Annotated in this window: 202 protein-coding genes, 4 tRNA genes and 1 other RNA gene (2 of these 207 only partly in view); 100 read left to right on the top strand and 107 right to left on the bottom strand. The window is 31.1% G+C overall.

Annotation, left to right across the window (positions count from 1 at the left end; translation table 11 throughout):
• From rimO to BMY86_RS06795, 5 genes are all read left to right on the top strand, one after another.
• On the top strand, positions 1-818 hold the 3' portion of the coding sequence (rimO, locus tag BMY86_RS06815; protein ID WP_091466807.1) for a 30S ribosomal protein S12 methylthiotransferase RimO. 496 nt of this gene lie to the left of the window's left edge; only the last 818 of its 1,314 coding nucleotides appear in the window; its start codon lies beyond the left edge, outside the window; it ends in the stop codon at positions 816-818.
• Between the two features lie 59 nt (positions 819-877).
• Positions 878-1,237, top strand: a complete 360-nt coding sequence (locus BMY86_RS06810) for a hypothetical protein (protein WP_091466805.1) — start codon at positions 878-880, stop codon at positions 1,235-1,237.
• 9 nt (positions 1,238-1,246) lie between these two features.
• A complete protein-coding gene (locus BMY86_RS06805) occupies positions 1,247-2,236 on the top strand; it encodes a metal-dependent hydrolase (RefSeq protein WP_091466803.1) in 990 nt (329 codons plus the stop codon).
• A 73-nt stretch (positions 2,237-2,309) separates the two neighbouring features.
• Positions 2,310-2,546 carry an HP1242/YdcH family protein gene (locus tag BMY86_RS06800; protein ID WP_091466801.1) on the top strand — a complete coding sequence of 79 codons (237 nt, stop codon included), beginning with the start codon at positions 2,310-2,312 and terminating at the stop codon, positions 2,544-2,546.
• A gap of 76 nt (positions 2,547-2,622) precedes the next feature.
• Complete coding sequence (locus tag BMY86_RS06795) at positions 2,623-3,099, top strand: GyrI-like domain-containing protein (RefSeq protein WP_091466798.1); 477 nt, start codon at positions 2,623-2,625, stop codon at positions 3,097-3,099.
• Between the two features lie 41 nt (positions 3,100-3,140).
• Here the strand turns inward: BMY86_RS06795 and BMY86_RS06790 are convergent, their stop codons facing one another.
• The gene (locus BMY86_RS06790) at positions 3,141-3,542 is read right to left on the bottom strand and encodes a TerB family tellurite resistance protein (RefSeq protein WP_091466795.1); all 402 of its coding nucleotides are present in this window, start codon (positions 3,540-3,542) and stop codon (positions 3,141-3,143) included.
• Between the two features lie 222 nt (positions 3,543-3,764).
• Here BMY86_RS06790 and BMY86_RS06785 point away from each other — a divergent pair, with 222 nt between their 5' ends.
• The 3 genes from BMY86_RS06785 (at position 3,765) to gloA2 (ending at position 5,182) form a co-directional block, all read left to right on the top strand.
• Entirely contained in the window at positions 3,765-4,268 is a 504-nt protein-coding gene (locus BMY86_RS06785) for a DUF1456 family protein (RefSeq protein WP_091466793.1), read from the top strand.
• 64 nt (positions 4,269-4,332) lie between these two features.
• Positions 4,333-4,806 carry a DinB family protein gene (locus BMY86_RS06780; RefSeq protein ID WP_091466791.1) on the top strand — a complete coding sequence of 158 codons (474 nt, stop codon included), beginning with the start codon at positions 4,333-4,335 and terminating at the stop codon, positions 4,804-4,806.
• Complete coding sequence (gloA2, locus tag BMY86_RS06775) at positions 4,799-5,182, top strand: SMU1112c/YaeR family gloxylase I-like metalloprotein (protein ID WP_177177141.1); 384 nt, start codon at positions 4,799-4,801, stop codon at positions 5,180-5,182. The genes BMY86_RS06780 and gloA2 overlap by 8 nt, the downstream gene beginning before the upstream one ends.
• Positions 5,183-5,304: 122 nt before the next feature.
• Here the strand turns inward: gloA2 and menD are convergent, their stop codons facing one another.
• On the bottom strand, positions 5,305-6,963 hold the full coding sequence (gene menD / locus BMY86_RS06770; protein WP_091466786.1) for a 2-succinyl-5-enolpyruvyl-6-hydroxy-3-cyclohexene-1-carboxylic-acid synthase: 1,659 nt from the start codon (positions 6,961-6,963) through the stop codon (positions 5,305-5,307).
• Positions 6,964-7,053: 90 nt separating this feature from the next.
• On the opposite strand from menD, the gene BMY86_RS06765 reads away from it, so the two are divergent.
• Positions 7,054-7,548 carry a GNAT family N-acetyltransferase gene (locus BMY86_RS06765; RefSeq protein ID WP_091466784.1) on the top strand — a complete coding sequence of 165 codons (495 nt, stop codon included), beginning with the start codon at positions 7,054-7,056 and terminating at the stop codon, positions 7,546-7,548.
• A gap of 76 nt (positions 7,549-7,624) precedes the next feature.
• Here BMY86_RS06765 and BMY86_RS06760 read toward each other — a convergent pair whose 3' ends face one another.
• The 4 genes from BMY86_RS06760 to BMY86_RS06745 form a co-directional block, all read right to left on the bottom strand.
• The gene (locus BMY86_RS06760) at positions 7,625-8,227 is read right to left on the bottom strand and encodes a glutathione peroxidase (protein WP_091466782.1); all 603 of its coding nucleotides are present in this window, start codon (positions 8,225-8,227) and stop codon (positions 7,625-7,627) included.
• Positions 8,228-8,302: 75 nt separating this feature from the next.
• A complete protein-coding gene (locus tag BMY86_RS06755; RefSeq protein ID WP_091466779.1) occupies positions 8,303-8,902 on the bottom strand; it encodes a murein L,D-transpeptidase catalytic domain-containing protein in 600 nt (199 codons plus the stop codon).
• A 114-nt stretch (positions 8,903-9,016) separates the two neighbouring features.
• Positions 9,017-12,190 carry a cytochrome c biogenesis protein CcsA gene (gene ccsA, locus BMY86_RS06750; protein ID WP_091466776.1) on the bottom strand — a complete coding sequence of 1,058 codons (3,174 nt, stop codon included), beginning with the start codon at positions 12,188-12,190 and terminating at the stop codon, positions 9,017-9,019.
• A gap of 179 nt (positions 12,191-12,369) precedes the next feature.
• A complete protein-coding gene (locus BMY86_RS06745) occupies positions 12,370-13,101 on the bottom strand; it encodes a biotin--[acetyl-CoA-carboxylase] ligase (RefSeq protein ID WP_091466773.1) in 732 nt (243 codons plus the stop codon).
• Positions 13,102-13,185: 84 nt separating this feature from the next.
• Here BMY86_RS06745 and rsfS point away from each other — a divergent pair, with 84 nt between their 5' ends.
• From rsfS to BMY86_RS06710, 7 genes are all read left to right on the top strand, one after another.
• Positions 13,186-13,554 carry a ribosome silencing factor gene (gene rsfS, locus BMY86_RS06740; RefSeq protein WP_091466770.1) on the top strand — a complete coding sequence of 123 codons (369 nt, stop codon included), beginning with the start codon at positions 13,186-13,188 and terminating at the stop codon, positions 13,552-13,554.
• Between the two features lie 6 nt (positions 13,555-13,560).
• A complete protein-coding gene (gene ftsH / locus BMY86_RS06735) occupies positions 13,561-15,495 on the top strand; it encodes an ATP-dependent zinc metalloprotease FtsH (RefSeq protein ID WP_091466767.1) in 1,935 nt (644 codons plus the stop codon).
• Positions 15,496-15,591: 96 nt separating this feature from the next.
• Complete coding sequence (locus BMY86_RS06730) at positions 15,592-16,194, top strand: lactate utilization protein B/C (RefSeq protein ID WP_091466764.1); 603 nt, start codon at positions 15,592-15,594, stop codon at positions 16,192-16,194.
• Positions 16,195-16,998, top strand: a complete 804-nt coding sequence (locus tag BMY86_RS06725; protein ID WP_091466761.1) for a phosphatidate cytidylyltransferase — start codon at positions 16,195-16,197, stop codon at positions 16,996-16,998.
• Positions 16,991-17,650: a phosphatidylserine decarboxylase family protein gene (locus BMY86_RS06720; RefSeq protein WP_091466759.1), complete on the top strand. Its 660-nt coding sequence runs from the start codon at positions 16,991-16,993 to the stop codon at positions 17,648-17,650. Before BMY86_RS06725 ends, BMY86_RS06720 begins: the two co-directional genes overlap by 8 nt.
• On the top strand, positions 17,651-17,935 hold the full coding sequence (locus tag BMY86_RS06715) for an acyl-CoA-binding protein (protein WP_091466755.1): 285 nt from the start codon (positions 17,651-17,653) through the stop codon (positions 17,933-17,935).
• Between the two features lie 52 nt (positions 17,936-17,987).
• Positions 17,988-18,767 (top strand): superoxide dismutase, encoded by a 780-nt coding sequence (locus BMY86_RS06710; RefSeq protein WP_091466753.1) that lies wholly within the window; start codon positions 17,988-17,990, stop codon positions 18,765-18,767.
• 64 nt (positions 18,768-18,831) lie between these two features.
• Here BMY86_RS06710 and BMY86_RS06705 read toward each other — a convergent pair whose 3' ends face one another.
• A complete protein-coding gene (locus BMY86_RS06705; RefSeq protein WP_091466750.1) occupies positions 18,832-19,728 on the bottom strand; it encodes a hypothetical protein in 897 nt (298 codons plus the stop codon).
• Between the two features lie 113 nt (positions 19,729-19,841).
• On the opposite strand from BMY86_RS06705, the gene BMY86_RS06700 reads away from it, so the two are divergent.
• The 5 genes from BMY86_RS06700 to BMY86_RS06675 all read left to right on the top strand — a co-directional run bounded on the left by BMY86_RS06700 (position 19,842) and on the right by BMY86_RS06675 (position 24,195).
• A complete protein-coding gene (locus BMY86_RS06700; RefSeq protein ID WP_091466747.1) occupies positions 19,842-20,882 on the top strand; it encodes a formimidoylglutamase in 1,041 nt (346 codons plus the stop codon).
• Positions 20,883-20,987: 105 nt separating this feature from the next.
• Entirely contained in the window at positions 20,988-21,278 is a 291-nt protein-coding gene (locus BMY86_RS06695) for a hypothetical protein (RefSeq protein WP_091466745.1), read from the top strand.
• 2 nt (positions 21,279-21,280) lie between these two features.
• Positions 21,281-21,574 carry a cell division protein ZapA gene (locus BMY86_RS06690; RefSeq protein WP_091466743.1) on the top strand — a complete coding sequence of 98 codons (294 nt, stop codon included), beginning with the start codon at positions 21,281-21,283 and terminating at the stop codon, positions 21,572-21,574.
• A 208-nt stretch (positions 21,575-21,782) separates the two neighbouring features.
• The gene (gene rny / locus BMY86_RS06680) at positions 21,783-23,345 is read left to right on the top strand and encodes a ribonuclease Y (RefSeq protein WP_091466895.1); all 1,563 of its coding nucleotides are present in this window, start codon (positions 21,783-21,785) and stop codon (positions 23,343-23,345) included.
• 259 nt (positions 23,346-23,604) lie between these two features.
• Positions 23,605-24,195: a porin family protein gene (locus tag BMY86_RS06675; protein ID WP_091466741.1), complete on the top strand. Its 591-nt coding sequence runs from the start codon at positions 23,605-23,607 to the stop codon at positions 24,193-24,195.
• Between the two features lie 49 nt (positions 24,196-24,244).
• Here BMY86_RS06675 and BMY86_RS06670 read toward each other — a convergent pair whose 3' ends face one another.
• The 14 genes from BMY86_RS06670 to BMY86_RS06605 form a co-directional block, all read right to left on the bottom strand.
• Complete coding sequence (locus tag BMY86_RS06670) at positions 24,245-24,646, bottom strand: OsmC family protein (protein WP_091466739.1); 402 nt, start codon at positions 24,644-24,646, stop codon at positions 24,245-24,247.
• Positions 24,647-24,730: 84 nt separating this feature from the next.
• Positions 24,731-24,922: a hypothetical protein gene (locus tag BMY86_RS06665; protein WP_143065616.1), complete on the bottom strand. Its 192-nt coding sequence runs from the start codon at positions 24,920-24,922 to the stop codon at positions 24,731-24,733.
• A 33-nt stretch (positions 24,923-24,955) separates the two neighbouring features.
• Positions 24,956-25,936, bottom strand: a complete 981-nt coding sequence (ftsY, locus tag BMY86_RS06660; RefSeq protein WP_091466735.1) for a signal recognition particle-docking protein FtsY — start codon at positions 25,934-25,936, stop codon at positions 24,956-24,958.
• 108 nt (positions 25,937-26,044) lie between these two features.
• Positions 26,045-26,197 carry a DUF4295 domain-containing protein gene (locus BMY86_RS06655; RefSeq protein WP_091466733.1) on the bottom strand — a complete coding sequence of 51 codons (153 nt, stop codon included), beginning with the start codon at positions 26,195-26,197 and terminating at the stop codon, positions 26,045-26,047.
• An 8-nt stretch (positions 26,198-26,205) separates the two neighbouring features.
• A complete protein-coding gene (gene rpmG / locus BMY86_RS06650; protein ID WP_091466730.1) occupies positions 26,206-26,388 on the bottom strand; it encodes a 50S ribosomal protein L33 in 183 nt (60 codons plus the stop codon).
• A 29-nt stretch (positions 26,389-26,417) separates the two neighbouring features.
• Complete coding sequence (gene rpmB, locus BMY86_RS06645) at positions 26,418-26,654, bottom strand: 50S ribosomal protein L28 (RefSeq protein WP_091466727.1); 237 nt, start codon at positions 26,652-26,654, stop codon at positions 26,418-26,420.
• A gap of 79 nt (positions 26,655-26,733) precedes the next feature.
• Positions 26,734-27,981 (bottom strand): CinA family nicotinamide mononucleotide deamidase-related protein, encoded by a 1,248-nt coding sequence (locus BMY86_RS06640; protein WP_091466725.1) that lies wholly within the window; start codon positions 27,979-27,981, stop codon positions 26,734-26,736.
• 74 nt (positions 27,982-28,055) lie between these two features.
• Positions 28,056-28,400 (bottom strand): Hpt domain-containing protein, encoded by a 345-nt coding sequence (locus BMY86_RS06635; RefSeq protein ID WP_091466723.1) that lies wholly within the window; start codon positions 28,398-28,400, stop codon positions 28,056-28,058.
• Positions 28,401-29,012, bottom strand: coding sequence for a fumarylacetoacetate hydrolase family protein (locus tag BMY86_RS06630; protein WP_091466720.1), 612 nt, complete (start codon positions 29,010-29,012; stop codon positions 28,401-28,403).
• A 1-nt stretch (position 29,013) separates the two neighbouring features.
• Complete coding sequence (locus BMY86_RS06625) at positions 29,014-29,787, bottom strand: 3'-5' exonuclease (RefSeq protein WP_091466717.1); 774 nt, start codon at positions 29,785-29,787, stop codon at positions 29,014-29,016.
• A 140-nt stretch (positions 29,788-29,927) separates the two neighbouring features.
• Complete coding sequence (locus BMY86_RS06620; protein WP_091466714.1) at positions 29,928-30,572, bottom strand: DUF2306 domain-containing protein; 645 nt, start codon at positions 30,570-30,572, stop codon at positions 29,928-29,930.
• Positions 30,572-31,537 carry a YARHG domain-containing protein gene (locus tag BMY86_RS06615; RefSeq protein WP_091466711.1) on the bottom strand — a complete coding sequence of 322 codons (966 nt, stop codon included), beginning with the start codon at positions 31,535-31,537 and terminating at the stop codon, positions 30,572-30,574. Before BMY86_RS06615 ends, BMY86_RS06620 begins: the two co-directional genes overlap by 1 nt.
• Before the next feature lie 140 nt (positions 31,538-31,677).
• Positions 31,678-32,982, bottom strand: coding sequence for a dihydrolipoamide acetyltransferase family protein (locus tag BMY86_RS06610; RefSeq protein ID WP_091466708.1), 1,305 nt, complete (start codon positions 32,980-32,982; stop codon positions 31,678-31,680).
• 84 nt (positions 32,983-33,066) lie between these two features.
• A complete protein-coding gene (locus BMY86_RS06605; RefSeq protein WP_091466706.1) occupies positions 33,067-34,188 on the bottom strand; it encodes a glycosyltransferase family 2 protein in 1,122 nt (373 codons plus the stop codon).
• Positions 34,189-34,361: 173 nt separating this feature from the next.
• Between BMY86_RS06605 and BMY86_RS06600 the strand changes: the two genes are divergently transcribed.
• The 3 genes from BMY86_RS06600 to BMY86_RS06590 all read left to right on the top strand — a co-directional run bounded on the left by BMY86_RS06600 (position 34,362) and on the right by BMY86_RS06590 (position 37,517).
• Entirely contained in the window at positions 34,362-36,221 is a 1,860-nt protein-coding gene (locus BMY86_RS06600) for an ABC-F family ATP-binding cassette domain-containing protein (protein WP_091466704.1), read from the top strand.
• 68 nt (positions 36,222-36,289) lie between these two features.
• Positions 36,290-36,661 (top strand): four helix bundle protein, encoded by a 372-nt coding sequence (locus tag BMY86_RS06595; protein ID WP_091466702.1) that lies wholly within the window; start codon positions 36,290-36,292, stop codon positions 36,659-36,661.
• Between the two features lie 34 nt (positions 36,662-36,695).
• Entirely contained in the window at positions 36,696-37,517 is an 822-nt protein-coding gene (locus BMY86_RS06590) for an O-methyltransferase (RefSeq protein ID WP_091466700.1), read from the top strand.
• 12 nt (positions 37,518-37,529) lie between these two features.
• On the opposite strand, the gene BMY86_RS06585 is transcribed toward BMY86_RS06590, so the two are convergent.
• Positions 37,530-38,894 carry a T9SS type A sorting domain-containing protein gene (locus BMY86_RS06585; protein ID WP_091466698.1) on the bottom strand — a complete coding sequence of 455 codons (1,365 nt, stop codon included), beginning with the start codon at positions 38,892-38,894 and terminating at the stop codon, positions 37,530-37,532.
• A gap of 107 nt (positions 38,895-39,001) precedes the next feature.
• On the opposite strand from BMY86_RS06585, the gene BMY86_RS06580 reads away from it, so the two are divergent.
• The 5 genes from BMY86_RS06580 (at position 39,002) to BMY86_RS06560 (ending at position 45,781) form a co-directional block, all read left to right on the top strand.
• Entirely contained in the window at positions 39,002-39,706 is a 705-nt protein-coding gene (locus BMY86_RS06580; RefSeq protein WP_091466696.1) for an ABC transporter ATP-binding protein, read from the top strand.
• An 88-nt stretch (positions 39,707-39,794) separates the two neighbouring features.
• The gene (locus BMY86_RS06575; protein ID WP_091466693.1) at positions 39,795-41,609 is read left to right on the top strand and encodes a cytochrome-c peroxidase; all 1,815 of its coding nucleotides are present in this window, start codon (positions 39,795-39,797) and stop codon (positions 41,607-41,609) included.
• Positions 41,610-41,719: 110 nt separating this feature from the next.
• On the top strand, positions 41,720-43,912 hold the full coding sequence (locus BMY86_RS06570; protein ID WP_091466690.1) for an alkaline phosphatase PhoX: 2,193 nt from the start codon (positions 41,720-41,722) through the stop codon (positions 43,910-43,912).
• A 59-nt stretch (positions 43,913-43,971) separates the two neighbouring features.
• On the top strand, positions 43,972-44,874 hold the full coding sequence (locus BMY86_RS06565; protein WP_091466687.1) for a leucine-rich repeat domain-containing protein: 903 nt from the start codon (positions 43,972-43,974) through the stop codon (positions 44,872-44,874).
• A gap of 136 nt (positions 44,875-45,010) precedes the next feature.
• A complete protein-coding gene (locus tag BMY86_RS06560) occupies positions 45,011-45,781 on the top strand; it encodes an alpha/beta fold hydrolase (protein ID WP_177177140.1) in 771 nt (256 codons plus the stop codon).
• Here BMY86_RS06560 and dapF read toward each other — a convergent pair.
• Positions 45,778-46,557 (bottom strand): diaminopimelate epimerase, encoded by a 780-nt coding sequence (gene dapF / locus BMY86_RS06555; RefSeq protein WP_091466682.1) that lies wholly within the window; start codon positions 46,555-46,557, stop codon positions 45,778-45,780. The genes BMY86_RS06560 and dapF overlap by 4 nt on opposite strands.
• 255 nt (positions 46,558-46,812) lie before the next feature.
• On the opposite strand from dapF, the gene BMY86_RS06550 reads away from it, so the two are divergent.
• Positions 46,813-48,192, top strand: coding sequence for a Do family serine endopeptidase (locus tag BMY86_RS06550; RefSeq protein WP_091466680.1), 1,380 nt, complete (start codon positions 46,813-46,815; stop codon positions 48,190-48,192).
• A gap of 79 nt (positions 48,193-48,271) precedes the next feature.
• On the opposite strand, the gene BMY86_RS06545 is transcribed toward BMY86_RS06550, so the two are convergent.
• A complete protein-coding gene (locus BMY86_RS06545) occupies positions 48,272-48,910 on the bottom strand; it encodes an acyloxyacyl hydrolase (RefSeq protein WP_091466678.1) in 639 nt (212 codons plus the stop codon).
• Between the two features lie 138 nt (positions 48,911-49,048).
• On the opposite strand from BMY86_RS06545, the gene BMY86_RS06540 reads away from it, so the two are divergent.
• On the top strand, positions 49,049-50,497 hold the full coding sequence (locus BMY86_RS06540; RefSeq protein ID WP_091466676.1) for a glyceraldehyde-3-phosphate dehydrogenase: 1,449 nt from the start codon (positions 49,049-49,051) through the stop codon (positions 50,495-50,497).
• 92 nt (positions 50,498-50,589) lie between these two features.
• Positions 50,590-51,117, top strand: coding sequence for an SRPBCC family protein (locus BMY86_RS06535; protein ID WP_091466674.1), 528 nt, complete (start codon positions 50,590-50,592; stop codon positions 51,115-51,117).
• 51 nt (positions 51,118-51,168) lie between these two features.
• Here the strand turns inward: BMY86_RS06535 and BMY86_RS06530 are convergent, their stop codons facing one another.
• From BMY86_RS06530 to BMY86_RS06500, 7 genes are all read right to left on the bottom strand, one after another.
• Positions 51,169-52,608, bottom strand: a complete 1,440-nt coding sequence (locus tag BMY86_RS06530) for an APC family permease (protein WP_091466672.1) — start codon at positions 52,606-52,608, stop codon at positions 51,169-51,171.
• 69 nt (positions 52,609-52,677) lie between these two features.
• Positions 52,678-53,721 carry a C40 family peptidase gene (locus BMY86_RS06525; RefSeq protein ID WP_091466669.1) on the bottom strand — a complete coding sequence of 348 codons (1,044 nt, stop codon included), beginning with the start codon at positions 53,719-53,721 and terminating at the stop codon, positions 52,678-52,680.
• Positions 53,722-53,815: 94 nt separating this feature from the next.
• The gene (gene mltG, locus BMY86_RS06520) at positions 53,816-54,856 is read right to left on the bottom strand and encodes an endolytic transglycosylase MltG (RefSeq protein ID WP_091466667.1); all 1,041 of its coding nucleotides are present in this window, start codon (positions 54,854-54,856) and stop codon (positions 53,816-53,818) included.
• 4 nt (positions 54,857-54,860) lie between these two features.
• Entirely contained in the window at positions 54,861-55,385 is a 525-nt protein-coding gene (locus tag BMY86_RS06515) for a GNAT family N-acetyltransferase (RefSeq protein ID WP_091466664.1), read from the bottom strand.
• 82 nt (positions 55,386-55,467) lie between these two features.
• Entirely contained in the window at positions 55,468-57,027 is a 1,560-nt protein-coding gene (locus tag BMY86_RS06510) for an NAD(P)/FAD-dependent oxidoreductase (protein WP_091466662.1), read from the bottom strand.
• Positions 57,028-57,063: 36 nt separating this feature from the next.
• Positions 57,064-58,113, bottom strand: coding sequence for a DUF2891 domain-containing protein (locus tag BMY86_RS06505; RefSeq protein ID WP_091466660.1), 1,050 nt, complete (start codon positions 58,111-58,113; stop codon positions 57,064-57,066).
• Positions 58,114-58,131: 18 nt separating this feature from the next.
• Entirely contained in the window at positions 58,132-59,790 is a 1,659-nt protein-coding gene (locus BMY86_RS06500) for a PNGase F N-terminal domain-containing protein (RefSeq protein ID WP_091466892.1), read from the bottom strand.
• Between the two features lie 70 nt (positions 59,791-59,860).
• Between BMY86_RS06500 and BMY86_RS06495 the strand changes: the two genes are divergently transcribed.
• Positions 59,861-60,100: a hypothetical protein gene (locus BMY86_RS06495; RefSeq protein WP_091466658.1), complete on the top strand. Its 240-nt coding sequence runs from the start codon at positions 59,861-59,863 to the stop codon at positions 60,098-60,100.
• A gap of 60 nt (positions 60,101-60,160) precedes the next feature.
• Here BMY86_RS06495 and recQ read toward each other — a convergent pair whose 3' ends face one another.
• A complete protein-coding gene (gene recQ, locus BMY86_RS06490) occupies positions 60,161-62,356 on the bottom strand; it encodes a DNA helicase RecQ (RefSeq protein ID WP_091466656.1) in 2,196 nt (731 codons plus the stop codon).
• 121 nt (positions 62,357-62,477) lie between these two features.
• Here recQ and BMY86_RS06485 point away from each other — a divergent pair, with 121 nt between their 5' ends.
• From BMY86_RS06485 to BMY86_RS06465, 5 genes are all read left to right on the top strand, one after another.
• Entirely contained in the window at positions 62,478-63,443 is a 966-nt protein-coding gene (locus BMY86_RS06485) for a KpsF/GutQ family sugar-phosphate isomerase (protein WP_091466890.1), read from the top strand.
• A gap of 32 nt (positions 63,444-63,475) precedes the next feature.
• The gene (gene tatC / locus BMY86_RS06480) at positions 63,476-64,273 is read left to right on the top strand and encodes a twin-arginine translocase subunit TatC (RefSeq protein ID WP_177177139.1); all 798 of its coding nucleotides are present in this window, start codon (positions 63,476-63,478) and stop codon (positions 64,271-64,273) included.
• Positions 64,273-64,626 carry a carboxymuconolactone decarboxylase family protein gene (locus tag BMY86_RS06475; protein WP_091466653.1) on the top strand — a complete coding sequence of 118 codons (354 nt, stop codon included), beginning with the start codon at positions 64,273-64,275 and terminating at the stop codon, positions 64,624-64,626. Before tatC ends, BMY86_RS06475 begins: the two co-directional genes overlap by 1 nt.
• Positions 64,627-64,759: 133 nt before the next feature.
• The gene (gene lptB / locus BMY86_RS06470; protein ID WP_091466887.1) at positions 64,760-65,533 is read left to right on the top strand and encodes an LPS export ABC transporter ATP-binding protein; all 774 of its coding nucleotides are present in this window, start codon (positions 64,760-64,762) and stop codon (positions 65,531-65,533) included.
• Between the two features lie 4 nt (positions 65,534-65,537).
• The gene (locus BMY86_RS06465) at positions 65,538-65,765 is read left to right on the top strand and encodes a DUF5808 domain-containing protein (protein ID WP_091466652.1); all 228 of its coding nucleotides are present in this window, start codon (positions 65,538-65,540) and stop codon (positions 65,763-65,765) included.
• Between the two features lie 15 nt (positions 65,766-65,780).
• On the opposite strand, the gene BMY86_RS06460 is transcribed toward BMY86_RS06465, so the two are convergent.
• Positions 65,781-66,623: a GH25 family lysozyme gene (locus BMY86_RS06460; protein ID WP_091466650.1), complete on the bottom strand. Its 843-nt coding sequence runs from the start codon at positions 66,621-66,623 to the stop codon at positions 65,781-65,783.
• Entirely contained in the window at positions 66,623-67,366 is a 744-nt protein-coding gene (locus BMY86_RS06455) for a CDP-alcohol phosphatidyltransferase family protein (RefSeq protein WP_245745611.1), read from the bottom strand. The genes BMY86_RS06460 and BMY86_RS06455 overlap by 1 nt, the downstream gene beginning before the upstream one ends.
• Positions 67,367-67,483: 117 nt before the next feature.
• Between BMY86_RS06455 and BMY86_RS06450 the strand changes: the two genes are divergently transcribed.
• A complete protein-coding gene (locus BMY86_RS06450; protein ID WP_143065615.1) occupies positions 67,484-68,557 on the top strand; it encodes a putative type IX sorting system protein PorV2 in 1,074 nt (357 codons plus the stop codon).
• A gap of 70 nt (positions 68,558-68,627) precedes the next feature.
• Complete coding sequence (locus BMY86_RS06445; RefSeq protein WP_091466648.1) at positions 68,628-69,722, top strand: lipoprotein N-acyltransferase Lnb domain-containing protein; 1,095 nt, start codon at positions 68,628-68,630, stop codon at positions 69,720-69,722.
• A gap of 4 nt (positions 69,723-69,726) precedes the next feature.
• Here the strand turns inward: BMY86_RS06445 and BMY86_RS06440 are convergent, their stop codons facing one another.
• The 8 genes from BMY86_RS06440 to BMY86_RS06405 all read right to left on the bottom strand — a co-directional run bounded on the left by BMY86_RS06440 (position 69,727) and on the right by BMY86_RS06405 (position 82,273).
• A complete protein-coding gene (locus BMY86_RS06440; protein WP_091466647.1) occupies positions 69,727-70,761 on the bottom strand; it encodes an alpha/beta fold hydrolase in 1,035 nt (344 codons plus the stop codon).
• A 151-nt stretch (positions 70,762-70,912) separates the two neighbouring features.
• Positions 70,913-73,177, bottom strand: coding sequence for an aconitate hydratase (locus BMY86_RS06435; RefSeq protein WP_091466644.1), 2,265 nt, complete (start codon positions 73,175-73,177; stop codon positions 70,913-70,915).
• A gap of 129 nt (positions 73,178-73,306) precedes the next feature.
• Entirely contained in the window at positions 73,307-76,078 is a 2,772-nt protein-coding gene (locus BMY86_RS06430) for a bifunctional aconitate hydratase 2/2-methylisocitrate dehydratase (RefSeq protein ID WP_091466881.1), read from the bottom strand.
• A gap of 304 nt (positions 76,079-76,382) precedes the next feature.
• Positions 76,383-77,069: a carboxylesterase family protein gene (locus BMY86_RS06425; RefSeq protein WP_091466643.1), complete on the bottom strand. Its 687-nt coding sequence runs from the start codon at positions 77,067-77,069 to the stop codon at positions 76,383-76,385.
• 43 nt (positions 77,070-77,112) lie between these two features.
• Positions 77,113-78,066 carry an AAA family ATPase gene (locus BMY86_RS06420; protein WP_091466641.1) on the bottom strand — a complete coding sequence of 318 codons (954 nt, stop codon included), beginning with the start codon at positions 78,064-78,066 and terminating at the stop codon, positions 77,113-77,115.
• Positions 78,067-78,113: 47 nt separating this feature from the next.
• Positions 78,114-79,496 (bottom strand): peptidylprolyl isomerase, encoded by a 1,383-nt coding sequence (locus tag BMY86_RS06415; protein ID WP_245745610.1) that lies wholly within the window; start codon positions 79,494-79,496, stop codon positions 78,114-78,116.
• Positions 79,456-80,304: a peptidylprolyl isomerase gene (locus BMY86_RS06410; protein ID WP_091466638.1), complete on the bottom strand. Its 849-nt coding sequence runs from the start codon at positions 80,302-80,304 to the stop codon at positions 79,456-79,458. Before BMY86_RS06410 ends, BMY86_RS06415 begins: the two co-directional genes overlap by 41 nt.
• A gap of 1 nt (position 80,305) precedes the next feature.
• A complete protein-coding gene (locus BMY86_RS06405) occupies positions 80,306-82,273 on the bottom strand; it encodes a peptidylprolyl isomerase (protein WP_091466637.1) in 1,968 nt (655 codons plus the stop codon).
• A 216-nt stretch (positions 82,274-82,489) separates the two neighbouring features.
• On the opposite strand from BMY86_RS06405, the gene BMY86_RS06400 reads away from it, so the two are divergent.
• Positions 82,490-82,693, top strand: coding sequence for a hypothetical protein (locus BMY86_RS06400; RefSeq protein ID WP_091466635.1), 204 nt, complete (start codon positions 82,490-82,492; stop codon positions 82,691-82,693).
• A gap of 223 nt (positions 82,694-82,916) precedes the next feature.
• Positions 82,917-83,549 (top strand): hypothetical protein, encoded by a 633-nt coding sequence (locus BMY86_RS06395; RefSeq protein WP_143065614.1) that lies wholly within the window; start codon positions 82,917-82,919, stop codon positions 83,547-83,549.
• Between the two features lie 65 nt (positions 83,550-83,614).
• On the opposite strand, the gene BMY86_RS06390 is transcribed toward BMY86_RS06395, so the two are convergent.
• From BMY86_RS06390 to argS, 11 genes are all read right to left on the bottom strand, one after another.
• Entirely contained in the window at positions 83,615-84,490 is an 876-nt protein-coding gene (locus BMY86_RS06390; RefSeq protein WP_091466632.1) for a bifunctional 5,10-methylenetetrahydrofolate dehydrogenase/5,10-methenyltetrahydrofolate cyclohydrolase, read from the bottom strand.
• Between the two features lie 75 nt (positions 84,491-84,565).
• On the bottom strand, positions 84,566-85,903 hold the full coding sequence (ffh, locus tag BMY86_RS06385) for a signal recognition particle protein (protein ID WP_091466631.1): 1,338 nt from the start codon (positions 85,901-85,903) through the stop codon (positions 84,566-84,568).
• Positions 85,904-86,044: 141 nt separating this feature from the next.
• Positions 86,045-86,233 (bottom strand): hypothetical protein, encoded by a 189-nt coding sequence (locus tag BMY86_RS06380; protein WP_091466629.1) that lies wholly within the window; start codon positions 86,231-86,233, stop codon positions 86,045-86,047.
• Positions 86,234-86,317: 84 nt separating this feature from the next.
• Complete coding sequence (locus BMY86_RS06375; RefSeq protein WP_091466626.1) at positions 86,318-86,782, bottom strand: hypothetical protein; 465 nt, start codon at positions 86,780-86,782, stop codon at positions 86,318-86,320.
• An 85-nt stretch (positions 86,783-86,867) separates the two neighbouring features.
• Positions 86,868-87,053, bottom strand: coding sequence for a DUF6132 family protein (locus tag BMY86_RS06370; protein WP_091466624.1), 186 nt, complete (start codon positions 87,051-87,053; stop codon positions 86,868-86,870).
• Positions 87,046-87,348 (bottom strand): thioredoxin, encoded by a 303-nt coding sequence (gene trxA, locus BMY86_RS06365; RefSeq protein WP_091466621.1) that lies wholly within the window; start codon positions 87,346-87,348, stop codon positions 87,046-87,048. The genes BMY86_RS06370 and trxA overlap by 8 nt, the downstream gene beginning before the upstream one ends.
• Positions 87,341-87,544 (bottom strand): hypothetical protein, encoded by a 204-nt coding sequence (locus BMY86_RS06360; RefSeq protein WP_091466619.1) that lies wholly within the window; start codon positions 87,542-87,544, stop codon positions 87,341-87,343. Before BMY86_RS06360 ends, trxA begins: the two co-directional genes overlap by 8 nt.
• A 61-nt stretch (positions 87,545-87,605) precedes the next feature.
• Positions 87,606-89,279 carry an MBOAT family O-acyltransferase gene (locus BMY86_RS06355; RefSeq protein ID WP_245745609.1) on the bottom strand — a complete coding sequence of 558 codons (1,674 nt, stop codon included), beginning with the start codon at positions 89,277-89,279 and terminating at the stop codon, positions 87,606-87,608.
• Between the two features lie 6 nt (positions 89,280-89,285).
• Positions 89,286-90,719: a GDSL-type esterase/lipase family protein gene (locus tag BMY86_RS06350; protein ID WP_177177138.1), complete on the bottom strand. Its 1,434-nt coding sequence runs from the start codon at positions 90,717-90,719 to the stop codon at positions 89,286-89,288.
• Positions 90,712-92,169: an SGNH/GDSL hydrolase family protein gene (locus BMY86_RS06345; RefSeq protein ID WP_091466878.1), complete on the bottom strand. Its 1,458-nt coding sequence runs from the start codon at positions 92,167-92,169 to the stop codon at positions 90,712-90,714. Before BMY86_RS06345 ends, BMY86_RS06350 begins: the two co-directional genes overlap by 8 nt.
• Positions 92,170-92,258: 89 nt before the next feature.
• The gene (gene argS / locus BMY86_RS06340; RefSeq protein ID WP_091466611.1) at positions 92,259-94,043 is read right to left on the bottom strand and encodes an arginine--tRNA ligase; all 1,785 of its coding nucleotides are present in this window, start codon (positions 94,041-94,043) and stop codon (positions 92,259-92,261) included.
• 210 nt (positions 94,044-94,253) lie between these two features.
• Between argS and BMY86_RS06335 the strand changes: the two genes are divergently transcribed.
• Positions 94,254-96,656: a TonB-dependent receptor gene (locus BMY86_RS06335; RefSeq protein ID WP_091466875.1), complete on the top strand. Its 2,403-nt coding sequence runs from the start codon at positions 94,254-94,256 to the stop codon at positions 96,654-96,656.
• Positions 96,657-96,729: 73 nt separating this feature from the next.
• Here the strand turns inward: BMY86_RS06335 and BMY86_RS06330 are convergent, their stop codons facing one another.
• From BMY86_RS06330 to BMY86_RS06320, 3 genes are all read right to left on the bottom strand, one after another.
• A complete protein-coding gene (locus BMY86_RS06330) occupies positions 96,730-97,176 on the bottom strand; it encodes a DinB family protein (protein ID WP_091466609.1) in 447 nt (148 codons plus the stop codon).
• Positions 97,177-98,184 (bottom strand): 3-oxoacyl-ACP synthase III family protein, encoded by a 1,008-nt coding sequence (locus tag BMY86_RS06325; RefSeq protein ID WP_091466606.1) that lies wholly within the window; start codon positions 98,182-98,184, stop codon positions 97,177-97,179.
• Between the two features lie 117 nt (positions 98,185-98,301).
• Positions 98,302-98,625 (bottom strand): YegP family protein, encoded by a 324-nt coding sequence (locus BMY86_RS06320; RefSeq protein ID WP_091466604.1) that lies wholly within the window; start codon positions 98,623-98,625, stop codon positions 98,302-98,304.
• Between the two features lie 149 nt (positions 98,626-98,774).
• Here BMY86_RS06320 and BMY86_RS06315 point away from each other — a divergent pair, with 149 nt between their 5' ends.
• A complete protein-coding gene (locus tag BMY86_RS06315) occupies positions 98,775-101,192 on the top strand; it encodes a S9 family peptidase (protein WP_218141968.1) in 2,418 nt (805 codons plus the stop codon).
• Positions 101,193-101,215: 23 nt separating this feature from the next.
• Here the strand turns inward: BMY86_RS06315 and BMY86_RS06310 are convergent, their stop codons facing one another.
• Positions 101,216-102,142, bottom strand: coding sequence for an ABC transporter ATP-binding protein (locus BMY86_RS06310; RefSeq protein WP_091466870.1), 927 nt, complete (start codon positions 102,140-102,142; stop codon positions 101,216-101,218).
• A 62-nt stretch (positions 102,143-102,204) separates the two neighbouring features.
• Between BMY86_RS06310 and BMY86_RS06305 the strand changes: the two genes are divergently transcribed.
• Positions 102,205-102,795, top strand: coding sequence for a hypothetical protein (locus BMY86_RS06305; protein ID WP_091466601.1), 591 nt, complete (start codon positions 102,205-102,207; stop codon positions 102,793-102,795).
• Positions 102,796-102,865: 70 nt separating this feature from the next.
• Here BMY86_RS06305 and BMY86_RS06300 read toward each other — a convergent pair whose 3' ends face one another.
• Both BMY86_RS06300 and BMY86_RS06295 read right to left on the bottom strand, forming a co-directional pair.
• On the bottom strand, positions 102,866-103,561 hold the full coding sequence (locus BMY86_RS06300; protein WP_091466598.1) for a YiaD family glycine zipper/OmpA-like lipoprotein: 696 nt from the start codon (positions 103,559-103,561) through the stop codon (positions 102,866-102,868).
• Between the two features lie 2 nt (positions 103,562-103,563).
• Complete coding sequence (locus BMY86_RS06295) at positions 103,564-104,046, bottom strand: lipocalin family protein (RefSeq protein ID WP_091466595.1); 483 nt, start codon at positions 104,044-104,046, stop codon at positions 103,564-103,566.
• A 163-nt stretch (positions 104,047-104,209) separates the two neighbouring features.
• Here BMY86_RS06295 and htpG point away from each other — a divergent pair, with 163 nt between their 5' ends.
• The 16 genes from htpG to BMY86_RS06215 all read left to right on the top strand — a co-directional run bounded on the left by htpG (position 104,210) and on the right by BMY86_RS06215 (position 117,792).
• Positions 104,210-106,093 carry a molecular chaperone HtpG gene (gene htpG / locus BMY86_RS06290; RefSeq protein ID WP_091466593.1) on the top strand — a complete coding sequence of 628 codons (1,884 nt, stop codon included), beginning with the start codon at positions 104,210-104,212 and terminating at the stop codon, positions 106,091-106,093.
• 129 nt (positions 106,094-106,222) lie between these two features.
• Positions 106,223-106,711, top strand: coding sequence for a superoxide dismutase family protein (locus BMY86_RS06285; protein ID WP_394332564.1), 489 nt, complete (start codon positions 106,223-106,225; stop codon positions 106,709-106,711).
• Positions 106,712-106,780: 69 nt separating this feature from the next.
• Positions 106,781-107,362: a hypothetical protein gene (locus BMY86_RS06280; protein WP_091466589.1), complete on the top strand. Its 582-nt coding sequence runs from the start codon at positions 106,781-106,783 to the stop codon at positions 107,360-107,362.
• 10 nt (positions 107,363-107,372) lie between these two features.
• The gene (locus BMY86_RS06275; RefSeq protein ID WP_091466585.1) at positions 107,373-107,939 is read left to right on the top strand and encodes a YdeI/OmpD-associated family protein; all 567 of its coding nucleotides are present in this window, start codon (positions 107,373-107,375) and stop codon (positions 107,937-107,939) included.
• Between the two features lie 3 nt (positions 107,940-107,942).
• Entirely contained in the window at positions 107,943-108,332 is a 390-nt protein-coding gene (locus BMY86_RS06270) for a VOC family protein (protein WP_091466582.1), read from the top strand.
• Positions 108,333-108,336: 4 nt separating this feature from the next.
• Positions 108,337-109,254 carry a TolB family protein gene (locus BMY86_RS06265; RefSeq protein WP_091466580.1) on the top strand — a complete coding sequence of 306 codons (918 nt, stop codon included), beginning with the start codon at positions 108,337-108,339 and terminating at the stop codon, positions 109,252-109,254.
• On the top strand, positions 109,254-109,769 hold the full coding sequence (locus BMY86_RS06260; protein ID WP_091466577.1) for a GNAT family N-acetyltransferase: 516 nt from the start codon (positions 109,254-109,256) through the stop codon (positions 109,767-109,769). Before BMY86_RS06265 ends, BMY86_RS06260 begins: the two co-directional genes overlap by 1 nt.
• The gene (locus BMY86_RS06255) at positions 109,769-110,671 is read left to right on the top strand and encodes a D-alanyl-lipoteichoic acid biosynthesis protein DltD (protein ID WP_143065613.1); all 903 of its coding nucleotides are present in this window, start codon (positions 109,769-109,771) and stop codon (positions 110,669-110,671) included. Before BMY86_RS06260 ends, BMY86_RS06255 begins: the two co-directional genes overlap by 1 nt.
• Positions 110,672-110,723: 52 nt before the next feature.
• Positions 110,724-111,554, top strand: a complete 831-nt coding sequence (locus BMY86_RS06250; protein WP_143065612.1) for a hypothetical protein — start codon at positions 110,724-110,726, stop codon at positions 111,552-111,554.
• A gap of 131 nt (positions 111,555-111,685) precedes the next feature.
• Positions 111,686-112,582, top strand: coding sequence for an EamA family transporter (locus BMY86_RS06245; protein WP_091466569.1), 897 nt, complete (start codon positions 111,686-111,688; stop codon positions 112,580-112,582).
• A 107-nt stretch (positions 112,583-112,689) separates the two neighbouring features.
• The gene (aqpZ, locus tag BMY86_RS06240) at positions 112,690-113,391 is read left to right on the top strand and encodes an aquaporin Z (protein WP_091466567.1); all 702 of its coding nucleotides are present in this window, start codon (positions 112,690-112,692) and stop codon (positions 113,389-113,391) included.
• 55 nt (positions 113,392-113,446) lie between these two features.
• Positions 113,447-114,052 carry an alpha-ketoglutarate-dependent dioxygenase AlkB family protein gene (locus BMY86_RS06235; RefSeq protein WP_091466565.1) on the top strand — a complete coding sequence of 202 codons (606 nt, stop codon included), beginning with the start codon at positions 113,447-113,449 and terminating at the stop codon, positions 114,050-114,052.
• 99 nt (positions 114,053-114,151) lie between these two features.
• Complete coding sequence (locus BMY86_RS06230) at positions 114,152-114,436, top strand: TIGR03643 family protein (protein ID WP_091466562.1); 285 nt, start codon at positions 114,152-114,154, stop codon at positions 114,434-114,436.
• 79 nt (positions 114,437-114,515) lie between these two features.
• A complete protein-coding gene (locus tag BMY86_RS06225) occupies positions 114,516-116,381 on the top strand; it encodes a M61 family metallopeptidase (protein ID WP_091466560.1) in 1,866 nt (621 codons plus the stop codon).
• Between the two features lie 87 nt (positions 116,382-116,468).
• Positions 116,469-117,185 carry a DUF4369 domain-containing protein gene (locus BMY86_RS06220; protein WP_091466557.1) on the top strand — a complete coding sequence of 239 codons (717 nt, stop codon included), beginning with the start codon at positions 116,469-116,471 and terminating at the stop codon, positions 117,183-117,185.
• A gap of 40 nt (positions 117,186-117,225) precedes the next feature.
• A complete protein-coding gene (locus tag BMY86_RS06215) occupies positions 117,226-117,792 on the top strand; it encodes a pentapeptide repeat-containing protein (protein WP_143065611.1) in 567 nt (188 codons plus the stop codon).
• Here BMY86_RS06215 and BMY86_RS06210 read toward each other — a convergent pair.
• Genes BMY86_RS06210 through mutL form a run of 4 tightly spaced genes read right to left on the bottom strand, consistent with a single transcriptional unit; the run spans position 117,785 to position 122,377 of the window.
• Positions 117,785-118,795 (bottom strand): endonuclease/exonuclease/phosphatase family protein, encoded by a 1,011-nt coding sequence (locus BMY86_RS06210; protein WP_091466551.1) that lies wholly within the window; start codon positions 118,793-118,795, stop codon positions 117,785-117,787. The genes BMY86_RS06215 and BMY86_RS06210 overlap by 8 nt on opposite strands.
• A gap of 35 nt (positions 118,796-118,830) precedes the next feature.
• Positions 118,831-119,664 (bottom strand): rhomboid family intramembrane serine protease, encoded by an 834-nt coding sequence (locus BMY86_RS06205; protein ID WP_091466548.1) that lies wholly within the window; start codon positions 119,662-119,664, stop codon positions 118,831-118,833.
• A gap of 59 nt (positions 119,665-119,723) precedes the next feature.
• Complete coding sequence (locus BMY86_RS06200) at positions 119,724-120,512, bottom strand: rhomboid family intramembrane serine protease (RefSeq protein WP_091466545.1); 789 nt, start codon at positions 120,510-120,512, stop codon at positions 119,724-119,726.
• Between the two features lie 2 nt (positions 120,513-120,514).
• Positions 120,515-122,377: a DNA mismatch repair endonuclease MutL gene (mutL, locus tag BMY86_RS06195; protein WP_091466542.1), complete on the bottom strand. Its 1,863-nt coding sequence runs from the start codon at positions 122,375-122,377 to the stop codon at positions 120,515-120,517.
• 130 nt (positions 122,378-122,507) lie between these two features.
• Between mutL and BMY86_RS06190 the strand changes: the two genes are divergently transcribed.
• Positions 122,508-123,095, top strand: coding sequence for a DUF6624 domain-containing protein (locus tag BMY86_RS06190; protein ID WP_091466540.1), 588 nt, complete (start codon positions 122,508-122,510; stop codon positions 123,093-123,095).
• Between the two features lie 31 nt (positions 123,096-123,126).
• On the opposite strand, the gene ribH is transcribed toward BMY86_RS06190, so the two are convergent.
• Positions 123,127-123,612 carry a 6,7-dimethyl-8-ribityllumazine synthase gene (gene ribH, locus BMY86_RS06185; RefSeq protein ID WP_091466538.1) on the bottom strand — a complete coding sequence of 162 codons (486 nt, stop codon included), beginning with the start codon at positions 123,610-123,612 and terminating at the stop codon, positions 123,127-123,129.
• The gene (locus BMY86_RS06180; RefSeq protein ID WP_091466535.1) at positions 123,612-124,406 is read right to left on the bottom strand and encodes a tetratricopeptide repeat protein; all 795 of its coding nucleotides are present in this window, start codon (positions 124,404-124,406) and stop codon (positions 123,612-123,614) included. Before BMY86_RS06180 ends, ribH begins: the two co-directional genes overlap by 1 nt.
• Before the next feature lie 136 nt (positions 124,407-124,542).
• Here BMY86_RS06180 and recF point away from each other — a divergent pair, with 136 nt between their 5' ends.
• From recF to BMY86_RS06130, 10 genes are all read left to right on the top strand, one after another.
• Entirely contained in the window at positions 124,543-125,622 is a 1,080-nt protein-coding gene (gene recF / locus BMY86_RS06175; RefSeq protein ID WP_091466533.1) for a DNA replication/repair protein RecF, read from the top strand.
• A 3-nt stretch (positions 125,623-125,625) separates the two neighbouring features.
• Complete coding sequence (locus tag BMY86_RS06170; RefSeq protein WP_091466531.1) at positions 125,626-126,315, top strand: thioredoxin domain-containing protein; 690 nt, start codon at positions 125,626-125,628, stop codon at positions 126,313-126,315.
• Between the two features lie 72 nt (positions 126,316-126,387).
• Positions 126,388-127,401, top strand: coding sequence for a UDP-N-acetylmuramate dehydrogenase (gene murB, locus BMY86_RS06165; protein ID WP_091466529.1), 1,014 nt, complete (start codon positions 126,388-126,390; stop codon positions 127,399-127,401).
• Positions 127,402-127,547: 146 nt separating this feature from the next.
• Positions 127,548-128,654 (top strand): glycosyltransferase, encoded by a 1,107-nt coding sequence (locus BMY86_RS06160; protein WP_394332563.1) that lies wholly within the window; start codon positions 127,548-127,550, stop codon positions 128,652-128,654.
• Positions 128,645-129,208, top strand: a complete 564-nt coding sequence (locus BMY86_RS06155) for an RNA polymerase sigma factor (RefSeq protein ID WP_091466525.1) — start codon at positions 128,645-128,647, stop codon at positions 129,206-129,208. Before BMY86_RS06160 ends, BMY86_RS06155 begins: the two co-directional genes overlap by 10 nt.
• A gap of 52 nt (positions 129,209-129,260) precedes the next feature.
• Entirely contained in the window at positions 129,261-130,505 is a 1,245-nt protein-coding gene (locus tag BMY86_RS06150) for an MFS transporter (protein WP_091466522.1), read from the top strand.
• A 92-nt stretch (positions 130,506-130,597) separates the two neighbouring features.
• Positions 130,598-131,431 (top strand): energy transducer TonB, encoded by an 834-nt coding sequence (locus BMY86_RS06145; RefSeq protein ID WP_091466518.1) that lies wholly within the window; start codon positions 130,598-130,600, stop codon positions 131,429-131,431.
• Positions 131,432-131,640: 209 nt separating this feature from the next.
• Entirely contained in the window at positions 131,641-132,507 is an 867-nt protein-coding gene (gene lipA, locus BMY86_RS06140; protein ID WP_091466516.1) for a lipoyl synthase, read from the top strand.
• A 49-nt stretch (positions 132,508-132,556) separates the two neighbouring features.
• The gene (gap, locus tag BMY86_RS06135) at positions 132,557-133,561 is read left to right on the top strand and encodes a type I glyceraldehyde-3-phosphate dehydrogenase (protein ID WP_091466514.1); all 1,005 of its coding nucleotides are present in this window, start codon (positions 132,557-132,559) and stop codon (positions 133,559-133,561) included.
• Between the two features lie 39 nt (positions 133,562-133,600).
• Positions 133,601-135,769: an ATP-binding protein gene (locus tag BMY86_RS06130; protein WP_091466511.1), complete on the top strand. Its 2,169-nt coding sequence runs from the start codon at positions 133,601-133,603 to the stop codon at positions 135,767-135,769.
• Here the strand turns inward: BMY86_RS06130 and lpxK are convergent.
• Complete coding sequence (gene lpxK, locus BMY86_RS06125; RefSeq protein ID WP_091466867.1) at positions 135,757-136,767, bottom strand: tetraacyldisaccharide 4'-kinase; 1,011 nt, start codon at positions 136,765-136,767, stop codon at positions 135,757-135,759. The two genes, BMY86_RS06130 and lpxK, sit on opposite strands and share 13 nt — an antisense overlap.
• Before the next feature lie 52 nt (positions 136,768-136,819).
• Here lpxK and BMY86_RS06120 point away from each other — a divergent pair, with 52 nt between their 5' ends.
• The 3 genes from BMY86_RS06120 to rluF all read left to right on the top strand — a co-directional run bounded on the left by BMY86_RS06120 (position 136,820) and on the right by rluF (position 139,582).
• Positions 136,820-137,911, top strand: a complete 1,092-nt coding sequence (locus BMY86_RS06120; RefSeq protein ID WP_091466509.1) for a Nif3-like dinuclear metal center hexameric protein — start codon at positions 136,820-136,822, stop codon at positions 137,909-137,911.
• A 4-nt stretch (positions 137,912-137,915) separates the two neighbouring features.
• Entirely contained in the window at positions 137,916-138,695 is a 780-nt protein-coding gene (locus BMY86_RS06115) for a zinc ribbon domain-containing protein (protein WP_091466506.1), read from the top strand.
• Between the two features lie 98 nt (positions 138,696-138,793).
• Entirely contained in the window at positions 138,794-139,582 is a 789-nt protein-coding gene (gene rluF / locus BMY86_RS06110) for a 23S rRNA pseudouridine(2604) synthase RluF (protein ID WP_091466504.1), read from the top strand.
• Between the two features lie 77 nt (positions 139,583-139,659).
• Here the strand turns inward: rluF and BMY86_RS06105 are convergent, their stop codons facing one another.
• From BMY86_RS06105 to BMY86_RS05965, 28 genes are all read right to left on the bottom strand, one after another.
• Positions 139,660-141,435 (bottom strand): fibronectin type III domain-containing protein, encoded by a 1,776-nt coding sequence (locus BMY86_RS06105; RefSeq protein WP_177177137.1) that lies wholly within the window; start codon positions 141,433-141,435, stop codon positions 139,660-139,662.
• Positions 141,436-141,618: 183 nt separating this feature from the next.
• Positions 141,619-142,116, bottom strand: a complete 498-nt coding sequence (locus tag BMY86_RS06100; protein ID WP_091466500.1) for a GNAT family N-acetyltransferase — start codon at positions 142,114-142,116, stop codon at positions 141,619-141,621.
• An 87-nt stretch (positions 142,117-142,203) separates the two neighbouring features.
• Complete coding sequence (locus BMY86_RS06095; protein WP_091466497.1) at positions 142,204-148,287, bottom strand: T9SS type A sorting domain-containing protein; 6,084 nt, start codon at positions 148,285-148,287, stop codon at positions 142,204-142,206.
• A gap of 142 nt (positions 148,288-148,429) precedes the next feature.
• Positions 148,430-148,738, bottom strand: a complete 309-nt coding sequence (locus BMY86_RS06090; protein WP_091466494.1) for a DUF3467 domain-containing protein — start codon at positions 148,736-148,738, stop codon at positions 148,430-148,432.
• Positions 148,739-148,913: 175 nt separating this feature from the next.
• Complete coding sequence (gene rpoC / locus BMY86_RS06085; protein ID WP_177177136.1) at positions 148,914-153,221, bottom strand: DNA-directed RNA polymerase subunit beta'; 4,308 nt, start codon at positions 153,219-153,221, stop codon at positions 148,914-148,916.
• 259 nt (positions 153,222-153,480) lie between these two features.
• On the bottom strand, positions 153,481-157,293 hold the full coding sequence (rpoB, locus tag BMY86_RS06080) for a DNA-directed RNA polymerase subunit beta (protein WP_091466490.1): 3,813 nt from the start codon (positions 157,291-157,293) through the stop codon (positions 153,481-153,483).
• Between the two features lie 338 nt (positions 157,294-157,631).
• Positions 157,632-158,003 (bottom strand): 50S ribosomal protein L7/L12, encoded by a 372-nt coding sequence (rplL, locus tag BMY86_RS06075; protein WP_091466488.1) that lies wholly within the window; start codon positions 158,001-158,003, stop codon positions 157,632-157,634.
• 53 nt (positions 158,004-158,056) lie between these two features.
• Complete coding sequence (rplJ, locus tag BMY86_RS06070; RefSeq protein ID WP_091466486.1) at positions 158,057-158,557, bottom strand: 50S ribosomal protein L10; 501 nt, start codon at positions 158,555-158,557, stop codon at positions 158,057-158,059.
• A gap of 22 nt (positions 158,558-158,579) precedes the next feature.
• Positions 158,580-159,269, bottom strand: a complete 690-nt coding sequence (gene rplA / locus BMY86_RS06065; protein WP_091466483.1) for a 50S ribosomal protein L1 — start codon at positions 159,267-159,269, stop codon at positions 158,580-158,582.
• 5 nt (positions 159,270-159,274) lie between these two features.
• The gene (gene rplK, locus BMY86_RS06060) at positions 159,275-159,715 is read right to left on the bottom strand and encodes a 50S ribosomal protein L11 (RefSeq protein WP_091466480.1); all 441 of its coding nucleotides are present in this window, start codon (positions 159,713-159,715) and stop codon (positions 159,275-159,277) included.
• Between the two features lie 64 nt (positions 159,716-159,779).
• Positions 159,780-160,331 carry a transcription termination/antitermination protein NusG gene (gene nusG, locus BMY86_RS06055; protein WP_091466477.1) on the bottom strand — a complete coding sequence of 184 codons (552 nt, stop codon included), beginning with the start codon at positions 160,329-160,331 and terminating at the stop codon, positions 159,780-159,782.
• A 6-nt stretch (positions 160,332-160,337) separates the two neighbouring features.
• On the bottom strand, positions 160,338-160,526 hold the full coding sequence (gene secE, locus BMY86_RS06050) for a preprotein translocase subunit SecE (protein WP_091466474.1): 189 nt from the start codon (positions 160,524-160,526) through the stop codon (positions 160,338-160,340).
• Positions 160,527-160,545: 19 nt separating this feature from the next.
• Positions 160,546-160,616, bottom strand: a tRNA-Trp gene (locus tag BMY86_RS06045).
• A 54-nt stretch (positions 160,617-160,670) separates the two neighbouring features.
• Positions 160,671-161,858 (bottom strand): elongation factor Tu, encoded by a 1,188-nt coding sequence (gene tuf / locus BMY86_RS06040; protein ID WP_091466472.1) that lies wholly within the window; start codon positions 161,856-161,858, stop codon positions 160,671-160,673.
• Positions 161,859-161,920: 62 nt separating this feature from the next.
• A tRNA-Thr gene (locus BMY86_RS06035) sits at positions 161,921-161,992 on the bottom strand.
• 73 nt (positions 161,993-162,065) lie between these two features.
• A tRNA-Tyr gene (locus tag BMY86_RS06030) sits at positions 162,066-162,146 on the bottom strand.
• A gap of 54 nt (positions 162,147-162,200) precedes the next feature.
• A tRNA-Thr gene (locus tag BMY86_RS06025) sits at positions 162,201-162,274 on the bottom strand.
• Between the two features lie 94 nt (positions 162,275-162,368).
• Positions 162,369-162,671 carry a ribosome hibernation-promoting factor, HPF/YfiA family gene (gene hpf, locus BMY86_RS06020; RefSeq protein ID WP_091466469.1) on the bottom strand — a complete coding sequence of 101 codons (303 nt, stop codon included), beginning with the start codon at positions 162,669-162,671 and terminating at the stop codon, positions 162,369-162,371.
• A gap of 31 nt (positions 162,672-162,702) precedes the next feature.
• Positions 162,703-163,596, bottom strand: a complete 894-nt coding sequence (locus BMY86_RS06015; RefSeq protein WP_091466467.1) for a tyrosine-type recombinase/integrase — start codon at positions 163,594-163,596, stop codon at positions 162,703-162,705.
• Positions 163,597-163,664: 68 nt separating this feature from the next.
• A complete protein-coding gene (gene rpsU / locus BMY86_RS06010) occupies positions 163,665-163,859 on the bottom strand; it encodes a 30S ribosomal protein S21 (RefSeq protein ID WP_091466464.1) in 195 nt (64 codons plus the stop codon).
• Positions 163,860-164,011: 152 nt separating this feature from the next.
• On the bottom strand, positions 164,012-165,184 hold the full coding sequence (locus tag BMY86_RS06005) for an acyl-CoA dehydrogenase family protein (RefSeq protein WP_091466462.1): 1,173 nt from the start codon (positions 165,182-165,184) through the stop codon (positions 164,012-164,014).
• Positions 165,185-165,226: 42 nt separating this feature from the next.
• The gene (locus tag BMY86_RS06000) at positions 165,227-166,117 is read right to left on the bottom strand and encodes a ComEA family DNA-binding protein (protein ID WP_245745608.1); all 891 of its coding nucleotides are present in this window, start codon (positions 166,115-166,117) and stop codon (positions 165,227-165,229) included.
• Between the two features lie 90 nt (positions 166,118-166,207).
• Positions 166,208-166,426 carry a PspC domain-containing protein gene (locus BMY86_RS05995; RefSeq protein ID WP_091466457.1) on the bottom strand — a complete coding sequence of 73 codons (219 nt, stop codon included), beginning with the start codon at positions 166,424-166,426 and terminating at the stop codon, positions 166,208-166,210.
• Between the two features lie 26 nt (positions 166,427-166,452).
• Positions 166,453-167,721, bottom strand: a complete 1,269-nt coding sequence (locus BMY86_RS05990) for a DUF2851 family protein (RefSeq protein ID WP_091466455.1) — start codon at positions 167,719-167,721, stop codon at positions 166,453-166,455.
• Between the two features lie 146 nt (positions 167,722-167,867).
• Complete coding sequence (locus BMY86_RS05980) at positions 167,868-169,229, bottom strand: pyridoxal-phosphate dependent enzyme (protein WP_091466451.1); 1,362 nt, start codon at positions 169,227-169,229, stop codon at positions 167,868-167,870.
• Between the two features lie 158 nt (positions 169,230-169,387).
• Positions 169,388-171,253: a putative porin gene (locus BMY86_RS05975; protein ID WP_091466449.1), complete on the bottom strand. Its 1,866-nt coding sequence runs from the start codon at positions 171,251-171,253 to the stop codon at positions 169,388-169,390.
• A 92-nt stretch (positions 171,254-171,345) separates the two neighbouring features.
• The gene (locus BMY86_RS05970; protein ID WP_091466447.1) at positions 171,346-172,947 is read right to left on the bottom strand and encodes a RagB/SusD family nutrient uptake outer membrane protein; all 1,602 of its coding nucleotides are present in this window, start codon (positions 172,945-172,947) and stop codon (positions 171,346-171,348) included.
• Between the two features lie 11 nt (positions 172,948-172,958).
• Entirely contained in the window at positions 172,959-176,099 is a 3,141-nt protein-coding gene (locus BMY86_RS05965) for a SusC/RagA family TonB-linked outer membrane protein (protein WP_091466445.1), read from the bottom strand.
• A 200-nt stretch (positions 176,100-176,299) separates the two neighbouring features.
• Here BMY86_RS05965 and BMY86_RS05960 point away from each other — a divergent pair, with 200 nt between their 5' ends.
• On the top strand, positions 176,300-176,995 hold the full coding sequence (locus BMY86_RS05960; RefSeq protein ID WP_091466443.1) for a ribonuclease HII: 696 nt from the start codon (positions 176,300-176,302) through the stop codon (positions 176,993-176,995).
• Here the strand turns inward: BMY86_RS05960 and lipB are convergent.
• A complete protein-coding gene (lipB, locus tag BMY86_RS05955; protein ID WP_091466441.1) occupies positions 176,992-177,684 on the bottom strand; it encodes a lipoyl(octanoyl) transferase LipB in 693 nt (230 codons plus the stop codon). The genes BMY86_RS05960 and lipB overlap by 4 nt on opposite strands.
• A 66-nt stretch (positions 177,685-177,750) precedes the next feature.
• Positions 177,751-178,680 (bottom strand): hypothetical protein, encoded by a 930-nt coding sequence (locus BMY86_RS05950; RefSeq protein WP_091466439.1) that lies wholly within the window; start codon positions 178,678-178,680, stop codon positions 177,751-177,753.
• Between the two features lie 120 nt (positions 178,681-178,800).
• On the opposite strand from BMY86_RS05950, the gene lysS reads away from it, so the two are divergent.
• A complete protein-coding gene (gene lysS, locus BMY86_RS05945) occupies positions 178,801-180,495 on the top strand; it encodes a lysine--tRNA ligase (protein WP_091466437.1) in 1,695 nt (564 codons plus the stop codon).
• A 28-nt stretch (positions 180,496-180,523) separates the two neighbouring features.
• Positions 180,524-181,708, top strand: coding sequence for a hypothetical protein (locus BMY86_RS05940; RefSeq protein ID WP_091466434.1), 1,185 nt, complete (start codon positions 180,524-180,526; stop codon positions 181,706-181,708).
• A gap of 53 nt (positions 181,709-181,761) precedes the next feature.
• Here BMY86_RS05940 and BMY86_RS05935 read toward each other — a convergent pair whose 3' ends face one another.
• From BMY86_RS05935 to ffs, 4 genes are all read right to left on the bottom strand, one after another.
• The gene (locus tag BMY86_RS05935; RefSeq protein ID WP_091466431.1) at positions 181,762-184,233 is read right to left on the bottom strand and encodes a DUF5686 and carboxypeptidase regulatory-like domain-containing protein; all 2,472 of its coding nucleotides are present in this window, start codon (positions 184,231-184,233) and stop codon (positions 181,762-181,764) included.
• Between the two features lie 80 nt (positions 184,234-184,313).
• On the bottom strand, positions 184,314-184,727 hold the full coding sequence (locus BMY86_RS05930; RefSeq protein ID WP_091466429.1) for a type II 3-dehydroquinate dehydratase: 414 nt from the start codon (positions 184,725-184,727) through the stop codon (positions 184,314-184,316).
• Positions 184,727-185,767, bottom strand: coding sequence for a M28 family metallopeptidase (locus BMY86_RS05925; RefSeq protein WP_091466427.1), 1,041 nt, complete (start codon positions 185,765-185,767; stop codon positions 184,727-184,729). Before BMY86_RS05925 ends, BMY86_RS05930 begins: the two co-directional genes overlap by 1 nt.
• Before the next feature lie 89 nt (positions 185,768-185,856).
• Positions 185,857-185,955: signal recognition particle sRNA small type (gene ffs / locus BMY86_RS05920), an RNA gene on the bottom strand.
• An 87-nt stretch (positions 185,956-186,042) separates the two neighbouring features.
• Between ffs and BMY86_RS05915 the strand changes: the two genes are divergently transcribed.
• The 6 genes from BMY86_RS05915 (at position 186,043) to BMY86_RS05890 (ending at position 191,797) form a co-directional block, all read left to right on the top strand.
• A complete protein-coding gene (locus BMY86_RS05915; RefSeq protein ID WP_091466424.1) occupies positions 186,043-187,092 on the top strand; it encodes a glutaminyl-peptide cyclotransferase in 1,050 nt (349 codons plus the stop codon).
• A 45-nt stretch (positions 187,093-187,137) separates the two neighbouring features.
• The gene (locus BMY86_RS05910; RefSeq protein WP_394332562.1) at positions 187,138-189,237 is read left to right on the top strand and encodes a S9 family peptidase; all 2,100 of its coding nucleotides are present in this window, start codon (positions 187,138-187,140) and stop codon (positions 189,235-189,237) included.
• A 2-nt stretch (positions 189,238-189,239) separates the two neighbouring features.
• Entirely contained in the window at positions 189,240-190,280 is a 1,041-nt protein-coding gene (locus tag BMY86_RS05905) for a cysteate synthase (protein ID WP_091466421.1), read from the top strand.
• Between the two features lie 138 nt (positions 190,281-190,418).
• A complete protein-coding gene (locus tag BMY86_RS05900; protein WP_091466418.1) occupies positions 190,419-190,898 on the top strand; it encodes a YybH family protein in 480 nt (159 codons plus the stop codon).
• Between the two features lie 103 nt (positions 190,899-191,001).
• Positions 191,002-191,397 carry a hypothetical protein gene (locus BMY86_RS05895; protein ID WP_091466416.1) on the top strand — a complete coding sequence of 132 codons (396 nt, stop codon included), beginning with the start codon at positions 191,002-191,004 and terminating at the stop codon, positions 191,395-191,397.
• Positions 191,398-191,464: 67 nt separating this feature from the next.
• A complete protein-coding gene (locus tag BMY86_RS05890) occupies positions 191,465-191,797 on the top strand; it encodes a hypothetical protein (protein ID WP_091466413.1) in 333 nt (110 codons plus the stop codon).
• A 40-nt stretch (positions 191,798-191,837) separates the two neighbouring features.
• Here BMY86_RS05890 and hemL read toward each other — a convergent pair whose 3' ends face one another.
• The 4 genes from hemL to BMY86_RS05870 are packed head-to-tail and all read right to left on the bottom strand — an operon-like array spanning position 191,838 to position 196,827.
• Positions 191,838-193,124, bottom strand: coding sequence for a glutamate-1-semialdehyde 2,1-aminomutase (gene hemL / locus BMY86_RS05885; RefSeq protein ID WP_091466410.1), 1,287 nt, complete (start codon positions 193,122-193,124; stop codon positions 191,838-191,840).
• Complete coding sequence (locus BMY86_RS05880; protein ID WP_091466408.1) at positions 193,124-193,972, bottom strand: glucosaminidase domain-containing protein; 849 nt, start codon at positions 193,970-193,972, stop codon at positions 193,124-193,126. Before BMY86_RS05880 ends, hemL begins: the two co-directional genes overlap by 1 nt.
• Complete coding sequence (locus BMY86_RS05875; RefSeq protein WP_091466406.1) at positions 193,969-194,859, bottom strand: 1-aminocyclopropane-1-carboxylate deaminase/D-cysteine desulfhydrase; 891 nt, start codon at positions 194,857-194,859, stop codon at positions 193,969-193,971. Before BMY86_RS05875 ends, BMY86_RS05880 begins: the two co-directional genes overlap by 4 nt.
• Before the next feature lie 60 nt (positions 194,860-194,919).
• The gene (locus BMY86_RS05870; protein ID WP_091466404.1) at positions 194,920-196,827 is read right to left on the bottom strand and encodes a T9SS sorting signal type C domain-containing protein; all 1,908 of its coding nucleotides are present in this window, start codon (positions 196,825-196,827) and stop codon (positions 194,920-194,922) included.
• Between the two features lie 370 nt (positions 196,828-197,197).
• On the opposite strand from BMY86_RS05870, the gene BMY86_RS05865 reads away from it, so the two are divergent.
• From BMY86_RS05865 to BMY86_RS05835, 7 genes are all read left to right on the top strand, one after another.
• Entirely contained in the window at positions 197,198-202,963 is a 5,766-nt protein-coding gene (locus BMY86_RS05865) for a GEVED domain-containing protein (RefSeq protein WP_143065610.1), read from the top strand.
• Between the two features lie 212 nt (positions 202,964-203,175).
• Complete coding sequence (locus tag BMY86_RS05860) at positions 203,176-204,612, top strand: hypothetical protein (RefSeq protein WP_091466400.1); 1,437 nt, start codon at positions 203,176-203,178, stop codon at positions 204,610-204,612.
• Between the two features lie 181 nt (positions 204,613-204,793).
• The gene (locus BMY86_RS05855) at positions 204,794-206,764 is read left to right on the top strand and encodes a hypothetical protein (protein WP_143065609.1); all 1,971 of its coding nucleotides are present in this window, start codon (positions 204,794-204,796) and stop codon (positions 206,762-206,764) included.
• Between the two features lie 183 nt (positions 206,765-206,947).
• Positions 206,948-208,393 carry a hypothetical protein gene (locus BMY86_RS05850; protein WP_091466396.1) on the top strand — a complete coding sequence of 482 codons (1,446 nt, stop codon included), beginning with the start codon at positions 206,948-206,950 and terminating at the stop codon, positions 208,391-208,393.
• Between the two features lie 310 nt (positions 208,394-208,703).
• The gene (locus BMY86_RS05845) at positions 208,704-211,463 is read left to right on the top strand and encodes a T9SS sorting signal type C domain-containing protein (RefSeq protein ID WP_177177134.1); all 2,760 of its coding nucleotides are present in this window, start codon (positions 208,704-208,706) and stop codon (positions 211,461-211,463) included.
• Positions 211,464-211,766: 303 nt separating this feature from the next.
• The gene (locus tag BMY86_RS05840; RefSeq protein ID WP_091466390.1) at positions 211,767-216,815 is read left to right on the top strand and encodes a beta strand repeat-containing protein; all 5,049 of its coding nucleotides are present in this window, start codon (positions 211,767-211,769) and stop codon (positions 216,813-216,815) included.
• Between the two features lie 25 nt (positions 216,816-216,840).
• Complete coding sequence (locus BMY86_RS05835; protein WP_091466388.1) at positions 216,841-217,182, top strand: T9SS sorting signal type C domain-containing protein; 342 nt, start codon at positions 216,841-216,843, stop codon at positions 217,180-217,182.
• On the opposite strand, the gene BMY86_RS05830 is transcribed toward BMY86_RS05835, so the two are convergent.
• Positions 217,179-217,505, bottom strand: a complete 327-nt coding sequence (locus BMY86_RS05830; RefSeq protein ID WP_091466386.1) for a hypothetical protein — start codon at positions 217,503-217,505, stop codon at positions 217,179-217,181. The genes BMY86_RS05835 and BMY86_RS05830 overlap by 4 nt on opposite strands.
• 88 nt (positions 217,506-217,593) lie before the next feature.
• Complete coding sequence (locus BMY86_RS12960) at positions 217,594-218,067, bottom strand: sigma-70 region 4 domain-containing protein (RefSeq protein ID WP_143065607.1); 474 nt, start codon at positions 218,065-218,067, stop codon at positions 217,594-217,596.
• 758 nt (positions 218,068-218,825) lie between these two features.
• Between BMY86_RS12960 and BMY86_RS05820 the strand changes: the two genes are divergently transcribed.
• The 9 genes from BMY86_RS05820 to BMY86_RS05785 all read left to right on the top strand — a co-directional run bounded on the left by BMY86_RS05820 (position 218,826) and on the right by BMY86_RS05785 (position 229,487).
• Entirely contained in the window at positions 218,826-220,073 is a 1,248-nt protein-coding gene (locus BMY86_RS05820) for a tail fiber domain-containing protein (RefSeq protein ID WP_091466381.1), read from the top strand.
• 2 nt (positions 220,074-220,075) lie between these two features.
• Entirely contained in the window at positions 220,076-221,782 is a 1,707-nt protein-coding gene (locus BMY86_RS05815) for a tail fiber domain-containing protein (protein WP_091466378.1), read from the top strand.
• 2 nt (positions 221,783-221,784) lie between these two features.
• Entirely contained in the window at positions 221,785-223,020 is a 1,236-nt protein-coding gene (locus BMY86_RS05810; protein ID WP_091466376.1) for a tail fiber domain-containing protein, read from the top strand.
• Positions 223,021-223,201: 181 nt separating this feature from the next.
• Positions 223,202-223,378, top strand: a complete 177-nt coding sequence (locus BMY86_RS13050; RefSeq protein ID WP_177177133.1) for a C1orf53 family protein — start codon at positions 223,202-223,204, stop codon at positions 223,376-223,378.
• 226 nt (positions 223,379-223,604) lie between these two features.
• Positions 223,605-225,593 carry a urocanate hydratase gene (locus tag BMY86_RS05805; RefSeq protein ID WP_091466373.1) on the top strand — a complete coding sequence of 663 codons (1,989 nt, stop codon included), beginning with the start codon at positions 223,605-223,607 and terminating at the stop codon, positions 225,591-225,593.
• Positions 225,594-225,603: 10 nt separating this feature from the next.
• Entirely contained in the window at positions 225,604-226,137 is a 534-nt protein-coding gene (locus tag BMY86_RS05800) for a DUF4136 domain-containing protein (RefSeq protein WP_091466371.1), read from the top strand.
• A 92-nt stretch (positions 226,138-226,229) separates the two neighbouring features.
• Positions 226,230-227,276 (top strand): DUF6340 family protein, encoded by a 1,047-nt coding sequence (locus tag BMY86_RS05795; RefSeq protein WP_091466369.1) that lies wholly within the window; start codon positions 226,230-226,232, stop codon positions 227,274-227,276.
• A gap of 88 nt (positions 227,277-227,364) precedes the next feature.
• A complete protein-coding gene (locus tag BMY86_RS05790; protein ID WP_091466366.1) occupies positions 227,365-229,122 on the top strand; it encodes an aromatic amino acid hydroxylase in 1,758 nt (585 codons plus the stop codon).
• A gap of 56 nt (positions 229,123-229,178) precedes the next feature.
• On the top strand, positions 229,179-229,487 hold the full coding sequence (locus tag BMY86_RS05785) for a rhodanese-like domain-containing protein (RefSeq protein ID WP_091466364.1): 309 nt from the start codon (positions 229,179-229,181) through the stop codon (positions 229,485-229,487).
• Positions 229,488-229,572: 85 nt separating this feature from the next.
• Here BMY86_RS05785 and BMY86_RS05780 read toward each other — a convergent pair whose 3' ends face one another.
• A protein-coding gene (locus tag BMY86_RS05780; protein WP_091466362.1) for an OmpA family protein crosses the window boundary here: on the bottom strand, positions 229,573-230,686 show its 3' portion. The gene runs 962 nt beyond the window's last position; only the last 1,114 of its 2,076 coding nucleotides appear in the window; its start codon lies beyond the right edge, outside the window; it ends in the stop codon at positions 229,573-229,575.

Below are 230,686 nucleotides of genomic sequence, written 5' to 3'. Positions count from 1 at the left end.
GACACAAATCGACTCCAATTGAGCATTTAGTAATTGAAGCTGAAAAATTGGCTAAAAACGGCGTAAAAGAGTTAATCTTAATCGCGCAAGATTTAACGTATTACGGATTAGATTTATACAAAAAGAGAAACTTAGCAGAGCTTTTAGAAAACTTAGTAAAAGTTGAAGGTATTGAATGGATTCGTTTACACTACGCCTTCCCTACTGGTTTCCCTATGGACGTTTTAGAATTAATGAAACGCGAACCAAAAATTTGTAATTATTTAGATATTCCCTTACAACATATTTCTGACAGCATTTTAAAATCGATGCGTCGTGGAACTACTCAAGAAAAAACAACTAAATTAATCAACGAATTTAGAGCAATAGTTCCTGAAATGAACATCAGAACTTCTTTAATCGTGGGTTATCCAGGTGAAACAGAAGAAGATTTCCAAATCTTGAAAAACTGGGTGGAAGAAATGCGTTTCGAGCGCTTAGGATGTTTCACTTATTCTCACGAAGAAAACACACATGCTTTCAATTTAGTGGATGATGTACCTGAAGAAGTAAAACAAGATCGTGCCGCTCAAATTATGGACATTCAAGCTCAAATATCTTGGGAATTGAATCAAGAAAAAATCGGACAAACTTTTAAATGTGTGATCGACAGAAAAGAAGGACAACACTTTATTGGAAGAACAGAATTTGATAGTCCAGACGTAGATAATGAAGTATTAATTGACGCTACAAAATTCTATTTAAAAACAGGTGATTTTGTTGATTTAAAAATCATTGACGCTACAGAATTCGACTTGTACGCTGAACCAATTGCTTAATTTTCGAATTGAGATTTTGGATTTACGTACCGATTTAAATATTTAAAACCATTCTGACCATGAAAAACTTAATTTTTGCTTTAGTATTCTTGTTTTCAAATGTAATATTAGCACAAGAGAAAAGTAATTTAATTTATAAAGAAGGAATATATTCTATTGAAGTTAAATTAGAAAAAGATTATTTAGAACTTGGTAAAGAAAATCAATTTAAAATCATCACTAAAAACATTGAACAAGTTAATTTAAGTGCTGCTGGTCATAATTTAAGAATTAAAAAAGGAGCTGAAAAAAATAGTTCCATTTGGACAGTAAATCCTATTAGTGAAAAACTTAATAATGGTAAATATTTACTTTCAATTGCATTTAGAGGCAAAAAAGGTAAATTATACAAACATGAATTTTTAATTGAAGTAAAATAAACTTTTAGTATGGATTCATTATCTCAAGTTGTATTAGGCGCAATTACTTTTGCTGTCATTAAAGACAAAGAAATAGGCAAAAAATCATTAGTTTTTGGTGCTGTTTTAGGAACCATACCCGATTTAGACGTTCTATTGAATCCGTTTTTTGACAGCATACAACAATTATCCATACATAGAGCTTTTTCCCATTCCATATTTTTCTCCATTATATTGAGTTTACTTTTCGGAAAAATACTTTCCAACAAGTATAAATCGAGTTACATTTCTTGGGTTTGGGCATGTTTTTTATCCTTATTCACGCATCCTTTATTAGATATTTGTACCACTTACGGAACAAGAATTCTTTATCCATTAACTAAAGATTTTTACTCGTTAGATAACGTGTTTGTTATTGACCCTCTATATACCATTTGGTTATTAATTGCATGCATCATGCTTTGGATCATGAAAAAATCGAATCCAAATAGACAAAAAGTAATTAAAATATCTTTACTCCTTTCAACGGGTTATTTACTGTATGGATTAGCTGTAAATTTATACGTGAAGAATATTTTCATTAAGCAATTAGAAGAAAAAAACATTTCCTACGAAAAGATAAAAATCGTACCTACTCCATTTAATACAATACTTTGGGAAGCAATTATAAAAACCAAAGAGGGATTATATTATAGCGAATACAGTTTATTAGATAAAAATTACCCAACTCATTTTCACTTTGAAAAAAATGATATCGCTTTCATTGAAGAAAAGAAAAAAATTGAAGCATTACAACCCTTTTTCAATTTTACACAAGGATACGAATTAGCACGTAAGGAAAACGGAAGAATGTGTATCTATGGTACAAAATTCGGGCCAATTAGCTTAGAAAACAATAAAGCAGAATTTTTCTTTCCATTAGTCTTCAAAGAAGATGGTACGTATTATACCGAAAATAAAGAAATAACCAATTATGGTGAAATCTTTTCTAAATTATGGAAAAGAATCAAAGGAATTTAAAGTAACTGACATTTATCATATTTATTTTGTTTTAAATATCTGAAATTTGATATAGAAATTAAAAACAACTAGTATGATAACAAGACACAATTTAACCCTTGAGTTTCCAGAATTCGAAGAAAAAGTTAATAATTTAAAAATCGAAAATTCACATTTTAAAAAACTGTTTCATGAATTTGACACTTTAGATCATGAAATTTACAGAATTGAATGTGATGCCGAACCGGCTACCGACGAAACTTTAAACGATTTAAGAATTAAAAGAGTTCATTTAAAAGATGAAATCTATCAGTTTTTAATGAATAATTAATAGAATTTTTTTTTTGATAGAATCCCTGCAAACCATTTGTAGGGATTTTTTATATATTTGAATTTTACATTTGAATATGACGCCTAAAATAGTAACAATTCCTTCCAAAAAACTTATCGGTTATTCCATAAAAATGTCTTTAGCAGATAATAAAACCCAAGAAGTTTGGAAAAAATTCATGCCAAGATTAAAAGAAATAACCAATGCAGTAAGTGCTGATTTATTTTCATTACAACAATATCCAGAAGATTATTTTACTCACTTCACTCCTTTTTCAGAATTTACAAAATGGGCTTCGGTTGAAGTAAAAGACTATGAAAATATTCCAGATGGTTTTGAAAAACTAGAATTAACTGGCGGGAAATATGCTGTGTTTTTACACAAAGGTAATTCAGAAATGTTTGTAAAAACCGCACAATACATTTATGGCGAATGGTTACCCAATTCTGGTTATCAATTAGATGCTCGACCTCATTTTGAAGTTTTAGGTGATAATTATTTAGGTCACGACAACCCAGAAAGTGAAGAAGAAGTTTGGGTACCGATTATTTAAGTTTTCAGTAAAAAAAACTTTTCACTTGGTTCTTAAAATTGTTAATTCAACTGCTCGCTAAACATTGCCAATAAACTTTGCCCGTCAACCATACTATTTGGCGAATCTTCCATCGCTTTTAACACACGTTTCATGGCGTATGGATTTAAACCCATATTGATTCCTATTTCGTTGATTTTGATCTTTTCTCTATCGTGTAAAATACCATCGCTTTGCATTAATAAAGCCAAACGATAAAACTGGCAAATTCTATGAAATTCGTCTTTTATTACTTTAATTTCTGCTTTATTAGCATATAATTCTAATAAAACTTCTTTTGCAATTCCCAATTCTTGAGCTACTATTTCAATAAAATCATACTCTCTATCATGTAATTCTCCATCTACTAAAGCAAAGGAAATCATTTCTTGCAACAAACTAATTCTTTCTTGATAAGTATCCATTTAATTTTTCATAAAAGTTTTTCAAATATAAAAAATTAAGTATTTAATTGCGTTTTTTCAAGAACAAATTAATTATTAACTATTAACCACAACAAAAGCGTATCTTTGAGCTTTCAAATTAAGTTACAGAGTTTCAAAGTTACAGAGTTACAGAGATTCAAAGTGAAAACGAATTATGAAAAATGAACCATAAACTAAAAACATCAAACCATAAATAAAATCATGAACAATAACGATATATTCAAAAAGTTACGAGTAGCCTTACAATTAAGAGACGACCAAATTGTTGAAATTTTCGAATTAGTAGATTTTCGTATTTCAAAAGGTGAAATTGGTAATTTTTTCAGAAACGAAGACCATCCAAAATATGTAGATTGTGGCGATCAAGTATTGCGTAATTTCTTAAATGCATTGGTTATTCATTTACGTGGAACAAAGGAAAATCCAAAAAATCCAATGGATGTGATTAAATCACATAAAGATAACCAGCCACAAACAGAACGTTCAGAAAAAAACATTTACGAGCCGAAAAAACCTTACACAAAAACAGGAAATAAATCAGCTTTCAAACCTAAAACGGGTGACAAGAAAACGTTTAAACCAAAAACTGAATCTTCATCAACCGATAAAAAAAATACCGGAAAACCGAAATTTTCAGAAAAAAAACCTGCAAAACAAAATCCGGTTGAAAAGTTTAAGTTTAGTCAAGGTAAACCTAAAAAATAATACAGAAATCCTCAATCTAATTTGGGGATTTTTTATATTTACAAGTATCTAAAAAGCACCAAGAATGAACAACTCACAACAAATTGCAGCTCGTTTTCGAGAAGTTATTTTAAACGGGACGTGGATAGCCAATACGAATTATAAAGATCAATTGGAAAATTTAGATTGGGAAATTGCAACACAACAATTCCATAATTTTAATACCATTGCCGTTTTATCGCAACACATTCACTATTATATTGCTGGGATTTTAAATGTATTTGAAGGAGGAACACTTGATATTAAAGATAAATTCAGTTTCGATTTTCCGGAAATGAAATCAAAACAAGATTGGGATAAATTCTTAAGCAAGTTTTGGAACGATTCTGAAAAGTTTGCCCGTTATGTTGAACAAATGTCCGAAGAAAAATTATATAGCGTTTTTGTAGATGAGAAATACGGAACCTATCAAAGAAACATTGACGCAATGATTGAACACGCCTATTACCATTTAGGACAAATCGTTTTAATTAAAAAAGGAATTATTGAGAATGCTTAAAAAAATTCATCATATCGCTATTATCTGTTCGGATTATGAAAAATCGAAACAATTTTATACCGAAATATTAGGGTTCGAAATTACGCAAGAAGTCTATCGCGAAGAAAGACAATCCTTCAAACTAGATTTAGCGTTGAATGGTAATTATTGTATTGAACTATTCTCTTTTCCGAATCCACCAGAACGAGTTTCACAACCAGAAGCCCGTGGATTAAGACATTTGGCTTTTGAAGTGGACAATATTGAATTGGCGATTGAAAATTTATCGAAACATAACATTGCAACAGAACCCATTCGAATAGACGAATTCACTCAAAAAAGATTTACTTTCTTTGAAGATCCCGATCAATTACCAATTGAGTTGTATGAAGTTTAAACTTATATGAACTATTTCAAGCAAAGCGTCATAAACTATATAGTGAAAAAACTAATATGACTTATATGTTTAAAAAAAACAACGAATAATCTCCTTAATTTCGGGATTAGAATATTGAAGTTTTACAAATTCTTAAAATAATCCAACAAAATAGTATTGTTCAATTTTTCTGGTGTAAAAACTTCTAAAATTGCTGGTTTAGTATTATTTGAAACAAATGATTTCCAAGCGTTTTCCAATTCCTTTTCATCTTTTGCAGTATGATAATCAATCTGATACATTTTTGCCAAATGTTCAGCCGTTAAATGATGTGAGGTTTCGAAAAAAGTATTAAACGTTTCGTTTTCTTGATGACCTGGTAAAATTCTGAAAATTCCACCGCCATTATTATTAATCAAAATAATCTTGAAAGTTGCAGGAATATAATTGTTCCACAACGCATTACTATCATACAGAAAACTAATGTCGCCTGTAATTAAAATCGTTGGTTTTTTATTAACCAAAGCAGCTCCTATCGCAGTTGAAGTACTTCCATCAATGCCACTTGTTCCACGATTACAAAAAACTTCTATAGAATCATCAATATCAACTAATTGTATGTATCGAATTGGCGAACTATTACTCACTTGTAACTGTACATTCGAAGGCAAATGCTGACTTAAAAAATCAAAAACTTTAAAATCAGAAAACGGAATGTTTGTCACATATTCGTTATGTTTTGCATTTCGATTTTCCCAAATGGAAGTAATATAATTTTTATATTGAGAAACAACATTATTTTCAACTTGTAATTGACTAAAAAAACCATTACAATCTGTTTGAAAATGCTGTGTTAACGCATTATACGTATCATATGCTCTATGTGTATCAACATGCCAATGATGTTTTGGCTTATAGTTACGTAAAAATGCTTTTATTCTTTTGGAAACCACCATTCCACCAAAAGTTAGCAAAATGTCAGGTTGGAAATTTTTAAAATCTTCTTCTGTAAAAGAAGTAATCAACGTATCAATTCTATCAATAAAAGAGGAATGATGTAAATTCGATGTTTTCTCAGTTAAAACTACAACGGCATCATTATTCGCTAATAATTCTATATATTGTTCTTCTATTGAATTAGGTGCCAACTCCCCTACTAATACTAATTTTTTAGATGCAGCATTCCATTCTGAAATGAATTTCGAATCCAATTTAAAATCAGGTTTATTGGCATTTCTTACTGATATCTCTGGAAAATATGTAGCTTCTGAAAGTGTTTCATACAAAGGCTCTTCAAAAGGCACATTAATATGCGCTGGACCTTTTTCAGAAATAGCTAAATCAATTGCTTTTACAATTAAATTATCATTTTCTTTAGAAGCTTCTTCAGTTAAATTAGAAGAAAAAACAATGTGATTGGCATATACATTTTCTTGACGAATAGTTTGTCCGTCGCCAATATCTATTTTGCTTTGTGGTCTATCTGCCGAAACTACTAATAAAGGAATCTGACTGTAAAACGCTTCCGCAACAGCTGGATAATAATTTAATAAAGCCGAACCTGAAGTACATACAACTGCCACAGGCTTTTGCAATTGTTGCGCCAATCCTAAGGCAAAAAAAGCCGCACAACGCTCATCTGCAATGCTATAACACTTAAAAAATTCATGATTTGTAAATCCAATTGTTAAAGGTGCATTTCTAGAACCTGGAGAAATAACAATATGTTGAATTTCTTTTTGTAAAAATAATTCTATAACGGCTTGTGCAAGTTGTATTTTAGGATATAATTTGGCTTTCAATTGATGTGATTTGAAATTAATTTTTCAACTACAAACTTACAAATTTACCCACATTTTTTATACTTTTATTGGATAAATAAATACTTGCCAATGAATACAATAATTCGAAAGTATCAAACTGAAGATTGTTCAGCAATATTAGAAATTATTAACGACCAAATATTAAATGGTGTTGCGCTATATGATTATAAACCAAGAAGTTTAGATCAGCAAAAATTAATTTTTGAAGAAAAATTACAAAAGGGATTTCCAGTTATTGTTGCCGAAATAAATAATGAAGTAGTTGGATTTGGATATTACAGTGAATTTCGTTTTAGAGAAGCTTATAAATTCACAGTGGAACATTCAGTTTATGCTAATAAAAACCATATTGGGAAAGGAATTGGAAACATGTTACTTACCGAATTAATTGCTTTAGCCAAAAAGCAAGGTTTACACACAATGATTGGCGTAATTGATTCTGAAAATGTAAGCAGTATCACATTTCATGAAAAATTCGGTTTTGAAAAAGCAGGTTTTTTAAAAGAAACAGGTTTTAAATTTGATCGTTGGTTGCATTCTGTATTCATGCAGAAAATGTTATAAAGAAATTCCAAAAAAATAAATCCCAAATTCCAATTTTATGGAATTTGGGATTTTTAAAAAACAGACCATTAAATACTTATTTTTCTTCTATCCAACTGATAATATCTTTATCATTTGGCAAAGTTCTTGGTGAAATTACGTTCACTAATTGTCCGTTTTCATCGATTAAATATTTTTGAAAATTCCATTCCACAACGCTATCAGCAAATCCATTTTTAGCTTTTTGAGTTAAGAATTGATAAATTTCATGCATATCATCACCTTTAACTGAAATTTTCGACATCATTGGAAAAGTCACACCATAATTCTTTTTACAAAAAGCGCCAATTTCTTCGTTAGTTCCAGGTTCTTGAGCGCCAAAATTATTAGCTGGAAAACCAATAATTACAAAATTTCTGTCGCTGTATTTATTGTAAAGTGCTTGTAATTGTTCGTATTGTGGTGTTAATCCGCATTCAGATGCTGTATTAACAATCATTATTTTTTTTCCTTTTAAAGTCGCAAAGTCAAAATCGTTACCCGATAAATCTTTTACTTTAAAATTGTATACTGAAGGTTTTTCAATTGTCGTTTTCATATTTTTTTGAGTTTGAACATCATTATTCAAAGTAACTTTTGCATTATTGTTGCAAGCAAAAAGTAAAAGCAAAACTGCTGTAAATGAATGAAATAGTTGCATAATGTTTTTCTTTCAAAAGTAGTAAAAACAATTCTAAACTACGTTAATGATATATTAAAAATGTCTTTTTTGAAATTAATAATAAATATACATCAATACGCTTTTGTCTGATTTATCTAGTATATTTTGAATTCTAAGATAAAACTTTTCGTTTACCATTGGACAACCCCAACTTAAAATTATAGGCGATTTTTGTTCTTCATACGGCATTTTTTCATGAGCATGTAACACAATATTTCTAATAAAAGCATTACTATTTGACGTGTCTAAACCATACATTTTATAAGCTTTTCCAAAAGTTCCGTTATATGAATTTCCAATAGAATATTTTCCTAAAGATGTCATTAAAGATCCATCGGTATTACTAAATTTCAATTCACCATTTTCCGTATCTGAGCCCGAACCATGTGCTACCAAACCTGAATCTGTAATTGTATTTTTCTTGGCATCATATACAAAAAAACGATTTTTATTAGAAGGTATTTTCATATCCAAAAGAAAGAAAATATCGTTGTTATACTTAGTGTTTTTCTTTAAAAATGATTTTATTTCTTCTGCTTTTGTAGATGTCCGAGAAATTTCCTTTTCTATGTTACTTGAATTCCCTTTTAAATAGAAATTACTTAAAATAGTAATTCCAATTAATGATAAAATGACTGCTAACTTTGATTTCATTGATGATTTGCTTTATAAGAAATAAACGACAATATGTCATTTTTAGTATAAAAAAAACGCAGATTCTCAGAAATATTTCATCTGTGAATCTGCGATAAATATTGTAATCTGTATTTATTTTTTATAAAACCTTTTGAATTGAAAATAAGCAATAGCTGAAATAGCTAATACAATTGCTAATGCGTAAGCGTAATAAACTACATTTTGTTCTTCTCCAGAAGCATAAGAATGCAATCCGCTTAAGTGAAAGTTTACTCCAAAATAAGTCATTAAGATACTTGCAAAAGCTAAAACCGACATAAAGTTATAAGCAAACAATCCGCGTAAAGCTGGTACAAAACGTGCATGAATTACAAAAGCATAAACCATGATACTAATTAAAGCCCAAGTTTCTTTTGGATCCCAACCCCAATAACGACCCCAACTTTCGTTAGCCCATTGTCCTCCAAGGAAGTTACCAATGGTCAGCATAACTAATCCAACCGTTAATGCCATTTCATTGATATAGGTAATTTCTTTAATGCTTAATTCAATTTTCTTTTTGTTGTTCTTATTTGTGAAAATCATTAAGAATAAAGCAACTAAACCTAATATCATTCCTAACGTAAATGGTCCGTAACTCGCTACAATAACTGCAACGTGAATCATTAACCAATATGAATTTAATACAGGTTGTAAGTTGGCAATACTTGGATCCATCCAATTCCAATGTGCAACCATTAAAATAATTGACGCAACAAAAGTTGTAGATGCAACAGTTAATTCTGATTTTCTTCCGAAAGCTAAACCGAAAAACATGGTTGCCCAACCTACATAAATCATACTTTCATAAGCATCAGACCAAGGAGCGTGTCCAGAAATATACCAACGAGCAATTAATCCAACTAAGTGTAAAAGAAATAATAAAATAATTATTCCGTGAAATACTTTTATTGCAACATTAACCCATTTCTTATCACTAAATATTTTAACGATAACAAAAACAAACATTAATACTCCAGCATACATATACCAAGAGAATAACTTCTTGAAAATATCGTATTTATTGTATAAAATCTCTGTATTTATTTTATCTTCAGAAAGCATTACTTTACCACCAAATTTCTTTTGGTAATTTGACAACCCTTTTAATAAACTTTCTGCATTTTTATAATTTTTAGATTGGGTGGCTTTACCTGCTTCACTAAAGTAAAATGGAATGATATTTTTTACAGTATCCAAATTTGTGTTAGTAGCATGACTCAATTCTAAATAAGAAGCCCATTTATTATTTTTATCGTTTGGAATTGGGAAAACTTTCAAAATTTGCCCGCTAATAGCCGAATATAATAAGTTTACTTTCTTATCTGCATCGATAAAATCTTTTTGAAACTGATTTGGAATTGCTTCTTTATAAGCATCTTCTGCTTGTTTTGTTAATTTATAATTTCCAAATTCATCAAAAAAGCTTATAAGCGGCGCATATTTTACATCTTTATCTACACCAATAATTTTACGAATACTATCGTTTCCTCTTTTTAAATATATGATTGGGATTTGATACCAAAACTCTGGAAAATGATTCATTGAAATTAACACCTGATCGGATGTCATACCTTCAAACGTATCATTTTTAGAAACTTTACGAAGTAATTCAGAAGAAAACGTATTTACCGGTTTCATTCTTCCGCTGATATCTTGAATAACTAAACGACCAAATTGTTCCGCATGTTCTTTCGAAACTACAAACTTCTTAATTTGTTTTAAAGATTGTTCAGCGGTTGGCATCGCAGGCTTTTCAATACGCTCTGAATGAGCATCATGATTATGTCCCGCATGATTATCTTGTGCAAAACCAAATAATCCGAAGAAAAACAACAATGCAGTTAACGCTTGTTTTTTCGCACGAATTTTATCTAATTTCTTTTTCAAATCATTAAAACGAGTGTTTTTATCAAATAAAATAGCCATTAAGCCAAAGTATAATAAGAAATATCCAATGTAAGTAATCCAAGTTCCCCAAAAATCGTGATTTACAGAAAGAACAGTACCTTTTTCATCTGGATCAAAACTAGCTTGAAAGAAACGGTATTCTCTATAATCTAGAATATTATTCATAAAAACACTATCCTTAAATGTTTTCGATTTCTGTTTATCTTGAATTTCTAACTTACTTTTATAAGCAGAATAACTTTTTTCTGTACCAGGGAATTTATCTGCAATAAAATCTTCTAATTTAATTGAGAAAGGTAATTCATGAACTTTACTTCCGTACATTAAAGTAAAATCTAATTTACCCAATTTGAAGCTTTTTGGTTCGCCTTGTTTTCCTTTTGAACCTAATAAGGTTACAATTTCTTCTTTCCCTTGTGAAGTTACTTTTACCACAATTGCATCATCTGTCTTTTTGTCTTTATAATCGTTATTCGATTTTAAAACAATTTCTCCTTTTTGCGCTAATTCTGGAAATACAAACTGACTTCCACCGGCATTATACAATGAACGGAACATTAACGGACTTGCTTGATCTTTAGAAACAGTTCCTTGAAATTTATCAGCCATTCGCATGAAATTACCATCAAAAGGCATTTGTATAGTATACGCTTCAGAAATTTTAGAAATATTTACAGCACCTTGCGTAAACTTATTAAACGCAAATAAAATATTATTGATGTTTTTTAATTCTCCTTCTTTTAAATAATGTTCTTTTCTGCTTCCAGCACTTGCTTCAACTAATTTAATGTACAAATCTCCATTTTTAGATGGTACAAATGTATTGGAAGCATTCATGATAAATTGTTGCAATTCAATTTCGAATGGCGTTTCATTAAATTTATCTGAATAATTAAAAGAATTATTTGTTGCTTGAGACAACAACATTTGTTTTTCAATTCTTTTTCGACTCATTTCACCATTGTATTCACCATCTACTAAAGCTGTGAAATGTGGCATGTCTGAATAAAAAATATTTGAAGATTCGCCTTCACGAATAGGCATTAATCCTTCATAACTGATATATCTGGTTACAAATGCTCCAATAATGATAAAAATGAACGACAAGTGTAATAACAAGGTTGCCCATTTTTCTTTTTTATACAATTGATATCTTTTGATATTTCCAAAAAAATTTATCACAAATAAAAACATAATAGCTTCAAACCACCATGTATTGTAAATAATAATTCTTGCTGTTTCAGTATTGTAGGCATCTTCAATAAAAGTTCCTGCTGCCATTGCGCCAGCAAAACCAATAAATAAAATCGCCATTAAACGTGTAGAATATAGTCCTGAAAGTATTTTTTGTAACATAAAATGCAGTCTTTTTTTAAAGTAGTGCAAATGTACAGAATAGAAATTAGAATTTAGAAATTACAATTTATAATTTGATGTTAAAACTATTTACGATTTACGATTTGGGATTTACGATTTGGAATTTGAGATTTACGATTTGGAATTTGGTATTTGGGATTTAGATATTGGGATTTATTTTAATAAAGCATTTTTACTTCTTTAATATCAAATAATTGCAAACTGTCGTCTTCCAATTCAATTTGAAGTAATCCGTTTGACAACACTTTTCTGATGATACCCATAAATTTATCGCCGTTTTTATCTTCAAAAGCTGAAGGAATATTTATTTTGAATAAGTTTTCATGATACACTTCCCAAAAATATTCCGACCCTTCATTTTTGTATCGATTAATATTAATCTGAAATTTTTTCAAAAAGGCAATTAATATTTCATCTTTACTCCAATCTTTATGAGTAATGTTTTTAATTGAACTTGCTTGAGGTAAATTAATAAAATTTTCCTGATTCACATTTATGCCAATTCCGATTACCGATAAGATTTCTGAACTACTTTTAAACTGATTTTCAATCAATACGCCACAAATCTTCTTTTTTTCTGACAAAATGTCGTTAGCCCATTTAATACTAATTTCAGGAATTTTTAATTCAGTTAATGTTTGAAAAATTGAAACAGCAACTATCACATTTAAATTAAAAACTTCTTCGAAATTTTGCAGCACATCTTTAATCAAAACGCTGAATGTAAGGTTTTTACCGCTTTCAACTTCCCAATTCGACCCGCGTTGTCCACGACCATTGGTTTGATTTTCTGCCCAAACAACAGTGAAATTTTCAACCGCTTGTTTAGAAGATAATTCTTTTAAATACGAATTTGTTGAATCAATGGCATTGAGTTTGATGATATGCATAAAAGAAATTTTGCTATTACTTGGTTGAAGTTTCAAAAGTAAAAACAAAAAATGATACCTTTGCACAAAACGAAAAAATAATAGATGACAAAAAATATTAGTACTGATGATTTGTTAACCAACATCATCAAAGGGATAGAAGATGTAAAAGGAATAGATGTTGATATTCTAGACTTAAGAGAAATAGACAATAGAGTTTGTGATTATTTTGTAATTTGTAATGGTACCTCAAATACTCAGGTTAATGCTATTGTAAATTCTGTTCAAAAAGTTGTTTCTAAAGAACTTAAAGACAAGCCTTGGCATGTAGAAGGAACAGATAATGGCGAGTGGGTATTGATGGATTATGTGAATATTGTTGTTCATGTATTCCAAAAACACATTAGAGAATATTATAACATCGAAAGCTTGTGGGGTGATGCAAAAATTACTTCACTTGAAAATAAATTTTAAACTAATATGTCAGAAAAAGATAACAAAAACAAACCAGTTATAAAAGTTGTAAAACTTGGACCTTGGTTTTTTCCTTTAGTTGCGATTTCAATAATTTTAATTATAAACTACTTTAATGGTGGTTTTGACATGAATTATCCGCAACCGACTTCAATTTCTAAATTTTATGATTTAACAAACAAAAATCAAATTGAAAAAGTTGATGTTTTAACTTCAAGCGCTGGAAATACTGCGGAAATTACTTTAAAAGCAGCTGTTTACAAAGCAAGTAAAGATGAAAAACTTAAAAATTTGACTAATGAAAAAGGACCACATTATATCGTTAAAGATGTTGGTAGCTTAGAGTTATTTCAAAAAAGATTAGAAGAAGCTAAAGCGAAAAATCTTATTTCTGATTTCGATTTAAAACCTACAAGTAATTGGGGTGAATGGGTTGGATTATTATTACCAACCATTATTTTCATTGGATTCTTCTATTTCATTTCTAAAAGAATGTCAGGTGGCGCAGGTGGTGGCGGACAAATTTTCAGTATTGGAAAATCGAAAGCTAGACTATTTGACGAGAAAAACGACACGAAAGTAACTTTTGAAAATGTTGCTGGGTTAGAAGGTGCAAAAGAAGAAATTCAAGAAATTGTAGAATTCTTAAAAAACCCTGAAAAATATACTGACATTGGAGGTAAAATTCCTAAAGGAGCTTTATTAGTTGGACCTCCAGGAACAGGTAAAACATTACTAGCAAAAGCCGTTGCCGGTGAAGCAAACGTACCTTTCTTTTCTTTATCTGGATCCGATTTCGTAGAAATGTTTGTGGGAGTTGGAGCTTCTCGTGTTAGAGATTTATTCAAACAAGCCAAAGAAAAATCTCCAGCAATCATTTTTATTGATGAAATCGATGCGGTTGGTAGAGCTAGAGGTAAAAACAACATGTCTGGTGGTAATGACGAAAGAGAAAACACCTTAAATCAGTTATTAACTGAAATGGATGGTTTCGGAACAAATACTAATGTTATCGTTTTAGCTGCTACAAATAGAGCCGATGTTTTAGACAAAGCTTTAATGCGTGCCGGACGTTTCGACAGACAAATTTATGTAGATTTACCAGACATTAGAGAACGTAAGGAAATTTTTGAAGTTCACTTAAAACCTATCAAAAAATCTGAAGAATTAGATACTGATTTCTTAGCCAAACAAACACCTGGTTTTTCTGGAGCAGATATTGCTAATGTTTGTAACGAGGCTGCATTAGTTGCTGCTAGAAAAGATAAAAAAGCTGTAGACAAACAAGATTTCTTAGATGCAGTTGATAGAATTGTTGGTGGTTTAGAAAAGAAAAACAAAATCATCACAAAAGAAGAAAAACACGCAATTGCAATTCACGAAGCTGGACACGCTACAGTTAGCTGGATGTTAAAATATGCAGCTCCTTTAGTAAAAGTAACAATTGTTCCTCGTGGACAAAGTTTAGGAGCGGCTTGGTACTTACCAGAAGAGAGACAAATCGTAAGAACAGAACAAATGTTAGACGAAATGTGTGCAACTATGGGTGGTAGAGCAGCAGAAAAAGTAGTTTTCGATAAAATTTCTACAGGAGCATTGAGCGATTTAGAAAAAGTTACAAGACAAGCTAGAGCGATGGTTACAATCTATGGTTTAAATGATAAATTAGGTAACATTACTTATTACGATTCATCAGGACAAACTGATTATAATTTCTCAAAACCATACTCAGAAGAAACCGCTCAAGTTATTGATAAAGAGATTTCTGCAATCATTGAAGAACAATACCAAAGAGCAATTACCATCTTAACTGAAAACAGAGAAAAGTTAGAAAAATTAGCTAGTATTTTAATTGAAAGAGAAGTAATTTTCAAAGACGATTTAGAAGAACTTTTCGGAAAAAGACCTTTCGAAAATATTCATGAAATATTAGAAGAATAAGTTATTAACAACTTTGTGTAAAAAATCTTAGCTTGAAAGTAATTTTAAGTTAAGATTTTTTTATATTTGAATGTTTAGAACTGAAAGATAAAGAGAATGAATATTTTTAAAAAAATATTTGGGAATCAGGACGATGTTGAAGACCAAGACAAAAAAAATCAAAAAAGTCCATATACGCCAGACGTTAACACGCCAATTGACGAGTTGTTTACCATAAATTTCAAAAATAATGGTGGAAAATTCATCTATTGTATAAATATGGCTGAAGTACACGAAAATTTTGAAAATATTCTTGAAGAAAATGATTGGTTTGAAAACGAAGTTCAATGTTTTGATTCTAGATTATTTCATTTTTTAGTTGAAAACAAATTAGAATATCAAAACGTTACCAACCCAACTTTCTTTTTTACTTCATGTGAAAACTTAATTGCTGATGAAGGTTCTATCTTATTTTCATCAAAACAATTAAAACATTATAAAATTGACGAATTACCTGCAAATATTATCGTTTTTGCTTCTACAAGTCAGCTTTCAATGACTAAAGGTGATGGTTTAAGAAACATCAAAAGTAAATACGATAAAGAATACCCAACAAATATAACTGCTATAAAATATTTCGAAAAAACGGGTGAAGAAGATTTTTTACACTATGGAAGTTGTCACAAAAATCTTTATTTAATTTTAATTGAAGATTTATAAATGAGTGAAACGTTAACAAGAGCAATAAGTGGCGCTGTTTATGTAGCATTATTAGTGTTTTGCACACTTTTCTCTACTCTTTCATTTCATATTTTATTCACAGTATTTATGTGTTTGTGCATTTATGAGTTTTCTATAATGACAAATTATAAATACTATTACTTTTTTGCCATGTTTGGCATTTTAATGTCGGTTGGACATTTTTTAAGTAACATTTTACCTGCGCAATTTATTTATGTAGCATTTGGATGTTTGATTTTCAATATTTTATTATTGTTTAACTTGTTCAACAACAAGTCTTTTACCAAATACCATAAAACGTACAGTCATTTATTTTTATACATTACTTTACCTTTTATTTTACTTTTATCTATTCCAAGTTTCATTAAACCCGCTAAATACGAAATTATTTTAGCTATTTTCATCATGATTTGGTGCAATGATACTTTTGCTTATTTAGTAGGTAAATCAATTGGTAAACATAAACTAATGGAGAAAATATCACCAAAGAAAACTATAGAAGGATTTGTAGGTGGTATAGTATTCACCATAATTGCTTCTATAATTATTAGTCAATTTTATACTTTTTTTAACGTAACTTTGTGGATTATTACAGCAATCATAATCACAATATTCGGTACTCTTGGCGATTTAGTTGAATCTAAATTCAAAAGAGAAACAGGAGTAAAAGATAGTGGAAACATAATGCCTGGTCATGGTGGTATTTTAGACCGATTAGACAGTGTAATTTTTGTGATTCCCTTTTTATATATTTTATATTTAATTTATTTTAACTATGCTTAAGTTTCATCCAGAAGGCGGAAAAATTATTTTAATTTCAACTTTAATAACAGTTGCTGGGATTTTTGGTGTTGATTATCTATTACACGATCAGAAAGTATTCCGTATTGTTTTACAATGCATTTTACTTTTTTTCTTAATAATGATTCTTCAATTTTTCAGAAATCCAACCAGAATTGCAGACAATAGCGACAATCATGTTCTAGCTCCTGTTGATGGAAAAGTAGTGGTTATCGAAGAAGTTTTCGAACCAGAATACTTTAAAGACAAACGATTAATGGTATCTATTTTCATGTCGCCAATAAATGTTCACGTAACACGTTATGCGGTTAATGGAATTGTAAAATATAGCAAATATCATCCTGGAAAGTTTTTAGTAGCTTGGCATCCAAAAGCAAGTGAAGAAAACGAAAGAACTACAGTAGTTATTGAAAATAGAGTGTATGGCGAAATTATGTATCGTCAAATTGCAGGTGCTTTAGCGAAAAGAATTATCAATTATGCTGAAGAAGGCATGAGAGTTGTTCAAGGTAAAGATGCTGGATTTATCAAGTTTGGATCAAGAGTAGATTTATACTTCCCTATTGGGACAGAAATCAATGTAAAACTTGGTGATAAAGCCATTGGTAATAAAACAGTAATTAGTAAAAAATAAATGAGCGAATTATCGTTAGATGAAAGATTTAAGGAAGCAATTCGAATCGCAAACGAACAAATTCCTAAAACTTCTGTACCGCAAGATGTACAGTTAGTTCTTTATGCTTATTATAAACAAGCACTTTCAGAAAACATAAGTTACAGTCATCACGGATACGAATCTGATGAACTTATTACAGCTTTTAAACAAAATGCCTGGATGCAAGTTCGTCATTTAAGTGCTGATGAAGCAAAAGAAAAATACATAGAAATAATACATCAAATGTTAAAAGATAGACAGTAATGTTTATCTTTTTTAATTTTGTATCGGTTTAAAATCAATAATAATTTATTAAATGAAAAACAAAATCATATTGTTACTTACAGTAACTACGCTAAGTCTTGTAAGTTGTAAAAAAGAAAAAGAATTAATTGAAGTTACTATTCCAGAACCTGAAAAAGTAGAAACAACTGCAATGGGAAATCCTGCTGATGTAAAAGCAGAAGATGAGGAAGGCGCTTTCCAAATGAAAGGTTTACCATATGCATATAATGCATTAGAGCCTTTTATAGACGCAAAAACTATGGAAACACATTATTCCAAACATCATGTAGGATATTGCAATAAATTAAATGCCGCATTAAAAGGAACCGATTTAGAATCAAAATCTATTGAAGATATTCTTCAAAAATTAGACATGAGTAAAACAGACATCCGTAATAATGCAGGTGGATATTACAATCATAATTTGTTTTTCGAAATTTTAAATGCAAACGGTGGCGATGCAACGGGTGAAGTTTTAGAAGCAATTAATAAAGATTTTGGCTCTTTTGAAGGATTTAAGAAACAATTTACAGAAAGTGCTACCAAACTATTCGGCTCAGGATGGGTTTGGTTAATTGTAGACAAATCAGGTAAATTAGTCATCACAACAACTGCTAATCAAGATAATCCACTAATGTCGAAAGCAGAAGTAAAAGGAACACCTATATTAACCTTAGATGTTTGGGAACACGCTTATTATTTAAAATATCAAAACAAACGTAAAGAATATATTGACGGATTTTTCAATATCATCAATTGGAATAAAGTCAATGAAAAATTCAATTCGGTTTCAACTAAACCAACAGAATAGTATTAAAAAAAATCCCGTCTTATTACAAAAACAAGACGGGATTTTTTATTTGTACTTAAAGTAATTATCTTAATTGGAAACTAGTTTTAGAAACTAAATCACCATTTTTATCAAATACATTTACAAAATACGATCCTGCAGAAATACTCTTAACGGGTAAATCTTCTTGAACTTGAACCGTTTTGTTTTCATATTTAATTGTTTTTTGGAAACTGTAAGGTAAATAAGTACTTCCGAATGTTTCTGTTTTCTTATCCCCTAACACATTGTTTTTACTATCAATTACTTGAACAAAATACGTTCTTTCACCAGTTTTAGCAATTTGATTTTCTGCAATAGTAAAGCTAATTTTTAAAACGTCTGCTCTACTCGCTTTATCCGTATCAATTTGTTTTCCAGAACTTCTTTGTTTAACAGCTAAAGTAGTTAAGTTTAAAACTGATAATTTTTGACCTTTTTCAACTGTTTTAGCTAAGTTTTCGTTTTTAGCCGTTAACGTATCATTTGCCGTTTTTACATTAGATAAAACAACGTTTGTACTATCTAAATTTTTAGTTAAACTCGTATTTTTCTCTTTTAATAAATTATTTTCAGCAATTAAATTATCCATTTCTCTTTTCAACTTCACGTACTCATTCTTGTATTTAGACATTTCCGCAACGTTTCCATCCGATTTTTTAAGTTTTTCTAATAACTCAACAATTTTAGCTTGCTCAGTTTCTAACTCACCTTTTAAAGCAGTATTATCAGCAATCGCAGCATCATATTCAGCAATTTTAGCTTCTAATTCTTTCTGAAATTTTTCTTTTTCAGTCATTGTTTTTGTTAAAGTTGAATCAACTTCTGATTTGTCTTGATTCAATTTATACATGTAAGCTAAACTTCCCATTAAAAGTAACGCTAAAACTACAACAGCAGCTTTTAAACCTGAATTTCGCGGATTAGATTGGTTTAATTCCATTTTTTATGATTTAGGTTAATATTATTACAAATTTAAAATTTTATTTATTTTTATTACTATATAACGCTATGTTTCTTGAAAATATTATATTTGGAATGCTTATAAAACAAGTTATGGAAAAACTGAAAGTATTCAATTCTAAGGATTTAGCAAAGATTACACAACATAGAAGTGGCGAAATAAAGTTCGGAGAAAAGATTTTGACTGTTCCTGCCAATGAAAACTGGAAGGAATTTATTACAAATTGTAATGCAAAATTCGTTTTAATTGGATTACCAGAAGACATCGGTGTAAAAGCAAATATGGGTAGAGTTGGCACTGCTTCAGCTTTTGAAAGTGCTTTAAAAAGTTTAGTAAACTTCCAACACAACAAGTTTTGCAAAGGAAATGAATTAATAGCACTAGGTGAAATTGATTTTTCTAATGAAATGGAAATTTCAAAATCATTGAACCAACAAGACAAAGAAGACCGAAAAAAACTATTCAGTTTAGTTGAAAATATCGACAAAGAAGTTTCTTTTGTTATTAGTGCAATTGTAAAAGCGGGTAAATATCCAATTATTGTTGGCGGCGGACATAATAATGCTTACGGAAACATAAAAGGATTAGCGTTAGCCAAAGGAATGCCTGTTAATGCCATAAATTTTGATGCGCATACCGATTTTAGAATTATGGAAGGTCGTCATAGTGGAAATGGATTTACTTATGCTTTTGAAGAAGGATTTTTAAAACGCTATTTCATCTTTGGACTACATGAAAATTTTGTTTCTAAAAGTGTATTTAATACTTTAAAATCAATTGAGGATAGAGTTAAATATGTAACTTACGAAGAAATTGGAGTTCGAAAAGAAAAAAGTTATACTAATGAAATTACACAATCGTTAAAATTCATTTCTAATACACCTTTTGGTTTAGAATTAGATTTAGACGCCATACCAGGAATTCCTAGTAGCGCCATGACTTTAAGCGGATTTAGTGTAGAAAAAGCGCGTCAATTTGTACATTTAGCTGGAAGCGAAAACAATGCTAGTTATTTCCATATTTGTGAAGGCGCACCCGATTTAGATTCTTCAAACAACAATCATTTAACTGGAAAATTAATAGCAACTTTGATAATTGACTTCATTAAAAGTAAAAAATTTGAAGAAAACTAAGTAGTTAGCAATGATTTAAAAAAAGATTTAATTTTTTGAAAAAAAGTATTGAATTTTAAGATTGAAGTTTTAAATTTGTAAAATCAAGAAAAGAATAAGATTGTAATGAGTGAGTTGTCAAAAGTCATTGATTCTCTTGAAGTAAAATTCTTCAAATTATCAAAAAAATTGGAGAATTTAGAGCAGTTAAACCAAAATTTAACTCGAGAATTGACGGAAATTAAGGCAGCAGCACAAGAAAAAAACGAAAAACTTAGTGTTTTACAACAAGAGTTAGAAAGTTTAAAAATTACAAATTCTCTTCTAGGCAGTGAAGAATATAAAAGAGAAACAAAACTCAAAATAAATTCGTTGATTAGAGAAATCGACTATTGTATAGCTCAACTTTCTGAATAATTATGGCAGAAAAGTTAAAAATAAAAATATCAATTGCAGACAGAGTCTATCCATTAACAGTGGAAACAACTCAAGAAGAAGGTTTAAGAACAGCCTCTAAGAAGATAGATGCAACGATTAAAAAGTTTGAAGAAAGCTATGCAGTAAGAGACAAGCAAGATGTTTTAGCCATGTGTGCTTTACAATTTGCTTCTCAAATAGAACAAACTCAAATAGATAAATCTACAGATTTAGTAGATGCTTTTGATAGATTGAAAAAACTCGACGAAAAAATTGAAAGTTTCCTTTCAAAATAGAATTACGTTCATACAATAAACTAAAGATACTGCCCACATTAGTACATATTTGATAAACTCAACACTAACTATTAAAAGAGTGAATCTGCAATACTAAAGCACGTCCTATTCGTAGGAATCCTTGAACATTGCGCTAGCTCAAATCCTGTTTGAATCGAGTTTATTCAGACCCCTAATGTGGGCTTTTTTTATTAATCTAAACTATATTATGGAACCATTAAGTATAATAATTGGAATCGTCGCCGGAATAGCTTTAGGTTTTGGAATTGCTAAATTTCTAGAAAAAAGCAACGTTTCAAACCTAATCAAAAATGCAAAAAAAGAAGCAGGCTCTATATTAAAAGACGCTAAAGCTGAAGCTGAAACTATTAAAAAAGATAAATTACTTCAAGCAAAAGAGAAATTTTTAGAGCTAAAATCAGAGCACGAGAAAGAAATATTAGCAAAAGACAAAAAAATAGCTGAAGCTGAAAAAAGAACAAGAGATAAAGAATCTCAAATTTCTAATGAATTAGCAAAGAGCAAGAAATCTAACGACGAATTAGAAAACAAAATCAACGATTATAACAACAAAATTGAGCAATTAGACAAAAAATCTCAAGAAGTTGATAAATTACATAAAAGCCAAATTGAACAATTAGAAGTTATTTCTGGATTGTCTGCTGATGAAGCTAAAAATCAATTAGTAGAAAGCTTGAAAGCCGAAGCAAAAACAAATGCTATGGCACACATTCAAGAAACTATTGAAGAGGCTAAAATGACGGCTCAACAAGAAGCTAAAAAGATTATCATCAATACTATTCAACGTGTTGGAACAGAAGAAGCAGTAGAAAACTGTGTTTCTGTATTCAACATTGAATCTGATGATGTAAAAGGTAGAATTATCGGTAGAGAAGGAAGAAACATTAGAGCTATTGAAGCAGCAACTGGTGTTGAAATCATTGTTGACGATACTCCGGAAGCAATCATTTTATCTTGTTTCGATCCAGTAAGAAGAGAAATCGCTCGTTTAGCGTTACATAAATTAGTAACAGACGGACGTATACACCCAGCACGTATTGAAGAAGTTGTTGCGAAAACTCAAAAACAAATCGAAGAAGAAATCATCGAAGTTGGTAAACGTACAGTTATCGATTTAGGAATTCACGGTTTACACCCAGAATTAATTAAAATCGTTGGTAGAATGAAATACCGTTCTTCTTACGGACAAAACTTATTACAACACTCAAGAGAAGTATCTAAATTATGTGGTTTAATGGCTGCAGAATTAGGCTTAAACGTAAAATTAGCTAAAAGAGCTGGTTTATTACACGATATTGGAAAAGTACCAGAAACAGAAAGCGAATTGCCTCACGCAATTTTAGGTATGCAATGGGCTGAGAAATATGGTGAAAAAGAAGAAGTTTGTAATGCTATTGGAGCACACCACGACGAAATTGAAATGAAATCATTAATTTCTCCAATCGTTCAAGTTTGTGATGCTATTTCAGGAGCTAGACCTGGCGCTAGAAGACAAGTTTTAGATTCGTACATTCAACGTTTAAAAGACTTAGAAGAAGTAGCTTACAGCTTCCAAGGCGTTAAAAATGCCTATGCTATTCAAGCTGGTAGAGAATTACGTGTATTAGTGGAAAGTGAAAAAGTTTCTGACGATATGGCTTCTAACTTATCATTTGAAATTTCACACAAAATTCAAACTGAAATGACTTATCCAGGTCAAGTTAAAGTAACTGTAATTAGAGAAACAAGAGCTGTTAATATCGCTAAATAATCTAATAACTATATATTTTAAAGTCCGTGTTGATTCTTCATCACGGACTTTTTTTATGACTAAAACTTAAGGAATGCTACTCGGCAATAAACAATAATAGCCGACAAAATGCGTTAATTATAAATAGTTTCTTTCATTTTTAGGAAACTTTAAACTAAAAAAGGCACGAAATTTGAAGACACTCAATACAACCTAAAAACAAAAAGTGAAAAATAATAAATACCTAAATTCAATTTAATATTAACCTAAATTAATTATTATGAAAAAAGTCATTTTATTAGTAACTGCTTTTATTTCGATATCAGCTTTTTCACAAGAAGAATCAAAAAGTAATAGTGATGCAAAATTTGGTATCAAAGGCGGGTTGAATTATTCAACAGTTACTCAAGGAAAGTTTGAAGATGGTTTAGATCCTAGAACAAGTTTTTATGTAGGATTTATGGGTGAAATACCAATCGCAGAAAAAGTAATCTATATTCAACCTGAAATGATTTATTCACGTCAGGGTTTTGAGAATAATTACACATTTTTAGGCACAAATTATTCTGAGGAATACCAAATTGATTATATCAATTTACCAGTTTTATTAAAATTATATGCCGGAAATACCATTGCATTTGAATTAGGACCTCAATTCGGATTAAAAATTAATGAAAAAGTAGTGAATAATAATTCTGAAATTGAAAGAAATGACATCAATAGTTTTGATACCGCATTAGCCGGTGGATTATCATTAAACTTTGATGAGTTTTTCTTATCTGCTCGTTACACGTATAGTTTTAACGAAATAATAAAAAATTCTGATAGTAAAAATTCGGTATTCCAAATTGGAGGTGGATTTAAATTCTAATCAATAAGAAACAATAAAAAAGTCCGATTTCTATTGAAATCGGACTTTTTTATTTAATTAAAGTAACATTTATACCTTTTCGCAAAGTATTATGAATTTCAGCAATTGTATCAACTTGTTGAATTAGATTTTCAATTTCTGTTTCTGTAAGTCCATTTGCTTTAATATCAACTTTATAATTTATATTTTTAGCGGATTCACCCTCGCCTCCAAATTCACCAGAAACCAAAACATTTACTCCATCTATTACAACATTTCTTTTAGCCGCTTCTCTATAAATATCATTACAAAAACAAGTGGCTAAAGCTAAAAAAAGGAATTCTCCTCCATTTATAGATGAACCGTATCCACTTTCCTTTGGAGAAATTGAAAGTTGTTTTCCGTTATTTTCTGTTTCAACATTCACTTCATGAATTTGAAAACTACTTTTTATTGTTGCCGAAATTTTCATAATAAACTATTGAAATTCAGTAATATAAATTTATAAAAAAATCCCCAATGCATATTGAGGATTTAGATATTATAATTTAAAAGTTTATTTCTTAGATTTTGGCTTTGTTTTATTATTGATGACTTTAATCGCAACGTACATAAAAAGTATAAACGAAAGTAAGCGTAACCCCATAAATACATTTTCACTTTTCATAAAACTTAAAAACTTTAAATCGAAAGGCATCGCTAAAAAAGCTGCTATTATTGCAATAACCAATAACTTCGAATTGGTCATATTTTTGAAAAAATCCAACATATATTCTAATAATTAATTAAAGAATGAATCAACAAATTCTGTTTTATTAAACACTTGTAAATCTTCAATACCTTCTCCAACTCCAATGTATTTAACAGGTATTTGAAACTGATCTGAAATTCCTATTACAACTCCACCTTTAGCAGTTCCGTCTAATTTTGTAACCGCTAAACAAGAAACTTCAGTTGCAGCAGTAAATTGTTTGGCTTGTTCGAAAGCATTTTGCCCTGTAGAACCATCTAATACTAATAATACATCAGATGGTGCATGTTCAACCACTTTTTGCATTACTTTCTTAACTTTAGACAATTCGTTCATCAAACCAATTTTGTTATGTAAACGACCTGCGGTATCAATAATAACAACATCTGCATTTTGTGCTACAGCAGACTGTAACGTATCAAAAGCTACAGAAGCAGGATCACTACCCATTTGTTGCTTAACGATTGGCACACCTACTCTATCTGCCCAAATTTGCAATTGATCAATAGCGGCTGCTCTAAAAGTATCGGCAGCACCTAAAACCACATTATAACCCGCTTTTTTAAATTGAAAAGCTAATTTCCCTATAGTTGTTGTTTTTCCTACTCCATTTACACCAACAACCATTATTACATATGGTTTTGTATTGGTTGGAATAATGAATTCAGAATCATTTGCAGTATTTGTTTCCGATAAAAGCGAACCAATTTCTTCTCTTAAAATCAAGTTTAGTTCATCTGTACCCAAATATTTATCTTGAGCTACTCTTTTCTCTATTCTTTCGATAACTTTTAAAGTAGTATTAACACCTACATCAGAAGAAATAAGCACTTCTTCTAAGTTATCTAAAACTTCATCATCAACTTTTGATTTACCTGCAACCGCTTTAGTTAATTTAGAAAAGAAAGAAGTTTTAGTTTTCTCTAAACCTTTGTCTAAATTTTGTTTGGCTTGTTCACCAATTACAGGTTCCTTTTTTTCAGAAGAAAATATTTTTTTGAAAAAACTCATTTTATAATTTACTAATTAAATGATTTTTATATTAATTGAAGCAAAAGTAAAATAAAAAAAGCTACTTTCAAATGAAAATAGCTTTTTTAGTATCTATATAAGAATAGATTATTTCTTTTTTAAGAACTCATCAACTTCTTCAGGAGCCATTACTGACTCAACGAATGTATAAGCACCAGTCTTAGGCGACTTAACCATCTTGATTGCTTTAGTCAATCTTTTAGAAGCTGTTTGTAAAGTTGCTACGGTTTTCTTTGCCATGACTTATATTATTTAATTTCTTTGTGAACAGTTACTCTTTTCAAGATAGGATTGAATTTTTTGATTTCCATTCTATCTGGTGTGTTTTTTTTGTTTTTAGTCGTGATATAACGAGAAGTTCCTGGCATACCAGACTCCTTGTGCTCAGTGCACTCTAAAATAACCTGAATTCTATTACCTTTTTTTGCCATTTTGATATATATTTTAAATGATTAACAGATTATTTTACAAATCCGTCTGCTTTTGCTTTTTTCAAAACCGCAGCAATACCATTTTTGTTAATTGTTTTTAAAGCAGCTGTAGAAATTTTTAATGTTACCCATCTATCTTCTTCAGCAATGTAAAAACGCTTTTTTACTAAGTTAACAGAGAATTTTCTCTTTGTTTTATTCATAGCATGAGAAACGTTGTTTCCAACCATTGCTCTTTTTCCTGTTAGTTCACAAACTCTTGACATTATTCTAAACTTTTATATCGTTATTCTAAATAAGGGTGCAAAGAAAAGAATTTTTACTTTACTATGCAACTATTTTTTATTAGTTTTTTAAAATTATTTCATTTAGCATTTCAAATGCTTTGCCAACCGCCCTATCTATAACCTTTTCACGAGGTTGACCAAAATTAAATTCTTCAACAAAAACAGTATTCGATGTGGCTAAAGCAATAAAAACCGTTCCGATTTCAGCATCACTGTTTCCTTTTGTTGGACCTGCATTTCCAGTTGTAGCAATTGCAAAATCTGTTTTAAAAATACTTTTACAATTTTCTGCCATTTCTTTAGCTACTTCAGCACTTACTACAGAAAAAGTATCAATTGTATTTTTATCTACTTTAAGCACTTCACATTTGACTTCGTTTGAATAAGCCACAATACTTCCGTTAAAATATCTTGAAGCGCCAGATACAGAAGTAATTTGCTGTGCTATTTTACCACCTGTACAACTTTCTGCAGTGGACAAAGTTAAGCCTTTTTCTGCTAATTTTCTACCAATTACCACTTCAATTGATTCATCTTCATCAAATCCGACAATTATTTCTCCAATTATGGGTTTTAATTTTTCTACTTCATTTAATATTGCTTCGTTTAGAGCTTGTTCATTTTCACCTCTAGCCGTTAAACGTAATCTAACTTTACCCGGACTTGGTAAATATGCTAATTTTATAAAACTTGGTAAATTTAATTCCCAATTTTCAATTTGCTCAGCAATTAAACTTTCTCCTCGACCATACGTCATTAATGTTTTATGCACAATAAATGGTCGATCATATTTTTCAATTAAAAAAGGAACTACTTCGTTATCAACTAAATATTTCATTTCAAAGGGCACACCAGGAAGTGAAATAAAAACGGTATTTTCTTGCTCCATTAACATTCCAGGAGCAGTTCCCACTTTATTAAATAGCACTTTTGCTTTTGAAGGAACCAAAGCTTGTTCAATATTTACTTGAGTAATTGGGCGTTTGTAAAATCCTTCTATCATTTCTTTAACATGACTCAACACTGAATCATTTTGAATTAATTCATCACTGAAATATTCACAAAATGTTTTTTTAGTAATATCATCTTTAGTTGGACCTAAACCGCCAGTAATAACAACAACGTCAAAATTATTTTGAAGTTTGGCTAATGTATTTAATATATGAGTTTTATCATCGGAAATTGACAACATTTCATGAGTTGCGATTCCAATTTTATCTAGAGCTTTTGAAATATAAGATGAATTTGTATCAACAATTTGTCCGATTAAAATTTCATCTCCAATAGTTACTACTGCTGCTTTCATTGTGTTTATTATTTGTGTAAAAATAAGAAAACCACGCCAAAGCGTGGTTAAAGTAAGTATTTATTTTGTGTTTATTATAAATTAAAATCTTTTTTGATTTCTACAACAGCTTCCTCTACTCTATTTCGTAAAGATTTGAAAACGTCTTTAATTTCTTTGCGCTTCCCTTCTTGCTTTGTCCAAGTCATAACCAACATATTGTCATCATAAGCCATATCCATACCTAATAAATCTAATGTTGGTTTAATTTTATGTGCAGAAGCATACGCTCTTGTATAATCTTTCAATTCAATAGCGTCTTTCATCGATTTAATTTCCACAGGAACTTCTTCTAAAAACAAAGAAACTATCTGTAAAGCGAAATCATTATCGTTTTCAGAAATCTCATAAACCTTTGATAAATTGTATTGTAATGCCATCTATTTTACTTGAATTTTAAAAACTTGTTTTCCTTCTAAATATCCTTCTAAAACATCATTTTCTTTAACAGATGCTACACCTTGAGGTGTTCCTGTAAAGATAATATCACCTTTTTTAAGAGTAAAATATTGTGAAACATAAGATACTAATTCATCTATTTTCCACAACATTAGGGAAGTATTACCTTTTTGAGCTACTATATTATTTTTTCGCAATTCAAAATTAATGTTTTCCAAAGAAGAATAATTTTTTTTCGGTAAAAAGTCACCAATAATCGCTGAATGGTCAAAAGCCTTTGCTTTTTCCCAAGGCAAACCTTTTTCTTTTAAAGTAGTTTGTAAATCGCGAGCCGTAAAATCAATACCCAATCCAATTTCATCATAATATTTATGTGCGAATTTTGGACTAACATACTTACCAACTTTACAAATTTTTACTAAAACCTCAACTTCATGTTGAACATCATTACTAAATTCAGGAATAGTAAATGGTGTTTGTTTTGGCAAAATTGCCGTATCTGGTTTCAAAAAAATTACCGGTTCTGATGGACGTTCATTTTCCAATTCTGCAATATGGTCTGCATAATTTCTACCGATACAGATAATTTTCATATTATAATTTTGTATTTAATTTTTTTAATTTAATAGCCGTTAAAACCTTTTTAGTATATAAAGGAAAATCCGCATTTTGAATCCAACCGTAATATCCAGGATCTTTTTCAAAAACATCATCAACCAATTGATTTTTATATTTACCAAAAGTAAACATCTCTTGACCTTTATCATTTAAAGCCACAAAACCAGCAAAATCGACCGCTTTTTTACGAGTTGTAAATTCAGAAAGCTTTTTCATATCATTTTCTAAATCTTCATATCGATCTAATTGCGCTTTCATAATTTCATAAGTTGCCATTGTATCTGCTTCTGCACTATGCGCATTTTCCAGACTTTGACCACAATAAAATTTCAATGCTGCACTTAAAGTTCTTTCTTCTTTTTTATGAAAAATAGTTTGCACATCAATTGATACTCTGTTTTTCATATCAAAATCGACACCTGCGCGTAACATTTCTTCAGCCAATAATGGAATATCAAATCTATCAGAGTTATAACCTGCTAAATCTGCATCTTTTATCATTGCAAAAACTTGTGGTGCTAATTCGGCAAAAGTAGGTTCGTTAGCTACTTTCTCATTAGAAATACCATGAATCGCTGTAGATTGCGGTGGAATTGGAATCGTTGGATTTACCAACCATGTTTTACTTTCTTTATTTCCATTTGGAAATACTTTTAGTACAGAAATTTCAACAATTCTGTCTTTACCTACATCAATTCCTGTCGTTTCTAAATCGAAAAAACAAATTGGTCTTGTTAACTTCAGTTCCATTTTAACATTTTGGCTCACAAAGATATAATTTTGTAACAAAAATTACTATTTCTGTGATATTAATAACAATTTTTAAACCTGAAACTTTTAATTTTAAATCAATAAAAATTGATAATCAAATAATTAGAAAATAAATTATTTTAACTTTTTACTGATTTAATTTTTCGTTGCAAGAAATAAATGATAATTATTTCAGCAATTAGTAGATTAAAAGTCCAACCCAACCAAGCAACAATTCGATAAACGTCCATTGGTAAAGGATGGAACAAAAATACAATTATGTATTTAAACAATCGCAAAGAGATTGCAGAAAGTGTTAAAGCAAAACTTCTTATAGCGAATTTGTTATGATTTTTGATGTCTTTTTTCAAAACATAATATACCGACATAAAAGTAAAACTCATCCATAAAATGGATAATAGCACAAATGATACTTGAGAAATCATTCCACCATTTGCATGATACGACATTATTAATCCACTTGGACCAGAAAGAAACAATATGATTATTGCATATGCCCTTCCCGACCATCGATGTATTTTAATAAATTTTCTTTTGATGGTTTTAGAGAATTGCAAAAACCCTAAAATCATTAAGAAAATACTCGTATACACATGCGTAAAGAAAGCTACTTTATAATAATCTAATGCAATTTCATCTTGTTTGATACGAAGAAAAGCCACATCTGTATTATATGGAATATACTGAAGGGTAATTAATAACAATAAAAAGGAGAAGTAAAAATAACTTCCCCAGATTATATATTTTAAAGATTTAGCAAACATTATCTACCGAAATGATCGTAATATTCTTTTGCATTTTGTTCGTAACGTAATAATAACGCAATATTTTTCTTTTCAATATAGGTTAAATCTTTTGTTACATCAGAATAAACAGGCATGTACCAAGAATGATAATCAAAAAAACTACGTAATGTTTGATCTCTAAAAGCAAATCCATGACGAGCGAAAATTAAATTTCTTAAGACAAACACATCTCCTTTAGATAAGTTTTCCACCAATTCTTTTTTAAGAATTTCTGTAGACGGATTAATATGATAAATGGTATCGGTAGTGGTATAAAATTGTTCGTCATCATACGATTCTTTAATTGGATTACCAACACTATCTTCAGAGTCGTATTCTACTTTTTTAATGGTTGATTTATGAAAATCAACATATCTATCCTCAATTTTTGCATTCGGATCATATTCGAAAATACGTTTCTTTAAACTCAATTTTCTTTTATTGACTTTAATTTGATCCTTTTTAAATGCTTCCCATTTTCCATTTAAAAGAGTATCCTGTTTTTTAATAGTTAATGCAAATTGACCATCTGATTTTTCATTACCTGGCTCTTTTACATTAATACTGAATTCATAAGGTGTTTCAGAAAGTTTTCCTTTAAATTTTTGAATATTTCCACTTACAACAGAATGTCCAGTGATTTCATCTCCTTTGATTTTATCAATAGAAAAAGTAATTTTTTTTCTGTACTCATAATCAATTCCGTAAAAATCTTCATTAATTTCTTCATCTTCATTCACATCATAATCAGAATCATCAATAAATTCACCAACCCAATACCCTAACAAATCGGCTTTTGCCGTAATTGTTAAATTCGAATTAATTGTTGGTTCATCAAATTTGATATTCTCAGCAATTAAAAAATCATTTTTAGCTTCTGTTTTGATAGCATCCTTGCAACTAAACAAAGCTAATGCACTTGCGAAATAGATTATTTTTTTCATAATTTTTTACTAGTTAATTGATTACTTGAAGAATATCAAATAGCGTACCAAATATATTAACTAAAATTAACAAATTTTATTGTATAAAAAAATGCTTGATAATTTATACCAAGCATTTTAAATATTTATGTTTTTGAATATTAGATATCTCTATTAATATCCCAAGCTTCTAAATAATCTGCCACTCGTTTAACGAAACTTCCACCTAAAGCTCCATCTACAACTCTGTGATCGTAAGAGTGAGATAAGAACATTTTCTGACGGATTCCGATGAAGTCACCTTCTGGAGTTTCGATAACCGCAGGTACTTTTCTAATAGCTCCTAAAGCTAAAATACCTACTTGTGGTTGGTTGATAATTGGCGTTCCGAAAACTGAACCAAAAGTACCAACGTTTGTAACAGTATAAGTACCACCTTGAGTATCGTCTGGTTTTAATTTTCCAGCTTTAGCACGATTACCTAAATCGTTTACTGCTTTAGCCATTCCTACTAAGTTTAATTGATCCGCATTTTTAATTACTGGAACAATTAAGTTTCCGTTTGGTAAAGCTGCAGCCATTCCTAAATTAATGTTTTTACGTTTGATGATGAAATCACCTTCAACCGAAATATTCATTCCTGGGAAATCTTTCAATGCTTTAGCAACTGCTTCCATGAAGATTGGTGTGAACGTTAATTTTTCACCTTCTCTCTTCTCGAATACATTTTTAACTTTATCTCTCCATTTTACAATGTTAGTAACGTCTACTTCAATAAACGACTGAACGTGAGCCGAAGTTTGAACCGATTCTACCATGTATTTAGAAATCAGCTTACGCATTCTGTCCATTTCAACCATTTCGTCACCACCATTTAAAGATGGAGCTACTTTTGGAGTTTCAACTGGAGTTGAAGCTACTGGTTGAGCAGCAACAGGTTGTGGTGTACTTACAACAGCACCTGATTTTCTAGTTTCAATATATTTTAAAATATCTTCTTTATTAACACGACCGTCTTTACCAGAACCCGCAATTGATTCTAATTCAGCTAATGAAATTCCTTCTTCTTTAGCGATGTTTTTCACTAATGGAGAAAAGAATTTTTCTGAAGTTGAAAAGTCTGGAGCTGCAACTGCTTCTTTAGCTACCTCAACCGCTTTTGCTACCTCAGCAACAGCTGGAGTTTCAACTTTTGCAGCCGCTGGAGCTGCTTCTACTGCACCACCTTCTGTTTCAATGATTGCAATTGTTTGTCCAACTTGAACAACATCATCAACATTAAACAAAATCTCAACTAAAGTTCCAGAAACTTCTGATGGCACTTCACTATCAACCTTGTCTGTTGCAATTTCTAAAACTGCTTCATCCATTTCAATAGTTTCTCCAACTTTTTTTAACCAATTTGTAATGGTTGCTTCCGCAACACTTTCTCCCATTTTTGGAAGTTTTAATTCAAATCTTGCCATATTATTATAGTAATGTTGTCTTCTTATCTTTGGAATGCAAAATTAATAAATATTTTCATGTTTTATCACGAAATCATCAAAAAATCATTTTTTTATAACTTCACCTCTATCGTTTGCATTATTGCTACCAATTAGGTAATTTGATTGCGAAATATAGTTCTTAAAAGTAATATTCTTTGATTTATTATTTTCCATAAATTCTATAATTTCTTTAAAAGAAAAAGAATTCGTATCAAAAATCACTTCAATATTAATATTTTTATTCGACTCAAATTGCTTAAATTCAGTTAAATATTCAACTGGTTTATTCAAATTTAAATCTAAATTATCTTTAGAAAAAATCACATATTTTTCAATCTTTCTAACTGTATTTTTCTGTTGTTTTTGCTTGAAAATAGTAAATACGAAGCTTCCAACTTGCATCATAACATCAAAAACTACTGATTTTTTGAAATGTTTTTTATAGAAAAACTGCATCGCTTCTCGAAAACGCTTTAAGTATTTCTCATCTCGAACCGTACTTTCACCTTTATAATGAATTACCGAAGTTTCATGAAAATAGTAATTGTTTTTTCCTAATTTCTGAATCATAAAACTCAAATCGATATCATCCGAATACATGAAACAATTTTCATCAAAACCGCCTACTTGCAGATACAAATCGCGTTTCATAACCATAAAAGCGCCGACCAAAATATCCACTTTTCCCGATTGATTTTCTGTTAAATGTTGCGCATAATATTTCCCGAAAAAATTAGAAAATTTATACAAACCGAAAATTTTGGTAAAAGCTACCCAAGGTGTTGGAACGCCACGTTTACTTTCAGGAAGAAAATTTCCTGTTCCATCGATTAATTTACAACCGATGATTCCAATTTGGGAAGAGATTGCTTCGTACCTCGCAATGACTTTTGAAAAAGTATCTTCTGCAACTACAGTATCTGGATTTAAAATACAAATGTATTCGCCTTTTGCTTCTGCAACTGCAATATTATTTCCTTTTGGAAAGCCTACATTTTCCTTGTTTTCAATTAGCTTGATATTAGGAAACAACTGCTTCATCATCTCACAACTATCATCCGAAGAATTATTATCAACCACGATAATTTCAGCATCAAGGTTTACTAGCGCTTTTTGAACACTAAGTACACATTGCTCTAAAAAATAACGAACGTTATAATTAAGGATGATTACGGATAGTTGCATATAAATTAATGTGTCAATTATCGATTAGTCGATTAGACAATTGATTGATACGTCAAAGTTGCAATTTTTATTTATGAAATGCAAAAATCTAAATTTCAAATCTCAAATAATAAACCTACTTTTGCAGCTACAACAATGGCACTTTGCCTTATCGTCTAATTGACAAATTAAATATGAATTACCTTTCAGTCGAAAACATATCAAAATCATACGGAGAACGTGTTCTTTTCAAAGACATTTCTTTCGGAATTAACAAAGATCAAAAAATTGCTTTTATCGCGAAAAATGGTTCGGGAAAAACTACCATTATGAATATCATTAATGGTTTTGATGAGCCTGATACGGGGCAAGTTGTGATTCGAAAAGGAATTCGTATGGCGTTTTTGAGTCAGGATTTTAATTTGCAAAACGAATTAACGATTGAAGAAAGTATTTTCGCTTCAGACAATGAGATTTTAAAAGTCATTGAACAATACGAAAAAGCGTTAGAAAATCCGGAAGACGAAGAAAGATATCAAAAAGCGTTTGATGATATGGATCGTCATAATGCTTGGGATTTCGAAACACAATACAAACAAATTTTGTTCAAATTAAAGCTAGAAGATTTAAAACTAAAAGTTAAGAATTTATCGGGTGGACAAAAAAAGCGTTTATCCTTAGCGATCATCTTAATTAACAAACCTGATTTCTTAATTCTGGATGAGCCTACCAACCATTTAGATTTAGAAATGATTGAATGGTTAGAAGATTATTTCGCGAAAGAAAATATTACGTTATTTATGGTTACGCACGACCGTTTCTTTTTAGAGCGTGTTTGTAACGAAATTATCGAATTAGATAACGGAAAAGTATACCAATACAAAGGAAATTACTCGTATTATTTAGAGAAAAAAGAAGAACGTCAGATTTCTGAAAACGCTACGATTGATAAAGCTCAAAACTTATTCATTAAAGAATTAGCATGGATGCGTCGTCAACCGAAAGCGAGAACTACAAAATCGAAATCGCGTCAGGATGATTTTTACAAAATCAAAGAAGTTGCTGAAAGTCGCCGTAAAGAAAATGTGGTAGAACTTGAAATCAACATGGAGCGCATGGGAAGCAAGATTATCGAAATGGTAAAATTGAACAAAAAATTCCCAGACAGAACCATTTTAAATGATTTTTCTTATGCTTTTCAACGTGGTGAACGTATCGGAATTATTGGTAAGAACGGAACAGGAAAATCGACTTTCTTAAACATTTTAACCAAAACAATGGAACCCGATTCTGGTAAAGTTATTATCGGAGATACGATAAAAATTGGCTATTACACGCAAAGTGGTATCAATCCGAAACCTGGTCAGAAAGTTATTGATATTATTAAAGAATACGGAGAATATATTCCGTTAACAAAAGGAAAAATTATTTCTGCATCACAATTATTAGAGCGTTTCTTATTTGATGCGAAAAAGCAATACGATTTCGTAGAAAAACTGAGTGGTGGTGAGTTGAAACGTTTGTATTTGTGTACGGTTTTAATTCAGAATCCGAATTTCTTAATTTTAGATGAGCCAACGAACGATTTAGATATTGTAACCTTAAACGTTTTGGAAAGTTTCTTATTGGATTATCCAGGTTGTTTGTTGGTTGTAAGTCACGACCGTTATTTCATGGATAAAATTGTAGATCACTTATTTGTCTTTAGAGGCGAAGGTGAAATTGAAGATTTCCCAGGAAATTATTCTGATTTTAGAACATATGAAGATTCTGCTGAACCAAAAGTTTTAAATAGTGTTAGTACGGAAAAGAATACTTGGAAAGAAAAAACAGTTAAAGCCGGATTAAGTTTTAATGAGCAAAAAGAGTTCAATAAAATTGAAAAAGATATTAAAGATTTAGAATACCAAAAGAAACAAATTGAACAAGAATTTGCTGATGGAAAAGTTGCTGATGATAAAATTGAAGCGAAAGCGAATGAATTGCAAAAAGTGATTCAAACGTTGGAAGAAAAAGAAGAACGTTGGTTTGAATTGAGTTCGAAAATTGAGTAATTAGTCTCAGTTTACAGTCTCAGTCTCAAATTACAGTTTATAATTTATATGCCTTTAAAAATATTAATATGGATTTTACAGAATTATTAGCCTTTAAAAAATCATTTAGTTTAGCAATGGAAATTTTTTATGTTTCAAAATCATTTCCAAAAGAAGAAAAATATTCGTTAACCGACCAAATTAGAAGAAGTTCTAGAAGTGTTTCTGCAAATATTGCTGAATCATACAGAAAAAGAAGGTATGTAAAACATTTTGTAAGCAAATTAACAGATAGTGAGGGAGAAAATTCCGAAACTAATGTTTGGTTACAATTTGCTTTAAATTGTGAATATATTACTATCGAAAAATTCAATGAACTCAATGAACAAAATAAAGAAATTGGAAAACTAATTAATTATATGATAAATAATCCAAGTAAATTTGGATGTTCTGAAAACTGAGACTGAGACTGAGACTGAGACTGAAAACTAAAAAATGTTACAACAAATTAAATCCTATATAAAATTCCTATATCACGCCAAAAACGAACATGGAGTGCATTCGCCATTTGTGTTTGATTTGATTACAAAATGTTTTTACGATAAAACGAAATATCCTGAATACGAAGCTTTAAAACACTACAGAAAATCGCTTTTAGCAAACAAAAACACAATTGAAGTTACCGATTTTGGAGCGGGTTCACGCGTTTTTAAATCGAATACTCGTGAAATTTCCGCCATTGCAAATAACGCTGGGATTTCAACAAAAAATGCCAAATTACTTTTTAGAATAGTTAAGTATTTTCAACCAAAAGAGATTCTAGAAATTGGTACATCTTTAGGATTAGCGACTTCTGCCCTTTCATTGGGACACAAAAACTCAAAAATTATCACTTTAGAAGGCTGTCCGAATACGATGCAAGTCGCAAAATTCGAATGTTCAAATTCCAAATTCCAAAATATTGAATTCATAAACACAGAATTTACAAGTTACCTTCAAACTAAAAACAACAAACCAAAAACAATAAATTTAATCTACTTCGACGGTAATCATTCTCAAAAAGCAACCTTAGAATATTTTGAAAGTTTATTACCAACGATATCGAATGAATCTGTTTGGATTTTTGACGACATTCATTGGTCGGCCGATATGGAAGAAGCTTGGGAAATCATAAAAAATCATCCAAAAGTAAAAGTTACTATTGATACGTTCCAATGGGGAATTGTATTTTTTAGAGCCGAACAAGAAAAGGAACATTTTATTATCAATCCTTCAAAAAATTGGAGTTCTAAGATATTTGAAAAAATTAGAATCTGATTGTAACAAAATTTACTTTTTTACAATTTTAGCAAAAAATGTTTTACCTGCTTTAGTAACAGCAACTATATATATGCCAGAATTTAAATTTTGAACATTTATTTGATTTTCAATTTGCTTTTGTTCGATTATCACTTTTCCTAATAAATCATATATTACTACATTTTCAACCTTAACACTATCATTAGAAACAATATTTAAAACTGATTCAATTGGATTTGGATAAATTGAAAAAGATAATTTTTCATGACTATCAATATTCATTAAAGGACAATTTATGTCTAAAGGTAATAATGATGTCGTATTAGTACCATTACCTAATTCACCATAAAAATTATAACCCCAAGTTGATAGCGATTGATCATTTTTTAAAGCTATGGTATGATATTCACCAATTGTTGCAAATTGCCAATTAGTATCTGAACCAACTTGTATAAAGTTGTTGCTTTGTATAGTTGTTCCATTTCCTAACATTCCATAAATATTATGACCACTAATCCATAAGGTTTTATTGGTCTTTATCGCGATTGAATTATCCATACCCACTCCAATTTCTTCCCAATCATTTTGAGTACCAATTTGAGTAAAAATATTTAAATCATTAGTTGAACCATTAGCTAATTCGCCAAAATAGCCCTCACCACAAGAATAAATTGTACCGTTTGTTTTTAAAGCTAATGAATTATAATCACTCGCCAATGCATTTTTCCAATTTGTATCTGTTCCTACTTGTATTGGCACATAAGAATCAGTATTATTTCCATTTCCAAATTGACCTGCACCATTATAACCCCATACCCAAAGAGTTCCATTGTTTTTAATAGCTAAACTATGTGTTGGACCAGCAGATATTTTTAACCAATCCGTATCAGTTCCTATTTGAGTTGGAATATTTTTATCAACTAAAGTACCATCACCCAATTGTCCGTAATTGTTGTTATCTCCCCACGCCCATAAGGTCCCATTATTTTTCAAAGCTAAATTAGACCAATAGGTAGCTGAAATAATTTTCCAATCGTTATCAAAACCAACTTGAGTGGGAACCAATTTATTAACATAAGTACCATCTCCCAGTTGTCCCATTCCATTATAACCCCAAGTCCATAATGTCCCATTTGTTTTTAATGCTATTGTATGACTTCCTCCTGCAGATACGCTCTTCCAATTAGTATCATTTCCAATTTGAATAAAAAAGTTTTTATCAGTAGTAGTCCCGTCACCTAATTGCGCACCAAAATTACCGCCACAAGCCCATAAAGTTCCGTCATTTTTTATTGCAAAAGTTGTATAAAGACCTGCAGAAACAGATTGCCAACATTGCGCATTTACGCTGGTAATAGAACAAAAAAGCAAAAAAAGTATAATTATTTTCCTCATAATTCACCAAATATAAAGAAAATTATAAAATTAAAACAGCAATCTCTTGTAACAAAAATTCAATTCCAACTACTTATTGGTAACATTTAATAAAACTGTTTACTAAAATGAGTACTCCAATAATCGACATTAAAGACATTACACGTGATTTTCAATTAGGTAACGAAACGGTACACGTTCTAAAAGGTATCGATTTAAAAATTGAAAAAGGTGAATATGTAGCACTTATGGGGCCATCTGGTTCTGGGAAGTCGACTTTAATGAACATTTTAGGATGTTTGGATACTCCAACTTCTGGTAGTTACATTTTAAATGGTAAACAAGTTAGTGAAATGCCAGATAACGAATTGGCTGAAATTAGAAATAAAGAAATCGGTTTCGTATTTCAAACGTTTAATTTAATGCCTCGAACTACTGCATTAGATAATGTAGCCTTACCTATGGTTTATGCTGGATATTCTAAAAGTGAACGAAACGAACGTGCGACTGAAGTGTTAACTCAAGTTGGATTAGCAGACAGAATGGACCATAAACCGAATCAGCTTTCTGGAGGACAACGTCAGCGTGTAGCAGTTGGAAGAGCATTAGTAAACAAACCTTCGATTATTTTAGCTGATGAGCCAACTGGAAACTTAGACAGTAAAACTTCTGTTGAGATTATGAAATTATTTGGCGAAATTCATGCGAATGGAAATACTGTAATTTTAGTTACTCACGAAGAAGATATAGCTGATCATGCGCATAGAATTATTCGTTTACGTGATGGTGTAATTGAAAAAGACACTAAAAACGAAAATATTATTTCTTATTAATTTCTTGACATCTGTAACCATTTCTTAATGGTTAACTAACACACAAATATTTATTCAAGTGTAATATTGCTTAAAATATTACATCGCAATGAAATTCAAATCTGTCAAAATAATTTTTTGCATTTTTAGCATCTTAATTTTCTTTAGTTTTAAATCAAAATTTCATGAAACTTCTTCAGAATTAAAAACCAATTTTGCTTTAGAATTAAAAAATGAAATTGAAACTTTAGAACTTCATACTAAAGCGTTTAGAGAAAATAAAATCTCAATTGACTCTTTACAAAAAGTCTATTTAGATTGCCGAAAAGCGTATAAAAAAGTGGAATTTCAATTGGCTTTTCAATTTCCAGAATTCATTTCATCCAAAATTAATGGCGCGCCACTTTTACATATTGAAAAAGAGAATTCTCGACCAATTCTTGCTAATCCGGAAGGATTTCAGGTTTTAGATGAACTAATTTTTTCAGAAGAAAACATCGAAAACAAAAATGAAATTGCCAATTTAGCCATCCGATTAGCCAATAATTACGATATAGTTTATCGAAAAATATCTGTAAATCCATTAAATTCTGCCGATGCGATATTAGCCATTCGTTTACAATTAATTAGAATTTTCACTTTAGGAATTACAGGTTTTGACACTCCAGGTTCAGTTAACGCTATTGAAGATGCTTGTAATTCATTAATAGGAATTAAAGATTTTATTGAAGAACATTCAAATGTAATGCCTGAAAAAGAGAAGAATGAAATGCTAGTTAAAATCGAAAATGCTATATTATTTTTAAAACAATCCAATTTCGAAAATTTAGATCGATTAGCTTTTGTAAAAAATCATTTAGACCCTATTTATGCGGATTTGTTACCTTTTCAAAAAATACAAAATTTGAATTTCACCACTTCTTGGAATCCGAATAGTACTTCATTATTTGATAGTCAGTTTTTAGATCCGTATCAATTCACCAATCTAAAAAAAGAAGAAGATTCGGATGAATTGCGACGTTTGGGAAAATCGTTATTTTTCGATTTGATGTTGAGTCAGGATAACAAAATGAACTGCGCCACTTGTCACCAACCCGAAAAAGGATTCGCAGATGGAATAGCCAAATCGATGAGTAATAAAAATGGTGTGACGGTAATGAGAAACTCACCTACACTATTAAACAGTGCATTTGCTGACAGGTATTTTTACGACTTAAGAGCATATACTTTAGAACAACAAGTAGAACATGTAATTTTTAACAAATTAGAATTTAATACTACTTATACTGAAATTCTTAACAAGTTAAATTCAAATGAAACATACAGCAAAAAATTCAAAAAAATCTTTAAGAAAAATAAAATTACCAGAGAAGATTTCACAAAAGCTTTAGCTTCTTACGTTTTATCGTTACAATCTTTTAATAGCGCATTTGATAAATATGTACGTGGTGAAAGTTCAAGCTTAGAGGATTCCGCAAAAAGAGGATTCAATTTATTTACAGGAAAAGCCAATTGTGCGACTTGTCATTTTTCACCAACTTTTAGCGGTTTGGTTCCACCATTATATACAGAAAACGAAAGTGAGATATTAGGTATTTTATCGAATCCGAATTCAAAAGAATTAGACGAAGATGAAGGAAGATATTCAAATGGTGTTTTATATGAAAAATCGTGGATTTATGAAAAATCATTTAAAACGGTAACGGTTCGAAATGCTAATGAAACAGCGCCGTATTTTCATAATGGTACATACTCAACTTTAGAAGAAGTGTTGGAATTTTATAACCAAGGTGGCGGCGAAGGTATAGGAATTTCAACAAAAAATCAAACATTAGGAAGTGATAAATTAAATTTGAGTAAAGAAGAAAAAAACGACATTATTGCTTTTATTAAATCGCTTTCAGACAACAAACATACAAGATAACATTCTCTTAAAACAGCTAACTTTTTTATAAACATATTATAACTTCAAGCAGTAAATTTCATTACATAGTGGTTTTAGTTTTGCCTCAAACAAATTAAAAACAACACAAAATGAAAAAAGGTTTACTACTTAGTACTTTTTTAATTTCGCTTTTAGGTTTTTCAAAAAACGAGCGTAAATTAAATTATGAAAACACTTCAGTTCCACCAACTGTATTAATTGAAAAAGGTTCAACATGGAAATTTCTAGACAATGGTTCAGATCAAGGAACTACTTGGAAAGATAATTCATTTGACAACTCAAGTTGGACTTCTAACATTGCTCCTTTTGGATATGGCGACCCATGTAAAACAACAGTTTCTTTCGGACCAAGTTCTACAAACAAATACACTACTACGTATTTCTCAAAAGACATTACTATTACTGACATTAATACTCTTACAAATGATTTAGAATTCGGAATCAGAAGAGATGATGGTTTTGTACTATATGTAAATGGTGTTGAAGTTACAAGAAATAACATGCCAGCTGGTGCAATTGCTTATAATACTTTTGCTAGTAGTGCTATTGGAACTGCAGATGAAAAAAGATATCAAACATTCTTTATTGCTAAATCATATTTTACAAGCGGTGTAAACAGAATTTCAATTGAAGTTCATCAAAGCGACTTAACAAGTTCTGATTTAGGTTTCGATTTATATTTAAAAGAAAAAGATCCAGATTATGTATGTGAAGATGGTCATATTGGTTGCTTTACATCAATTAATCCAACTACTCAAACAAATGTATTAATCATGCCAACTGAACAACGTTTTCAAATGTTATTCAAAGAAGGCAGTACTTATATGGATGGTTCAGGTTTAGTACCTGGAACACATGATTTTACAGGTTACATCCCATCTTTAGGTGCTGATGCAAGTAAATTAGGACACCTTTCTGTAAATCACGAAAATAATCCTGGTGGTGTTTCAATAGTCAACATTAATTTAAACTCAAATGTTACGAATCCGCTTTGGGATGTTACAAATACCAGAAAAGTTGATTTTTACAACTCAAATTTAGTTACAACAATAAGAAACTGTTCAGGTGGAGTAACACCTTGGAGAACAATTGTTACTGCAGAAGAAAATACTACTGCTGGTGATGCAAATGGTGATGGATATCAAGATGTGGGTTGGTTAGTTGAAATTGATCCAACTACTGCAAGTGTTGTTGATTATGAAAACAATGGCGTTAAAGACAAATTATTTGCTTTAGGAAGAATGAATCATGAAAACATTGTAGTAAGTAATGATGGAACTGTAGCCTATTATGGTGAAGATGGTGGAACACATTGTGTGTATAAATTTGTACCAACAGTTGCAAACAATTTATCAGCTGGAAATGTATACGTTTTAAAATTAGACACTGCATTATCTGATGACGAGCCAAGTTCTGCAACTGCTACTTGGGTTTTAGTACCAAACACTACACAAGCTGACAGAAACAATTTAGCTGCTAATGCTGGTGCTTTAGGTGGTACAAACTTTAATGGTGTGGAAGATTGTGAAATTGGTCCTGACGGAATGATTTATTTTGCATCAAAAGGTAAAAACAGAGTTTATAGATTTAAAGATAACGGAACTACAATTTCAAATTTTGAAACTTTCGTAGGTGGAATGACGTATCCAATCCAAACTTCAACAGGAATTGTAAATGAAGCATGGTTAGACGGAAACGACAACTTAGCATTTGACGATAAAGGAAATCTATGGGTAGTTCAAGATGGTGGTAGAAATTACATATGGGTAGTTAGACCAAACCACAGACAAACAGCTCCACAAGTATTAATTCATAGTTCGGCACCTGCAGGATCAGAACCAACTGGATTAACATTTACACCAGATTTCAAATACGGATTTTTCTCTGTTCAACATCCTGATAATACAAATATCGCTCAAACAGATGCAACAGGTTTAAATGTACAATTTGACAAATCGGCTGCATTAGTTTTCTCACATAGAGATTTCTTAGGTCAACAACCTTTATCTAGCGATTCTTTTGCTAATAATAATAGCGTGAAAATTTATCCAAATCCTACAAACGGTTTAGTAACATTAGATTTTAATGCTATTTCAGGTTCAGATGTACAAATTAATGTGTATGATTTTGTTGGAAGAAAATTAATCGAGAAAAAAGCAAATACTTCAGTTTCTAAAACATTAGAAATAGATTTATCAAATTTCAATGGTTCAAATGTGTATTTCTTTGAAATCATTTCAGAAAACCAAAAAGAAACGATTAAAGTTGTAAAATCTAATTAATACAAAAAAAATTCATTAAGGTCGGATGCAATACTCCGACCTTTTTATATTTTATCGATATGAAGAAAAACTTACTTTTATTATTCCTACTTCCTTTGCTTTCGTTTTCACAAGAAATTAATCCTAAGAAAGAGCAAATTTTCGAAGATATCTCAACTTCATTACAAACTCCAAATATTGTTACTAACTTAAATTTAAGAGCGAATAATTTATTTGAATTTCCTTCTGAAATAGAACAATTTAAAAACTTGAAACATTTAAATGTAATGAAGAATAATATTGAATTTTGGTCGGAATCAAATACCAATTTTCAAAATTTAGAAACATTATTATTCAATGAAAACGAGTTGAAAGAAATTCCAAATTCAATAAATTCATGTAAGAATCTTAAAACAATTGACTTATCTGCCAATAAACTAAATAGTTTACCTGATAATTTCACAAAACTAAAGAAACTAAAACACATTACTTTTTCAGTCAATAACATTTCTATTCTACCAGAAGAATTTGGCAATTGTAAAAATCTAGAAGTGATTGAATTAGACAATAATCAGCTGAGCTTTTTACCCAATTCGATTTCAAAACTAAAAAAACTAACCTTTTTAGATATTTCTTATAATCAATTTCATGAATTGGATGAAAATTGGTTGCAGTTACCCAAATTGAAACAACTGAATTTAGATAATAACAAACTTTCGAGTCTTCCAACAACAATTAATCATTTGGAAAAGTTAGAAGTGTTGCAAATCAATTTTAATCTTTTGAATTCATTACCTGAAAGCATTGTTAAATTGAAAAATTTAAACACTTTAAGTATGGCACAAAATCAAATACAAATTTTACCAAAAGAAATAAGCAAACTGAAAAACCTAAGAACATTAATTTTAACAGGCAATCCAATTGCAAAAGAAGAAATCGAACGTATTAAAAAAGAATTACCAAACTGCGCCGTTTATTTTTGATATTTTTTAGCTAAATTTGATAGTACATAAATCAAAAACATTCATCAATATGAACATAAAAATTTCTAAGAAAAAAATTGTTTTCATATTGTTTTGCAGTTACATACTATTCTGTCAATCTTGCATGAAAATGCGAATGACTCCTAAAGAAACAACTACTTATTTTTCAAATTCGAATATTGAGTATAAGGATTTGACTTTTAAAATCTCAGACGAACATCAAATACATTATATAGAAACTGGAGATTCAACCAAATCTACACTTTTCTTTTTACACGGATCGCCTGGTAGTTGGGATGCTTATAAAAAATATTTATCTGATTTAGATTTACAAAAACAATTTCGACTCATTGCCATAGACCGACCTGGATTTGGTTACAGTAATTTTGGAACTGCTGAAGATTTGGAAACGCAAGCCAACTTAATTTTACCATTTATAAAATCTAAAAACAACAACCAACCCTTTACCTTAATTGGTCATTCTATGGGCGGACCAATCGCTGTAAAATTGGCTACTAAAAGTCCAACACTGTTTAAAAATTTAGTGATTTTAGCGGGCTCAATTGACCCAAATGCTGAAACTCCTGAAAACTGGAGACCTATTTTAATGACTAAACCCATAAGGTATTTAATTCCAGGAGCTTTTAGAACATCAAACGATGAACTTTGGTGGTTAAAAGACGATTTAAAAATTATGAAAACACAACTCCATAATATTACCTCTAACATACTAATTATTCACGGCACAGAAGATTCACTTGTACCCTACTCTAATGTTTCTTTTATGGAAAAAGCCTTTATAAATGCTAGAAAAATTGAAGTCATACCCATAGAAAAGGCTGACCACTTTATTCCTTGGACACATTTTGAAATAATAAAAAAAAGTTTGATGAGTTTACAGAATTAAACTGAAATACTTCCACTAAAAACCAATTCCGCCGGACCAGTTAAAAATACGTTTTTATAAGTGTTATTTTCAACATCAAAACTGATGATTAGCTTTCCGCCTAAAACATTAATATTAATTGAATTTGCATTCGTTTTTTTAGTTGCGTACATAGCAATTGCAACTGCTGTAGCACCTGTTCCGCAAGAAAGAGTTTCATCTTCTACACCACGTTCATAAGTACGAACTGAAAAAGTGTCAGTATTCACTTGTTCTACGAAATTGATATTACATCCACTGGCATCATACAAATCAGAATATCTTAACCTAGCACCTTCATTTTTAACATCAAAATGAGGCAAATCGTCTACAAATTGTACATGATGAGGAGAACCGGTATACACATAATCATGGGCATTAAAATGTTCAACTTCATTCACATCAATCATTTGTAAAGCAATCAAATCGTTTTCAATTTTTGCATAATGATATCCGTCAGAAGCTTCAAAATGCGCTTCATTTTCAATTACTCCAATATGTTTTGCAAAAGCCACCAAACAACGACCACCGTTACCACACATCGTACTTGTACTACCATCAGAATTATAATACACCATAGTAAAATCGTATTTCTCATGATTTTCTAACAACATTAAACCATCGCCACCAATGCCAAAACGTCGGTCGCATAAAAATTCAATTAGTTTGGTATTATTTTTGGGAAATGTATTATTACGATTATCAATTACGACAAAATCGTTTCCTGTTCCTTGGTATTTATAAAAGTTGATTTGCATAGGACAAAGATATTTATTTTTTTGCAGAAAATTGCATTAGGGATTAAAGCGACATCCTTTTTATTTTGCTTCTTGAGGTGTCACACTGAGCTTGTCGAAGTGCCGTAAGAGAAAAATAAAAAGATACAGCGGAAAGCCCGACCTGAAAGGAAATGCCTAAATACTAAAAACGTGTTAAACATTGTTAATCGAGCGTTAAACAAAATTGAAATTTAAAATTACTAGTTATATTTACATTATAAAATTATTAAAAACATGAAAAATTTAGGAAGTCTATTTATCGTATCATTACTGAGTGGTGCCGTTACATTGGGTGCCTATAAATTCATTGAAAGTAAAGAGAGTGTTTCTTTTTTAACTATTGCTCCCAATTATTCAAAAGCAGTTGGTTTAGGCGCAGAAGAAGTTGATTTTACAGTTGGGGCTGATAAAGCAGTACATAGTGTAGTTCACGTAAAAAACGTATCGGTACGAACGGTTTATGATCCGTTTGCAAGTTTTTTTTACGGACAAGGTGAAGCGAGACAACAAGAGCAAATTGGTACTGGTTCTGGTGTAATTGTATCTGAAGATGGATATATTGTTACAAATAACCACGTAATTCAGGACGCAACAGAATTGGAAGTTACCTTAAACAATAACAAAGCCTACAAAGCCAAACTAATTGGAACAGATAGTAAAATGGACATCGCATTATTAAAAATTGATGCCGATGAAAAATTACCATTTATTGTTTTCGGAGATTCGGATGCAATTAAAGTTGGTGAATGGGTATTAGCAGTTGGAAATCCGTATCAATTAAATTCGACAGTTACGGCTGGAATTATTTCAGCGAAAGCGAGAAATTTAGATAAAGCGAGTATTCAATCGTTTATTCAAACAGATGCAGCAGTAAATCCAGGAAATAGCGGTGGTGCTTTGGTTAATACTCGCGGTGAATTAATCGGAATTAACACCATGATTTCTTCTCCAACTGGAAGTTACGCGGGATATTCATTTGCAGTTCCATCAAATGTAACTCGAAAAATCATTGAAGATTTAATGAAATACGGTAATGTACAACGCGGTATTTTAGGAGTTGAAGGTGGCGAATTAAACGCTGAAGCTGCTAAAAAATTAGGAATTGATGAAACGGAAGGATATTACATTAGTAAAGTCAATCGCAATTCTGGAGCTGAAAAAGCAGGAATTGAAAAAGGAGACATAATTGTAAAATTAGATGACAAAAAAATCAGTTCATCTGCAGAATTAGCAACTGTTATCAATACTAAAAGACCAAATGATATTGTAAAAGTTTCTTTATTGAGAAATGGAAGAACGATGAATTTAAATGTTCCATTGACTAAGAAAGAACTAATTGCATACGAATTTAACGGAATTGAGTTTGAAGATTTAGACGCGAACGATAAGAAAATGTATAATGTAAAATCGGGTATCAAAATCAAACAAGTGACCAATAAAGATTATGCAGAATATGCGAATGATTTAAAAGGTTCAATTGTGGTTCGTGTTGACAACATGCGAGTAACCGATATGGAAAGTGTTTCGGCCTATTTAGCAAAAAAAGAAGAAAATGAAAAAACAAGATACGAGATTATCGCGAAAAACGGTCAAATGTATCGCATCTTTTTATAAAAATTAAAGAAAAGACACTTCGACAAGCTCAGTGTGACAATAAAAAAACGCCATACTCATTTGTATGGCGTTTTTTTTTTTAATTGAATTCGTAATAGGTTCCAACTTCAAACCCATAAGCATTATATCCAAAATTAGGTTTTTGAATATTCGCATTAGAAACATGTCGGTACGTTCCTTTGATATCGAAAGATAATTTATTGATTTTATAATTATAACCTAAGGCAAAAATATCACTAAAAGCAAAACCCTTTTTTAGTCTTTCGGTTTCAGTATCAATAAACATCGGACCTGAATTTAAATAAGCATACAATGAATGTTTGTCTGATAATTTTCTTCTATACATTAATCCTACATTCAGAACATATTCATTAATATCTTTCATTTTCATGTATTTCGCTCTTAGTTCGTCACCATTTTCAACAGTATGACTAATGAACCAATAATTTAGCATTTGGTGTTTTGAACGGTAATAACTAGGCTCAATAATCAATTCTAAATTATAATTGGGTCTATTTCTCAACATAAAATGATTGGAAATTTTAAAAATTTTACTTTCATAAAAATAATCGTACTCTTGCTTAATAAATTTATTTTGAGCAGAATAGCCATAAATAAAACCAATTCTAAGCCATTTTTTTGCTGGTAAACTATCTTGAGCCGAAGCGTTAAACGCTATAAACAAAAGCAATAAAATTAAATAAGGTTTCTTTTTCATTCGGCAAAAGTAAATTTTAAAAATACTTTATAAAAGTTTAAATCTCAAAATACCATATTTTTTTAAAAAAAACTTTATGGAAACGATTGAAATATATACTTTTGTATCAAATTTTGTATAAACACAACTTTATTTTTCATGAACAACAACATCATTTACGAAAAAGAATTAGCTTTTCAAGCAGACAGAAGAAAAGCATGTGTAGAATTTGTTAGAATCATTAGTGATTTATGGTATGACAAATCTATCGAATTAGTATTATTTAGAAATCAATTAATTGATAGAAACGTAAGTGATATCATTAATCTTCACGAATATGCAGGTGCTTTCGTAGGAAAACCAATTAATATTTTTGATTCAGTAGAAATCGCAAGAGCTATTGAAGATTTAGACTTACCACCTTCTCGTATTGATATTGGTAAATTAACGTACGAATATCATTTAGAAGATGATAAATATAACGATGCAAAAGCGTTCGTTATCGATAAATTAAAAGATGCTAAAAACACGAGCGACATTCAACCTAAAGACGTTGTTTTATATGGTTTTGGACGTATCGGTCGTTTATTAGCAAGAGAAATGATGAGCAAAATCGGAAAAGGGCAACAATTACGTTTACGTGCTATTGTTACTCGTGATAAAAATGATGCTGTTTTATTAGAAAAACGTGCTTCTTTATTACGTTACGATTCTGTACATGGTGATTTTGAAGGTTCAGTATCTGCTGATCCAGAAAACAATGCTTTAATTATCAATGGAACAACTGTTCACATTATTACAGCAAACTCTCCAGAAGAAATTGATTATACTGCATACGGAATTAATGACGCTTTAGTTATTGATAATACAGGTGCTTTCACAACGGAAGAAGCTTTAGCAAGACATTTAACTTCAAAAGGAGTTGAAAAAGTTTTATTAACGGCTCCAGGTAAAGGTGTTCCAAACATTGTTTATGGTGTAAACCATGAAGATTACAACCCAGATGAAGTAAAAATTTACTCTGCAGCATCTTGTACTACTAACGCTATTACGCCAGTATTAAAAGTTGTTGAAGATACATTAGGTGTTGTAAAAGGACATATCGAAACGATTCATGCTTATACAAACGACCAAAACTTGGTTGATAACATGCATAAAAAATACCGTCGTGGACGTTCAGCGGCTTTAAACATGGTAATTACTGAAACTGGTGCTGGAAGCGCTGTTGCAAAAGCATTACCAAGCTTAGCTGGAAAATTAACTTCAAACGCAATTCGTGTACCCGTTCCAAATGGTTCATTAGTTGTATTAAATTTAGAAGTAGGAAAAGCTACAACTAGAGATGAAGTTGATGCAATTATGAAAAAATATGCTTTAGAAGGAAATTTAGTTGAGCAAATTAAATATTCTATGAATAACGAATTAGTTTCTTCTGATATTGTTGGAACGGCTCAACCTTCTATCTATGATAGCAATGCTACTTTAGTATCAAATGATGGTAAAAATATCGTATTATACGTATGGTATGATAACGAATATGGATACAGTCACCAAGTAATTCGTTTAGCGAAATATATTGCTAAAGTAAGACGTTATATGTATTACTAATAGATTATAAATAAATAGTATAAGAATCCGTTCCGAATAAAATTGGGACGGATTTTTTATTAACTTTACTTTACTAACCAAAAACTAAACGTATGAAAATCCTTAAAAAAATCTTTATCTTTATTGTTGGCCTTATTGCTTTACTGTTGATAATCGCTTTATTCATTCCGAATGATTATAAAGTAACACATACAGTAACCATAAACAAACCACAAAAAGAAGTGTACGATTATGTAAGAATGCAAAAAAATAACGAAAAATGGAGTACTTTTTTTGAAGGTGATCCAAATATCAAATTAACCTACGAAGGAACAGACGGAACGGTTGGCGCCAAACAATCTTGGAATGGAAATGATGATGTCGGTGAAGGTAGTCAAACTATTACAAAACTAGATGGCGAACGTATTGATATTCTTTTACATTTTGTAAGACCCTTTGAAGGCGACAACAAAGCAGCTTCAATTATTAAAGCAGTTGATACTAATTCATGTACACATACAGAAGAATTTAACGGTAGCGAATCGTATCCCATGAATTTAATGAACATTCCAATGAAAATGATGTTAAAAAATGCTTTCGAAAAAAATGGAGAAAAATTAAAAAAAGTTTTAGAAAAATAAGTTGATAATAGTAAAAAAGCCAAACAAAATGTTTGGCTTTTTTTATAGAACTTATGCTGCTTTTTTCTGCATATAATTAAATATCGGAATACCTAATAAAACAATTAGTAAACCTAAACCTGTATTCGAAGTATCGTATATCAATAAATCAATACAAATTAAAGCTACTAAAATGATATAAATACTTGGTACAACTGGATAACCTAAAGCCTTGTATGGTCTTGGAGTATCTGGTTCTTTTTTTCTCAATATAAAAATTCCGTAAATAGTTAAGATGTAGAACAACAAATTGGCAAAGGTTGCATAGGTTAATAAATCTCCATATTTTCCTGACAAACACAACACAGAAGCCCAAATACATTGCAACCACAATGCTTTTTCTGGAACGTTATTTTTGTTTAATTCTCCTGCACTTTTAAAGAATAATCCGTCTTTACTCATCGCATAAAACAATCTACCACCTGCTAAAATTAATCCAGAGTTACATCCAAAGGTAGAAACCATAATTAAGGCTGCCATAATAAAAACACCTGCATTTCCAAAAATAACACTAGCTGCACTCGCCCCTATTCTATCTTCGTTTGCAAACTTTATTCCTTGTTCCATTAAATCACTCGACATATGATTTCCGTTTAAAGGTAACAAAGCGAAATAGGCTAAATTCGCTAATAAGTATACAATTGTAACAATTAATGTCCCTAAAATAAGACTCTTAGGTATGTTCTTTTGCGGTTCTTTAATTTCTCCAGCAATAAATGTAATATTGTTCCAAGCATCTGAAGAAAATAACGAATTGATAATCGTAAACCCTAACATTCCGATGATGGCAAATCCTGTTAACACTTCAGTCGTTTTTATCCCATCTTTAACGGTAACGTGACTTGCACTCCACATATTGGTAAAGTTTTCAGACAATGTATTCGATTGTAATCCAACATATAATCCAAAAACGATTAAAGCGAATAATGCAAAAATTTTAGCAGCAGTAAATACAAACTGTAAATTTTTACCTGTTTTAACACCTCTATTATTGATAAATGTTAAAACTACGATACTAACGATAGCTAATAATTGTTGGTATTGAATTTTGAAACTTCCAATTTCAATTAAACTTTCACTTAAAACGGGAAAGAAAACAGCAGTATATTTTGCAAACGCTACGGCTACAGCTGCAATTACACCTGTTTGAACAACTGCAAAAACGGTCCAACCGTATAAAAAAGACATCATTTTGCCATAAGCACGCTGAATGTAAACGTATTGTCCGCCAGCTGTAGGCATCATTCCGGCTAATTCACCATAACTTAAAGCTGCAGCAAGTGTTAGAAATCCGGTTAAAATCCAAGCTAGTAAAATCCAACCTGCTCCACCAATATCTCTTGCCATAATTGAGGTTACGATAAAAATACCGGAACCAATCATCGAACCCGCAACAAGACTCGTTGCATTTAGCAATCCAATTTCTTTTTTAAATTCTTTCTTTTCTTCCATAAGTTAGTTTGTAGTTTCGCTAAAGATAGAAAAAGAAAACGATTTTCAATAAAGAATATAATTTTGAATTTATGGTATTACTCGGTTAATTTGAACAAAACGTTTTTCGTAATATTCTTCAGAAAGAGAAGATATTATAACGCCAGAACTTGTAGAAGAATGTACAAATTTGATATCATTTTCAGATACCTCTGTAATTAAACCAACATGACTAACACTTGATCCATTTGTAGCAAAGAAAATCAAATCGCCTTTTTGAGCAGTATTTTTATCAATTTTTACTCCGAAATTAGCTTGTTCTGAAGAAGTTCTTGGTAAAGTAATATCAATTGTTTTAAACGAAGAAAACATCAAGCCAGAACAATCAAAACCTTCTGAATCTGTTCCTCCACTTCTGTATTTTGTTCCAATATTATTTGAAGCAGTTGCAATAACCGAATCGGCTTTCGACATACCATCAATTGATACTGGTTTTATTATATTTGGAGTAATTTCTTCTTGAATAATTTTCTGAGAAGTTTGAATAACTAAGCGAGTTCCAATTTCTAATCCATTTTTAATTTGTGGATTTAATTTTTCTAAATCGGCAATGCTTATTTTGTATTTTTTAGAAATTCCGTATTTCGTTTCTTTTGCTGAAACAATATGAAAAACTTCTTGAAGTTCTGATTCTTCTTCTTTTTTCTTTTTCTTACGTTTCGATTTTTTATCCGCTTTTTGATCTGAAATTGTCTGAGAAGTAGAATCTGCAATCTTTATAACTGTTCCAACTTTCAAACCTTCTGATTCGATACTTGGATTCAATTCTTTTAATTTTTCAATACTAACATTATATCTTTTCGATAATCCGAACAACGTTTCTTTAGCTATAACTTTATGCTCAAATGCATTACTATTTTGGGTATTGTTATTTTCTGAAATTATTAAAATTGAATGTAAGGCTAACGACTTTTTAGCTTGTGGATTTAATTGTTCTAACTGAGATACAGGCACATTATATTTCTTAGAGATACTGTATAAAGTTTCTCCTTTAACTACTTTATGCTGAAGGTTTTCTTGTGAAAAACCCAAACTTGAAAACAAAATAAAAATGGCTGCAATTAAAAATCTCATGAATAAATAACGTAAAAAATACGGGTATAGTATAAAAAAATAGGTGTAAGTATTAATTTTAACACTTACACCTGATTATAATATTGGTTTAGAATTATCTTTTGTAGTTCTGTTTTGCTACCCAATCTGCATATTTTGCAGCAACTTTTAAGTGTTCATTATAATCGGTTGCAAACTCATGGTAACCAAATCGTTCAACACTTGCACAGAAATATAAATAATCATGTTTTTCTGGACTTAAAACTGCATCAATAGCTGAAACATCAGGCATAAAAATTGGTCCTGGTGGCAATCCTGTATTTCTATATGTATTGTATGGAGAACTTACCATTAAATCGTTGTGCATTACACGTTTAACTACTAAATCCCAATTGTTTGATTTTTGTTTTAAAGCATAAATAACTGTTGGATCAGCTTGTAACGGCATGTTTTTGTTCAAACGATTTAAATATACTCCAGCTACTTTTGGTCTTTCATCTGCTTTAGCCGTTTCTTTATGTACAATTGAAGCTAATGTATATACTTCGGCTGGTGTTAAGTTTAAAGCTTTTGCTTTCGCTAAACGACTATCATTCCAAAATCTTTTGTATTCTTTCGTAAGTTTTTCAGCAAATTCTTCTGGCGTTACATTCCAATAAAACTCATAACTATTCGGAATAAAAAATGACATTACATTGTCTTTATTTAAACCATTTTCTTTTAAAAATGCATCATTTGTAAAAATAGCATTCAATTTTGTAGTATCAGGCTCAATTTGAGAAGCAATTCTAGCGAATAAATCTTGTACTTTTTCTTGATTATTAAAGGCTAATTTAACAGGAACATTTAAACGTAACGCACGAACAATGCTAAAGCTACTCATTCCTTTTTTCAATAAAAACTTTCCAGCTTTTACATTCGTATCATAACTTCTTTGCGAAGCAACCCAATCAATTTTCTCTTGATTTTCAACATAATTAGTCAAAATCTTCTTTACGTCTTCATAATCTGAACCTGTTGGCACATATACAAAAACTTCCTCTTCATTAAATTTTGTATTAGAAGTGAATGCTTTATTAATAACATAACCACCTACTACAGCAATTAGTAATAACCCAATAACTACAATTCTACCAAATAATTTTTTTGCTCCCAAAATTTTATTTTTTATTAATTAATTGAAAAAGTACTTCATCAATGTAAGTACCATTTATTTTATTCCAGTCTTTTTTTATACCGATTTTTTGAAACCCAAAATTACTAAAAAGCAATAAACTAGCTTCATTATTTGTAGTAATATTTGCAAATAATTGATGTAAATTCAAATGTGTAAAAGCATAATTTGAAATCAATTGTAACGTTTCTTTTCCAATTCCTTGATTTCTATAGTTTTCAGAAATTAATATCCCTATTCCAGCTCGACTGTTTTTCGCATCAAAATCGAATAAATCTATTAATCCAATTGTATTATTTGTTTCAGTATGAACGATAACTAAACGCAATTGCTTTGCTTCATAAATATCTTGATGAGCATTTTCCAAATATTGTTTCAACACCCATTTACTGTAAGGCGTTTGCGTATGACTCACTTCCCAAATCGATTCGTTATTTTCTATTTCGTAAAGAAAATCTAAATCTTCAGGTTCAAGTGCTCGCAAATGAATATTTTCTCCTTTTAATGTCATATTTTATTTTTTACCGCAAAGACGCAATGGTTTTCGCAAAGTTCGCAAAGTTTCCTTTCTTCTAGCTTCAAACCTCAGTCTTCTAACTAAGTGTTTCTGCAATTTTCAACGCACATTTTTCACCATCAATAGCTGCAGAAATAATTCCACCTGCGTAACCTGCTCCTTCTCCACAAGGATACAATCCTTTAATTTGAACATGTTCTAATGTAAAATTATCTCTAGGAATACGTACTGGAGATGAAGTTCTACTTTCTGGCGCATGTAAAATGGCATCATTTGTTAGATAACCGCGCATCGATTTACCGAAAGCAGCAAAACCTTCACGCATTGTTTGTGTTAAAAACGAAGGAAAAACTTCTCCTAATTCTATTGAAGTTGTTCCTGGAACGTAAGATGTTTTCGGAATGTCTTTTGAGACTTTAGATTGTGTAAAATCAATCATTCGTTGTGCAGGAACTTTTTGTGTTTTACCCGCTAATTGCCATGCTTTTTGTTCAATTTGTTTTTGAAATTCCATTCCTGCTAACGGTCCGAATTTTTCAAAAGGTTTGAAATCTTCTAAACGTAATTCGACTACAATTCCAGAATTGGCAGTAGCTTGATCGCGTTTACTCGGACTCCAACCATTTGTAACCACTTCTCCTTCTGCAGTAGCGCAGGGAGCAATTACACCACCTGGACACATACAAAAAGAGTACATTCCTCTTCCATTCACTTGTTTTACAATAGAATATGGTGATGGTGGTAAAAATTCGCCACGAAAATCACATGAATATTGAATACTATCAATTAACGATTGAGGATGTTCTGCACGAACCCCTAACGCAAATGGTTTCGCTTCAATGAAAATGTCTTTTTTATGTAATAATTCAAAAATATCTCGAGCCGAATGTCCGGTTGCTAAAATTATTTTTTTTGCATGAATGGTTTCTCCATTTTGAGTAACAATTCCGTCAACTTCATTATTTTTAACTAGAATATCAGTCACACGTGTTTCAAACAAAACTTGTCCGCCACACTCAATAATTTTATCACGAATATCTTCAATAATTTTCGGCAATTTATTCGTTCCGATGTGTGGATGCGCTTCAACTAAAATTTCTGGAGTAGCACCAAAAGCCACTAATAGTTTCAAAATTCTATCTACATCGCCACGTTTTTTAGAACGTGTATACAATTTACCATCAGAATACGTACCGGCACCACCTTCACCAAAACAATAATTAGAATCTGCATTTACAATTCCGTCAACATTTATCGCTTTTAAATCTCTACGTCGACCGCGAACGTCTTTTCCACGTTCTAAAACGATTGGTTTTAATCCTAATTCAATTAATTGTAAAGCAGCGAATAAACCAGCAGGTCCAGCACCAACCACAATAACTTCTTGTTTACTAGTAACATTAGGATAATTTGGCAATTCAATTTTCTCTTCGCTAAAAACCTCATCATTAAAGAAAATGTTCAACTTCAAATTGAATTTAATCGCTTTTTGACGCGCATCAATAGAACGTTTCAGAACGACAATTTTCTGAATATCTTTCCTTGAAGTGTGTACTAATTTAGAAACGTATTGGTATAACATTTCTTCGTTATTCGCCATTTCTGGAGAAACTTGAATAAGTAGTTCGCGCGGCATAATTGTATTTTAATCCTGCAAAGGTAATAAATCGTTTTATTTTTTCTCTTCAAAAGCGCGTAAAGCGAAAGAAGCTAACCAATGTTCACCTTCATAATTTCCATCAACAACAGAAGGCAATGAAAAGTTTAAGTGTGTATCTGCTAATGGTTTTAAATGTGAAAACTGTTTTGGAAAAGCATTAATTAGCGCATACATATTCCAAGCTCGACTAAAATTCAAACCATCTAAATGTACTAAATGTCCATCGGTTCTGTCGGAAACTTTGGCTACTTCCCAATTCCATTTTTTAGAAAACAACTTAGGAGCAAATTTTTTCAACCAACTTAAAAACTCTTTCTCTGCCATTATACGTTGCATTAATCCAACTTCTTCCATACATGGCGAAAGAAAATCGGTTCCACTAGGTTCCCAATCGAAAGGACAATTTACATCGTTTTGAAACATTCGAAGCGCATTGGATTTTATACAATTTTGTAAAGTAACATTATTTGAAAAAACGGCATAATCCCAAGCATTTGATAATCCGAAAGCAGTATTATTATGTGTTCCTACACGAACTGGATACAATAATTTTGGTAAAAACTCTATATATCTTTCTATAATTAAATTTGATAACGGTTTTAAATTTGTGGCTAATTCTTTTGCGAAAGGCTCTTTAGAACTTTCTAATTCTAATTGTAACTTTAATAACCAATTCCAACCATACGTTCGTTCGTATGATTTTTCATGAGTTTTAGAAAAATAAACAATTTCTTGTTGAATATTTGCAGAAGAAAGATTGATTTTTAGTTTCTCAATTATAACTTCTTTATTGGCTAAATTTGGAAAATGATTTATAAGATATATCAAACTCCAATGTCCGTGAACCGAAGAATGCCAATCGAAACAACCATAAAATGCAGGATGTAATTCCTTTGGAGATTGTAATTCTGTTTCATTTAAAAGCAACTGATTCAATTTATTTGGATATTCTTGTTGCAAGCATTTTATAGGTAAAGTTGCTAAATGATTAGCTTGTTCAATTGAAAGTTGTTGAGAAAAAGAAATACTTCCAACAAATAAAAAGGCAAATAAATACTTCATAATACGATTCCTTAAAAATTATTCTCCAATTAAAATCCCAGAAACATTCCAAGAGCTAAAACTTCCACCTTCTGGTTTTCCTTGTGGAATTTTAACTTGAAACGTGTATTCACCAGCTGGTAAATCTCCTAAATCGATATACGTTGGAGTGGTTACCATACCCGGACACCAATTGGCTCTACTATAATCTGATGAAGACAACCCATTTGGGAAATTTCCAGAAGCTGGATTAAACTGACGGTACGAACCACAATCTTGACGCCATGGTGTAAATTGAAAGACTTCTTTTCCATTCATAAGAATTGTATTTTTCTTAGGCACAAATTCATCTCCATTTTCCCAACCACCATGACCAGTAGTAATGTATCGAATTTTCGCATTTTTTAAAGGTTGCGACAACGAAATTTTCACCTCTAAACCTTTGTCAACATCAAACATAGTTCCATAATCTTGCCCTGCCATTTCCATAACATTTGTCGTATTGAATAACGGAAATAATTTGGTTGATTTTGAAGGTAAATCTTCTGGATGTAAGGTTAGATTCATAGAAATTTTATGTCCGCCTTTATCATAATTTCCAATAAAAGCACCAATCCAAACTTCTTGACCGGCATATTGTTGTAAAACATCTGTTATCTCCTGACGATACGCTACTTGATCTTCCCAAGATTTATCTTTTAACTGAATATGATTGTATTGTTTGATTCCGAATGGCGTGAAAAAACGCATTAATTCGGTTAATGGTTCATAAGTTGAAGTAGCAACAACCCCTTGATATTTTCTTCCGTTTCCATTTTCATAAAACGGCAAGGCGTCTTTACCTTTTTCTAAACCTGAATGAAAAGTTTGTTTTGAATTAGAAATTGGAATTATAAAAACCGAACCCGTTCTGTCATAAGCATCACCATTAGATTGTTCCATTAAATCTAAAAAAGCAATACTTGATTTGGCTTGACTTGGAATTTGGATTTTTCTAAGTGCAATTGTTCCGTTTGCAAAGCGAATTACCGAATCATTTGATTTTGATTCAGACGAAAAATTAATAATTTCATTTTTAAAAACTGGAATCGTAGTAAAGCGACTTTTCCACAATAAATCTTTATAAGTTAAGGCATCAACCGTATTTTCAATTTTAGAATTTATTGTGCTTTTTGACTTTTTCTTTTGAATTTTAATAGCCTGAGTGGTACTATTCCCGTTACGCGTAATTTCCAAAACCAAACCTAAATTTACACCTAAAACTAATGGACTCGCTTTAACATTAACTTCGTTAGTGTACCAAATATCTATTGTATTTGAATTTATTATCGTTTTTGCCTTTTTACAAACATATCCTAAGATTTTTTTGGTATCGGGTAATAATTCTAATTTCTGATTTTTAATAGCCTCATTATCTTTGAAACTTATACTTTTATTTGATGACAAAGTAGCCGATTGATAAAAACTTAAATCTTTTATATCAACTAAAGTCCTTTCAAATGGTAAAGTTGCTTTGTTAGATTCTATATTTTCAGTAGAAAGTAAAACATGGTTTTGAGTTGCAAAAACTTTTATCAAATCTTGATTTTCGATTATTTTTCCGTTTGAACTTTTCTGATAAGTAATTTCATAGGATGTTTCTTGAGCAAATGAAACAAATGTAGAAAACAAGAAAATTTTTAGTAGGTAATACTTCATTTTAGTAGTAATTTTGCAACGTTTAAATAAAATTTTGAAAGCAGTCAAATTTATAAAAAACAAATGCAAAATGTCTAGAAAAATAAAATTAATCTGGGATTTTAGAGGTCAAGCCGCAGCTAAAACAGCAGAACATCATGAAATTCATTTGAAAGAATTTTTAGAAAAAGAAAATTACAGTCTAAGAATCACAGGTTTTGAAATAATAAACGACATGTATGCCATTGCTTATTTAGTTGTAGATGAAGCGGATATGATTTCATTTAGAGATACTTTAAGACCGCATCGTGGGGAAGTTTATGAACAATAAAAAATTCCAAACTCCTAAGTAAACTTTTGGAATTTGGAATTTGAAATATTTGAAATTTATTTAATTTGCTACTTCGCTGATAAATTTAATTCGCATCAAACGAAGTTCTTCTGTATCAAAATCACCATCAAATTCTTTTAATGCGACTTCAATTTTATCGGTATCTGATTCCATGAAATAATCATGAATTTCTTCTTGTTGATCTTCGTCTAAAATATCATCAATCCAATATTGGATGTTTAATTTAGTTCCAGAAAAAACAATTTGTTCCATTTCCTTCAATAAATCATCCATAGACAATCCTTTGGCAGACGCAATATCGTCTAAACCTAATTTTCTATCTACGTTTTGAATGATGTATAATTTTAAAGAAGAATTGGCACCTGTAGATTTTACTACTAAATCATCCGGACGAATGATATCGTTATCTTCTACATATCTTGCGATTAAATCAACAAAAGGTTTTCCATATTTTTTAGCTTTACCTTCTCCAACTCCATGAACATTACTCAATTCATCAATTGAAATTGGATATTTTAAAGACATGTCTTCTAATGAAGGATCTTGAAACACAACAAAAGGTGGTACACCATGTTTTTTAGCTTCTTTTTTACGCAAATCTTTCAGCATAGCCATTAAAGCTTCGTCTGCAGAACCTGAAGATTTTGTTGCTGCTACAATATTTTCATCTTCTTCTTCGCTAAACTCATGGTCTTCTGCCACCATAAACGAATAAGGATTCTTTATAAAATCATCACCTTTAGCAGTAACTTTTAAAACACCATAACTCTCAATATCTTTTGAAATTAATCCAGCTACTAAAATTTGCCTGATTAATGCCATCCAATATTTTTCATCATGATCTTTTCCACTACCAAACGTTTTCAACGTATCAATTTTTTGAGCTTTAATAATCGAATTCACCTTTCCTACTAAAGCCAAAATAACTTCTTTAGGTTTGAATAATTGTTTGGTATCTTTAATTGCTTCTAAAAGTGTAACAACTTGATTTTGAGCTTCTGTTTTTTTCTTAGGATTTCGAACATTGTCATCCATATCGGCTCCTTCTCCATTTACCTCATCGAACTCTTCGCCGAAATAATGCAATAAATATTTTCTACGAGACATTGAAGTTTCAGCATAAGCAACTACTTCTTGTAAAAGCGCATAACCTATTTCTTGTTCAGCAACCGGTTTACCCGACATGAATTTTTCTAATTTTTCAATGTCTTTATAAGAATAATAAGCCAAACAAATTCCTTCTCCTCCATCTCTTCCAGCTCTACCTGTTTCTTGATAATAACTTTCAAGTGATTTTGGAATATCATGATGAATAACAAAACGCACATCTGGTTTGTCAATTCCCATACCAAATGCAATAGTTGCCACAACAACATCTACATCTTCCATCAAAAACATATCTTGATGTTTGGCACGTGTTTTCGCATCTAAACCGGCATGATATGGAACTGCCGAGATACCATTTACTTGTAAAACTTGAGCAATTTCTTCTACTTTTTTTCGACTCAAACAATAAATAACGCCCGATTTACCTTTGTATTGTTTGATAAAACGAATGATATCTGCTTCTACATTTTTCGTTTTTGGACGAATTTCGTAATACAAATTTGGTCGATTAAACGATGCTTTAAAAGTTTTAGCATCAGACATATCTAGGTTTTTCAAGATATCTTCTTGAACTTTAGGCGTAGCAGTTGCTGTTAATCCAATAATTGGAATATCTCCTAATTGCTTGATAATTGATCTTAGATTGCGGTATTCTGGTCTGAAATCGTGACCCCATTCCGAAATACAATGTGCTTCGTCAATAGCAACAAATGAAATCTTTACAGATTGTAAAAATTGAATATAATCTTCTTTAGTTAAAGATTCTGGAGCTACATAAAGCATTTTGGTTTTTCCAGAAATGATATCCGCTTTTACTTGATTGACTTCCGTTTTATTTAATGAAGAATTTAAAACATGCGCTACACCAACTTCCGAACCCATACTGCGAATAGCATCTACTTGATTTTTCATCAGAGCAATTAATGGCGAAACTACAATTGCAGTACCATCCAATACCAAAGCGGGTAATTGGTAACATAAAGACTTACCACCACCTGTAGGCATTATAACGAAAGTATTATTCCCAGAAATAATACTCTCAACTACTTTTTCTTGCAACCCTTTAAATTGGGAAAATCCAAAGTATTTTTTTAACTCTTTGTATAAATCTATTTTTTGTTCTTTCATGAAAATAAATTGCTTGAACTTATAAACAAATAATTTAGACAATTATTATTTGAATTTGTCTAAATTTGCAAACATAAAGATACAATTATTCTTTAAAAACAAAAACATAATTTACTTAATTTTGAACACAACACAATCTATACTAGAAAACGCAAAACAATCTATACTTTCTCAAAGTGAAAGTATCTCAAAATTAACTCATTATCTTAACGAGGATTTTGTAAAAACCGTTCAATTAATCTACGAATCTAAAGGCAGATTAGTGGTTACTGGAATTGGAAAAAGCGCTATTATCGCACAGAAGATTGTTGCAACCTTAAACTCAACTGGAACTCCATCAATATTTTTACATGCTGCGGAAGCAATTCATGGCGACTTAGGAATGATTCAAAGTGGCGATTTAGTACTTTGTATTTCAAAAAGTGGAAACAGTCCGGAAATTAAAGTATTAGCCCCAATTATTAAAAGTTTCGGAACTACTTTAATTGGAATGACCGCAAATCCAACTTCATTTTTAGCTACTTCATCAGATTTAGTTTTATTAGCACATGTAGATGCAGAATGTTGTCCGTTAGGATTAGCTCCAACAAATAGCACAACAGCTCAATTGGTTTTAGGTGATGCCATTGCGGTTTGTTTAATGCAATTGAGAAATTTCCAAGCAGAAGATTTTGCTAAATACCATCCTGGAGGTGCGTTAGGTAAAAAATTATTGTTACGTGTAAAAGATATGTTAGACAATACACATACTCCACAAGTTGCTCCAAATGCTTCAATTAAGAAAGTTATTATGGAAATTTCCGAAAAACGTTTAGGAGTAACAGCTGTAGTAGATAACAATGAAGTAATTGGTATTATTACCGATGGAGACATCCGAAGAATGTTAACAGATAGAGAAACGTTTTCTGATTTAACAGCACAAGACATCATGACTAAAAATCCAAAATCAATCAATTCTACCGTGTTAGTTTCAGAAGCATTGGATGTTTTGGAAGATTATAAAATTACTCAATTAATGGTTATTGATAATGGAACATACAAAGGTGTGTTACATTTACACGATATTTTAAAAGAAGGAATCGTATAATGGCGAAAAAGAATAAAAAGAATATAAACGAAATGTCATTTTTAGACCATCTAGAAGAATTAAGATGGTTATTAGTAAGAAGTTCTGCAGCAATTTTAATTGGCGGAGTTGTAGCCTACTTTTTTAACGAATTCATTTTTCAAACGATTATTTTCGGACCAATGAAAGGTGATTTTGTTACGTATCAGTTTTTTTGCGATTTAGCAAACAAGTATGATTTAGATAAAAGTTTTTGCGATCCAACTTTAAATTTCAGTATACAAAATACAGAAATTGAAGGACAGGTTTCATTATTGGTTTGGACGTGTATTACTGCCGGATTTATCATCAGTTTCCCTTATATTTTATTACAATTCTGGAATTTCATTAGTCCAGCTTTATATAAAAAAGAAAAAAGAAATGCTGTTAAATTTATCGTTATTTCTTCTTTATTATTCTTTTTAGGAGTTGGTTTTGGTTATTTTGTTTTAACACCATTATCATTAAACTTTTTATCAACGTTTTCTGTTTCAGATGTGATTAAAAACGACATTAATGTCAATTCTTATATCGGAACGGTAAAAACAACAACTTTGGCTACTGGATTGGTTTTCGAATTACCAATTATCATATACTTTTTATCAACTTTAGGATTGGTTACACCAGCTTTCTTAAGAGAATACAGAAAATGGTCGTATGTTGTGATTTTAATTATTGCAGCGATTGTAACGCCACCAGACGTTATTAGTCAAATTATTGTAACCATTCCATTAGTAATACTTTATGAAGCCAGTATTTTCATCAGTGCTTTCATAACGAATAAAAATAAAAAAACTGAAACTACTACATAATGAGCGATTTAATTAAAGAATTTAACGACTATCGTTCGAAAATGAACGAAAAGTTATTAGCAGATGACAATAAAGTTATCAAAAGAATTTTCAATTTAGACACCAACACCTATATGGAAGGTGCATTAGATGTAAAAACGAAAGAATTACTAGGTTTAGTTGCCTCTGCGGTTTTACGTTGCGACGATTGCATCAAATACCATTTAGAAACAGCTTTTAAAAACGGTGTTAACAGAACGGAAATGATGGAAGCTATGAGTATCGCTACTTTAGTTGGTGGAACTATCGTAATTCCACATTTACGTAGAGCCTATGAATTTTGGGAGGCATTAGAAAATCAGCAAATTAAATAATTAGCCAATGTGCCGATTATTCAAAAAGTTAAACTAATAATAATAAAATTTCAACTTCAAATAAATTTAATATTTTTACCAAATATTGAAACATTGGCATATTGCCGAATTGACAATTGACAAATTAAAAACAATGAAATTAAGAGCAGAAAATTTAATTAAAACATACAAGAAAAGAAGTGTTGTAAAAGGTATTTCAGTAGAAGTAAATCAAGGAGAAATTGTTGGTTTATTAGGTCCGAATGGAGCTGGAAAAACAACTTCTTTTTACATGATTGTAGGTTTAGTTAAACCAAATGCTGGTAATATTTATTTAGACGATATGAATATTACTGATTTCCCAATGTACAAACGTGCACAAAACGGAATTGGATATTTAGCTCAAGAGGCTTCTGTTTTTAGAAAATTGAGTATTGAAGACAATATTATGTCGGTTTTACAATTGACAAATCTAACAAAAGCACAACAAGAAGCTAAAATGGAAAGCTTAATTGAAGAGTTTTCATTAGGTCATATTCGTACGAATCGTGGTGATTTATTATCAGGAGGAGAACGAAGAAGAACCGAAATTGCACGTTGTTTAGCTACTGATCCGAAATTCATTTTGTTAGATGAGCCTTTTGCTGGAGTTGACCCAGTTGCAGTTGAAGACATTCAACGTATTGTAGCACAATTGAAAAACAAAAATATCGGAATTTTAATTACCGACCATAACGTACAAGAAACATTAGCCATTACAGATAAAACGTACTTAATGTTTGAAGGTGGAATTTTAAAAGCTGGAAAACCTGAAGAATTAGTTGAAGATGAAATGGTAAGAAGAGTATACTTAGGTCAGAATTTCGAATTAAGAAAAACAAAAATTGATTTTAACGCACCAAAAATTGATGCAGAAATAGATTTTTAATCGCATGAAAAATCCATCAAAAGAACAATTAGAAGCTTGGCATAAAGACCCTAATAATTGGAAAATTGGAGGTTTATTTTACTACAACAAAGAAGACGAGAGATTATTCCCGCCCAAAAGAGTTTCATGGATGGGCTGGACAATAAACTTTGCAAATCCAAAATCGATTGCCGCTTTTCTAGTAAGTTTTACTATGATTTTAGTATTTGTTTACAGAAAACAGATAATTTAATTTAAACTTAAAATATTATTTCAAACAGACTTTCTTTAAATCGTCTACCGATCCATTAAAAACATTTACATCTACCAATTCATCAATACCGTGCAATTGTGCTTTTTCAGTAAATTGCCATAGCAAATAATCATCATGAATTTTTTCTTTCCAAGGATTGTAATTTGCTATCCAAAATTGATAATCTGGAAAATCTTCTTTTAAAAAATCTTCATAATATTTTTCACCTGAATAGATAATTGGCCTGATTCCGTAATGCTTTTCAATAATAGTCAACCAATTTTGCAAACCTTCTTTCAATTTATCCATCGATTGACCTTTTGGCATTTTTTCGATATCTAAAATAGGTGGCAAATGTCCTTTACGAAGTTTTACATTTTTGATAAAGTTATTGGCTTGATCTGTAGAATTTTCATCCGGACGATAATAATGATACGCACCTTGAATGTAAAGTGATTCGGTTAAATTTCGCCAATTTTTTTTGAATTTAGTATCTAATTTATTACTTCCAGCGGTAGCACGAACAATTACAAATTTCAATTCAAACTGTTCTTCTCGTGCCTCAACATTATCCCAATCAATTGTTCCTTGATATTGCGAAACATCAATTCCGAAAGTTTTCCCTTCATGATTTTCCACTATATCTTTAATGCGTTTATCTTCTAACCTTCTTTGGTCAGCCGTTAATTCACTTCCTCGGAATTTAAAACCGAAATAATACAACACTGCATCTTTTTTCTGATAAGCGAATATTATTCCACACAATAACAAAAAAAGTCCAAGAATCCATTTTACAGATTTCGGACTAATTATAGATTGTTTTTTACTTTTAGAAGGATATTTTCTTCTGGTTGCCATTAAGCTTTCTTAAGAATTGTATTATTTACAACTGATAAAATTACGTACAATAAAATGATAATTGGAATTGCAATGAATTCAAACATCACTAATAAGATTAAAGATAATACTAAAAACACCACTTGCATTTTATATTTTTCCCAGCTAAAGCTTTTCACTTTTAATGAGAATAATGGAATTTCAGCATTTAATAAATAGGCACTTAAAGCAGTAATTCCTACTAAAACATACGGATTACTTAATGTATCAAATATAGCATCAACATCACTGTATTGAAACTGAATCATAGGAATACTCATAATTAACAGAGCATTTGCTGGTGTTGGCAATCCAATGAAAGAATCTGTTTGACGAGTATCAACATTAAATTTCCCTAAACGGTAACAAGAAGCAAGTGTAATTAAAAACCCTAAATAAGGAACCACACCCATATAATAAGTTTCTTCTGTTAAATTATATTGCGCTTGATTTTCTTGAATATCGCCTAACATTTTATACATCACTAAACCAGGTACAACTCCGCTAGTTACCATATCTGCTAACGAATCTAATTGCAAACCAATTGGACTTTGTACTTTCCAAATTCTAGCGAAGAAACCATCCCAAAAATCAAAGAAAATCCCTAAACAAACTAACGAAAAAGCTTCTCTATAACTTCCATTAAACGCGTGAATTAAAGCGCATAAACCAGCAAATAAATTCAATAATGTAATTGTGTTTGGAATGTGTTTTTTGATGTTCATCTTCTTAAAATTTTCTTAAATGTGATAAATTCTATAGCAAATGTAAACAATAAAATGAAAGAATTTGAGTTTATTAGATAAGAAATTTAGATATTTGTTGTTAGAATTAATTTTGCTTTGAAGAAGATACTATTTTTATTTGTCATATTGGTTTCGCAGTCGATTTTGGCACAAACGGTTAGAAAATATTCTAACGAATTTTTAAACATTGGAGTTGATGCTGCTGCGTTAGGGATGAGTAATGCCGTAACCGCTCAAACTGCTGATGTTAATTCGGGATATTGGAATCCGGCTGGAATTTTACAACTAGAAGACAAACAAATAGCTTTGATGCATGCGAATTATTTTGCTAACATCGCACAATACGATTATGCCGGTTTTGCTATGCCTATTGACGACCGAAGTGCTTGGGGAATTTCTTTAATTCGTTTTGGAGTAGACGATATCCTAAACACCACTCAATTAATTAACAATCAAGGAAATATTGACTACAACAGAATTTCGCTATTTTCTACAGCAGATTATGGCGTTACTTTTTCATATGCTAGAAAATTACCCATACAAGGTTTTAACTATGGTGTAAACGCAAAAGTAATTAGACGAATTATTGGAGATTTTGCTTCTTCTTGGGGATTTGGATTCGATTTAGGATTGCAATTTCAAAACAAAGATGATTGGAAATTTGGATTGATGATTCGTGATATTACTACTACTTACAACACCTGGAGTATCAATCAAGAAGAATACGAAAAAATTAAAAATGCAGTTCCTGGTGAAAATCAAGAATTACCTGAAACTAGTGAAATTACCTTACCAAAAGCACAATTAGGATTATCAAAAAAATTCGAATTTCATTACGATTATACGTTAACAACTGCTGCCAATTTGAACATGGAATTTGCCCAAACGAATGATATTATTTCAACAAGTATGGTAAGTATTAATCCGGCAGTAGGATTTGAATTTGGTTATATCGATTTAGCGTTCTTACGTGCTGGTGTTGGAAATTTTCAACAGATTACTCAAATTGACAACACTTCTAAAGTCAGCTTTCAACCGAATATTGGTTTAGGATTTAAATATAAAGGCATTCAGGTTGATTATGCTTTAACCGATTTAGGAAACCAAAGTGCTGCCTTATATTCTAACGTATTTTCTGTAAAAGTTGATTTAGGTATTTTTAGAAGATAAATTATCAGTTTTCAGTCGCAGTCACAGTTTTCAGTCGCAGTCACAGTTTTCAGTAAAACAAAAATCCAATATGCTAAAAAAATTACTTTTCTTATTACTTCCAATACTTAGTTTTTCTCAAAACGTAATCTTATCCGACAATGCTAAAGTGAGTATTTTAACTTGCGGAACGGCGCCTGTTTCCTATGCAATGTATGGCCATACAGGTATTCGAATTACAGATTATATTAATCAGATTGATGTAGTATATAATTATGGAGCGTTTGATTTTACCACACCTAATTTTATGTTGAAATTCGTAAAGGGCGATTTGCAATATTTTGTTACGAATGAGAATTACTACGATTTTGAATACAATTATAAATTAGATGGAAGAAGTATCGTTGAACAAGAACTGAATCTGTCTAAAGAACAAAAACAACAATTATTAAACGAACTAAATAGCAGTTTAACTTCTGAAGAGCGCTTTTACACGTATAAGTTTATTGATAAAAACTGCACGACGATGGTTGTGGATAAAATCAATAAAATATTGGGTTCAGAAGTCTTAAAACAACCAAAATCTGATCAATCGTACAGAGATATTCTATATCCATACATGTCGGATTTTTATATGAAATTAGGAATTCAGATCATGTTTGGAACTAAAGTTGACCAACCAGCCACTCGTTTATTTTTACCATTAGAATTGGAAAAAGTGTTGGAAACTACTGAATATAACGGACAAAAATTAGCCAAACCAACTAAAGTTTTAAATGAAGAAACGGTAACGACTCCATTTTCTTTTGTTAATTCTATTTATTCTTTAATTGCAGCAATTGTAATTCTGATTGTATTGAACAAAAAAGGGATACAAATTACTTATTTTATTTTCGCAGGATTATTAGGATTATTTTTCTGTTTAGTAGGATTGTATTCTTTACACCAAGAAATTTTATGGAATTATAATGCGTTATTATTTAATCCATTATTATTGGTTTTCGCTTTTTACTATTGGAAAAACAACACCCAAAAAATCATTTTATTCGGACAAATCTGCATTGCTTTTACCCTAATTTATTTGGCTTATATTGTCGCGAAAGTGCAATTATTAGTTGTATTGCCAATTATTGCATTGCATTTATTTTGGTTGATAAAAATTGTATTAAAAGAGAAAAAAAAGTAATTAATTATTGATTAACAACCCAATTTATCATTTCATCTTTAGCAATATTTTCAATTTCGTATGTCGGCTTGTCAAGTTGACCTTTTGTTAAGTAATGATTTAAACCTTCTAAAACCACTATTTTTATCTTATTATTTTGAAAGGATTGTAATTTATTGATTTCTGATATTGGATCAACAAATTTATCATCCGACCCAATAATATAAAGCATTGGAATTTTACTTTGAGCATAGAGAGTTTCAAAATCTTTTTTCACAATGTGCTTTTGTGAATTGAAATTACAATAAAAAAAACGATTGTAATTTTTATTGGTATATCCAATTTCTTTCGCTTTTTTAAGTGCTTCTTTATAAATTTTCAAGTCTTCTTTCAAAGTATTTTCTACTGAAGTACCACCGAAAGAATTATGAAATATTTCCATTACTGCAAGTTTTTTTTCTAACGAATCAAAAATCAATTCATTCTCAAATTTATTGATTCCAGTCTTCAATTGATACTTTAAAAATTCTCCGTTTTTTTGCACAGGAGTTGCCCACTGAATGATAAAATCAGGTTTATACCCTTTCTCAACTAATGACATGGTAACCAATCCACCCAAACTATGTCCTAACAATCCAATTTTCTTGGAAGATAAATTTTTATTCGTTTTTATACTATCAAAAATTATAGATAAATCATTAGCCATATCAGTGATAGTATAGTTGGCAGAACTAAATTTACCTTCAGATTTCCCAACTCCTCTTTCATCATAACGAAACACAGCGATATCTTTCTCAAGAAGACTTTCAGTTAACTTAAAATGACAATTTCTAGTATCCATTCCGGAACCCGGAACAATAATCAGAATTTTAGTATACTCCTTTTTAGGCTCAATTAAAGTTCCATAAAGTTTAATTTTTTCTTTAGCGTTAATAAATTCTAAATCAATACTATTATAGTTTTCTTCATTTTGAATTTTCTTTTCGTACTCAAACATTTCTTGTCCAAAACTCATATTTGAAAGAAATAGTACAATTATTAATATTTTTAATTTATTCATTTTTTACTACTTTTTTATTGATTGCGAATGTATAAAAAACAATTCATGTAAGGTAAATCTTAGTTTTTATTTAACTTTTCATTGAATATAATTCCAAAAAAAAACTCCAAGCTTTCGCTTGGAGTTTTTTTTCGCATATTTTACATTCTGATTATGCTTTCCCAGCCGCAATTAAATTCAACGCTGAACCTGCTACAAACCATCCAATCTGACTTTCATTATACGTATGATTTGCCAAAATGATATCTTTAGAACCGTCTTTATGAACAAACTCAATACTCAAAGGTTTTCCTGGTGCGAATTCCGTTAAATCTAAGAAATTGATAGTATCATCTTCTTGAATTTTATCGTAATCGGCTTCGTTAGCAAAGGTCAACCCTAACATACCTTGTTTTTTTAAATTTGTTTCATGAATACGTGCAAATGATTTTACTAAAACTGCTTTTACACCTAAGAAACGTGGTTCCATCGCAGCATGTTCGCGAGAAGAACCTTCTCCATAATTATGATCACCTACAACAATAGAAGGAACTCCTGCAGCTTTGTATGCTCTTTGAACTGCCGGAACTTCTCCATATTCACCAGTTAATTGATTTTTAACCGAATTGGTTTTACCATTGAAAGCATTTTCGGCTCCAATTAGCATATTATTCGAAATATTATCTAAATGTCCTCGGAAACGCAACCAAGGTCCGGCCATAGAAATATGATCTGTCGTACATTTTCCAAATGCTTTAATCAACAACTTCGCTCCAATAATATTTTTTTCATCCCAAGGCTCAAATGGCGCTAATAATTGTAACCTATCTGAAGTGGGCGAAACAATTACCTCAACCGAAGATCCATCGGCTGCTGGCGCTTGAAAACCTGCATCTTCCACATCGAAACCTTTTGTTGGAAGTTCATCACCTTTTGGAGGATTCAATTTAATTTCCTGACCGCTATCACTCAATAAAGTATCGGTTAACGGATTGAAATCTAAACGACCTGAAATGGCAATAGCTGCAACCATTTCTGGAGAAGTTACAAAAGCATGTGTATTTGGATTCCCATCTGCTCTTTTCGAAAAATTTCGGTTAAAAGAGTGAATAATGGTATTTTTCTCTTGTTTGTCGGCTCCAGCTCTATCCCATTGCCCAATACATGGTCCGCAAGCATTGGTAAAGACTTTCGTTCCCATTTTTTCGAAAGTGGCAATAATACCATCTCTTTCAATTGTATAACGAATTTGTTCCGAACCTGGATTGATTCCGAATTCAGCTTTAGGTGAAATTCCGTGCGCAACCGCTTGTTCGACAATGGATGCCGCTCTCGACATATCTTCATAAGAAGAATTCGTACACGAACCAATTAATCCCCATTCTACTTTAATTGGCCATCCGTTTTCAGCGGCTTCCGCTTTCATTTTAGAAACTGGTGTTCCTCTGTCTGGTGTAAAGGGACCATTAATATGAGGTTCTAATTCGGATAAGTTAATTTCAATTAATTGATCGAAATAATTTTCAGGACTTGCGTATACTTCCGCATCTGCCGTTAAATATCCAGCCACTTTATCTGCTGCATTCACTACATCTTGTCTACCGGTTGCTGCTAAATATCTTCTCATCGAATCATCGTATCCAAAAGTTGAAGTGGTAGCACCAATTTCTGCACCCATATTACAAATAGTTCCTTTTCCAGTACATGACATGGAAGTAGCGCCTTCTCCGAAATATTCCAAAATCGCACCTGTTCCACCTTTAACTGTTAGAATATCGGCCACTTTTAAAATAACGTCTTTTGGAGATGTCCAACCATTTAATTTTCCTGTTAATTTGACACCGATTAATTTTGGAAATTTCAATTCCCACGACATTCCCGACATAACATCAACGGCATCGGCACCTCCAACTCCAATGGCTAACATACCTAAACCGCCTGCATTTACTGTGTGCGAATCGGTACCAATCATCATTCCACCAGGAAAAGCATAATTTTCCAACACAATTTGATGAATAATTCCTGATCCAGGTTTCCAGAACCCAATTCCGTATTTATTAGAAACAGAAGAAAGGAAATCGAAAACTTCTTTAGATTGTTTATTTGCGAAAGCCAAATCTTGAGCTGCTCCTTCTTTGGCTTGAATTAAATGATCACAATGAACTGTTGTAGGAACGGCCACTGTTTTTTTACCTGCATGCATAAATTGCAATAATGCCATTTGTGCTGTTGCGTCTTGACAAGCTACTCGATCTGGAGCAAAATCAACATAATCAACACCTCTTTTGTACACTCCATTTGGAGTTCCGTCCCATAAATGAGAATATAAAATTTTCTCTGTTAAGGAAAGCGGACGACCAACTAATTCACGAGCTTTATCTACACGAGAAGCAATAGTTGCGTACACTTTTTCAATCATTTCAATATCAAATGCCATATGTTTTATTTTTTTGTTGTGTTATTTAATTTTTAGACCTACCAAATTACGAAAATTATAGTTGTGATAAAAGAAAAAGCCCGAGTTTATCAACTCGGGCTTTTAAAATATTCTTTATTAACTATCTGATTAGTTAGCTAATAGCTTGTGAGAAGGTGCAAACTTCGTTAAGTTAATTCCTTCAACAGCTGCTTTATATTCTTCAATTGTTGGCGTTCTTCCTAAGATTGTAGACAATACTACAACTGGAGTAGAAGAAAGTAACGATTCTCCTTTTTTAGTATCTGTATCTTCAACAACTCTTCCTTGGAATAAACGTGTAGAAGTAGCCATTACAGTATCTCCTTTAGAAGCTTTTTCTTGGTTACCCATACATAAGTTACAACCAGGACGTTCTAAGTATAACATGTTTTCATATTCTGTACGAGCTGCAGCTTTTGGAGCATTATCGTCGAATTCGAATCCAGAATATTTTTGTAATACTTCCCAATCTCCTTCTGCTTTTAATTCATCTACAATGTTATACGTTGGAGGAGCAACAACTAAAGGCGCATTAAATTTAACTTCACCTTTTTGAGCTTCTACATTCTTAAGCATTTGTGCTAAGATTTTCATATCACCTTTGTGAACCATACAAGATCCGATGAAACCTAAATCTACTTTTTTATCACCACCATAGTATGATAATGGTCTGATTGTATCGTGAGTATAACGTTTAGAAACGTCTTTATTATTTACATCTGGGTCAGCAATCATTGGTTCAGCAATTAAATCTAAATCAACCACAACTTCAGCATAATATTTAGCATTTGAATCCGGACGTAAAGCTGGTTTTTCACCTGATCTAATTTCAGCAATTCTCTTATTTGCTTTATCAATTAAACCTTGAAGAACTTGCTTTTCATTATCCATTCCTTTATCAATCATGATTTGGATTCTTCCTTTAGCAATTTCTAATGATTCGATTAACGTTTCATCTTCAGAAATACAAATAGACGCTTTAGCTTTCATTTCAGCTGTCCAATCTGTAAATGTAAATGCTTGATCTGCCGTTAAAGTACCGATATGAACTTCAATTACTCTTCCTTGGAAAACATTTTCACCACCAAACTGATGTAACATTTGAGCTTGTGTAGCATGAACCACGTCACGGAAATCCATATGACTTCCCATAGTTCCTTTGAAAGTAACTTTTACAGATTCTGGAATTGGCATAGAAGCTTCACCTGTTGCTAACGCTAAAGCTACAGTACCAGAATCGGCACCGAATGCTACACCTTTAGACATACGAGTATGTGAATCACCACCAATAATGATAGCCCACTCATCAACTGTAATATCATTTAAAACTTTATGAATTACGTCTGTCATCGAATGATAAACACCTTTCGGGTCACGCGCAGTGATTAATCCGAAATCGTTCATAAATTTCATTAATTTAGGAATATTTGTTTGTGCTTTTTTATCCCAAACAGAAGCAGTATGACAACCTGATTGATAAGCCCCATCTACAATTGGAGAAATAACAGTTGCTGCCATTGATTCTAATTCTTGAGCAGTCATTAATCCTGTAGTATCTTGAGAACCAACAATATTAACGGTTACACGAACATCTGAACCTGCATGTAAAGCATTTTTAGAAATAGTTCCTACAGAGTTTCTATTGAAGATTTTTTCAACCGCAGTTAAACCTTGACCTTCAATTGAAACTTCTTTAGAAGGAGCGTAAACTAAAGGAGCATCAATTCCTAAAGTTTTAGCAGCAAACGTTTGAAGTTTTTTACCAAATACGATTGCATAAGAACCACCTGCTTTGATAAACTCTAATTTTTGTGGCGTAAACGCTTTAGAAATATCAATTAATTCTTGATCTCCGTTATATAATTTTTTTGTTTTTGTATTGATTGTTAAAACAGTTCCTGTAGCAACAGAATAAGCTTGTTCTAAAATTGGATCACCATTTTCATCACGAACTACTTCTCCATTTGCATCCGTTTTTTTCACCCAGTTTTTCAAATCTAAACCGATACCACCTGTTACATCAACAGTAGTTAAGAAAATTGGAGAAATTCCGTTTGTACCACCAACAATTGGCGCGAAATTTACAAAAGGAACATAAGGACTTGCTTGTTTACCTGTCCAAAGTGCAACGTTATTTACTCCTGACATACGAGAAGAACCTACACCCATTGTACCTTTTTCAGCAATTAACATCACCGATTTATCAGGATGTTGTGCTTGTAAAGCTTTGATTTCTTCTTGTGCTTGAGGCGTAATCATACACTTTCCGTGTAATTCACGATCCGAACGAGAGTGCGCTTGGTTTCCTGGAGAAAGTAAATCTGTAGAAATATCTCCTTCACCAGCGATGAACGTAACTACTTTAATTTCTTCAGCAATTTCTGGTAGTTTAGTAAAGAATTCTGCTTTTGCATAACTCTCTAAAATTTCTCTAGCTACTTCATTTCCAGCTTCATAAGCTACTTTTAAACGATCCATATCTGCATCGTATAAGTAAACTTGAGTTTTTAAAACATTTGCAGTATCTTTTGCAATAACTGCATCACTTCCTAAAGCTAAATCTAATAAAACCTCAATTGAAGGTCCACCTTTCATATGAGATAATAATTCAAAAGCAAAAGTTGGAGTAATTTCTTTTACTTCAGCTTCTCCTAAAATAATTTCTTTTAAGAATTTTGCTTTTACACTTGCAGCAGGAGTAGTTCCAGGCAACGTATTGTAAATAAAAAACTGAAGAGAATCTTCTCTATCTGCATTATTTACATCTTTAATTTGAGCAATAATTTCGCTTAATAATTCGGCACCATCGATTGGTTTTGGATGTAATCCTTGACCTTTACGCTCTTCAATTTCTTTGATATACTCTTTATAAATATTCATTTCCATATTGAAATTTATTATATAAAATTGGTTAATTTAATTGTGTTCTTTTATTAAAGTGGTACAAATTTATATATTTCTTTTCAAATTAAAAAATTTTTAATAAAAAACGATATTATCAAAAATATTATTTGTAATTAATCTAATTTGCTGAATTTAATTCAACAATATCACAAAAAACAACTATTTTTTTAGGAATTCTTAATTTTAATAATTTAAACTACGAATTTGCAAAAAAACAAAAGCGTATTTTATCAATTTGACAAAATACGCTTTACTTTATATTGAGGTTTTTACAGTTAAATTACTTCACGTATTTAAACATCCAATCATACATTGCATTTTGATGAAATAAATTTTCTACACTTCCGTGATTACCACCTTTAATAATTGTTAAAGTTGCATCTGCATTTGGATTGCATTTTTTTATTGCATCATATACTTTTTGAGATTCCGACATTTTAACGATAAAATCTTTATCGCCATGTTGAATCCACATAGGGACTTTAGCTAAATTACAACCATCAGAAACATTTCCTCCACCACAGATTGCTACTGCAGCAGCAACTCTATCAGGATATTTGCCTACAAAATGCATGGTTCCGTAACCGCCTAAACTCATCCCACAAACATAGACACGTTTTAAATCGGTTTGATAATTTTTTTGAACATAATCAAGTACTTCTAAAACTTTATCGGGATTCCAATTACCTGAAGCGATTTGCGGAGCAATTACAACGGCATTAATCTTTCTACCTTTTTCCATAGCGCGTAACACACCATAACGTTTTACTTTATTTAAATCGGTACCAGAAAGACTTTTCCCGTGTAAGAAAATTAAAACCGGAGGTTTCTCATCTGGTTTTTCCATTTTTGGAATTTGCAACCAAAACGGATAGGTAGTTTTGCCAGTAATTGCTTGTAATTTTTCTTCAGGATTTTGTTGAAAAGAAAAGGCAAAAACAAGAAATAATACTATTAATTTTTTCATTTTTATAGTTGATAAAAAAAGTGCCCTAAAGCACTTTATATTTTTAAAATAATTTTCTGATGATATCTTCTTCTGAAATTCCTTCAGCATCAGCTTTATAATTCTTAACTATTCTATGTCTTAAAATTCCGAATGCAACAGCTTGAACATCTTCAATATCTGGAGAAAATTTTCCATTTATTGCTGCATGAGTTTTTGCAGCTAAAATTAAACTTTGAGAAGCACGAGGACCAGCACCCCAATCTAAATAATTTTTAACAAAATCTGTTGACATTGGATTATTAGGTCTGGTTTTAGAAACCAATCCAACTGCATATTCAATTACATTATCGGTAACTGGTATTTTTCTTATTAAGTTTTGATATTCGATGATTTCTTCTGCTGTAAACAAAGGATTTACATCTACTTTTACATCAGAAGTTGTAGCCTTAACAACCTGAACTTCTTCTTCAAAAGTTGGATAATCTAAATTGATAGCAAACATAAAACGGTCTAATTGCGCTTCTGGTAACGGATACGTTCCTTCTTGTTCAATTGGGTTTTGTGTTGCTAATACAAAAAACGGTAAATCTAATTTAAAACTATGTCCGGCTACAGTCACCGATTTTTCTTGCATAGCTTCTAATAAAGCAGCTTGTGTTTTAGGTGGCGTTCTATTAATCTCATCCGCCAAAATAATATTCGAAAAAATTGGCCCTTTGATGAATTTAAAATTACGCGTTTCATCTAAAATCTCACTTCCTAAAATATCAGAAGGCATTAAATCTGGCGTAAATTGAATACGTTTAAAATGCAATCCTAAAGCTTGAGAAATCGTATTTACCATTAATGTTTTAGCCAATCCAGGAACACCTACTAAAAGTGCATGTCCGCCCGAAAAAATACTCAATACAATTTGATTAACTACTTCATCTTGACCTACAATAACTTTTGCAATTTCTTGTTTTAATTGCTTTTGTTTTTGTACTAATTTTTCAATTGCTATTACGTCTGACATTTCTATTATTTAGAAGTTAGAATTAAGAAATATATTCTTTAGGCAAATTATTTTTTTAACCAATTACTTGAAAACTCACAATCTTTATAATCGTTATTGATTTTCACGTAATTTTTTTCGATGTTTTCTTCCATCCATTTAGCATTTTCTTTGTATTGTTTATCTGAAAGTGCTAATTCTTTTATTTTAAGATAATCAGTCGCATAATCTGCTTTGTGTTCTTCTGTTTTCTTGTTGATTTTGATGATTTTGAAGAATTTCGCTCCAATTCTATCTTGATCTAAAAATACTTTAGACACATCACCTTGTTTTAAATTATTAACTTGATTGTATAAAGCTGGATCTAATTTTGAAATTTCGAAACGAGGCTCAGAAGTTCTTGGATTTAATAATAAACCACCATTTGTTTTTGTTTCCTTATCGTCTGATGAAGCTTTAGCAGCTTCTTCAAATGTAATATCTCCTCTTTCAATTTTAGCTTTAATGTCTTCAATTTTAGCTAAAGCTTCGTTTGTTGCTTTAGTAGTCACTTTTGGACTCATAACAATATGGCGTAATTCAATATCTTGACCAACGATTTTTTCAACTAAAATAATATGATAACCAAATTCTGTTTCAAAAGGTTCAGAAATTTCACCTTCATTTAAACGAAAAGCAACATCTTTAAATTCTTTAACAAATTGTGTTTTCTTATTCATTTTATAAAAACCACCACTTGAAATAGATGATTCGTCTTCTGTGTAAATTACTGCTTTACTGTAAAAACTCGCACCATTATTCAATACATCGTTTCTAATTTCATTTAATTTATCGATAACTTTTTGTTTATCTTCTTTAGTTACTTCAGGCTTTATAACAATTTGAGAGATTTCTACTTCTGCACCAATAGTAGGAATTTCATCTTTAGGAATTCCATTGAAAAATTGTTTAACTTCCTCTGGTGTTACAGTTACATCTCCTACAATTTTTCTTTGCATTTGAGACGTTAATTTATTTTGTCTTACAATTTCAGAAAAATAACTATTAAAATCTTGTTCATCTTTTTTCTTAAAATAAGCATATACTTTTTCTGGAGAACCTAATTGTTCTACAAACGTACTCATTTGATTTTTCATAAATTCCTGAACTTCATCGTCAGTAACTTTAATACTATCTTGAATAGCCTGATGAGCGTATAACTTATCTTCTAATTGTTTTCCAAGTAATTCGCAACGTGTAATTTTGCTTACATCTACACCTTGCGTTTTTAATTCTAAATACATCAAATCAATATCAGAATCTAATACGATAAAATCGCCAACGACTGCAGCAACACCATCCACTTTTTGTTTCTTTTGAGCAAAGTTTGCTACTGAAAAAAGCAAAAAGGCTAATATTAAAAGGTTTGTTTTATTTAAAAATTTCGAAATCATTGTCTTTAATGGCGTCATTTGTTATTTCTGTTTGAATTTTATTTATTAAATCTGTTTTTCTGTTATTTAAAATAACTTGTTTAATTGTTGGTTTGATATATTGCAGAGGCACTACACTATTTTTTGGTACTACATCTTTTACTTTTACTAGCCAAATTGATGTTGAATCTGGATATTGATACGACATTCCGGCACTTATATACTTAATTACATTATCTTGATTCACAAAAGGCAAACGTTCGTATACTTGCTCTATATCAACCCAAATACTATCATTAAAAGCATAACTTTTAAACTGAATAGCTAAGTTTTGTAAATCTTTCTTATCCTTTTTTGAAAAATTGGAAAACTTTGCTCTAATCGTTTGCAACTTATTATTTCCTTTAACTAAATTAATATATCTCAATTTTACTAAAGGACTATTGGCTTTAAAATTATTTTTGTACTTATTATAATAATTTTCAATTTCCTGATCAGTAATAACGGTATCTATTTTTGTTACCACTAAATCTTCCAAGTAAGCTTTTGAATACAAATCAATTTTGTATTGATTTATTAATTTATCGAGCTCCATTTGTTTACTTTTATTGATGTTTTTAGTTGCATTATCCATCAATAATTGTTGCGTAGCCCAACGTTTAATAAAATCTTTTACAATAGCAATACTATCTTGTTTCGATGTACCTTGTGGAACTAAATTTTCTAAATCCGATTGGTACAAATATTCATTATTAACTCTGGCTACAGCTTCAGACTTATCTTTTTTAGCTTCATTATTACAAGAAACCAAAAAAAACAAACCAATAAAACTCCAGATTAACTTCATATTATTTTAATTGTTGTTTTGTTTTCTCAAACACATCCTGATTGATTTTTACAGTAAATTCTTTTTTCAAATCATCTACCCAAGTTGCCTCAAGATGTTGCTGATAATCATTAATTACACGGCTTTTACATTCATCAAACGATTTAATTCCAGCAGCTTTAATTGATTTTACATTTACTAAAAAGAAATAATTTCCATCTTTAAAAGAATTGTTGATTCCTTTATTAATTACTGGCATTTTTTTCAATGTTTCATAATCACTTTCATACAATCCAGATTTTACCATGATGGCAACTTTATTATCTTGATTTAATTTAGCTTTGATTTCTTCAATTGATTTTCCAGACTTTAATAATTTCTTAGCTTTTTCAATTACTTTTTCGTCTGTTGATGACAAAATATCAACATCATATCGTTCTTTCCAAGTATATTTTTCTTTATTAGCATTGTAAAAATTTTCTAATCCGATAGTGTCATTTTTAGATTTTGTCCAGATTTCTTTTTCCATTAAATCAAACAACAATAAACCGTCTCTATACTCATTCATTATATTTTTGAAATCTGGAAACTCATTTTCTAAATTTTCATTATAATAAGCGATTAATTGTTCCGACTTCCATGAATCATATAATTCAGAAACTAATTTCTTTACTGGCTTAGTTGTAAGTTTGTTTTTTTGTTGCGATTGAATATAATTTAAGAAAGTAGTTGTACTTAACTTTTTGTTTTTATCTACAGTAGCAATTTCTCCTGAAAGTGTTTCATTTTTAGTTGGCACTTCCCAAGTTTGACTATAAATATTATCATTTACAACTTTTTCTACATTTTTAAATTGGGCTTCATTTCTTTCAAAAGAGTATTTCGACTTTAATTTTGTTGCCAGTGTATTTGTTATGATAATTGAACGCTCGTCTCTTTTAATTTTTGATTCTAATTCTGCTTTAGAATCATCAAATGTTTTTACTGGATGTTTTTCAATTAGTTTTACAATATGCCATCCAAAACCTGAATCAAAAGGTTTAGAATAATCTCCTTTATTTTTAAGTGAAAAAGCAACATTTTCAAAAGCTTCAGAACTTAATTGCCCTGTACCAAAACGTTGCATTTGACCACCACGTTGAGAAGTTGATTTATCTTCAGAGAACTGTGCTGCTAAAGCTTCAAAACTTTCCCCTTGCGTTAATTTTTTATAAATATCTTCAATTGTTTGTTTAGCTTTATTTTTAGCTTCTTCTGAATTTTCAGTAGGTTTTAAAATCATGATATGAGCTACAGAAACTTCACCTTGATTATCTCTAATATCGGTAACCTTAATAATATGATAACCAAATCGTGTTCTAACAGGATTTGAAATTTGACCTACTTTCGTTTTGTATGCCGCAGATTCAAATGGATATACCATTCTAAAAGCTGAAAAATAGCCTAAATTTCCTTTGTTATCAGCCACTGAAGGATCTTGAGAATTAGCTACTGCAACCGTTTCAAAACTTTCACCTTTTTCAATTCTCTTTTTTAATTCTAAAGCTTTATTATAAAATGCTAAAGTATCTGCACCTTTAACATTTTCATCTACTGAAATTAATATATGAGAAGCTTTAACTTCTTTCAAACCTCTATTATAAGCTTCTTCAATTAATTGATTCGTAACTTTTGAATCATTTAAGTAAGATTTTGACAATTGATTTCTGTAAGAACTCAATTCATTTTGATACTTAACACCGTTTTGCAAACCCAATTTATAAGCTTTGCTAACTTTTAATTTATATCCAATGAACAAATCTAAATATTGATTTAAATCTTTTTGAGAATCGTCTTTTACTAAATCTAAATTTTTTAAATAAATTCTTTTGAATTCATCGGTATAGTAAGAATTATTATCGATTGTAAAAAGAACCTCTTTCTCTTTTTGAGCAAATGAATTTGCGAAAAATGATAAAAATAATAGTATAAAAATGTTTTGAATTTTCATTGTTTTGTTATGGTTTTATTTGCAACAAGCAAAAATATGAAATGATTACAATTAAACAACTAATTGATGATATATTAACTAAAAATTTAGAAATTTAATAGCTAATTAAAAGGATATTCTTCTAATAATTTATCAGAATTTTAATTTAGAGTTTTTTTTATCGATTTTTTTTATAAATTTGTTCGCATTCAATAAAAACCCCAAACCTAAAATATAATGAAATTAAATTTACTAAAACTATACTCAACTGTTTTTATAACATTAATGAGTTTTTTAGCAACAGCTCAACCTGTTGATCCACCTGCTGATCCAGATCCACCAGCAGCTCCAATTAATACTCAAATTATTTGGTTAGCAGTAGTAGGAATTGCTTTTGCTTATTTTATCATAAATAAAAAGAAAATGTCTTTTTTAAAATAATAACATTTAAAAACTATAAACACCCTTAAATTATTACAATTTAAGGGTGTTTTATTTTTTATCTATTCTCTCAAAATTTTGACATATGGGATTTTAAAACTATCTTTATATTTCAAACAAAACTTATCCCTTTTTTGTCAAAACCAACATTTTAAAACTTTTGATTAATATAGACGTATCAAAATATAAGAATATAATCTTTTTACTAACTGCAATTTATTTTGTGAATTTAGTACTATATAGCCTTTCTTCAATTTTAGAATACAAATCAATTGAAACAATATTTTGGTTTTGCAGAATCCCAATTTTAATCCTCTTATATTTACTTACTGGAAAAACCAATTTTATTTATTTATTTGGATTACTACTTTATCAAACCGCATCCATACTATTTGCAACAAGTAATCAAGATTTGTTTTTATACGGCAGTTTTGCTTCAATTGGTTTTAAAATTTGTCTTTTAATCCTTTTGCTCCCTTTAATTAACAAATCAAACAGAAAAGCTATAATTTTAGCTAGTTTACCTTTTTTTATTCTATATTTATACATCATAGAATTAGTAATGTATTCATTAGGTGACTCATTGTTAATCTGGCTATTAAACGCCTTAATTACTTCGTTTATGGGAGGAATTGCGATAATTCACTATAACAAAAATTTCGATTTAAAAGGCTATTGGTTATTAATCAGTTCCATTTTCTTTATTATACAAATAGGTGCATTTTTCATCAATAAATTTTACATTAAAAGTGAAGCAATTTATCAGATGGTTATTTTCTTTTATGGATTATCTCACTTTACTTTTTATAAGTTTTTAATTTTAAAAGAAGCAGAAAACACAAAACATACTGTATAAAAAAAGCCCGATATAAAATCGAGCTTTTTTATTAAAATTAACTTTACCTAAATAAATTAAAATTCTTATTTTCTATTTTCTCTTGCGATTAATGTATTTTTAAGCAACATTGCAATAGTCATCGGACCTACACCTCCTGGAACTGGAGTAATATACGATGCCTTTTTGGAAACATTTTCAAAATCAACATCTCCTACAATTTTATATCCTTTTTCTGTAGTTTCATCAACAACACGAGTAATACCAACATCAATAATTACCGCATCATCTTTAATCATTTCCGCTTTTAAATAATTAGGCACGCCTAATGCTGAAATAATAATATCTGCTTGAGATGTAATTTGATTGATGTTTTTTGTATGGGTATGGGTAACCGTTACAGTTGAATTTCCAGGAAACCCTTTTCTTCCCATTAAAATACTCATTGGTCTACCAACAATATGACTTCTACCAATTACAACAGTATGTTTACCTTGCGTTTGAACGTTATATCTTTCTAATAATTCTAATATTCCAAATGGAGTTGCAGGAATAAATGTACTCATATCTAAAGCCATTTTTCCGAAATTTTCCGGATGAAACCCATCAACATCTTTTGAAGGATCAATAGCCATTAATATTTTTTGAGTATCAATTTGTGGAGGCAATGGTAATTGAACAATAAAACCATCAATATTATCGTCCTGATTTAACTCTTCAATTTTTTTAAGTAATTCTTTTTCTGAAGTTGTGCTTGGCATTTTAATTAAAGTCGATTCAAAACCAACTCTTTCACAAGCTTTTACTTTACTTCCAACATACGTTAAACTTGCTCCATCACTACCTACAATAATTGCTGCTAAATGAGGAACTTTTTCTCCATTTTCTTTCATTTTTGCTACTTCAGCAGCAATTTCATTTTTAATGTCTTCAGATACTTTCTTACCGTCTAATAATTCCATTCTGTTTTTTATTTGTTGTGTTGTTTTATTATAAATTTCATAAAAAAAGACGCAAGTAAATTGCGCCTTTATATATTAGTTCATGCCTTTCATTCCACCCATCATTTTCATAAGGTTCTTTCCGCCACCACCTTGCATCATTTTCATCATTTTGCTCATTTGATCAAATTGCTTCATCAATTGGTTTACTTCTTCTATTTTTCTACCCGCACCTTTTGCGATACGCGTTTTTCTTTTCATATCAATTATAGAAGGTTTTGATCTTTCTTTTGGAGTCATCGATTGGATAATTGCTTCAATATGTTTGAAAGCATCATCTTGTATTTCAACATCTTTTAATGCTTTTCCAGCACCAGGTATCATTCCAACTAAATCTTTCATGCTACCCATTTTCTTAATTTGTTGAATTTGAGTTAAGAAATCGTCGAAACCGAATTCATTTTTAGCAATTTTCTTTTGTAATTTTCTTGCTTCTTCTTCATCATATTGCTCTTGAGCTCTTTCAACTAAAGACACAACGTCTCCCATTCCAAGAATTCTATCCGCCATACGATCTGGATAGAACACATCAATAGCGTCCATCTTCTCACCTGTACCAATAAATTTAATTGGTTTGTTTACAACAGATTTAATTGAAATTGCAGCTCCACCACGAGTATCACCATCTAATTTCGTTAAAATAACTCCATCAAAATCTAATCTATCGTTGAATGCTTTTGCAGTATTAACAGCATCTTGCCCTGTCATTGCATCAACCACAAACAATGTTTCTTGAGGCTTTACCGCTTGATGAACATTAGCAATTTCGTTCATCATTTCTTCATCAACAGCTAAACGACCAGCCGTATCGATGATAACCACATTGAATCCATTTGCTTTTGCATGCTTAATAGCGTTTTCTGCAATTGAAACAGCATTTTTATTTTCTGGTTCTGAATATACTTCAACACCAATTTGATCTCCAACAACATGCAACTGATTAATCGCCGCTGGACGGTAAATATCACACGCTACAAGTAAAGGATTCTTTTGTTTCTTAGTTTTTAAAAAGTTGGCTAATTTACCAGAGAAAGTTGTTTTACCCGATCCTTGTAAACCTGACATTAAAATTACAGAAGGATTTCCAGATAAATTTACACCCGCTACATCACCACCCATTAATTCAGTTAATTCGTCTTTAACGATCTTAACCATTAATTGTCCTGGTTGTAAAGTAGTTAATACATTTTCACCAATCGCTTTTTCTTTTACACGAGTAGTAAAATCTTTAGCTATTTTAAAGTTAACATCGGCATCTAATAATGCACGACGAACTTCTTTTAAGGTATCCGCTACATTTACATCGGTAATTTTACCGTGTCCTTTTAATATATGAAATGCTTTATCTAACTTATCGGTAAGATTATCAAACATAATAATTCAACTTTTTAATGAGGTGCAAATATAAGGTAAAGTTGGCAAGTAACAAAGTGCGGTTTTATAAACTTCTATTTATAGAAATAAAAAAACCGCTTATTTTCATAAACGGTTAATTTTTTATCTAAAATGCACTTATTATTTTTTTGAACAACAAGATTTTTTAGTTGTTGCAGTAGCAGTTGCAGATGCTTTTTTATCTGAACAACAAGATTTTTTTTCTGTAGTAGCTTTTTTCTTTTCTTTTTCTTTTTCTTTGAAATCAACTACAGCAGCTGAAGAAACCATAAATGCCATTAAAGCAACAATTGACAATACTTTTTTCATGATATGTATTTTAAAATTAAACTTCTTTTTTGTTATTGAATTTCAAATATATAAATTTTTGAATTTCAAAATGATAAAATTATCTTAATTTTTTTCAAAAGTTAAATAATCTGTTCCACCTCCACCTCCACTTACGTGAATTAATTCAATTTTTGTAGATGTGTATGAGATAATATTCCAATCATCTGTAAGCTCAGCAAAATTAGCTGGCGTTGCAAAAGCAATATTAAAATCTAAATCATTACTTGGACTGTCATCTCCACTATTATCTGAGGTTACAGACCATGTACCTGTTACTGTTGTAGAACCATTTATCGCTGTTAATACACTACTTGGTCCAAATGTAAAATTATATCCAGTAAAATTTGTAGTTTCTACGGTTCCTGAATCGTTATAAAGGGTAATCCTCCAAGTACCATTATTTATTGTATTGATTACAGGTGTAGGATCAACTGATGTACTTTGAGTATCATCATCATCACTACAAGCTGTTGGAATAAATAGCATAAAAATTGCTATAAAAGCTGAAATTAATTTTAATTTATTCATAATTTTTGAGTTTAGTATAACAAAGTTAACGAAAATCAATGCGTTTTATTATCTAAAACATTTAAATTAAACTAGTTACAATATGTTACGATTTCTTTTCAAAAAAACTAAACAACAAACCTCCCATTAAGGCAAAATACAAAGAACTATTTAAAGGGTTTGAAGTAATTTTACAAGTTCCAGATGCACATCCTATGAATAAATAGTATAAATATCCTAAAACGCCACCAATAATTACACCAATTAAAGTGAGTTTATATTTTTTAAACATTAACTTTCTGTTTAATAATACTCACTAATTCATTACTAGAAACAACTCCAGATTGTCTCCATAACATTTTTCCATTCTGAAATAAAATCATTGTTGGAACACCACGTACTTGAAATTGTGCCGCTACTTCCTGATTTTTATCCACATCAACTTTTATAATTGCAACAGTATCTCCAAGTGATTCTTTTGCTTCAACTAATATGGGCGCTAATACCTGACAAGGACCACACCAAGTTGCAAAAAAGTCGATTAAAACCGGTTTTTCTCCATTAATTAATTCTTGAAACTTACTCATTTTTATCTTTATTACTTGGTAAATTACAATTGTTATTTCCGCATCCTAGATTAAAAATTGCTTGAAACAAAAAGAAAACTCCAAAAGCTGCAAAATACCATTGACTTTGTTCGTAAGCAGTATAAAAGCAAAACAAAGCAATTGCAATTCTGAAATAACGCATAAAATGCCAATTACTAAATAACATTTTCTTCATAAAAATTATTTCAGTAAATGTACTAAACTTACTTAAAAATCAGTGTAACAAAAATTACAAACTAAAACTGGAAGTATATAAATGGTTGCGGACCTGCAGAAGCTGTTGCAAATACCAACCAAAAAATCAATCCTAACACAATAGCTTTAGTAATTAACGGCATTGAAATGAAAACATTTTGTATGGCCACAATTACTTTCTGAGGAATATAATGCCAGAAATATCCTAAAAACATTAAGATAAATACATTTTTATATCCTTGTGCGATAATTAACCATTGGTTAAAGTCGAAAGTAACTTTTCCGATATTTTCTATAACCTGTAAAGCTGTAGGAAAATCTTTTGCTCTGAAGAATATCCAACAAAAAGCTACAAAATGAAACGTAACAACAATTGAAAAAGTCTTTAAAAAAGGCGTAAAAAAAGTAATCTTTCTTTTCACAGGTGGATAATGTTCTAAAAATATTTTGTGAACAGCTAATGCTAATCCATGTAAAGCTCCCCAAATGATGAAACGCAAACTTGCTCCATGCCATAACCCACCTAACAACATGGTAGTCATTAAGTTCACATTGGTATACATTGTTCTTTCTCTATCTTTAGAAAGCAAGAAGGTTAAAGCAAATAAAATTGCCGATGAAACCGCTATAATTAAAGGAATATTACTCGTTGCAGAGAATGAAATTCCCCAAATAATTAATCCAACAAAAAACAATCCCGGAAATAAGAATCCAGCAAAAGTTCCATGACGATTTCCACCTACAGAAATATACAAGAAGTCTTTTAACCAAGTGGATAACGAAATGTGCCAACGACGCCAAAACTCCGTAATAGATGCCGATTTATATGGTGTTAAGAAGTTCGTAGGTAATTTAAATCCTAATAACAAAGCAACACCAATTGCCATATCAGAATATCCAGAGAAATCACAATAAATTTGAATGGTGTATCCGTAAGAAGCCATTAAATTTTCAAAAGGCGTATAAGCATTTGGCAAATCGAAAACACGATCTACGAAGTTAATGGAAATATAATCTGAGATGATTGTTTTTTTAATTAAACCACCAATTATCAAAAGAAAAGCTCTATTGATATCGTCCTGAGTGACATTTAATTTCTGATAAATTTGCGGTAAGAAATCTTTTGCACGTACAATTGGTCCGGCTACTAATTGAGGGAAAAACGATACGAAAAATAAGTAATCTACAAATCGTTTCGTTGGTTCAATTTCTTTACGATAAATCTCTATTATATAACTAATCGATTGAAAGGTATAAAATGAAATTCCAACCGGTAAAATCACATCAAAAAATGCCATTTTTCCACCCGTAAGATTATTGGTAATATCTACAATAAAGTTACTGTATTTGAAATATCCTAAAAATCCTAAATTTAAGATAATACTAAAAGTAAGACACAATCTTTTATTAATTATGCTCGATGTTCGATGCACTAAATTACCTAAATTATAATCGACAACGGCAGATCCTAATAATAATAAAAAGTAAATACCACTTGATTTATAATAGAAAAATAAAGAGAATAGAATTACATATACCATTCTCAATGTATTTGCTTTTCTAAGTAAAATATACCAAAAATAGAAAACCAAGAACAAACCTAAAAACAAGCCCGTATTGAACAATAAAGGCGCGTCTTTATCGTATACAAACCAACTTTTTATAATTTCAGGAGTAATTACTCCAATATTTTTACTGAACCAATCTTGCAACACTACTTCTTATTTTTCAGATTTATATAATTCGTATGATTGAATGAATGCATCAAAAAACAATTCTCCTTGTTTCTCATATCCTGCATTAGAATAATGTACTTTATCTTTTGCCATTAATCCCATTCTTGAATTTATATTGATACTTTTATTTCCACCGAAAATGTCTAATAAATTCCAAACCGCAAAATTATCCACTTTAGCATTTTCTATTATTTTTTCAGCGTATTTTTCAATGTAAATATTTTGCGCCTTTCTATGTAATACAGAAGGTGGTGAAGTCGTAACTAATACAGATGCTTCAGGACATTTTTGTTTAATTCCATCAATCATGGTTTTTAAATTCCCATAATAAGTTGCTAAATCTTGTTTGTCGAAACTTTCGTTTGTACCTAAAGAAATAACAAATAAATCTGCTTCTAATGCTGGTAATTGTTCAAAAAACAATGGAAACTTATTATAATCACTACTTTTTGCGCCATTAACACCAATACCACTATATGTTATACCTGGATTTTCATTTTCCAAAATCAAACCATTTAAGGCAAAATCGGAAGTATTTTCATCACCAATAATAGTAATCTTATCAATTGGTGTAGTAGAATTATAATTATTTGAAATCGGCGTATTTTCTAAAGCGATTGGTTCGTAAATGTATTTAACAGTTGTAACCGTTTTGTAAGTTGTAACCGATTTTCCACCAGGAATTTTTAAAATTTTCCCATCTCGAATATTATCAGAAGTTAAGCCATTAGCCGACTTCAACTGTTTTAATGAAATATTATATTTATCCGCAATTACACCTAAAACTTCACCCGGTTTTACTTTATGAGAAGAAGTTGCTGGAGTTACCACCGCAACTTTTTCTTGAGTAGGAATTCCTTTTTTAGCAAAAGCTACTTTAAAAATATTCGCATTATTAGGAGATATGATTTTCAATTTTGTAAAATCGTATTTAGCATCTTTCACTAACATATCGATATGAAAATCTTTTTGTTTTGGCTGAAAAGAAATCCCACTTAATCCTACTGGTTTTGAAGCATCAGCATATAAATTTCTTGATGCAGAAAAACCACCAGAACCTGTAAAACGAATTGGAGCACTATTATTTGTACCCGCTAAACTGTATGGAAAAGTAAATCCGAAACCTGCATTACCAAAAACTTGTTGCAATCTAGTTCTAATTTTTCCTGTAAATAAATCCGCTTGAATATGAGAATCACCAATATGAACAATTCTAACTTTACGATCCTGATTTTCTTCTAATAAATATAATTTTTCAAAAACTTTGTCCAATGCATTTTCATTGTAAATGACATTATTAAAAGCTTCAAATTTTGAAGAATCTAAAGGTGTTGTAACAGAATCCATTTCAACTTTAAGAGAATCCGTTTGAGAAAACCCTATAGTTGAAAAAAGTAATATATATATAAACTTATTCATTAATTGTATCATTTTTTACTGGCAAACTAGAATCTTTAACAACCTTTTTAGGCTTTGCTTTTTTCGTAGCAATCGCTCTTAATCGCTTGTATTCTTGATAACCTGTATCGATTTGCTTATAAATTAATTGAGCAATTTCTTTCGCTCCTCTATGATTAAAATGCGTATAATCTTTATTGGCTCTTACCGGAACATTTTCTACCCATTTAACCATTGAACCGTCTCCACCCATCAAGGTGTATAAATTCACAAAACCAGATTCGGCTTTTACAGCATAACGTTTTTGTGCTAATGTTAACGGCACGACAGCAGAATCGGATTTCATTTGCATATCGTATTTGGTAGATTTATCTGCAGTAGAAATAATTAATATAGCTGCACCTGGAAAACATTCTTTTAAATGATTTACAACTGAAGTCATTTTTCGTTCATACCAAGTATAATTTAACGAACCATAGTTTAATACATTCGTTCCAAATTGAAGGATGATTAAATCGTATCCTAATTTTTGTTGGAATGCATTCATTAAATCAACATTAAAAGTACTTAATGGCAATCCAGAATTTCCTCTTGAAGAGAAATTATCAACATGAATTCCTTTTCCATTATCGAAGTTAAATCCGTAAAATGGAATCGAATCTGCATTAATAAAGTTGACTTTTACATTTTTAACATCACCCGCAACTTGAGTAGCGTTCAATATTGAATTTGGACTTAATTTTTTATAAATTGTATCTTTTCCAATTATCTGACGAATGCAGGCTTTTTTATTTTTCGAACTTCCATAAAAAACCGTAGGATTATTTAAAGTTGTAGAAAAACGATTTCTTCCCGCTTTGTATTTTACCCAAGTTGTATTAGCCGTGTCTTTCGCAAAAAACACCGAACCGTTTACACCAAAAGAGCGCAATGGACTTTTTGTTTTTAAATACGATTGTGCTTTCCAATTTTGAGAATATTCATGAAGAATTGAACCACGTGAACCGGCAGATTCTGAGGTAATATTTACAAAACCAACTCCTTCTCCACCAAAAATACTTTGAAATTGTGTACGAACATCTTGCACAATCATATCGCCATCCGTCATGGAATCTCCAAAATAAGCAATACGCGCTTTTCCTTTTTTATTCGTTTCTAACTGATATAATTTTTCAAAAAAAGGAATCAAATATTGATATCCTTTGTATTGCTCAAATTTTTCATCAGAAAACTGAATTCCTAACGGGTTCGAAACGAATTTTATGGTTTTGTTTGAAAGCGTATCTTCTTCACTCAAGTTTCCACCTTCCGCTACTGCGTCAAGCATTAAACTATCTACAACAACATTTTTGTTATTTGAACTTTCAGGAAATAATTTTTTTGGTAAAAACGACTTAAATCCAATAAATGAAAGAATTGCAATACATACAATTGCCCAAGCTTGAAAAAAATATGGTTTGTTTTGATTCACTTTTTTTAAAAATTTAGAATTCAATATTTAGAATTCAGAACATAAAAATTGAAACTTCTAACTTCTGAATTCTAAATTCTAACTTTATATTACATACGTTCTGGAACATTGATTCCTAATAATCCGAATGCATTTTTAATTGTATTTCCAACAACATAAGACAATTGAACTCTAAAAATCTTTTTATCCATATTGTCTTCTCCTAAAATCGATACATTTTGATAGAAAGAATTAAATTCTTTTACTAAATCGTATGTATAATTTGCAATTAAAGCCGGACTATGGTTGTCAGCTGCACTTTGAATTACATCTGGAAACAATTGAACTTGTTTGATTAATTCTTTTTCTTTTTCGTGCATTTCTAAACCATTAGAAGTACTTACGTTTTTATATTCAAAATCCGCTTTTCTTAAAATCGATTGAATACGAGCGTATGTATATTGAATGAAAGGTCCAGTGTTTCCGTTAAAATCAACTGATTCTTCTGGATTAAACATCATTTGTTTTTTCGGATCAACCTTTAACATATAATATTTTAACGCACCTAAACCAATTGTTTTATATAAACTTGCTTTTTCTTCGTCGTTATATCCGTCTAATTTCCCTAATTCTTCAGAAATAGCTTGTGCTGTTGTAGTCATTTCAGCCATTAAATCATCTGCATCTACAACTGTACCTTCACGAGATTTCATTTTTCCGGTTGGTAATTCCACCATACCGTATGATAAATGATACAAATGTTGTGCCCAATCGTATCCTAATTTTTTAAGAATTAAGAATAACACTTTAAAATGGTAATCTTGTTCGTTTCCAACCGTATAAACCATTCCACCAACATCTGCATAATCTTTAACACGTTGAATAGCTGTTCCGATATCTTGAGTCATATAAACTGAAGTACCATCTGAACGTAAAACTATTTTTTCGTCTAAACCATCAGCCGTTAAATCAATCCAAACCGAACCATCATCTTTTCTAAAGAATACACCACGATTTAAACCATCTTCTACTACATCTTTTCCTAATAAATACGTATTACTTTCGTAATAATAACTATCGAAATCGACACCTAAGTTTTTATAAGTTACTTCAAATCCATCGTACACCCATTGGTTCATGGTTTTCCATAGTTCAATAACTTCAGGTTTACCATTTTCCCAATCTAAAAGCATTTGTTGCGCTTCTAAAATTAATGGAGCTTGTTTTTTAGCTTCTTCTTCCGTTTTACCTTCAGCCATTAAAGCATTAATTTCTGCTTTATAAGCCTTATCAAATTCTACATAAAAATTACCAACCAATTTATCACCTTTTAAACCTGTAGAAGCTGGCGTTTGTCCGTTTCCGAATTTTTGCCAAGCCAACATCGACTTACAAATGTGAATTCCACGATCGTTGATAATTTGCGTTTTATATACTTTTTTACCTGATGCTTTGATAATTTCCGCAACGGAATAACCCAATAAATTATTTCTGATATGACCTAAATGCAACGGTTTATTTGTATTTGGAGAAGAATACTCAACCATTACTGCTTTTTCACCTTCTTTTGGTGCAACAAATCCGAATTGAGCATTATTTTTTATTCCATTAAAGAAATTGAAATAAAATTCATCTGCAATTACAAGATTTAAAAATCCTGCCACTACATTAAACCTAGATACTTCCGCTACATTTTCAACTAAATATTCACCAATTTTCGTACCGATTTCAACTGGATTTCCTTTTAATACTTTAACTAAAGGAAAAACAACCATAGTGATATCGCCTTCAAAATCTTTTTTTGTTGATTGAAATTCAACTCTATCAATAGAAATATCGAACAATTTAGAAACTGCTTTTTGTATTTCAGAAGTAAGAATTTCTTGTAGTGTCATAATCTTAAATTTTAGCGTGCAAAGATACTATTTTTAGTGAAACTGTAAGTCGATTTGTAACAAAAAAATAGTTTGTAAGTCTAATGCAATAAAATAATAACAATTTGAAGAATTAAGAAACAATTAACATTCAAAATTTTAATGTTAATTCAAGTGAAATTACATTTGCACCCCATTTCAAAAAAATTTGAAATCAATCAAACAAATCATATGAAATCAATTAAATTTTTATTCGCATTTTTGCTGATTTACACTACAAATTTAGTGGCTCAGCAACCAAACTCCGGAATTGTTACAGGTAAAATCATTGACAATTCTACTAAAGAACCGATGAGTTATTCAACTGTAAAAATTACAGATGGAACAAAATCAGTTGCTGTAGTTACTACAAAAGAAGATGGAAGTTTTGAAATTAAAAACCTTGAATTAAAACCTCTAGTTTTACAAGTAAACTATGTTGGATACATCAATATCACTAAAGAACTTAATTTATCTGAAGGAAATTCTCAAATAAATCTTGGAAATTTAGCCTTAGTTTCTGATGCAAAATCAATTGAAGCGGTTACTATTGTTAAAGAACGTTCAACTATTGAACAAAAAGCAGATCGTAAAGTTGTTACTATTGGTAAAGACTTAATTGCTTCTGGAACAACAGCATCTGAGATTTTTAATAATATTCCAACCGTAAGTGTTGATCCACAAACCAAAGAATTAAGCTTACGTGGAAATTCAAATGTACGTGTATTAATTGACGGAAAACCTTCAAATATTGATGCCGGACAGTTATTACAACAAATTCCTTCTGCTTCTATCAAACAAGTTGAATTAATTACTAATCCTTCAGCAAAATACAATCCAGAAGGAAACAGTGGTATCATCAATATCATTTTAAATAAGAACACACAAACAGGTTTTAATGGAAACATTACTTCGGGTGTTACTTTTGGAAAAACACCGAAAACGAATCAATCTTTAAATTTAAATTATAAAGTTGGGAAAGTAAATTTCTACACTAACTACGGTTTTAACCATGGTAAAAATGCTAACTACGGTTTTGTGGATAGTGAAAGACCTACTTTAGAAAATTATCAAAAATTTAGTTTTGACAATACTAATACTTCGCACTTAATTAAAGCAGGTGCTGATTATTATATTAATGACAAAAACACCATTTCATTTTTTACAAACTGGAATGTAACAGACGGAAAAGGAATTTCTAGAACAGAAATTGATTATGATAACCCATCAAACACAGATGAATTACAATTAAATGATAATAATGCAGGAAGTGTAAATCAAACGTATGATTTAGCTTATAAACATTTATTCAAAAAACAAGGTGAAACAATTGATTTTCAGTTAAACTATTCTAAAACTTCAAATGAAGATGTTTCGAATTATTATACTAACGGAACATATCAATTAAATGACATTTTCAACAAAACAAATTATACGCAATTTAACATTGATTATGTTAATCCGTTAAGTGAAAAAGCAAAATTAGAATTAGGATACGAAAGCAGAATTCAAGACGGACAAAATTCATTCTATAATGAATCGTTACCATTCTACGCTAACAATCCTTTTGCATTCAATAGAAACATTCATGCTGTTTATGGAAACTATAGCAAAACATTCGGAAAATTTAGTGCACAAGTTGGTGTAAGAATTGAGCAATACAACTTATATGCAAGATTTACTAAAAACGAAAGTAATCCTGATTTTTACGAAAACACAGCTGTTAAAGATGATATTTTCACTGCTTATCCTTCTGCTTATTTAAGTTATAAATTAGACGATACAAATACATTCAACGTTAACTATACAAGAAGAGTTGACCGCCCGAGTATCGGACAAATTAATCCAATTAGAGAGTGGACTACACCTTTAATGGAATCAAGAGGAAATCCAGCTTTAGAGCCTCAGTTTACAAATTCATTCGAAATTAATTATACGAAAATTTTAAAAATTGGATCGGTGACATCAGCAGTATTTTACCGTCAAATTAATGATGAAATTTCTAGAGTTATTTATCCAAATCCACAAAATAATAACCAAAACATTTTATCTTTTGACAACTTCGATAACAACCAATCGATGGGTGCCGAAATTAATGCTAATTTAAAATTAACTAAATGGTGGTCTACAAATGCTAGTGCAGATGTTTACTTTAAAACGGTTAGAGGAACAGTAACAAATATTGTAACAAACCAACCAGAAAATAAAGAAATTGACGTTACTTTATTCAATACCAGATTAAACAATACATTCACAGCAACAAAATCGTTAAAATTCAATTTATTTGCTATGTATAGAGGTCGTGATTTAGGATTACAATTCTTAAGAACTCCAATGTACAGAGTTGATTTAGGCGCTAACTACACAATATTAAAAGGAAAAGGAACTCTTACCGCTAGATATAACGACATGTTTAACTTAATGCATTTCGGATTCAATGGTAATATTCCATACCAACAAAATGGTGAATTCCATTGGGAAAGTAGAACGTTCTATGTTGGATTAAACTACAACTTTGGTGGTGGTAAAAACAAAGAATTACAAAGAAAACAAAGAGATAAGCAAGAAACTCAAGGTGGTGGTGGAATGTTTTAATTCTTTTCAATTTACAAATAGTGATTCAAAAATATCTTAAAAAAAAACGTCCCGAAATAATCGGGACGTTTTTTTATTGTCTTTTGTAAAATACGTAATCGGTGATTAAAGGTTTCAAACCTAAGCTTTTTAATTCTGAATTAATTTGCGCTCTATGATACGAAGAATGGTTTACAACGTGGAATAATAATTCGTGCAAAACATTACTATAAAATTCACCTGTTGAAGTTTTGTAATCGACTTTTTCATTCAAATCTTTACTCTCCAAAATTTGCTTCGTTAAATCGAAGTTTTCTTTGTCAATTTTAGTCATATTCGAATACTCTTGCAATTGCCAAACTCCAAATTGGGTTGGAACTTTCAAAATTCTTGTCATCCAAATTTCATGAGCATTTAAAATATGTGAAATTAAAAAATGAATTTTCTCATTCAACAAAGATTCATTTTCACACAAATAAGCAATCATTTCCTGATTCTTATCAAAAGTATATTGAAATTTATCTAAGTAAAAATCTTTCATTTACCAACGAATTATAGCACTTCCCCAAGTAAATCCTGAACCAAAAGCGGCTAACACTACTAAATCACCACTTTTAATTTTTCCTTTTTCCCAAGCTTCTGTTAATGCAATCGGAATAGAGGCAGCGGTAGTGTTTCCGTAATTCATAATGTTATTATACACTTGATCATCTGACAATTGGAATTTCTGTTGAATAAACTGAGAAATTCTCAAATTCGCTTGATGAGGCACTAACATATTAATATCTGAAACTTGCAAATTATTAGCTTGTAATCCTTCGTTTATTACTTCACTGAAACGTACAACTGCATTTTTAAATACAAACTGTCCGTTCATATATGGATAATAACTTTCATCATTTGGATCGTTATCCGCAATAACATCTGTAATCCAACGTTTACCCATTCCTGGTGCAATTAAGGCTAATTCTTCAGCATGTTGTCCTTCAGAATGTAAATGCGTTGATAAAATTCCTTTCGTTACATCTTCTTCTCTTGAAAGTACAGCTGCTCCTGCACCATCTCCAAAAATTACCGAAACACCTCGACCTCTATCGGTCATATCTAAACCAGTTGAATGCACTTCAGATCCAATGATTAAGATGTTTTTATACATTCCCGTTTTGATATATTGATCTGCAATCGATAAAGCGTAAACAAATCCAGAACACTGATTTCTTACATCTAAAGCTCCAACTGTTCTTAACCCTAAATCGCGTTGTACTAAAACTCCTGGACCTGGAAAGTAATAATCGGGTGATAATGTTGCGAATATCACAAAATCGATATCTTCTTTAGCAATATTAGCTCGTTGAATAGCAATTTCAGCAGCTTTTACACCCATTGAGGTTGTAGTATCTTCACCTCTAACAACATGACGACGCTCTTTAATTCCGGTTCTTTCCTGAATCCAAGCGTCATTAGTGTCCATTATTTTTGATAAATCATCGTTTGTTACAACATTTTCCGGCACATAATAGCCTAATCCTGATATTTTTGAATGATACATAAAATTCTATTAGTTATTGAATACAAATTTACCATTTTTTATCATTTCCATAAAATAATAAACAATAGATAAAAAAAGCCCGATAAATATCGAGCTTTAATTTATTTTTATAAAAAATTATTCTTCTGTAGTTTCTGCATCTGCTGCATTTTTCTTAACAGACTCAATTCCGTTATCTCTTGCTGCAACTGATTCATATAATTCACTTGTTCCAATAACTTGGCCATTTGTAGCTTTTAAATTGAAATATGGTTTACCATTTTTAGAATCTAATCTTTCAAATCTTGAATCTTCTTGAGAATTTTTCTTCACTGATTCAATTCCATTTAAACAAGCTGCTTTTGTTGTATATACTTCACTTGTTAATATTACTTGACCATTGCCAGCTTTTAAGTCAAATTTAATTCCAGTTGGAGTTTGTCTAACTACAAATTTTCCCATTTTATTTTATATTTAAGGTTAATAATTATAAAGTTATACTTTTTTTATTAATAAAAATACTTTTAACAACAATTTATCGTTAAAAAATGTAACAAACTATAAATTAATTACACTAATTTTTAAATTCAACACTTGAAAAACACACAAATATGAAAATGAAATTCTTTGCTTTAGCAGTGCTAACATTTACTTTTTATACCGGTTTTGCTCAGGAAAATGTAACCTATCAAAAACCATCAAAAGAAATTTTAGAACTAGCCGATTACCAACGTGCGCCTTCTGTAAATATGGATTCGAAAAAAGAATACCTTTTATTAAGTTACAGAAACACTTATAAAACACTAGACGATTTAAATCAGGAAGAAATGCGTTTAGGTGGATTACGCGTAAATCCGGTTACTAATATTTCAAGTACCGTTACCTATATCAATAACTTGAAATTAAGAAAAGTAAAAGACAAAAACGAAATTCAAGTTAAAGGTTTACCTGAAAATGCACTTATTACAAATGTAAGCTGGTCGCCAAATGAAAAGAAAATTGCATTTACAAATACGACTAAAAATGGTGTTGAATTATGGGTAATTGACGTTGTTACTGCAAATGCAACTCGAATTACTGCAGATAATTTAAACGCCAATTTAGGAAGTCCATTCAACTGGATGAACGACAACGAAACGCTTTTGGTAAAAGTGCTTCCAAAAAACAGAATGCCTTTAATAGATAGTAAAAAAGATTTACCTAAAGGACCAACGGTTTCAACATCTGACGGTTCAAAATCACAAAACAGAACGTTTCAAGATTTATTAAAAAACAAAACTGATGAAGCGAATTTTGAATCATTAGTTACTTCAGAATTATATAAAATTTCATTATCAGGAAAAGCTGAATTATTCAAATCTGCAGATATTTATGCTGGTGAAAGCTTTTCTCCTGATGGAAAATATTTAATGTTAACTACTATTCAAAAACCATTTTCTTACATTGTTCCTTTAAGTAGATTTCCTCAAAAAACAATTGTATATGATAATAATGGAAAAGAAATTAAAGTGGTTAACGAAGTTCCTTTAAATGAAATTATGCCAAAAGGTTTTTCTTCAGTTCGTAAAGGAAAAAGAAGCATGTCTTGGAGAAACGACAAACCGGCTACATTGGCATTTGTTGAAGCTTTAGACGAAGGCGATCAATCTAAAAACGTTCCATATAGAGATGAAATTTTTGTTTGGGAAGCTCCATTTACAAACAATCCTACTTCTTTCTTTAAAACTAAACAACGTTATGGAGGAATCATGTGGGGTAACGATAATTATGCTATTGTTTTTGACAGCTGGTACGACACAAGAAATACAAAAACGTATTTAGTTAATCCTTCAAATGTAAATGCTGAGGCAAAAATTATTTCGGATAGAAATTCTCAAGATATTTATTCTGATCCAGGAAATTTTGAAACCAAAAGAAATGAATTCAACAAATATGTATTAGCTATTGAAAACGATAATGCATATTTAATTGGAGATGGATTTACAAAAGACGGCCAATTCCCATTCATTGATGAATTCAATTTAAAAACGCAAAAAACGAAACGTTTATACACTTCAACTTATAAAGACAAAAAAGAAGATTTATTATCTATTGAAGATTTCAAAAAAGGAGAAGTATTAGTAATGCTTCAATCGAAAAATGAGTATCCAAACTATTACATGAGAAACATTAAATCTAAAAATAGTTTGACACAAATTACAGCTTTCGCGAATCCATTTGCAAGTATTAAAAACGTTTACAAAGAAGTAATCAAATACAAAAGAAAAGACGGAGTAGAACTTTCTGGAACGTTGTATTTACCTGCAAACTACGATAGAACTGCTAAAAAAGAGAAACTTCCATTATTAATTTGGGCGTATCCTGCAGAATTTAAAGATAAAAACTCGGCTGGACAAAGTGATAAAAACCCAAATGAATTTACATTTCCAAACTATGGCTCATTTGTATATTGGGTAACTAAAGGATATGCCGTTTTAGATGATGCTTCTTTCCCAATTATTGGAGAAGACAAAACAGAACCTAACGATACTTTTATTCCTCAATTAGTTGCAAATGCAGAAGCTGCAATTGATGCAGTGGACAAATTAGGTTTCATCAATAGAAAAAAAGTTGCGGTTGGCGGACACAGTTATGGCGCTTTCATGACAGCAAACTTATTAACACATTCTAATTTATTTGCTTGTGGAATTGCACGTAGTGGGGCTTACAACAGAACTTTAACACCATTTGGATTCCAAAGTGAGCAACGTAATTTTTGGGATGTACCAGAAGTGTATTCGGGAATGTCGCCATTTAATTCAGCTGATAAAATGAAAACACCATTATTATTAGTTCACGGTGATGCGGATAATAATCCTGGAACGTTTACACTACAATCGGAACGTTATTTCCAAGCTTTAAAAGGTTTAGGTGCACCAGTAAGATTGGTTTTATTACCAAAAGAAAGTCATGGTTACGCGGCTAAAGACAATATTTTACACTTATTATGGGAACAAGATCAGTTTTTAGAAAAATATTTAAAAAACTAAATAAAAAAATAGGCTTGTAAAATTTACAAGCCTATTTTTTTTAAATATATCGTAGTGCCTTTTAATAGTGCTTTTTCATTTTCCAAAAAGAGAATTTGATTTTGGAATTGAGTTTCTATTAAATAATATTTACCTTTAAAATACGATTTTACTACTTCAACTTTAATTTCAGATTTATCTACAATTTGCAATTGATTCGGATAAACTAAGTGAACTTTTCCATCAATTTCAATTTCATTTACTTCTCCGAAAAGCGCAGCTGTATATTTGTTTTTTGGATTATGATATAATTCAGACGGACTACCATGTTCTAAAATTGTATTATTTTTCAATACAATGATTTCATCTGAAAATGAAAATATATCATTAATATCATGACTGGCTACTAATGTGGTAATTTGTTTTTCTTTTAAGTAATTAAAAATTTTTCGACGTAAATCGTTTTTTCTAAAATTGTCTATATGCGAAAAAGGCTCATCAAGTAACAACACTTCAGGTTCTTGCGCTAATACTCGAGCTAAGGCCACGCGTTGCATTTGTCCGCCACTCAAATATTTTGCTTTGATATGTTTGAATTCGGTCATTTCAACTAAAGCTAATAACTCATCAATTCGATGTTGCTTTTCTTCTGGAAAAAAATTCGATAAAAACTTCCCTACATTTTCACCAACTGTAATAAAGGGCATCAAATCGAAATCTTGTGCCAAATACTTCATAAATGGCATTCCTGGTATTAAATTAAACTTCGGACCTAAAACTTGAATATCATTCCAAAATATTTCTCCATGATCGCAGTCAATTAAACCATAAATTAATTTTAATAAGGTACTTTTTCCACATCCACTTTCTCCAATTAAAGACAAATGTTGTCCAGATTTTAATGAAAACACTACATTTTTAAGTATTTCATTATCAAAGTAAGAAAATTTATCGATTTTTATTGAAAGCATCTGAATTGTGAATTTTTTTTTTATATCTTGCGGCACCCAAAATTATTAAAAATTAACTAACAATGATTAAAAAAATATTTACTTTACTACTAGTTTCTAGTTCTTTTTTCGCGAGTGCGCAATATGGTATTGAAGTCAATTATGGTTTAAATGGATCTTATGATCCAAAATATAACGGCATGACTCATATTGGAGCAGGTGTAACTTATGATTTTGATGAAGTTTTCGGAGCTAAAGTCGATTTTGGAATGGATGAATTTTCTATTCAAAATGATTTAAGAGGGATGAAAACAGGAACAACCAATACAAGATTTACTGCTCAAGGAGTTATTAACCTTAGTACTTTAGCAGATACTCGTGCAGCATTAAAACCTTTTAATGTAATTGCACATGCAGGTGGTGGTGTTTCAGTTTTAAAATCAGATATACCAGAATATGTAAATACTGACCATTTATTTAATGTTGTAATTGGAATTACTCCAAGATTTGAAGTGGCAGAAAAACTATATTTAACAGCTGATTTTTCAGCATTGTTTAATGTTTCACAGCATTATTTTTTCAACGGTGAATTAGCTTACACTCAAGCACCAAATTCATTTACCGGAATTATGTATAATGCTTCAATTGGTGTTGCCTATAAATTCGGTGAATAATTTATATTTATAATAAAAAAAAGAGGAACAATGTTCCTCTTTTTTTATGTTCAAAAGTTAAAAGCAGATTTTAGTTTCCTGCTTCTTTCTTAGCATCTTCAATCATTTTATCATTGGCTAAAATAGCAAACTCTACTCTTCTATTGTTTGCTCTTCCTGCTTCTGTTTCATTTGAATCTACAGGATCTGCTTCACCCATTCCCATAATTGTAAAACGAGAACTCACTAAACCTTTGCTAGATAAATAACTTTTAACAGCTGCAGCTCTTTGATCCGATAAATTTAAATTATAAGCGTCTTCTCCTTTACTATCAGTATAACCGTAAATTTTAATATCCGTATCTGGATAATTTTTAAAAACAGGAACTAATTTATCTAAATTGGCTTTAGCTGTAGAAGTTAATGTAGATTTATTAAAATCGAAACGAACTGCATTTTCACCTAAAACTAATTTAATCCCTTCTCCTACTCTTTCAACTTGTGCTCCTGGTAATTGTTCTTGAATTTCACGTGCTTGCTTATCCATTTTTCTTCCAATTAATCCACCAGCAACACCACCTACAACACCACCGATAACAGCACCTAAAGCTCCTTTTCCACCTTTTCCTAAATTATTACCCAAAACAGCTCCTAAAACAGCACCACCTGCGGCACCAATTACAGCACCTTTTTGAGTGTTATTTGAATTTTTAACGGCTTTACAACTTGTAAAACAAGACGAACTTAGTAACACTAAACTCAATCCGATTGCAATATTCTTTTTCATAATTAATTACTCATTTTTTCAAATTGATATACTATTTCTGCACTATTACTTCCTACAGCAGCTCTATCGATTAATTGAAACGACGTTTCTGTTTGATTGGCAATTCTTAAAACATAACCACTTGGCGTGTGCTTCGCTTTTAGACCTTCACTTAAAAACTTCATAACAAAGTTCCCGTCTTTATTAACATACCAAGTAATCTGACTTCCATAAGCAGCACAATTTGCTTTATTTAAAACCATTTCTCCAGTATTGTTATTCGACACAAACGTCCATAAACTTTCTTCGAAGCATTTAGAATCTGCTATGTTAAATGAAGTAACCTTAAATACATCTGAACCAACATATTTTACAGAAGAAATAATCCAATCTCCTTTAATCATTCTTTCCGACTTATTGTCCAATTTTGTACTAGTTACCGATTGTTGAGGCTTACATGCCAATGCTAAAATCGACATAACCATAATAAATACAGTTTTTTTCATAGAGTTATTATTTTAGTATTAGTCTTACAAAGTTATCGAAATTTATTTTATAAGTCACATTAATTTCAAATAAACATCAGACAATTTGTCACAATATATTCGTTTGGTATTTAATTTGACTATTCCATTTTCGTAAAAATGTTTAATTAAATAATTTATAATTATGTCAACAGGAAAAATTAATGTTTCAGTAGAAAACATCTTTCCCTTAATTAAGAAATTTCTATATAGTGATCATGAAATTTTCTTACGCGAATTGGTTTCAAATGCTACCGATGCAACTTTAAAATTAAAACATTTAACAAGTATTGGTGAAGCTAAAACAGAATATGGAAATCCGATTATTGAAATCAAAATAGACAAAGAAGGGAAAAAACTTCACATTATCGATCAAGGTTTAGGTATGACGGCTGATGAAGTTGAAAAATATATCAATCAGGTTGCTTTTTCAGGTGCAGAAGAATTCCTTGACAAATACAAAGATTCTGCTAAAGACGCTGGAATTATTGGTCATTTCGGATTAGGATTTTACTCGGCTTTTATGGTAGCTGAAAAAGTGGAAATCATTACAAAATCATTTAAAGATGAGCCAGCTGCTCATTGGACATGTGATGGTAGCCCTGAATTCACATTAGAAGCACATACAAAAACGGATAGAGGAACAGAAATTATTCTTCATATTGCAGAAGATTCTTTAGAGTTTTTAGAAGAGTTTAAAATCCGTGAATTGTTGACTAAGTACAATAAGTTCATGCCTATTCCGATTAAATTTGGCACTAAAAAAGAAGCGCTTCCAAAACCTGAAAATGCAGGAGACGATTACAAACCAGAATACATCGATGTAGATAACTTTATCAATAATACAAATCCGGCTTGGACGAAACAACCTTCTGATTTAAAAGATGAAGATTATAAAAGTTTTTACAGAGAATTGTATCCAATGCAATTTGAAGAACCTTTATTCAACATTCATTTAAATGTAGATTATCCTTTTAACTTGACAGGAATTTTATATTTCCCAAAATTAGCGGCTGATTTACAAATTCAAAAAGACAAAATTCAATTATATCAAAATCAGGTTTTTGTTACTGATAATGTAGAAGGAATCGTTCCAGAATTTTTGATGATGCTAAAAGGTGTTGTTGATTCTCCAGATATTCCATTAAACGTATCTCGTTCGTATTTACAAGCTGATGGAAATGTTAAGAAGATTTCAAATTACATTACACGTAAAGTTGCCGATAAATTAAAATCGTTATTCAATGAAAACCGTGAAGATTTTGAAGCAAAATGGAACGATATTAAAGTAGTTTTAGAATACGGAATGCTTTCTGAGCCAAAGTTTTATGAAAAAGCTGGCGATTTCGTATTGTATCCAACTACAGATAACAAATATTATACTTTGGCAGAATTAAAAGAAGCCATTACTGCTAATCAAACAGATAAAGATGGCAAATTAGTTGTGTTATATGCTTCTGATAAAGATGCACAACACAGTTATATTGACATTGCTAAAGAAAAAGGTTATGAAGTTTTACTATTAGATTCTCCTATTGTTTCGCATTTAATTCAAAAATTAGAAGCTGATAATGAGAACTTAACTTTTGCTCGTGTAGATGCAGATCATATCGATAAATTAATTAAGAAAGAAGACGAACAAATTTCTAAATTATCGGAAGAAGAAAAAGAAAAATTGAAAACGACTTTAGAAACAATTGTTCCAAAAGAAAATTATACTGTTCAATTAGAAGCATTAGACAGCACTTCTTCTCCTTTTATTATTACACAACCAGAATTCATGAGAAGAATGAAAGAAATGAGTCAAACTGGCGGTGGCGGAATGTTCGGAATGGGCAATTTCCCTGAAATGTATAATTTAGTAGTGAACTCAAACTCAGAATTAGCGACTACTATCTTAAACGCAGATGAATCAGCTCAGAAAGAATTAGTTAAAAACGCTTTAGATTTGGCAAAATTATCGCAAGGTTTATTAAAAGGTGAAGAACTAACAGCTTTTGTGAAAAGAAGTTTTGAAACGTTGAAATAAAAAATCACTTTTATAAATTCAGAATCCTGTAAGAAAGTAAAATTCTTACAGGATTTTTTTATTACCTTTAACTATTATTTTAATTGACGAATTATGAAAACTTTATATTTAGGAATCGGATTATTATGTATGGTAATAAGCAGTTGCAAACCATCAACCGATACAATTGGAAACGAATTGAAAATTACTTTAGAACCAAAAAGCAACAGTAATGTTTCTGGTTTTGCAACATTTAAAGAGAAAAATGGGAAAGTAAGATTTGAGGCACATATTTCAGGACTTACACCTGGAACACACGCTATTCACATACATGAAAAAGCAGATTGTTCAAGCGTTGATGCTGCATCTTCTGGAGGACATTGGAATCCAACTTTCAAAAAACACGGAAAATGGAATTCTGGCGAATGCCATAAAGGTGATATAGGAAATTTCGAAGCCGACCAAAACGGACATGGCTTTATTTCTTTAGAAACTGACGAATGGTGCATTGGATGTGGCGATCAAACCAAAGACATTTTAAACAAAGGTTTAATTGTACATCAAAATGCCGATGATTTCGTTACACAACCAACTGGAAATGCTGGTGGAAGAATTGCTTGTTCGGCTATAATTAGATAATTTACAACAAATCAATCCTGTAAGAATATTGAACACTGCAGGATTTTTTTATTTGAAAAAATATTAAACATGAAAAAATTAAGTCTGATTATATTTTTATTCTTTATAAATATTGCTTTTACCCAGGAAAATATCGTTTTAGATTCTATATTAAAAAACAAAGGTTTTATTTTTAGTAACATTCCTTTGAATTTTAATATGGGTGGTGATGTTTACACAGAATTAAAACACAAAATAAAAGAATCCGATTCGAATATTTTAAACTTGGATAATGATAGTATTTTAAGAAATGATTTTCCTAAAGTTATCAACTTCAACCAAGTCAAATTATGGTCAAATGAAGAATTGAAATCAAAATATTTAGTCGATCATAACATTGAAACTTTAAATTTTAAAAAAGTAAACAAATCATTAAACATAACAAACCCTGAAGAACAACAAGTTCTTAAAGACGAAATAAATACTTTCAATAATAGATTTAATAATTGGTCTAAATTTCCAATTTATGTTACTAGGCCATATTTTTCTTTTTCAAAAACATATGCAATTATTGTAATACGATTTGGAAACGACAGCGGTCAATCAATCTTATTAAAAAAGATTGATGGTATATACCAGTTTTACACTTACATAAATAACTGGGTTTATTAATTTAATCAAAATGACGAACAAACCATTACTCTATTTTAAAAACCATACAGAATGGCGCGAATGGCTACATGAAAATCATGCAACACATACTGTTGTAGAACTTATCTTTTACAAAGTAGACAGCGAAATGGAAAGCATGCGATGGGAAGAAGCTGTTAAAGTAGCCATTTGTTATGGTTGGATTGATTCTACCGTTCGAAAAATTGATGATGAACGCAGAAAACAAACCTTCACACCCAGAAAAGACAAAAGTGTTTGGAGTAAAGTCAACAAAAATTACATTGACGAATTGATTGCCAATAATTTAATGCACGAAAGCGGATTAAAAAAAATTGAAATTGCTAAACAAAATGGTTCTTGGGAAAGCTTAGATGCCGTAGAGAATTTAGAAATTCCATCAGATTTACAAACAGCTTTCGACAAAAATAAAATTGCAGAAGAAAATTATCATAATTTTAGTAAAACGTATCGAAAAAGCTACTTATATTGGCTCAATCAAGCAAAAAGAGAAGAAACCAGACAAAATAGAATTTTAGAAATTATTTCTCTTTGTGAACAAAATAAAAAGTCGAGATAACATATGCAAATCAACCATTTAGAATTCATTCTATACGTTTCCAACCAAGAAAAGAGCAAAGCTTTTTATGAATTGATGTTCCAGCAAGCACCAACGCTTCATGTGCCTGGAATGACTGAATTCACTTTAAATGAATTTACAAAAATTGGTTTAATGCCTAATGATGGAATTGCAAAAATTGTTTCTCCTACATTACCTCATCCAGAAAATGGAAACGGAATTCCACGCTGTGAATTATATTTAACTATAGAGAATTTAGAAGAACAATTTCCTAGACTTTTAAACGCTGGCGCAACATTAATTAATCCGATTTCTCCGAGAGATTGGGGCGATACAGTTGGTTATTTAGCCGATTTTGACGGACATGTAATTGCACTAGCTTCAAAAAAATAAAACTATGATAAAAAAAATATTTTTACTTTTTGTAACTGTATTCGGATTTTCACAAGAAACGACTAAGCCTGTTGCTGCTTTTGATTTTCTGAAAAAATACATCAACGTAAGAGATTTGGCACTTTCTTCTAATCAAGATGAAATTTATTTTACTGTTCAAAATACCAATGAAGAAGTTTCTGTAATTGCCTATTCCAAAAAAGAAAATAAAAAATGGATCGAACCAAAATTGATGAATTTCACAGGAAAATTTAGAGACATCGAACCTTTTTTATCAGCAGATGGATTAAAATTATACTTTTCTTCCAATAGATCTTTACACGATTCTATTACAAAACCAAAAGATTATGACATTTGGTATGTGGAAAGAACAACATTAAAAAGCGAATGGTCGAAACCAAAAAATTTAGGAGCTCCAGTTAATACAACTAATAATGAATTTTATCCTTCTTTAGCTAAAAACGGAAATATCTATTTCACTTCCGACGGGCAAAAATCTTTAGGGAAAGACGATATATTTTTCAGTAAATGGGAAAACAACAAGTATTCTGAACCCACAACTTTAGGTTTAAATATTAATTCTGCAGGATATGAATTCAATGCTTTTGTATCTCCAGATGAAAGATTCTTGATTTTCACTGGTTATAATAGAGTTGGAGGTTTAGGTAGTGGCGATTTATTTATCAGTTATAAAAATCAAAATGGCGAATGGGATTTATCTAGAAATATGGGCCTTGAAGTCAATTCAAATTTAATGGATTATTGTCCGTTTTACGATGCGAAAACCGAGACTTTATATTTTACAAGTAAACGCAATTCGACTACTAATTTGGGCTTCAAAACGATGGAAGATTTTGAAAAAGAAATCAATAAATACGAAAATGGTTTGAGTCGAATTTATAAATACCAGATAAAATTGTAATGCATCTTCAACCTACATTATCAAATGATTTAGTTCAATTAGTTCCACTTTCGGAAAATGATTTTGAAGAATTATACCACATTGCTTCAGATGAATTAGTATGGGAACAACATCCAGAAAGTGATCGATATAAAAAGGAAATTTTTTATAAGCTTTTTATAAAAATTATTGATTTTCATTCTGGTTTTAAAATTATTGATATCAAAACCAACAATGTAATTGGTAAAACTTCCTTTTATGACTTGAATGAAACTGATAAATCTGTTGCAATAGGTTATACTTTTATCGATAGGAAATATTGGGGCACACCTTACAATCGTTCTGTAAAAAACCTAATGATAAATTATGCTTTTAAATTTGTAGATACCATCATTTTTCATATTGGAGAATCGAATTTTCGCTCTCGAAAAGCTGTTGAAAAATTAGGTGCCATTTTATTGGATAAAGTTTTAATAAGCGAAACTCAAAAAACACATGTTATATATAAATTGGATAAAAACAATTGGATTTCTTAATGAAAAAGTTTCTCATATATGTTTTAAAAATCATACTTCCAATTATTATTTTTCTATTGGTATTGGAAATTTCTTTACGCAAAATTCCAAACGACTATCAACTTAAAAAAGAATATTTAGATAAAAATGCAAGTGAAATTAACACTTTAATTTTAGGGAGTTCACATACTTTTTATGGCATAAACCCTAATTACTTTTCTAAAAAAACCTTTAATGCTGCTTATGTTTCCCAATCGTTGGATTTAGATTATGAAATATTAAAAACCTATGAATCTAAATTTAAAAACTTAAAAACAGTAATCATACCAATTTCATATTTCAGTTTATTTGAAACCTTGGAAACTGACATTGAAAAATGGCGTATGAAAAATTATGTTTTATATTATGATTTCCCAATAAAAACAGATCTAAACAATCAATTTGAAATTTTAAATAGCGACATTAAATCGAATCTTAAAAAAACTATAAAACATTATGTATTACACAAATCATTCATAACTTCTTCTAATTTAGGCTGGGGAACCAATTTCAATTCTAAAGATAAAAAAGAATTTAAAGGAGAATTTACTGCTAAAAAACATACTGCTAAGAATTTTGATTTGCTTGATGACAATTTAAAAACCCTACAGAAAATCATCAGTCTTTGTCATAAAAAAAACATATCAATAATTTTTATCACAACTCCAACACATTCTTCATATTACAAAAATTTAAATCAAATTCAGTTAGAAAAAACACATAAAGTAATAAACAATTTAGCTATAACTAATTCAAATTGCACATACATAAATCTCATGCATTCAAATAATTACAACAAAAATGATTTTTATGACGCAGATCATTTAAATGAAAAAGGAGCCAAAAAATTATCATTATTTTTAGATAAATTTAAAACAGATTAAACCTTTTTTGATTACCTTAGTCTAATCTCATAATCCTAAAAAACTATTTATCATGAAAAACTTAAAAACATATGTTTTCGCATTGATGGCAATTTTAGTTGCTTCATGTTCAAGGGAAGAAGTGCTACAATCTGAAAATGTTGACAGTGAAATGGTAACTACTTCAATGATTGCAGATTTTACAAGTGAGTTAGACTTTAATGCTGGAATTGAAGTTGCTAGTAGTAATGGAGGTTTTTCAAGCAGAACAGCAAACGAAATCAATACCGTTCCGAGTTGTGCTACAGTTTCAGTAAACAATACAACACCTGGTGTATTTCCTAAAATAATTACTATTGATTTTGGAACAGGATGTACGCAAAACGGCGTAACACGTTCTGGAATATTAACGATTACACTTTCAGGTTATGTAATGGCAAATGGATCAACAATGACAATTGAAAGAAATAACTATTATGTAAATCTTAAAAAGATAGAAGGAACTGTTGTTTACACAAATCAAACTACAAATGCATCTACTCCACAATGGACGAGAACAGTTACAAATGGTAAAATAACTTTCCCAAATGGAGTATACTTTACACATTCTGGAACAAGAACTGTTAGACAAACAGCCGGAGTTACAACTGTAATTCTTGCAGACAATATTTACGAAGTAATTTCAGGAACGCATACGGTTAATAGACCAAATGGTTCTTCGTTAACTTCAACAGTAATTCAACCTTTAATAAAAAAATATTCTTGTAACTATATTTCACAAGGTCAATTAAATTTACAAGGAACCGTATTAGATGGTGTGTTAGATTTCGGAAATAACGAATGTGACAATTTAGCCACTTATTACCATAATCCTAATGATGTAACATACAATGTAACTTTATAAGTACATTATTTTTTTGAACTCTGAGCCCAACATTTTTGTTGGGCTTTTTTTTTTAAACTGAAAATTTTTCACCTAATACTACTCTTTTAAAGTTTTAAAACTATCTTTGTCGGCTTTTTAAAAAAATAAAAATGAAAAATAGTGTATTAAAGGGAGTTTTTTTAGTTGCCTTAGGCGCAACAAGTTATGGTATGTTAGCCACTTTTGTAAAATTAGCCTACAAAGATGGATTTTCAACCGCAGAAGTAACTTCTTCACAATTTATATATGGAATAATTGGGGTTTTAATTATTAATGCCTTTCAAAAATTTAACAACAAAGAAAAAGTTGTAAAAGCAAGTCCGAAGAACATATTTCATTTAATGATTGCAGGAACTTCTTTAGGAATGACTAGTGTATTTTATTACTTATGTGTTCGTTATATTGATGTTTCAATAGCTATTGTTTTATTAATGCAAACGGTATGGATGGGTGTTTTATTAGAATGGATTTTAGACAAAAAAGCACCTTCTATTCAAAAAGTTGTTTCTGTAATTATTGTATTAATTGGAACTGCTTTAGCAACTAAATTATACACGGGTCAATTTAACTTAGATTGGAGAGGAATTTTTTGGGGAATGCTTGCAGCAGCCTCATTTACAACAACTATGTTTACTGCAAACAAAATTGCTCTTGGTATTTCTTCTGCTCAAAGAAGTTTATACATGTTATTAGGTGGTGCCGTAATTGTTTTTGCGTTCAGTATTTATACTCAAACAGGAACTTTTAATATAGAAATCTTTGGAAAATACGGTTTATTCTTAGCGTTATTCGGAACAATAATTCCTCCAATGCTTTTAAATGCTGGTTTTCCACATACAGGAATTGGATTAGGAAGTATAGTCGCTTCTTTAGAATTACCTGTTTCGGTAATGATGGCATTTTTACTTTTAAAAGAGAAAGTTGTGCTTTGGCAATGGATTGGTATTTTGTTAATTATATTAGCCATTGTTATCATGAACATTAACTTCTCGAAAAAAAATAGTTAATATTTCTTGTTAATAAGTTTATTATCAAGTAACTACTCTACTCTGTTTTTTTAGTAAATTAGTATAACTAACCTTTTTACATTAATTGTAAAATTAAACTATTTACTATGAGAAAATTATTTGCAGAGTTTTTCGGAACGTATTGGCTTGTTTTTGGAGGTTGTGGTAGCGCATTATTTGCAGCTGGAATTCCAGATTTAGGAATCGGATTTATGGGTGTTTCCTTGGCATTTGGTTTAACTGTTTTAACAATGGCTTATGCAGTTGGACACATTTCAGGCGGACATTTTAATCCCGCAGTAACATTAGGATTGTGGGCTGGCGGAAGATTTGAAGCCAAAGAAATTGTACCTTATATCGTTTCTCAATGTGTTGGAGCAATTGCTGCAGCCGGAACTTTATTCTACATTTTATCTGGAAAAGATGGTTTTCAAATAGACAATACTAAAGCGGGGGCTTTTGCTTCAAATGGATTTGATGCTTTTTCACCACAAGGTTATTCAACGATGGCCGCTTTTACTGCCGAATTTGTATTGACCCTATTTTTCCTTTTGATTATTTTAGGAGCAACAGACAAATTTGCAAACGGAAAATTCGCAGGAATTGCAATTGGATTAGGTTTAACACTAATTCATTTAGTTAGTATTCCAATAACCAATACCTCTGTAAACCCTGCACGTTCATTATCTCAAGCATTATTTGCGGGTGGCGAACCTTTAACCCAAGTTTGGTTATTTTGGGTAGCACCTATTTTAGGAGCAATAATAGCAGGATTTATCTATAAAAACCTGTTACAAGAAAAAGAATAAATAAGAATCAAAATCAATTAATTAAATTAGCGGTGAAATTTTCATCGCTTTTTTTATGTCTAATTTATTTTTTAACGAAGAACCTATTTATTTAAATTTACCCGATGCGGAATTTATCTACTATCCGAATTTCTTCGATACTAATAAAGCGAATTTACTTTTTGAAAAGCTCTTGAAAGAAACAAAATGGCAACACGATGAAATTACAATTTTTGGAAAAAAAATTCTTCAACCTCGATTAACTGCTTTGTACGGAAATGAAGGAAAACCTTATGGTTATTCAAATATTGTAATGCAACCACATCCTTTTAATGAAACTTTAATGTTTATTAAAGATGAAATTGAAAATACCATCAACGAACATTTTACAACAGTTTTACTCAACTTGTATCGAAATGAAAAAGACAGTAACGGATGGCATGCCGATAATGAGAAAGAATTAGGCCGAGATCCTATTATTGCTTCTGTTAGTTTAGGTGAAGAAAGACAATTTCAAATCAAACACAATACAAGAAAAGAAATTAAACAAACCCTTACTTTACAACACGGAAGCTTATTAGTAATGAAAAACGGCTCTCAAATTCATTACAAACATCAAATACCAAAATCTTCAAGCCCTAAGAATCAGAGGATAAATTTAACATTTCGACAAATAAAATAATTTTTTTCATTTTTTTTTCTTCGAAATATATTTTTTTATTAATATTGGAATGTCATTTGATACAAGATTATAAATAACATTAATGGTACTTTTCGACTAATGAAAAAAAGTAAAAAGGTAGAACTATCACAAGAAGAAATCGAAAGAGTGATTAGTATGGCTCAAGAGGAAAGAAAACCTTTTGAAGTAATAAAAGAAGAATTCGGAATTTCAGAAAATGAAGTTACGGAAATGATGCGCAAAAAATTATCCAAAGACAATTTTGAACTTTGGAAAAAGAAAGTTGCAGCCGGAAAACCAAAACCAAAACCTCAAAAGTTTAATGATTTTGATGACGACGACGATTTAGATAGTAAATATTATATTAAAAATAAATTCGACTAAAAAGAATCCCGAGCAATTCGGGATTCTTTTTTTGTAACAATTTTACTTAAACATATACATATCAGTAAAAATATAAGTAATGAAAAAAATATTAATGACTATTGGTTTTGCTTTTTTCTTAATGAGCTGCAAAACTTCAAATGTAGCGTCTACTACTACTAAAAACTATGTTTCTGTAAGTATCGATTTAGTTAATGTAAAAGACGACAAAGTTCAAGTAACTATTACAAATCCAACAATTACAACAGAAACTACCACTTTTAATATCCCTAAAATTGTTCCTGGAACATATTCAGAAGATAATTACGGAAGATATGTTGAAAATGTAAAAGCATACGATAGCAAAGGAAAACCTTTGAAAATTGCTAAAATGGATGAAAATTCATATACCATTTACGATGCTACAAAATTGGCTAAAGTAACTTATTTGGTTAATGATACATATGATACAGAAGGCGGCGCAGGTTTTGGAGAAAGTGATGATATTTTTTCACCAGCAGGAACTAATATAAAAGCTGGAGAAAATTTCGTTTTAAACACACATGGTTTCGTTGGATATTTTGAAGGAAAATCGGAATTACCTTATACAGTTGAAGTTAAACATCCTGCGAACATGTGGGGAGCAACATCTTTAGTGGATACTGATACGAGTAAAGAAGTAGACGTTTTCAAAACGGCAAGATATGCAGAATTAGTAGACAATCCAATGATGTATACTAAACCAGATGTAACGGAATTTAATGTTGAAGGAATGGATATTGTTATCAGTGTTTATTCTCCGAATGGAAAACACAAAGCGGCAGATATTACTCCAGAAACGGAAAAGTTCATGAGAGCTCAAAAGAAGTTCTTAGGAAAATTCAATGCAAACAAAAAATACACTGTTTTATTGTATTTATCAGACATGGCTGCTAAAGACGCTAAAGGATTTGGAGCGCTTGAACACATGACTTCAACAACGGTAGTTATGCCAGAAATGATGCCTTTAGAAGCGTTACAAGAACAATTAAAAGACGTTGTTTCTCACGAGTTTTTCCACATTGTAACTCCTTTAAGTGTACATTCAAGAGAAATTCATTATTTCGATTTCAACAAACCTAAAATGTCTGAACATTTATGGATGTATGAAGGAATTACAGAATATTTCGCTAATTTATTCCAAGTAAATCAAGGATTAATTTCAGAGGAAGATTTCTACAAAAGAATGGCTGGAAAAATCGAGGAAGCAAATTCGATGAATGATAAAATGAGTTTTACTAAAATGAGTAAAAACGTTTTAGAACAACCCTATAAAGATCAATACTTAAACGTGTATCAAAAAGGAGCATTAATAGCTATGTGTATTGATATTCAATTAAGAGAATTAAGCAATGGTCAGAAAGGTATTTTAAACTTAATGCAAGATTTATCAAACGAATACGGAAGCAACAAACCTTTCAACGATGAAGATTTATTCGCAACAATAACTAGAATTACCTATCCTCAAATTGGAGAATTCTTAAACAAATATGTAGCGGGTGAAACTCCAATTCCTTACAATGAATTTTTCGCAAAAATGGGTGTTGTAAATGCTAAAACTATGGTTCCTGGAAATCCATTCTTAAAAGAAGGACGTATTCCATTAGTAACAGTAGATAAAGCAACGAAACAAATTAAAGCTTTACCAGATGTGAGCAATAACATTTTCTTAAGCAGTTTAGGCGTAAAAGGTAATGATGCATTATTAGCTTTCAATAACACAGAATATAACTTAGATAATATTTACGATTTAATTATGTCTAGTGAAACTTGGAAAGAAGGTGACAATATTACTGTAAAAGTAAAAAGAGACGGAAACGAATTAACGTTATCAGGAAAAATTGTTTTACCTAAAGAAGAAAAAGCTGGATTTATTGCTTCAGACAAAACTAAAGAAGCACTTAAAAACGCTTGGTTAAAAGGATAAAACCTTATAATTTTATATACAAAAACCTCAAAATACTATTATTTTGAGGTTTTTTTTATTTTCTTTGCAATCTTATAAAAATGAAACATGAAAAAATTACTTATACTAACCGTTGCTTTAGTAGTATTAGCTTGTAGTAAATCAACTAACAAAACAGGAAATGTAGAATTAACTGGAAAAGTAGAAGGTTTAAAACAAGGAAAATTATACATTCAACAATTAAAAGATACGAGTTTAGTAATTTTAGACACAATTACTATTAGTGGTGAATCTGAATTTCAAACAAAATTTCAAATTGATGAACCACAAATGTTATATGTATTTTTAGATAGAGGAACTACTAGTTCGATTGATAACAGTATCCACCTTTTTGCAGAACCAGGAAAAATGACTTTAAACACAACTTTAAAGGAATTTTTTGCCAGTGCAAAAATTACAGGTTCTGAAAATCAAAAAGTGTATGAAAAATTCTTAAAAATTAAATCGAAATTAAACAATGAAAATTTAGATTTAGTAGAAAAAGAAATCAAAAACAACTTAGCAAATAAAGTTGAAGCAAATAAAGATATTGAAACTCAAAAAGAAAAACTGAAAGTTAGAAGATATATCACTACTGCAAATTTTGCATTAGTAAATTCTAAATTTGAAGTTTCTCCTTATATTGCTCTTACTGAGATTCCAGATGCGCACATCAAATTATTAGATACAATTAATAAAACTTTAAGTCCAAAAGCAGCAAAATCTTTATATGGTAAAGAATTAGCTAAATGGGTAAAAGAGAGAAAATCAATTGAAGAAAATTAAAATATTCAAAACTGCTTTTAAAGCAGTTTTTTTTATTCTTATGAAACTACTATTCGATACAACATTTAATAAAATCAATTATTCTACTGAATTATTTGAAACAGGCGAATACGATTCATGTGTTTTTAATTCTTGTAACTTCAGTAAAACAATCCTATCTAATAGTTCGTTTATCAATTGCGAATTTATTAATTGTAACTTCGAAACTCCAAATATTAGCAACACCTCATTTAAAGAAGTAATCTTTAAAGAATGTACATTAGTTGGTTTTCAATTTGAATATTGTAATGATTTTTTATTTGAAGTATCTTTTGAAAATTCAGTTTTACAGGTTTGTTCTTTTTTCAAAATGAATTTAAAGAATTCAAAATTCATTAATTCTAAAATTATTGATGTCGATTTTACAAATTGTAATTTATCTAATGTAAAATTTGATTCGTGCGATTTATCAAAATCTATTTTCGAAAACACCAATTTAGAAAAAACAGATTTCACAACAGCCATTCATTTTTCTATCAACCCAGAAAATAACAAGCTTAGTAAAACGAAGTTTTCCAATGAAAATTTAAGCGGACTTTTAAATCAGTACGATTTAGATATTATTTAATTTCCAACCTCGAAATTAAAGGAAAATGATCACTATTATAGAAATCATTTAAAGTTTCAAAACTTTTAATTTGAATGTTTTTATCTGCAAAAATGTAATCGATACGTGCTGGATAATAATTAAAATTATATGTCTTTCCAAAGCCGGAACCATTGGTTTCAAAAGTATCTTGCATGGGTCCTTTTATCGTTCTATAAACGAAAGAAAAAGCACTATTATTCATATCACCACAAATAATTTTTTTGTATTCACAATCTTTAAAATGAGCTTTTAAAAGCAAAGCTTGTTCTTGTTGTTTCGTGAAAGCATCACTTATTTTTCTGAAAATTGATTTAGTTTTAGATTCATCAATTTTTTGAATTTGTTCATCTCCAATTTCAGTACTTATTTTAATGGATTGCAAATGCATGCTGTACACTCGAATTGTATCTTTATCTTTCACAATATCTGCAAAAACTGCATTATTATTAGATTCAGGAAAATTGATTACGCCTTTATCTATAATTTTAAATTTTGAAAAAATAGCATTACCAACAATAATATTTTTCCCTTCTTTAAAGATTTGTTTGTATTTATAATTTGAAAATCTTGTCTTTTCAAAATCAGAATACTCTTGAATGCATAAAATATCTGGATTTTTATCTTCAACTAATTTGGCTATTTGTGCAGGAATATTTGCTTTTTGGTTCCAATTGAATTTATTAAACAATCGAACGTTATAACTCATAACCGTGAAATCATTTTCAGATTTTGGCAATTCCGTTCCTTGTAAATTATAAAATTTATTAATGAATGTAATACCCAACAAAAGAACTAAACCAGAAACAAAAATGTATTTTTTCAATTGAATGAACCAATACAAGAAAAAAAGTAAATTAAGCACCAAAAAAAAGGGTAAAAACAACGTTAAAACACTTAAGAAAGGAAACCATTTAGGGGCCAAAAAAGGCAACAAATAAGCCATTAACGTAGTAATTGCTAATACTACATTAAAAAACAACATGGATTTTGATATAAATGACAATCCTTTAAACACGCTTATTTATTTTCTTTAAATAAAAATTCTTTTTCTTCTTTTGTTAAGCTATCGTAACCCGACTTACTAATTTTATCCAATATTTCATCAATCTGACGTTGCGTAACATTTACATCTTTTACACGCACAGATTGATATTTTTTCTCTGGTTTATTTTTATAAACTTTTTTAAATGTAGTATTTTTTTTCTTTTCCCAAGCAAATATTTTACTGATATCAATACCTCTTAACATTAAAACTGAAAAAATATAACCCATTAAACTTCCAGACAAATGCGCTATATGTCCACCTGTATTATCAGACAACAAGTATAAAACATCTACAAAAACATAAAAAACAGCTACCTGCCAAAGTTTAACATATCCAATGAAAGGCATTCGAATTGGCATACTTGGTGAATAAGTTGCTACTGCAATAAAAATAGCCATTACTGAACCACTTGCCCCCACCAAAAAACTTGAATGCCCAAATAAATAACTATACAATAGATAAAAAATTCCACCAAAAAAACCACCTAAAAAGTAAACCGTTAAAAATTGTCTGGTATTGAAAAAAGTATAAAACAAATTTCCAATGAAGAACAGAAAAATCATATTGAACAATAAATGAAACGGACCTGAATGCAAAAAAATATAGGTCAATAACGTCCATGGAAAAAACACGGCTTCTTTATAATCCGATGATAAAGCAAGCCATGTAGGGTAATTAAAAGCCCCAAATCTGAATTGAAAAAAGAAAACAATACTTACAAAAAACACTAAGACATTAATAAAAATTAATTTCTGTGGAACATCTCCAAATTTGTATTGTTGTTTTAAATCGTTAAATATGCTCATTTATATATCTTGAATATTTTTACTTTTTACTTAGCTCTTTTTACTTGAAATTTAAAACACTAATTCCATCTCGTATGGTTAAACTTCTTATTGCGCCAAACCATCATCAAAATAAAGCCGGTTAATGCTCCTCCAACGTGAGCAAAATGGGCTATATTTCCACCACCAGAGAAAATTGAAAAACCTGTTGTACCTGAAAACAAATCTAATCCAACAATAATCGGTACAAAATATTTTGCTTTTATTGGCACAGGAATGAATAACATCATTAATTCAGCTAATGGGAACATAAACGCAAATGCCACTAGTAAACCATAAATAGCTCCTGATGCTCCAACGCAACTTCCATACATAACAGATAGTTTATCAAAGTCAGCTTGAGTACAATTCGCTTTTGTTAATATTTCATCTACTTTCCCTATAGAATGACCATTTGAATCAAATACGTCTTTTAAAGGAGTATCAAAAATAACTTGTAAATCTTGTGGAGAAATTTTTAATTGATCTACTACTTGATGTATTTCATAATAATTCATTCCTGTTTGTACTGCTGCAGCTCCTAATCCGCATGCAATATAAAAAAACAAGAATTTTTTTCCTCCCCAATAATGTTCTAAAGCTGAACCAAACGAAACCAACGCAAACATATTAAACAATATGTGAGCAAAATTTGGCATTGGGGCGTGCATGAACATATGTGTAAATGGTTGCCAAAAACGAAACTTTTCACTTTCGAAATAATATAAAGCTAAACTATCATAGTTCTGAGTCATAAATTGACTCAAAGCAAAAACTATAACATTAATGATTAATAGTTGCTTAACAACCGGTGTCATATTATTAAACATAATTAAAATCTTTTATCTAAATCTTCTGTGGTTAATGTAATAAAAATAGGTTTGTTAAATGGCGATACATTTGGATCTTTACAAGCAAATAACCCATTTACTATATTTTCTAATTCGGCAGTATTTAAATACTTACCCGTTTTTACAGCTACACTCCTAGCCATAAATTTTGAAATACTATCGGTTAAAGAAAAACTATCTTCTGGTAGGTTTTCTTGTAAATTATAAATCAAATCATGTAAAATTGAATTCACTTCAGTATCAGCAATTTGAGCAGGCAATCCGGAAATTACAGCTACATCTAATCCCATCTTTTCAAAAGCAAAACCAATTCCTTCTAAATTAGGCTGTATTTCTTTCAAATACATCATTTCTTCTCTTGAAAATTGAATTTCTAAAGGAAATAACAATTGTTGACTAGAAGCATGAAGTACTGTAATATTCGTTAAGAATTGTTCATATAAAATGCGCTGATGTGCACGATTTTGATGAATAACCAACAAGCCCGATTTCATACTTTTTATTATGTACTTTCTATTGAATTGATACATTAAAGTCTGACTTTCCACAATTTCTTCATCAAAAAGTTTACTAGCCACTACTTCGTTTTCAAAACTCACAGAAGCCACTTCAAAAGTGTCCTGCTTTAAATCGGTATATAAACTTTCCCAACTTGGCTGAGAAATTGTATTCTTTGTATAAGAAACTGATGAACTTGAAGTACCCGATGAATATGATTTTTTAGGTTCAGTTTCAATTGCAAATGGATTAAAAGTACTATCCACTTGTATAATTGGTGTATCCAAAACTTTGTCTTTATAATGATACGGAACATCCAATGTTGCGTCGCGTTCAAAATCTAAAACTGGCGCCACATTAAACATTCCTAAACTATGTTTAACAGTAGAACGTAAAATTGCGTATAAAGCTTGTTCATCATCAAACTTCACTTCAGTTTTAGTAGGATGAATATTAATATCTATCGTATGAGGCGGAACTTCTAAATATAAAAAATAACTCGGCTGATTATTATCTTTAAGCAATCCTTCATAGGCACTCATAATAGCATGATGCAGAAACGGACTTTTAATGAATCGATCATTAACTAAAAAAAACTGTTCCGAACGATTTTTCTTTGAAAATTCTGGTTTTCCAACAAATCCACTAATTTTTAAAATTTCTGTTTCTTCTGTAACAGGAACTAATTTTTCATTCGTTTTTCCTCCAAAAATATTTACAATTCGTTGGCGGTAATTAGAACTTGGTAAATTAAACACTTCACTCCCATTACTAATCATGGTAAAACTAATGTTAGGATGTGCTAAAGCAACACGTTCAAACTCGTCAATAATGTGTTTCAATTCTACATTATCCGATTTTAAAAAATTACGACGTGCTGGAATATTGAAAAAAAGATTTTTAACTAAAAAAGAGGTACCTTTAGGTAAAACCGCTACATCTTGAGTGACCAATTTACTACCTTCAATGATGATATGAATACCTAACTCTTCTTGTTCTTGTTTGGTTTTCAATTCTACATGCGCAACTGCAGCGATAGAAGCTAATGCTTCACCACGAAATCCTTTGGTATGTAAGGCAAATAAATCTTCTGCATGGCGTATTTTAGATGTGGCATGTCGTTCGAAACATAAACGGGCATCTGTAACATTCATTCCAGAACCATTATCGATGACTTGAATTAAAGTTTTTCCAGCATCTTTTACAATAAGTTTAATTTCGGTTGCTTTTGCATCTACAGCATTTTCAATAAGCTCTTTTACCACTGAAGCGGGTCTTTGAACCACTTCTCCAGCCGCAATTTGATTCGCTACATGATCAGGTAATAATTGAATAATTCCAGACATTAATCTGTTATAAGTTATAAAGGGTTAAACGACAAATTTAATGAAATTAAGATGAAAAAATATCATAAAAGCAATGTTCTTAACATAATTTAATAACATATTTTTTTGTATTTTGTAAAAAATTTCAACTATGAAGAATTATAGCGATGCCATAATTAGATTAAAAGAAAAAGATTTAAATTTTAGGATACATCTTCTGGAAGAAAATTTACTAACGGAAGATTATCATGCAGAAATGGAAAAAATCCATATCGATAATGCCCGAAAACTTAAGCACATCATCAAAGAAATTGGTTTTCCAACCGTTCAAAAAGTAGGTCAAGAAGCCTACGATGCCGCTTGGTTAATTATTCAACACGCCATCAGCTTACCCGTTTTTATGAAATCGTGTTTGTCGTTAATGAAAAAAGAAAAAAAAGACATCAACCCAATTCATATTGCTTATTTAGAAGATCGTATTCATTTTTTCGAACACAAACCTCAACTATATGGAACTCAATTTGATTGGGATGAAAATGGAGTTTTAAATCCAGCTCCATTTGATGATTTAGACAAAGTTAACGAAAGAAGAAAAAAGCTTCATTTGAATACTTTAGAACAACAAACCTCGCATTTAAGAAACGAAGCTAAAATAGAAAAAGAAAATCCACCTTCAGATTGGGAACAAAAACAACTACAATTTGAAATTTGGCGCAAGCAAGTAGGTTGGTCGAAATAAAAAAGTCCCGATACAATCGGGACTTTTATTTTTATTTTCTATTTAAATCAATCATCTTAATAGCAGCTATTGCGGCTTCCACACCTTTATTCCCGTGCTTCCCTCCACTTCTATCAATAGATTGTTGCATATTATTATCTGTTAACACACAAAAGATTGTTGGAACATCATATAACAAATTCAAATCTTTCATGCCTTGCGTAACGCCTTCACATACAAATTCAAAGTGCATGGTTTCACCTTTTATTACACAACCGATTACGATTACAGCATCTAATTCCAATTTTTCATGCATTTGACGTGCTCCAAATATTAATTCGAAACTACCCGGAACATTCCATCTTGTAATGTTTTCTGTTAATGCACCACAATCTGTTAATGCAGAAACTACACCATTATACAAACCTTCGGTAACGTTGTCGTTCCACTCTGAAACAACAATCCCAAACCGAAAATCTTTCGCGTTTGGGATTGTGTTTTTATCGTATTGAGATAAATTTTTATTTTCTGTTGCCATTATTTTTCTAAAGTAGCAATTAAAGCATCAACTGAACTACCTTCTTGAGACGTTTCATATTTCTCTTTGATAGTTTTTAAATATCCTAAAGCCTCATCATTTTTCTTTAAAAAGATTGCCATGTTAGCCGCTTTTAATAAATATCTTGGAGTAGCATAATCATTTTCAGAAACATTAGCTGCTTCAACATATAATTTTAACGCTTCTTCATTTTTATTTAATTCAGCATTTGCATCACCTTTTGCACCAATAGCTAAAGCTTTTAAATTCACATCACTAGTAGAAAAGTTATCTAAATGCTCAATAGCTTTGTTAAAATCTTTTAAATGTAAAGAAGCCATACCAGCAGAATATTCCGCTAAGTTTGCTGCTTTAGTCCCTGAATACTCAGCGATAACTCCTTCAAAACCTAATTTTCCTTCACCACCTTTTAAAGATAATTTAAATAAAGAATCTTGTTTTTCTGTAGCATCAACCGCTTGTTGAAAATACATTTGCGCTTGATTCATTTCTTTAAATGCTTCTTCCTCTTTTGGAGTAGATACAAATTTGTTAAATAAAATATATCCTAAAGTAACAACTGCTATTGCACCAATTACACCTAAAATAGCTTTTTGATTTTTAATTACCCACTCTTCTGTTTTGTTTGCAGTTTCGTCTAATGTATTAAAAACACCGGCAGTTGTGCTTTCGTTTTCGTTTACATTAATATCTTCTACTGTTGTATCAAACGCAGGTTCTTTTTCTACTTCTGGTTTTGGGGCTTTATAACCTCTTTTATTATATGTTGCCATTTAACTTAAATTTTGTTAGAGGTGCAAAAATATAATTTTTATTTAAATTTAAAAGTTCTTTTATTATATTTTTAAAATTTGAACTTACATTTGTACTCTAAAGTAAAAATAAACACACTTTTCAAGTTCGAATAACGTGATTTTAAAAAAGCTATCCTTACTTAATTATAAAAATATTGCCGATAATTCATTCGAATTTGAAAGCAAGATTAATGCTATAGTAGGTAAAAACGGCATTGGCAAAACCACCATATTAGATGCTATTTATCATTTGGCTTTTGGAAAAAGTTATTTTAATCCGCTTTCTACGCAAAACATCAAACATGGTGAAGAATTTTTTGTAATCGATGGAACATTCGAAAAAGAAAATCGTACCGAACAAATAATCTGTAGTTACAAAAAAGCGCAAAAGAAAATCTTAAAACGCAATGGAAAAATTTACGATAAGTTTTCAGAACACATCGGTTTAATTCCGATTGTAATTATCTCGCCAAGTGATACCGATTTAATTATTGAAGGAAGCGAAACCAGAAGAAAATTCATCGACAATGTAATTTCTACTTTTGATGTTACCTATTTAAACACCTTAATTAATTATCAGAAAACCTTGCAACAACGCAATGCACTACTAAAGTATTTTGCTTTGAACCAAGTTTTTGATGCTGATAATTTGAGTATCTATAATGAACAACTTTCAGAATTCGGACACGTTATTTACAAAAAAAGAAAAGAGTTTTTAGAACAATTTGTACCGGTTTTTCAAGAATTATATGAAATCATTTCGGAAAATGCTGAAAAAGTTTCCATTGAATACGACAGTCAATTACACCTTGATTCTTTAGATAATTTATTACATCAAAACCTTCAAAAAGATAGAATTACTCAATATACTACGGTTGGAATTCATAAAGATGATATTTTATTTAACATTACTGATTTTCCTATAAAGAAATTTGGATCTCAAGGTCAACAAAAATCATTTTTAATCGCTTTGAAATTAGCGCAATTCGATTTCATCAAAAAACATACGAAAACCTTACCAATTTTGTTATTTGATGATATTTTTGATAAATTAGACGCTTTCAGAGTTCAACAGATTGTAAACATGGTAAATGATGATGTATTCGGACAAATTTTTATTTCCGATACTCATGCCGATCGAACAGAAAACATTATCAAACAAACCCATAAAAGTTATAAAATATTCAATATTTAAATTATGAAAAACATTAAAAACATATTAGCAATTGCTATCTTTTTCTTATCAATAAGCTGCACGAATAGTCAAAATTACAAAAGCATAAATGCCACAGAATTTAAAGATTTGATTATAAAAACAGAAGAAGCACAAATTTTAGACGTTAGAACACCAGAAGAATATGCCAATGGTAAAATTGCAGATGCTAAAAATGTAAACTGGAACGGTGATAATTTTGATGCTGGAGTGGCAACATTAGACAAATCTAAACCTGTTTTTGTATATTGTTTGTCTGGTGGAAGAAGTAAAAAAGCAGCTAATCATTTAGCGGAATTAGGCTTCAAAAACATCATTGAATTAGATGGTGGATATATGGCTTGGGAAAAAGCAAATCCGAGAACAAATGCCGTATGGTCGGGAATGACACAAGAAGAATACAAGAAATTAATGGTTTCTGACAAAACAGTTGTGATTGATTTTTATGCAAAATGGTGTGGTCCTTGTAAAAAAATGGCTCCATATTTAGATAAAATCAGCACAGAAATGGCAGAAAAAGTAATCGTTCATAGAATTGATGCCGATGCCAACAAATCGTTATTTAATGCATTAGGTTATCAAGGTTTACCTGTTGTAATAGTTATTAAGAACGGAAAACAAACCTTTTTTAAAAACGAATTTGTTTCTGAAGAAGATTTGAGAAAACAATTGTAAGAAAAAAGTAAAAAGTATAAAGAGCCAAGTAATATAGCTTTTCATTATCATTAATTACTATTCACAAAAAACATGAATATCACCAAACAACAATCGTTAAAAAAATACAACACTTTCGGAATTGAAGCATTTGCAACTGAATTTTGCGAAGTAAATTCTCCAAATGAATTAGCAGAAGTATTAAAAGAAAACCAAAATAAAAAGTTATTTATTTTAGGCGGTGGAAGCAACATGTTGTTAACTCAAAACATCGACGCATTAGTTCTACACATCAATAACAAAGGTATTGAAGTTGTAAAAGAAGACGATAATTACGTTTGGGTAAAAGGAAACGCTGGTGAAGTTTGGCACGAATTTGTTATGCATTGCATCCAAAATAATTATGGTGGAATTGAGAATTTATCTTTAATTCCGGGTAATGTTGGCGCAACTCCTATCCAAAACATTGGTGCGTATGGCGTAGAAATTAAAGATACGTTTGTTTCTTGCGATGCGATGAATATCCAAACACAAGAAATTACAACTTTCGACAAAGAGGCTTGTCAATTCGGATATAGAGAAAGTGTATTTAAAGGCGAATTGAAAAATCAATATGTAATATTATCTGTTGTTTTCAAATTAAGCAAAAACAATCATAAACTGAACACTTCTTATGGTGCTATTGATACTGAATTGGAAAAAATGGGTATTGAAAACCCAACAATTCAAGATGTTAGTAAAGCCGTGATTGCGATTCGTGAAAGCAAATTACCGAATCCAAAAGAATTAGGAAACAGCGGAAGTTTCTTTAAAAATCCGATTGTTCCAATTGAAATTTACGAAAAAGCAAAAGCAAATTATCCAGAAATGCCGCATTATCCTGTTTCGGAAACTCAAGTTAAAGTACCTGCTGGTTGGTTAATTGAACAAGCCGGTTTTAAAGGAAAACGTTTTGGCGATGCAGGAATTCACACCAAACAAGCATTAGTTTTAGTTAACTACGGTAAAGCAACTGGAAGTGAAATTTGGGCAGTGGCGCAAAATGTACAAAATACAGTTAAAGAAAAATTCGGAATTGAAATTGAAGCGGAAGTAAATGTGATTTAATTTACGATTTGGGAGTTACGATTTATGATTTACTATATTCAAAATAGTAAATACATTTTATTCTAGCTTTTAACCAAAAAATTAAACTTGAAATTGTAAACAATTAAGCCTAAATTTGCACAACTTTTAAGAGAAACATGGAAACAATTTTATTTATACTTTTTATTGCATTTTTAGTATTTTTTGTCATTCAATTCATTTATCAATCGGTTGTTTTTAGTCGTTTTTCATTTGTTCAACCAAAGAAAGACACTCCAAAAAGCATTCCTGTTTCTGTACTGGTTTGCGCCAAAAATGAATACGAAAATCTGAAAAAGATTTTACCTATTTTAGTTTCTCAAAATTACCCAAACTACGAATTAGTCTTAATTGACGATGCTTCTAGCGATGAAACACTTGATTTATTAGAAGAATATGAAAAACAATATTCGTTTATTAAATTAGTTAAAGTTAAAAATAATGAAGCGTTTTGGGGAAACAAAAAATTCGCATTAACTTTAGGAATAAAAGCCTCTAAAAACGAATATTTATTATTCACTGATGCCGATTGTTGTCCGAATTCCGAAAATTGGATTACCGAAATGACATCGCATTTTTCTTTCAAAAAAACCATCGTTTTAGGTTATGGTGGATATGAAAAAATTAAAGGTTCATTTTTAAACAAAATCATCCGTTACGAAACCGTTTTAACCGCTATACAATATTTTTCTTGGGCGAAAATTGGAAAACCTTATATGGGTGTTGGCAGAAATTTAGCGTATAAAAAATCGGAGTTTTTTAATGTAAATGGCTTTATCAATCACATCCGAGTACGTTCAGGTGATGACGATTTATTCATTAATGAAGCAGCTAATAAAGCCAATACTGCACTTTGTTACAACCCTGAAGGTTTTACGTATTCTAAACCAAAAACAACCTATAAAGATTGGTTTTTACAAAAAAGAAGACACGTATCAACTGCAAAGCACTATAAAGGTTTTGACAAGTTTCAATTAGCTTTATTTTTTATTTCACAAGTTCTTTGCATTACTTTGGCAATAATTTTGTTATCTTTCCAATATAATTGGATTATTGTAGCAAGTGTTTTAGGCTTCCGATATATTTTTAATTGGATAGTTTTAGGTTACGGAGCTGCGAAATTAAACGAAAAAGACATTATAGTTTGGTATCCAATTTTTGAAATCATTTTAATTTTTACACAAATCAGAGTTTTTTTTACAAACCTGATTTTTAAACCGGTACATTGGAAGTAAAACAAGAAAAAATATTAAAATACATTCAAAAAGCAAAACAAGGCGATCAAGTTGCTTTTACGTTTCTTCTCGATTATTATTGGAATGAAGTGTATGGCTACATGCTTAAACGTACTGAAAACGAAACTGATACAGACGACATTGTAATTGAAACTTTTGCAAAAGCATTTGATAAAATTAGTACTTACAATCCGGAATTTGGTTTCAACACTTGGTTAATTACTATTGCGAAAAATGTACATATTGATATGCTTCGCAAGAAAAAATCAACGCTATTTCTAGAAATTACCGACGAAGAAGACAGTATTGCGAATCAAGTTTTAGACGACACTCCGACTGTTGAAGACACTATCATCACCGAACAAAACTTATCTAAACTTTTACAACAAATTAAACAGTTAAAACCTGCTTATCAAGAAGTTATACAATTGCGTTATTTTCAAGAAATGAGCTATCAAGATATGGCCGAACAATTGAATGAGCCATTGAATAACATCAAAATAAAATTACTTCGTGCTAAAAAATTATTAGCCGAAATTATAAGCGGAAAATAGATTTTTACTTCATAAAAATTTTCATTAGGTTTGGCAAAACTTTATTAAACCAATGGAAAACTTTACTTTTTCTGAAAAACTAAAACATCTTTTTTCAATCCCTGTTGTCATTGCAGCATTAGGTTATTTTGTAGACATTTATGATTTATTACTTTTCGGAATTGTTCGTGTTCCGAGTTTAAATTCATTAGGTGTTAACGTTGACGAAGCAGGCACAACCATTATCAATTGGCAAATGACTGGATTATTGTTAGGTGGAATTCTTTGGGGAATTTTAGGCGATAAAAAAGGACGTCTTTCGGTTTTATTTGGTTCAATATTAGTGTATTCATTAGCGAATATTGCATGCGGATTTTTACCACAATTTCCTCAAGAAAATATTGTTGGAATTTATGCTGCATTACGTTTCATTGCCGGAATAGGTTTAGCTGGCGAATTAGGTGCCGGAATTACTTTAGTATCCGAATCTTTACCAAAAAGTTTACGCGCTATTGGAACTTCAATAGTAGCTGGATTTGGATTATTAGGAGCTGTTGTTGCTCAATTAACGGTTCAAATGACTTCAGAATGGACAACTTCATATTTTATTGGCGGTGCTTTAGGTTTAGCTTTATTGGTATTAAGAGTAAGTGTATCCGAATCAGGAATTTATAAAGACATTGAACACGATACTTCTGTTGAAAAAGGTAATTTCTTCATGTTATTCAATTCAAAAGATCGATTTATAAAATATGTTAAATGTATTTTAATTGGTTTACCTACTTGGTATTGTATTGGTATTTTAGCTTTGATGGCGAATCAGTTTGCAGATGCTATGGGAATTGAAAACTTAGTTCCTGGTAAAGCCATCATGTGGGGTTATATTGGAATTTCTGCTGGTGATTTTGCGAGCGGATTTTTATCTCATTACTTAAAATCAAGAAAAAAAGCTATTTTTTACATGATCCTTTTCACTATTGTTGGTGTAGCATTATTATTATCTGGATTTGCAAAAACTGAGAATGCATATTACTTTTTCTGTGCGTGGTTCGGATTAGGAACAGGTTATTGGGCGATGTTTGTAACGGTTGGTGCAGAACAATTCGGAACCAATATTAGAAGTACAGCTGCAACTACCATTCCGAATATGGTACGAGGATTATTACCCGTAATGTTAATTGGTTTCGATTTTTTTAAACCAACTTCTGGCGTAATTAACAGCGCAATAATCGTTGGAATAATTGTGTTTCTATTGGCTATTTACGCGACTTTAACGATTGCAGAAACTCACGATATTGACTTAGATTATACAGAATAATTCAATAAAATTATTCATTCATTGTATTTTTGGCACGATTTTTTATTAAGATTTATAATATACGCAAATATCAATCTTAAAAACTTTATATTATGTCAAATTTCAACGTACAAAGAGACAGTTGGCTAGAAGTAGCCTTCGAAGATCGTAACAAAGCTTACGGCGCTTACAGATTAAGAAAAGAAAGCGATACAACAACTTTAAAAGCCTTATTTTTCGGAATTGGATTTGGAGCCATTTGTTTAGGATTATTTTCATTTACTACAGACGATGTTAAACCTATAAAACCTGACGCACCTAAATTACCTGATCCAACTGTTGTAGTCATTAAACAAATTAAAAACAAAATAGAGCCAGAAAAACCAAAAACAAAAGGAACACCAAATCCAATAAAAAACCTAACGCCGGATACAAATGTTCCTCCAAGAATAGTAGATCGTACTGTGGTTGAACCTGTAAAAGAGCCAGTAAACCCAACTCCAAGTACGCCATACAATCCAAATGGTGATCCAAATGGAAATCCTGGACCTGCTGGAACGCCAAACGGAACAGTTTCTACTCCATCTACACCAAGTAATACGGAAGGAACAGGAAATAGTATTTATAAAGGAGTGTTAGGTGTTGAAGCTAAATTTCCAGGTGGAATTGATAAGTTTAGAAATTTTGTCGCGGATAATTACAAGGTTCCTGCAAATTTCAACAAAGATTTCTTAACAATTAGCTTAGTGTTTACAATTGCTAAAGATGGTTCTATGACTGATATTAGAATGGTTAACAATGCAGATATAGCTTTTGAAAAAGAAGCGATTAGAGTTTTAAAAGCCATGAACAAAAAATGGTCTCCAGGAATGGTTGATGGTAAAGCTGTAAATAGCGAGCGTACTTTTTCAATTAAAATAGATTTAAGAGAAATCGAAGAAGAATAATATTACAACTACATCTTAATTACTAAAAACCACAAAGTACATTTTATTTTGTGGTTTTTTTATGAAATCACATCAAGAAAACATAGCGTTAGCAAAAAACAAATTAGTATAAAGGATGGATATGTTACCATAAAAAAATATAATCTAAACATATGAATTTATTGTTTTTGTGTTTTGTATATTTGCATCAGATTTATTTAGAATAAAATATGGCTACAGATAGTGTTTTTCCACCAACACCAAAACCAAAATGGTTACGAGTAAAATTACCCGTTGGACAAAAATATACAGAACTAAGAGGTTTAGTTGACAAATACAAATTAAACACCATTTGTGCTTCTGGTAGTTGCCCAAACATGGGTGAATGTTGGGGTGAAGGAACAGCAACATTTATGATTTTAGGAAATATTTGTACTCGTTCTTGTGGATTTTGTGGGGTGAAAACAGGTCGCCCTGAAAATGTTGATTGGGAAGAACCTGAAAAAGTAGCGCGTTCTATCAAAATCATGAATATCAAACATGCTGTAATTACTAGTGTAGATAGAGATGATTTAAAAGATATGGGAACTATTATTTGGGCAGAAACTGTAAAAGCTATCCGAAGAATGAATCCAAAAACTACTTTAGAAACTTTAATTCCTGATTTTCAAGGAAGCGAAAAACATTTAGACAAAATTATTGAAGTAGCTCCAGAAGTAGTTTCTCATAATATTGAAACGGTAAGAAGATTAACGCGTGAAGTTAGAATTCAAGCAAAATACGACAGAAGTTTAGCCGTTTTAAAATACTTAAAAGAACAAGGTTTAAACAGAACGAAATCGGGTATCATGTTAGGTTTAGGTGAAACAGAAGAAGAAGTAATCCAGACGTTACACGATCTTAAAGATGCTAAAGTTGATGTAGTAACAATTGGTCAATATTTACAACCAAGTAAAAAGCATTTACCAGTTAAAGAATTTATTACTCCTGAACAATTTGCTAAATATGAAAAAATTGGAAAAGAATTAGGTTTCATTCATGTTGAAAGCGGACCATTAGTTCGTTCTTCTTATCATGCAGAAAAACATATTCACTAATTTTGAAACATTAGTTAAATTAAATTCATCAATATCTCAATAATAAAATTTGAAAATACGTGTTGCAATAAATGGCTTTGGAAGAATTGGAAGAAACTTATTTCGTTTACTTCTAAATCACCCAAATATTGAAGTTATTGCTATAAATGATATTGCCGATATCAAAACCATGAGTCACTTAGTTAAATACGACAGTATTCATGGAGTATTGCAAGAGAATGTTTCAACAAATAAAGAAACATTACTTGTTGGTGACTTACAGTTTCAATTTTTCCATGAAAGTGATATTACTAAATTACCTTGGAAAGATTTAGATATTGATTTCGTAATTGAAGCGACTGGAAAATTCAAAACAATAGAATCGGCACAATTACATATTTCTGCAGGCGCAAAAAAAGTAATTTTATCTGCTCCACCAGAAGATGACAACATTAAAACAGTAGTATTAGGTGTAAACGAACACATTTTAGATGGTTCTGAAAAAATCATTTCAAATGCGAGTTGTACCACCAATAATGCGGCGCCAATGCTTAAAATAATTCAAGAATTATGCGGTATTGAGCAAGCTTATATTACTACGGTTCACTCCTACACTACTGATCAAAGTTTACACGATCAACCCCATAAAGATTTAAGACGTGCTAGAGGTGCTTCACAATCTATCATACCAACTACAACTGGTGCGGCAAAAGCTATTACTAAAATTTTCCCTGAATTAGATGGAAAAATTGGAGGTTGTGGTATTCGTGTTCCGGTTCCAGACGGATCTTTAACTGATATTACCTTCAATGTAAAAAGACAAGTTTCCATAGAAGAAATTAACGCAGCCTTCAAAAAAGCTTCGGAAAACGAACTAAAAAACATACTTTCATATACAGAAGACCCAATAGTTTCAGTTGATGTAATAAACAATCCGAATTCATGTGTTTTTGATGCACAATTGACTTCAGTAATTGATAAAATGGTCAAAATTGTAGGTTGGTACGACAACGAAATTGGCTATTCATCTCGTTTAATAGACTTAATAGTTTTTTTATCTAAAAAAAATTACTAATTTTAACACATTCTAACTATTAGCGATATGTAAATAAAAATGAAAAAAATACTCTTTTTACTTTCTTTTATTACATATTTCGCCTATTCTCAAAATCTGAAGAACAAAGCAGATAGCATAAATTATTATTTAGAACTTGCCAATTATAGCTTTGAAGAAAAACACAATTCAGAAGACGCTATAAATTATACCAATTTAGCCATAAAGTATTCTAAAGCTACAAACAACAAAGAAGCTTTATATGATTGTTTTTATTTTTTAGGAAACATAGAATTAGAAAATAAAAATTACGACCAAGCTATTTTATACTTTATCAAATGTTCTAATTATTATGAAATTAATAAAATAGTTACTTCTAAAGTTGCTAAAACCAACTATTCTTTAGGAGAACTGTATTTAGAAAAAAAGAATTTCAAAATTGCTAAACTTTACTTTGATAAATCGTATCAAATTTACAACCAATTAAATTTAGATGATGCATTACCTTTAATTGAACTACAAAAAGGTTTAACACAAAAGGCAACGAACAAATTAGATGATGCAATTACTACTTTCAAAAAAATTGTAAACGATGCTAATGATGTTGAAAACAGTAAAATTGAAGCATTGTATCAATTAAGCAATATTTATTATTCCAAAAAAGATTACGACAAAGCTTTTGAATATTCCAAAAGAGCTTATGATATGATTGAAAAAAGTTCTTTACGTATTTCTAAGAAAAAAATATTGACGAATTTAATTGCTATCAGTGAAAAAAATGGCGATTTTGAATCTTCTAGCTTCTATTTAAAAAAATATTTAAATCTTGAAAAAAATAAAAATTCAAATAATTTCGAAACTGATTTATTAGTAAATAAAAAAACTCATGATAATCAATTAGAAGTTGTTGAGCGTTTAGAAAAGGAAAAAAACAATCAATTAAAATCGATACGTTTTTCACGATTAATAAGTATTATGAGTATCGTATTAATTGCGATTCTATCTTTATTGAGTTTTTCTTTATACAAAAACAATAAAATTAGAAACAATACGTACAAGATTTTACAAGAAAAAAACAAAGAACTTATCGAACAAAAAGAAAAAGCAGAAAGAGCTTCTAAAGCAAGAGCTGAATTTATGTCAACGGTAAGTCACGAACTTAGAACTCCATTAAACGCTATTAATGGAATTACCTATTTATTACTACAAGAAAAACCAAAAGTTAGTCAGTTAAACTACTTAAAATCGTTAGAATTTTCAGGTAATTATTTACTTAATTTTATTAATGATATCTTAGAAATTAACCGTTTAGAATCAACTAATATTCATGTAGAAAAAATTGAATTTAATCTTATTGAATTGATCAATAACATCAAACAATCCTTTAATGAATTTATCGTTAAAAATGAGGTTAATTTCAAATTAGAAATGAACACCAATGGCAACGAATATTTTTTAGGCGACCCAACAAAATTATCTCAAGTTTTAATTAACTTAATTAATAACGCTATTAAGTTTACGAAAAATGGTGATGTAACCTTAAAAATTGAAGTTGTAAATGAATCAAAAAACAACATCACTTTAAATTTCATTGTTCAAGATAACGGAATTGGAATTCCAGCCGATAAAATATCTAATATTTTCGATAGTTTTTCTCAAGGATCGGTTGAAATCAACAGAACATATGGAGGAACTGGTTTAGGGTTAGCCATTGTAAAGAAAATTATGGAGCTTTTAAACACAGAAATTCATTTAGAAAGTGAAGTAAATAAAGGAACTAAATTCAATTTCAATTTAGAATTTGAAAAAGCTAAAAAAATCAATTCTCCTAATCGTATTATTGAAAATAGCGATTCTTTTGACAACCTAAAAGATAAATATGTTTTATTAGTTGAAGACAACAAAATCAACCAAATGATAACTAAAAAAATGGTTGAAAACAAAGGAATGATTTGTACTGTTATTGATAATGGTGAAGATGCAATTTTAGCTGTTAAAAATAATAAGTTTGACTTAGTTTTAATGGATGTTCATTTACCTGGAATTAACGGTACTATTGCAACAGAAAAAATACGAGAATTCAACCAAGAAATTCCAGTAATTGCTTTAACTGCGATTTCATTAAACGAGAATAGAGAAATGTTACTTTCTTTCGGAATGAACGAAGTAATTACTAAACCTTTCAATCCTGAACATTTCTACAAAACGATAAACGCTTACGTTAAATAATTTTTAACCCAATTGTTTATGGTTTCATTAAATAAATCAGCTTCTTTTATGAATTTTGATTGAATAGGCAGGTAATAAAGTTTGACATCATTTACTTTCCCTTTTAATCTTACATAATCTTTTTCAGTCGTAATTAAATTCAAATTCTGAGTCAGTTCTTTTAATTCCGACAATTCATTTTCTGAAAAATTATGATGATCAGGATAAATTTTCACAATATCTTTTTCCGATTGTAAATGATCAACAAAATATTCAGGTTTGGCAATTCCAGCTACAATTAGTTTTTCATTTTGCTTACATTCTGCAACTTTTACAACCTCTGTTTGACTATATACATTTTCATCATACTCAATTGATGTAAAAAACACTGGTCCATCAAAACTTAATTTCTTCTTCACAAGATCTTGTTCTTGAATAGAAATTGAAGGTGGACATTTAGTTACAATTACCAAATCTGCCCGTTTTTTTCCAATTGCGCTTTCTCTCAAATTTCCGAAAGGCAAAATATAATCATCTGAAAATAAATCATCATAAGCCGTTAGCAATACATAAAAACCAGCTTTTACTTTTCTATGTTGAAAGGCATCGTCTAATAAAATAATATCTGGTTTTGAATTTGAAATAAGCGTTTCAATTCCGATTTGTCTATTTTCACAAACTGCAACCGTAACATCTGGAAATTTAGAAAAAATTTGATACGATTCATCTCCCAATTCAGCAGCAGAAATTGCTGAATCCGCCAACACAAAACCTTTTGTACTTCTTTTATAACCACGACTCAAAACAGCGACTTTATAATTAGCTTTTAATAATCGGATAAGATATTCGGTATGTGGCGTTTTTCCAGTACCGCCTACACTCAAATTTCCAATAGCAATAACAGGCAAATTGTAACTTTTGCTTTTAAAGAAATTTATATCGTACAACCAATTTCTAATGAAAGTCACCAACCAATATATAAATCCGACAGGAAAAAGTATTTTTCTTAATAAATTCATACTACGAAAATAAGTTTTTTTATCTTTGAAATAATAAAATTTTACAAAACTCATGCAATTATCAGAAATCACAAAATATTTGGAAGAATTAGCACCATTAGCTTATGCCGAAGATTTTGACAATGTTGGATTATTAGTCGGGCATTCAAATGACATAACAGGAATTTTAGTTTGTCATGATGCTTTGGAAGAAGTTATTGATGAAGCTATTGATAAAAAATGTAATCTGATCGTTTGCTTCCACCCAATTCTTTTTTCAGGATTGAAGAAAATTACGGGTAAAAATTATGTTGAACGTGCGGTTTTAAAAGCTATTAAGAACGACATAGCCATTTACGCCATTCATACTGCTTTGGATAATCATCAAAAAGGAGTTAATAAAATATTTTCGGACGCATTAAAATTAAGAAACACCAAAATATTGATTCCTAAACAAAATTTTATTCAAAAGTTAATTACCTATACACAGCCTGATAATGCAGAAAAATTAAGAAATGCATTGTTTGAAGCTGGCGCTGGAAACATTGGAAATTATGAAGATTGTAGTTTTAACAGTTCAGGAATTGGAACCTATATGGGTAATGAAAACAGCAACCCTGAATATGGAGACCGATTTGAATTTGTAGAATCTCAAGAAATTAAAATTGAAGTCATATTTGAGAAACATCTTCAAAAGAATATTTTAAAAGCACTTTTCACGCATCATGTTTATGAAGAAGTAGCTTATGAAGTTTACAACATTGAAAATGCCCATCAAAATATCGGTTTAGGCATGATCGGTGAATTAGATCAACCGATGAAAGAACATGATTTTCTAAACTATGTAAAGGAAAAAATGGAATGTGGTGGCATTAGACACAGTGCCTTTTTGAATAAAGAAATAAAAAAAGTTGCTGTTTTAGGCGGAAGTGGAAGTTTTGCAATAAAAAATGCAATTTCAGCTGGTGCGGATGCTTTTTTGACTGCCGATTTAAAATATCATCAATTTTATGAAGCCGAAAACAAGCTACTTTTGGCAGATATTGGACATTTTGAAAGTGAAAGATATACAAAAAATTATATTGTTGATTATCTTAAAGAAAAAATCACTAATTTTGCAATCATTTTATCAGAAGTAAATACAAATCCGGTTAAATATTTTTAACAATATGGCAAATACAAAAGAACTAAGCGTAGAAGAAAAGTTAAGAGCAATTTATGCTTTACAGTTAATCGATTCTAAAATTGATGAAATTAGAAATGTAAGAGGTGAATTACCTTTAGAAGTGGAAGATTTAGAAGATGAAGTAGCTGGATTAACAAAGCGTTTAGAAAAATTAAACGAAGATTTAGGTTCAATTGACCACCAAATCAAGGAAAAAAAGAATAATATTGATGATTTTAAAACATCAATTAAGAAATATTCTGAACAACAAAAAAATGTTCGTAACAACAGAGAATTCAATTCTTTATCTAAAGAAATCGAGTTTCAAGAACTTGAAATTCAATTAGCTGAAAAGCACATTAAAGAAATGAAAGCTTCTTACGAAAACAAAAAAGAAGTTGTTGCTCAAACTAAAGAAAAATTAGACAGCAAACAAAATCACTTAAAACATAAAAAAGCTGAATTAAGTGATATTATGGCTGAAACAGAAAAAGACGAAAATTTCTTATCTGAAAAATCTAAAGAGTACAGAGAAAAAATCGAGGAGCGTTTATTAAATGCTTATGATAGAATAAGAGGAAGCGTTAGAAACGGTTTAGCTGTTGTTTCTATTGAACGTGGTGCTTCTGCTGGTTCTTTCTTTACAATTCCACCACAAACTCAAATGGAAATTGCTGGTAGAAAGAAAATCTTAACAGACGAACACAGTGGACGTATTTTAGTTGACAGTGTTTTAGCTGATGAGGAAAGAGAAAAAATGGAAAAGCTTTTCGCTAAAATGTAATAAAAATTAAATCCCGATTTTCATCGGGATTTTTTTTGCTTTAATACTAGAAATAAAAAAAGATTGTTTCACAAGCTCGCTTTAACTACCTTTGCCAAATGCAAGAACAATTAGTACGTATTAATAAATATTTATCCGAATCTGGGTTTTGTTCTCGTAGAGAAGCCGATAGATTATTAGAAGAAGGCAGAATTACGATTAACGGAAAAACCCCTGAATTAGGAACAAAAGTTGCGCCTGGTGATGAAGTTCGTGTAAACGGTGAACTTGTTACTAATGCCAATAAAAAACACATCTATTTATCTTTCCATAAACCTGCCGGAATTGAGTGTACTACCAATACAAGTATAAAAGATAACATAGTTGATTATATCAATTATCCTGAGCGCATTTTCCCAATTGGAAGATTAGATAAAGCCAGTGAAGGTTTAATATTTATGACTAGCGATGGAGATATTGTAAACAAAATTTTACGCGCTAGAAACAATCACGAAAAAGAATACATCGTTACAGTGAACAAACCAATTACGGATACTTTCATTAAGCAAATGAGTAATGGTTTACCAATTTTAGATACAGTAACTAAAAAATGTAAAGTAGAAAAAGTTAGTCAGTTTGTGTTTAAAATTGTTTTAACACAAGGTTTAAATAGACAAATTCGAAGAATGTGTGAATATTTAGATTATGAAGTAACAACTTTAAAAAGAATCCGTATCATTAATATCACATTAGATTTACCTGTTGGAAAATATCGTGAATTAACTGAAAAAGAAATCACCGAATTGAATTCTCTTATTGAACCATCAAGTAAAACGGAAGAAGCGAGTATATTACGTGAAAAGAAAACCAATTATGGAAGTAGAAATTACGATAAAAGAAATCGATAATTACAATTTTCAAAACTTTTATAAAATCAAAAAAGCCGTATTTTTCAATACGGCTTTTCTTTTAATAAAAAATACAATTATAAAATAACCTTTTTAGTTACTTTCCCTTTTTCAGTTTGAATTTCAACTAAAACCATCTGATTATTAACTGTTAATTCATTTAAAACTACATTTGAAGTATTCATTCCATTTTTAGAAATTAATGTTCTTCCTTGTAAATCATAAACTGTAATAGTATTCATTGATAAATTTCCAGTTGAAATAGTAATCTGATTATCTTTTACAAAAACAATAGCATTTAAATCGGAAACAATATTTTCAGAACTTAATGCATTTGGTTCAATTACAAAATCATCAATATGAAAATCGACATCTGTTGTTGTATTAGAAGCAGTAGCTACAAATGCAATTTTTACTACTCCGCTATAACCATTAAGCGGTACAATTTCATCTACACCTGTATTTGAAAAACTTCCAGGTCCAGTATATAAATTAATTAAATTTGAATCAGACCATGTAGTTCCACCATCTGTAGAAATAATAACACTAATACTATGTGAACCTAATGTAGTTTGAGCAGCAGTTCCATTATAAGAAGTTACTGCGTATTTATATCTTAATTGGTAATCTCCAGGATTTGAACCTAAATCGATAGCATTAGAAATTAACCATTCTTTTTTATTATTAAATAAATTAATTGAAGCACCTTTATTTGCAGCACTAATATTTGCAAATCCATTTGTTTTTAAACGCCATTGACTATCTGTATACGTTAAAATAGAGTTTGGAGCGATTACACCAGTTGCTTCAGACCAACAAATTGGACTTGGAGCTGTACCAGTAAATGTTTCAAAATTTTGTAATGCTGTTGGTGCAATTTCTGAAGCACAGTTTGTAATAAAACTAGTTCCCGAAACCCAAACACTTGTATCACCACTTCCACAATTAGCCCTTACCCACCAATAATATGTTGTTGCTGGATTTAAACCTGTTGCAATATAACCAGAAGTAACATTTGAAGCCGAAGGTGTTGTAGAACCCGTTGGAGCAGTATTTGAAGTACTCCAATATACATCATAATTATTTGAAGGATTACTTGTTGAAGCAGTCCAATTTAATGTTGCATCATTCGTATTTAAATTACTTGCATTTAAACTAGTTGGACCTAAACATGTTGGTGGATTCCAAGTATATGTTAATCCGTTTGCAGGACCTACAGTTGCAGACCAAGTCATAGTACTTGCATTACTTCCTCCATTAGCACTTGCCGACCAATCTGTAGTTGTTGTTCTGTTTGAATAATTATTATTAGTATTTGAAACTAAACCTACTTGACCAGTAAAAGAACTTACTTTAGCAGAAGCTCCATATACGATTTCAATTTTATTTGTTCCTTCATAAAGTTTGATTTGAGCTGATAAAGTATTACCTGTTGCAGACCAATCAATAAAATAATTAGGATATTCGATAGTTAAAACTCTATTTGGCGCTGAACCTGTTAATTCATAAACTACTGCTCCATTCGTTTTACCATCTCTTGCAAAAAAAGCAATCGCTGGACCTTGACCAATTGAACTAATTGGAGTATATGCAGTTGTACTTCCTGTTACACCTAATCTAATATATCCATTTGATGTAGCAGAAAATTGAGTAAATGATGTTCCGTCTAAAATAAAATTGAATCCAATATTTGTTAAAGGAGAAACGGCAGAATCTACATTTCCATTAATAACTGTTATTGGTGTTGTTACAGGTGTATAAGTTCCTGCAGTTTGAGTAAATGTATAGTTACTTAATTGTCCGTAAAAGACAGTACTAAACATCATCAATAAAAGTAAAGTAATTTTTTTCATGATATAATTTTTATTCATTTAATTAATTATGGCGCAAATGAATAAAAACTAATTCTAAAAAATAAGAAATCGACTACTACAAAAGAACTACAATTTTCGTAACGCTTTAAATACCAGCGAAAAACAAAAAAAAGAGACCAATTAAACCTTGATTTCTATAGCTTTATATTTTTTGAAATGATTTTATTTGAAAACATACTCCATTACATAATCATCCATTACATAATTATTCCCAATATCAATTACCTCATCTTTTACAATTATAAATCCGATTTTTTCATAAAAGAATTTTGCTTTATTATATTTATTTACATTTAAAAAAATTCCTTTTTGATTGTTGTTTTTAGCTCCACTAATGATTTGATCTATCATAAATTTTCCAAATCCTTTTCCTTGAGTTCCTGGCAACAAATAAATTTTATGAATTTTTAATTTATCTGATTGGTTACAATTGAATTCATAAGCCACAAAACCTAATATTTGACTTTCTTCAAATAACAATTCGAAAATCTGACCATTATTCATTTGACTTTCTAAATTATCAATAGAATAAAATTTTTCTAACATATAGTTTAATTGCTCTTCAGATAAAATCTCTTTATAAGTATCTGGCCAAATTTCATATGCCAAATCTTTTATTATTGACAATTCATCTTTTTCAATTTTCCTTAATTGTAACATTTTTATGTTTCATTATAATTTAAATCAAAAGTAAAAAAAATGGACTAACCAAAAGGCTAGTCCATCTTAAATTATAATACTTTGAAATTATTTTTTAACAATTTTAATTTCAGTTTGCTTATTATCTTCAGATTTTAATTTTACAATATACATTGCAGAAGATAATTCTCTTAAATTAATTTCTACCATATCTGTGTTTGGCTGAAGTGATTTCACCATTCTTCCTGATAAATCAAAAATTTGAATATCTGTAATATTTCTATTATACTTGATATTAAACATTTCTTGAACAGGGTTTGGATAGTAATTCAATTCATTTAAATCGAAACTTTCAGTTCCTAAAACTACTGTTACCGTTACTGCTAAAACAGTACTTCTACAAGAACCAATATTTGTAACACCATAATAAATGTCGCCATTATTCAATACTGTTCCAGCCGGTAATGGATTAATATTTGCAGCAGCATCAGAAGCAGACGCGTACCAAGTAACAGTACCATTTGAAGTAACAACGATATCTTCAATAGTTACATCAGTAGCAATACCACCATTAATAACTTGTGTAGAAGAACCTGAAATTGTTGCAACAGTAATCGTTAAGTTTAACGTTTCTGTATGACAACCTGATACATTAGTATACGTTCCTGATGAAGTATATGTTGCTCCATTAACTGACCATGTATACGAATCACAAGCTGAAATAGTTGTAGCATTTGAAGTACTTGGAGTAATTGTTAAGTTTAACGTTTCTGTATGACATCCAACTACATTAGTATACGTTCCTGATGAAGTATAAGTTGCACCGTTTACTGACCAAGTATATGAATCACAAGCCGTAGCAGTTGTAGAATTTGAAGTACTTGGAGTAATTGTTAAGTTTAACGTTTCTGTATGACATCCAACTACATTAGTATACGTTCCTGATGAAGTATAAGTTGCACCGTTTACTGACCAAGTATATGAATCACAAGCCGAAGCAGTTGTAGCATTTGAAGTACTTGGAGTAATCGTTAAGTTTAACGTTTCTGTATGACAACCAACCACATTAGTATACGTTCCTGATGAAGTATAAGTTGCACCGTTTACTGACCAAGTATATGAATCACAAGCCGAAGCAGTTGTAGCATTTGAAGTACTAGGAGTAATCGTTAAGTTTAACGTTTCTGTATGACATCCAACTACATTAGTATACGTTCCTGATGAAGTATAAGTTGCACCATTTACTGACCAAGTATATGAATCACAAGCCGAAGCCGTTGTTGAATTTGAAGTACTTGGAGTAATCGTTAAGTTTAACGTTTCTGTATGACAACCAACCACATTAGTATACGTTCCTGATGAAGTATAATTTGCACCGTTTACTGACCAAGTATATGAATCACAAGCCGAAGCCGTTGTAGAATTTGAAGTACTTGGAGTAATCGTTAAGTTTAACGTTTCAGTATGACAACCAACTACATTAGTATACGTTCCAGATGTAGTATAAGTTGCACCATTTACTGACCAAGTATATGAATCACAAGCCGAAGCAGTTGTTGAATTTGAAGTACTTGGAGTAATTGTTAAGTTTAACGTTTCTGTATGACATCCAACTACATTAGTATACGTTCCAGATGAAGTATAAGTTGCACCGTTTACTGACCAAGTATACGAATCACATGCCGAAGCAGTTGTTGAGTTTGAAGTGTTTGGCACTAATGAAACTACAGATGTATTAGATTTCGTACATCCTCCTAAAGTTGCAGTTGCCGTATAAGTTATACCTGCAGTAGGTTTTGTATAAACCATATTTGTTGCAGTTCCTGTATAAGCAATTGTAGCAGCTGCATCAGTATATAAATCTGTAATTGGTGACCATGTTACTGGCGCATTTACATAATAACCAAATGTTACGTCATTTCTAGAACTGTAAGTATAGTTTGCTGCACCAACAAAAGCATCAATTACTGCAGCAGTTTGAGTGTCATTTCTATAGAAAATTGTACTTACAAAAGCAGTTGGGCTATATTTTGCAGTGTTATAATTAGAACCAGCACCAGTATTATTATTACTGTAGTTCATTTCGATAACTAAATTACTTGTTCCATCCCAAGTAAATGGAACGTCAAAAGTAAATGTATTTAAACCAACAACAGGAGTATAACTTCCTGCAGCTTTAACTGTAGTTAAACCCGTTTCCCATGCAGTTGTAGAAGCAAAACTACCAGTAGTAGTATTTTTCATTTTAACCACTAAATTTGACAATGCAACTGTAGTATTTGCATTAACTAATTCTAATTTAATGGAATTAATTTGAGTACCAGAAACTAAACCTAAAGCCGATAATTCTGCAGCAGTATAAATCCACTGTTGCTTATTTCCTCCATAATAATTCTGTAGAGGATTTGGACCTAAAGTAGATCCTGTTGTATTTCCTACTGAAGTACTTGCTCCAGTTCCAGAAAGTGAAGTAATAATATATTTACCACCTGTAGCAGTTAATTGTTGAATACTACCTGTACAAATTGGAGCATTAGCTGGTGTAACAGTAACTGCTGTAGGAGCAGGATTTACTGTAACAACGATAGAACCTGTTGTAACACAACCACCAATCAAATCAGTTGCAGTAACTGTATATGTAGTAGTAGTTGTAGGATTTGCAGTAACACTTGAACCAGTAGTTGCGCTTAAACCTGTAGCTGGTGACCAAACATAACTATGATTTGGATCATTAGCACTTGAAACCGATAAAACTGTTGAATCTCCATTACAAATTGAAACATTTGGTGAAGTTGTAATAGATTGAGCTCCACTACAAATTAAAGTAATTGAAACGTTATCTAAACCAATATCAAAAGATCCATTATCTCCAGTTGCTCTGAATCTAATTACACATGTAGCTGAATTAGTAGCTAAATTAGCTTTAACATTTGTCCAAGTAGTAACAGCAGTTGTTGGCGCTGCTAATGCTGGAGTTGTTGCCAAAGGATTGAATGTTGCACCTCCATCTGTTGATAAAAACAATTCTAATTGATCAATTCCTGTATTTGGAGTAATGTAGTAAAATGATAATTCTTTAGTACCTGCAGGTGATAAATTAACATATAAATCTAATGATCCTTTGTCTCCCGCTGGAGAAACATTATATGAATGAAATCTTGCAGATCTAGCGCCATTTTGTGAAATTGGTGTATAAGCTCCATTTACTGATAACCAACCACTTAAAGTTGTAGTCGTATTATCGGCTCTCCATGAAGCATCAGCATCAACACCTTTAATCATTCTCCATGAATTATTAGGTACATCTTCACCTAATGGTGCTGTTACACATGATGTTATCCATGTAGATTCGAAACTTTCAGTTAAAGGAATTGTAGCAAAAGTTGCCATATTAATATTTACTTGCACTGGAGTTGAAGTCATAGATAAACCAGAAGCAGAACATGAAACAACACATCTATACCATGTTGAAAAAATTGGAGAAGCAGTATATGATGATAAATTTGCACTTCCAATTGGAGAATATGAAATATTATCCATAGAAGATTCCCATTGATAACTTATACCCAATGTTGTATAATTAACATCTAAAGATAAAATTGTTGAATTTCCTACACAGAAATTATTGTTAGAAGTTAATGTATTTGCTAAAGCAGGTGTTCCCGAACAAACTGGAGTAGTAGAAACTCCTTCAAATTCATCAGCACCCATATCTGGAGCTAAACCAGTACCAACATATCCAACATTCCCTTGGCGAATATCATTATCAAAATCTGTAGTTACTGATCCAATTGCCATTCCTCCACTTTCAATTCCAGTTGGAGTTACAGTATTGATATGTAAATACGTTGAATTTGATCCAGTTGTTGATACAAATGTTGGATTTTCAGAAATTGATGATGATTCTCTAGGAGTAACTCTAGCTTTAAAAGCAGCTAATGTTTGATCGCTATTTGTACCATCATTAAATATTAAATTTGTTGCACTAGGTGTACCAGCATAAAATAAATTATTATTAGAAGCTGTTGAATAAGCTGTTAAAACTGTTGTAGATCTTCTATAAGCTGTTGTTAAACCTGTACCATTTGCAACTGAAGCATTTAAAAATATATTATTTTTTAAATCTAAATTTGTTGTTGCAGACGCATTTAATGCACTAGAACCAAAATTTGTTCCTGTACTTGTTGCATTAATATTAACAGTATTATGATAAACATTTGCGTTAGTAGAAGAAACATCAATACCTCTTATAGCATTTACAACATTTGCAGCTGGAGCAAATAAATCTCCAATTAAATTATTATAAATTGAACTTGTAGTAACTACTGAAGAATTTATACCAATAATTGTTGCACCAGTACTTGTTGATGATAAATTATAAACTTTATTATTATACATAGAGCTTGTTGTACCACCTGTTTGAGAAAGACCAGTTATTGTACCAACTGTACCACCAGTTGTTCCTGTACTATTTAAATTATAAATTGTATTACCAAAAATTGATGTAACACCAACACCATAAGAAATACCAGTAAAGGTTCCACCTCCTGCACCACCAGCAGTAGTTGAAAAATTATAAACCTGATTATTGCTACAAGAATGTGTTCCAGCAGTTGTATTCACTCTAACTCCTTGAATTATTCCGGTAGTTGGTGTAGAAAGATTTCTAACAATATTGCTATAGATGTTTGTTAAAGTAGCAGAAGAAAGATCATATATACCATCTATATTACCTGTTGATGTAGCTAATGAATAACTAATATTTTCTACTAAATTTCCTGTACAAGTCCACATTCCAGTAGGAGTTGTTGCTTTTACTCCTCTTATATTTCCACTTGCTCCAGCTCTTACAATATTGCTAACTATATTATTCGAAGTACTTAAAGTTCCACCTGGAGAACCTCCTTCAATCATCACCCAACTTCCTGTTCCATATAAATTTACACCAGAAATTTGAGAAACAGAATTTGAATTCACATTAACAACTGAAGCAGATCCTGAATTAATAATTCCATTAATTGTATTACCTGCAGCTGCAACATTAGGGTATCCTAATAAAACCGTATTATTATTAATATTAACTGTATTTGATGCTGCAGTAGATCCGATACCATTATTAATTCCATCCAATTGTGAAGTAGTAGCACCACTTTGAATTGAAACAGTATTATTATTGATATTTATGGAAGCAGAAGTACCTCCTGAAGTGACAATCCCTCTTAAAGTTGAAACGTGATTAACACCACTACCATTATTATTATTAATATTATTATAAGAAATATTTGCTCCCCATTGATCCACAATTCTAATTCCTGCTGAAGGGTTAGCTGCAGCTGCAGCTCCACCAAAATTTAATATTGTATTACCTGTAGCTAAAGAAGCACCTCCAACATCGTTGTTAGTATCTGCTAATGTAAAAGGGGAAACTGCTGTAAAACCTCTTAAAACAATACCATAGTTTCCACCATTAATAGTATTTCCATAAAATTTATTATTTGAACTTGCACCTGAAGCCGCTGTAACTGTTAATGCTGTTGTAGACGCAATTGCTGTAGAGTTCATTAAGGCAATACCAACTGACCCTTCAACCATTGGAGCGGTAGCATTAGCATTATTTACACGTTGCATGTTAAAGATACAATTTTGGATTGTATTATTTTGGCAACCATCAGTAGCAGATAATTTAAACATACCTAATCCTACTTCCATTGAAGCAGGATTTGTTGTATTAGAATCCGTAAAAGTTATAGCATTTAAGGTAACATAATCTGCTCCAACTAATTTAAAAATACCATCTGGAACTGTAGATGCAGGAGTAGCAGTACCAATTCCAGCATTTAAAATTGTTGTAGCACCAGTACCGGTAATAGTAACTGTGTTTGTTGCACTTAAAACAGCATTTAAAGATGCACTTCCAAGTATAAGACCTGTTGGCGGAGCTGTTTCATTCCCTGCCGCTAAAGTTAACGTTACAGGACCAGACATTGCTGTAACAGCATTTAAATCTGTTAAAGCATTAGCAAGTGATGTGTAACTTGCTGCTAAGTTTGGTGTTGTATTTGTATTATTTGTAACCGTTACACCAATTTGCGAATAACTTGAATTAACAAACAAACAAAACAACATTAAAAAAAACAAATACACCTTATTGGTATACTTCGTTTTTTCAAAGTTAAAGTAAAGTTTTTTCATTGATAATTTGGTTTTTGTTAATATTTCTAAAAAAGTAGACTAAAATAGAATGAATTTAACAAATAGCGATAATTTACCGACAAAAAAAACAATAATCCGACAAAATGCACAAAAAAAACCTTTCAAAATGAAAGGCTCTTAATTACGCTTGTCCTGTTGGTCCGAAATTTAAAGGAATTGGAGGTTGCTCCTCTTCTTTAATTTGACCATGAATACTTTCAAATCTTTGAATATTGTCATGCATAGCTTTAAGTAAACGCTTGGCATGTTGGGGTGTTAAAATTATTCTTGACTTCACTTTTGCTTTTGGAACTCCCGGCATTAGCGAAATAAAATCCAACACAAATTCTGTATTAGAATGATTAATAATAGCTAAGTTAGAATAAATTCCTTCCGCTACTTTTTCGTCTAATTCAATATTAATTTGACCTTCTTGATTGTTATTTTCCATTTTGTATTAATTTTTAAACATATAAGTCTTATAAGTTTTTTTTGAAGTTACTTCGACTAAGAATACGTTATTAAGTTCATATAAGATTATTACAAGATTAAGTATATTTTTTAATTAAAAAAAACCTAACAGAAAAAATCTGTTAGGTTTTTAAAAATATATCAAATACTATTAATTAGTAGCTGAATTCTTCTTTTCCAGCCATTAATTCGCTGTACTCTTCTTTAGAACCTACAAGAATATTATCATAATCTCTCATACCAGTTCCAGCAGGAATTCTATGACCAACAATTACATTCTCTTTCAATCCTTCTAATGTATCAATTTTACCAGCTACTGCTGCTTCGTTTAATACTTTAGTTGTTTCCTGGAACGACGCCGCAGAAATGAATGATTTAGTTTGTAACGATGCTCTAGTAATACCTTGTAATACAGGTGTAGCTGTAGCAGTAACAACATCTCTCGCAGAAACTAAGTTTTTATCTTCACGTTTTAATAATGAATTTTCATCTCTTAATTCTCTTGGAGAAACAATTTGTCCTGGTTTTAAATTCGTAGAATCACCAGCATCTTCAACAACTTTCATTCCGTATAACTTATCGTTTTCAACAATAAAGTCTGAAGTGTGTGCTAATTGATCTTCTAAGAATAATGTATCACCTGGATCTTGGATTCTTACTTTTCTCATCATCTGACGAATAACCACTTCAAAGTGTTTATCGTTGATTTTTACCCCTTGTAAACGGTAAACTTCTTGAATTTCGTTTACTAAGTATTGTTGAACAGCAGAAGGTCCTTGAATTCTTAAGATATCATCTGGAGTAATTGCTCCGTCAGATAATGGCATACCCGCTTTTACGAAGTCGTTTTCTTGAACTAAGATTTGGTTAGATAATTTAACTAAATATTTCTTAACATCACCAAATTTAGATTCAATAGACAACTCACGGTTACCTCTCTTAACTTTTCCGAAAGTAACAACACCATCAATTTCAGTAACAACAGCTGGGTTAGAAGGATTACGAGCCTCTAATAACTCCGTAATTCTTGGTAAACCTCCTGTAATATCACTTGATTTAGATGAACGACGAGGGATTTTTACTAAAACTTTACCCGCTTTAATTTTCTCACCATCATCTACCATAAGGTGAGCACCTACTGGTAAGTTGTACGATCTAATTAATTCACCATCTTTACCATAAATATGTAATGTTGGAATTAATTTTTTATTTCTAGCTTCAGAAATTACTTTTTCTTGGAAACCAGTTTGCTCATCGATTTCAACTAAGAACGATTGTCCTTGTTCGATATCTTCATAAGAAACCTTACCAGTAAATTCTGAAATAATTACACCATTATATGGATCCCATTTACAAATAGTAGCTCCTTTATCTACTGTATCTCCGTCTTTAACGAAAATTGTAGAACCATAAGGAATATTATGAGTACTTAATAAGATTCCAGTATTAACATCTACTAATTTTAATTCAGTTGAACGAGAAATTACGATATCGATAGAGTTTCCATCTACATCTTCTCCTTTAACTGTTTTTAAATCTTCGATTTCTAATTTACCAGCGAAACGAGAAACAATGCTAGATTCTTCAGAAATTCCTCCAGCAACCCCTCCAACGTGGAACGTACGAAGTGTTAACTGTGTACCTGGCTCTCCAATTGACTGTGCAGCAATAACTCCAACAGCTTCTCCTTTTTGTGCCATTTTACCAGTTGCTAAGTTACGTCCGTAACATTTAGCACAAATTCCTTTTTCAGCTTCACATGTTAATGCAGAACGAACTTCTACTTTTTCAATTGGAGAAGCTTCAATAGCTTTAACAATTGCTTCCGTAATGTGTTCACCAGCATGAACTAAAACTTGAGAATCGAATGGATTAATTACATCTTGTAATGCAACACGTCCTAAAATTCTTTCTCCTAATGTTTCAACGATTTCTTCATTTTTCTTTAAAGCAGAAACTTCAACACCTCTTAAAGTACCACAATCAACAGAGTTAATGATAACATCTTGAGAAACGTCATGTAATCTTCTTGTTAAATATCCTGCATCGGCAGTTTTAAGAGCCGTATCGGCAAGACCTTTACGAGCACCGTGCGTAGAAATGAAGTATTCTAAGATTGATAAACCTTCTTTAAAGTTAGAAAGGATCGGGTTTTCAATAATTTCACCACCACCGGCAGTAGATTTTTTAGGCTTAGCCATTAATCCACGCATACCAGTTAACTGACGAATCTGTTCTTTAGATCCCCTCGCTCCAGAGTCAAGCATCATATATACAGAGTTAAATCCTTGTTGATCTTCACGGATATTTTTCATTGCTAATTCTGTTAATTGAGCATTTGCAGATGTCCAGATATCAATAACTTGGTTATAACGCTCATTATTAGTAATAAGACCCATGTTATAGTTCATAGAAATACCATCTACTTGCTCTCTTGCATCAGCAATAAGCTTTTCTTTTTGTTCTGGAATTCTGATATCCCCTAATGAGAATGATAATCCTCCTTTGAAGGCGAATTTATATCCCATATCTTTCATATCATCTAAGAAAGCTGCAGTTGTAGGAACATCAGTTACTGCTAAAATTTTACCAATAATATCTCTTAAAGATTTCTTAGTTAAAACTTCATTGATATAACCAGCTGCTTCAGGTACTACTTCGTTAAATAATACTCTACCTGCAGTAGTTTGGATAATTTGATATACTAATTCACCTGCTTCATTAAAGTCTTTCGCTCTAACTTTAACACGTGCATTTAAGTCTAATCTTCCTTCGTTTAATGCAATGTGAACTTCTTCAACAGAATAGAAAGTTAAACCTTCACCTTTAATTTCTAATTCAGGTGTAGATAATCTTTCTTTAGTCATATAATATAAACCAAGTACCATGTCTTGAGAAGGTACCGTAATTGGAGCACCATTCGCAGGGTTCAAGATATTATGTGAAGCTAACATTAATAATTGTGCTTCCAAAATTGCTTCTGGACCTAAAGGTAAGTGAACCGCCATCTGGTCACCATCGAAATCGGCGTTGAAAGCCGTACATACTAATGGGTGTAATTGGATTGCTTTTCCTTCAATTAACTTAGGCTGGAACGCTTGGATACCTAAACGGTGAAGCGTAGGAGCACGGTTTAGTAATACTGGATGTCCTTTGATTACATTTTCTAAGATATCCCATACTACTGGTTCTTTTTTGTCGATAATTTTCTTAGCCGACTTAACTGTTTTAACGATTGCTCTTTCGATTAATTTACGAATAACGAATGGTTTGTATAGTTCAGCAGCCATATCTTTTGGTAGACCACATTCGAACAATTTCATTTCTGGTCCAACAACAATTACTGAACGCGCAGAATAATCAACACGTTTTCCTAATAAGTTTTGACGGAAACGACCTTGTTTACCTTTTAATGAATCTGATAAAGATTTTAATGGTCTGTTTGATTCTGTTTTAACAGCAGAAGCTTTTCTAGTGTTATCGAATAATGAATCTACCGCTTCTTGTAACATACGTTTTTCATTACGTAAGATTACTTCAGGAGCTTTGATTTCCATTAATCTTTTTAAACGATTGTTACGGATGATAACTCTTCTGTATAAATCATTTAAATCTGAAGTTGCGAAACGACCTCCATCAAGTGGTACTAACGGACGTAATTCTGGTGGAATAACTGGAATTACTTTTAAGATCATCCATTCTGGAAGATTTTCTCTATTAGTATTTGCTTCACGGAAAGATTCTACAACATTTAATCTTTTTAATGCTTCTGTTTTTCTTTGTTTAGAAGTTTCATTATTAGCAGCGTGACGTAATTCATACGATAAAGCATCTAAATCAGTACGCGCTAATAAATCCATAATACATTCAGCACCCATTTTAGCGATGAATTTATTAGGATCTGTATCATCTAAATATTGGTTCTCCATTGGTAAAGAATCCGAAATATTTAAATATTCTTCTTCTGTTAAGAAGTCTAATCTATTTAAAGTTTCACCATCTGGACCTTTAGCAATACCTGGTTGAATAACTACATATCTTTCATAGTAGATAATCATATCTAATTTCTTAGAAGGTAAACCTAAGATATAACCAATTTTATTTGGAAGTGAACGGAAATACCAGATATGAGCGATTGGCACAACTAAATTGATATGACCTACTCTATCTCTACGTACTTTTTTCTCTGTAACTTCAACACCACAACGGTCACAAACGATTCCTTTGTATCGAATTCTTTTGTATTTACCACAAGCACATTCGAAATCTTTTACTGGTCCGAAAATTCTTTCACAGAAAAGACCATCTCTTTCTGGCTTATGTGTACGATAGTTGATCGTTTCAGGCTTTAAAACTTCACCTCTTGATTCTGACAACATCGATTCTGGAGAAGCAAGACCAATAGTAATTCTATTAAATCTTTTTACACCAGCGTTTTTGTCTTTGTTTCTATTATTCATCATAGTTTCTACTATTGATTTATTTTCAATTAAAAATTGGATTTAGTTTGATGCATTTTTTCTCATTAAACTACTACCTCGAATTACTTCTCTAAACTTCAATTTTTTGAAGTGCTAGTTATAAGAATCATTAAGATTGTTATAAAAAATCGGAACGGGTTACGGGTATAAATCCTTTAAAAACTTGTTTATGAAAGTTTTCAGTTTTCAGTCACAGTTTTCAGAAAATACTGTAAACTGCGACTGTAACTGTTAACTATATTTATTCTTCTAATCTGATATCTAAACCAAGACCTTTTAATTCATGCATTAATACATTGAATGACTCAGGTAATCCTGGTTCTGGCATAGTTTCACCCTTAACGATTGCCTCGTAAGTTTTAGCTCTACCTGTAACATCATCAGATTTAACTGTCAAGATTTCTCTTAAAGTACTTGATGCACCATATGCTTCAAGTGCCCAAACCTCCATCTCTCCAAAACGCTGACCTCCGAATTGCGCTTTACCTCCTAAAGGTTGTTGCGTAATTAATGAGTAAGGTCCGATAGAACGAGCGTGCATTTTGTCATCAACCATGTGACCTAACTTAAGCATATAAATTACACCTACAGTTGCTGGTTGATGGAAACGATCTCCTGTTCCACCATCGTATAAGTAAGTATGACCGAATCTTGGAATTCCAGCTTCGTCTGTGAAAGCATTGATTTGATCTAATGAAGCACCGTCGAAAATTGGAGTTGCGAACTTCTTACCAGTTTTTAAACCAGCCCAACCTAATACAGTTTCATAAATCTGTCCAATGTTCATACGCGAAGGTACCCCTAGTGGATTCAATACGATATCTACTGGTGTTCCGTCTTCTAAGAAAGGCATATCTTCTTGACGAACGATTTTAGCAACAATACCTTTGTTACCGTGACGTCCTGCCATTTTATCCCCTACTTTTAACTTACGTTTTTTAGCGATATAAACTTTAGCTAATTTTAAAATTCCTGAAGGTAATTCGTCACCTACAGTAATTGTAAATTTCTCTCTTCTTAATACCCCTTGTAAATCGTTTAATTTGATTTTATAGTTGTGTACTAAGTCATTAATTAATGAGTTTGTATGCTCGTCAGTTGTCCATTGTCCTTTTGTTAAGTGAGCAAAGTCTTCAACTGCTTGTAACATCTTTTTAGTGAATTTTTTACCTTTTGGTAATACTTCTTCACCTAAATCATTAATTACACCTTGAGAAGTTTTTCCGTCAACGATTAAGAATAATTTGTCGATTAACCTGTCTTTTAATTCAACGAATTTTACTTCGAATTCCATTTCAAGTTTATCTAAATCTTCTTTATCTTTAGAACGCTTACGTTTATCTTTAACAGCTTTAGCAAATAATTTTTTGTCTAAAACTACACCGTGTAATGATGGAGACGCTTTTAATGAAGCATCTTTAACATCACCAGCTTTATCACCAAAGATAGCACGTAATAATTTTTCTTCAGGTGTTGGATCTGATTCTCCTTTTGGTGTGATTTTCCCGATAAGGATATCACCAGGTTTAACTTCAGCACCAATACGGATCATTCCGTTTTCATCTAAATCTTTAGTTGCTTCTTCAGAAACGTTTGGAATATCGTTAGTTAACTCTTCGTTACCTAATTTAGTATCTCTAACTTCTAATGAATAATCATCAACGTGGATAGATGTAAAAATATCATCACGAACAACTTTTTCAGAAATTACAATCGCATCCTCGAAGTTGTATCCTTTCCAAGGCATGAAGGCAACTTGTAAGTTTCTACCTAAAGCTAATTCTCCATTTTGCGTTGCATATCCTTCACAAAGTACTTGACCTTTAGTTACTTTATCACCTTTTCTAACGATAGGTTTTAAGTTAATAGTTGTACTTTGATTCGTTTTTCTAAATTTAATTAATTGGTATGTTTTTTCATCTTCTTCAAAACTTACCATTCTTTGCTCTTCCGTTCTATCGTACTTAATAGTTACTTTATCAGCATCTACATAAGTTACAACTCCAGAACCTTCAGCATTGATTAACACTCTTGAATCAGACGCTACTTGTCTTTCTAAACCAGTTCCAACAATTGGAGCTTCTGGTCTTAATAAAGGAACAGCCTGACGCATCATGTTTGATCCCATCAAGGCACGGTTGGCGTCATCGTGCTCTAAGAATGGAATTAAAGAAGCCGAAATAGAAGCAATCTGATTTGGAGCAACGTCTGTATAATGTACAGCAGTTGGATCTACAACTGGGAAATCTCCTTCTTCACGTGCAATTACGTTAGCAGCAGTAATTTTTCCTTTGTCGTCCATTTCAATGTTTGCTTGAGCAATCATTTTTCCTTCTTCTTCTTCAGCGCTTAAATAAATTGGTTCAGATTCTAAATCTACCACACCATCAACTACTTTACGGTAAGGTGTTTCGATGAATCCCATTCCATTTACTTTAGCATATACACCTAATGAAGAAATAAGTCCAATATTTGGTCCTTCAGGTGTTTCAATCGGACATAAACGTCCGTAGTGTGTATAGTGAACGTCACGAACCTCGAAACCAGCTCTTTCTCTAGATAAACCTCCTGGTCCAAGTGCAGATAAACGACGTTTGTGAGTAATCTCTGCTAATGGATTCGTTTGATCCATAAACTGAGATAACTGGTTAGTTCCGAAGAATGAATTAATAACCGAAGATAATGTTTTAGCATTGATCAAATCGATTGGAGTAAATACCTCGTTATCACGAACGTTCATTCTTTCACGAATTGTTCTAGCCATACGAGCTAAACCTACACCGAACTGAGCAGATAATTGTTCACCAACTGTTCTAACACGACGGTTAGATAAGTGGTCAATATCATCGATTTCAGCTTTTGAATTAATTAATTCAATTAAGTATTTTACAATCGTAATGATATCTTCTTTAGTTAAAACTTGTTTATCCATTGGGATATCTAAGCCTAACTTCTTATTCATTCTGTAACGACCTACATCACCTAAGTTGTAACGTTGATCTGAGAAGAATAATTTGTCGATAATACCACGAGCTGTTTCCTCATCTGGCGGTTCAGCATTACGTAATTGTCTGTATATGTGCTCTACTGCTTCTTTTTCAGAGTTAGTAGGGTCTTTTTGTAATGTATTATGGATGATAGCATAATCAGCTTGATTGCTATCTTCTTTGTGTAATAAAATTACTTTAACATCTGCTTCGATGATTTCTTCAACATTATCTTTATCTAAGATAGTGTCACGATCTAAAATAATTTCATTACGCTCGATAGAAACTACTTCTCCAGTATCCTCATCTACGAAATCTTCATGCCATGTATTTAATACACGTGCAGCAAGTCTTCTACCGATATATTTTTTAATTCCAGTTTTAGAAACTTTAATTTCTTCTGCTAAGTCGAAAATCTCTAAGATATCTTTATCTCTTTCGAAACCGATAGCACGGAATAAAGTTGTTACAGGTAATTTTTTCTTTCTATCAATGTACGCGTACATTACGTTATTGATATCAGTTGCGAACTCAATCCAAGATCCTTTGAAAGGAATAATTCTTGCAGAGTATAATTTTGTTCCGTTTGCGTGGAAAGATTGTCCAAAGAAAACCCCTGGAGATCTGTGTAACTGAGAAACAACTACACGTTCAGCTCCGTTGATTACGAAAGTACCGCTTGGCGCCATATAAGGAATAGTTCCTAAATATACATCTTGAACGATAGTTTCAAAATCCTCGTGCTCAGGATCTGTACAATATAATTTTAAACGCGCTTTTAAAGGAACGCTGTACGTTAACCCTCTATCAATACATTCTTCGATAGTATATCTAGGTGGGTCAATGAAATAATCTAGGAATTCTAAAACGAATTGATTTCTAGTATCAGTTATTGGAAAATTTTCCATGAAGGTATTATAAAGACCTTCGTTGCCTCTTTCATCCGATTTTGTTTCTAATTGAAAAAAATCTTTAAAAGATTTTACCTGAATATCCAAAAAGTCTGGATAACTAGGTATGTTTTTTGTTGAGGCAAAATTGATTCTTTCAGTCTGATTAGCAATCATCAATGATAAGATTTTGATTAAAAAAAAGTAATTTTTGTGTTTAACACAATTTCATAAAACAATTAATACTTTCTTTTTACAATCAATACATCTTTAAAAACAACGTATTACAATTATTTTCTTTCTTCGTATTGATTAAAAAAACAGTTTCATATAAAACTTCTTATATGAATTACGCCTTTAATAAGTGGTTGTTTACAACAAACTTTTGTTAATAGCGATTTTGTATTCTAAAATATTTTATAATAAAATATGATTTAATTTTATTATACGAAAAATGGTTTAGACCACTGAGAACAGTTCTCAGGGTCTAAACCTAGCTTGTTTTGTAAGTTAGATTATTTTAACTCAACAACAGCACCTGCTTCTTCTAAAGCTTTCTTAAGACCTTCAGCCTCATCTTTAGAAACTCCTTCTTTAACGTTTGTTGGAGCAGCATCAACTAAATCTTTAGCTTCTTTAAGACCTAAACCAGTTAATTCTTTAACCGCTTTAACAACTCCTAATTTAGAAGCACCAGCGTCTTTTAATACTACTGTAAATTCAGTTTGAGCTTCAGCACCACCTGCTTCACCACCACCAGCAGCAACTACTACAGCTGCAGCAGCTGGTTCGATACCATAATCATCTTTTAATATTGTTGCTAATTCGTTAACTTCTTTAACTGTTAAGTTAACTAATTGTTCTGCGAATTGTTTTAAATCTGCCATTTTTTCTATCTTTAATGTGTTTAAAATATGTAATTTATTAAGTGCGTTTTGTTTTATTCTGCAGCTTCACCTTTAGTTTCAGCATTGTTTAATAAAGCTGAAAGTACACGTTTAGCTGGAGATTGTAATAATCCGATAATTTCACCGATAACTTCTTCTCTAGACTTGATAGCTACTAAGCTGTCTAATAATTCGTCACCGATATAAATTTCTTCATTAATATAAGCTCCTTTTAAAACTGGTTTTTGACCTTTTTTACGGAATTCTTTAATAATTTTTGCAGGACCATTAGCTGTTTCTGCAATCATGATTGAAGTATTTCCTTTTAAAGTCGAAGCTAAATCTCCGAAGTCGTTTGATGAACTTTCCATTGCTTTTTCTAACAATGTATTTTTCACAACTTCTAATTTAATACCTGCTTTAAAACATGCTCTTCTTAAGTCTGAAGTAGTTCCTGCATCAAGTCCAGAAATGTCTGCTAAATACACAACATTTACATCTGCTAACTGTGCAGTTAAATCTTCAATAGCAATTGATTTTTCTTCTCTAGTCATACTAAATATGTTTAACTACCAATTATACTGCTTTAGGATCTAAAGCAATAGCAGGACTCATAGTACTTGTTAAGTGGATAGACTTAATATAAGTACCTTTAGCTGCAGTTGGTTTTAATTTGATTAATGTTTGAACGATTTCATGAGCATTGTCGTAGATTTTATCTGCATCAAATGAGATTCTACCAATACCAGCATGAACGATACCAGTTTTATCAACTTTAAAGTCAATTTTACCAGCTTTTACTTCTTGAACAGCTTTAGCAACATCCATAGTTACAGTACCTGTTTTAGGGTTTGGCATTAAACCTCTTGGTCCTAAAACACGTCCTAATGGACCTAATTTACCCATAACAGCTGGCATAGTGATAATTACATCAACATCTGTCCAACCATCTTTAATTTTTTGAAGGTAATCATCTAAACCTACGTGGTCTGCACCAGCAGCTTTAGCTTCAGCTTCTTTATCTGGAGTAACAAGAGCTAAAACTCTTACATCTTTTCCTGTTCCGTGAGGTAAAGTTACTACACCTCTAACCATTTGATTTGCTTTTCTAGGATCAACTCCAAGTTTAACAGCGATATCAACTGATTCATCAAACTTTGCAGAAGCAACTTGTTTGATTAAAGCTGAAGCATCTTTTAAAGAATATAATTTATTCTTTTCAATTTTAGCAGCAGCTTCTTTTTGTTTTTTTGTCAATTTTGCCATATCTCTTATTTTATAGGAGAATCTCCAGTTACAGTTATACCCATAGATCTAGCTGTTCCAGCAACCATACTCATAGCAGCTTCAGTAGTGAATGCATTTAAATCTGGCATTTTATCTTCAGCGATAGCCTTAATCTGATCCCAAGTAACGCTTGCTACTTTTTTACGATTAGGTTCTCCTGATCCAGATTTTAATTTTGCAGCATCCAATAATTGCACTGCAGCAGGTGGAGTTTTGATAACAAAATCAAATGATTTGTCTTTGTACACAGTAATTTGTACTGGACAAATTTTGCCAGGTTTATCTTGTGTTCTAGCATTGAATTGCTTACAGAACTCCATGATGTTAACCCCAGCAGCTCCCAAAGCAGGTCCAACCGGTGGCGACGGGTTCGCAGCACCTCCCTTAACTTGTAGTTTAACTACTTTACTAACTTCTTTAGCCATTGTTTAAAAATTTAACACATCTATCAATTGGAAGCGATTGATGCGGATTTATATTCGTAACGTATTATACTTTTTCAACCTGCATAAAACTTAATTCTAATGGCGTTTTTCTTCCGAAAATTTTAACCATTACTTCAAGTTTACGCTTTTCTTCATTTACTTTTTCAATTGTTCCATTGAAACCATTGAAAGGACCATCAATAACTTTTACTGTTTCATTTACAGAATATGGGATATTGATATTTTCTGTTTTAACAGATAATTCATCAACTTTTCCTAACATTCTATTTACTTCAGCTTGTCTTAATGGCACTGCATCACCACCTTTAGTTTCACCTAAAAATCCGATAACACCAGTAATTGATTTTATAATATGAGGAATTTCCCCAGTTAAGTTAGCTTCAATCATAACATAACCTGGAAAATATACTCTTTCTTTTGCTATTTTTTTCCCATCTCTAACTTGAACTACTTTTTCAGTAGGCACAAGTACTTGAGAAATGTAATCAGCCATTCCAACACGGTTAATTTCTTGCTCAATATAAGCCTTAACCTTGTTTTCCTGTCCGCTTACCGCTCTTACAACATACCACTTCTTTACGTTATTATCAGCCATTATAAATTAACCTTTTAACAAATTAAAGAATCCATTTAATATCTTAGTAAAAGATAAATCAACACCCCAAGTTGCTAAAGCAAAAATTACTGAAAACAATGCAACAACAATTGTGTACTTTTGAACTTCGTTCCACTCTGGCCAAGTTACATTTGATTTTAATTCTTCGAATGCTTCAGAAAAATATTTTAACATGATATCTTACATTATTTTGCACGAGCGGAGGGATTCGAACCCCCATCAATGGTTTTGGAGACCACTATTCTGCCCTTGAACTACGCTCGTTTGTTAAAAACTGTGTCGTTAAAAACGACACAGTTATTTATAATTGACTTATAATTAGTCTAAAATTTCAGTAACCTGTCCAGCACCTACAGTTCTACCACCTTCACGGATAGCGAAACGTAAACCTACAGACATAGCGATTGGAGATAATAATTCAACATCAATTGTTAAGTTATCACCTGGCATTACCATCTCTCTTCCAGCAGGTAACATAATAGTACCAGTTACGTCAGTTGTACGTACGTAGAACTGTGGACGGTAGTTATTATGGAATGGAGTGTGACGTCCACCTTCTTCTTTTTTCAAGATATAAACCTCAGCTTTGAATTTAGCGTGTGGCTTAACAGATCCTGGCTTAACAATTACCATACCTCTTTTGATATCAGCTTTGTCAATACCTCTTAATAATAAACCTACGTTATCTCCAGCTTCACCTCTATCTAAGATTTTACGGAACATCTCAACTCCTGTAATTGTAGAAGTTAATTTATCAGCTCCCATACCGATGATTTCAACAGGATCTCCAGTATTAGCAACTCCAGTTTCGATACGACCTGTAGCAACAGTTCCACGACCTGTAATTGTAAATACGTCCTCAACTGGCATTAAGAATGGTTTTTCAACGTCACGAACTGGTAATTCAATCCAGTTGTCAACAGCATCCATTAATTCCATGATTGTAGCAACCCATTTTGGATCACCGTTTAATCCACCTAAAGCAGATCCTTGGATAACTGGTCCATTATCACCATCATATTGATAGAAAGATAATAAATCTCTGATTTCCATTTCAACTAACTCTAATAACTCAGCATCATCAACCATATCAACTTTGTTCATGAATACTACCATTCTAGGTACACCTACTTGACGACCTAAAAGGATGTGCTCACGAGTTTGTGGCATTGGACCATCAGTAGCAGCTACTACTAAGATAGCACCATCCATTTGCGCAGCACCAGTAACCATGTTCTTAACGTAATCCGCGTGACCTGGACAGTCAACGTGAGCGTAGTGACGGTTAGCAGTTGAATACTCAACGTGAGATGTGTTAATTGTAATACCTCTTTCTTTTTCTTCTGGAGCGTTATCGATTTGGTCGAATGATTTTGCTTCAGATAAACCTGCATCTGCTAATACTTTAGTAATTGCAGCTGTTAACGTAGTTTTACCGTGGTCTACGTGTCCGATAGTACCAATATTTAAATGGGGCTTCGAACGGTCGAATGTTTCCTTTGCCATGATTTTAAAATTTAATCTTAGTTATTTATTATTAGTGTTCAAAAATATACATTTTTACTATGAGCCAATGACGGGATTTGAACCCGTGACCTCTTCCTTACCAAGGAAGCACTCTACCCCTGAGCTACACCGGCAAGTGTGAGTCCAGAAGTTTGAATTTAGAAATTAGAATTTGTATCTCTAAATTCAGAACTCTAAATTCATTAGTGGGGAGAGCAGGATTCGAACCTGCGAAGGTTTCCCAACGGATTTACAGTCCGTCCTCGTTGGCCGCTTGAGTATCTCCCCTAGCCAAAACTTCAAAATTTGCATTTTGAAATTAATTTTTTCAATAATTCAAAGAGCCGATGGAGGGACTCGAACCCACGACCTGCTGATTACAAATCAGCTGCTCTAGCCAGCTGAGCTACACCGGCATTTCTATACATAGAAAAAGTCCGCTATTTCTAACGGACTGCAAATGTATGGATTTTATTTATTAATCAAAACTTTTTTAAATATTTTTTTCAATTAACTGTGAGCACGCAATTTTTCTTTTCTTTTAACTAATAATCGTTCTAATGATTCAATTGCTAAATCGGCAGCTTCTTCGAATGATTTACTTTGCTTTTTTACCACAAAATCATCTCCTGGTACTAAAACTTTTAATTCTACAATTTTATTCTCCTTTTCACTCGTATTATCTAACTTTAAAAAAGCATCAGAAGATACAACCCTATCATAATATTTTTCTAATCTAGACATTCTCTCATCTACGAAATCAACCAATTTTCTGTCAATATTAAAATTAACTGCATGAATATTTACTTTCATAATAATAAATAGTTATTAAATTAAACATTGCTTACTTGTTTCTCGGATGTGCGTCTTTGTAAACTTTTTTTAATTCAGACAAACTACTGTGTGTGTAAATCTGAGTAGAAGACAAACTTGCATGACCGAGCAACTCTTTTACTGAATTTAAATCTGCACCGCTATTTAACAAATGTGTTGCAAACGAATGCCTAAGAACGTGGGGACTTTTTTTTATCTTTTCAGATATAGTACTAAAGTAATCATTTATTAATCGATAAACAAATGTTTCACTTAATTTATTTCCTTTTTTAGACAATATTAACTTATTTGGCGTTATAATACTTTCTAATTCCGCTCTTCGTAACAGATACAACTTCAGCAAGTCGATTGTTGCAGGTAAAATAGGCACAATTCGTTCTTTATTTCTCTTCCCTAACACTTTAATTGTTTTCCCGTAAAAATCAACCGCATTCGTTTCTAAATTAATTAGTTCTGCTCGTCTCATTCCGGTTGCATAGAACAATTCAACAACCAATCTATTTCGAACAGATTCAAAATCATTTTCTAAAAAATGAATTTCAAATAATTGATTGATTTCTTTTTCAGAAAAAGGAATTTGAACTTGTTTGGAAGTTTTTAAGGATTTATGTTTGGAAAAAGGATTTATTTCTATTTGTTTCGTTTTTAGAAGAAATTTAAAAAACGATTTAAGTGACGCCATTTTTCTATTGATCGAATTGGCAGAAAATTCATGATCGGATAAATATACAATCCAACTTCTAATTAACGAATAACTCACTTCTTCAATTCGACAAGAATCGTGGTATTCATTTAAAAAAGATTGAAAAGCTACTATATCATTATAATATGCTTTTACTGTTAAAAGAGAATACTTTTTTTCTTTTAGTAAATACTCACTATGTGCTTCGAGATTATTGCGCATAAAAAAACCGTTAGTTACAAATTTATAATTTATAAACTAACGGTTGATATGTTTATTCAAAAAAGATATTAACTTTCTAAGCTATCTCTTAATGTTTGAATATAAGCAGCTTTTTGAATTTGAGCTCTTCTTGTTACAGATGGCTTCGTGAATTGTTGACGTGCACGTAACTGACGAACAGTACCTGTTTTATCAAATTTTCTTTTATAGCGCTTTAATGCTCTATCGATATTTTCTCCGTCTTTAATTGGGATAATTAACATAATCTAGACACCTCCTCTCATTTACGGGTGCAAAAGTATATATTTATTTTGAAAAACAAACTATTAAGTCGAAAATATTTTAAAAACAAAAAACCAAGTAACAATTATTTATTACTTGGTTTTATACATTATTCGCTTCGTTATTTTAATAACTATGGTTGAACCGCTGGTTTATAGTTTTGGTTATCAATTATCATTTTTGATAAAATTTCTTTTAAGATTTCAGAAGTTCCACCACCAATTGGTCCTAAACGGCTATCTCTTAACAAACGTGCTAAAGGATATTCTTCCATATAACCGTATCCACCAAGCATTTGTAAACAATCGTAAATAGCTAGGTCTGCCACTTTTGTAGATTTTAATTTAGCCATAGTTGCTTCCTTAACTACATATTCTCCTTTATCTAAACGAGCTGTTGCCGCATAATTAAACAACTTACAGTGTTCTACTTCAGTTGCATGTTCCACCATCGTATGTCTTAACGCTTGGAATTGATTAATTGTTTTCCCAAACGCTTCACGTTCCGACATATAATTAATAGTATACTCAATAGCATATTCCGCTCTAGCATGAGCATTGATAGCCATAATTAATCTTTCGAAAGCAAAATGTTGCATGATATATGGAAATCCTTTTCCTTCTTCACCCATTAAATTTTCAGCAGGAATTTCTACGTTATCAAAAGCGATTTCTGCAGTATCTGAAGCTCTCCAACCTAATTTATCCAATTTTGTAGCCGAAATTCCTTTTACAGATTTATCAACTAAAAACATACTGATTCCTTTATTTCCTAATTCCGGACTAGTTTTAGCCGCCACTACGTAGTAATCAGCATAAACTCCATTTGTAATAAATGTTTTAGAACCATTAATAACATACTTATCTCCTTGCTTAACTGCAGTTGTTCTCATTCCAGCCACATCACTTCCTCCAAAAGGTTCTGTAATACATAATGCTCCGATTTTTTCACCCGCAATACTTGGTGCTAAATATTCTTGTTTAATTCTTTCACAACCTTCAGCATTTAAATGCGTCATTGCTAAATAAGCATGAGCCCACATAGCTGCTGCAAAACCAGAAGATTTAATTTTTTGAAGTTCCTCTAAGAAAACAACTGTGTAAAACAAATCTAAATTCATTCCACCATATGCTTCAGGATATTTCAATCCGAAAAAGCCCATTTCTCCGAATTTCTTCCAAATGAATCGTTCTATTGTTCCTTCTTTTTCCCATTTTTCAATGTGCGGAACAACTTCCTTTTGTAAAAAACTTCGAAAACTCTCTCTAAATAATTCGTGTTCTTCTGTAAAATATGCTGAGTTCATATCTCTAATTGTGTAATTTTATTGGTTTAATTGTGTTTATTTTTAGAATTCCAAATATACGGCGATTATTTTTAATTTTTCAACAGGAAATTGCTTTATATTTATTAAATCTTCAATTTGTTTAATTTCCCCATTCATGCTTCTATATGTTACGATATTCTTGGCTATGGAATAATTAAAATAGGGAAATTGCTGCAATTCTTTAATTGAAAGCTCATTGATTTTAATTTTCTTCATTCCAACATTTGATTTTACCTGAAATCTTTTATTCAAATCTTCTATTGCATCAGGCGATATTCCCCAAATAAAACCCAATTGTTCCATAGAAGCAAATGCTCCCAATTTTTCTTTTTCAGCCAAAATTTTTAAAGCCATTTTTTCACCAATCATGTATACTTTTTCTAATTCAATTTGATTGGCAGTATTAATATCTTGGACTACAATTTTAACTTCTTTCTTTTCATATTTTGGATATTTGTTTTCGAAGTTTGATTGAATTTTATAGGTAGATTTTTTTGTCACCCAATCTGGAAATTTAAAATAAGGAGCGTATTGTTTCATCCAAGCGTTAGAAACACCTGTAAGTTGTTGAAATTCTGCTTTAGAATTTACATATTTATTTTGATTACGAAATTGATGCAACTTATCAATTTGTTCGTTGGTCATACCCATTTTATATCCTTTATAATCGGAAATAAAATTAGGATTGAAGGGATACATTTTAGTTTTATTTTCTTCAGTACTTACTTTTAAGCTATCGACTTCATTTTGAACCGAAAGCCATTCTTTTTCTTCTTTAGATAATTCAACATTGTCTGTTGCTGAAGTTGTATTCCAATAGATTAGAAATTGCAACGCCCCAATTAGAAATAACAAAATTGCAATTCCTAAATAATGAGTTTTAGAAAATTTTAATAATACGAATTGTTTCATAGGATACATTTAATTGTTGTAAATGTCCATATGTAAACGCAAATTAATTTAAGCAAAAAGCTTAAACATAAAGTTTATTGAGGAAGTTAGTTATAAATCAAAAACAGAACTGCGTTTAGTATAGACCATATCTTTTAATTTCAACAAAAAAGCTAATGTTAGATACAATCCAAAACCTAAACCTACAGTAATAAACGAAATATAAACAAAAAACAATCGAACTTGAGTTGCTCGCATACCGAGTCTATCCGCTAATCGCGAAGCCACATAAAATCCGTTTTTTTCGAAAAAATGAAGTAAACCGTACATTTAATATTTAGAAAGTATAAAGATAATTAGTTTTTTAATAATTGCAAACCGACAGCGCATTTCAAGCAGCGATTTTTTTTACAATATTCATTTTTCAATTCTAATAACGACTGTGTTTCAAATGCACAAGAAGCTTTTACTTTGAATTCAAAAAACTTATCTATAATTGAATTTTTTTCTGGCGGAATACCTTCTAAAAGTTTGATTAAATCTTCAATATTCAATTTTCCTAAATTCTTTTCATAACAAAATTTTATAGGGATAATTGTATTGATAATCAGTAAATCGATAAATTGTTTACTTAATGTTTTCGATTTTGATTTACTTGTTTTGGAGAAATTATAATGATGTTTCCAATAATCAGAGGTGTCGCATTCTAACAACTTCTTAATTTCGACATAAGAATTAGCGAGGATAATTTGAGAAAACAAATTTTGCTTATTTGCAAAAAGGTTCAATAATTGCGATAATCGTATAGTTGGAAAATTATCCGGACGAAGTTGAAAAAATTGAGGTTGCTGAACCATTGTAGTGGGTACTTTATATTTCAATTTAAGATAATTCCAAATCTTTTTTAATCTTAAATAATAATCGTCTTCTATTGCTTCTTCCAATAAATGTAATTTCCCAAAAAATAAAGCTTCTAAATTTTCAACATGAAAGCTTTCTTTACGAATAATAGAAAAAGGAATCGATTTGGCTAACTCGTAAAAACATTCCCCGTTAGTATTGAGTCCGAAATTTTTGGCTAGCATTTCAAAAAACACAGCTTCCCAATCGAAATTCGTTTCAAGCAATCGTTTATCAATAAATTCAGATTTTCGTTCTAATCGATTTAAAAACAAACTTTCCAACCAATTATTCCAAATAAAGGCATCAATTTCAGAAATATGATTTTCACAATTGATCCAGGTTTTAGAAACAATCAAAGATTGATAGTTGTTGATTTCTGATAACGGAATATAGTTTTTCAATTCCAATGTAGGAATCTCAGAATTGTCTTTTCGAAAAACAGGAGAATCGTTTTCCCAAACTACGTGTAAAATTACATTATCGTAATTAGAATCTTTTTCATGATGGTGCGCATACCAATCGGAAGATTTAATATGGATTTCAATATTTCCAGCCCATTTTTGCTGGTCAATAGAAATTTGAGCATTAAAAATATCTGGACCAGCATTTTGCAAGAACTGTCCAAAATGATTAATTTCTAAATTTTCGTTAAGATGGGTTTTGAGCTGAGTAAATGGTAGTTTTTTATTTACCCATAAATAATGGAGAAATTCTTCATGCATGGCGTATAAATTTTAATTTGGCTTATAATAAAACAAATATAAAAAAAACGGATAACAATTTGCTATCCGTTTTAATATTTATAAGAAAATTCATAATACATTCCGAATCATACTTCATCGGAGCACTAGAACTGACGATAAAATTCTTATTTAATTGAACTAATAATATCGTGTTTTGTAATGATGTGATATTTATTATTTCCTAAATCCACTAATACTGCTTGATTGTCTTTACTGATTAATTTAGACACTTCATCAATTGGCGCCGCAGCAGAAACAATAGGATAAGGTTTACCCATTACATCTTTAATTGGCATTTCAGCAATATCTTTATTTTCGAAATAACTTCTAAACAAATCAGACTCATCAATACTTCCCACAAACCCTGTAGTATCGATTACTGGAATCTGAGAAATTTTATATTGTTTTAATCTTTCAATTGCATGAGAAACTAATTCTTCTGTACGAACAATTACTAAAGGTTTATCTTTATGTTCTTTAATTAAATCTTCTGCTTTTGTTATTTCTTCATCTAAGAATCCACGCTCACGCATCCAATCATCGTTATACATTTTACCAACATATCTACTTCCAGAATCATGGAATAGAACCACAACTACATCTTCTGGTTTGAAATGTTCTTTTAATTGTAATAAACCTTTTACTGCAGCACCAGCAGAATTTCCACAGAAAATACCTTCTTCCAATGCTAATTTACGTGTATAAACAGCAGCATCTTTATCGGTAACTTTTGTAAAACCATCAATTAAAGAGAAATCAACGTTTTTAGGTAAAATATCTTCACCAATTCCTTCAGTGATGTATGAGTAAATTTCATTTTCATCAAAAATACCTGTTTCATGATATTTTTTGAAAACCGAACCATAAGTATCTATTCCCCAAATTTTTACGTTTGGATTTTTCTCTTTTAAATATTTAGCAACACCAGAAATAGTACCACCTGTACCAACACCAACTACGAAATGTGTAATTTTCCCTTCCGTTTGTTCCCAAATTTCAGGACCTGTTTGTTCGTAATGCGCAATTGCATTACTTGGATTATCATATTGGTTAACATACCAAGAATTTGGAATTTCTTCACCTAATCTTTTAGATACAGAATAATACGAACGAGGATCAGTTGGTTCTACATCTGTTGGACAAACAATAACTTTTGCGCCAACAGCACGAAGAATATCTGATTTTTCTTTTGATTGCTTATCAGAAATAACAAAAATACACTTGTAACCTTTTACAATTGCAGCTAAAGCTAACCCCATACCTGTATTCCCTGAAGTACCTTCAATAATAGTACCACCTGGTTTTAATCTTCCATCTGCTTCAGCATCTTCAATCATTTTAAGAGCCATACGGTCTTTTACAGAGTTTCCAGGATTGAACGTTTCAACCTTAGCTAATACTAAAGCATCAATTTCAGCTGTTACTTTATTAAGTTGCACTAAAGGAGTATTACCAATAGTTTCTAATATGTTTTTTGCGTATTTCATTTGTCTTTTTAATTTATTTATGATCAAATGAATTCACCAATTTTAATTTAGTTTAAAACTCAATTTCAATGGTGATTTCATTTTATAATTTTTCTTCTATTTATAGTTTTTTATGTTATTAATACAAAGGTAAGCCGAATATATTTTGTTTAAAAATTCTATTTAAAGAAATTCCATTCTAAACCAAAACGAATGTGAAAATCTCTAAAAGGATAATTAGGAGTATTATAATAATTTACTTTAGATGCAAACAATGCGTTTACATGTTCTGCTTTTAAATAAATTCTAGTTTGACGAACTCGAGCGTTAACAAAAAAGTCAAACACTGGAAAATCACCAACCTTTGTTATGTTTTGAGTATAAAACTCACCAATTACGGGCACATAATCATCTGCAAAATATTTAGAGAAATAATTTAAAGTAACACCCGTTTGTAATAACATTGCTTTTTTAAAAACAGCTTTGGTATAATACAATGTATTTCTAGTAATAAATTGTGGAACATTTAAAACATTATCTGATTGTTCTACTTGTTGAAATTTCACTCTATTATCTAAAGCCCAGTTTTTATATTTAACTTCTTTTGCAATTTCTGCAGCAAAATATTGAATGTCTTTTTCATATTGAAAAGGTTTCACCACTAAACTATCTATTTTTTCTTCTGTATTATAGAAGAACAAATGATCACTTAAGTTGGAAAGTTGTACAAATGCTTCAAACCATTTGTTTTTTGTTTCTACTTTTAAAATGGATTGCTTTTCATTTTTAAATGAATTCAACCAATTATAGTTTGCATAATCACTCTGATTATATACAAAAGTATTGTCAGGTAATTTACTTAATTGTTGAGCTGAAATTTTAACATATTGATTCTCGTCAAATTTATATTTCGCAAAAGCTTCATAATTAGAAGTTGGCTTATTTGAAATAGCATTTTGCATTAAAATATGAAAATTCCATTTACGATGATCGAAATCATATTGCCCACCAATAGTATTAATTCTATTATGGAAATTATATGGAATAGAAGAAACATATGTAGTTTCTAAAGGAATTCTATAAAATTGGTTGTAAGAATAATTATCTATAAAGAAAGATACTTCACCTAAATTTTTTGTTTTAAAACTTAAACCCGCTTTATTATAAAAAACATCATAATTTGTTTTATTGTTTACGGAATTATATAAAGCTTCTCCTAATCTATCACTTTTAGTAAGTTGTATAAATTCAAAAAATTTATTCTCATAATACATTTGATGTTTAAGCACTAAACTATTACCTGAATTAAATTGATATGAATGATCTAAGAAATATCTATTTCCTTTAAGTTTAGAATACGCATCATTAAAATAAATATCAACTCTTTCTCTTTGATCAAAAGATGTATTAGTTCCGTCTAATTGTGTAGGATCAACAATTCCACCATTTTCTTGATTTAAAATATCTTGCCCAACAAAGTTTGCGTGCAAATAATATTTTTTATTTGGCGAATGATAACTAGTAATAAAACGAAAATGACCAGAACTAGTTAAATTATTAAAATAATCACCTATTGAACGAATTGATTTATAAGCTACCGTAAAATTCAAATTAGGCTTAGTATTAACAGATAGTAAGGCATCTAAACTTTGACCCTGACGCATCACTGTTTTAAAATACAAATCAGTTAATGGTGTAGGTACAGAATAATAATAAATATCATTATTATTTAAATACGTAATATGTTTTGCATTAAAACCAAATTGAGGCAATAGGAAAGAATTCTTTTTTGAGAAATCTAATTGATTATACAAATAGGCTTCATTTGCAAATGAAAATAAACCAAAGTTATCTTTTCTTAAATAATTGTACTTGTATTCATCTTGAATAGTTAAAGAAGTATCTATTGCAATACTATCTTTTTCCAAATTGAATGTTTTGTATAACTTAATTTCTGCTTTTAGTTCTTTAACCAAAGTTGTATCTTTTTCTTGAGCAAAAGATAAAATAGGTAAAAGAAATAACACTACTAATAGTTTTCTCATTATTGAATTTTAAAGAACAAATGTAATGAGAATTTGTGTAAATAAAAAAACCCCGATACAATCGGGGTTTTAATTTTAAATTACTAAAAATATTAGTAACCTGTATTTTGAGACATTGGATTTACAGTTACTTCATTTTGAGGAATTGGTAAAGTAAATCTATAGTCAGTAACATTAATGTTAGCTGGATTAGTAGCTGAAGCATTAACAGAGTCTTGAGGGTATCTATCAGTTGAAGTTACACCTGCATCAGCACCTAAACGTTTTAAGTCGATGTATCTGTGACCTTCAAAAGCTAACTCTTTTCTTCTTTCTAATAAAATATCAGCATAAGCAGCCATATTTGAACCATAAACTGGTAATGGAACAATACCTGCAGCAATATAATTTCTTGCTTGTCTTACTTGTTGAACTAAAAGAGCAGCACCTGGTAAATCATTAGCTCTAGCTCTACATTCAGCTTTGATTAAATACATTTCAGAAGTTCTGAATACTTTTAAGTCATTAGAACCAGCATTACCTGTTTTTCCAGGATATTTATCAATTACAATTACTTCACCATTTTTAGTAGCAGTTGCAGGAGTTGCAGAAATAGTAGATGTTCTATCAACGAAAGACCATCTTCTGAAATCTTCAGCACCACCACCTAATGGTTGAGAATATAAATCAAATAAAGTTCTACCCATATCAAATAATGGACCACCACCTAAATTCGATTGATTAGTATTGTACTGACTACCAAAGTTTGCATTATTGTTAAGTCTTCCTAATGAGAAAATCATCTCACCTTGAGCAGAAGCTTGATCAACCCACATTCTTCTATATAATGGAGCGTTTGTTGCAGATGCAGCAGCAGCTTCCATAGCAGTTAAAGCAGTAACTTGCCCAGCCGTATAAGGAGGGATTACACTTGTAGTTTGAGGAATATTAGCAGAGTTACCAAATGTACAAGTAGCTAAAGCAGGACCATTAGCAATTGCAGCATCAGCATATTGTTCAGCTAATACATAATTTTTTCTGTACAAATACATTCTAGCACGTAATGCATTGATAGTATTTGAATTAAAATATTTCCAGCTATCTGTACCAGTAGTAGCAGTAGAAATATTATTTTCAGCAAATAATAAATCAGACTCAATTAATCCAAAAACTTCTCCAGTAGTAGCTCTTGGGTTTAATTGTTGAATAGTTGGAACATAATCCATTTTCATTACACCTGGCGCGTTATTATTACTCATATCTGGAGAGAAATAAGTTAATAATTGGAAATGACAAAATGCTCTAATAGCTCTTGCTTGCGCTAAAATATTATTATAAGCAGTAATATCAGCAGGAGTTGTAGGATTAACCAATTGAGCTCCTCTAATTAATCTATTTGCATAGTTAATTGCTTGATAATGTTGGCTCCAAATTGCAGATGCATATCCATTTGTAGAAAAGATAAAAAATCTTTGTGTATCATTAGCAAATCCTGCACTACCTAAACCAACTTCATCAGTTAATAAAGAAGATACCATGATATCATTCTGAACAGATACTCTATCGTAAACTTCATTTAAGAACATTTGCATATTCCCAACATTCGTAAACAACCTTTCATCATTTAATTCACCATCTTGAACAATATCAATTGCATCGTCACAAGAATAAAATCCTAATGAAATTAAACCTATTAATAAAAGTTTTTTTAACATAATTTTAATTTTTAAAAGTTAACATCTACACCAAAAGTGAAGATTTTTGGAGTTGGATAGTATCCTGTTTGACTAGATACAAAACTTTCTGGATCAAATCCTTTCCATTTTGTGAAAGTTAACATGTTTTCAGCCATAACTCTAAATCTAACTTGTTTTAAGAAAGTTTTATTTAAGAATTCATTTGGAACACTATATCCAACTGTAAGATTTCTTACTCTAACATAAGAAGCATCTCTTAAGAATCTGTCAGAAATATCTCCAGAATCAAAGTTTGTTGCTGCTAAAGCAGGTACATCTGTATTTGTATTGTTTGGAGTCCAAGCATTAAATAAATCTGTAGAAACTGGGAATAAATCTGCATTTCTGATATCCATTAAACCATTGTAATCTGTATCATATTTCCATGCTCCAAAAGAGTATGTAAATAAAGCATCAGCAAAGAATCCTTTGTAAGAAGCATTGAATCCAAAACCACCTGTATATTTTGGTATTCGGCTTTTCTTAGTAGCTCTACTATCAGCAACAGTTGGAGATTCAGTTTCGTTACCGTTAATATCTAAGAATAATAAATTACCATTTGCAGGGTTAACTCCTAAATAAGGAACAGCAAAGTATTCGAATAATGGACCACCAATTCTAGCAATATTACCACCATTAATAACAACACCATCTCCGTCGATATCTGAAGCACCATGAGTTCTGTAAGCAGATCTATTGTATGCTCCATTTGCATTAACCGATAATTTGAACTTAGTATTTTTTAACACATCATATTTTAATGCTAACTCAATACCTTTATTCTCAATATCTCCATCATTTGCATTAATATTAGGAATACCATTTGCAGAAGAAATAATTAAATTTTTATATAAATCTGTTGTTCTTTTGTTATAGTAATCAAACGATCCTGTTAATCTTTTGAAAATACCAAAATCAACTCCTAAATCCCATTGAGCTGTTTCTTCCCATCTTAAATCTCTATTAGCATAAGATGATACTCCAAAAGATGAAGAACCTAAATATCCGGCTTGAACAGAATTTAAATCTCTAACTGCTTGAGGTAGATTAAAAATAGTAGAAAGATTACTATCAATACCTCTAGCTTGAATGTTTTGGTTACCTGTTAAACCATAAGAAGCTCTTAATTTTAATTCGTTCATCCAACTCACATCTTTTAAGAATGCCTCGTTTGATAAATTCCATCTACCAGCCACAGACCAGAAAGTACCCCATTTGTAATCGTCTACGAAACGGTAAGTAGCATCACGTCTAATTGTTGCTGCAACTCCAAATCTCTGATCATAATCATAATCAACAGATCCAAAATAAGATAATAAACCAGCATCTAATTTAGACGCACCAACTGAAGGAGCATAAGAAAGTGGTAAAGCAGTAGTATAAGTTACATAACCTGTTCCAGCACCTGGTTCCCATGTTAAAGGATTTAAACCAATTTGTTGGTAAACATAAGATTTTCTATGTGCTTTAACATATTCTTGGAAAACAGAAGCTTCAACAGTATGTTTTTCTAAGAATGTTTTTTTATACGTTAACTTGTTTGTTAAGTTGAAAGAAAACTCAGAAGTAGTACTTTGATTTTCTAAACCATGGAAAGGTTGACCCGCTCCAGAAGCTCTTACGATAGATAAGTATGCATTTGGACCAATTGCAAAGTTTCTTTTATCGTCAGCAAAATCAATACCTGCTACTGTAGAAGCTGTTAAGTTTTTGCTTAATTTATAAGAAGCATTACCTGTAACAATTGTTTTAATTTCATTAAAGAAACTTGGCGCATTATTTCTTCCAAATAAATCCATTAACATATAAGGAGTCATATCCAATGCAGGGTTTCCTAATTCATCAAATAATTGCTGACCTCCTTGATAGAAACTTGGATCAACGAAAGCTGGAGAATTAATATATCCTGTTAATGGGTTTTGTAAAACGTTTGAGTTAATACCCGCTCTTGTTTCTTGCTCTAACTGATTTCTTTTAGAATAAGCACCAAAAACATTTAAACCATAATTAAATTTCTCATTCGTACTTTTTCCATTAAAATTACTTCTAAAAGTAAATCTTTTAAAATTAGTAGTTGGCACGATACCATCTTGATCAAAATAACTTAACGAAGTATAGTTATTTAAATTTTCACTACCAGCTGAAAAACTTAAATCGTGAGATTTAGTAGTACCTGTTCTAAAGAAAATATCTTTCCAATTTGTATTAACTGAATACGCCTCAAGATTAGTAGGATCTACAGTATGCGTATAAGCACCACCTAAATAAGACCCAGTAACAGCAAAAGCACTTCCTAAAATACCAACACCTTCATTAAAACCTTTTTGTTGTAATTTTAAATGATCAATAGCGTTTGGTAAATTATAATCATCACCTCTAAACTCAGTTAAACCATAAGATGAAGAGTAATTAACTGAAAAAGATTTTCTAAAAGAACCTTTTTTAGTTCTAATACTGATTACCCCGTTTGTAGCTCTGTTACCATAGATAGCAGTTGCAGCAGCATCTTTTAAAACAGTTACAGATTCAATTTCGTTACCGTTTAAGTTTCTAAAGAAAGCTTGTGTCATCGGAACTCCATCTATTACATATAATGGATCAGTAGAAGCGCTCAATGAACTTACCCCTCTAATGATAACATCAATTTTGTTAGTACCTGGCTGACCTGAGAAAGAAGAAATATTAGCTCCAGCAACTTGTCCTTGTAACGAGTTTAAGAAGTTAACATTTGGTCTGTCTTCAATTTGCTTAGCATTAACAGTTGATTGAGATACTACAGAAGTAGCTTTTGTAGTACTTTTATAACCACCATCTACTACGATTGTCTCAATAACTTTTGAAACTGATGTTAATGTTACATTAACTGTATTAGAAGCACCAACAGTAGCCGTTTTAGTTTCTTTCTCTAAATAAGAAAATTCTAAAACATCTCCTTGTGCCGCTTGAATAGAGAATTTACCATTCTCATCTGTTTGAGTACCTTCTTTAGTACCCTTGATAATTACAGCCGCTCCTTGTAAAGGCTTCCCTTCACTAGTAACTGTACCTGTAACAGCCTTCTTTTGCGCGAAAGAAAACTGCATTGTTAACGCCACTAATAGCGTAAAAATCCATTTGAACTTCGATCTCATATTAATTTTATTTGAGTTAGTTATTCCGCAAACTTCTTAATAATTTCTTAAATAAACAAATAATACTTCGGAATATTATCAATTTATTTGTGTTAAAATTTTTTAGCTAAAAAAATTAGATTGCCGAAACAACTACATATTAGATGATAAAAAGTGTTAAAGGTTGCGTTAAAAATGTATAATTTTGCAAAAAATATTTTATGTTAAAGAAATGTTATAACGATTTTATAATTGAATGCGGCACAGACGAAGCCGGAAGAGGCTGCCTTGCAGGCCCAGTAACTGCTAGCGCTATAATTTTACACAACCCTAACATTACCTTAACAAAAGCTCAAATTAAACTTGAAAAAATAATATTCAAGTCGATTAATGACTCCAAACAACTTTCCGAAAAAAAACGTTTTGAACTCAGGCCAATTATTGAAGAATTATTTGATTTTGCATTTACACATATTCACAACGAAGAAATTGATGAAATAAATATTTTAAACGCTTCTATGAAGGCTATGCAAGAAAGTGTTTTAAAATTGAAAACTTTACCCCAACATATTATAGTTGATGGAAATCGACCATTAAATGGCAAATTAGGCAAAAAACAAACTATTGGAAAAATTTTCAATGCCACTGAAATTGAAATTTTAAATTCCATTCCTAATACATCCATAATTAAAGGTGACGCTAAATTTTTAAGTATTGCAGCTGCTTCAATATTAGCTAAAACCTATAGAGATGAATTTATGGATCAAATCCATGAAGAATTTCCAATGTATAATTGGAAAAAAAATAAAGGCTACCCGACAATTGAACATCGAGAAGCCATTAAAAAATATGGAATTACGAAATATCACAGAAAAACATTTCGTTTATTACCTGAACAATTGGTATTGGAATTTTAAATCAATTCTGCTTCAAATAAATTTTGAAAATGCTTTAAAATTTTTTGTTTCACTTCTTCTTCATCTACAGAAGCTCCTAATTCTACATGCATTGAGGTTACCGCTTTACCACGAATACCACAAGGAATAATATTATCAAAATAGCCTAAATCTGCATTTACATTTAATGCAAATCCATGCATGGTTACCCAACGAGAAGCACGCACACCCATAGCACAAATTTTTCTTGCAAATGGCGTACCCACATCAAACCACACTCCTGTTTCACCTGGACTTCTTTCTGTTTTTAAACTGTATTCAGCAAGTGTTAAAATTATCGCTTCTTCTAACAAACGTAAATATTTATGAATATCCGTAAAAAAGTTTTCTAAATCTAAAATAGGATAACCTACAATTTGACCAGGTCCGTGATACGTAATATCTCCTCCTCTATTAATTTTATAAAATGTTGCTCCTTTTTCTTCCAATTGTTTTTCCGAAAGTAAAAGATTTGAAAAATCTCCACTTTTACCTAAAGTATAAACATGCGGATGTTCTACATATAAAAAATAATTTGGAGTAATTATTTCAGGATTCTCTCTTTTCTGAATTTTTAAGTCGACAATTTTTTGAAAAAGTTCTTCTTGATAATCCCAAGTATCCTTATAATCTTTATTTCCTAAATCGAATAGTTGAATTTTTTTATTCATAATGCAAAGTTGCAACTTTCTTCAAAATGTATCTGTTATAAATTTTATAATTTTTGAATTATAAATTTATTCAAAAACAATTTCAAAATTTAAGTTTTTAATTTTCTTCGTGAATTCTTCAATTTCATATTTCATGAAAATTGTTTTTTTATCATCACTTAATTTGTATTGAGATTTTGGTAAAGAAACTTTTTTAATTTTTTTAGTAAAAGTATATTTAAATTCAAAAGCAGATTCTTTCATCCCTTTTTCCATTAATTCACCCATCTTTTTGAACTCTTCGTTCATTTTTTTAATTTCTTCTTCAGATATTTCTTCATCTTCCGAAACTGCTTCTTCATACTCGATATCATCAGCACCATCATTAACGATAGTTGTATCTTTTAATTCTTCAATAACATCTTCACCAGAATGATCTTCTTCATACACTTCTTCCTCATACACTTCTTCCAATTCTTCAACAACTGGCTTTTCAATTACAGTTCTTGTAAATTTCTTCCCATCATAAGTATATTTAACTTCCGAATCATTAGCAGTTGCACCTAATGCATCCGTATTTTTACCAGAAGCTGTTTGCATTGCTGAAACCATTGAACCAACATTTCCAATGTCATTTACATTTTTGAAATCTGAAGTCAAAATGTATTTAAATTCACTCTTTGCATTGTTAACAACAATTCTCATAGAACAATCTTTCATTTTCTCTATATTGGCAATTTGCTCAGGAGTCAATTCTTTACCTTCTTTTTTAAATTTAGCTGGAATATCTTTAAAAGCAATTACACTATCTACATCTTTTTCTGTATCGTCCATCAATCCTTTCGACATTTTTTTGGTATTCTTTTTATCCAATTCTTTTGTCAATTCCATCATTTTAGACATGTTAATTGTATAAGCTAATTTTCCAGAACCATCTGCATTAAAGAAAACTTCTTCAGAAATAGAACAGCTTAATAAAGAAAAACTGATAAATAAAGCAGCGATAATTTTTTTCATTTTTACATTTTATTATTTCAATTCAAAGATACAATTTTGAATTAATTATCCTATAAAATTCGCACTTTGAAACTACAATTCAATTAACTATCTTTGCACTCTCAAAAAAACAAAAAGATTATGCAACTTTCGGAACAAGAAATTATTAGAAGAGAGAAATTACAATCGTTACGTAATTTAGGTATCAACCCATATCCTGCTGATTTATATCCAGTGAAGCACACTTCATCTGACATAAAGAACAACTTTGAGGAAGGTAAAAAGGTGGTTGTTGCCGGACGTGTTATGAGTGTAAGAGATCAAGGAAAAGCTTGTTTCGTTGAGTTACAAGATAGTGAAGGAAGAGTTCAATTGTATTTAAACAGAGACAACATTTGTCCTGGTGAAGACAAAACATTATACAACACGGTATTTAGAAAATTAACCGATTTAGGTGACTTTTTAGGTTTTGAAGGAGAATTGTTTACCACTCAAGTTGGAGCAAAATGTATTCGTGTATCTAACTTTACATTTTTAAGCAAAACATTACGTCCATTACCTTTACCAAAAACTGACGAAGAAGGTAAAGTTTATGACGCGTTTAATGATGCAGAATTACGTTACAGAATGCGTTATGTAGATTTAGTTGTAAATCCTCATGTAAAAGAAGTTTTCATGAAGAGAACAAAATTATTTACAGCAATGAGAACGTTTTTTAACCAAGCTGGTTATATGGAAGTTGAAACTCCAGTTTTACAAAGTATTCCTGGTGGTGCAGCGGCTCGTCCGTTTATCACGCATCATAATAGTTTAGACATTCCATTATACATGAGAATTGCCAACGAATTATACTTAAAAAGATTAATTGTTGGAGGTTTTGATGGGGTTTACGAATTTTCGAAAAACTTCCGTAACGAAGGAATGGATAGAACGCACAATCCAGAATTTACAGCAATGGAAATTTATGTAGCTTACAAAGACTACAACTGGATGATGGAATTCACAGAAAACTTATTAGAATATTGTGCCACTCAAGTAAACGGAACAACAGAAGCTACTTTTGGAGAACATAAAGTAAACTTTAAAGCGCCTTATGCTCGTGTTACGATGACAGATGCCATCAAACAATTTACAGGTTTTGATATTACAGGTAAAACAGAAGATGAATTACGTGAAGCTGCAAAATCTATGGGTATTGAAGTTGATGACACAATGGGTAAAGGAAAATTAATTGATGAGATTTTTGGTGAGAAATGTGAAGGAAACTTCATTCAACCAACATTCATTACTGATTACCCAAAAGAAATGTCGCCATTATGTAAAGAACACCGTGACAACCCAGAATTAACTGAGCGTTTTGAGTTAATGGTTTGTGGTAAAGAAATTGCGAATGCTTATTCAGAATTAAATGATCCTATTGATCAAAGAGAACGTTTTGAAGCGCAAATGGCATTAGCAGAAAAAGGAGACGATGAAGCAAATGGTGTTATCGATGAAGATTTCTTACGTGCATTAGAATATGGTATGCCTCCTACATCTGGATTAGGAATTGGTATGGATCGATTAATTATGTTCTTAACAAACAATCCGTCAATACAAGAAGTATTATTCTTCCCGCAAATGCGTCCAGAGAAAAAAGTGACAATTGAATTAACGGAAGATGAAAAATTCATTGTGAGTTTACTAGAAAAAGAAAACAATCAACCAATTGCTACTTTAAAAGAAAAAGCAGGTTTAAGTGGTAAAAAATGGGATGCTGCTATGAAAGGTTTAGCAAAACATGGCTTAACAAAAGTTGTTGTAGATGGCGATAATAAATTAGTTGTATTAGCCTAAAATATTTTTAACAACCTAATAACTAAACATGAGATTAATTTTATTATTATTCAGTGTTATCGCATTTTCGCAAAACACTTACAAACCAGTTGAATTCATTACCAACAACAATGAAAAAATAACTGGATTTATCAACTCTGAAAAAATTTACGATGTAAATAATTTTGAATTTAAAGAGGATTTAAATAAAGAAACTAGATTCCTTTCAATAAATACAATCAAAGAATTTGTGGTTGATGGAAAAGAAAAATATTATGTTCAAGAAGTTCAAGTAGACAAAAATCGTTCTCATGATATACAAACTTATGGGAATTCTGACGTTGAATTAGTATCAAAAACAATTACTCTAAGAAAAATTGTAGAAGGAGAATACAATCTATACTTGAGTTATCATAATGACACACAATATTATTTTTTCAATAGTACGAGTAATCCAAAAATTACTTACTTAATTTACAACGAAACAAATAGCAATGGTACAATTCAAAAAAACTTGCAATATGTTGGCCAATTAAGATATTTATTTAAAGATAACACTTTAGATGAAAGATTAAGATATTCTAAATCTGACTTAGTGAAATTATTTGTAAATAAAAATGGTGGTTCAAGTGTAGATTTAACTAAAAATGATTATTCTGGGAAATTTCAGTATAAAATATTTGCTGGGGCCAAAAATTACAAACTTAGCTTTGAAAATGAAGACTATTACGGCAAAAGTTTTTCAAACAATAAAACAATTGCAACATTTGGAGCCGAAGTAATTTACAATTACTCAAAAAAATACGACCTTTTTGGTAGAGTATCTTTTGATAATATTGGAACGATTTCGATGAATAAAAGAACAAATGTTCCAAGTGGAACTAGTGTAATTTTTGAAGAATTCATTTACGAGGCAAAACAATTGAATATTGACTTAGGAGGAAGATATTACATGTCTAATAATAAAAATAGATTGTTTTTAGATTTAGCTTTAGAAGTAAGTAAAAAATTATCGTCTAAATTGTTTACAATTTCAACACCTCAAAACAACCCAGACAGAGAAGATTATAATCAATACGTTCCTGGCCCAGGTCTTTCATTGAACTTAGGAATTGGATATGAATTCCTTGAAAAATATGGTTTAGAATTGAGATATTCAACAAATCAAGATCTAAATTTTATTAAATCAAAAGTTTCAAATTTAAACATGAATTTATATTATAAATTCAATTAATAAAATAAAAAAATCCTCAGTTTATGCTGAGGATTTTTTTTATTTCAAAAGTATTAAAAACGTAATCCAAACATTACTCCATCACCTTGAAATCCTCCTTGGTAACTTCTAACATATTCAACTCTGAATACTTTGAATTTTCCAAATCCAATTCGATCTAAACCAACGGAAACTTCTTGATAAGGCTTATAAACTGGTGTTGCTGCTTGATGAAAACTTCCTACTAAATTCCATCCTAATTTATTTATCAATGGAAGCTTATTCATAAAATAGCCATTATCATTATAATTAATATGCGTTTCAAAATATTGATCGTTTGTAGAATGCGTATAATAAGGCAATAAATAAAAAGAAGTATTGTAACTACCATCAATGTTTATATGCGTTAAATTCCCATTAAAATGCTTAAAATCTACAAATGAAATGGTTTCTGCATCAAAAAATTTTCCTGCTTTCATATTTAACAATAAACTCCCTTTATTTCCTAGTGTTTTACTATAATTTAAACGTGCTTCTAAAAAGTCAAATTCGTACTTTTTATCAGAAGCTGCAAATGCTTTTGTATAGGTTAAACCAAGTGTAGGATATTTACCTTCATTCATGTTCATTTTTCCATCCGGACGAGTAATATATTTTTGTCCGAATACAATTCGTGCACCTAAACTAAACTTCATTAAATGATGTTCATCAATCGCAGCAAATTCATCCGAATCAGGATTTAATGGATTATTAGAACTATACACATCTTGTGAACTCACCCACGCTTGATCGGTAGTATTAAATAATGGCTTTCTATTTTCATAAGCTAAAGAAGTATTCATGAATAACCCATTCACTACTTCTCTACCAGTACTAATTTCAGCAAATTCCTTTTCATATAATTTCATGAAATTGTTTTTGAAAAGTAACGAACTTACCGAGTTAACTAATTTAGAAATTGGTGGCGTTGCATTAAACTGACTTACTTTATTTCCAGCATTAAATCGGACAAAAGCATCATTAGTATTATTAAATTTATGGAAAAAACTAGCCGTTGGCCTTAATCTTTTATCGGAAAAACCATATTCAAAATCTGCAGAAATATTAGTTCTTTTTCCTTTTTCTTCATTGAATTTGGAATATGAAAATCCAGAACCTAAATGAAAACCTTGAACGGTATTAAAGTTGAAAGAAGTCAAATTTAACAGACCATCATAACTAAATCTGGCCTTTTTAAAACTATTTTTATACGTGTAACCAACAACAATATCTGCAAGTTTGAATTTATTTGTAACAGCATCTGTAGAATCTAAGTAAACTTGAGAATTTCTAACTTTATACACACTGTCTTTTTTAATATAATTTACATTCTCTTCTTCAGTTAGTGGCACTGGTCTGTTTTCATTCCAATACTCAAGATCTTTTTTGTTCGATTCAGCAGCAAAAGTTACTACTTCACTTGTAAATGTCTTTTTATCGAACTTTTCAATAAAAGTATAATTACTAAAAACGTGTGTGAATTTTCCGTTGAATTTAATTCCAAAAGCACCAGCTTGAAAATCAAAAGTTTGTATGTTTTTAACCCATAATTTATTATCCGGATTATAGTTAAAATTCTGAACCAATTTCAAACTTTCTAAAAACTCTTGTTGCGCTCTGTATCCTTTAATATCTAGATCAATAGCATAGATTGCCCAAGTATCTTCAACTATATAAATATAGCCCTCAAAAACGGGTTCATTATCTCTTTTTGGAGTAACTTTAATTTTATTGATATAATTATTATAACTATCTGTAAAAGAATCTTCTAATTTAAACTTATAATAATTAAAAGCATTAGAAGCAATTGGAGAAATTAACGGAATTCCGAATTTTATAGTGTTTTGATAAAAATCATAATTCGTATTTAAAGCAGTATTAAAACTATAACCATTGTCATTACCTGCAACTTTACTAGCAATAATTTCTTCTTTTAGATTATTAGGCTTTTCAAATTTTAATTTAGAAACAGTTTCAGATTGATATATTATCCCAGCCCCAGTAGAATCTACATTTCCATCTAAATCACCAATTTCAATTCCCATAAATTTCTTAGGAACGTCTTTTACTTTAAAAATACCTCTAGAATAAAAATCCGCTTCAAATTTATCGGTCTTTTCCGTATTTTTTTTGCGATTTGCAATAGCATTTCTTATGATAATATTAGCCGGATTTTCCCCTTTTTTAATGATTACTTCTTCAATAGATTTTTCTTCTTCTGATAATTCAGCATTAATAATAACGGGAAATGAATTGATTTCTTGAGTAATTCTTTTGGTTTTATATCCTAAAATTTTAAAAACCAATGTGTAGGTTCCGTTTTTTTTCAAACTTAATTCGTACTCTCCATTTTCATTGGAAGAAGTTCCGTTATAGGTTTTTTCAATAGAAACACTCGCGTACGCTAATGGAGTACCTTTTTCATCAGTTACTTTTCCTCGTATTTGGGCAATAGAAAAATTAGCAATTAAAAATAAAATTGCAATAAATAGTTTTTTTGTGCGCATAAAATTGTTTTTTATTGGGTTGTAATGTGAGCTTTTAACTCTTTTTCTTTGTAGACGAGTTTAATTTTAAAAGGGTTGTATTAATTAAAATATTCTAAGGCTAAATCGTAACTTTTTAATCCGAAACCAATTATTACACCTTTTGCATTTGGCGAAATAAAAGATTGATGACGAAACGTTTCTCTTGAAAAAGTATTTGAGATATGTACTTCAATTACTGGCGTTTCAATTGCTTTTATACAATCACCAATACCAATTGAAGTATGCGTATAAGCACCGGCATTTAAAACAATACCATCATAAGAGAAACCTACTTCTTGAAGTTTTGAAATAATTTCTCCTTCAATGTTTGATTGAAAATATTCTAGTTGAAGTGTTGGAAATTTAGATTTCAATTCTACAAAATAAGAATTGAAATCTTGATTTCCATAAATTGATGTTTCTCTTTTTCCTAATAAATTTAAATTAGGTCCATTCAGAATCAGTATTTTCATTATTTACCGTCTTTATCCACAACAATTCTATTTTCTCTATCCGCTAATTCCCAAGCTAAAGTAAAAGCTAATCGAGCACGCATAGCTAATAAATCGTATTCAATTTTATCTGCAGTGTCATTTGCACCATGATAATCTTCATGCACTCCATTAAAAAAGAAAATAGAAGGAATACCTTTTTTTGCGAAATTATAATGGTCTGAACGGAAATAAAATCTATTTGGATCATTTCTATCATTAAACTTATAATCTAAATTTAATCCAACATATTTTTTATTCATTTCTTCATTAATAGTATGTAATTCAGAACTTAATCGATCTGAACCAATAACATAAACATATTTGCCATTTTCTTTATGATTTCCAATAGTATCCCTACGCCCTACCATATCAATATTGATATCGGCTACTGTGTTTTTAATAGGAAATAATGGGTTTTCTGAGTAAAATCTAGAACCATGTAAACCATGCTCTTCACCTGTTACATGTAAAAATAAAATAGAACGCTTTGGTGCGAAACCATCTTTTTTAGCAGCCATAAAAGCTTTTGCAATTTCCATTAATGCAACAGTTCCTGAACCGTCATCATCTGCTCCATTATAAACTTCTCCGTTTTTAACACCAATATGATCATAATGAGCTGAAATAACAATTACTTCTTCTGGTTTTTCAGCACCAGGAATAAACGCCCAAATATTTTCAGAGTCGTTTAATTTTGGCGCAAATCCTTTTTGCATAAATTCTGAAGGCACTTTTTGATAGTAATTTGCAGAACCTGGAGGGTTTTTTATTCCTAAACTTTCATATTGTTCAATGATATATCTTCCCGCTTTTTTCTGACCTTCTTCTCCAGTATTTCTACCTTCCATCTCGTCTGAAGCGATAACATGTAAATTTTTAGAAAGATTTTCTTCACTAATAAAGTTTACGTATTTTGTTAAATCTACTGGCATTTTATTTCTTGCAGCAACAGAAGATTTATTTGAGGAACAACTTATAAAAATTGCACTAGTAGTAAGTAATAAGAATAACTTTTTCATTTATGTCGATTTTAAACAACACAAATCTAACTAAAAAAGTGAAATTCCGGTAAATTTTATAAGATTTTTAAGAAGAAAAGTAAAATAAAAAAAGGCAAGCGACCTACATCGCACCGCTACAACCGCATACCTTTGCTGCGTTCCCACCCTGGAGGATTTTGCAGGAGCTGGTCGTGTAGGACTTGCCGGTGCAAATATACAATCTTTTATTATCTTTGCAAATCAAAATTTAGTTTAAAATAAATTGTATTATTGTATTTCAAACAATATAAAAAATGAAAAAAAATAACTTATTAATAATCACAGCTTTAACTATACTTTTAGGTAGTTGCGGTGAAGAAAAAGATTTATTCGCCATAGATTCAAAAAACCTAAAACAGGTTTACAAACAAAACGAAAGCATTAATTTAGGTATAGAAAACAAAGAAGAAGTAAAAATCGACTCTGTAGTTTACTTTGCAAATGATATAAAATTAGGAACTGCTAAAAATGAAAAACCTTTAACTTTTCCATTAAACAATTTGAAATTTGGCTTACAAGATATTAAAGCCACTATTTACTTTGAAGGGAAAAACAACGAATGTGTTACTTCTTTTGAATTAGTATCTAATATCACTCCGAAATTATACGAAACAAAAGACTATACTATCCTAAACACTTATAACCACGATTCAAATGCGTATACACAAGGTTTAGAATTTTACAAAGGAATTCTTTTAGAAGGAACAGGTCAAAATGGTGAATCTACTTTAAGAAAAACTGACTACAAAACGGGTTCTGTTTCAAAATCTATACTTTTAAGTCCAGATGTTTTTGGAGAAGGAATCACCGTTTTTAATGGAAAAATTTACCAATTAACTTGGAAAAATAAAATCGGATTTATTTATAATGCCGAAACTTTAGAAAAAGAAAAAACATTTAATTATTTTGCTGAAATTGAAGGTTGGGGTTTAACACATAACGACAAACATTTAATTATGAGTGATGGTTCTAGCACGATTTATTTCTTAGACCCTGAAACTCAAAAATTAGCACATTCTATTAATGTTTATTCGGACACAAATGCTATTTCACAAATAAATGAATTAGAATGGATTGATGGAAAAATCTGGGCAAATGTGTATCAAAAAGACGCTATTATCATTATCAATCCAGAAAATGGAGCTGTAGAATCGGTTATTAATTTTAGCGATTTAAAATCAAAAGTCAAACAACATCCTGAATTAGATGTATTAAACGGAATTGCTTACAATCCAGCTACAAAAACTGTTTTTATCACAGGAAAAAATTGGGATAAAATGTTTGAAATCAAACTAAACAAATAGTAAAACTTTCCTATGAGAAAATTAATCATTGCATCGATTTTACTGATGTTTACTAATCAAATACATTCACAAAACAAAAAGAAAAAAATGAATACGATTCAACCGCCTGTAGCTAAAATTGTTCCTAAAAAATTAGAAAAACACGGCAATGTTAGAACAGACAATTATTATTGGTTAAATGAAAGAGAAAATCCGGAAGTAATTGATTATCTGAATAAAGAAAATGATTATTACAATTTATCGACGGTTCATACTAAAGAATTTCAAAATAATTTATTCTTAGAAATGAAATCGAGAATTAAGGAAGATGATAGTACAGTTCCTTATTTATACAATGGTTATTGGTATATTACTCGATTTGAAACCGGAAAAGATTATCCAATTTATTCTAGAAAAAAAGGCAGTTTAGACGCTAAAGAAGAAATTATGTTTGATTGCAATGAAATGGCTAAAGGTCAATCTTATTTCAATCTTTCTGGAATTAATATTAGTGAAGATAACAAATATGCTGCTTTTGGAGTAGATTTAGTATCTAGAAGACAATATACTATTCAAATTAAAAATTTAGAAACAGGAGAAATTCTACCTGTAAAAATTGAGAATACAACTGGCGGTAGTACTTGGGCTTCTGATAATAAAACCTTATTTTACACTAGAAAAGACCCACAAACATTACGTTCAGACAAAGTTTACAAGCACAAACTTGGAAACGATACATCTAAAGACGAAATGATTTTTCATGAAAAAGATGACACCTTTTACACATTCATCTATAAAGAAAAATCCAAAAAATACTTAATCATTGGTTCAACAAGTACGTTAACTTCTGAATATCAAATTTTAGAAGCGAATAATCCCGATGGAAATTTTAGAATTTTCCAACCAAGAGTTCGCGAACTTGAATATTCTATTTCTTACTACGAAGGAAATTTCTACATCGTTACCAATGCTGATAAAGCAACCAATTTCAAATTGATGAAAACAGCTGAAAATGCTACTTCAAAAGAAAATTGGAACGATTTAATTCCGCATAGAAAAGATGTTTTAATTGAAGGAATCGAAATTTTTAAGGATTATTTAGTTATTGAAGAACGTTCGAATGGTTTAAATAAAATCCAAATTAAACCTTGGAATGGTTCAGGAGATTATTACTTACCTTTTAATAGTGAAACGTATACATGCTATACAACTTCTAATGTTGATTTTAACACAGAGATTTTAAGATATGGATACCAATCTATGGCAACTCCATCTTCTGTAATTGATTTCAACATGAAAACAAAAGAAAAAACCATCTTAAAAGAACAAGAAGTATTAGGTGGTAATTTCAACAAAAACAATTATACTGAAGAGAGAATTTGGGCAACTGCACATGATGGAACTAAAATTCCTATGTCAATTGTTTACAGAAATGGCATGAAAAAAGATGGCAAAAACCCATTATTATTATATGCTTACGGATCATATGGTTCATCAATGGATCCTTATTTCTCAAGTACTCGTTTAAGTTTATTAGACAGAGGATTTATTTATGCAATCGCTCATATTCGCGGTGGTGAAGACTTAGGAAGAGATTGGTATGAAAATGGTAAACTATTAAAAAAGAAAAATACGTTTACAGATTTTATCGATTGTAGTAAATATTTAATTGCTGAAAAATATACATCTAACAAGCATTTATATGCAGAAGGTGGTTCGGCAGGTGGATTATTAATGGGAGCTATTGTAAATATGGCGCCTGAATTATATAATGGTGTAATTGCACAAGTTCCTTTTGTGGATGTGGTTACGACTATGTTAGACGATTCCATTCCTTTAACAACTGGAGAATATGACGAATGGGGAAATCCAAACGAAAAGAAATATTATGATTATATGTTATCTTATTCTCCATATGATCAGGTAAAAGAACAAGATTACCCAAATATGTATGTTTCAACTGGATTACACGATTCGCAAGTACAATATTGGGAGCCTGCTAAATGGGTAGCAAAATTAAGAGTAATGAAAACGAATAATAAACAATTATTTTTAGATACGAATATGGACGCTGGACATGGTGGTGCATCAGGAAGATTTGAAGCTTTAAAAGAATTAGCTAAAGAATTCGCCTTTTTATTCGATTTAGAAAACATTAAAAAATAAAAATGAACAACAAAATAAACGCCTATAACTCTGTTTTAGAATTAGTTGGAAACACACCAATTATCAAATTAAATAAAATTACAGACGGATTAAAAGGAAATTTCTATGCTAAAGTAGAAGCTTTCAATCCTGGCCATTCAGCTAAAGACAGAATTGCATTACACATAATTAATACTGCAGAACAAAGAGGTATTTTAAAACCAGGTGCCACAATTGTTGAAACTACTTCTGGTAATACAGGTTTTAGTTTAGCAATGATTAGTATGATTAAAGGATACAAATGTATTTTGGCAGTTAGCGACAAATCGTCACCAGATAAAATCGACATGCTTAAAAGCATGGGTGCTAAAGTATATGTTTGCCCAGCTAGTGTTGCTGCAGACGATCCGAGAAGTTATTATGAAGTTGCCAAACGCATTCATGAGGAAACTCCGAATTCAATTTATATTAATCAGTATTTTAATGAGTTGAATATCGAAGCGCATTATCAAACTACTGGAAAAGAAATTTGGGAACAAACTAATGGTTTAGTGACTCATGTTGTAATTTGTAGTGGAACAGGTGGAACCATTTCCGGAGTAGGAAAATATTTAAAAGAAAAAAATCCTGCTATTAAAATCTTAGGAGTTGATGCTTATGGTTCGGTTTTGAAGAAATATCATGAAACTAAGATTTTTGATGAAAATGAAATTTATTCTTATAAAATTGAAGGATTAGGTAAAAACTTAATTCCTACTGCCACCGATTTTGATATAATTGACCAATATGTAAAAGTTACTGATAAAGAAAGTGCTTTAGTAGCTAGAGAAATTTCCAGAGCAGAAGGAATCTTTGTAGGATATACTTCGGGAGCAGCATTTCAAGCGGTAAGACAATATGCAGAACTTGGTGAATTTAATGAAAACAGCAATGTTGTTGTAATTTTCCCAGATCACGGTTCTCGATATATGAGTAAAATTTACAGTGATGAATGGATGCAAGAACAAGGTTTTTTAGAAATTGAAAACCAAGATGAAATTGAAAAAATTGTGGTGATAAAATAACACAATCTTACCATACAACAGCTAAAACCCTCATTTTAAACCAATTTGAGGGTTTTTTTATTAAAAAAAATTACATTTACACCTATCTACATTAACTAGCTGCACTAATTAATATGTAACTATAAAAATTATATATAAATGAAAGCAACTACATTTTTTAAAAGTCTATTTATTTCGACTTTACTACTAATTACATCTGGCTGTCAAGAAAAGAAAGTTGACCAAAAAGAGGAAAGTGAAAAACTTATGCAAGCAAGTCGTGATTGGGCTGTGGCAGCAGCATCAAGAGACATTGATAAAACGGTTAACTATTGGACAGATGATGCTGTATTATTTTCTGCTGGTAGACCTGAATTAAAAGGAAAAAAAGCAATTCGTGATATGGTAACGGAATCTTTGAATGATAAAAATTTCAGTATAAGTTGGGAACCAATTAGTGCTGAAGTTTCAGAAAGTGGCGACATGGGATATTTAATAGAAAAATCTAAAATAATAATGAAAGATTCAACTGGAGCTGAAAAAGTTAAAACATTTAAAGGAGTAACTATTTGGAAAAAACAAAAAGACGGAACTTGGAAAAATGCCATAGACATAATGAGTCCAGACAAACTAGACTAAACAATTAATAACTTTTTAAAATCGGCATATTGCCGATTTTTTTTTGTGTCATTAAACCATTTTAAAAACATCTTGTCCAATACTAAACTTTAAATCTTATATCATGAAAAAATTAGCATTGGTAATTACATTATTAGTTACATTAGGTGTTTCTGCACAAGAAAGAAAAGAAAAAAGAAAAAACATTACTCCTGAAGAACGAGTAGAAAAAAGAACAGAACGCATTACTGAGAAATTAGGTTTAGATGAAACTCAGAAAAAGAAAGTTAAAGAAATTTTCGAAGCGCAACAAAAAGAAAATATGGCTACTAAAGAAGCATTAAAAGCAGAACGTGAAAAAGCTAGAGCTGAAATGAAAGAGAAAATGACTAAACAGCATGAAGAGTTAAAAGCAAAGCTAAAAACTGTCTTAACTGATGAACAATTTAAGAAATGGGAAGCGATGCAAAATGAAAATATTGAAAAGGTTAAAGAAAAAAGAAAAGAAAAAAGAGAATAATTTTAAAATAAAGCTTTAAAAATTAATTTTTTTTCATATTTTTGGAAAAACTATAAACAATCGCAAAATGAAAAAAATACTTAGTATTCTTGTGTTACTACTAGCTTTTACAATTAATGCTAACGCACAAGAAAAAGAATTCAAAAAAGTTGATGAAAAAGTTGAAGCTAAAAACAACTTAACAGCACTTAATGAAGTAATTAAATTAGATGCTAAATTAAGCCAAGACTTAATGGGTTTATTTGAATACAAATACAGAACATTAAATGAAAATCTTTCTACTGAAAGAAAAACTGAATTAGCTCATATTATTGAATTAAAATTAAGAGCTACTCTTGATGCAAAACAAATGGAAGCAATCGAGAGCAGACAAGGTTTGTTGAAAAAATTGACAAACTAAAAATAGATAAAAAAAATCCCGACAATGTCGGGATTTTTTTTTACAATGTTTTTGCTACTTCATCAATACTTTTAATCGTATAATCTAAATCTTCATACGATAAAGCATCCGTAATAAACCAAGTTTCATAAGCAGAAGGCGCAATATATATTCCTTTCTTTAATAATTCATGGAAGAATTTTTTAAAGGTCTCGTTATCACCATTTTTAGCGGTTTCAAAATCATACACTTCATTTTTATCAAAATGTACAGAAATCATTGAACCCACTCTATTGATTGTAAAATCGATATTGTTTTCAGATAAAACTTTATCAATTCCTTTTTCTAAATAAGCCGTTTTTTCTTCTAAACGAGAAAAAATCTGAGCATCAGAATTTAATTCCAACAACATTTGATAACCAGCTGCCATAGCTAATGGATTTCCAGATAAAGTCCCAGCTTGATAAACAGGCCCCATTGGCGATAAGTAATTCATAATTTCTTCTCTTCCTGCAAAAGCACCAACAGGTAAACCACCTCCAATCACTTTTCCGTAACAAGCGATATCTGCACGTACTCCATATAATTCTTGTGCTCCGCCTTTTGCTAGCCTGAATCCAGTCATTACTTCATCAAAGATTAACAACGTACCGTTTTCATCACAAAGTGCTCTTAAACTTGATAAAAACGATGCTTTTGGTGGTATACAACCCATATTACCCGGAACAGGCTCAATAATAATTGCAGCAATTTCATTTTTATTAGCTTCAAATAACGATTTTACATTTTCAATATCGTTAAAACGAGCCAATAAAGTGTCTTTTGCAGTTCCTTCTGTTACACCTGGACTATTAGGAACACCAAACGTACTTAATCCACTACCCGCTGCAATTAAAAACGAATCAGAATGACCATGATAACAACCCGAAAATTTAATTATTTTATCTCGTTTTGTATAACCTCTAGCTAATCTAACTGCACTCATACACGCTTCAGTACCAGAATTCACAAATCGAATTTTATCAATATTTGGAACCATAGAAACGGCTAATTCTGCAATTTTAGTTTCTAATTCTGTTGGAGTTCCAAATGAAGTTCCTTTTTTAGCTTTTTCAATGATGGCATTGATTACAGGCTCATGAGCATGACCTAAAATCATTGGCCCCCATGAATTAATATAATCAATATATTTATTATCATCTTCGTCAAACAAATAAGCCCCTTTGGCTTCTTTAATAAAAATTGGGTTACCTCCAACGCTTTTAAATGCTCTTACTGGAGAATTTACACCACCAGGTATAACTTTATTTGCTTCAACAAATAACTGACTACTTCTTTGATATAACATTATTTTTTTACTTTTAATTTTTGACCGATAGCAATTCCGGTATCCATTATATTATTTAAACTTTTCAATTCGTCAACAGTAATTCCGTATTTTTTAGACAATGAATACAAAGTATCTCCTTGCTGAACAACATGCTCCCCTTCCACTTGAACAACAACTCTTGGTTTTGGGACAAAATTTCTACCTAAAACCTCATTGTCAATTTTATACAATTCGTAACGTTCTATAATCCCAATAAGTTTTGATGGATATAGTGAATCCGTCGCATAACCAGCTTGTTTTAAACCATTAGCCCAACCTTCATAATCACCTTTATCTAACTTAAACAAGTTTTCATATCGTTTTCTAGAAGTTAAAAATAAAGAATGATCTTTATACGATTCAGCCGGATCTTTATATTTTCTAAAACATTCTTGTTCGGCATCATCATCATATTTAACTGATTCACCCGTCCAACCAGTATGACATTTTATTCCAAAATGATTGTTAGCTTGTTTCGCTAAATCACCAAACCCAGCTCCCGATTCTAAAATACCCTGAGCCATAGTTATACTTGCTGGTACACCATGGGTTTTCATATTGTTTTTAGCGGTTTCTTTAAAATCTAAAATGTATTTTTTAACATCTTCTGTAGTAGCTTTTACTTTTGAAGTAGCTACTAAAACCTCACTCCCAGTTGTTTTTGTTTCAGTTGGAGTAACTTTAACTACTGGTTTTTCATTTGTAGTTGTTTTGATTGGATGTTTTTTTGTAACAGGATGAGTTTTTGTACTAGTTGTTCTGATTTTAGAACCTCCACAACTAATAAAAAGTACGGATAAAAATAAAATTAAAATTTTCTTTGTCATATTACGATAGTCGTTTTTCCTTTTTTTTGTAATAAATTGTTCATACCGGCAATACCTTGTAATCCACCTGTATGAATTGTGAGTATTTTTGATTGTTTAGGAAAATAGCCTTTTGCAATTAAATCAAAAACACCAAACATCATTTTCCCTGTATAAATTGGATCTAATGGAATTTTATGATTCAAATTAAATGTATTAATAAAATCTATTAATTCATCCGTTACTTTTCCATATCCTCCAAAATGATAGTCACAATTTACGGACCAATTTTGTTTGTTTGCAAATTTAGCAATATCATTTTGTAAAAAATCACCTTTTAAGGAAGAAAATCCAATAATTTTTTGATTAGAATCAGAACTATTTATTAAACCTGAAATTGTACCACCTGTTCCAACGGCACAACAAATATAATCGAATTCAAAATCTGACTCCGTTAGTATTTCTTCACAACCTTTAATAGCCCATTCATTTGTACCACCCTCAGGAATTATGTAAAAATCTCCATATTTATTAGATAAAGATTCCATAAATTCGTAAGAATCCTTTAAACGATATTGCTCTCTTGTTACAAATTCGAATTGCATTCCTAATTGTTGCGCTTTTAATAAACTAGGGTTTTCAGCAATTTTATTAGACAATTCATCTCCTCGTATTATACCAATTGCATGAAACCCAAATTCTTTTCCTGCTGCCGAAACCGCAACTATATGATTTGAAAAAGCACCTCCAAAAGTTAATAAAACTTTCTTGTTTTGCTTTTTTGCTTCTTCTAAATTGTATTTTAATTTTCTAAATTTATTTCCTGAAATAATAGGATGTAACAAATCTTCCCTTTTTATATAAAGAGAAATTTCATGTGGAAATTCTTGATTAATTTTTTGATTCATAGCAATAAAAAATCCCGAAAAAGTAAAACTTAATCGGGATTAAATATATTATTTAATTATTTAATTCGCTACGATAACTTTTTTCTCAACAGTTACTTTATCATTTGTAAGTAATTTTACAATATAAACTCCGTTGTTTAATGAATTTGTAGACAATTCAATTAAATCATTTTTACCTAAATTCTTTTTAGATAAAACTAATTTTCCAGCAACATCATATAACTGACAAGATTCAATTTCTTTTCTTTGAGTATTAACGATTGTTAACATTGAATTTTCATTGTTTTGAAACACTTCAAATGCATTCACCGCTAAATTGATATCGTTTGATAATGCATCATAATTTTTGAACGTAATTTCAAAACGATTATTATTTTCTCCAGCAGGAATATTCATACTGAATTCAGCATTTTTTATATCATAATAAATTCCAGATTGTTTATCGAAAATATAAACATTTTCAGAATCATAGAAATTAATAATATCTTTTACAGATAATTTAATGTTTGCATCAGCAGCACATTTAAATGCAATTGGAATTCTAGCTTCAATATTGAAAGGTAATGTAGTAATTACACATTTTTTCTCATTATTGTTTTGACCAAAATAAACCATATCAGGAGCATTTGCATAAATTTCTGGTGAAACTCCATCATATCCTAAATCATAACTTTCTGTTGTATTTGGATTGAAAGCCATAGCTACTTCAACAGATTTTGCATTATTTAAAACTGCTAACAATTTAATTTGAGGAACTGGTAAATTTGAAATTTGAGTATAATCAATTCCGGCAACATTAGGAATATCATACCAATTTGTACCTGTATTTGAATCCGCAACATTTGCATTTTTTTCAAAAGTTGAATTATTTGCAACTCCTTCTCTAACAAAAACTCTATAAGCATTTTTCATAATTGAAGATCCTGCTGCAATTCCTTTAACCATAAATCCTTGTCCAATTGGAGAGAATTGTCTTTTAAAGTTTGAACCTGAAGACGCACCTGTAGTATTTAAAGTACCGTCTCCATTATAAGTATTCCAAGTAGCAGAAGTCCAAGTTCCTGGAGTTCCTACATTTACACCATTAGCCACATAAGTACCATATCCACCAACATATCCTGCTAATAAATGAGTATTTGCTGTTTTACTGTGTTCCCAAAAATAAGCTGAACCATCAATAACATTAGGATTACCACCAGCAGAAACATTCCCAGAACCATCATATTGTCTACCTGTATGCTCAACTAAATACATATTTAGATTGATTGCACTAGAATATGGATTACCCACTAACGTTAAATTACCATTTGATACCGTAACTGATATATTACCATCATTTGGTCTACCTCTAAAATCATAACGTTGTGCTGCTCCTGTTTTATTAGCTACAGATTCAGAAGCATCAGCAACCAAAGCATCAGTTCCAGAAGTACCTTTCATTGTAAATCCTTCACCAGGATTTAAAGTTACAGCATTACCAACATACTGCCAATTAGCATATACAGGAGAAAGAGACACAAATTTCCAAATCCAATAAGGAGCAATTTGCATAGTACTTCCTGCACCACCTGTAGCCGTACCATTATAATTATTAGTTGGCAAAATTTCAGCTGCAGTAGAACTAGTTAATCCTGTTGGTCTGTTTAACAAAGTAATACCAAATGGATTACCTGCAGCACCTGAACCAACTGGCGAACACCAATAATTATATTGAAAATTATTAACAGTTCCTTCTTGAAAAACAGACAACTTTCCTGTTCCAGAATTCACAGAAGCTCCAGATCCTTTTTGTAATAATTGCGAAGTATTTCTAAGGTAAAAATTACCTGTGTTGTTTAAGTTAACATCCTGCATAACAGTCATGTATTGGTTCGTCATGTAAACATAAGAGCCGTCTTTTACAAACAACTGTGCATTTACAACTGAAGTAAATGCTACCATCAAATTAATTAGTAATATTTTTTTCATATGATATAATTTTTATCCTCAAATAGTTAGGTTCAAAGTTAACACAAAATTTTGTTAAAAAAAAACGTTTTTATCTGTAATTTGTTATAAAACAAAAGTATGCAAATTTAATTACTTTTAAAAATTAACACCATAAAAAGCATAAAAATAAGATAAAACGTAAATTTTGTTAATTTTTTAAATATTTATCGATAAACTTAGCTTTTTGTCGAATATTTTTTACACATGATAATAATTTTTTTTTAAATTCTTAACACTTTTTATTGTTATTTTTTGATAAAATTTTTTTACATTTGTTAAAGTGAGATTTACAATTTTTATTAAAAAAATAATAAATTTCTGATAAAAAACATTACAAACTACCCATTCTATGAAACAAAATTACAATTTAACAACATTTTTACACGACACAATATTGTCTTGTAATATTGATTTTCTAAAAAACAGACTCAGCCTACTTTCTGTTTTTGTTTTTATGTTTTTCGGCTTAACAAGTGTTTTTGGGCAATTTCCTGGAAGTGATAATACTCCTGGATTAGGCAAAACTTTTTCAGTACCTGCAAATGTAACACACGTAAACGCTTCTGCTTGGGGAGCTGGTGGTGGTGGTGGTGGATCAAATTCAAATAACGCAGGAGGAAATGGCGGAGGAGGTGGAGCTGCTTCATCTATTCAAATAGCAGTTTCTGCAACAAACTTATTTACATATAATGTTGGTACAGGCGGAGCTGCTGGAGCTGCTGGAGGAAACGGAGGAGACGGAACAGCATCTTCAGTAACCGCAGTAACACCATCTGTAACTTTAACTGGTGGATTTGGTACTGGAGGATTGGCAAATAATGCCGCTATAACTGCCGGAAATAGTGACGGTGGAATTGCATCAGGTTCTGCAGGAACAACTTTAAGCAATGGTTTACCAGGAACAAGAAGTGGAAATCCTGCAGGAAATGGAGGAAACTCTGGTACAGCATTTACTATTTTTGGAGCTGGTGGAGCTGGTGGAAATAACGCTGTTGGATCTCCTGGAAACCAACCAGGCGCAGGTGGTGGTGGTGGTGTTAGATCTGGAGGAACAAGTAGAGCTGGAGGTGCAGGTGCTCCAGGATGTGTTATGTTTGATTACATTACCGTATCAAATGTTACACCTAGTCCAGTTTGTGTTGGTAGCACTATAACTATCACAGGGACAAATTTCTCAACTTTAGGTTCTACAACAATTACTGTAAACGGAACTGCATGTACAAGCATCGTAGTAGTAAACACAACAACAATTACTGCAGTAGTCGGAGCTGGTACAACTTCTGGCGTAGTAGATATCAACAATAACGGAAGAAGAAATAACGGAAGAAGCATAACTGTAAATCCACTACCAGCTGCTATAGGAGGTGGAGCTGCAACAGTTTGTACAGGCGGTACTACACCTGCATTTACAAACGCATCAGCAGGAGGTACTTGGTCAATTGTAAATGGCACTGGATCTGCAACAATTTCAGCAGGAGGTGTTGTTACTGGCGTAAGTACAGGTTCAGTATCGGTTGTATACACACTTCCATCAACTTGTAGTATTTCAACTTCATTAATAGTTACAACCTCTCCAACAATAACAACAAACCCTACAAGTGTGAGTGTAGCTGCTGGATCTAACACTTCATTTACCGTTGTTGGATCTAACACTCCAACAAGTTACACTTGGCAAGTAAGTACAAATGGAGGGTCAACTTGGACAACCATCACAAACGGTGGAGTTTATAGTAACGCTACAACTGCAACATTAAACATCACAGGCGTAACAATGGGAATGGATGGATATCAGTATCATGCTTCTGCAACAAATGCTTGTGGCACATCTACTTATTCTACAACAGCAATCTTAAATATTTCATTAGTATATTGTGCTTCTGTACCAAATACTAACTTCCCTGATGGTATTACAAATGTACAATTCAACACTATTAATAACACAACTGCTACAACAGCAGCTATTCCATATACAGATTATACTGGAACTCAAAACACTACTGTAACACAAGGCCAAACGCATAATATAAATGTAAGAGTAAATACAGACGGTAATTACACTATGGCACAAATGGTTTGGTTTGACTGGAATAGAGACGGGGACTTTGATGACGCAGGTGAAGGATATGATTTAGGAACCGTTACAAATAATGCAAATGGATTAAGTTCAGGATGTCCTTATCCTATATTAATACCAGTAAATTCAGCAATTGGAACTACAAGAATGAGAGTTGCTACACGTTTTACAACTGTTTCAACTCCATGTGCTAATGGATTTGATGGTGAAGTTGAAGATTATAGTGTTACTATTCTTGCAGCTCCAGCTTGTACAGAACCTACTGCTCAGCCAACTGTTTTAGTATTAACTCCAGGAGCTACATCTATTGCAGGTTCGTTTACAGCAGCAGCTCCAGCTCCTCAAAACTACTTAGTAGTTATGAATACAACTGGTACTTCTCCTACTGGATTGGTTATGGATGGAACTACTTATGCTATTGGCTCTAGTATTGGTGTAGGAAACACTGTTGTTGATACAGATTCAAACACAACATTCACGGCAACTGGATTAAACACAACTTCTACTTACTATTTTTATGTTTATTCAATGAACGCATTATGTAGTGGAGGACCTTTATACAATACAAATCCAACTGTTTTAATTGGTAACGCAACTACTGTTGGAGCAGCTCCAGCACCTTGTACTCCACAAACTACGTTAGGTCAAAATGACGATAGATACATCAGTAGAGTTGCCTTCATTGGAACATTAGTAGAAACAAACAACATAAGTACTTATTCAGATGTAACACCTGGTTATCAAGACTTTACTGGTTTAGCAATAAAAGCTCAGCAAGCTCAAGGAGAAGGGGTAAATATGATTGTAGAATCAATAGGAGGTAGAACAAAACTTTACGCCTGGGTAGATTGGAACAAAAACGGAACTTTTGAAAACAGCGAAAAAGTTTACGGACCACCAGCTGCAGGTATTTCAAGCACATTTGGTTTTGTAATTCCAACTGGAACAGTGCCAGGAAATTATAGAATTAGAGTAAGAACTTATAATAGCTTTTATGTAAGTGGCCCTCCAGCAGTTACAAATGAAACTTTTTCATATAATTTCGATGCTTGTGAAACATTTAACACTATACCTGTTGGTGCTTATACAGCAACTGAATACGGTGAAGCCGAAGATTATTTATTTACTGTTATTCAAAGATGCGATGCTAATATTACTTCTGTAACAGAAGGTAGTGTTTGTAATTCTGGTGTTGTTGATTTAGTAGCCAATGGAACAGCTGGAACAACTGAAATAAGATGGTACGATTCACTTACAGGCGGTTTATTTTTAGGCACATCTACAAGTGGTGGTACATGGGAAACACCATCTATTTCATCAACAACAACTTTTTATTGCACTGCTTGGAATGGAACGTGTGAATCATTTGTAAGAACACCTGTTGTAGCTAGAGTAAACCCAACTCCTACTCTTACATTTACACAATCTTCACCTGATGTTTGTGGAGAAAACACAATTGTTTCTTTATCTGCCGGTGGTGACAAACAACTAACTGACTTATTATATGAAAGATTTGAGGGTGGAGCTTTAGGAGCTTTTACTAATGTAAATTCAGACACAACACCTGCTGGTATTAAAAATGACACGAAATGGACAAACAGACCAAGTACTTTTGTTCCAACTGTTGGATTATCATGGAAACCAGCTATTTCAAGTGGCCTTGCACCTAACTTATTTGCTTTAGCTACATCTGATTCCGGAACACCTCCAGATGTATTAGTTGAGAATTCTTTAGTTTCTGCAACATTAAATTCAACTTCATATTTGAATTTAACCATGACTATGAAGTTTTATTATTCACGATATTACCCAGACAACACAAACAATAGTGACGAATTTGTAACAATTGACATCTCAACAAACGGAGGTGGAGCATGGACAACTTTACAAACATTCACTGCTGACACAGGTATTGGAACTAAATTTGTTAATTTATCATATAATTTAAACGGATATATTAATCAAGCTAATCTTAAAGTTAGAGTTAAACATCATTCTTTAGGTACTGCAACTGGGTACTTACCTGACGGAGTAGCTGTGGATGATATAAGAATTTTTGGTGATTTACCATTAAACACTGCCTTTGTATGGTCTAGCCCTACAACTCTACCTGATGTTTATACTAATCCTGCTGCAACAACACCTTATGTAGCTGGATCACCAATTGTAACAGTGTATGTTAAACCTACTTTAACTCAATTAGAATTAGGTAGCTATACATTTACGGCAACTGCTGTTCTTTCTAATGGTTGTACTGCAAGTCAAGACATTACAATTTTAAATAAATCAAAAATTTGGAAAGGTTCAGTTGATAATAACTGGTATAATGCAAATAACTGGAGCCCTATTGGTGTTCCTGACGCAAATACTTGTGTAATTATTCCAGACATTGCAACAACTGCAAATAGACCATCTGAAATAAATACTGCAGGCTCATACGCTCTTGGTAAAACTTTAAATGTTAAAAACAACGGTGTTTTAAATATTTATCCAAATAATAATTTAACAATTGGAGATGTCATTAATGTTGCTGGCACAGGATTGATTAACATGGAAAATAGCGCTAACTTAGTGCAAATAAACAATGTTGTTAATACTGGAAACATCAGAATGAAACGTAATTCATTTGTTAGAAGACAAGATTATGTGTATTGGTCAACACCTGTTGCAGGATTTGCAAATAGTGCAGTTTCACCTGGTACAAGCTTAGGATATCAATATAAATGGTTACCAACAACAGGCGGTATTAATAATTTTGGTAACTGGACATATGCTAATGAAACTATGGTTTTAGGTAAAGGATATTGTTTAAGATCTCCTGATTTTTATTCACTTTCTACAGCTGCCAATTATACTGCGACATTTGTTGGAGTACCTAATAATGGAAATATTACAATTCCAATAAGCAGAGGTACTTATGATGGAGTAAATTACTCAACTGGCGTTTCAACAACACCTGGAACTAAAGATGATGATAACTGGAATTTAGTAGGAAACCCATATCCTTCTGCAATTAATGCAATTAATTTCTTAACATTAAACACTAACATTGCAGGATTTGTTAATATTTGGACTCATGGAACATTACCTTCTAGTGCAATAGCTGATCCATTTTATAACAATTATATTTATAATTACACACCAACAGATTATATTACTTATAATTCTACAGGAGCTTCTACCCCACTTGGTTTTAATGGATATATTGGAGCTGGACAAGGTTTCTTTGTTTCTATGCTACATACAACTGCAGCAACAACTGAGAATTTAGTTTTTAATAATTCATTAAGAAGAGATATCGGAACTGGTAATACATATAATAATGGTCAGTTTTTTAGAACAAATAGTGAAAATACAGATTCAAATGAATTAGAAAGACATAGAATTTGGTTTGATTTAGTTGGTCCTACAGGAAATAGTGCAAGAGCATTATTAGGATATGTTGAAAATGCTACAAATGGAAATGACAGATTATTTGATGCTTTTTCAAATGAAAAACTTTCATTTAATATTTTCTCTTTAATTGAAAATGAAAAAATGTTAATTCAAGGTAGAAAACTTCCTTTTGACTCAAATGATAAAGTAAATATTGGAGTAGCTATACCTCAAGATGGATTGTATAAAATTGCAATTGGTTCATTAGATGGTTTATTCTTAAATACTGATCAAAAAATATATTTAGAAGACAAGCAATTAAATGTAACTTATGATTTAAAAAATGCTCCTTATACATTTATGTCTAAAAAAGGTACGATTACAGATCGTTTTATCATAAAATTCATTAATAATGATATTGAAAATACAACTGTAACATTAAATGATTTAGTTGTTTATGACAATAATGTATTAACAATTGAATCTGGAAAACAGAAAATTAAAAATGTACAAATTTTTGATGTTCAAGGAAAATTATTAATTAGTAAAAATGGTATTCATCAAACTACTTTTGTTCCAAATAATTTTGCTAGAACAAATAACTTAGTTATTGTAAAAGTAACTTTAGATGATAATACTGAAGAGGTTAGAAAAATTATTTTCTAAAAAATAAAACTTCTATAAAAAAGCCCTTACATTTTGTAAGGGCTTTTTTTTATTAATATCTATCAAAACTCATTTTTTAAAAACAAAAAAACTCCTAACCTATTTACTATCAATACTTCATTTTGTTAAAAAAATTTATATTAGGCTATTATTTGCATTTTTATAACATTTGAACTTATCTTTGCGCCTATTTTTAACATACCCCCAAGATCATGAAAATAAAACTTAGTTTACTACTAATTATTGCAACAATTAGTATGAAAGCACAAGTTGGTGTTGGTACAACAACTCCTGCTGGTGCATTAGACATCAATTCAAGCACAAACGGATTAGTACTTCCTAGAGTTGCTTTAACAGCACTTAATGTTGCTACTCCAGTTGTAAATCCACAAGGTGGATCATTAGTAATTGGTACTTTAGTATGGAATACTGCTACTGCAGGTTCAATTCCTAACAATGTAGTTCCTGGAATGTACTACTGGGATGGTACAAAATGGATTTCTTTAGCTGGTTCTCCAGGAGGTTTAGACTGGTCTTTATCTGGAAACACAGGAACTAATCCTGCAACAAATTATGTTGGAACAACAGATAACGTACCATTAATTTTAAGAGCAAATAGCATTGAAAGAATTAGAATGGGTACAACTGAAACAGTTGTAAATGAAGACGCACAAAATTATAATTTTAGAGTTGAAGGAACAGGAGAATCTCAAATGTTCTTTGTAGATGCAGCTAATAATCACGTGCATATTAGAGCTGCTTCCCCTTTCCCAACAATTGACATGTTTACATCTGTTGCTTCAGGCAATGATTACCCAATTAATGGATATGCAGTTGGACAAGGAAATGCTGGAATTTATGGAAGACACAGTGTTGATGCTAGCGCTACTACTATGAATGCTGGTGGTGCTTTTGATGGAGCTGGAAACGGATTCTCTACACAAGCTGGATGGAACGTTGGAGCGGTTGGAACAGGTAGAGAAGCTGGTTTAGTAGGAACAGCAACAAATGCAGCAAGTAATAATGATCAAAGACAAGGTGGTTATTTTAGCGTTGCTGATACTGGTACAACTATTCAAGCAACTGCTAGTATTGCAGGTCGTGAAAGTGGTGGAAGTGGAAAATTTTATGGTGGCTTTTTTGATGGAGGTCAATCAACTAACGATTATGCCTATGTAGGTATGAGAAGTGGTGGAACTGATTACGGAATTTTATCTGCTGGTACAAAATCTACAATGGTAAAAGATAATGATGGAAAAAACAGAGTAATGTATTGTACTGAAGCACCAGAAGTTTTATTCCAAGATTTCGGAGAAGCAGAATTAATAAATGGAAAAGCAGTAATTTCTTTAGATGAAGTTTTAAGTAAAAACATTTCTGATAAAAAACCGGTAAAAGTTTTTATACAATTAGAAGGTGACTGTAATGGAGTGTTTATTTCAAACAAATCAAACAAAGGATTTACTGTAACTGAATTAAATAATGGTAAATCGAATACTAAATTTTCTTGGCAAATTATTGGAAATAGAGCTGATGCAACTGACAATAAAGGAAAAGTTACTTCAGAATTTGATGACGTAAGATTCCCAATCGGACCAGAAAAAATTAATTTTCCAAAACCTGGTACTTCTAAAGTTGAAAAAAGATAAAATTTTCTTTTTACTATAAAAAAAGCCTTACATAATGTGAGGCTTTTTTTTATTCTAATACATACAAAAAAAATAAAAAACCTCTTTAATTACGGGAACAAAGTTATAATTTTTCAAAAAAAAGGCATTTTGCATTGAAATTTAACAAATAAGTGTATATTTGCAAAAAAATCAAACAAAAATGACTAACAACTTAAGAATCAAATTACTACTAATTTTTTGCTCAATTGGTAGCTTCGCTCAAGTAGGGATTGGAAATACAACACCACAAGGAGCATTAGAAATAACATCAACTACTGATGGATTAATTATTCCTCGTGTAGCATTAACAAATACAACAACTGCTACAATTATAACTCCCACAAAATCAGAGTTAGTATACAATACTGCAACTGCTGGAGATGTAACTCCAGGTTATTATTACTGGGAAACTACTCCTACAGTAGCGTCAGACAGATGGGTTCGATTAATGATTTCTTCTGCAAATAATGATTGGTCATTAACTGGAAACTCTGGAACTACAGCAGGCACAAATTTCATTGGTACAACTGATGCTCAAGATTTAAGATTTAAAACTCAAGGAACAGATCGTTTGAATATTTCTAACACAAACGGACAATTACAATCTTATTACGCTGGTGCTGCAGGAACACCCGCTTTTTCTTGGAATGCAGATCCAAATACAGGAGTTTTTAGATCTGCTGCCGATAATATAAGTTTAACAACAAACGGCACAGAAGGTTTAAGATTAAGAGAAAATAGCAATGTAAGTATAGGAGCTACTTATGCTTCTACTAATGCAGCTCCAACAAACGGTTTAAGAGTTGAAGGAAATACTGTAATTGGTAAAGCTTCAGGGGAAGATTCAAGAGATATTTTATCATCAAATACTTCAGCTACTGCTTTTCAAAACATTACAGGATATCCAAATAGCACAAAAAAAAGAGCTATATCTGGATACGCTGACGATAGTGGTATAGGTATTTTTGGATTTTCAAATAGAACTGGTTATGGAGTTGTAGGTTTAACGCAACCAGGTACAATTTCAAGTTATGTACAAACAGGAGAAGGAGTATTAGGACAAGCAGATGGTGCTTCAGGAGTAACAACTATTCCAATTGGAGTACATGGTATTATAGATGAAACTGCTTCTGGTTTAGCTACTGCAACATCAGTATTAGGAGAAAACAACAACATTACTAGAGGTACAGGATTATCAGGAGGAGCTTACAATTCATCTTCAAAATCTATTGCTGGAGTATATGGAAACTTCGCTACACGTTCAACACCTGCAGGTACAGATGCTTATCAATTTGGAGTTGTTGGAGACATTTTATTATTAGGTGTGGCAAGTCAACCAGATGCGACAGGTGGAGTTTTAGGAACAAATGCAGCAGGTGATTTTGGTTTATTAGGATATGTTTCTAAAAACGGAACTAATTATAGTATTTATGCTGGAAATAACAATACCGATTATGGAAGTGGAAATGGTAGAAATTCAGTTTCTAACAAAGCTAACAATATTATTGGTTTAGGAGTAAATGGTGGTTTTATGGGTGGATATGTAAAAGGAAATCAATATGGTTTAGTTTCTAAAGGAGATGAATTCGGAATGTATGTTCAAGGGAATACTATCACAAATCAACCAATTATTCAATTAACTGAAACTTCAAATAACGAAAAGGCTGTTTCGTATACTGCTACTTCAACAGAAGTGGATGTTACTACAAGAGGTGTTGGAAAATTAACAAATGGTGAAAGTTTCATTTCATTTAAAGAATCTTTTAAAAATTTAGTTTCAGAAAAAGAAGGGATTAACATTACTATTACACCAACTGGAGAATCAAAAGGAGTATATGTAAGCAATGTAACTAAAGAAGGATTTTATGTTAAAGAAAACATGAACGGAACAAGCAATGTAGCTTTTAATTGGACAGCAATTGGAACTAGAGCAGGGTTTGAAAACGGGGTGGAAATTTCAGAAACAATATTAGCAAAAGATTTTGATAAAAACATTAATGGAGTTATGAATAATGATGGTGGTAAAGAAGAAGGAACTCCTATCTATTTTGATGGAAACAAAGTTAAATTTGAAAGAATTCCTGAAGGAATCATCAAATACAATAAAAAAGAAACTTCTAAGAGAAATTAAAATATAATTTTTTTGTTTAGTTAATTCACCTTAATTAATTAGAAAAAGGGTAACCAAATTTGGTTGCCCTTTTTTGTTATTCAACGAATATTAAAAACACTATAACGAGAAAAATTCAAACTACTTATTCTTTAAAAAAAATGTAAGTAAATTGCAGTATAATTCACACAAATTCAGCTTGTTATGAAAAATATTGTATGCTTTTTAATCTTTATTACTTTTCAATTAAATGCACAAGTTGGTATAGGAACTACAACTCCAGCAGGTGCACTTGATTTAAATCCAACTGTAGCAACAAATTATGGTTTTGTAGCACCAAGAGTTGCATTAACTTCAATTATTGTAGAAGCACCTGTAGTAAATCCACAAGGTGGAGCCATTCCAACCGGAACTATAGTTTACAATACTGCAACGGCAGGAGCTGCACCTAACAATGTAGGTCCAGGATTATATTATTGGAACGGTACAAGATGGGTAGCTTTTGCAGGTTCTCCTGGTGGTTTAGATTGGTCTTTAGTTGGAAATAGTTCAACTGTCCCTAATGCATTTGGTTCAGCTGCAACTAACTTTTTAGGAACAACAGACAATGTTGATATGAGAGTTCATACGAACAATTTAGAAAGAATGCGTTTCAGAAGTGATGGAAATATTGCCATAAATAATGCTGGAAATGCAAATACAAAACTAAGAATTACTCAAACTGGAGCTACAAATGATGCTGTTGGAGCAACAGCAAATGACGATTCAACCGGTAAAGGCAATGCTTTTTGGGGTACAAATTCAAATGCTACAGGAATTGCAATTTTAGGTGGCGGAGGTGGCGCAAGTGTTATTCCAACTCTTGGTGCTGGAGTATCTGGATCTCATGTAAATGGTTATGGTATATATGGCTTTTGCGGAAATGGCGATCCGAGTAATAACGCTCATAATGGACATGCTGCAGCTGCTTTTTCATTAGATTCTGATAACAATTCTACAACATCTAATAATAGCGCATTTGCAAAATTAGCAGGAAAAGATAATGCCTCACCAAATGGTGTTTTAAGTGCTCAAGATATTTTATATGGAGGCTATTTTGAAGGAGGTGTAAGTTCAGCATCAACCCCATCATATTCTTATACAGGAATCAAATACAGACATACTAATTCAGGTGGAAATAATGGTTCAACAACTGATTATAAAGTTATAGGAAATGGTACTGCTTCAACTTTAATCCCTGATCAAAATAATGTTCCAAGAGTCATGTTTTGTCCGGAAGCTCCAGAAGTATTATTTGAAGATTATGGCATTGGAAAATTAGAGAATGGTGAAGCTTATATAAAAATAGATGAAATTTTAGCCAAATCAATAATAGTAGATGAAAAACATCCTTTGAAAGTATTTATACAACTTGAAGGAGATTGTAATGGTGTTTTTGTATCGGAAAAAACAATTGAAGGATTTAGAGTTATAGAGCTTAATAATGGAAAAAGCAACATCTCATTTTCTTGGCATATTGTTGCAAACAGAGCCAATTCAAAAGACATCAGTGGTAAAACGACATCTGAATTTGAAAGTTTAAGACTACCTATTGGACCTTCAAATTTAAAACATACTGAAGTAACATTAAAAAAGGAAACAAGAAATTAAATTGCATTTTAAAAAATGAAAAAGACCTTTAAAAGGTCTTTTTAAGATTAATATCAATTCGAATTAAAAAAACTTTTCGATTAAGTGCTTGATTTTCAAGGTTAAAAGAAGGCTTGAAATTAAATTCACATTACTTATAATGGTATCTTTGTAATAGCTAAAAGAGAAATTTATGAATAATATTTACTTCAAACTCCAAAAGCCCTATCCCAACACAATCCTACTTAGCTTTAACAACTTAAATATTTATATATATAGGATATTTTTATTGATGATGTTATTCGCTTCTTCTCAAATATTTAGTCAATCTTTGGGAGATTATAGATCTGTTAATCCAGGCGGTCCTTGGACTACTTTAGGTAGTTGGGAATATTATGACGGTAGTAGCTGGGTTTCCGCCCCTACTTATCCTGGTCAGAACCCATCAGGTACTGGTGTTGTTACGATTCAATCAGGGCATTCAATTACAATTGGATCAGCTGGAATCAATACTGGAACCATTGGATCAATTGTAATAAATGGTAATTTAACATTAACCGGAACAAATACCGGTGGAAATGGAACTGATTACATTTTTAATACACAATTAATTTCAGTTACTCCATATTTAGGAACAATAACTTTTATTAATAAAGTAGATTTAATGTTACCTTCAAATGCTGTTTTATATGTTACATCAGACATCACTCCAAACCCTGATTATTTTGGATTAATTGGAGATTGTAATCACAACCAAGACATTCACATTGGTACTTCTGTTTATGCATATTGTAATGGTGGTGGAACTACAGCTTTAACTTTTGATGAAGTTATGGCTGGAGATGGTACATTAAATGCCATTCCTAATTCAAATTCACCAGTTTGTGAAGGAGACTCAATTAATCTATTAGGAAGTTATTCTGGAACCTTTGGAACTGCTGTTACTTATAGTTGGACAATAATTGCACCAGGAGGCGGAAGCAGTTCTTCTTCCTCACAAAATCCGGTTATCACAAATGCTGTAGTGGGTACTTATACAGCTACTTTAACTTGTACCACAACATATAGTGGAAATACTTATAATAATTTTGAAGCCATTTCTATATCTGTTAATTCAAAACCAAGCACAGTAACCATTGGAACAATTACTCAACCAACTTGTTCTGTTCCAACAGGAAGCGTACAATTAAACAATCTTCCTTCAGGAACTTGGACCATAAATCCTGGATCAATTTCAGGTTCCGGAAGTAGTTATACCATTAATGGATTGGCTGCTGGTAATTACACTTTTACTGTTACAAACAATAATGGCTGTATTTCAAATCCTAGTAGTAATGTTAGCCTTATTAGTTCAAGTAAAGTATGGAATGGATCTGTTAGTTCAAATTGGTTTTTACCAGCAAATTGGACACCTAACAATGTTCCTTCATCAACAGATTGTGCTATAATCTCAAATTCAGGTTTTAGTCCAGTAATTACTGGTCCTACCCCAGCCTATGCTTATTCCATTACTGTTCCAAGTGGTGGTAATTTAGAAATTGGATCCAATAGCATATTACAAGTTACAGATGTTGTTAATGTTAACGCTTCTGGAACTTTTACAATTAGAAATAACGGAAGTTTAGTTCAAGTTAACAATGTGGTTAATTCTGGAAATATAAACATGGAAAGAATATCATTTGTTGATAATTTAGATTACGTATATTGGTCGAGTCCTGTTGCTAATTTTAGTGCTGCAAATATTTCAACATATTCTAATAATGCTAATATTTATAAATGGGTGCCAACAGTTCCTGGAAATGGCATAGGTGAATTTGGTACTTGGGCGTATGGAAATGAAACCATGATACTTGGTAAAGGATATATTGAAAGAGGATTGAATAATGCACCGACTAATTCTCCAACAAATTACACTTCAGTATTTACTGGCGTACCAAATAATGGAACAATAAACACACCAATTTCAAGAGGAACTTACAATACAGTTGGAACTTACCCATCTCCTTTTTCGCCTACAAACGCCAATCAAGATGATGATAATTGGAATTTATTAGGAAATCCATATCCATCCTCTATATCGGCAGATGCTTTTTTAACAACCAATTCTGCAAACCTTTCAGGATTTATCAATATTTGGCGTCATGGTATAGCACCAAGCACAACAGCTGCAGATCCTTTTTATAGCAATTTCGCCTATAATTATGATCCTACAGATTATTTGACTTATAATTTATCTGGACCTTCAGATCCGGTAGGTTTTGATGGTTATATTGGAGCTGGACAAGGATTTTTTGTAATGATGAAACCTACAAGTGCTTCTACTTCTGCTAATGCAATTTTCTCAAATTCTATGAGAAATGTATCGTATCGAAATGATCAATTTTATAGAAATTCAAATGCAACTCAAGACGTTTATCCTGAAGGTAGAATATGGATTGATTTAGTTTCACAATCAGCTAGCACATCAACATTAATCGCTTATATTAATGGGGCAAGTAACCAAAAAGATTTAATGTATGATGCTCAAGCCGATTTAAAAGCAACATTCAGCATTTATTCTTTATTAGAAGGATATGATAGAAATATTATTCAAGGTAGAAGTCTTCCTTTCAACAATAATGATTTTATACCTTTGGCAATGAAAATTCCAACGACTGGAAATTACAACATTGCTATAAAAGATGTAGACGGTTTCTTTACAAATCAAAACCAAGAAATTTATTTAGAAGATAAATTATTAAATGTAGTTCACAATTTGAGAAATTCTCCTTATGCGTTTAACTCTAATCAAGGAGAAAATATCGATAGATTTAATATAAAATTCACTAATCAGACTTTATCATTTGATGAAAATAACATAAATACTAATCAGGTTACCATTTTTGTTGACAATCAACTTAATGTAAAATCATCAACAATTGCAATCAAAGATTTATCTATTTATGATGTACTTGGCAAAAAAGTAATTGATAAAAAAAATATCAATCAATTAGAACAAATTTTAACCGAATTAAAACCAACCTCAAGTGTTTTAATTGTAAAAGTTTTACTTGAAAACAATAAAATGATTACCAAAAAAATCATTTATTAAATTTAACATTAACGCGGGAAGAGACCTCTTTTAGAGGTCTTTTTTTTGTTAAACATTTAACTTTTAACACAATTAAACTTAATTTTTTTAATCATTTTTGTATTTTATCGAGTTATAGTGCATTTCGTCGATATTTATTGTTTTGTGTCGAATTTTTTAAACATTTCATACAGAATATGTTTAAAATATTTATATTGCTCAACATTATAACATAATCATTTGGTAATGTTAAATTAATAAAAGTTATAATAAACAATTAATTATGTAAATCAATAAACACACACAAAAGACTAAACAAAAAAAATGAAACCAAAAATTATTAACTTAAAACAAGTAATACAACTACTACTTGTATTATTCCCTTTTATAGGGTTTTCTCAAACAACTGAACCCTACACAACATCAGGTTCTTGGACTGTACCAACAGGCGTAACATCTGTTAAAGTTGACATTTGGGGCGGCGGCGGCGGCGGCGGCGGGTCAAATGTAAATAAAGACGGTGGATCTGGTGGAGGATCTGGAGCTTATGTTACTAGAACTGTAACTGTAACACCTGGAGCCGTAATTCCTTTTACTATAGGAACTGGCGGTGCTGGCGGTGGTGCAGCGGCAGGAACAGGTGTAACAGGTGGTAATTCAACAATAACTATTGGCGGATTCACTTTAACAGCAAATGGTGGTACTGGTGGTGGTGGAAATGAAGGAGCTATAGGAACTGGTGGAGCAGCATCAGGAGGATCTACTAACTCTACGGGTAACTCAGGTGTTCTTGGAGGAAATTCTGGTGGAAAAGGTGGAGATGCTCCAAGTGGAGGAACTGGTGGAGCTGGTGCTACTAATGGAGCTGGAGGTAATGGAAACACACCAGGCGGCGGAGGCGGCGGAGGCGAAGAAGGTGCTGGTGGAGCTGGAGCTAGAGGTGAAATTCGTTTTACTTATACTGCTGGAGTATATTGTTCTTACAGTACAACTTCAAGTACGTATTGGATAAATAAATTTTCAACTACTGGCGGTATTTTAAATATAAATAATAACACGACATATTCAGCAGGAGGATATGGAAATTATGTTGCTCAAATTGTAAGTCAAATTTCTGGAAGTAGTTTTAATTTTAATACAACAGTTAGTTCTGGAACACATGGAATTAATATTTGGGTTGATTGGAATAACGATTTAGATTTTGCTGATGCAGGTGAAAAAGTATATGCTTCTGGTTCTTATGTTTCAGGAGCAACTGGTACAATAACTATCCCTGTTGGTACAGCTCCTGGAAGTTATAGATTAAGGGTAGTAGCAAACTATTTTTCTACAGACCCTGCAGCTTGTGGAACGGATACTTATACAGAAGCAGAAGATTATACTGTTCAAGTAACTGCACCTCCTGCTTGTACAGGTACTCCTACTGCAGGAACAACTATTACTTCTCCAACATCAGGAAATCCTGGATCTAACTACACAGTTTCTGCATCTGGTTTTACAAATGCTTCTGGTTTAACGTATCAATGGCAATATAGTACTAATGGTGGTGGATCATGGACTAATCAAGGTACTGCTACTGCAACCTATTCAAATTACACAGCAACTGCACCAGCATTAGGTACTACGGTTTTATGGCATTTAATAGTAACATGTACAGCAAGTGGCCAAAGTGCAACTTCTACAAATGGTACATTTACATCAGTTTCTACATTAAATATCCCATCTTCTGGAAATAATACTGCAACTTGTGGTACAAATATTATTTTATATGACAATGGAGGTACAAGTGACTATGCTAATAGTTCAAGTGGTTATACTGTTTTAGATGCCGGATTGGCTTCAACCATAACTATTTCGGGTAACTACACAACAGAAAGTGTTGATTATATTAGAATTTACAGTGGAGTTGGAACAGGAGGTACTTTATTAGGTACATATTCTGGTACAGGATCAATAAATTATACAGGAACAGCTGGACAAGCATTAACGGTTCAATTTACTTCTGATAGTTCTGTTGTTTATTCAGGTTTTGCTTTAACCGTTACTTATAGTGGCGTTTGTAATCCTGCTTGTGCTGGAACTCCTACTGGAGGTACTGCAATTGCAACACCTGCTTCAGCATCACCTGGTTCAACATATACAGTTTCTGCAACAGGATACACTGGTGCTACTGGACTTACATTCCAATGGCAATATAGTACAAACGGCGGTGGATCTTGGACTAATCAAGGTGCAGCCACAGGTTCTTATTCAAATACTACTGCAACTGCTCCTGCATTAGGAACAACTGTTTTATGGCATTTAATTGTTACTTGTACTGCTAGCGGACAAAGTGCAACTTCTACAAACGGTACATTTAATTCTGTTTCTACTCAAAACATACCAGCTACTGGAAACAATACTGTTTCTTGTGGAACTAATATTGTTTTATATGACAATGGTGGTGTATCAGGAGATTATGCAAATAGTTCAAATGGTTATACAGTTCTAGAAGCTGGTCTTTCTGCTACAATTACAATATCTGGAAATTATACAACAGAAAGTGTTGATTATATTAAAATTTATTCTGGTGTAGGAACTGGAGGTACTTTATTAGGTACATACTCAGGTACAGGATCAATAAATTACACAGGAACTGCAGGACAAACTCTAACAGTTCAATTTACTTCTGATAGTTCAGTTGTTTATTCTGGTTTTGCTTTATCAGTTTCTTATAGTGGCGTTTGTTTTCCTGCTTGTGCAGGTACTCCAACTGGAGGAACTGTAACAACTTCGCCAAATACAACTTGGCCAGGAAGTCCTTATACTGTTTCAGCTACAGGATATACTCAAGCTTTAAACATGACTTATCAATGGCAATATAGTACAAACTCAGGTGGATCATGGACAAATGCTGGTGCTGCAACAAGTTCTTATGCAAATTATAACGCAACAGCACCTGCAAGTGGAGTTGTATTATGGAGATTAGTAGTTACGTGTACTAACAGTAGTATTAGCAGTAATTCTTCAAATGGAACGTTTACTACAATGGTAGTTAGTGATGTTTTAACAGGTTGTCCAAATGTTGTATCAGGTGGATTAAACTTAAATGGTGCTGACCCTGCTCCTCTTGATTGTTCTACTGGTAGCTGTACAGATTTAGAAGCTACTTATTTAGATTTAGGAAACACAACTAATTACATGGTTGAACCAATTCAATATAATCCTCCTATTCCATTTAATGGGTTAACTAACCCTGTAAGTGTGAATGTAGACGACGTTTGGTCTCCACAAGTTAATTTACCTTTTGACTTTTGTTTCTATGGTAATACTTATAACAAATGTTTAATTGGTTCAAATGGTGTAATCACTTTTGATTTAGTTAACAATACAGCTGGAGGAACATGTAGTTGGAGTATGTACGGTTCAACTGGAGCAAATTTACCGGTAAGTGGACATTCAGCTTTAATTGAAAATTCAATTTTTGGAGTATTTCATGATATCAATCCAACTAATGGTGGAAATGTTGGTTGGCAATTAATTACATTACCTACAGGTTGTAGAGCATTAGTAGTATCTTGGTATAATGTACCAATGTATTCAAATGACACTACAAACGATTATACTGGAATGATAGTTTTATATGAAAATTCAAATATTATTGAAGTTTATGTAAATAAAAAAAGAATAACTACTTATTCAGGTTCTGGTGTTGAAGGAATGTGGAATGATGGAAATGCAGTAATTGGTATTCAAAATGCTACAGGTACTTTAGCTTCTGTTCCTCCAGGAAGAAATGTTTTAGACCCTAACTGGACTTCAACAAATGAAGCTTGGCGTTTTGTTCCATCTGGAAGTTCAATTGCATCAATTAAATGGTATCAAGGCGCAGGAACAACAGGTCCTGTAGTTGGAACAACACCAGTAATTAATGTATGCCCTACTGCTACAACAACATACACAGCAGAAATTACTTATACACTTTGTAACGGTACAACCTTAAAGCAATCAGACCAAACAACAGTTACAGTAAATGCTTCAAAATCATGGAATGGTTCAGCAGGTACTAATTGGAACACTGCTGCAAACTGGACACCTTCAGGTGTACCTACATCAACAGAAAGTGTATTAATTCCAAATACAACAAACAAACCGATTATTTCAAGTGGTTCAGCTGCATATGCATGTAGTATAAACATTCAATCTGGAGGTATATTAACTGTAAACCCTGGAAATTCAATTACTGTTACAAATGCTGTAAATGTTGCAGCTGGTGGAAACATGATTATTGAAAACACTGGAAGCTTAGTACAAATTAACAATGTTACAAATTCTGGTAATATTCAATACAAAAGAACGGCAAACATAAGAAGACAAGATTATGTTTATTGGTCAACGCCAGTAGCTGGATTTGCAAATAGCGCCGTATCACCTGGAACAAGTTTAGGTTACCAATATAAATGGTTACCAACAACGGCAGCTGTAAATAATTTTGGTAATTGGACTTACGCTAATGAAACTATGGTATTAGGTAAAGGTTATTGTTTAAGAGGACCAGATTCTTATTCATTAACTGCATTAACAAATTATACAGCTACATTTACTGGTGTTCCAAACAATGGTAATATTGCAATTCCAATTAGTAGAGGAACTTATAATGGTGTAAATTATAATACTGTAGTTTCAACTACATTAGGAACTAAAGATGATGATAACTGGAATTTAGTAGGAAACCCATATCCTTCAGCGATTCATGCAATTAATTTCTTAACTTTAAACACTAATATTGCTGGATTCGTTAATATTTGGACGCATGGAACATTACCATCTTCATCAATTTCAGATCCATTTTATAACAACTACGTTTATAATTATACACCTACAGATTACATAACATATAACTCTGTTGGAGCTTCAAGTGGAGCAGGTGCTTTTAATGGTTATATTGCTGGTGGTCAAGGTTTCTTTGTATCGATGTTACATACAAGTGCTGCAGCTACTGAAAATTTAATTTTCAACAATTCATTAAGAAGCAGTACGTATAACAACTCTGTATTTTATAGAAATTCAAGCGAAGAAATTAATTCAGATGATTTAGAAAAACATAGAATTTGGTTTGATATTATTCATCCAAATGGCTCAAATGTTAGATCTCTTTTAGGTTATGTTGAAAATGCTACTAATCAAGAGGATCGTTTATTTGATGCATTTGCAAATGAAAAATTATCTTTAAATATTTTCTCTTTAATTGGAGATGATGAAATGGTTATCCAAGGTAGAAAACTACCATTTGACAAAAATGATAAAGTTAATATTGGAGTTGCCGTTCCTCAAGATGGATTATATAAAATTGCTTTAAGCAATATTGATGGTTTATTCTTAGAGCCAAATTAAAAACATTTATATTGAAGATAAATTAATGAATTCAATTTTCAATTTGAAAAACGCACCTTATTCGTTTATTGCAAATAAAGGAGTTATTAAAGATCGATTTATAATTCGTTTTTCTAAAAATGAAAACATTACAGAAATCACAAATCAATTACAAGTTTTCGACAATAATGTATTAACTATTGAATCAGATAATTTAAAAATTAAAGACATTTTAATTTACGATACATTAGGTAAATTGTTAGTAAATAAAAACAATATACAAGATACAAATTATCAAGTAAACAGCTTAAATAGAACATATAGTATGTTAATTGTAAAAGTTACTTTAGAAGACAACTCAGAAGAAGTAAGAAAAGTAATGTACTAATAGTATTTTAAGAATCTCCAAAAAGACCTTTGCTTTAAATAGTAAAGGTCTTTTTCATTTGTATAAGCCTCGCGTTCAAATGAAATATTTTTATATGCTTTTTGCCAATTACGAAACTTAATATAACCAAATAAAAACTCAATTATATATACTATAAAAAAAGGAACAACCATCATTTCTAATTGTTGTCTTAAATGAATACGTTCATGATTTAACAATACGACATCTTGTTTATCTATTTTTTCAGATAAAACAATAAATGGAAATAAAGTTATTCCCCTCACCCATTTTGGTGTTAAATATTTAAATACAATAACTATCATCTATACAAAGTTGCTAAAAATACTTATATAAAACATACTTGTTATAAACTTAATGTAATTGGGTAGATTACTATATAAAAAAAGACCACTAAATAGTGGTCTTTTTTTCATGATAAGGAAAATCTTCATCAAAATTATTTTCTTTTAATTTTAGTCGTAAACGGTAAAAGTTAGTCCCAACCGTACGTAAAGAAACACTAAGCAATGATGCAATATCTTTATGAGACAACTCAAAAGGTTGAAAAGCAGCATAGAGCTTTTCCGTTTTACTTAAAAACTCAATTTTTTCTACCTCAACAATAATATCTTTAAACTCTTCGGCATAAACTTGTTTAAAATCGTTCCAACTTTTTACATCTTTAGGATTACTTTTTAAATCGAATGAAAAAACTTGTAATTCATTTTTTTGTTGTTCAATATTTACTTTTTCCCAACCTCTTTTAATTTTATTTAAAACAAATAACCAATTTGTATAAAGTGCAAGAGTAATAATAAGTACAGAGATTAATAAATTTAAAAATAAGGTAATATACTCTCCATACTCAAAATTTGTATTCTTCATTAAAAAAAGAACCATCAAAAAATATAAAATATCTTGACAATAATAGGCAATAAATAAAATTAAAAAAACTTTTTTATAGATACCATCAAACAATTCTGTACTCAAATCAGATTTTATTTTTCTCAATCCAATCAAAAAAACACCAAAAAGAATAAAATCATACCCTAACTGTATGTATACATTATAGATAAGATTCGAATTAGAACGATCAAAAATGAGTTTGTTTTCAGAACCACTCGCTATAAAATATTGAATTCCAAAAAAAACAAATCCTACAAGTAAAACAAACCCTAGATACTTATAAATAGAATAATTAACTGTTTTCTTATTGAACAAATAAACTATCAGTACTGGTACCAAAAGTGCTATATTTTCACTAACTGCACCGTATAAATCAAATAAATAATTGGTTGTATTCGAATAAAAATTCAAATAGAGCCACATTCCTGATAAAGAAAAATATAAATATGAAAACAAAGTTAAAAAACGTTCAAAATCAGTTTGACGATAACTTTTAATTATAAACAACAGAAAACCGATGGCGCTAAAAATAAAGGTTAAATGACTGATAAACATAGTTGTAGTAGTTTTGTAGTAGTCTTATTGATGCTTTGTAGTACTGTAAAATCTTATAACAATAAATATAACAAATACTTTTACATCCATCAAAAACTATAGTTGTTTGTTGCATCAAAACTAACTATTATTTTTTAATTAAACCAAAAGATTTTATTTAAAAACAACCAACATTAAAGACTATGAAAGAAAAACTACTATCAACTTTCTTGTTCATTTTATTAAATAATTTCTCCTTTTCACAAGTTGGAATCGGAACTATAAATCCCGACCCGTCTTCAATTTTAGACATCAATTCCACTACAGGAGGAATCTTAATTCCAAGAATGACAATGGCAGAAAGAAATGCAATTACAAGTCCTGCAACAGGTTTGCTAATTTTTCAAATTGACAACACGCAAGGATTTTGGTATTATAACGGTACAGTATGGACCAATTTTTCAGCCCCAACTACAGGCTGGAGTATTATTGGAAACACAGGTACTAACGCTACTAACTTCGTAGGTACATCTGACGCTCAAGATTTTGTATTAAAAACCAATAATACAGAACGACTAAGAATTCAAAAAACAACAGGCAATATTGGAATAAACAACAACAACCCAACAAACAAATTACACATTACTGGAACAAGTCCAGCCATTAGAGTAGTTGACGGATTACAAGCCTCTGGATATGTAATTACTTCAGATGCTAGTGGTAATGCATATTGGGGCGACCCAACAGGGTTAGTTTTTGCAGGTCCAAGTTACGATTGGAATTTTGTTTCCGGTTCAACTTTTGCGGATCCCATTTCTCATTGGGGACCAACAGTCATTGGAAGAACAGGATCAACTCTGCATCATTTAGATGTAGATAATGGCACAATTAGTGGTTCTACTTTTGGAATTGGAGACGTAGAAATCATTTCTGATGGAAATAATGAAATCATTTTTAATCAAAATTTTGTTCCTATTACCGATAATACTGCAGCATTAACAGTAGGAACGAGTACGAATCGTTGGAATACAATTTACGCTGCAAATGGTACTATTCAAACTTCAGACAGAAATCAGAAAAAAAACATTCAAACCATTACTTACGGACTTACAGAACTTCTTCAACTTAGACCAGTTAGTTATTATTGGAAATCTGAAAAACACAATGCTATTGAAATTCCTAATGACAAAAAACAATTAAAATTAGGTTTGATTGCACAAGAAGTTCAAAAAATTATTCCAGAAGTGGTTTATACTTCTTCTTATAATGCCTTAAATCCTGAAAACGAAACACAACTAACTAAAGTTGAAAACGATTTGCTAGGGATAAATTATGAAGAATTAATACCTGTATTAGTTAAAGCTAAACAAGAACAAAATAATACTATTAAAGCTTTACAAGACAAAATAAATGAATTAACTAAAAATGTAAATTCTATTATCAATAAATAATTATGAAAAAGATATATATATTGCTTTTAACCCTTTACTGCTTACTTTCATTTGGACAAGTTGGAATCGGAACGGTTACACCTAACAATAGTGCAGCTTTAGATATTACAAGTACAACTAAAGGTCTTTTAATTCCAAGAGTTACACAAGCTCAAAAAACAGCTATTCCATCACCAGTTAAAGGATTATTAGTGTACCAAACAGACGCCACAGCTGGATTTTGGTATTTTAACGGAACAGTTTGGACACCTTTTGGAGGTTCAAGTAACAATTGGGATTTAACAGCAAATTCAGGCACAACACCTACAACAAATAAACTTGGAACATTAGACAACAACCCTTTAATTTTAAAAGCAAACAACACTGAAGCTGCTCGAATTCTTAGTAATGGAAACATTGGAATAAACAACACAACACCTACTTCCAAGTTAAACATTAAAACTACTACAACTCCAATTTTTACACAAAACTTTGAAAGTTTCACACCTGTTCCCTACACTATTAGCACAAATAGCGCAGATCCAATTTACACATTCGCTACTTGTACTACGGCAACAAATTTATGGAGATTCAATACAACAATAACAACGAATTATCCTTGCGCTGGTTGTAGTGGAAATAGTGCTGTAATTAAATTAGGAACTTGTACGGATCAAGACGCTACCTTAGTGGTAAAAATTGGTGCATTTGCTGAACCATTTATTAATGTCAATTTTAATTATGGATATAATTATTCTTTACTACCCGACACTTTTAAAGTTGATTTATATAATGAAACTTTAAACACTATTGAAAGCACACTAGTTTTAAAATCTTTTGATGCTTTTGACCAAACGTATTCAGAAACATTACCTATTACACCTGGAAACAATTATAGTTTACGTTTTCGATTTATTTTTAAAGGGACAACTTCTAATTTGTATGGTGTTCAAGTAGATAATATTACTGTAATTCCCCAAAATCCTGCTTTACGAATTGAAGACGGAAATCAAGCTATGGGATTTGCTCTTATTTCAGATGCTAACGGAAATGGAACTTGGACAAATCCGGGTTCTGCTACTCCAGATGATGATTGGCGTTTTAATTCAGGAAGTTTAGATACAGATCCAATTTACAGAACTGGATTAACAAAAGTTGGTTATTCTGGAACAGCAAGAACACCTTTAGATATCTATAATAATCTAGGAGAAGGAACACAAGTTGGTGTTGGTTCAAATGAATACATTGTAGATGGTTTAAATGAATTTCTTGTATCTAATTCCATTATACCAAGTGTTGATAATAGTATTTCAATAGGACGAAGTGGTTTAAGATGGAGTACAATATATGCTACAAATGGAGTCATAAATACTTCTGACGCAAGAGAAAAAGAAAAAATCGAACCCATAAAATATGGTTTAAGTGAAATTATGCAATTACAACCTGTTTCTTACTTCTGGAAAAAAGATGTGGACCCAAATCCGTCCAGAAAAATTGGTTTTATAGCACAAGATTTACAAAAAGTGTTACCTGAAACGGTTCAAGACAAAGAATGGACTGTTAAAAAAGGAACGTTAACTCAAATAAAAGCAGAGCATTTAGGTGTAAGTTATAGTGAAATTTTACCAGTAGTTGTAAAATCGATTCAAGAAAACCAAGTTACATTAATTGAGCTAAATTCTCAAATTGACAACTTAATTAAAAAAGTATCTCAAGAAAACAAAAAGTAAAAATGAAAAAAACGATATACATATTTCAGTTTATACTACTTTGCTCAACATTTTCTTGGGCACAAGTAGGAATCAACACGTCTACTCCAGACCCAAGTGCAGCCTTAGACATACCTGACACTACAAGAGGAATTTTAATTCCAAGAATGACACTAGTACAAAGAAATGCAATACCAACGCCTGCAACAGGTTTATTAATTTATCAATCAGATAATACACCCGGATTTTATTATTATAATGGAACAATCTGGACAAGCTTTGCAGGTAGTGGTAGTGGCTGGGGATTAAATGGAAATTCTGGAACGAACCCAAGTACAAATTCACTTGGAACAACTGACAATCAAGGTTTAAGTATCGTAACAAACAATACTGAAGCAATTCGAATTTCAGAAACGGGTAACATTGGTATTGGCACTTCAAATCCAACTACAAAACTACATTTAAACGGTTCTGTCCTTCTTTTTACTCTTCAAGATGGTTCTGAAGGCAATAATAAAGTTTTAGTTTCAAATGAATTTGGAGTGGCAACATGGAAAAATAAGCCTTTAGCTCTAATGGATGATTTCGATTGGATTTTTACTCCTGGCGGATACAACAATCTTCATCCTATATACCATAGAGGCCCTGTAAAAATTGGAGGAACTTCACCATCAACTCTAAATCTACATGTAACCAATGGAGCTGCTAGTGGCACTAAAGTGTTTATGGGTTCTGTAGAATACATGATTGACGGAGTGAATGAATTTCAAATAAGTCATCGTTTTTCTCCAATATCTGGATTGTCTCCAAATGTAGGTTCAGCAACCAATAGATGGTCAGCCATTTATGCAGTAAACGGAACTATAAACACTTCAGACGAAAAGGAAAAAACAGACATTCAAAACTTAAAATACGGTTTAAATGAAGTTATGCAATTAAACCCTATGCAATTTAAATGGAAAGTAGAAAAAGTTGGTTCACATACTGTTCCAGAAAACAAAAAAGAACAAAAATTAGGATTTATGGCACAAGAATTACAAAAAGTACTTCCAGAAGTTGTTGAAACACATCAATGGAAAGAACTGGAAGAACAACCTGGTAAATTAGTGGAAGTAGAAATGCCTATCCTAGGTGTTAGTTATAGTGAAATCATCCCTGTAGTGATTAAATCCATTCAAGAACAAAACGATTTCATCGTTCAAATGCAAGAAAAAATTAAAGTTTTAGAAAAGTTTTTAGAAGACAATAAAAAGAAATGATTGTAAATCAAGTATAGTTTTTTTGTTTAGGTTAGATAGATTGAAATTGAATTTCAATCGCATATCTAGGAGACCTCTTCTTTATAGTTGAGGTCTTTCTATATTATATACTTTCAAACTGTATTGTTAATTATTTAAAAACATTAGCTTCAATTCAGGCAAAGTTGTTAAATTTGTCGATATGAATGATCAATTAAATCCGAACAACTTAAAAGAAGGTGAAGATTTTTATTACACGCCTGAAGGTTATAAATGTTTCACTGAAAAATACCACTTAAAAAGAGGGTATTGTTGTAAAAGCGGATGCCGTCATTGCCCTTATGGTTTCGACAAAAAAACAGGTACTATCAAAAAATAAAAATGGATATTCAATTATTTAAATATAGAATCAAAATTTACAAAACCTACCACAGGTCTGATATACGTTATCCCTAGTTATTAATTTGGGCATGCCCTTGTTGCATAACTAATGTAAAGCAATCAAATATCATTCGCAACAAGGTCGGGCTGTTCGCACTACACGGTAGTTTGCTGCCATCCCTCATGCATCGTTTTCAAAACAACAATAACTTAATAAACAAAACATGACTTTTAAAGAACAAATACAACAAGGTATTCCATCGGTTTTACCGCAACCAAAACAATACGAAACTTCAATTAATCACGCACCAAAGCGTAAAGAAATATTAACTGACGAAGAAAAAAAATTGGCTTTACAAAATGCATTACGCTATTTTGAACCAAAACATCATGCCGAATTAGTACCAGAATTTAAAAACGAATTAGAAACGTATGGTAGAATTTACATGTATCGTTTTCGTCCAGATTATGAAATGAAAGCGCGTCCAATTTCAGAATATCCTGGAAAATCGGAACAAGCAAAAGCAATCATGTTAATGATTCAAAATAACTTGGATTATGCTGTAGCGCAACATCCACACGAATTAATTACTTATGGCGGTAACGGTGCTGTTTTCTCAAATTGGGCTCAGTATCTGTTAACCATGAAGTATTTATCAGAAATGACTGAAGAACAAACGTTAGTTATGTATTCTGGTCATCCTATGGGTTTATTCCCATCACATAAAGAAGCTCCAAGAGTAGTTGTTACAAATGGTATGGTAATTCCTAACTATTCTAAACCGGATGATTGGGAAAGAATGAACGCTTTAGGGGTTTCTCAATACGGACAAATGACTGCTGGAAGTTATATGTATATTGGTCCACAAGGAATTGTTCACGGTACTACAATTACCGTTTTAAATGGTTTCAGAAAAATTAAAAAATCGCCTTCTGGAGGTTTATTCGTAACTTCTGGTTTAGGAGGAATGTCGGGAGCTCAACCAAAAGCAGGAACAATCGCAGGCTGTGTTACGGTTTGTGCCGAAGTAAATCCAAAAATTACAAAAATCAGACACGAACAAGGTTGGATTCATGAAATTATTGAAGATTTAAATGCTTTAGTAACTAGAGTTAAAACAGCTTTAGAAAACAAAGAAGTGGTTTCTATTGCGTATTTAGGAAATGTTGTTGACGTTTGGGAAAAATTTGACCAAGAAAATTTACATATCGATTTAGGTTCAGATCAAACTTCATTACACAATCCTTGGGCGGGTGGTTACTACCCTACTGGTTTTACTTTTGAAGAATCTAATGAAATGATGGCAAATAATCCTGAACAATTCAAAGTAGAAGTTCAAAAAACATTACGCCGTCATGCAGCAGCTATCAATAAACATACAGATAAAGGAACGTATTTCTTCGATTATGGAAATGCCTTCTTATTAGAAGCTTCTAGAGCTGGTGCAGATGTTATGAATCCAAATCCAACTTTAGGAAGAGAATTCAAATATCCATCGTATGTTCAAGATATCATGGGACCAATGTGTTTCGACTATGGTTTCGGACCTTTCCGTTGGGTATGTGCGTCAGGAAACCCGGATGATTTAGCTAAAACAGACAAAATTGCTTGTGATGTTTTAGAAGAAATGATGAAAAATTCGCCAGTTGAAATTCAACAACAAATGGCAGATAATATTCAATGGATTAAAGGTGCTCAAGAAAATAAATTAGTAGTTGGTTCTCAAGCGCGTATACTTTACGCTGACGCTGAAGGAAGAATTAAAATTGCTGAAGCCTTCAACAAAGCTATTGCTAACGGAGAAATTGGATACGTGGTTCTAGGAAGAGATCATCATGATGTTTCTGGTACAGATTCACCATATAGAGAAACTTCAAACATTTATGATGGTTCTCGTTTTACTTCAGATATGGCCATTCATAACGTAATTGGAGATAGTTTCCGCGGGGCAACTTGGGTTTCTATTCACAATGGTGGTGGCGTAGGCTGGGGAGAAGTAATTAACGGAGGTTTTGGTATGGTTCTTGATGGTACTAAAGAAGCGTCTAAACGTTTGGAAATGATGCTGTTCTGGGATGTTAACAACGGAATTTCAAGAAGAAGCTGGGCAAGAAATGAAGGCGCAGTTTTCGCTATAAAAAGAGCTATGGAAGTACAACCTTTATTGAAAGTAACGCTTCCTAATTTAGTGGATGATAATTTATTAATTTAAATACAATGCTATGAAACTAATTAAACTACTTCCGATTTTAGGACTTTTTATCCTAACTTCATGTTCTACTGTATATGTAAATACAGATTATGACAAAAAGGCAAATTTTGCTGATTATAAAACGTATGCTTACAACAAAACGAGCATCGATAAAGCTGAAATTTCTGACTTGGACAAAAAAAGAATTTTGTATGCCATTGATGATGTTATGCCATCAAAAGGATTTACAAAATCTGAAAATCCGGATGTGTTAATTAGTATTTTCACGAAAGAAAGTGAACGTGTAAATATTTATAACAATATGGGTTGGGGCTACGGTTATGGCTGGGGCTGGGGTCCATATTGGGGAATGAATTATTCTACTACTACAACTACACCTCAAGGAACTTTATTTATCGACATCATCGACAATAAAACTAAAGAATTGGTTTGGCAAGGAAGTGGTTCAGGATATTTAACAACAAATTCAGATAGAAAAGACGAAAGAATTGCTGAATTCGTAACTAAAATCTTAGAAAAATATCCACCAGTTGTAAAACAATAGTTTTAAAATAATATCAAATTAAAAAAGTCACGAAATTTCGTGACTTTTTTTTGCAAAACATTTATTTTCACATACATTAGCAAAAAAAAATTATGAAAAAATATTACTCCAATCTACTTTTAATAACCATAATTATTTTACTACAATCTTGTAGTTCAACAAATCAATTAACGCTTACCGTAACAGAACCAGCTCCTGTTTATATCAATAAAAATATTACTAAAATTGGTATCATCAACAGAAGTATTCCCGATAAAAAATATGAAGCATTTGATGCTATAGATAAAATATTAACTTTAGAAGGTAAAGAATTAGATAAAAAAGGTGGTATTGCAGCTATCGAAAATCTTAAAGATGAACTTTTAAAAAACAATAGAATACAAAGCGTAGTGGTAATTGATAGTGTTGATTTTAAAAAATACGGAATCGATCAATTTTCAGCTGAATTAACATGGGCAAAAATTGATGAAATTTGTAATAAACACAACATTGAAGCACTTTATGAACTTTCTTTTTACGATACTGATTCTAACATAAATTACAAAACAATTACAAGTCAGGTAAACAATAATTTTGGAATTAAAATCCCAATTATTGAACATGAAGCAACTGTAAACACTCTAATTAAATCAGGTTGGAGAATTTACGACAACAAAGACAAGGTGATAAGTGATTATTATACGACAGCAAAAACAGTAACTTTAAGCGGAAGAGGAATCAACCCTTTAAAAGCATTTGAAACCATTTTAGGAAGAAAAGATGCAGTTATAAATGTATCTAAAAACATGGGATACGAATACGCTTTAAGAATCTTACCATATAACCATAGAGTTTCTAGAGATTATTATGTAAAAGGAACAAATAATTTTGCAATTGGACAACGAAGAGCACAAGCAGGAAAATGGGATAATGCAGCAGAACTTTGGTTATTAGAAACGAACAATCATGATCCAAAAATTGCCGGAAGAGCGTGTTACAATATGGCCATCATCAATGAAATTAATGGTGATTTAGATAAAGCCATCGAATGGGCAACTAAATCGTACACAGATTATAACGATAAAATTGCTTTACGTTATTTAAATGTCTTAAAAAACAGAAAAGCAAAAACCAATCAATTAGAACAAGAAACCAATTAGGCTTTTCGGAAAATTATTTTGTATGATAAAAATCATAATTTGATATAAAATTTATTGTAATTTTACGTCAAACATCACACATATATTTATGGAAACGCATTTTGAAAGCAACGCACTGATAGACAGACTTCCAGCGCATTTAAAACAATTTATTAAACCTCAAGATTACGCTGATTACACTCCAATTAATCAAGCAGTTTGGCGTTATGTAATGCGTAAAAACGTTGATTATCTATCAAAAGTTGCTCACAAATCATACTTAGAAGGATTAGAAAAAACAGGATTAGAGATTGAAAACATTCCGAATATGTACGGAATGAACCGAATTTTAAAAGAAATTGGTTGGGCGGCTGTTGCCGTTGACGGATTTATTCCACCAAGTGCTTTTATGGAATTTCAAGCGTATAATGTTTTAGTAATTGCTTGCGATATTCGCCAATTAGAAAATATAGAATACACTCCTGCTCCAGATATTATTCATGAAGGTGCTGGCCACGCTCCTATTATTGCCAATCCGGAATATGCAGAATATTTACGTAGATTTGGAGAAATTGGATGTAAAGCCATTTCATCTGCGAGAGATTATGAATTATACGAAGCTGTTCGTTTACTTTCTATTCTAAAAGAAGCTGAAGGAACACCAGAAGAGGAAATTAAAGCTGCTGAAGAACAAGTAGATTTTCTACAAAATAACATGGGTGAATTATCTGAAATGTCTAAAATCAGAAATTTACATTGGTGGACTGTTGAATATGGTTTAATTGGAACTGTAGATAATCCTAAAATTTATGGTGCCGGTTTACTTTCTTCAATTGGGGAAAGCGCTTGGTGTATGACCGATAATGTAAAGAAATTACCTTATGATATTTCTGCTGCCGATCAGAGTTTCGACATCACAAAACCTCAACCTCAACTTTTTGTAACGCCAGATTTCGCACAATTAAGTTCTGTATTAGAAGAATTTGCCAACAAAATGGCCTTAAGAACTGGTGGTTTATCTGGGATTCAAAAACTTATTAAATCTAAAGCTTTAGGAACAATTGAATTAAGTACAGGTTTACAAATTTCAGGTGTATTTACGAATGTAATTGAAAACGAAGGAAAACCAGTTTACATTCAAACTACTGGAAAAACTGCTTTAGCTTATAGAGAAAAAGAATTAGTGAGTCATGGAACAGAAGCTCATGCTGAAGGTTTCGGATCACCTATCGGAATGCTAAAAGGAATCAATTTAGCCATTGAAGATATGGGGCCAAGAGATTTACGCGCTTACGACATTTATGAAGGCGAGCAAATCACTTTAGAATTTGAAGGAAACATTAAAGTTTCTGGAGAAATTGTTACTGGGACAAGAAATTTACAAGGTGAAATTTTATTAATCAAATTCAAAAATTGTACAGTTACTCATGGTGACACTGTATTGTTTGCACCTGAATGGGGAATTTACGATATGGCTGTTGGTAAAAAAGTTACTTCCGCTTTTTCCGGTCCTGCAGACGTGAATAGTTTCGATATGATTACTCATGTACCTTCAACAACAACTATTAAACCTAAATTTTCAGCTGAAAGATTAGAATTAGAAAACTTATATAAAAACATAAGAAACTACAGAGAAAACAATAGTTCTGAAATTACTTTAAAAGAAGCATTTGCTGCTGTTTCTTCAAACCATCCTAAAGATTGGTTATTAAGTGTTGAAATTGCTGAATTAGCCGAAAAAGAACACAATTCAGAATTAGTTGAAAAAGTTTTAAATCATTTAGAAAAAGTAAAAATGGAACGACCTGAAGTAGCGCATTTAATCACAGACGGTTTGCAATTAATTTTCGAAAAGGAAAACGTATAACGTAACTTTTGTTACTTAGTTTTATATCTAATGCCCATATCTTTGAAAAAAAAGTTATGGGCATTTTAGATTTATTAGGATTTGGAGACAAATCAAAAAGCATAGCAGAATTTACTCAAAAAGATGCAATTATTATTGATGTAAGAACCTACGAAGAGTTCGCATCGGGTCATATTAAAAATTCAAAAAACATTCCTTTACAAATTATCGAAACTAAAATTTCCGATATTAAAAAATTGAATAAACCTGTAATCGTATGTTGCAAAAGTGGCATGAGAAGCGCTCAAGCCAATGCAATTTTAAACCGCAATGGAATTGAATCTATGAATGGTGGCGGATGGCAATCTTTAGAATCTAAATTATAAACAACAACCAAACCGGGATAATACATCCTCAACACATATTTTTATATTTAAAAAAGGGTTAACTTAATTAAGTTAACCCTTTTTCTTATAAATCTAAAATCAGAAATTCTACACGTCTGTTTTTTTGTTTACCTTTTTCTGTATCGTTTGTGGCTATAAACTTAGTTTCTCCATAACCTTTCGAAGATAAACGATTTCCATTCACTCCTTTCTTTAATAAATATTGCATTACTGCATTTGCTCTATTATTAGACAAACTCATATTATCTGTATCTGAACCTACAGCATCAGTATGACCTGATATTTCAATTTTCATACTTGGGTTATTCAATAAAATTGCATGTAATTTATCTAATTCTGCATATGATTCCGATAATAAGTCATACTTCCCAGAATCGAAGAATATATTATTCAATCGAATAACTTCTCCTTTTTCAATCGGACTCAAATATAAATCCACTTCAATTTCTTTATATTCATTTAGGTTTGTTATATCAATGTTTTCAGTTACGGCATAATACCCTTCTTTTTCAGCCATAAAACTATATTTCTGACCAAATGGCAATACAATTGAATAACTTCCGTCTACAGGATTTGAAATAGCCTTTCCAGAATTTGTATTGTTTTTTAAATTATTATATACAATTGGCACACTTAGTGTTTTCTTTGTTTTATTATCGTATACTTTTCCTTTAATTAAAACAACAGGATCAATTTTTACCGAATTATCTACTTCATAAATATCACTCGATTTACCAATATAAGCTTTATCTCCTTTTGCCGATAAGAAAATACTTAATTCATAATCTACAGAATTAATCACATTTCCTAAATTTTGAGGTTTCGACCAATTCGTCCAAGAATCATCTAATCGTTTCGATACAAATAAATCGAATGCTCCATATCCAGGATGACCTTTACTAGAGAAATAAAGTGTTTTACCATCGGATGCTAAAAATGGATTCGTTTCTTCTTCAAAAGTATTGATAACATTTCCTAAATTTTTAGGCTTAGACCAAGTATTATCAGGTTTTAATTCGCAAATGTATAGATCTTTAAAACCATAACCTCCATCTCGTTCTACAGAAATAAGTAAGTGTTTATTGTCGTTAGTTAAAAAATAAGCCACAAATTTATTTTTATTCTGATAATCTTCCATTACAACTTCTTGTGGAACATTCCAACCACTAATACTTCTA

The sequence above is a fragment of the Flavobacterium urocaniciphilum genome, from assembly GCF_900110615.1.
In the GTDB taxonomy this organism is placed as follows: Bacteria; Bacteroidota; Bacteroidia; order Flavobacteriales; family Flavobacteriaceae; genus Flavobacterium; species Flavobacterium urocaniciphilum.
The sequence above is the reverse complement of the archived record's forward strand: the minus strand, read 5'-3'. Positions and strand labels throughout refer to the sequence as shown.

Coding starts and splice junctions, on each gene's coding strand:
- BMY86_RS06625 (WP_091466717.1), bottom strand. CDS start 29,787: ATGGAACTGAAGTTAACAAGACCAATTTGTTTTTTCGATTTAGAAACG.
- BMY86_RS06320 (WP_091466604.1), bottom strand. CDS start 98,625: ATGGGAAAATTTGTAGTTAGACAAACTCCAACTGGAATTAAATTTGAC.
- BMY86_RS05950 (WP_091466439.1), bottom strand. CDS start 178,680: ATGAAAAAAATTATCGCTGCTTTATTTATCAGTTTTTCTTTATTAAGC.
- BMY86_RS06640 (WP_091466725.1), bottom strand. CDS start 27,981: ATGAAAGCAGCAGTAGTAACTATTGGAGATGAAATTTTAATCGGACAA.
- htpG (WP_091466593.1), top strand. CDS start 104,210: ATGTCAACAGGAAAAATTAATGTTTCAGTAGAAAACATCTTTCCCTTA.
- BMY86_RS06510 (WP_091466662.1), bottom strand. CDS start 57,027: ATGCCGCGCGAACTACTTATTCAAGTTTCTCCAGAAATGGCGAATAAC.
- BMY86_RS05890 (WP_091466413.1), top strand. CDS start 191,465: ATGAAAAAAATACTTAGTATTCTTGTGTTACTACTAGCTTTTACAATT.
- BMY86_RS06570 (WP_091466690.1), top strand. CDS start 41,720: ATGAAAAAAGGTTTACTACTTAGTACTTTTTTAATTTCGCTTTTAGGT.
- BMY86_RS06280 (WP_091466589.1), top strand. CDS start 106,781: ATGAAAAAATTAAGTCTGATTATATTTTTATTCTTTATAAATATTGCT.
- rplA (WP_091466483.1), bottom strand. CDS start 159,269: ATGGCAAAATTGACAAAAAAACAAAAAGAAGCTGCTGCTAAAATTGAA.
- BMY86_RS05970 (WP_091466447.1), bottom strand. CDS start 172,947: ATGTTAAAAAAACTTTTATTAATAGGTTTAATTTCATTAGGATTTTAT.
- BMY86_RS05960 (WP_091466443.1), top strand. CDS start 176,300: ATGTTAAAGAAATGTTATAACGATTTTATAATTGAATGCGGCACAGAC.
- BMY86_RS06005 (WP_091466462.1), bottom strand. CDS start 165,184: ATGAACTCAGCATATTTTACAGAAGAACACGAATTATTTAGAGAGAGT.
- argS (WP_091466611.1), bottom strand. CDS start 94,043: ATGACACTACAAGAAATTCTTACTTCTGAAATACAAAAAGCAGTTTCT.
- BMY86_RS05870 (WP_091466404.1), bottom strand. CDS start 196,827: ATGAAAAAAATATTACTAATTAATTTGATGGTAGCATTTACTTCAGTT.
- BMY86_RS06265 (WP_091466580.1), top strand. CDS start 108,337: ATGATAAAAAAAATATTTTTACTTTTTGTAACTGTATTCGGATTTTCA.
- BMY86_RS06415 (WP_245745610.1), bottom strand. CDS start 79,496: ATGACGCCATTAAAGACAATGATTTCGAAATTTTTAAATAAAACAAAC.
- BMY86_RS06790 (WP_091466795.1), bottom strand. CDS start 3,542: ATGGATACTTATCAAGAAAGAATTAGTTTGTTGCAAGAAATGATTTCC.
- BMY86_RS06670 (WP_091466739.1), bottom strand. CDS start 24,646: ATGAAAATTTCGGCAACAATAAAAAGTAGTTTTCAAATTCATGAAGTG.
- BMY86_RS05810 (WP_091466376.1), top strand. CDS start 221,785: ATGAAAAAAACGATATACATATTTCAGTTTATACTACTTTGCTCAACA.
- BMY86_RS06205 (WP_091466548.1), bottom strand. CDS start 119,664: ATGAGCATATTTAACGATTTAAAACAACAATACAAATTTGGAGATGTT.
- dapF (WP_091466682.1), bottom strand. CDS start 46,557: ATGCAAATCAACTTTTATAAATACCAAGGAACAGGAAACGATTTTGTC.
- gloA2 (WP_177177141.1), top strand. CDS start 4,799: ATGCTTAAAAAAATTCATCATATCGCTATTATCTGTTCGGATTATGAA.
- BMY86_RS05815 (WP_091466378.1), top strand. CDS start 220,076: ATGAAAAAGATATATATATTGCTTTTAACCCTTTACTGCTTACTTTCA.
- BMY86_RS05830 (WP_091466386.1), bottom strand. CDS start 217,505: ATGATAGTTATTGTATTTAAATATTTAACACCAAAATGGGTGAGGGGA.
- BMY86_RS06715 (WP_091466755.1), top strand. CDS start 17,651: ATGAGCGAATTATCGTTAGATGAAAGATTTAAGGAAGCAATTCGAATC.
- BMY86_RS06200 (WP_091466545.1), bottom strand. CDS start 120,512: ATGTTTAATAATATGACACCGGTTGTTAAGCAACTATTAATCATTAAT.
- BMY86_RS06765 (WP_091466784.1), top strand. CDS start 7,054: ATGAATACAATAATTCGAAAGTATCAAACTGAAGATTGTTCAGCAATA.
- BMY86_RS06120 (WP_091466509.1), top strand. CDS start 136,820: ATGCAATTATCAGAAATCACAAAATATTTGGAAGAATTAGCACCATTA.
- BMY86_RS06090 (WP_091466494.1), bottom strand. CDS start 148,738: ATGGAAAATAACAATCAAGAAGGTCAAATTAATATTGAATTAGACGAA.
- BMY86_RS06785 (WP_091466793.1), top strand. CDS start 3,765: ATGAACAATAACGATATATTCAAAAAGTTACGAGTAGCCTTACAATTA.
- BMY86_RS06375 (WP_091466626.1), bottom strand. CDS start 86,782: ATGAATAAATTAAAATTAATTTCAGCTTTTATAGCAATTTTTATGCTA.
- BMY86_RS06390 (WP_091466632.1), bottom strand. CDS start 84,490: ATGGAATTATTAGACGGTAAGAAAGTATCTGAAGACATTAAAAATGAA.
- BMY86_RS06760 (WP_091466782.1), bottom strand. CDS start 8,227: ATGCAACTATTTCATTCATTTACAGCAGTTTTGCTTTTACTTTTTGCT.
- BMY86_RS06425 (WP_091466643.1), bottom strand. CDS start 77,069: ATGAAAAAATTAATAGTATTATTTCTTGTTTTTGCCTTTTCTTTTCAA.
- BMY86_RS06225 (WP_091466560.1), top strand. CDS start 114,516: ATGAAAAAAATATTAATGACTATTGGTTTTGCTTTTTTCTTAATGAGC.
- rpmG (WP_091466730.1), bottom strand. CDS start 26,388: ATGGCAAAAAAAGGTAATAGAATTCAGGTTATTTTAGAGTGCACTGAG.
- ftsY (WP_091466735.1), bottom strand. CDS start 25,936: ATGAGTTTTTTCAAAAAAATATTTTCTTCTGAAAAAAAGGAACCTGTA.
- BMY86_RS06210 (WP_091466551.1), bottom strand. CDS start 118,795: ATGTTGTTTTTTAATGTAGTATTAGCAATTACTACGTTAATGGCTTAT.
- rluF (WP_091466504.1), top strand. CDS start 138,794: ATGCAAGAACAATTAGTACGTATTAATAAATATTTATCCGAATCTGGG.
- BMY86_RS06585 (WP_091466698.1), bottom strand. CDS start 38,894: ATGAGGAAAATAATTATACTTTTTTTGCTTTTTTGTTCTATTACCAGC.
- BMY86_RS06605 (WP_091466706.1), bottom strand. CDS start 34,188: ATGCAACTATCCGTAATCATCCTTAATTATAACGTTCGTTATTTTTTA.
- BMY86_RS05900 (WP_091466418.1), top strand. CDS start 190,419: ATGAAAGCAACTACATTTTTTAAAAGTCTATTTATTTCGACTTTACTA.
- BMY86_RS05940 (WP_091466434.1), top strand. CDS start 180,524: ATGAGATTAATTTTATTATTATTCAGTGTTATCGCATTTTCGCAAAAC.
- BMY86_RS06545 (WP_091466678.1), bottom strand. CDS start 48,910: ATGAAAAAGAAACCTTATTTAATTTTATTGCTTTTGTTTATAGCGTTT.
- BMY86_RS06635 (WP_091466723.1), bottom strand. CDS start 28,400: ATGGCATTACAATACAATTTATCAAAGGTTTATGAGATTTCTGAAAAC.
- BMY86_RS06420 (WP_091466641.1), bottom strand. CDS start 78,066: ATGTCAGACGTAATAGCAATTGAAAAATTAGTACAAAAACAAAAGCAA.
- BMY86_RS06100 (WP_091466500.1), bottom strand. CDS start 142,116: ATGTTACAATTAAGGAAAATTGAAAAAGATGAATTGTCAATAATAAAA.
- rpoC (WP_177177136.1), bottom strand. CDS start 153,221: ATGATGAATAATAGAAACAAAGACAAAAACGCTGGTGTAAAAAGATTT.
- BMY86_RS06410 (WP_091466638.1), bottom strand. CDS start 80,304: ATGAAGTTAATCTGGAGTTTTATTGGTTTGTTTTTTTTGGTTTCTTGT.
- BMY86_RS06455 (WP_245745611.1), bottom strand. CDS start 67,366: ATGAACATCAAAAAACACATTCCAAACACAATTACATTATTGAATTTA.
- BMY86_RS06105 (WP_177177137.1), bottom strand. CDS start 141,435: ATGAAAAAAATTACTTTACTTTTATTGATGATGTTTAGTACTGTCTTT.
- BMY86_RS06755 (WP_091466779.1), bottom strand. CDS start 8,902: ATGAAATCAAAGTTAGCAGTCATTTTATCATTAATTGGAATTACTATT.
- BMY86_RS06615 (WP_091466711.1), bottom strand. CDS start 31,537: ATGAAAAAAATAATCTATTTCGCAAGTGCATTAGCTTTGTTTAGTTGC.
- BMY86_RS06350 (WP_177177138.1), bottom strand. CDS start 90,719: ATGAATAAGTTTATATATATATTACTTTTTTCAACTATAGGGTTTTCT.
- BMY86_RS06400 (WP_091466635.1), top strand. CDS start 82,490: ATGAAATTAAATTTACTAAAACTATACTCAACTGTTTTTATAACATTA.
- BMY86_RS06690 (WP_091466743.1), top strand. CDS start 21,281: ATGGCAGAAAAGTTAAAAATAAAAATATCAATTGCAGACAGAGTCTAT.
- BMY86_RS06665 (WP_143065616.1), bottom strand. CDS start 24,922: ATGACCAATTCGAAGTTATTGGTTATTGCAATAATAGCAGCTTTTTTA.
- aqpZ (WP_091466567.1), top strand. CDS start 112,690: ATGAGAAAATTATTTGCAGAGTTTTTCGGAACGTATTGGCTTGTTTTT.
- BMY86_RS06190 (WP_091466540.1), top strand. CDS start 122,508: ATGAAGAATTATAGCGATGCCATAATTAGATTAAAAGAAAAAGATTTA.
- BMY86_RS06595 (WP_091466702.1), top strand. CDS start 36,290: ATGGATTTTACAGAATTATTAGCCTTTAAAAAATCATTTAGTTTAGCA.
- recQ (WP_091466656.1), bottom strand. CDS start 62,356: ATGAAAGAACAAAAAATAGATTTATACAAAGAGTTAAAAAAATACTTT.
- BMY86_RS05850 (WP_091466396.1), top strand. CDS start 206,948: ATGAAAAATATTGTATGCTTTTTAATCTTTATTACTTTTCAATTAAAT.
- lysS (WP_091466437.1), top strand. CDS start 178,801: ATGCAACTTTCGGAACAAGAAATTATTAGAAGAGAGAAATTACAATCG.
- hpf (WP_091466469.1), bottom strand. CDS start 162,671: ATGAAAGTAAATATTCATGCAGTTAATTTTAATATTGACAGAAAATTG.
- lipB (WP_091466441.1), bottom strand. CDS start 177,684: ATGAATAAAAAAATTCAACTATTCGATTTAGGAAATAAAGATTATAAG.
- BMY86_RS06630 (WP_091466720.1), bottom strand. CDS start 29,012: ATGAAAATTATCTGTATCGGTAGAAATTATGCAGACCATATTGCAGAA.
- BMY86_RS06250 (WP_143065612.1), top strand. CDS start 110,724: ATGAAAAACTTAAAAACATATGTTTTCGCATTGATGGCAATTTTAGTT.
- BMY86_RS06440 (WP_091466647.1), bottom strand. CDS start 70,761: ATGAATAAATTAAAAATATTAATAATTGTACTATTTCTTTCAAATATG.
- BMY86_RS06810 (WP_091466805.1), top strand. CDS start 878: ATGAAAAACTTAATTTTTGCTTTAGTATTCTTGTTTTCAAATGTAATA.
- lptB (WP_091466887.1), top strand. CDS start 64,760: ATGAAATTAAGAGCAGAAAATTTAATTAAAACATACAAGAAAAGAAGT.
- BMY86_RS06260 (WP_091466577.1), top strand. CDS start 109,254: ATGCATCTTCAACCTACATTATCAAATGATTTAGTTCAATTAGTTCCA.
- BMY86_RS06270 (WP_091466582.1), top strand. CDS start 107,943: ATGCAAATCAACCATTTAGAATTCATTCTATACGTTTCCAACCAAGAA.
- BMY86_RS05895 (WP_091466416.1), top strand. CDS start 191,002: ATGAAAAAATTAGCATTGGTAATTACATTATTAGTTACATTAGGTGTT.
- BMY86_RS06540 (WP_091466676.1), top strand. CDS start 49,049: ATGAACAACAACATCATTTACGAAAAAGAATTAGCTTTTCAAGCAGAC.
- BMY86_RS06590 (WP_091466700.1), top strand. CDS start 36,696: ATGTTACAACAAATTAAATCCTATATAAAATTCCTATATCACGCCAAA.
- BMY86_RS06525 (WP_091466669.1), bottom strand. CDS start 53,721: ATGAGATTTTTAATTGCAGCCATTTTTATTTTGTTTTCAAGTTTGGGT.
- BMY86_RS06000 (WP_245745608.1), bottom strand. CDS start 166,117: ATGAAACAATTCGTATTATTAAAATTTTCTAAAACTCATTATTTAGGA.
- BMY86_RS06620 (WP_091466714.1), bottom strand. CDS start 30,572: ATGTTTGCTAAATCTTTAAAATATATAATCTGGGGAAGTTATTTTTAC.
- BMY86_RS06795 (WP_091466798.1), top strand. CDS start 2,623: ATGACGCCTAAAATAGTAACAATTCCTTCCAAAAAACTTATCGGTTAT.
- BMY86_RS12960 (WP_143065607.1), bottom strand. CDS start 218,067: ATGAAGAATACAAATTTTGAGTATGGAGAGTATATTACCTTATTTTTA.
- BMY86_RS06310 (WP_091466870.1), bottom strand. CDS start 102,142: ATGCTTTCAATAAAAATCGATAAATTTTCTTACTTTGATAATGAAATA.
- BMY86_RS06360 (WP_091466619.1), bottom strand. CDS start 87,544: ATGAAGAAAATGTTATTTAGTAATTGGCATTTTATGCGTTATTTCAGA.
- BMY86_RS06500 (WP_091466892.1), bottom strand. CDS start 59,790: ATGAAGTATTACCTACTAAAAATTTTCTTGTTTTCTACATTTGTTTCA.
- BMY86_RS06700 (WP_091466747.1), top strand. CDS start 19,842: ATGGAAAAACTGAAAGTATTCAATTCTAAGGATTTAGCAAAGATTACA.
- BMY86_RS06725 (WP_091466761.1), top strand. CDS start 16,195: ATGAGTGAAACGTTAACAAGAGCAATAAGTGGCGCTGTTTATGTAGCA.
- BMY86_RS05865 (WP_143065610.1), top strand. CDS start 197,198: ATGAAACAAAATTACAATTTAACAACATTTTTACACGACACAATATTG.
- BMY86_RS06325 (WP_091466606.1), bottom strand. CDS start 98,184: ATGTATCATTCAAAAATATCAGGATTAGGCTATTATGTGCCGGAAAAT.
- BMY86_RS06295 (WP_091466595.1), bottom strand. CDS start 104,046: ATGAAAAAAACTGTATTTATTATGGTTATGTCGATTTTAGCATTGGCA.
- BMY86_RS06505 (WP_091466660.1), bottom strand. CDS start 58,113: ATGAAGTATTTATTTGCCTTTTTATTTGTTGGAAGTATTTCTTTTTCT.
- BMY86_RS06015 (WP_091466467.1), bottom strand. CDS start 163,596: ATGCGCAATAATCTCGAAGCACATAGTGAGTATTTACTAAAAGAAAAA.
- ftsH (WP_091466767.1), top strand. CDS start 13,561: ATGTCAGAAAAAGATAACAAAAACAAACCAGTTATAAAAGTTGTAAAA.
- BMY86_RS06730 (WP_091466764.1), top strand. CDS start 15,592: ATGAATATTTTTAAAAAAATATTTGGGAATCAGGACGATGTTGAAGAC.
- BMY86_RS06575 (WP_091466693.1), top strand. CDS start 39,795: ATGAAATTCAAATCTGTCAAAATAATTTTTTGCATTTTTAGCATCTTA.
- BMY86_RS06445 (WP_091466648.1), top strand. CDS start 68,628: ATGCTAAAAAAATTACTTTTCTTATTACTTCCAATACTTAGTTTTTCT.
- BMY86_RS05875 (WP_091466406.1), bottom strand. CDS start 194,859: ATGAATCAAAAAATTAATCAAGAATTTCCACATGAAATTTCTCTTTAT.
- ccsA (WP_091466776.1), bottom strand. CDS start 12,190: ATGTTACAAAAAATACTTTCAGGACTATATTCTACACGTTTAATGGCG.
- BMY86_RS13050 (WP_177177133.1), top strand. CDS start 223,202: ATGAATGATCAATTAAATCCGAACAACTTAAAAGAAGGTGAAGATTTT.
- BMY86_RS05790 (WP_091466366.1), top strand. CDS start 227,365: ATGGAAACGCATTTTGAAAGCAACGCACTGATAGACAGACTTCCAGCG.
- BMY86_RS06230 (WP_091466562.1), top strand. CDS start 114,152: ATGAAAAAAAGTAAAAAGGTAGAACTATCACAAGAAGAAATCGAAAGA.
- BMY86_RS06495 (WP_091466658.1), top strand. CDS start 59,861: ATGTCTAGAAAAATAAAATTAATCTGGGATTTTAGAGGTCAAGCCGCA.
- BMY86_RS06560 (WP_177177140.1), top strand. CDS start 45,011: ATGACTCCTAAAGAAACAACTACTTATTTTTCAAATTCGAATATTGAG.
- BMY86_RS06315 (WP_218141968.1), top strand. CDS start 98,775: ATGAAAATGAAATTCTTTGCTTTAGCAGTGCTAACATTTACTTTTTAT.
- BMY86_RS06580 (WP_091466696.1), top strand. CDS start 39,002: ATGAGTACTCCAATAATCGACATTAAAGACATTACACGTGATTTTCAA.
- BMY86_RS06305 (WP_091466601.1), top strand. CDS start 102,205: ATGATTAAAAAAATATTTACTTTACTACTAGTTTCTAGTTCTTTTTTC.
- secE (WP_091466474.1), bottom strand. CDS start 160,526: ATGTTAAAATATTTTTCTGAAGCATTCGAAGAATTAAAATCAAATGTA.
- BMY86_RS06380 (WP_091466629.1), bottom strand. CDS start 86,233: ATGAAAAAAGTATTGTCAATTGTTGCTTTAATGGCATTTATGGTTTCT.
- BMY86_RS05910 (WP_394332562.1), top strand. CDS start 187,138: ATGTTTACTAATCAAATACATTCACAAAACAAAAAGAAAAAAATGAAT.
- BMY86_RS06720 (WP_091466759.1), top strand. CDS start 16,991: ATGCTTAAGTTTCATCCAGAAGGCGGAAAAATTATTTTAATTTCAACT.
- BMY86_RS06150 (WP_091466522.1), top strand. CDS start 129,261: ATGGAAAACTTTACTTTTTCTGAAAAACTAAAACATCTTTTTTCAATC.
- rpmB (WP_091466727.1), bottom strand. CDS start 26,654: ATGTCAAGAGTTTGTGAACTAACAGGAAAAAGAGCAATGGTTGGAAAC.
- BMY86_RS05855 (WP_143065609.1), top strand. CDS start 204,794: ATGACTAACAACTTAAGAATCAAATTACTACTAATTTTTTGCTCAATT.
- BMY86_RS05935 (WP_091466431.1), bottom strand. CDS start 184,233: ATGCGCACAAAAAAACTATTTATTGCAATTTTATTTTTAATTGCTAAT.
- BMY86_RS05785 (WP_091466364.1), top strand. CDS start 229,179: ATGGGCATTTTAGATTTATTAGGATTTGGAGACAAATCAAAAAGCATA.
- trxA (WP_091466621.1), bottom strand. CDS start 87,348: ATGAGTAAGTTTCAAGAATTAATTAATGGAGAAAAACCGGTTTTAATC.
- BMY86_RS06430 (WP_091466881.1), bottom strand. CDS start 76,078: ATGAATATTTATAAAGAGTATATCAAAGAAATTGAAGAGCGTAAAGGT.
- rsfS (WP_091466770.1), top strand. CDS start 13,186: ATGACAAAAAATATTAGTACTGATGATTTGTTAACCAACATCATCAAA.
- BMY86_RS05965 (WP_091466445.1), bottom strand. CDS start 176,099: ATGAGATCGAAGTTCAAATGGATTTTTACGCTATTAGTGGCGTTAACA.
- BMY86_RS06235 (WP_091466565.1), top strand. CDS start 113,447: ATGTCTAATTTATTTTTTAACGAAGAACCTATTTATTTAAATTTACCC.
- BMY86_RS06180 (WP_091466535.1), bottom strand. CDS start 124,406: ATGGCAACATATAATAAAAGAGGTTATAAAGCCCCAAAACCAGAAGTA.
- BMY86_RS06435 (WP_091466644.1), bottom strand. CDS start 73,177: ATGGCATTTGATATTGAAATGATTGAAAAAGTGTACGCAACTATTGCT.
- BMY86_RS05980 (WP_091466451.1), bottom strand. CDS start 169,229: ATGAAATACGCAAAAAACATATTAGAAACTATTGGTAATACTCCTTTA.
- BMY86_RS06460 (WP_091466650.1), bottom strand. CDS start 66,623: ATGGCAACCAGAAGAAAATATCCTTCTAAAAGTAAAAAACAATCTATA.
- mutL (WP_091466542.1), bottom strand. CDS start 122,377: ATGTCTGGAATTATTCAATTATTACCTGATCATGTAGCGAATCAAATT.
- BMY86_RS06710 (WP_091466753.1), top strand. CDS start 17,988: ATGAAAAACAAAATCATATTGTTACTTACAGTAACTACGCTAAGTCTT.
- BMY86_RS05860 (WP_091466400.1), top strand. CDS start 203,176: ATGAAAATAAAACTTAGTTTACTACTAATTATTGCAACAATTAGTATG.
- BMY86_RS06275 (WP_091466585.1), top strand. CDS start 107,373: ATGACGAACAAACCATTACTCTATTTTAAAAACCATACAGAATGGCGC.
- BMY86_RS06245 (WP_091466569.1), top strand. CDS start 111,686: ATGAAAAATAGTGTATTAAAGGGAGTTTTTTTAGTTGCCTTAGGCGCA.
- BMY86_RS05990 (WP_091466455.1), bottom strand. CDS start 167,721: ATGCATGAAGAATTTCTCCATTATTTATGGGTAAATAAAAAACTACCA.
- rplJ (WP_091466486.1), bottom strand. CDS start 158,557: ATGACTAGAGAAGAAAAATCAATTGCTATTGAAGATTTAACTGCACAG.
- lipA (WP_091466516.1), top strand. CDS start 131,641: ATGGCTACAGATAGTGTTTTTCCACCAACACCAAAACCAAAATGGTTA.
- BMY86_RS06330 (WP_091466609.1), bottom strand. CDS start 97,176: ATGAAAGATTTTTACTTAGATAAATTTCAATATACTTTTGATAAGAAT.
- BMY86_RS06095 (WP_091466497.1), bottom strand. CDS start 148,287: ATGAAAAAACTTTACTTTAACTTTGAAAAAACGAAGTATACCAATAAG.
- hemL (WP_091466410.1), bottom strand. CDS start 193,124: ATGTTATATCAAAGAAGTAGTCAGTTATTTGTTGAAGCAAATAAAGTT.
- BMY86_RS06515 (WP_091466664.1), bottom strand. CDS start 55,385: ATGACATTAAAAGGAGAAAATATTCATTTGCGAGCACTTGAACCTGAA.
- BMY86_RS05795 (WP_091466369.1), top strand. CDS start 226,230: ATGAAAAAATATTACTCCAATCTACTTTTAATAACCATAATTATTTTA.
- BMY86_RS06220 (WP_091466557.1), top strand. CDS start 116,469: ATGAAAAAATTACTTATACTAACCGTTGCTTTAGTAGTATTAGCTTGT.
- BMY86_RS05930 (WP_091466429.1), bottom strand. CDS start 184,727: ATGAAAATACTGATTCTGAATGGACCTAATTTAAATTTATTAGGAAAA.
- BMY86_RS06675 (WP_091466741.1), top strand. CDS start 23,605: ATGAAAAAAGTCATTTTATTAGTAACTGCTTTTATTTCGATATCAGCT.
- BMY86_RS06780 (WP_091466791.1), top strand. CDS start 4,333: ATGAACAACTCACAACAAATTGCAGCTCGTTTTCGAGAAGTTATTTTA.
- BMY86_RS06145 (WP_091466518.1), top strand. CDS start 130,598: ATGTCAAATTTCAACGTACAAAGAGACAGTTGGCTAGAAGTAGCCTTC.
- tuf (WP_091466472.1), bottom strand. CDS start 161,858: ATGGCAAAGGAAACATTCGACCGTTCGAAGCCCCATTTAAATATTGGT.
- BMY86_RS06655 (WP_091466733.1), bottom strand. CDS start 26,197: ATGGCAAAGAAAACCGTAGCAACTTTACAAACAGCTTCTAAAAGATTG.
- BMY86_RS05840 (WP_091466390.1), top strand. CDS start 211,767: ATGAAACCAAAAATTATTAACTTAAAACAAGTAATACAACTACTACTT.
- BMY86_RS06370 (WP_091466624.1), bottom strand. CDS start 87,053: ATGTTTAAAAAATATAAACTCACTTTAATTGGTGTAATTATTGGTGGC.
- ribH (WP_091466538.1), bottom strand. CDS start 123,612: ATGGCAACAGAAAATAAAAATTTATCTCAATACGATAAAAACACAATC.
- BMY86_RS06300 (WP_091466598.1), bottom strand. CDS start 103,561: ATGAAAAAGAATATTGCAATCGGATTGAGTTTAGTGTTACTAAGTTCG.
- BMY86_RS06695 (WP_091466745.1), top strand. CDS start 20,988: ATGAGTGAGTTGTCAAAAGTCATTGATTCTCTTGAAGTAAAATTCTTC.
- BMY86_RS06405 (WP_091466637.1), bottom strand. CDS start 82,273: ATGAAAATTCAAAACATTTTTATACTATTATTTTTATCATTTTTCGCA.
- BMY86_RS06335 (WP_091466875.1), top strand. CDS start 94,254: ATGAAATCAATTAAATTTTTATTCGCATTTTTGCTGATTTACACTACA.
- BMY86_RS06255 (WP_143065613.1), top strand. CDS start 109,769: ATGAAAAAGTTTCTCATATATGTTTTAAAAATCATACTTCCAATTATT.
- BMY86_RS06465 (WP_091466652.1), top strand. CDS start 65,538: ATGAAAAATCCATCAAAAGAACAATTAGAAGCTTGGCATAAAGACCCT.
- rpsU (WP_091466464.1), bottom strand. CDS start 163,859: ATGTTAATTATCCCAATTAAAGACGGAGAAAATATCGATAGAGCATTA.
- BMY86_RS06215 (WP_143065611.1), top strand. CDS start 117,226: ATGAAACTACTATTCGATACAACATTTAATAAAATCAATTATTCTACT.
- nusG (WP_091466477.1), bottom strand. CDS start 160,331: ATGGCTGATAATAACGTAAAGAAGTGGTATGTTGTAAGAGCGGTAAGC.
- BMY86_RS05805 (WP_091466373.1), top strand. CDS start 223,605: ATGACTTTTAAAGAACAAATACAACAAGGTATTCCATCGGTTTTACCG.
- BMY86_RS06745 (WP_091466773.1), bottom strand. CDS start 13,101: ATGCATATCATCAAACTCAATGCCATTGATTCAACAAATTCGTATTTA.
- BMY86_RS06115 (WP_091466506.1), top strand. CDS start 137,916: ATGGCAAATACAAAAGAACTAAGCGTAGAAGAAAAGTTAAGAGCAATT.
- BMY86_RS05880 (WP_091466408.1), bottom strand. CDS start 193,972: ATGACAAAGAAAATTTTAATTTTATTTTTATCCGTACTTTTTATTAGT.
- BMY86_RS06565 (WP_091466687.1), top strand. CDS start 43,972: ATGAAGAAAAACTTACTTTTATTATTCCTACTTCCTTTGCTTTCGTTT.
- BMY86_RS06550 (WP_091466680.1), top strand. CDS start 46,813: ATGAAAAATTTAGGAAGTCTATTTATCGTATCATTACTGAGTGGTGCC.
- BMY86_RS06285 (WP_394332564.1), top strand. CDS start 106,223: ATGGTAATAAGCAGTTGCAAACCATCAACCGATACAATTGGAAACGAA.
- BMY86_RS06600 (WP_091466704.1), top strand. CDS start 34,362: ATGAATTACCTTTCAGTCGAAAACATATCAAAATCATACGGAGAACGT.
- BMY86_RS06530 (WP_091466672.1), bottom strand. CDS start 52,608: ATGGAAGAAAAGAAAGAATTTAAAAAAGAAATTGGATTGCTAAATGCA.
- lpxK (WP_091466867.1), bottom strand. CDS start 136,767: ATGAATTTATTAAGAAAAATACTTTTTCCTGTCGGATTTATATATTGG.
- BMY86_RS06800 (WP_091466801.1), top strand. CDS start 2,310: ATGATAACAAGACACAATTTAACCCTTGAGTTTCCAGAATTCGAAGAA.
- BMY86_RS05820 (WP_091466381.1), top strand. CDS start 218,826: ATGAAAGAAAAACTACTATCAACTTTCTTGTTCATTTTATTAAATAAT.
- BMY86_RS05835 (WP_091466388.1), top strand. CDS start 216,841: ATGAATTCAATTTTCAATTTGAAAAACGCACCTTATTCGTTTATTGCA.
- BMY86_RS06170 (WP_091466531.1), top strand. CDS start 125,626: ATGAAAAACATTAAAAACATATTAGCAATTGCTATCTTTTTCTTATCA.
- tatC (WP_177177139.1), top strand. CDS start 63,476: ATGTCATTTTTAGACCATCTAGAAGAATTAAGATGGTTATTAGTAAGA.
- ffh (WP_091466631.1), bottom strand. CDS start 85,903: ATGTTTGATAATCTTACCGATAAGTTAGATAAAGCATTTCATATATTA.
- BMY86_RS05800 (WP_091466371.1), top strand. CDS start 225,604: ATGAAACTAATTAAACTACTTCCGATTTTAGGACTTTTTATCCTAACT.
- BMY86_RS06610 (WP_091466708.1), bottom strand. CDS start 32,982: ATGGCAAGATTTGAATTAAAACTTCCAAAAATGGGAGAAAGTGTTGCG.
- rplL (WP_091466488.1), bottom strand. CDS start 158,003: ATGGCAGATTTAAAACAATTCGCAGAACAATTAGTTAACTTAACAGTT.
- BMY86_RS05905 (WP_091466421.1), top strand. CDS start 189,240: ATGAACAACAAAATAAACGCCTATAACTCTGTTTTAGAATTAGTTGGA.
- BMY86_RS05975 (WP_091466449.1), bottom strand. CDS start 171,253: ATGAGAAAACTATTAGTAGTGTTATTTCTTTTACCTATTTTATCTTTT.
- BMY86_RS06535 (WP_091466674.1), top strand. CDS start 50,590: ATGAAAATCCTTAAAAAAATCTTTATCTTTATTGTTGGCCTTATTGCT.
- rplK (WP_091466480.1), bottom strand. CDS start 159,715: ATGGCTAAAGAAGTTAGTAAAGTAGTTAAACTACAAGTTAAGGGAGGT.
- rny (WP_091466895.1), top strand. CDS start 21,783: ATGGAACCATTAAGTATAATAATTGGAATCGTCGCCGGAATAGCTTTA.
- murB (WP_091466529.1), top strand. CDS start 126,388: ATGAATATCACCAAACAACAATCGTTAAAAAAATACAACACTTTCGGA.
- BMY86_RS06130 (WP_091466511.1), top strand. CDS start 133,601: ATGAAAAAAATACTCTTTTTACTTTCTTTTATTACATATTTCGCCTAT.
- BMY86_RS05925 (WP_091466427.1), bottom strand. CDS start 185,767: ATGAAAAAGTTATTCTTATTACTTACTACTAGTGCAATTTTTATAAGT.
- rpoB (WP_091466490.1), bottom strand. CDS start 157,293: ATGATTGCTAATCAGACTGAAAGAATCAATTTTGCCTCAACAAAAAAC.
- BMY86_RS05915 (WP_091466424.1), top strand. CDS start 186,043: ATGAAAAAAAATAACTTATTAATAATCACAGCTTTAACTATACTTTTA.
- BMY86_RS05995 (WP_091466457.1), bottom strand. CDS start 166,426: ATGTACGGTTTACTTCATTTTTTCGAAAAAAACGGATTTTATGTGGCT.
- BMY86_RS06805 (WP_091466803.1), top strand. CDS start 1,247: ATGGATTCATTATCTCAAGTTGTATTAGGCGCAATTACTTTTGCTGTC.
- BMY86_RS06705 (WP_091466750.1), bottom strand. CDS start 19,728: ATGGAATTAAACCAATCTAATCCGCGAAATTCAGGTTTAAAAGCTGCT.
- BMY86_RS06475 (WP_091466653.1), top strand. CDS start 64,273: ATGAGCGATTTAATTAAAGAATTTAACGACTATCGTTCGAAAATGAAC.